Below are 200,820 nucleotides of genomic sequence, written 5' to 3'. Positions count from 1 at the left end.
TAATGGCTATTATTGCAGCACGTATTGATGGTCGCTTGGTCCATGGCCAAGTTGCCAATCTCTGGACCACTAAGCTCGGGGCAACGCGGATTATCGTTGTGGACGAAGCTGCATCAAAGAGTGATATCGACAAGAGTGGGTTACGGATGGCAACCCCAGATGGTGTTCGCCTGTCCGTTCTCGATGTTGCCACAGCAGCAAACCACATTTTGAATCACAAATATGATTCACAAAAGGTTTTCATCGTGGCGAAGCGGCCGGAGACATTCCTCGCATTGGTGAATGCAGGTGTTCCGATCACCGACTTGAACGTTGGTAATATGTCTCAAACTGATGAAACCCGTTCAATCACGAAGTCCATCAACGTGGTGGACGCTGACGTTGACACATTTAAAGAACTTGATGCAAAAGGGGTTCATCTCACAGCGCAAATGGTTCCAGGCGACACAGCAGCGGACTTCATGTCCCTGCTCAAAAAAGGATAGGGGGAGTCAAACATGATTGCATGGTGGCAAATAGCACTTTTAACATTATATGCAGGCTATCAAATTCTTGATGAACTGCAAATTTATTCAGCCATGAGTTCACCAGTTTTCGCCGGCTTAATTTCCGGCTTGGTTATGGGCGATATGAAAGCCGGTCTGTTGATCGGTGCATCCACACAGTTGATGGTTCTTGGGGTCGGCACATTCGGTGGTGCATCTAAAATTGATGCCAACTCTGGTACCATTCTCGCAACGGCATTCTCCGTTAGCGCCGGCATGAAGCCAGAAGCAGCGGTTGCTGCGATTGCGGTTCCTGTTGCAAGTATCATGATTCAAACTGATATTCTTGCTCGATTCTCGAACACTTTCTTTGCTCATCGGATTGACAAGATGGTTGATCAAAATAACTACAAAGGTATCGAACGTTACTTCCTCGCTGGCGCGCTTCCGTGGGCACTGTCACGGATGATTCCAGTTGGCTTGGCTTTAGCATTTGGCGGCGGCTTCGTTACCGACCTTGCCCATGTTTTGAATACCAGCTGGAAATGGTTAGGCGATGGCTTGGCAACAGCTGGTGCCGTCTTGCCTGCTGTCGGGTTTGCCATTCTGTTGCATTACCTGCCACTTAAGAAACACTTCCCATACCTCATTATGGGCTTTGTTTTCACCGTGCTGTTCACGACACTGTTTGGCAGCGTTCAGACCTTGGGTACCGCAGTTGCTGGGGTAGCTAAAGGGTTCACTGCTTCCTTCAACGGTTTGTCCATGCTTGCTATGGCATTGATTGCGTTTGCCTTTGCTGCGATCAGCTATCAACAAACAACAAAGCTGCACGACATCGCAGTTGGCAATGGTAATACAGATGCAGCATCAGGCACAGCCGCAAACAAGACTAATGAACAGGGGGAAATCACCGATGATGAACTCTAATAAACCTACGTACAAATTGACCGATAAAGATTTCCGGCAGATTAACCGGCGCAGCCTGTTCGGCTTCCAGTTGGGTTGGAACTACGAACGGATGCAAGGTTCGGGTTATCTTTACACCATTTTGCCGCAATTGCGCAAAATCTACGGTGATGGCACACCAGAGCTCAAGAAAGTCATGAAAACCCACACCCAGTTCTTCAACACGTCAAACTTCTTCAATACCATCATCACTGGGATTGATTTGGCGGTCGAAGAAAAAGAAGGGATTGCTGGCGAAGAAACTGTTGCCGGGATTAAAACCGGTTTGATGGGGTCCTTCGCTGCTATCGGTGATTCCATCTTTGCTGCCTTGATTCCAGCTATTTTCGGGGCGATTGCTGCACAAATGGCAACGCAAGGCAACCCAGTTGGGGTCTTCATCTGGATCGCTGCTCAAATTGCCGTCATGGTATTTCGTTGGAAGCAATTGCGAATTGCTTATAACGAAGGGGTTTCGTTGGTCACAACAATGGCGCATCGACTGGCTGCTTTGACTGACGCTGCTACCTTGATGGGTGTCTTCATGGTTGGTGCCTTGGTCGCAACCATGATCAATGTTAAGATTGGTTTTGCGCCGAAGATCGGCAGTGTACCATTGGATTTCCAGAAATACTTTGACTTGATCATTCCAAAACTGCTTCCAGCCTTGATTGTTGGCGCGGTTTACTGGTTGCTTGGTCGGAAGCATATGACCTCAACCCGGGCGATTTTCATCGTATTGATCGTTTCGGTGCTGCTGTCGGCACTCGGTGTCATTGCTAAGGGTTAATTTGGTATCAGAAACGTTTTAAAGGAGTCTTTCGATATGAGTAAATTAGTTTTGATTAGTCACGGGCAACTGTGTGAGGAGCTTAAGAAGAGCGCTGAAATGATCATGGGTCCCCAAGACGATATTGCCACCGTTGCACTGTTGCCAAATGAAGGTCCGGAAGATTTTCAGGCCAAGTTTAAAGCTGCTGTAGAGGGGCAAGACGATGTTGTCGTCCTTGCCGACCTTAAAGGCGGAACGCCGAATAACGTCGCAGCCCGTGTCTTGGCTGAAGGCGGCAAGTTCGACCTGTATTCTGGCATGAACCTGCCGATGGTCATCAGTTTCCTGAATGCCCAGATGTTGGACATGAAGCCAGATCTGATCGGCGATGGTAAGGCTGGCATTGCTTATATCAATGACATTGTGAAGCATTAATCAGCCAAAAGGTTCTTGGAAAGCTCGTGTCGAGTTGTGACGCGGGCTTTTTCTGTACGCTAAAATTGAATTGCCTTAGTTAACAGAATGGCCTTGACGTCAAGAAAACAGTTAGATTTTTCAATAATTGCTTACTTAACACAAAAATTTTGAAATTTTGTCTGTGATAACAAAGCTTGATTGATTCCAAGCTTAAATTCTTTTGAATTGATATCAATAACAGTACAATAAAGAAAATCAATCCTAAGTTGAAGGTGGGACCTATATGGGCGACAAGTCTGCAATAATTGAACTTATAAAAAATCAAATTACTGCTAAAACAACACAACTAACGACTGATAATATTCAAAAAATAACTAATGATATTCAAAGCTTACTTAAAATTCTCAATGACTTAGCAACAATTGAATTTGTTGCTACATCCTCAGTAACACAGGAAGATGAGACGGCAGCGCTCACAACTGGTCAAGATAGGACACAGGCTGAAGAAAGACCAATAGCGGTTGCTGAGGTCAAAGACGATGTTGAGCCAGTTACAAGTGAGCAGGTGCCAGCCGCCTCCACCGAGGCAACCTCTGAAAAAGAAGTGTCATTCTTTTCTGAACATTGGTTGGATCAGCGTCACGCTTACATTGGCCGGTTTCACCTTGATTTAAATGGTGGGCATGTCGGTCCGATTAAGGTATCAGAGAGTAAGCTACATAAGATGGCAAATGCGCCGACAAATGGAGATTGGGTTAAGGCCGAGGAGATTAAGGACGACGAGCTGCTGCGCTACAAAATTACCACGCTGAAACGCGATCCCTTGCCGACCGAAATTGTTCGGCTGCAATTTTTACCGGCTGTCTATAGACAAGATGTCAAACGCTGGTATATTGAGTTTCAATCGCCTGAGCACGAAACTACCCAGCAATTGTTGCTCGGTGACTACGATGTGCTCTCATTCAAGCTGAAGCCAGGCGATTATATTGACTATGCTTACCGGCGGGGGCAAGAAATTGATGGCAAAATCGTTTGGAAGTACACGGCATCTGCTGTAGTCGCCACCCGAATGAAACGCCAATTTGCCAAATCTGCACTAGAAGCATCGGCAGAAACAAAGCCTAGTCAGCCAGCGCCAGCCAAGAAGAAGGTCAGCGTGGCACCTGTGCGGCAACTACGCCAGGTTTTCGCCGATAAGTCACTGTTACTCGTTTGCATTGAAAACTCCGCCATGCCGCGCAAGGTGAAACGGCATGTTGAAGACCGTGGCGGCAAGCTCATTCTCTCGCCGCGATCAGATTCGAACGCCATGTTGAAGAAAAAGGTTCAAAAGGCCGACATGGTCATTGTGACCACCGATTTTGTTGATCATGGACAGATGTATGCTGCTAAAGACGAGGCTAAGCGAATTGGCAAACCAATTTGGATGGCAAAGAATACCAATGAGCGAAACATGTTGCAATGGTATAAACGTCATTTTGGCAGGCAAACGGCGGATCAAGAGATTGAGCAGGCGGCTGAATAAGGGGTGCTGTATAACGGGACAAGAAAATGCCCATTTTCAGGTTGTGACGTGTGATCGTCGCCTGAAAACGGGCATTTTTTTAGAAGAGTGTGGCTGTTGGTGATTTGGCCTTGCGGGACTATTTTGGGACAGGTGCTTCTTGCTGATGCCAAGTGGCGTAAATCGCGAGTATTCGATCTAAGGCCTCTTTGAGTAATGGCCGTGGCATGCCAATATTCAGCCGGACAAAACCTTCACCATCGGCCACAAAATAGCTGCCGACGACACAGGAAAGGTCGCAAGCGGTGAAGAAACGCTTCAACTCGGCTTCATCAGCAAACAGTCGTCGGACATCGATCCAAGCCAGAAAACCAGATTCAGCTGGCATCACCTGCATCTCCGGGATCTCAGCAAGCCGATCACGTAAATAAGCAAAATTGTCAGCCACATAGGCGACCATTTCATCTAACCAAGCGTCACACTTGGTATAGGCTGCGATCAGGGCAGGTATGGCGAAACTGTTCGGTGAAGTGATTGAATTGGCGGCGAATTGTTGCGCTAACCGATCGCGAATCCCAGCGTCAGGAATGACAACGTAAGATGTTTTTAATCCGCCTAAGTTGAAGGCCTTATTAGGCGACAAGCACAAAATACTGTGATCGCGAATCGCTGGACAAGCCTGCCAGATGCTAGTGAAGTGGACGCCGGGATAAACAATATCGCGGTGAATTTCATCACTTACCAGCAAGACATGGTGCTGAAGGCAAAGATCACCGACCTGTTCGAGTTCCTCAGCCGTCCAAACACGACCAGATGGATTTTGCGGACTGCAGAGGATGAATACTTTCACATCTGGCCGTGCCATTTTGTCGGCCAGATCTTCAAAGTCAAACACATAGCGGTCATTTTCTAGTTTTAACGGGCTGGTGATGAGCTGTCGCTGGTTGTGCTCAACGGCTTCGGCGAACGGATCATAGGCCGGCGTGTTAATCAGTACACTTTCGCCAACTGCCGTAAAGGCTTGAACAATATAATGCAAGGTTGGCACCGTGCCGTAACTCAATTTCAACCAATCTGCTTCAAGTTCAAGCCCAAAACGGCGCGCGTTCCAAGCAATAACGGTTTCGTTAAACGCATCTGGGATATAGGTGTAACTATAGTCAGAAACTGCGGCGCGGGCCATAACGGCATCGTGAATCGGTGGTGCAACAGGAAAGTCCAGATCAGCCAGATCCATTGGAATCGCGTTAGGCGTTAGGCCGAACTTCTTTGCCAACACACTATCGGCCCATTTGCGCGCGTTACCGGCTTTACGGTCAAAAAGGGTGTCAAACTGACTCATATTCTTGGTCCTCCAGTAACATCAAGTCTTTGCTTGTCTGATTCAGCACCTGTGCACCAGTATCCGTGATTAGAACATCGTCTTCGATACGGACACCGCCGATGCCGGGCAAGTAGGCGCCGGGTTCAATGGTGACCACCATCCCCGGCTGCAAAACCGTTTGACGCTGAGGGTTCAGAATCGGTTGATCGCCGCCTAGTCCGAGACCATGGCCCAATCCGTGGGTGAAACAATCGCCATAACCGGCAGCGGTTAACACGCCACGCGCAATCGCGTCAATCTCTCGCGCTTGCACACCGGGTTTTAAGGCATCAATAGCAGTGAGTTGAGCAGTAAGGACGGCATCATGAACGGCTGAGAGCTCGGGCTGCGGTTCGCCGATTGTGAGCGTGCGTGTCATGTCTGATTGATAATCGTTAAGGACAACGCCAAAATCAATCGTGATCAATTCACCGCTTTTCAGTTGCCGGTCAGTCGCCCGACCATGTGGCAAAGCGCCACGTGGGCCGCTAGCGACAATTGGATCGAAGGCCATGGCAGATGCGCCCGCCTGTAAAGCATAGAAGTGCAGCCATGCATTCAGTTCATATTCGCTGACCCCGGCCCGAATATGCGGTAGCAAATGGGCAAAGACCTGATCTGTGACCATACAGGCAGCCGTGATCGCTTGAATTTCCACGGCATCTTTGACCGCTCGACTTTCAGCCAGCAGGCTATCAGCTAAACTCAACGTCCAATTCTGTGCGGTCAGAGTCTGAAACTCAGGAATGGAGAACCCGGTACTGACAAGTGCGACCCGCCGACATAATTGAGCGCTTAAAAAGCTAACGAGTTCCGGTAAGTATTCGCCTTGCGGTACTTCAATATTGGTAAACCCACTGGTGTCAGCCGCTTCATTGCGATATCGGCCATTGTGAAATTGTAGCGCTTGGGTGGGGGTAACCACCACATACACGCCACTGCCAGGCAAGGCACCAACGTAGCGTTTGCTTTGACGATCGTGCAGCAGTAAGGCGTCAATTGCCTGCATCGTGAGTGCTTGTTGGATTTTTTTCAAATGTGTCATTTTGGCCTCCTAAGGGTGCGTTAACTTATAAGCGCGCTAGATCACGCTCTCAAACGCGTTCACCAGACCAGAAACCTGCGTGTAAGGACCCTGAACGCAATGGCCCAAGCCCGGCCATCACGTTCAGGGCCGCTTACACTTCGGTTTCTAACCGGTCTGGTTCACGCTCTTAAGCGCGCCAGTTCACGCTCTAGAAGTCTAAATCCAGTCCAGCGAGGGTGTCTTCGTCTTCTTTTGAGAAAATGGACTTTTTCGCGGCTTTTTTGGCTTCGAGTTTTAGTTCTGCGCGTTCCATGACCTTGAAGAATGGCCAGTAAAGGGCGACAGCCAGCACGAGTTGGAGGGCGTTGGCGAAGATGGTGCGGTAGTCGCCGTTGGTTAGGAACCCTTCAAGGAAAACGCCGACATATGGTGGATTGAAAATCGGTTTGGCGATCCAGCCCCAGTGCATGAAGAACATCGGCAGCGTGCCAATGATGGCACCACCGAATACATGGGGGATGAACATGATCGGATTGAGAATGATCGGTGCGCCAAACAGGATAGGTTCGTTGATGCCAAATAATGCCGGGAACAACGAAATTTTGCCGATTTTCCGATAGCGTTTGCTCTTCGAGAGCATGCAGGCAACGACGCAGCCGATGGAAATGCCGCAACCGGTGAAACCGAAGAAACTAGAAACGGCACCAGCTGTGTAAAAATGCGGAATGGCTTCGCCGGCGTTCATCGCAGCGATGTTTTCAGCGATAAACGTGACCATAATCGGGCTGGTGATCGGGGAGAAGACCGATGAGTGGATGCCAAAGAAAAACACGGTACAAATCGCAAAGTTGAGCAGTAAGACCGCCCATGGATTGTCCATGCTACCGACCAGCGGCGCCAAGAAGCGGGTTAGAATACTTGGTGGCAGCTCGCCAGCAAAATTCAGGAAGGCAAATCGGCCAGCGATAAATGCGCCACCGGTGATTAAGGTGACTGGAATCAGTTCGAATGAACGGGAGACAAAATCTGGTACCCCGTCAGGCATTTTCAATGTTAGGTGATGGGTTTTGCACCAGTGATAGAGCTCGACTGTCAGCAAGGCCACGATCATGCCGGTGAAAAGTCCTCGAGCACCTAGATTGGTGACGTCTAACTGACCGGTTTTAGTGAACGTTGCGACCATCATCAGGAAGGCAAAACCGGACAAGGTGACACAGCCTGGAATATAGAGTTTGTAGTGATTGCCTAAGTTGTACGCGATGGATAAACAGGCATACAGACCAATCATGCCGATGGATAACTTCACCGGCAGATCGAACAAGTCAGCATTGCTAGTGATGAAAAGCGAGACAGCATTTTTAGGACCGAGCATGTTAGGCAACGCCGGAATAATCGTGAAAATACTGCCGAGGATGGTGAACGGTGTCATGGCGACCATCCCCGCCTTGATCGCGCTTAGATGACGCTGATTGTCGACCTTTTGTGCGATCGGCATGAAGAAGCGGTTCATGAAAGACTCGAATTGACTGAACATCGTGTAATCCCCTCTCAAAGTCGTACCGATGAAACGTTAGCCAGCGTGCTTTTTTTGATACTTCGCATGGGTCAGCAGTGCTAGTTTCATAACCGTGGCACCATCCATTTGGCCATACACATCCTTATCAATGACAGCAAATGGAATGTGCCGTGGATCACAGATTTCCCCAATGTAGCCAGTTTTATGACCAATCTGTGGTCCTACCAACACGATGTCATAGTTATCGATTTCTTCTTCAAGACCGTCCACGGGAATCGCGTCGAATTTAAAATCATCTTCGTTTAATTTATGGCTATCTTTAACCACCTTGGCCATATTTTGCATCAACATATTGGTGGAAAAGCCACCGGCACAGCACAAAAGAATTCGCATCATTATTTTCCTCCTTAGGTTTAGGTACGGCCATTGACCGATACCCTGTCACACATTGGTTTTCGTTGTTTGGGCTTCAAAAATGGTAATCAAAGTTTCAATCAAATCGCGTGCGAGTTGGCTGGTCATGTAGTGATCCTGCGCATGTACCATCAGAAGACTCACCGGTTCCGGCGTATGATTAGGATCAAACTCGCGGCAAATCATTGCCGTCTGGGCGTTATGAGCGGCAATATCAATCGCCTTAGCCTCAGCCAATAAGCTGCGGGCTTTGGCAAAATCCTGTGTTTGCACCGCCTGCAAGGCCGCAAATGCCTTGGTTTTACTCTCACCGGCATTAGCAATCAACTGCATAATTTCTAATTCTTGGGTCGTTGCCATTGGGGTTAATCTCCTTTAGAGCGCGAGCAGGAGCGTTTAGGAATCGGAGTGTAAGCGGCTTTGAAGTGAAAGAACCGGTTTTTGGTTCTTTTGCTTCAAGGTCCTTACACGTAGATTCCTGCGACTGCGAGCGCGTTTTATAAACAGAGCGCGAGCCAGCCCGCTTATACGCAGGTTTCTGGGCTGGATAGCGCGTTTTATCGGTACCAGACGATCAAAATGAACGAGCTTTCTCCGCTGTTGCCACGGTCAGTCGTCGACACATTGCGGCATATAAAGCGACCATTTGATCCACATCCTGTGCCTGCGCTAACGATTGGGCACAGTGACCATAGCGGCATGGCAGAATTGTGACGACAGTCGGAATGCCAACACCGACTTTATGGGCTTCACCACCGTCAGTACCGCCACCGTTAAACATATCCAGCTGCAGCGGCAGGGAGGCAGTTGCGGCAGTTTCTTTCACAAATTGTTGCAACGTGCGATTAGGTGCCAAGGTGCGGTCAAAGTGCGTCAGGATCGGGCCGCTGCCGACTTGGCGTTGATTCACTTCGCTACGTTCGCGCGGATTTTGGAAGGTGGCAACATCGACGATAAATGCGAGATCAGGCTGGATCAGTTGAGTTGCGGTTTTCGCCCCTCGAATCCCGACCTCCTCACTGCTGGTCGCGGCAAAACGTAAAGTAAACGGTAACTCATCTTCAGCTAATTCCTGCAGCAGGCGTGCGCCGACATAACAGCCCAGCCGGTCATCAAGCGCCTTACCGCCAAAAACGCCATCTGCAGCATACTCGGTGAAGTCAGTCGAAAAAGTGACCATGTCGCCAATGGTGATCCCAAGGGCTGCGACTTCTGCTGCGCTATTGGCACCAACGTCACATAGAATCTGATCAAATGCGGCCAAACCCTCATCACGAATGACCATACCCGGCAGTTTTTGGCCAGAAACCGTGGTCACGCGGACGCTTTGCCAATGGCTTGCCAGTGGCTTAACGCCGCCAACCACCATCAACCGTAACAGACCTTCAGGCGTTATCGTGCGCACCATATAGCCGACTTCATCCATATGACCGTAAATCATGACCGAAAACGCTGGTTTAACCGTTCGTTTCGTGAAAATCAGTGAGCCGAGGCCATCAGTCTGAACTTTTAGATCGACAGGCTTTAGATAATCGCGCAAAATGGTGCGAACCTCGCCTTCGTTGGACGCGATTGCATCTGCGTTACTTAGCGCAGCCATCAGTTGTAAATCCATGTTTGCTCTGCTCCTTCCAGTGCCGTGCGTAAAATGTTAATGAATCGGGTGAAATCAGTTTGGTGGACGAGTTGCTCGATGACATCTGGCTGTTGCATTAAGGCTGCTAATTGCGTTGTTAGTGTGCGATGCAACGGTAGCTGATCGCGTTTTAATGCGATTAACCAGACTAACTTAACCAGTCGAGAACTGCCGCCAGCACCATTTGGCAAGACCACCACCGCAACGGCGTTCTTTTCAGCGTTGAATGACAGGGGATGCGGAATCGCAATGCCGTTGTCATAGATGGTTGCTAAAAAGTTTTCCCGCTGCATCACTGATTCGGCATAATCTGACTGACCACAATAAGAAGTCATGGTGGCGGTCAGTGCGAGCAATAACGCGTGATAATCTGCCGCCTGACTTGTCTGGAAAAACAACGCTGGTGTTAGTAAATCGACCAACGTGTCAGTATTATTGCTGCGTGCCGCCATTGATAGTTCGTGACGCAGGTTGGCAAAATCCAGATCAGATGCCAATTCATCAATCCGAACGACTGGACAGTCAAACGTCTCGGTTAACTCAGTCACCGTGAACAGTAAATCTGGTTCAAGCTCATGAATTGCAGTGAGTTCATTAAGACCGAATGTCTGGATCACAGCCTCAGGGAAAATGCGGCGCAATCGTAAACACAATAACGTCGCAATCCCGCCGCCAGTGCCACAAAGAACTGCGATCTTATACAGCCGCCGACTCCAAGCCTCGTGTGCCTGTTCGAGCGGGACTAACAGATGAGTAGTCAAATAACCAATCTCGGTTTTTGGTACCGCTATTTGATATTCGCGAGTCAGCCACTGGGCAAATTGGACCGCCCAGTTGAACGCAATCGGGTAGTCACGGGCCAATGGTTCCAGACTTAACCCTGCCAAACTTTGATGTTTCTGCAATCGTCCGATCAGTGCCAACACATGAAAATACATGAGCGACAAAAATTCGGGATGGGTGGCGAAATCAGTTTTGTGCCGCATATCTAAAGCGGTGAAATAAGCTTGCAGTTTTGTTTTCAACAGGTCGTGGTCCAGCCGTGTGGTGAGTTGTTTGTGTTTCGCCGCGAAACTGACGGTCAAAAATTGCCATGCTTCTTCACTAAGCCGACTATCGGCTAATAAGCCAGCAAAAGCCGCTGTCGTTGGCGCAGGCACGGTTGCCTGGCCTTTGACCGCCAGTGACCAACCAACCTCGCCAGCAAACTGCGCCGTGATTGCTGGATCCAACCCCAAGGGCATTAAACGCTGACACAAAGTCTGATGATGCGGCGGCAAACCCCGTTGTTGTAAGGCATGAATGCGACTTTGCCATTCGCCTTGAAGTCGGATACCGTAATGTGCCTTACGTTCTAATTGCAGTGGTGTGCCAATCAGCAACTTTTCCAGCTCGCGTAAATCGCGTTGCAACTGTTTTGAACTGATCAGCTCGTGCTCGGCTAACTGCGCCACCGTTAGATACTCGGTCGTGGTCAGCAAGACATGCATTAAGGCAGGCAATCGTTTCGCCGGCATGGCCGGTTGTGCTTGATCTTGCAAACTAGCTTGATAAGCAGCAAACTGCGCACTATCGGTGATGGTCAACTGATAACCCACATTGCGGGTAACCGTAATGATAAAACCGGTGTTGTCTTCATTTAATTGCCGCAAATCACTTTGCAGTGTTCGCCGCGAGACCCCCAACGTCGCTGCTAAAGCAGCTGCGGACATCGGCCCGTTGGTTTGTAAAGCGTTGATAATGGTTTGTTCACGCAATGACTCGCCCTCCAATCAGTAAGCGCTTCCATCAACATCGTCATTATGCCGGACAATATAACCAACAAAAAGTCCCACTTTTGCACCTGTTGTTGGCAAAAATGTCACCATTGCAAGTTTGTCCAGATGAAAGCTAAGAAACCCTGAGCATGATGTTTTATCTCGTTATCCGTCAGGTAGTTTAACAACAAAACAGATTACTGACGAGGTGAAAGCGACTATAATACGATGAGAATCATTACCCGCATAATAAATAGAATAATATTAACAGCGTTGTTTCGTTAATTTTCATCTCCAAAGAGTGTTGTCAAAATATTCTGCAGCAACCATTGGCGATGTTTTTATGCAAACAAAAAATCGTTTCTCAGATGATTTCTGAAAAACGATTTAGTGAGTAAATGATTGATCGTCATTGTATCAACTGTATGTTAGCCAACCGTTCCAGCTGCATTCAGTTCGGCCATATGAACCAAGGTCTCAGCAATTTTGCCCATCGCTTCAGTCGAAACTACTTCATAAGGACCGTGAAAGTTGATACCGCCATTGAACAGGTTAGGCGTTGGAATGCCTTGATAAGTAATTTTTGAACCATCAGTGCCGCCACGGAATGGAATTGTCTTAGGTGTCATGCCAGCCGCTTGAATGCCAGCTTCAGCTAAGCGCAGCGGATAGGGATCTTTGTTGATGATGTCGGCCATGTTGTAATACTGGTCATGCATCTCAACTTTAAACCGCGGATGGTCAAATGGGGCGTTCAACTCATCAATGGTTTTCATAAAGTAGGCTTTGCGCGCATCAAACTTTTGGCGATCAAAATCCCGGAAAATATAAACCAACTGAGCATCGCTGATTTCGCCATGGAATTTCAGTAAAAGGAAGTAACCTTCATGGCCGTCACTGAATTCAGGTCGATCAAACAGTGGCAATGCTGCATCCAATTGCCGACCAAGTGTATTGGCGTTAATCATCAAATCCTTCGCCTCACCGGGATGAACCGAAGTACCTTCGATGGTCACCGTTGCCTGCGCAGCGTTAAAGGTTTCATATTCAATTTGGCCAGGATCGCCATTGTCCAAAGTGTAGGCAAAATCAGTCGCAAATCCCTTGGCATCAAATTTATCCGCACCAGTCCCGATTTCTTCATCAGGGCCGAAGCCGAATTTGATCAAGCCATGCTTCACTTCCGGATGAGCCAACAGATAACGGGCGGTGGATACCGCGCCAGCAATCCCGGCTTTATCATCTACCCCCAACAATGTGGTGCCATCACCGGTAATTAAAGTTTGGCCAAAATACCGTTTCAATGCTGGAAACTGCTCAACAGTCAGGCTCAGGCCGTTATCAAAATGAATCGGTTTGCCATCGTAATTAGGATGCACTTGCGGTTGCACATTTTCCGCATTGTAATCCGCGGTATCCAAATGCGCGATGATCCCAAAACTTTTTGTCGGCTTGTCAGTGTTGGCCGGCAGTGTGGCCGTCACAAAACCGTTAGCCGGATTAAGACCGACATCTTGGAGTCCCAAGTCCTTCAGTTGTGCGACTAAAAGCTTAGCCAATTCAGTCTGCCCTGGCGTTGATGGTGTGGTGTCACGCCCTGGATAGGAGCGTGTATTGACCTTAGCGTACCGAATAAAGTCAGCTTGTAACTGTGGCAAATCAATGTGTATTGTCAATGAAATCCCTGCCTTTCAATGAGAAAAATATTAATATTGCATTGCAATAAGTTTGGATCTGGCTTAGTATTTTGTCAATAGTTGATTGTTACCGCGATTTTTGGAGGGAATACATATGTTTAAGTTAAAAAAATGGACACTGATGTTGCCACTCGCTGCATTGGCGTTGGTAGCTGCTGGCTGTTCGTCAAACAGCAGTAGTAGTACAAGTCAATCGAAGAAGGCTCAGACGCTAAATTGGTCAGAAATTTCTTCCATTGTGACCAATGATCCATCTATGTCGACAGATACCGTGTCTTTTCAAATGATGACGAATACGCAGGAAGGGATTTATCGGCTAACAGACAAAGGACAAAAGACTCAATTGGCTTTGGCCAAAAAGGTGACCACTAGTAAGGACGGCATGACTTACAATGTGACCTTGCGTAATGCAAAATGGAGTAATGGCGATCCGATCACGGCACAGGATTTCGTTTATAGTTGGCAACGCACAGTGGATCCTAAAACGAAGGCAACAGATGCCTTTTACTTCGTGCCAGTTAAGAATGCCAGTGCTATTATTAAAGGCACTAAACCTGCAAGTGATTTAGGGATTAAGGCGACAGATAGCAAACATCTGACGATCACACTGGAGAATCCAACGGCTTACTTCAAGAAAATGTTAGCTTTCCCATTATATTATCCGCAAAACCAAAAAACTGTTGAGAAATATGGCAAATCATACGGGACAACATCATCTGCGCAGGTTTATAGTGGTCCATTTAAATTAACAAAATGGAACGGCGCCAGTGATAGCTGGACATTGGTTAAGAATCCAGAATATTGGGACAAAAAGAATGTTAAGTTGAGCAAAGTCAACGAGACAGTGATCAAGGATGTTCAAACAGGTATGAACCTTTATCAGACCAACAAACTTGATTCAATTGTTCTCACTGGTGAGCAGGCCGCGGCACATCTTAATGATAAGGATGCGATTAAGCGTCTGTCATCCAATATGACACGAGTTGACTTGAATCAAAAACAGGTACCGGCTTTTAAAAATCTCAAAATTCGGCAAGCCTTTTCAATGGTCGTTGATCGCAATGCGGTCACTAAGAACGTCTTAAAGGACGGTTCCAAACCAGCGTTGGGCTTCGTGCCAATTGGGTTACAGACCAACCAAAAAACAGGTGCTGATTTTGCCCAGACAACGCAGGTCAAGAGTGCTGTTGCTTATAACAAGGCAAAGGCCAAGAAGCTATTTGCAGAAGGTATGAAAGAATCTGGTCAGAGTAAGCTTAACCTGACGCTGTTGGCAGACGATGCTGACGTTTCTAAGCAAGTTGCTGAATACTTACAAGGGGCTTTCGAAAGTTTGCCGCATGTCAAAGTTACGATTAAGAGCATTCCTAAGGCGCAACGGTTACAAGCCATGATGTCTGGTAATTACGATATGGTTGTGACTGGTTGGCAATCAATCTTCGCCGATGCCTACAACTTCCTTGATGTTTGGATCAGCAATTCTGGCTACAACACTTCTGGTTATAAAAATACCAAACTTGATCAATTACTTAGCGAAACTGAGACTAAGTACGGCAATGAACCGCAGAAACGTTGGACAATGCTGCAAGATGCTGAAAAGATCTTGATGAACGATCAAGGCACGTTGCCACTGTATCAGGCGAATAACCTGCAACTGCTGCGGCCAACGGTCAAGGGCGTATCGTTTAATCCAAACGGCACCCCGTATGACTTCAAGACGGCGTATATCAAGTAGTGAGGAGCATTAAATTTCAATCAAAATAGCGCATCATGCCGCTGGGGCTTTCCCCAGTAAGCATGACGCGCTATTTTTTTGAGTGCAAGCCAGCCTAGTTAGAAACCGGAGAGTAAGCGGTTTTGGGTGTGTTGACCAATGCGACTACGGTCCTGACACGCAGGTTTCTCGGCTGGGGAACTCGTTATGGTAGACGGCGATGCATGTTCACTTCAAAATCTATTCATGGCTGGCATCACGACTTTAACACAGAGTGACTCAAAATATAGAAGGCTTCCTGACTAGCTTGGTAATCTTTCGTTTTCGCCGGAAAGGTGGCATCAAATTGTTCAGCCGCTTCTTTGTCATAACTCATCGCCGGACTCTCGTGATAAGTCCACTTTCTGCCATCCAATACATTTGGCTCGAGCTCTTTCACAAGCATCGCGGTGGGCTGGGTGTTATCTGCAGCCCAAACGTTGAACTTTTGACAACTTTTAAACCCGCGCTCGACATAGTTGTCTGGATCGCCAAAAATCACGATGGTGTCGTAACCAAGTTCAGTCGCGCGTTTCATAGACGTTTCCATCAATTGCTTACCAAAACTCTGCCGCTGGAAGGCTGGATCTATGGCGACCGGACCAAACGTCAGAATCATTTTCTCATTACCATTTTCATCAACTAACTTGGCCTTCGTGTACATAATATTGCCAATCACTTGTGCATTGCGTTCAAGCACAAGATCCAGTTCAGGAACGAAATCGGCATGATTTCGAATGATATGCGCTAAATAATGTTCATCAGCGCCGGGGACATAAAGATTCCAGAAAGCATTGCGATGAATAGTTTCAACTTGGCGATAATCTGACGGTTGTTCGGGGCGGATTGTGGTTTTCATGGGGATGGCCTCCTTAAAAGGGCATGATGATTAATAATAGCTTTGATCATTACTTCTAGAAAATAATAGATAAAAATATGTGGAACAAAAAGAATGATATATGCGCCATTTTACCTAGAGATGAAGTGCTTGTAAATTTCGAACAAGCTTTTTTAAAAAGCAGTATAGCTGTCACGAAGGCATCACGGAATCGGTTATTCTGATAGACTGATTGCAACACAGAAAAGGATAATGAGCGGTGGTATCGGATCAGAGAGGTGGTGGTGCGTATGGGGAAACCTATCAGCCACACGTTGAAGAAAAAGGTACACAAGCTTGTCTGTGGTCGCTGCATTAACGACGATCACGGCCTGTGTGGTTTCGTGCGTGATACTGGTGGCTGCCTTAACAAGGCTAGTCAAAGCCAGTACCAGACTGCTACTAGCAGTGGCCGAATTCCGCAGGGCGCTCGGGCAACTCCGAGAAAAATAGGCAAACTAAAAGCCGCGCATCCTTCAGGGGAATCTCGCGGCTTTTAGTTGCTTGTTCCAACAGCCATCGTTCATTAGATGGTTCTGTGAGGGCATTTCTGCCCGGCCGTCGCGGTTGCACGCGGCGGCTTTTTCTCTGACCTCAGTATAGCATGACTTGTGAGCTTTTTTCTAGTGGATAAATCATTTTAAGCACGGCGAACACCAATACGTTGATATCAAATTCAGTATCAGGCTTCTGCGCCAGTGAGCGCATTTTAGCAGTGGCCGAATGCCAACAGGCGCTCGACAAAGTTCGAGAAAAATAGGCAAACTAAAAGCCGCATTCCTTCAGCTGGGATACCGCGGCTTTTAGTTGCCTATTCTAGCAGCCATCGTTCATTAGATGGTTCTGTGAGGGCATTTCTGCCCGGCCGTCGCGCGGGAACGCGGCGGCTTTTTCTGTTTCAAGAATAGCATAACTTGTGAGTCTTTTTCTAGTGGAGAAATCATTTTAAGCACGGCGAACGCCAACACGTTGATATCAAATTCAGTATCAGGTTTCTGCGTCAGTTGACACTTGCCTGCTAGCGGTTCCAAATAAAACATGATATACTCCCTTTACAATCGAATAGAAACATTTGGGGTGCTGTAAAGCTGAGATGATACCCATGGAACCTGATGCAGTTAGGACTGCCGCAGGGAAATGTCGAAGAAGTGAATCGTTCTGTAACGATGCTTGTTTGTGTTTTCATGGGCCCCACCAAATTTTGGTGATGGGTCCTTTTTTGAACATGAATAGGTGTTGGCGTGATTGGTAATGATTCGCGTTTTTAGCCCCCGTCTGTCTTTATTTGAGGAAAACGGGGGTTATTTTGATGGATAAATGGTCTTTGCGCGATGTGGTTTTGCTGGCGTTTTTAGCCTTCCTCTTCGGCGGTGTTTTCATGGGTGCCGATGCGATTTATGCCGTTGTAGCAGCTGCTTTGACACCGCTGGGTTATGCACCGTTTGCCAATGAATTGTTGTTTGGCATGTGGGTGATGGCGGCGCCGATGACGACGATGCTGTTGCGAAAAAAAGGCAGTTCAATTTTAGGCGAATGTTTCGCTGCTTTAGCGGAGATGCTTTACGGGTCGTACTTTGGGCCAGCAGTCTTGCTTTCTGGATTTGTTCAAGGTTTGGGCAGCGAGGCCGGCTTTATGGTGACACGTTATCGGCGTTATGACGTCGTGAGTCTTTTGTACGCAGCGATTGGGACCACGGTGTTCAGTTTTACCTACGAGTATTTCAAACTTGGATACGGCGCTTACAGTCTTGGCATGATTTTGGCGCTTGTGGTGGTTCGCTTGTTGTCAGTGATCTTTTTCGGCGTTGTGCTGGTCCAACTCGTTCTGAAACTTTATGAACAGGCGGCTGGTGCCAAGCACTTGGCTAGCAGGTAGCGGCAAATGAGTATTGTGTTAAAAGCGATACGGTTTCATCGCGAGACGGATTTGTTTACGGACTTGAATTTTGAATTTCCAACAGGAGCACTAACCGTTTTAACCGGTGATAGCGGCAGCGGGAAGTCGACTTTGCTCAGTTTGATCGCGGGATTTGCAGCGATGCCATACGAAGGCACGATTTTGCTGGATGGTCATGATGATCGGAACGCCGCGATGCAAGTCAAAGCACAGCATGTTGGCATGATGTTTCAAAACCCTGACCAACAGTTTACGATGCGAACCTTGAGCGGTGAGTTGTCTTTTGCCTTGGAAAATCTAAATTTGCCGGTTGCCGAAATTCAGCGGCGCTTTGCCCAGGCGGTTGCCCTTGGGGAGACTCAGGCATTGCTGAATCGTGACTTGAGTACCTTATCAGGTGGCGAAAAGCAGCGCGCGGCGTTAACGGTTTTGCTGGCGATGGATGCACCGATTTTGCTACTGGACGAGCCGTTTGCCAGCATTGATCCGGCAAGTCGCCATGTGCTAATTGGAAAATTAGGGACGTTACGTGATCATGGCAAAACAATTGTGATCGCAGAGCATGATCTGACAGATTATGCCGATGTGGCAGATCAACTGGTTGACTTGAAAAATGGCGAGCTAAGTCGGCTACCACTCGCAACGCTGACCACGCTACCGACGCATTTTAACCTCACGCAACCACGGCAGGCGACCAATAAAATCTTCCATCTGGAAAACGTTGTCTGCCAGCAAAATCACCATATCTTGCTTCAAGCACCGAGTTGGGATTTTAACGATGGCATCACCACCTTGACTGGGGCCAATGGGAGTGGCAAGTCCACCTTATTGCGATCAATGGTGCAGCTGCATCCCTATCAAGGCCGTATGTTCCTTGGTCAACAACGCTTACGTCGCCGGAAACGACTTTATCAAACCATGACGCTGGCCGTGCAAGACGCGGCAAAACAATTTGTGACGTTGACACTGGCAGATGAGCTAGCGTTTGGGCCGGCGTTACCGGCCACGGTGCGGGAAAAACAGCAAGCCGCATTAGCTTATCTTGGACTAGCAGAAAAGCAGACCACTAGTCTTTACCAGTTGAGTGAAGGCCAGAAAAAGATGGTTCAGTTGATGACGATGCTGAGCTTAGATTTGTCATTTTTACTACTAGATGAACCATTTAGCGGCTTGGATGATCGCGCCTGTCAGTACTTTGCCGCGTGGATTAAGGCTAAGTCGGCCACGCAAGCGTTTTTGATTGTGACGCACCGATTGGCACCGTTAGCTGGTATCAGCCAGCAACAGGTTTTGCTAGCCAATCAGCGGTTGCAGGTTGTGCAGGGGTGACGTGATGGCACAGAAGAAGACAGATGCACTCAACTTGAGCCTCTTGATTCTAGCCTTAACACTAGAGATTTCGTTTAGTCACGCGGTGAAGCTGAATGTCGCGTTGATCGTGTTAGCACTGGGATTTCTTGGGTGGCGGCGAGCCTTTAGAAGCTTGATCGTGTTACTGCTGCTGCCGTTGATCCCAGCCGCGAGCAGTTATTGGGCCATCACGCTTCATGCAACAGACACATCTTATGCGCTGTTACTGTTTGTCCGAACATACGCGTTTACGGCTTTGGGCTTGGTGTTTCTCACTGGTGTTGATTTGGAAGCGTTGTTGTTGTGGCTTGAGCAGCATAAACTATCGCCGAATTTTGTCTATGGATTATTAGTGGTCATCCATGCCCTGCCGCAAATCATGCGGGAAGTGGCTGATCTTCGGGAAGCGAGTCTGCTGCGCGGTCAGAAACTGCGTCCTTGGTCGCCGCTGATTTACGTCAAGGTCATCTTCGTTGCGATGGCTTGGCAGGATCAGTATGTGACCGCCATGTATGCGCATGGCTACACAGAAGGCGGTTCGCGAACGGTTCAACGGCAATTGATCAGTTCCCGCCGCGGTTTGTTGATGGCAGGCGCAGTGTTCGTGATGGTGAATCTTATTGGCCATTAACGTCATAAAAAACTTGATTCTAGTAAAAATACTGTTTTTAGGCTTTGAATATGGTCAAGATAGATAGAATTAAAGGAGCAAACGATGATGAAATTTTCTGAAAAAGCTCGGCAGCAAGTTGTTCCGTACTGGGAAGGCAGCTTCACTCACCCATTTATTACGGAGCTACAAGCTGGCACTCTTGATCCGGCGATTTTCCGCTTTTATCTGATTCAGGATGCTTATTATCTGCAACATTTTACACATTTATATACGCTGATTGCCGCACAGACGCAGGAGCCGGAATTGAAAGCTTATGCGCTGCAGTCGGCTGAAGGTTTGGCCCAAGGTGAAATTACGATACGCCACGATTTTTTCGCCGAATTGAACATCTCAACAACTGAGCTGGCGGCCACCACGATTGCGCCGACCACGTATCACTATGTTTCCCACATGTACCGACAATTGGTTGAAGGCACGCCGCATGTGGCGATTGCGGGGATGCTGCCATGTCCATGTTTGTATCAGGAGGTGGCACAGCAGTTGCAGCAACGAAAATCACCCGTGCCGATTTATCAGCGCTGGATTGACACTTATAGCGGTGCGGACAACGCGGACGATCAGCGAGCGGCGATTGCGTTGATTGATCGGTTGTACGACCAAAGCATGCCGACTGAGCAGCAACAAATGCTGGCTGCGTTTCGGATCAGCAGTCAAATGGAATACAGCTTTTGGGAGATGGCGTATCACTTAGAAGCGTGGCCGAAAGGAGCAAAGGTTGATGACACAAAGCAGGGTTAAGAAACTGGCAATATTAGCGATGATGATCGCCTTGGATGTGGTGCTTTCACCCTTATTTCGTATTGAAGGGATGGCACCTATGTCCAGCGTGGTCAATGTCGTGGCAGCTGCCATGATGGGACCGCTATATGCCACCATCATGGCCTTTGGTTGTGCTCTGATTCGCATGGCGTTATTGGGGATTCCACCGCTGGCATTGACCGGTGCAATATTCGGGGCGCTCTTAGCTGGCATCGGCTATCGTTTTGGCAAACACAATTGGTGGGCCGCCGCTGGGGAGATTCTTGGCACTGGCTTGATCGGATCCATACTGTCCTATCCCGTGATGGTTTGGTTCACCGGCAGCGCCCAATCGCTCTACTGGTTCGTTTACACCCCACGGTTTTTCGGTGGATCGATCTCAGGGTCGTTAATCGGCTTGTTTGTCCTATATGAACTTGATCACATTGGCATCACTAAACGCATTCAAAAAATTTTCTAGGAGGCTTTTTCCATGTCAAAAGCAATCACTGACGTTTTTTACACCGCGTTCAAAACCGCCCTGCCATTAACATCATCCCCACTGGTGCAATGCATTACCAACGAAATCACCGTCGAATCCATGGCTAATGCATTGCTTTACATTGATGCGAAGCCGGTCATGGCTGATGATCAGCGCGAGTTCCCGGAATTCTTTGCTCAAAGTGATGCGTTGCTGTTGAATCTTGGACACATTTCCGAAGTGCGCCAGCAGAATCTATTAGCCGCTGGCAAGTTTGCGCAGGCCACCAACCAGCCAACAGTGATTGATTTGGTCGGCGTTTCTGCCACCCAGTTGCGCTATGATTTAGGTCATCAATTGTTAGCCAATCATCCGAACGTGGTCAAAGGTAACATTTCTGAAATGCGCCGATTCGTTGATCTAAAAAGTACAGGCCGCGGCGTTGATGGAAGCCAGTTAGATCAAAGTGCGACCGCCTTGGGAGAACTAGCCGCGAGCTTGCAGCAGCTGACCCAAGCGTTTCCCACCACTACCTTCTTGGCAACCGGCAAGATTGATCTCGTTGTGAGTGCGAAGGGGACTTGGTATTTGAAAAATGGGGTGCCGCAACTGGATCGTTTCACCGGGACTGGTGACATTGTCGGTGCCTTGATTGCCGCGCTGTTGGGGACAGGTTTGGACAACGACGCAGCAGTCGTCGTGGCTGTGAGTTACTTCAACTGCTGTGGCGAAGTAGCATCTGCGCAGAATCGAACCGGCGGACTGGCGGCATTTCGCGAAGGTACCTTGAATCAACTTTCCTTACTGGCTGCCACCGCTGACTGGCTTCAAATGGTGAAAGGGGAAGCGTTATGAACGCAACAGATCTAAAACTGTACTTAGTCACCCATCGTTACGATGACAACGAAGCAACTTTTTTGGCTAAAATCGCGGCTGCTTGTGAAAATGGCGTCACGATGGTGCAATTACGCGAAAAGATGCTGAGCACTCGAGCCTATTTTGAATTGGCACAACGGGTTAAGCTCATCACTGACCGTTATCAGATTCCGCTGATTATTGATGATCGCGTCGACATTTGTTTAGCTGTAGATGCAGCTGGTGTGCATATCGGCGATGATGAGCTGCCTGTTGCGATGACCCGCCAGTTGATCGGTCCTGACAAGGTATTGGGCGTTTCCACAAAAACCGTCGAGACGGCGGTTGCCGCGGTTGCTGCTGGCGCTGATTACTTGGGGGTTGGCACCATTTTTCCGACGCAGACGAAGGCAGACGCGCCAGTGACCCCGATTGCGACATTAAAGGCGATCACTGCACAAGTTGCCGTGCCGGTCGTGGCTATTGGCGGCGTCAAAGAAGCCAATTTAGCGACGTTTAAAGATACCGGGATCGCCGGGGTTGCGATTGTGAGCGAAATCATGCAGGCGCCTGATATCGCTCACAAAGTTCAGGCTTTGCGCACAAAATTAAAGGCGGTGTTACCAAATGACCGTTAATCGCACACCGCAAGTCGTCACCATCGCTGGCTCCGATTCCGGTGGCGGGGCAGGATTGCAAGCGGATTTGAAAACTTTTCAGGCTCGACACGTCTTTGGGATGAGTATTGTGGTAGCACTGACGGCGCAGAATACGTATGGGGTCCAGGCCAGTCTGCCGATTCCGGGGGGCTTCATTGACGCCCAGTTTCAATCGTTAGCTGCTGACTTTAACATTCGCGCGGCCAAAACGGGGATGTTAGCGGATCGTGAGCATGTCGAAGCCGTTGTCCGCAATTTGCAACAGGTTGATTTTGGCCCGCTGATTGTCGATCCAGTGATGGTAGCCAAGGGCGGCGCGACGTTGCTTGCCTCGGAAGCTGTCGTCACCATCAAAGAACAGCTGCTCCCGTTGGCGGATGTGGTGACGCCAAATCTACCCGAAGCAGAAATTCTCGTGGGTAAAAAAATTGTGACCAATGCGGATATGGTTCGGGCGGCGCGTATGATTCAAACACTTGGCGTCAAGCATGTCATTATTAAAGGGGGCCATCGTCAGAATCACAAGGCCGAGGATCTGATTCTATTGGCTGACGGTACGTGTTATTGGCTCAGTGCGCCACGAATTGCCACTGCGAACACGCATGGAACCGGTGATACCTTCTCGGCATGTATCGCTGCAGAGTTAGCAAAAGGGCAGCCATTAAAAGCAGCTATCATGACAGCCAAAGCCTTTCTACAAGGCGCCATCAGCCAAGGCATTTCAGTCGGCCATGGTCATGGCCCGACAAATCACTGGGCAAAGTTGAGTGAAAAAGTGAGTTTGCGTCAAGGTTAAGAAGGGGTGCCGAAGATAGAAATGTCTTCGGCGTTTTTTGAAAAAGTCGATTTTTTCAATCATGTTGTTGTGAAACGTTGCCAATCCCTGCAAAATAACCACGCAAAGCCTGATCACTACTGATAGTTGTGTTGTGAAACACTATTTTTCTAGACCAGTTTCCGCTATACTGACATCAAGGAGGGCGCGATGCCTTTGATGGCGGATGAACGTGACGCTTCAATGGATGGTACCAATTCATGACCTGCCAAGTTGGCGGCCATTTTGGGGAACACGCCTAGTTACTAGCTAGTCATCAAGAGGCTATCAAACCAGCCTGCATCCCGATATGTGACCAGTACCGAGCTACAGGCGCTCTTAGTTTGTATTTGGAGGCTTTGAATTGTGCAAGAAGAAGAACTGACGCCCCGGCGGTATATGAGCTGGCCAGTCTTAAGCTTACTTGTTTTTATTACGGTCATTGGCTTTGAAAATATTTTTTATCCTTTTCAGAACCAAGGGCTTTCCGTTGTTGTTAACTGGGTCATCCTGTTAGTGATTTATATCGTGCCGTACGCCTTGATTTCGGCACAATTAGGGACGACTTTTACCCGGGCTGATGAAGGCGGTGGCTTGGCGACTTGGATGCGTCGCACGCTAGGGGACACTTGGGGATACTGGACAAGTTGGATTTATTGGGCTCAGACCCTGCCATATTTAGTCGATGTTTCCAACGCTGTCATCGTGGCGCTTTCCTGGATGATTCTGGGTGATAACAGTTTGGGTAAACGAATGTCGAATCTGACCTTTGGCCTGCTGACTTTTGCTATTATTCTTTTATTTATTGTGTTAGAGAACCTGTTCTCCCGATCACTTGAAGTCATGTCGCTAATTGGCGGTGCGGCGATGTTTTTGATGGCGGTTTTATTCGTTGTCTTGACGGCGGCCGGTTTGGCCAAAGGCATGCATTCGGCAACAAACTTTAGTTGGGCCGCGTTCAAGCCACATTTTTCGCTGCATTACTTTGCCACGACCGGACTCTTGATTTTTGCGACATCAGGGGCGGAACTTGGCGCCACTTATGTTGCTCAGTTGCGCAACCCGAAAAAAGAGTTTCCTAAAGCCATGTGGGCCCTGGCGCTCATGACCGGTTTTCTGGTGATTTTTGGATCGTTGGCATTAGGCGTTTGGTTCAATGCCAACCATCTGCCAGATGATCTCAAAATGAATGGCGCTTATTATGCCTTTTCCATGCTTGGTCAGGCGTGGGGATGGGGCAAAGTGCTGATGTATCTGTTTGCCATCACGCAATTGCTCTTCATGCTCGCCCAGCTAGCGGTGTTGATTGATGCTTCCAGCCGGGTATTGTCAGCCGACACCGCTATGCGGTTCATGCCTAAATGGTTGTTGCAGAAAAACAAGCAAGGTCGGCCAATCCATAGTTATATTTTTACCGCCTCACTTTGCCTGTTCTTGCTGTTGCTGTCAGGGACGCTGCCGAATATTAATGCCATCTTCAACTGGTTACTGAATTTGAATGGTATTGTATCGCCATACAAAACGGCGCTTGTCTTTGTAGCTTTCTTGGCATTGCGGGCGCAAGCAGACAAGTTCACTTCCGGCTATACCTTCATCAAAAGTAAGGCCGGTGCTTATCTAGTTGGCGGTTGGTGTTTTGTCTTCACATTTATCTGTGCGACGCTCGGTTTCTTACCACAGGAAGTTGTTTTCGGAACCAATGGCTGGACCCATCAACTGGTGATGAATATCATCTCCGTGATGGTACTCTTTGGTTTTGGCTTCATCATGCCGCTGTTAGCAAGGCGTGATGTTAAAAAAGAACGGCTCATGTAAGCCAATCTAAATGATGAGGCGTCACCACGATGTTGCGGGTGATGTTTCATCATTTTTGAATACGCATTCAAAATTTAACGACATTTTCGTAGTCAAAGGACAATAATGATGGCAATTTCGACGATTATCGGTCTATTGACGACGTTTAAAAAAGGAAGTGCCATCACTTTGATTTGTATTGTACATTCTTCTTGAACAGACTAGCACGCAATCTAAATGTCAAAGGGAGAATAATCCATGAACAAAGTGAATTGGCTTATGATAAATTTGCATATTGAAGGCATGAAGCAAGAACAGGGTCAGAATGATGTCTAATGAGTTGAGAAGTGATTGGAAAGATTTTGCCGCGACAGCAATATCGTTTTTGGTATCAGGGGCGTTTATGGTTTTCCTAATCATGCCAATTCCCGGTTTTCAAGAGGATTTGGTGTTGTCGGGCATTTTGGCTGCTATCATCTACATCATTGTCCTCATAGTCACATTGTTAGCGTTGAAAAAAGATGAAATGAAACGCTTTATCAGCTTCTTCAAAAGGCAGAAATCGGATATGTGACTAAGCAACCACCTTTCACGCTAAAAGGAAGGTGGTTGCTTTTTTTATTAAAAAAGTTCCACAAGCTTATACACCGTTTCACGAGTGACTCGGCTTCATTAAGAAAATCTGTTATACAACAGAAAAACGAAAGACCCAATACAGATGCGTCTCTCAACTAGCAGTTCCCGAATTTTGGCCTAAGTTTTATAAACACACTTTTTAGTATTTGATGAGGCAGTCTTTATACAGGATATGCCCTCTTTATGCTCATATTAGCCTATTTTGTTTCATGAGAAATGAATCTTAGCAGTTGACAGCGCTTCCAAAATCAGGTTAAGCTGATCTTGCAAGATTAAGTAAAACGTTTTACCTAGCAAATGATTTAGGTCGTGGACAGCATGAAAAAGAAGATTTCGATTACTGATGTGGCAAAGGAAACTGGTTTGTCAGTCACAACCGTTTCACAAATTTTAAATGGTAAAGGGGAACGGTTTAGCGAAAAATCGCGAAAACGGGTGCTTGCTGCCAAGAAGGCGTTGGGTTATGAACCGGATTTCTTTGCCCGTGGGCTGGTTGGTAAGCGTGGCAACTCAATTGGTGTTGTGATACCCGATATCATGAATCCCTTCTTCGCGAGTTTTGTGGTCAGTGTCGAAAAGGCAGCCATTCCACAGGGACTCTTTCCACAAATCTTTTCAATTAATGGTTTCCATGAGAATGTTGATTATTTTATTCGTCAGTTTTTAGGTGGTACTCAGCGTGGCTTGATTTTGGCGGCGCCAGAAGCATCACAGGAGATCGTTCAAAAAGTGGAAGATCAGCTCCATCTGCCAATGGTCTTTATGGATCAGGCTACCACGCTGACATCTGGCGACAGCATTCGTATTGATGATTTTCATGCAGGTTTTCTTGTCGCTGATCATCTCATTAAACGTGGTCACCGCCGGATTGCGCTAGTATTGCCAGAGCCGTTGACCTTTAATCTGCGGGATCGTCTCGCTGGTTATCAACATGCGTTCGATTCACATAATGTTGCACTTGATCCGCAGTTAATCTTCCGCGCAACATTTGATCCGGAAGGCGGGCGCCAGGCTGTCGACCAGATAGTCAAAACTGATGCTACTGCTATTATTGCGATCAATGATGATGTCGCAAGCGGTGTTTACCGCGGGCTGTATGAGCATCATAAACGGATTCCAGAGGACTACGCGGTGGTGGGCTTCGATGATGTCTCACAGGCGCGATTTATGACGCCCGGGTTAACCACGATTGCGCAACCGATTGACGAACTTGGCCAACGCGCGATCGACATGTTGCTGGCCCAGATGGCTGGTGACCATCAAGATCGCAACGTGATTGAACTGCCAGTGAAGTTGATTGAGCGCGGATCGACAAAACGGATTTAAAACATAACGTGCATCTTAAAAAAATAGGGTGCAGATGCCGAATAAGAGGAGGCGTTTTGATTGAAAAAAGGAACGGTTATTAACACACAACTGTCACAAGTCATTGCCGATATGGGGCACTTTGATCTACTGGGAATCGGGGACGCTGGGATGCCGGTGCCTGAGGATACTTGGAAAATTGATCTAGCTGTCTCGAAAAATCTGCCGAGTTTTATCGATGTTCTGAAGAATGTTTTGTCAGAGTTACAAGTCCAAAAGGTTTATCTGGCAGAAGAAATCAAAACTGAAAATCCGGAACAACTCAAGCAAATTCAAGAACTGATTGATGTGCCGATCGCGTTTATGCCACATGATCAAATGAAACAAGACCTCAGCAAAACCAAAGCCTTCGTCCGCACTGGCGAAATGACACCTTATTCGAATATCTTGTTGGAAAGTGGTGTTACGTTCTGAAATAGAGTGTGAGCCAGGCGAACGCGTTTAGAAAAAGCAAGCACCAGCATGTACTTGGGGGAATCACAATGAAGATCGAAATGAAGAAGATCACCAAGAGTTTTGGCGCCAATCGGGTCCTTGAAGGCGTTGATTTCACCGTTGAGTCAGGTGAAGTTCATGCGTTGATGGGCGAAAATGGGGCCGGAAAATCGACCTTGATGAATATTCTGACTGGTTTGTATCAAGCAAACAGTGGCGAGATTCTGGTGGATGGTCAGCCAACCACGTATTCAGGGCCGATGGAAGCCGAACAGCATGGCATCAGTTTTATTCATCAGGAAATGAATAATTTTCTAGAGATGTCCGTGGTCGACAACATGTTTTTGAATAAGGAACTGCGCACCAAGTTTGGCTTAATGGACAATAAGGCAATGCGCGAACAGGCGGCACATTATCTTAGTCTGCTCGGCGCCAAACTTGATGTTGAACAACCAATCGGCAACTTGAGTGTTGGGCGTCAGCAAATGGTTGAAATCGCCAAGTCACTCATGACCGATGCCAAAATTATCATCATGGATGAACCGACTGCAGCCTTGACCGAAACGGAAATTGACCAGCTTTTCGGGGTGGTGCGGCGGCTCAAGGAAAAAGGTGTGGGCTTTATCTATATCTCACACCGGATGGAAGAAATTTTTGAAATTGCTGACAAAGTTACCGTGATGCGTGATGGTCTGTCAATCACCGAATACGCCACCAAAGATGTCACCATGAAACAACTAGTCAAGGACATGGTTGGTCGCGAGATTGACGATTTTTATCCGGATCGTACGCCTGATCACGGGCCAGTGGCGATGGAAGTCAAAGGCTTGACCGAAAATGGCGTGTTCAAGGATGTCAGCTTTACGGTGCATCAAGGTGAAATTCTTGGTTTTTCAGGATTGATGGGCGCGGGTCGAACGGAGATCATGCGGGCAATTTTCGGCATTGATAAATACCAGTCTGGTGAAATTTTATTAGATGGCAAGCCGGTCAAAATTCGCGATCCGCAAGATGCTATTCGCCATAACATCGGCTTTTTAACCGAAAATCGGAAAGATGAAGGGCTTATTCTAGAAGATTCGTTGCATGACAATATCGTTTTGCCTTCAATTGATGGCTTCGTCAAACATGGCTTAGTGGATGATAAGGCAACAGATGAATTTGTTCGGATGTTAATGAAAAGGCTTACAGTTAAGGCGATGGGACCGGATGTCTCCGCAGGCAGTCTTAGCGGCGGCAATCAGCAAAAAGTCGTTTTGGCTAAATGGATCGGTTCCGGCTCAAAAGTGTTGATTCTCGATGAACCAACGCGTGGTGTGGATGTCGGGGCAAAACGCGAAATTTATGACTTGATGAATGAACTAACCGATCGGCACGTGGCGATCATCATGATCTCCAGCGACTTGCCGGAAGTATTGGGCATGAGTGATCGCATTGCTGTTGTGTATGAAGGCAAAATCATTGGCATTTTAGATGGAAAAACCGCGACGCAAGAGTCGATCATGACACTGGCAACAGGGGGAGTGGAAGAGCATGCAGGAGCAATCTAAAGCAAAAACAAGTAGCAAAATTGATGTGAAGAAAATTTTTAGTCGGTTAGGACCGTTATTGGCACTGGTGGTACTGGTCATTCTTGTGACGATCATGAGTCCTACCTTTGTATCGCCGGCTAACCTTTTAAACCTGTTACGGCAAGTCTCGATTAACGCAGTGATTGCTTTCGGGATGACCTTCGTGATTTTGACCGGCGGCATTGACTTGTCTGTCGGTTCAATCTTGGCTTTATCAGGGGCAGTCACAGCATCCATGCTTGCCAGCGGTTTTGCGGCCCCGCTTGCGTTACTGGCAGGCCTCGTCCTCGGCGCCATTTTCGGCTTGCTGAATGGTATCTTGATCGCTTATGGGAAAGCCGCGCCATTTATTGCGACCTTGGCGACCATGACCATTTTCCGTGGGGCCACGTACGTGTTCACCAACGGGAATCCCATCACTGGCGCTAAAATGAACAGCAGTTTCTTATTCCAGTTCATGGGCCGCGGATATCTGTTGGGCATTCCATTCCCGATTATCATCATGCTCGTGGCTTACGGTGTGCTGTTCGTCCTGCTACACAAGACCTCTTTTGGTCGGAAAACCTATGCCTTGGGTGGCAATGAAACGGCTGCCCGGATCGCTGGGGTACGCACCAAAATGGTCACCATGCTGATTTACACGATTTCTGGGTTAATGGCTGCTATTGCCGGTATCATCCTGACATCACGGTTAAGCTCCGCGCAACCAGATGCCGGGACATCCTACGAAATGGATGCCATCGCCGCTGTCGTCCTTGGCGGCACATCGCTGGCCGGAGGCAAAGGCCGCATTTTCGGCACGCTGATTGGTGCGTTGATCATCGGCACACTGAACAACGGGATGAACTTACTGGGCATTTCTAGTTTCTACCAGCAGATTGTCAAAGGGATCGTGATCTTGATTGCGGTTCTGCTCGATCGCCGGTCTTCTAATAATGGGTAACAAAACGTGAGCGCGTGCTCGCGGCAAAAGACAAAACTCTAGGGGGAGAAATTGACATGAAACAATCACTCAAACGCTTTTTAATGGTCGCTGTTGTTGCGACGGCAGCTTTATTCACCTTAACCGCATGCGGCGGCACAGGACTCAGCTCCAAATCGGACAGCAACACAAAAGTGACCAAGAAAGCGCCCAAAGATCTGAAAGTTGGCGTCTCACTTTCAACGCTGTCCAATCCATTCTTCGTTTCTGTTCGTAATGGGATCCAAGATTTAGCCAAAAAGAATAAAACCAATGTTCAAGTTTCCGATGCTCAAAATGATACCGCTAAGCAAAACAGTAACATTGAAGATTTAATTCAAAAGAAGGTTGATGTACTGATCATCAACCCAGTTGACTCAAGTGCGATTACACCAGCCGTTAAAGATGCCAATGATGCCGGCATCCCGGTGATCACCGTTGACCGGTCGAGTGACGGCGGTAAAGTGTTGACCTTAGTCGCTTCTAACTCCACAAAAGGTGGTCAAATGGCGGCTAAGTATATGATCGAAAAACTTGGTAAAGACGCTAAAATTGCTGAATTGCAAGGCATCCCAGGTGCATCCGCAACCCGTGAACGTGGTAAAGGGTTCGATGGCGCCGCTAAAGGCAAACTCGATATCGTGTCCAAGCAAACAGCCGGCTTTGACCGCGCTAAAGGGCTGACCGTTACCGAAAATATTTTGCAAGGTAATGGTGACATTGTCGGTATCTTCTCGCAAAATGATGAAATGGCATTAGGGGCGGTTCAAGCAGTCAAAGCCGCTGGTAAAAAGATCACCATTGTCGGGTTCGATGGCGAAGCGGACGGGATTAAAGCCGTTAAGGCCGGCGACATGGCTGCAACGGTTGCCCAGAAGCCAGAAGAAATGGGTCAATTGGCTTTACAAGCAGCCTATGATCATTTCGACGGTAAAACGGTGAAGAAGAACGTTGAATCACCATTGTCACTTGTGACAACCGAGGATGCGAACAAGTAAGCTTCATGCTACGCTTAAAATTAACCGGCACTTTGGTAGTTAAGTTAGAAAAAGGGGCCGACTTATCGGCCCTTTTTAATTAGAGCGTGAGCAGGCCGTTTTCTGGACGAGCGAGCGCGTTTCAATTGGAGGAAATCTTATGCCTAATCATGTTGTTGTCATCGGCAGCATCAATGTCGATAGCATCTTGCACATTCAACGGTTGCCACAACCGGGAGAAACGATCAAAATGGACACCTTTTCGCAAGCGGCTGGCGGTAAAGGGGCGAATCAAGCAGTTGCGGCTGCGCGTTCGGGAGCCAAAACCAGTTTTATTGGCCGAGTTGGTGACGATGCCAACGCTGCCTTCATGCGCGGTGAACTTGTCAAGAACCAAATCGACACTCAATATGTGGCGACAACGGTTGGCACGCAAACCGGTCAGGCTTACATTTTGCTGCAAGCCTCTGGCCAAAATTCCATTATCATCCAGCATGGCGCTAATTTTGAGGTGACACCAGCAGATGTGCAACGAGCAGCCGACTTGATTCAGTCTGCCGACTTTGTAGTCGCGGAATTTGAAACACCGGTGGATGCGACGGCAGAGGCCTTCAAAATTGCCAAAGCTGCTGGGAAGATGACCATCTTAAACCCAGCGCCGGCACAGAAGGATTTGCCAGCAGCCTTGCTGAAAAATGTGGATCTCATCGCACCGAACGAAACCGAAAGCGAGCTGATCACCGGCATTCCGGTGGTAGATGAAGACAGCATGCGGGCTTCGGCAGCTTATTATCATGAATTAGGCATTCGCGGGGTGATCATCACTTTAGGATCAAAAGGCTCCTTCATCTCGCTGGATGGCGAAGCAACCATCGTGCCAGCCTTTAAAGTCAAGGCTGTCGATACCACCGCGGCCGGCGACACTTTCATTGGCGCCTTGGCCAGCGTCTTGCAGACAGACCTCAAGAACATTGTCACCGCTGCGACATACGCCAGCATGGCGAGCTCCTTCACGGTCCAAAAACTCGGCGCTTTCCCGTCCATTCCGATGGGGGATGAGGTGCGGGCGGCGTTAGCGAAAATCAAGTGAGGTTATAACGAGTAAATCACTGGATCAAAACCTACCTTAATCAAAACAAGAAAGCTGGCAGTCGTGCTTACCTCACACGATTGCCAGCTTTCTTGTTTTAGTTGAACTGAGAGTTGATCTATCGCGCCCTGATTATACGTTTGGTAGATCGTGGCGCTTGGCTTTACCAGCCGTAATTTGCCCGTCCCCACGGCGAATTCGGGCCATCGGTTCTGGGTTATTAAGCAAATACATCGTTTCTTCGTTAGCGTCAAAATCGCGTTTGCTCATCACCACAACATTGTCGTCTGGATTCTTGAAAGTGACGACTAATGGGATGGCATCTTCATTGACTTATTTCAGGTGGTCTTTAAGATGCTGCTTGAAATGATGGTAGCTCATTGCATCCATGGGGGTCATCCTTACTGTTATTCAAACCTAATAAAGACTAGCAACATAAGGCTTCATCGCTGTCACCACATCGTCGCTGCCGGTACCTTCAATCAAAGCTACCGTGAGATAGGTGTTCTTATCGGCATCCATGGCGACTAAAAAGCCATTTTCTTTGCCGTCAGTGTCTTGCTTTTGCTTGAGTTCGGCCGTGCCGGTTTTAGCAGCGATGGTGTGGCCGTCAATTGCGAGATTGTGGGCGGTGCCGGCTTGATCAGAAACCACGTGGGTTAGCGCCGTTTTAACCGTATTAGCTGCGTTGGCCTGCAAGACACTGTTGGTTCGTTTGCCTTTCGTGCCTTGAATGAGGGTCGGTTGCTGCATGGTGCCGCCATTGGCAATCGTGCTGTACATCGCGGCTTGTTCAATTGGCGACAAGAGGAGTTGCCCTTGACCATAGGCGGTATCGGCCAAAAGGGTTTCGGAAGCGAGCTTACCAGAGTTTGAAATCTGGGCTTTTTTCATGGTCAGCGGTAAGTCGGCCTGGGTTTTGAAAAGCGGTGCGAGGCCTTTGAGGTAAGCGGAGGCGCCCATTTTCAGTGCTACTTGGGCGAACCAGATGTTATCGGAATTGACCAAAGCCTGCGTCATGTTTTCAGAGGCGGCATCGACTGTGCGTGTTACCTTGTAGTCACCCCAGGAGCTGTCTTTTTGCCACTTGAGACCGGAGATGGACTTGGTGGTGTCCGGGGTGATCGTCTTATTCTGAAGGGCAATCGCTGCCGTCAGCATCTTAAATGTTGAACCGGGCGCATAGCGTTGCGCGAAACGGCTGAGGAATGGTAACGAGGTGTTGTTGGCATACTTATCATAGTCTGTCTGGCTGATCCCGTTGACAAAGGCGTTTGGATCATAACTTGGCGAGCTTGCTAAAGTCAGTAGTTCGCCATTGGTCGGATTCATCGTCACAACACTACCAGCCTTGCCAGCAAGTTGGGTGTAGGCCGTCTTTTGCTGGTTGGCATCAATGGTTAGCTTCAGGCTTTTACCATTAACGGCCTTTTTAGTTAAAAGCGGGTGAATGTTGTCGCCGTTTTGAATTGAAATCTGACCACCGTCTGTGCCGCGCAGTTGTTTGTCGTAAATTTGTTCCAACCCAGTTTTGCCAATTTTGCTATTAGCTGTTAGCGTCGGATCTTTGCGAATGTCATCAGCCGTCGCGGTACCGACGTAGCCAATGAGCTGGGCCGCGGCTTCGCCAAGGGGATAGGTGCGCGAGCCGATCGTCTGATAGGCCGCGCCTGTCATGACTGGTGAATCAGTGACGATTTTGACAGGCACGAAGGTATCATCTGTGACCCAAGATTGCTTTAACAAGGTTTCAAGACTAGTGACCTTGACGTCCCACGCGGCAGCAATTTTCTCTAAGTTGGCTGTGCGATCGGCACCGGTTCCGAGCTTACCGGGAACCAGCCCAGCTTGGGTCACATCGCCATTTTTTGCCAGCAACTGGTTATTGCGGTCATAAATCTGGCCACGGGTGGCCGCAATCAGGTCAATCTGCACCGTGTCTTTGCCATCCATTGACGGGAAAAGCAGACGTGGCGACCACTGTATTCGCCAGTTATCGCCGACTTTAACAATCGGCGCTTCGTAGTGTTGCGCACTCAGCTTGCCGATTTTGGTGTTCATGTTGGCTGTAAACGTCAGCTCGTAGGTTTTGCTGTCGTACTTCTTGGTTTTCACGTTAGTAATCTTGATATCACTGGCGCCAACCCGATCAAAAACTGCCTGATTGCGCGCCGCCAAAGTTTTGGCCGTATAATGCCAACCAGGTCCAGTCAAGTGGCTGGTATCAACTTGTTTAACTGCTTTGTCATATTGGCGCTTAGCAAACGCCTGCGTATAAGTTTGCGCAGTGGCCTGAACCGCGTCAGCTTCGGTTTTGCCTTGATACCAATGATAAAGGCCAAATCCGCCAGCAATGATCACAATCGCCGCGGCCACACCGCCAATAATGGTGAGGGTCGATTTCTTCATGATAGTTTCCCCATTTCCTGATTTTACTCCGTGTATATGGTCATTCTACTCGTTCGAGTATTGTGAAGAAATGGTGATGAGTTAAATTGGTTGAAAGGTTGGCGTTAAAGATCAGTAAATTTGCTTGCGCAAGCAAATAAAACAGCCTATAATACTTCACAGGGAGGTGAGTGATTGATCAAACGCTGGCTCATACTCATCACACTTGGTTTATTCTTCTTTATGGTGATTATTGATGGCACCATTGTTGTCGTTGCGGTACCGACCATCGCCTCGGCTTTGGCGGTGAGTCCGAGTCAGGTGAACTTGTTGCTGACGGTTTATCTCACCACGATCAGCGTTTGCCTGTTGTTCTTTGGTCAGTTGGCTGATCAATATGGCCGAACGCGGCTGTTCATCTGGGGCACCTATCTGTTTCTGATTGGCTCTGGGTTGGCTGGTTTTGGCGTTAACTTTCAGTTGATATTGGCCGCCCGAGTAGTGCAGGCAGTGGGTGCTAGTATGACCATGGCCACGAGTTATGCGATTGTTGCGGACGTTTTCCCACCCGCCATTTTGGGCCGTGCGCTGGGCATTGAATCGATCTTCATTTCAGCCGGCGCATTGGCTGGCCCTGGCATCGGTGGCCTGATCCTGAGTCAGTTGCCGTGGGGCTATATTTTCTGGGTGAACTTGCCGATTGGTGTCGTGTGTTTGTTAGTCGAATGGGCGGTTTTTCCGCGGACACATGCATTCTCTGGGGAAAAAAGCGTGGATGGCCGCGGCTTTCTGCAATTGATTGTGATTGGCGGGTTGTTGTTGCTCATCCAGATCAACAAGCAACCGTTGTTCACCGGAATTCTGGTCATTTTGATTGGCAGTTGCGCCTATTGGTTTTGGCGTCATGAGCGGCAGACGAAACAAGCAATGCTTGATACCCGGTTGTTTAGCAATCAGCGCTTTTCGCGGAATTTAGCGGCTTCGTTTTTGAACTATGTTGCGGCTTATTTTTTTACGCTGCTCGCACCGATTTATCTACAGTTGATGCTACGCTTGCCAGTGGCCTTGTCAGGCTATTTGTTGATGCTGACGCCACTTGTTTCGTTGGCTGCCAATCCAGTGGCTGGGGTGCTTAGTGACCGCTTTGATCGCCAGCGACTCATGCGAATCGGCTTGCTGATGCTGGTTTTGACGAATGTGGTCTTTGCCTTGCTGCCTCATCAAACGACAACTTGGCCATTTGTTATCGTGTCAGTCGCGTTTGCGGTTGGCACAGCGCTGTTCACGAATCCTAATAGTGTCGTGTTGATGCAAAGTGTCGATGCGACCATGCGCGGTCAGGTTGGCGCGGCCACTTCACTTGCTAGGCAGTTGGGGATGAGTATCGGTAGCGCCATTGCTGGTTTGGTGTTCTATCAAATCCTCGGGATCGTCAGCCCGCACACCACCGCCGTCCACGCCGCTCCGCAAGCTCTATTCGTTGCGCAGGGTGTCAGCTTCATGCTCGCAGCTGCTCTGTTTTTCATCGCCGTCATGTTGTTACGAAAGAAGGTAGAAAATGCCAAAAGAACCGGATGAATTGCTCTCAAGAGTCAATATCCTAGCGCGCCACATTCAACACGACTTGGATGTTGCGTTAGCGCCAACCACGCTCAGTGCGAGTAACTATTACTTTATCTTGAAGCTTGGCAAAGTCGATGAAATGCGGCAGGAAACACTTTTCAAAACGATTCACCTTAATCCCAGCAACGTCACACGACGATTGGCCCAGCTGATTGCGTTGGGACTCGTCGCAAAACGCCGATCCGACGAGGACAAACGTGCTTGGATTATCAGCCTCACGCCAAAAGGCCGGCGCCTGATCCCAATGGTGACGCAAATTGTGGCCGATTATGAAGCCACTTTGACAGCAAAACTGTCTGAAGCTAACAAAATTGAATTTGCCAGGATGCTTGATGTGCTTAACGAAACTGAAAAGGGGTCGGAATTTTGAAAAACGATATGCTGGCTTTATTGCCAATTCCCGAAGACTATCACGTGGTTCAAACAGACGTCCGCAAGCGAAATAAAGTGCAAGTGACGGTAGACCGCTATCAAAACGTTGATGAAGTGACGCCGAACAACAAGCATCTGACACTTGTGACTGATAGAAACGGCAACTTGATCAGTTTTAATGCTAGCACCTTCAAAAATGGCGGGAAACTGCCGTCAGCTGATAAAGCATTACGGCAGGCAGTCACGTTATTCAATCAGTTAGACCCAAATTATGCAGATGGTTTAAGCTACATGCGAACCGAGCAGCAAGAACGCCATTATGAAGATAACGGGATGCAGGTTAGCGCGCCAGTTTACTGGATCAAGTTTGCCCATCGCAACGGTTCCTATAACTGGGTCACCATCGGGCCCGACAACCAGATTATTGAAATTGAGCGCGAGTCGTTTTGGGATTACTTCAGAAATCGACGGGCAACCGAAATGTGGAACTATGACAATTGGGTTTTGGCGCGACAAGGCAAGATCCCACAATTAGCAGCACCTGATGCCTTAGCGTAAAGAGGTGACCGAATGGCAAAAGCAGATTTCGATACGCTTGTGACGCAACTGGGCGACTTGCGTGAACGTGCACGGCGCCTAGCAGACGAAGATTATATTAGTGCCAAGTACAAGGGCTATAGTTCCGAAGGTTTGACATTGGAAGAAGTCATGGGGGCGCTGGAAGAAACTGAAGGCGAAATTGAGAAACTGGAGCGTCAGTTAGCACGATTTGACGATGAATCATAGTGCTTTGAAATGAGAAGATGGTTTGAAAGGGTAACTTGAACATTCGGTTTTGCAGAAAAACATGCAGCGCACCAAGGCTTGGCATAGCAGCCAGACCTTGGTGCGTTTTTTGGCATCTGGGAGATCAATTTGAGAACCTCTTTTTGTCAATCAGTTTCCGGATCTTAGAATGTGTGTGGTGATTAAAGATTTGCAGCAACCTCTTCAGGCAAGAGAGCTAGTGTCACAAACCGTTTAGTCTTATTAGATATTTCGAGAAAATAAATCGGATTTGATTGAATGCCATTCTTTAAACAATATTCCTATATCATTTTTTAAATTTTACAGTTCGTTATAATAAATAATATCTGTTTTTCTTGACTTTCCTCCATAGATAAAGTACATTAGCGCTAAGCTCATGACTATATTATCTGATTGCCACCGTTTTCACAAAAACGAGGAGGATGGACTATTGAAAAGATTAGCAGGAACAGCCTGCTAGACAGCGCCATTCTCATAAGCAATGAATTTTAGAACACATCTGGCGGGTTCTTATATCCCCAAGATGGTGGTGGTTCCTTCACATGAAGTGATCTTCCGGGACCACAAACAACTCCGTATGATGGTGATGCTTATCAATACCGGTTCGCCGGTCCGCATTGGGCACAAACTAGTTTTTGGATTGGATAGTTAAAGCAACAATCGAATGAAACCTAGGTCTATGAGCTTAAGAAAAGGCGGATCTGAGCAAATCCGCCTTTTTGAATACTTATCAATGAGCCAATATGTTTGCAACTTCGTAGGTTTGACTTGAAAGAGAAAATGGGTGACTTTTATGTTGCAAAAGCTGAGAGACTCGAATTTTGTCACGATAATTTTGGCTGCCAAAGGGACGCTTCTGATATGCTGTCTATTGCTCTTCTGCTATTTACTATTTTCAACTTTGACAAATACGTTTTTAATTCCCACGAACGACCTTTTAGGGGATGTGGCTTCAATTTTAAAAGGAGAACTCTGGCGCGTTATAACGAGTACTGTGTACTTTTCTGAATGGACGCCTTTAATTAAGACGGTTCTTATAGTTTTGGCTCTTTGCCCGTTTATAGAATGGAAAATTGGCAGTCCTGCGCTTGTTATGAGCTTTTTTGCTTCTAGTTGGATCGGCATCTTGTTATTTTGCTTTGGACTTGGCGGTATCATTCGGTCAACAGTTGGCATAAACACCTACGTTTATGCTTTTTATGGCGGAACACTGTCAGTCTATGCTTTATTTCCACTGGCAGTATTGGCGTTCTTGATAAAGAAACCTGCCTTTTCTTTGTTGGCAAAGTGCGTTTTAGTTGGCGGTCTTTTGTTGTACTTTACAGTGGGGTTTTGGCCGAATTCAGATACACCAGAGCCTGCAGTCATTGTACAGATTAGTCAATTATGCGGTGTTCTTTCCGGCCTTTTCTGTGCCCTTATAGTCGTGGCGCTAAGAAATTGGAAGAAAGTTTCTTTCTTTTCTGCCAAACCGAGCAACTGATCTTATAAGACTTAAGAAAATTTGGTGCTAATGATGCTAATGAAAAGAAAACGGGTGAATTTTATGTTGTTAAAGTTGAGAAGACCCAATCTTTTATCCGTATTTTTGAATGCTAGAGGAACATTCCTTATCTGCTGCATATTGATAGTTTGTTATCTTTTGTTTTCGTTTTTAACGAATGTTCTTTTAATTCCATCAGCTAACTTTGTCGGGAGCATACCTTCAATTTTAAGAGGGGAACTTTGGCGAATTGTAACGAGCACAGTTTACCACTATGAATGGCCGCACTTAATGAAGAATATGCTTGCAGTGATGGTGCTTGGGCCATTTATTGAGTGGAAAATTGGCAGTGCGCCATTCGTCATTAGTTTTTTTGTTTCTAGTTGGCTTGGTGTCTTGCTGTTCTGCTTCGGGTTCGGAGGGTTCATTCAATCAGTGTTTGGAATAGGCACCTATATTGAGTCTTTTTACGGTGTGTCATTGTCAGCCTACGCCTTATTTCCACTAGCTATATTGGCATTTTTAATCGAAAAACCCACATTTTCCTTTATGACGAAGATTGTTGCGTTTACATCGACTCTTTATTACGTCACAGTGGGATATTGGCCGAATCCAGACATGTCAGATATTGAAAAACTTGTTCAGGTTGCGCATTCATGCGGCTTTCTAGCTGGTCTTTTCTGTGTATTTGTCATCTTGGTAATAAGGAATCGGGAGAAGATGGTGTCTTTTTCAAGTCGATCAAAATGATTGATCACGCTGATGAAGACGAATATGCCGCTATTTGAGTTTGATAATTCGGATCAAAATTAATGAGCGAAAACAGCCCAATTTAATGCCTGGCTTTGCGCGGCACCTGTTCGATCGAGACTCTCTCATAATGTGTCACACCATAGTGAACGTTATACGTGAGTCGCAGCAGTTGTCCTTTGGGGAAGGGGCCAGGATCATATTCGTCGGTTTTAAACGCAAGGACCTTCTCTCGGCCAGTGGCATCTTTCGCCGTTGCCCGATAGCGATAGCATTTTTGTTGCAAATTAACCGGAACGGTCACGGAGAATTTACTAAGTGGCCGGTTAACTTTGATGTAGTATGTGGTGCCGCCATCTCTGTATGAAGTCCACCATAAAGTCAGCCCAACAACAATGAGCAAAGCACTTATAAATCCGACTTTATAGAGGTTCTCCACTGTTTTGGTAGTTAGCTTTTTCACGCTAAGCATTTCCCTTCTGCTTTAAAAGTAGCCGCCAAAATCATTCTAGCAGCAGTGAGTATTTAACGTAATGATCTGATGAAGGCACCAGAAAACTGAATCTCATTTTTTGATCGCGCTGGTCATAGTTGGCTCGGTTTGTTGAAAAATGCATCGTGACCGGTTGCTCTGCTGCCAAAAGATTTTCTGCATGCGCAATCCGCTTGTTGTTTTTGTCAAAGATAGTATCAGTTTGATTGCTGATGCCATAAGGAATATTCAACCACACGTTTTCCAAGTAATTAAAGTTATTCTTTTTTTGACCGTAGTTTGCGGATCCTTTTTGTTGGATGGAAATTGTGACGGGGACGGTGACTTGGTCTTTGTTTTTCAGGACACGCGCTTTATTTACCGTAAAATCAACATTTTTGGCATGAACGAGTTGACCTTCTTTAATGAAGACTTCATGAGTGACCCCTTTTTGTTTAGTATTTGCGTTGACTTGGTGGTACCGAAATGCACCACCAATACCAATCAAAGCAATTAAACCGATAATGATAACCCAGATTTTGGTTTTAGATTTCTTGACTAATCGTCCCTTCTTTGACAAATAGCTTATGGGTTGCCACTTGTTCGACAAAGTCATGATCATGCGAGGCGATGATGAAAGTTGATCCGTTCGCATTGTAGGCCTGAATCAGTTGAATCAATTTAATGATGCTGTTATGATCCAGGGCATTTGTGGGTTCATCCAAGATAATGAGTGGATAGCCGCCTAAAAAAGCTTCAGCGATTCCCAGCTTTTGTTTCATACCTAATGAAAACTTGCGAACTTTTTGTTCTGGAAACCTCGTGAGTTCAAAATAATCTAGTAGGTTATGAATCTGCTTTGGCTGTAAAGTCGTATCCAATCTGGCTAATAGCTCTAAGTTCTTATAAGCGCTAAAGTCATCAATGAGACTAGGATTTTCAATTAAGATACCAGCCTTGATGGGATAGGCTTCTTGAACGTTGACGGATTTTCCGGCAACGGATACATCACCCGTCACCGTCATGAGTCCAAGTAACGCTTTTAAAATTAACGTCTTTCCAGAACCATTAATACCTTCAAGGGTTGTAATGCTGCCACGCTCAATCTCAGCGTTCACCTGATGTAAGAGCTCACGATGTTTAATGATTTTACTGACTTGATGTAGTTCGATAAAAGCCATAAAAAATTCTCCTTCAGTTTAAGTTGAGGCTACGTTCGATGATTAAGTAACCTAGTCCCGTCAAAATATTGATACTAAGCAAAATAAGAATGGGATACCAAGTACTTGTCTCTGTGATGCGAGTGAGCATGAGATAGCTCACTGGATTGCGCCGAAATGCTGTATACGCAGTCATGATGAGAGTGCTGGCAGGAATGATTAAAGCCAACGGTGGGTTAAAACGATTGCCAATAGCCTGAAGCAACAAGAGTAAGAAGACGCCCAGCCACGTGATACAAAAGAGACCGCCAACCGCTAATGCGCCATTCCAATTTCCAACGTGAAGCTCTGCAGAATGGGCAGTCATAGCAGTGATGAGCATGACAATTATCAATAGGACATCATAGACGGTTGTGACGAGGGCTATTAGTAGCAAATTGACCTCAGAAAATCTTCTGGGGGAAATTTGAAGTCCCCGTAAGTGCAGCGTTCGAGTTCGCCAAAGTTGTTGAAAACTATTAAGGAGAATTAACAGCGGGACAAAGAAGTAAGCAAACCATAATATGGGCAGCGTGACGCGGTGGGTTTCAACGGTGGCGTAACTGACGCCATCAAAAAATAGTGAGAAGACAGTTAGATGGGGATTTCCGGCAATTCGCGTGCTCAAAATAATCAAACTTATAAAGATGAGCCAGAAAAGAAAGCGTGTCCGAATAATATGCCAGAAAAATAGAAATTGGTTGTTAAACAATCGCCACATCATATATCCCTCCTGTTGACGATGAACGTCATTAAGGGAACCATTAAAAGCGCAATGCCTAGCATGATGATGCCTTTAGAAATCAGGGCAGCGTTTGAATCTAGCGTGGAAAAATCAAAAAATAACGAAGGTCGCCTCGAAATAACGAAAGTGAAGGACAGACTGTTGATCCCGAAACTAATAAAGAATGCAATTAATTTACTCTTGGTTGCGATTGCAAGCATCACAGTGATCAAGCCAAGTAGAAAAACCGCGATCCATAGGTAAACTGCGCGAATCAAAATAGGCAACCAGAGGTCTCCCAAAAAATTCAAATAACCGTTGACAGAAAGGACGAGAATATTGGCGAAGCCCCAAATGATGGCCATTGGCAGCATTGTGAAGCAAACGCGATAAAGCACTTGAAGGCTAACTATTTTTCGTGATTGATATAGCAGAATATCTTGTGGACGTATTTGAATCGCAGGTAGTAAGCCTAATAGATACGTTGGTATTAACCCACAAAATATGAGATGGCGCGGAAAGATTGTCGTCATTAGATTTTCGGGTGAAAAATCAGTTGAACTCATATTGTTGAGACCAGTTAAACTGATCATCAGCGAAACAAAACCGCAAACTAGATAAACCCTGAAGAAGGCTGTAGTTAGCAGGTTTTGTTGTCTGATCACATTATGATACAAGACGTTTCTCCCCAATCTGAGCAAGGCTGATGCAGTAAATGATCATGAGTAAGGTCACTATCCCAGTTACCGTGAGGTTGATATTCGCGTTTGGAGATAACTCGTGCAAGAAATCAGCCGGTGAGTAACTCGCCAAACTAGGGAGCGTCAAAAAGCTGTTAAGCATTAGAACTAGGATCTGAACACATAGTCCGGTACTGAGCGCAACAAAAGAGTTTTTGATCCATACGGAAGTAACCATGACAAATACGGAGAAAAGACCGCCCCATAGACTGGCAAATAAGATCGATATAGCAGCATGGAGGAGCGGATGAGCGTAGTACAAACCGACAAGCATTGTATTCTGATTGATTAAAAGAATATTGCTATTCAGTAAATTATCTGGCCTAATGTTTGGGAAAATTGTGAAGTAAAACAATAAATTAATTAGCAACGCAATTGCGATGATTGTGAAACCGGAAAGAAAAGCTATACCAACATAAGAACGGATCACTTTTTGAAAAGGAGAATGCAGTTTAACTTTCGCTAATAAACCGGAGTCAGCGTCGTTTTTTAGTAGCGATCCAGCTGGGATACTGGCAATCAAAGGTAACAAAATGAAGAAAAGGATCGGAGTAAAGTTAAAAGGATCAATCGATAACCAGCGGGTATAAGGAGATTCGCCCACAGGAATGAAATTCAATATCTGGGTCATCTGTAAACAACTGATGGCTAATGCAATTGACACCGCAAGCCATAGCCGCTTTTTGGGTAGCCGTAACGATAAAAATGACAACATCAAAACACCTCGCTCAAAATTAAATAGCATCCTTATGAATTGGATCATACAGTTTTTAAGCCTTAAACGTCAACTTATTTTTATAGATACCATTAGTTATTAATTATTTTTATGAGGGGGAAGCTTGATAAGATCGTGGCAATCAATCTAGGTGAAAGAGTAATCAAATATCATTTCGGGTATTGATGGTCGGCTTGTGTTCCTAAGGCGGAATTTATGTCAAAGGTTAAGATTAAGGCAACATTGTCATACCACGCTCAACCAATAAGGAAAAGCTGATACGATCATAGCAATCAATTTAGGTGAAAGGGTGATCAAAATGAGTTTCTCGCTATTGATGCTGTTGTTTTTCCTAGTTGGTATCTCGGTATTCCTGGTAGTCTTAAAGCAAAGCATCGCGGCTGGACGTGGTTAGGCCTTGGTCTGTCTGTCCTAGCAGCAATTATGTTTGTAGCGGTTGTCTTCCTTCGTTCCTGCTTCTAAACTCGCTTTCTTGCAAAACGATTAACGTTTATATCATCAAACTCAAGGTTAAGTTGAGATGGTTTCGCTACTTTGTTAATCTATTCACGTAGACAACAACATAAGGGAGGGACCATGTTTTGAAAAAGTGGGTTAAAATCGCAGGGCTGTTGGCACTGATGAGTGTCGTGCTGGTTGGTTGCAGTAGCGGGGCGAGTTCAAAGTCGAGTTCGTCAAGCTCAAAAGCGAACAAAGTAGCTAGCAGCAAGGTCACTAGTGGGGCTTCACAGCAGGCCTACACAGATCCGAAGACGATGAAGGGCAAGTATGACATCGTGATTGTCGGTGCTGGTGGTGCCGGGATGACGGCTGCCATCGAGGCGAAGCAGCAAGGGATGAATCCCGTCATTCTTGAAAAAATGCCCGTTGCTGGGGGGAATACGCTGAAAGCCTCTAGCGGTATGAATGCCAGTCAGACAAAGGTTGAAGCTGCCCAAGGGGTTAAGGACAGCAATGATCAGTTCTATGAAGAAACGCTAAAAGGTGGCGGCGGAACGAATGATAAAGCGCTGCTGCGCTATTTTGTCGACAACTCAGCCAGCGCCATTGATTGGCTCGACTCGATTGGGATTAAGCTGGACAAACTGACGATTTCCGGTGGGATGTCGGTCAAGCGCACGCATCGGCCACACGATGGTTCAGCGGTTGGCGGTTATCTCGTTGATGGGCTCGTGAAAGAAGTCAAAAAAGAAAAGATTCCGCTGTTTGTGAACTCGGATGTTACCAAGTTGAATGAAACAGATGGTAAAATCAGCGGGGTCACCGTCAAGATCAATCAAGACAAGACGAAAAAAATCGCAGCCAAGGCCGTGATTGTGACCACTGGCGGTTTCGGGGCAAGTAAGCAAATGATCAAGAAATATCGCCCTGATCTGGCTCATTACGTCACCACTAACCAAGCTGGCGCAACCGGTGATGGCATCAAGATGATCGAGAAAGTCGGCGGCTATGCGATCGACATGAATAAGATCCAAATTCATCCAACCGTTAACCAAAGCAAGCATATTCTCATTGGGGAAGCGACTCGCGGTGAAGGCGGCATTTTAGTTAACCAAAGCGGGAAGCGGTTCTATAACGAAATGAATACCCGTGACAAGGTTTCCGCTGCCATTAACAAGCAAAAAGGTAAGGATGCTTGGGTCGTGATTGATACAGGCGTCCGCCAACGGTCGAGTGCCATTGACTTTTATATCAAGGATAAGCTCGGTGTCGAAGGCAAAACCCTTGATGAACTCGCCAAGAAAATGAAGGTGCCAGCGGCCACGTTATCCAAGACGGTTTCAACTTGGAACGAAGCGGTCACCAACAAAAAGGATGCCGAGTTTGGTCGGACAACTGGGATGGACCATGGCCTCACCACCGGTCCTTACTATGCTTTCAAAATCGCCCCAGGCATCCATTACACCATGGGCGGCGTGAAGATCAACACCAAGACTGAGGTGCTGACAAAGAAGCAACAACCAATCCCAGCACTATACGCAGCCGGTGAAGTCACCGGCGGCCTACACGGCGACAACCGAATCGGTGGCAATTCCGTCGCCGACATTGTGATCTTTGGTCGCCAAGCAGGAACGCAGGCGGCGGCTTACGTGAAAGCACAACAGTAACCTGAATGACTTAAAGGCGGTTCTCGTCAGATGAGAATCGCTTTTTTGATGCGCTGAAAATGGCGGTGTCCGCTCAACCCCCAAAATTCATATGCTCCATAATTGTTAGGCAGGCAAGCCTAGCCGTTATGGGGCTTTTTGTCACTTACCGAGGCCGAAACTTGAAGAATGATGAGCAAGGTGTACTTCGTTTCCCAAGTTAAGGAAAAAGGTTCTACTTTTCGGTATGTAAGCGCTTGCTTAGTATAGAAGCTGTAAGGAGGCAAAGCAATGCGAGAAAGATTGACGAATCTTCTGCGAACATTGTTGGACAGTTCGGCAAGTTCTTTATCTGATTTAGGCAAGCAATTCAACGTCACGACAAAGACGATTCGAAATGAGATTCAGGTTTTAAATGAAGTTTTGGCGGAGAAAAACTTACCCTTATTCGATATCAAAAGAGGTGTCGCCTACAATCATATCTCAACGCAACAGCGGCATTCGCTGTCTGACGTCCTTGATTTTGACAGCATCAGTCAAGGCGCTTTAACCCCTGAGCAACGTGCTGTGTATCTCTTATTGGATTTGCTTCAAGCCACCCAACCGGTTTATCTCGTCGATGAACAAGAAAAGATGCAGATTAGTAAAAGCTCAATGGATTCTGATCTCCGCAACTTGCGGGCTGATCTAGCAAAATACAATCTAACACTCACGACCAGCCCAAAGTTAGGCGCACAGATTGAAGGCAACGAGCGATCAATTCGAACGATGTTTGGGGATGTCCTAACACGGCAACATGCTTTGGTCACCTTGATTGCCCAGCAATTAATCGCCAGCGGGATGTATGTCGACAAGATGAAGGAAGTCTTTACCAAACAAGATGTGACCTATATCCGGGACTTACTACGCCGTTGTTTTCCAAAAGGGGCCTTGGCCGCCAACGACATGTACAGCCAGCAAGTGACCGTGTTACTCATTATCTGGTTACACCGTGTTCGCAGCGGGCACTATGTCAAAGATGATGAAACTGCCGTTGATCTCAATAAGGAAAATGCCAAGTTTCTCAATGAACTCATTCAGCATTATGCCTTACAAATTGATGTCGCCAGCGAGTTAGGTTATGTCGGTTTTCTGATCAACAGTTTTAATCGTCGCGGTGCGATTGATCTTGACGACTGGGTCAAGGCCCAGATTTTCAGCGTTGCGCTCATTGATCATATGGAAACTGAAATTGGCTTTCCATTTTCTAAAAACGAAAAGCTTTTCGAAGAGCTATATAACCATATGACCGCTTTGTTCAAGCGCTTGTCACAGCACGTCAAAGTGGTTAATCCGTTGAGAAAGACGATCCAGCAAGGCTATGGGCCGATCTATGACGCGATTGATCGTTTCTTCAAGACGGGACGCTATCAGCTGACCATGTCTGATGATGAGAAGGCATTTCTGGCGATGTATTTCTCAGCGACACAAGCTGAGGATCGCCAGCGCCAAGACTATCAGTATCAAGCCGCAGTTGTCTGCAACTTCGGCACGGCGACGGGCAGAGTGTTGGCAGCCAAACTGGAGGAACGGTTTAACATTGATGTTCTTGCCGTTTTGAGCACGTCTGAAGTTGGCATTCTCCGCAAATTACCGGTCAGCTTAGTTTTCAAAACAGTCGACATGCCAATCGATAAAATCCCGAGTTTGAAGGTTAATCCCATTCCTTCAGAAGTTGATTTGACCCGAGTTGCCGCGTTTTTGAAGAAACACACAACGTTAACTAAGTACGAAGGCCGTACGTTAGATCCAACAAGACTATTTCGCCCAGTTCTGGATGTGCTGAAAACCCATCAGGTGACAGTTGATAAACGACTATTAGCTGATCTGCAAGCAGCATTCAAGGAGAACCATGTCGAAATTAATGAAAGGGAGGTTCAGCCTATGTTGAAAGATTTAATCAACGATCACCAGATCCAGCTTCAACAGAAAGCTGATGATTGGGAAGATGCGATCCGTATTTCAGCAAAACCATTGCTTGACGAGGATTACATTACCAAAAATTATATCCAAGCGGTGATTGATTCAGTTAAGAAATTCGGTCCGTATATTGTCATTGGACCTGCCATCGCGCTAGCCCATGCACGGCCAGAGGATGGGACAAAGAAGCTTGGCGTGACGATCACAACGTTGGCGAAACCAATCAACTTTGGCAATCCAGACAATGATCCCGTGAAGATCATCTTCTGTCTGGCCGCGGTCGATAATTATTCGCATCTCAATGTCATGAAAGCCATTGTCCAACTCATCAATGATCAGCAAAAAGTTGATCAGCTGGCGCAACAAACAGATATTCAAACCTTTAAAAACATTTTATTCAACGAGAAAACGTCAAAGGAGACGATTTAAATGACCAGGAAATTAACGATTTACTTCATCTGTGGTGCCGGCCTAGGATCCTCCTTAGCTTGCCAGATGACCGCAGAAGACGTTTTGAACCGTTTGGGATTAGATGAAAACCTTGAACATGAGGCGATTTCATCAACACCAGGTTTACGGACGGACATCATTGTCTCGGCAGAAAATTTTGCTTCGCAGTTCAAACAATATGACCTCGATCCAGCCATCAAGTTTGTCTTTCTGCACAACATTGTTGATCCAGACGAAATCGAAGCCAAGCTCGTGCCAGTTATTAAAGAATTGTCGGAAAAATCAGCCTGAACAACAGAGCGTGAGCTGGCGTGGTTAGAGACCGGAGTATAAGCGGCCTTGAATGTGATGGTCGGGCTTTGGCCATTGCACCCAAGGTCCCTATGTGGCGGTTTCCGCGCCAGTGATCGCGTTTAAAAGGGGGAATCAATCATGGTTGTGGTTAACTTTATTATTCAAAATATTCTGACTCAGGCAGCCATCACCATTGCGTTAATCGCGATGCTGGGCTTGCTTCTACAACGCAAGTCCTTTGGCGCGGTCCTAACTGGAACCTTCAAGACACTGCTGGGATTTCAAGTATTATCAGCAGGGTCCGCCATTATTGTCACAGCACTGACGTATTTCGGAAAGATTTTTCAACATGGTTTTCACCTAAAAGGGGTTGTACCCAGCATTGAGGCGATCAATGGTCAAGCCATGAATACGCTGGGGTTGGGAAATGAAATTGCCTTAACCTTTTTGGGCATTTTCATTGTCAACATTATCATTGCGCGGTTCTCGCCATGGAAATATATTTTCCTAACCGGACAGGCGCTGTTGTGGATGTCGACCATGACGGTTGTCGGCGGCAAGATAGCTGGCTTCAATTCAGTCGTGACCATTCTTGTTGGTAGTGTTATCAGGGGAATTTTCGCGGTGGCCATGCCAGCCATTGCGCAGCCTTTTGTTCGTAAGATTACCAAGGGCGATGCCATTGCTTTAGGACACTTTTGTACGATCGGCTACATGGTAGAAGCAGGCGCCGCTTGGATCTTCGGTGAACGTGGCGAAAAGAAACACTCGATTGAAGACATCAAGTTACCAAAGTACATGGAATTCTTGCAAGACACATATCTCTCTGTTGCTGTTGTGATGGTGCCATTGTTTATGATCACCGCGGCTTTTGCAGGTCCTAAGTACGCCGGTAACGGCACGAGTCTGAACTATATCATGAATGCTTTCATGATGGGCATTCAGTTTGTTGTCGGGGTCTATGTCCTACTTGCAGGTGTTCGGCTCTTACTTGGTGAAATCGTTCCGGCTTTCCGTGGTATTGCGATGAAACTGGTACCAAATGCGAAACCAGCACTTGACTGTCCAGTCTTGTTCCCATTCTCACCAAACGCGGTCATCTTAGGTTTCATTACGACAACCATTGGGACCGTCATTGGCATGTTCTTGATGCCTGTTTTCGGACTCGCTGTCATTCTGCCGGGGATGTTAACTAACTTCTTCGCTGGCGGGACTGCAGGGATCTTCGGAAACGTTGTCGGCGGCCGCCGCGGGGCCATCATTGGCGGCATTATCCACGGCCTGTTCATCACCTTGTTGCCAGCGCTGCTAGTCACGGCCTTGACCTCGTTTGGCTTCGTGAATGCTTCGGCAACTGACTCCGATACGATCGTGGCCATGCTGATGTATGCCTGGATCCTAACGCCGATTCTTAAAGCAGTTTAAAGAAAGGGGCACGACTATGTTTGGCAGTTTATTTAAAAAGAAAGACACGCAGAAACAACCATCCGCGGTGCCAAAAGAAGTCAATCAATCACTTTCGACAACCGAAGCTGCTGCTCTAACCAAAAAAGTGGCGGCATTGACGACTCAAATTGAACAGATAACCGATGATAAAGACAAACGCCACCTGCTATACAACCAATTAGGCGCTACTCAGGTTAAATTAGGCAACGACTTAGAGGCAATCGCAGCTTATGAAGCGAGTGTCAAAGATAAAGAAGAGTTTGGGGATGCATACAATGCCTTGCTGAACCTATACGAGACGCAGCGAAAACAAGCGGCAAAAGCGAAAAATGATGACGACATTCAAAAATGGGTCACAAAAACGGATGCATTGCTCGATATGTCCAAACGGGTCATGCGGTCAGGTTTTGGTTATTAATCTGCTGGGAGGCAATCTACTATGTACAAGAACTTAAAGCAATTGATGGATGAAGCGCAAGCACTTGATTATACAGTTGGCGCCTTTAATGCGCACAACTTGGAAATGGTGCCATCAATGATCACGGCTGCAAAGGATGCAGGATCGCCAATTATCATTCAAACAAGTGTTGCGACGGCTGAATACGTTGGCATGAAGAACTTTGTTGCGGTTTGCAAATCCATGGCACAAGATCTGTTAGTCGATGTTGATCTGCATTTAGATCACGCTAAGTCATTTGATGCCATTAAAGAAGCCATTGATGCTGGCTATTCCTCTGTGATGTTTGACGGTTCAGCGCTGCCGAATAAGGAAAACATGGAACGGGCACGCCGGGTAGCCGACTATGCACATGAACATGGTGTTTCAGTCGAGTGCGAAATCGGCACAATCGGTGGGACTGAAGAAGGTGTGACCGTCAAGGAAGGCCGGTATACTGACCCGCAACAAGCCATTGCCTTCTTGAATAACGTAGATGTCGAAGCACTAGCTGTCGGCGTTGGTACTCACCACGGCCAATTCAAATCAAAGACCGAATTGAACTGGCCTTTGATTGAAGAATTGCACAAAGAAATCAGCAAACCAATGGTCATTCACGGCGGTACCGGCGTGAACGAAGCTGATTATCATCGTTTGACCGAAAACGGCTTCCGCAAGTTCAATGTTGGAACCGAATTATTAGTTGGTTGGACCCGGAAAGCCAAAGAAATGTTCGGTCAGACCGAGGTCAACAACTCGCTGCGGAACAACATCGAACCATGCAACCAAGTTGTCTACGATATCGTCAAGCACAAGAGTGGTTTGTTCTTAAATAAAGATGCCGAAGTGCCAATTAACGCGTAAGTGGGGAAGAGCGTAACCCGGCTAGAAGTCGACGTGTGACTGTGATGAATTGCGATCAAGGTCCTTAAACGAAGACTTCCGAGCTAGGGAGCCCGTCTAGAGGAGAGGATGACATGATGAGCGATCAAAAGCAGATCTTGGTCCTGCTAGCAGGTGCGCCAGGCACAGGCAAAACGTATACTGCAAATAAGATCATGCAAGCAATCAGCGGATTCGTCTCCCTGCCGCTCGATCTTTTTAAAGAACATCTTTACGATGAGTTAGGCTTTGATAATCTTGAGGAAAAGCAACTCCTCGATGCAGAAGCGAGAGCACGATACTACCGCGGCATTGGCATGCTGATGCAGGAACACAAAATGATTCTGGGCGACTATCCCTTCAGCCGATTGCAAAAACCAGCGCTCGAAAAATTGGCAGCCAAACATCACTATGCGGTTATCACCATCAGATTAGAAGCAGACATCAAGGTACTCTATGATCGCCAGCGAAAACGCGACCTATCCGATCCCCGTCATCTTGGTCATCTCATGAATCACTATCATCGCGGTGATACACTCGAAAACATCAGCGAAACGCCTGATGGCATGCCGACATTTGAAGTGTTTAGCAATCGCGTGCAAGATCGAGGCTACCAGACGTTTCAGCTAGGTCAGTTGATTCGGGTGGATGTGAGTGATTATGGGGCAGTGGATTATCGGGGGTTGGTGGAGGCGTTGAGAGAAGCGATTAGAGGCGTTGAACTGTCAACCCGATAGTGAAATTAGTTATCAAGATTTGTGACTTTTAATAATAGTTTGCAAATAACCTTGTCCTGAGCTTTGGAAACAAGGTTATTTTTGTGGGGATTTTTGTAATTGTAACGAAGTGCACAAAAGAGAATGCTAGACTTGTTTAAATAGAAAGCTGTTTATCAAGAGTTTTGGGAAAAAAGGCTCAACTTTATTTAAAAATAATCTTGACTAGTGAATAAATTCACTTATAGTAGTTACTGTTGGTAGCTACCATTTTGAGACTTTCATTTCTGAGGGGAGATGATGAATTGTGGATCCTGAACTAACAGACTTGTTCAAGCAGTTTCATTTTTCTAAGTACGAGAGTCAGTGTTACGTCACGATGCTTCAATTACCAGCGAGTACCGGGTACGAAATCGCAAAACGATCAGGTATTCCGCGGTCAAAAATCTATGAAGTTCTGAATCGTATGACGGAACGTGGCATTGTTTTGGCAAGCAAGAGTGATCCAACGTATTACAACGTTATCTCTGCTGATGAATTAGTGACAACACTCGGACACCAAGCTTCTGCCCAGTTGGCACGAATAAAAACACGATTAGCGAATGTGGAGACTAAACAAGATGGTGAACTGATTTATTCAATTCCCAACAGAAAACAGACACAGGACAAACTGTCAGACTTATTGGCGCATTGCGAGAAGTCGCTTTACTTACAAATCTGGAAAGAAGATATCAGTTCGGACATTTTAGGAGAACTAACACGACTTTCTAAGATTCTTGATCATTTCGTTGTCATTCTGTTTAGTAATCGTCATGACTATCACATGCCTTTTACACGAGTATATCCGCACTGGTTTGAACGTGATAAACTACTGGACTTCGGCGGCCGTTGGGTTAATGCCGTCATTGATGGTGCTGAGGTTCTTTATGGCACTTTCGGGGATGAAGGTGATGATGTCATCTATACGAGAAATCATTCGTTTGTTTTCATTGCGCAAGAATATGTGATTCACGATGCGTATGATCTGAGAACGCTGGAAACTTTAGATGCAGCAGCAAAGAAGGCGTTTGGTCCGGATCTCGAAGGCGTCAGAGATATTTATATGATGGATAGAAAAGGGAAGAATGCTCATGATTAAGATCTTATTGGGATTAATCGTACTAATTAATTTAGGCTTTGTATTTTACTTTATCCGTGACTTGCTCCGGCATCGTTCAGAGGTTATGTCGGAACCTGCAACGACATGGGCATTGCCATTTAGCTCATTTATTATTTTCTTACTTTCAACTTTTGGCATTTCTGATTTTGCTATCAGCACGGCACTTTACCCTAAGGCTAAATGGGTTTCAATTAAGAAACTGCCAGGCACCTTAAACACGCAATGTGTTGTCCCCGTTGCTGCAATGGCACTTTCTTACATCACCGCCATTACTGTCGATATTAAAACGCTAGCTGTATGTATCATCGCGGCAGTCATTGGTGCTTACATCGGACCTAGGTTTGTTGTTAAACTGCCAGCTAACACAATTAAGAAGTTTGTGACAGCAGGTCTGATTATTGCCGCGTTAATGATTTTAGCGGGTAAGTTCAATTGGATTCCTGCTAACGGAACAGCAACGAGCTTATCTGGCTGGAAATTAATGCTAACTGCAATCCTGCTGTTCATTTATGGTGCTCTTAACAACATCGGTATTGGTTCCTATGCTTTGACGATGGCCACGGTTTATGCGATGGGGCTCAATCCATCAGCTGCTTTTCCAATCATGATGGGAGCCGCAACATTCTCAGTTTCAACGAGTTCGATTCAATTCGTTAAGTTGGCTGATTATAGTCGGAAAATCACATTATTCACTTCAACTTTTGGTGTGCTGGGTGTCTTAGTTGCCGTCTTTTTCGTTAAAAGCTTAGATACTAGTATGTTACAGTGGCTGGTTATCATTGTGCTACTTTATTCCGCAATCAGCATGGCATTGTCCTTGCGTCAAAAGGGAGAAGCATAGCATTGCTGTTTCAGGTTCAACAATTATAGGAGGATTATGATGCGCGTTTTAACGAAAAAAGATGTTCAAGCAGTTTACTCAATGAAAGATGCAATCGCTGATGATAAGATTGCACTGGCAGCCTATTCAAAGGGTGATGCCACCGTTCCATTGAGAACGAATATTGATATCAAACCTGATAATGGCCAAAGTCTTTACATGCCTGGTTATGCAGCCGTTAAAGAACCAGCATTAGGTGTGAAGATCGTATCCGTTTACCCTAATAACATTGATAAGGGTCTTCCTAGCGTTCCCGCAACAATGGTTAGTCTGAACCCAAAGACTGGTATTGTGTCAGCAATTATTGACGGTACTTACCTTACTCAGCTTCGAACAGGTGCGCTTCAAGGTGCAGCCACTGATTTGATGGCTAACCCTGATGCAAAAGTGGCAACGCTCATCGGTACTGGCGGTCAGGCACCAACACAACTAGAGGCCATGCTAAACGTTCGTCAATTGACGCGTGTTTACGTTTCAGATATTGATAAAGATCGTGCTGCAAAGTTTGCACAGGACATGACAAGACGCTTTGGTAAGCAATTTAAGGTTGAAATTCTCCCAGCAGTTGACTTACAAAAGGCTATTCGAGCATCTGATATCATCACATCGGTCACAACATCAAAACAGGCGACTTTTGATGCTGCCGATGTTAAACCGGGAGCACATATCAACGGTATCGGCGCATACACTCCGCAAATGCATGAGATCCCCGCAGAACTAGTTAAACAGGCAGATATTGTTATCTTTGATACGATGGATGGCGTATTAGCCGAAGCGGGAGATATGATCAGTCCACTGAAGAATGGGCTGGTTTCAAAAGATCAGTATTCAGGTGAGTTAGGACAACTTATTAATGGCGATATTAAAGGCCGAGATAGCCATGACCAAATCACATTGTTCAAGGCCGTTGGCACCGCCGTTTTAGATGTCGTTGTTGCTGAAAAAATTTTACAAGCGGCGGTGAAAGCAGACAAAGGGACTACGATTGATCTGTAGTAGCCTGAAGGATTAAATGTTGGTCGGCATTATTTAAAACTGCAAAGCTGAATAGAGACTACGTAAAAGGCGTCTTGATTGAGAGTGAAAATTCTTAATCAAGACGCCTTTCTTAAGTTGCAGGAGATTTATCACGTGAGACATAGGGTCTTCAAAGGTCACTTAAAGCTGTCCCGCAAAGCGCATTAACGGCGTTAGTTATTTGATCCTTTCTTGGCATTAATCGTTGCACCTTAACCAGTCATAGTAGGTACTGCGGGGGATATGGAACACTTTGAGAACGATGTGCATGATACAGGTGATCCTGCCAGAGTTCAATTCCTACAGATAGCATTAATGTTAATAAATAGCTTTGATGTATATAAATAGAATTAATAGTATATTTGTTATTGAAATGACGAAAGTAAGATGGAAAGTCTATATCAAAAATTGCTGATGCTATGTTTATAATATAATTTTTGTTTAATATTTTTTGTTAATGACGGTTATTCGTGCATACTGTAAACCAAATGATATAATGACAATGTTTGGTCAATAACTAAGGAGGCAGTTTTATGTCTGAATATATTACTGTAAAAGACGGAACTAGGATATCATATGATGTTCATGGAGAAGGAAGCCCAATACTTCTAATTCACGGTGTTACTGACTGTAAAGAGACTTATGATACGGATTTGCCGTTTCTAACTAAAAATCACCGTGTTTATCGTTATGACCTTCGAGGCCATGGAGCTTCAGATCATCCAAAGCATCCATTTACCCTAGAGAACCATATCGAAGATGCATTAGCAGTCATCTCAAAACTGAATTTGCACAATTTTGTCTTGTACGGTGGCTCCTTGGGAAGCTACATAGCAGAAGCAGTTGCAACCAAAATTCCACAAGATTTAAGTGGCTTGATTTTAAATGTCTCCGCTGCGCATAATCCAGCATCAGCTCTTGCTGACACGGCAAAGAATGACAATATCCCCTTAGACAAAGTTGAAAGGAGAGATTATTGGATTCGCCACTTAACCATTGATAAGGATAATATCAAGCAACTAACAGATTCAGGATTTCAAAAAAACAGCTTGTCTCCTGAGGATGAAGATAGAGCGCTAAGATCTATAACGGCATTTGATTTTAGAAATGAATTGCCAAAAATCACATGTCCGACCTTGATTACGAGTGGTTTGTATGATCCCGTCAATGGGCCATCAAAGGGAATTGAGATTCAGAAGTATATTCCGAATGCTTGCTTTGTGGTCTTTAAATCAGGACATCTTCAACGACTTGAGATGCCAACAGCCTACCACCATGTTGTTGATGATTTTATCGAAACAGTCGCTCGCTAAAATGGCAATAGCGTCAGGTATCATCAACTCAACAAGAACCAACACATTTGCTAGTTTTAAAAGTGAGTATGCGTCTGCTGACCAATAATGGAAAACGTAACACATGCTTGAGAGGATAACGTAAAAGCGAGTGCCAAAGTCCTTTAGGAATTGGTCAACACGTTGTCACTTTTTTATCCCTCTATCTAGGAGCTTTGACTACCTTGAAATCGAGGCTTTTGTGTTGCATCAAGGGTGTAGCGGATAGCATAGTGCAGAAGGGCGGGCAAAATGGCCTTAGCGATTTTTAACTTATTGTCAATAATTTTGATATTCATCATCATTTGGCTTACACGCAAAGAAAAAGTCGCAACGCGAGCGGGACGATATAACCGAGCCTTCTTGATTATTATTGCGGTCATAGAGATTGTTTTAATTATTTCGGAAACATTTATTTTCAAGGATTCAATTTCACTTCAATCTGCATCATTTTCTTGTAGCTTGTTACTTCTGATAAACCTGTTACTTAGCTATAGAATGCATTAAGCAGCAAATAAGTGCCATCACTTTTCAATCTCATGGAAAGTGATGGCACTTTTTAAATGGCGCACAAATGATGGTAAAGAAAACAATCAACGCTATCCACTCGACGTAACGACGGAAGAAAAACGGCAGCTTAAAGCACTTTGTCGCATTGTCAAGGAATGACCTTCAATATGGTTGCAACACTTGATGGTTTCCAGAAGGGTATTAGATCGGATAAAAGGCTAAAACATGTCGAATCTCCTTTTTAGCCAACTTAAAACAAAAATTGTTTCATGCCTTAGTGATGAAGATCGGCCAAGGACTGCTTAAGCTCTGCTAGGTATCGAACGGCTGTATTTGTTTTAAATATCTCTAATCTGTTAATTATCGTACAAACTAATTATGTCAGAAACTACAGCGTAGGAGCCGACTTTCTACTGAATTTAAACAGGCTCCGAATTTTTGAATTGATTTTGGTGAAATCCAAGTAATTAATTTTTTGATTTGCTATAAAGTTAAATTTTTCAGCAATCTGGGGGCTGCTTAATGCCTCAGCACCCGATTAAGCCAAAATATCGAAAAAATTTTTCGATTTTTTGACATTTCAATTGTGGCTTTTGTGCTATTATCATGTTGCTTTATGTTGCCTGCTTATTTATTTATTAACATAAAGTGCCTATCACCAGACAAATAAGCAAGACAACCAAGTATATTAATTTAAATTTAAGGAGACTAACATATGATCTTTGATACTAAACAACACTACAAGAGGTGAGGAGTAAATGTTTCAATATGATCCTACACTGTCCGTTCTTTAAATATCGGATAATTGCCTTTGTTCGTCATGAGTATCGAAACAATGGGCCGTATCGCTGCAAGTATCATTTGATAGATGCCAACTACCTATCGATTCACCTAGTGTTCACTTGAGGTTTTGAGGCACGATACGTTATTGGGGTTGACACAACCCATGCGCGTGTCTTCAACGAAGTCGAGGTACTACCAGTCGTGGTCCCGGTGACGTTATTGCGACTTTTGTCACATGGTCGGTGCCAAGACGCCGCTCTTGCAACACGATCACACGCTTGCTAATTACATAAAGGCCCCGATCATGAAATTGGTTTTGAGCGACTACCAGTCAAAACAATTATCCGCATTGTCGGGATTTCAGTTTCCTTGATTCAACTGTTTATCGACCAAAATCTCAAATTTCGACCGGTCCGACGACTACCTACGCGCCGCTGTTTTGACGAATTCCGTTCCACTCACGGCATCAATCTTGTTTATCTCTCTTTGCTGGTTCACATATATTGGCGCCTTGCTTGGTGATCAGATCAACTGCATGATTAAAAATTTCTTCATCGCCTATTATTCTCTGGCTGAACGCCCTCAGGTTCCGACTGTCCCCATGGATATGAATGCAGGTTATCAGGCAAATATTCATGAGGGTTTCACCCAAGTTCAAGCAAACATATGAGACCTATTTAGCGCTTCATGATGCTCTGATGGTGAGGAAACATCCCGCAAACCTGGCCAACCTGTTAGCTACTTGCGAGCCAAACGGTGCGGCAATAGACATGACGATCGCAACACTTAAGCGACACAAAGTCGCTGTTCTCAATGCCATCACCAGCCCTATTCCAACGGTCCGATCGAAGGGATTAACCGCCTCATCGAGTCACTCAAACGATCCTGTTTTGGCTTCAAAAATCAGCAGAACTTCTTCAAAAAAATCACAGTATAACACGACAAAGACGGCTCCCCAAATGGAGAACCGCCTCAAATGATAAATTTATTCTTCAACATCAGTCGACGTAGAGCCAAAATTCGAAGCATGTCCGTTACTTATAAAAAGTATAACAAATTTGCTTGCAAACGAATGCTTAATGAGATGAAATGGTGCTTGTATCAAGTCGAACTTTTGAAGATCTTCCCGCTTAATTGGCTGAATTTGGTTTGAGACACTTATGCAATTTGAATGCCAGCTTCTAAGGTATTATCCAATTTATAGATTCGTTCAACATCAATGACCACCACGCCAGCGCGTGGGAAACGATCAAAGATGTTAGTTTTATCTAGAATCTGATTAGCAAAGTCATCTGCTTCATGAATATGAGCCGTTCCCTCAAAGCGAAATCCCTTTTGAGCGCCTCTATCAGCAACCGCAACCGCCGCCAAATGGTTGTTCGAGAGATTATTATAGGCCTGCCTAAAGGTGTGCTCAAAGTAGATTAAATGTGAGTCATCTAAGACATGTAGTGAACCCTTGGGACCAACTTGAGGTTTGCCATCTTTTCCTGTTGTTGCTAGAAAGGGGAGCTGATTCTTCAACATATTTTTCATTTCTTCTGTAAGGTTTACCATTTGATTTTCTCCTATCAACGTAATACTGGCTATTTATTTACTTTTAGTAAATATATTGTTGAGATACTATTTTGTCAATCCTATGTCCCAAGATGAACATCGCAGACTAGGATCACGGAAGGTTTAAAAAGATTCCCTTGTTTTGTAAATTGGTTAAGCAAACATGTTTATATCGTTGGTCATGCTCAGGATAGATGGGTATTGTGAGTGCAACCGGATTGAGTTGTTTGTATGCTGGGCAATGTTGACCTCGATACAGAGGATCATACCATTTCTGATCTGGATGATAACCTCGTTTTTCCATTTCACGTAACACAATACAGTGAAATTGAAATAATTTATATGGGGAATGTGCAAATACGTAATTAACGGTAGCGTGTTTCCGTCCCCATCCATTACCGCGAAGCGCCGCAATTTCACGATGCTGTCCCAATAATTGTTGCCTTGGGAGTTGCTGAATTAAATCTTGATGCCATAAACGCACGTTACGGCTTCCTTTCTTGAAAACTAGTCTTAATATTTATGCCATTTGGAGGATTACAGTACTGAACCATTTTATGACGAAGCGCCTTTTCTATAGGTTCATCGGCAGTATAAGCAATGGGATTCGCTCCAACTCGGACTGTCTGATCAATTTGTTCAATTTTGTTGGTGTGATTGATTATATTGCTCTTGCAAAGGAATGATATCCTTTTTTGTTGTCTTTGGAGCAGCGATTGCACCCTCCGCATGAACATATACACGGTTTATATAAGATGGCTTTGAAAGTGAAGCCGTGCTACCTAATTTTGAATCGTTTTATCCTAACTAATACCTATCACGCCGAATTTGTTATTAGATCGGTTAAGCATAGAAGAAACTAAAATATTCAATAAATTATTCGAAAAATTTCGGAATTAACAATATACTTTTTAGTCCGTTTATTAGCTTTTTATGATTGATCTACTTTTTTATGACTGCAAGCACCCACAAATGCGCGTGATTTCCTTTTGAGGTCGGTGACCGTCAACAATACATTTGGTTTCACATTGGCTTTAACACAGCCAAAGCGTGTTACCGTTGGAATTGCTTCCTCGAAAAATTAATAGCTGTGAGTCGCCCAAACGGTTGATTGACTAAATTGATACGCCTTTGCATACTAATTTTTGCTTGATGAGGAGGCATTTAAAGAGTTACTTTCAATTGGTCAAACCTCAGTTGACACCATGAAATAAAGGCTAGTCCGTCAATCGTTCGAATGCCTTAAATTCTAGTATACGTCAATTTTTGAGTGGTTAGTAGTTGATCGTATAGTTTACTAATGATAGCCCAATCACAATTATATCGATGCTTTTGTCGAGCCCATGCACAGTTTTTGCTTCTAGGATAGTTGTTAATTAATATGCCTGCAAACGACAACAAGATCGTAAGTGCGGTAAAGGCAATTCGCTTTCTTCTTGTTTAAGATGGCGACAGGCCTCTTTATAAATATAGGTTTTTTGAAGATTAGCTGAAAGAGACCCATATTCAAAAACGTTGTCCTGATATTCTCATGTTTGGCAATTTCAATACTTTGTTGTTGTGGCATCTTTATGGGTTCGCGATTTTCTTGAGCAATATATTTATATAAATCGACAATGATTGCTGTGATCAAATTATGAAAATTAAGGCCTTCAAAGCTGGGTAGACTTAGAACCTTCAATTGAACTTCACGATACCGAATGGCCTCAATGATATTAGTCAAATCATGAGAATTGCGACCAGCCGATCAATCCTCAATACTACCACTTCATCATCACGAATATAGTCTAGCACACATAGAATTCGCCAATTGAGCCTCCGAATACTTAATAATGCCTATATAAGTTAGGTTTCTGAATTTGATGCCAAGAGGCCACAATCGTTCTAACACCAGCGCCAAAATCTGATTATGAAAAGATAATATAAATATTATAATATTTAAAGAGTATTTCGAAATTAATATTCACTTATTCTTCTAAATATCGACGGCTTTTTTTCATATTTTGACAGAATAATTTACTGGTAGTCGGTTCTGAACGTATATGATCATCACGCAACGAATTGCTAGAATACGAAAAAGCTGATATCCATCAACCGAATAATGGCACTTAAAATTCATAGGATTAACATTATTCGCTTTATTCTAACGGTTAGCTAAAGGACGGCTCCAAAATAAGAAAAGAAATATCGGTATACATAATATGTACTGTTTTATTGTAGTACTATTGGGATTATCTCAAAAGTATGACGGGTGTAATCCATAATTTGTTCAGAAATTCCTTTTCTACTGTATTTAGACTTAATGATTTTTAAAGAAGCAAAAATCTATAACTTTAATTTATCTAACTAGTTACATTGTGAACAGATAAGAAAAACGGATTTTTTACTTTTTATTAAAGCGGAGAAACAATCTATGCGAAAGCAATTAAGACAAAAAAAAGTAAAGCTTCGATGGAACCGAATCATATCCTTTGCTTCTGCCTGCATATTGATATTGAGTATGTTAATTGGCTTGACAATTAGTGTGTTAAACGACACCACGAGAAATACTTCAGCGGCGTCTAAGCCAAGCGACAATAATCCTGTGTCTGATACTCAGACAAAAATAAAAAACAATTTGACTCGCTATTTGGCTTCGGTGACCTCTAATGGAAACGTGGCAGTTGATTTCTACAATTTAAGTCCGGTTAGCGGCAGTCAAGCGGCCCAAGAAAGCAACGCTGCTGTGTACACCGAAGGCAGCCTTGCTGTTTCATTTAACGGGACCCAACGAATGATTGCAGCTTCGACTTATAAATTATATATTACCGCGTGGCTGTTTCATGAAATCGAAGTTGGAGCGATTACTTGGACCGATAATGATGAAGACGGTTTCCAGCGTATGATTATTAACTCGGATAATGACTACTCAGAGGCTATTCTTGATCAATATGGCGCTAAGGTCTTGAATAAGTACTATGCAACGCTCGGAACAGGATATGTTTTTAAGAGTAGCGGGGCGACTACCACCAGCAATGATTTAATGACAATATTGAAGGCAATTCAAAAAGGGACTGGTCCATTTGATAATGCATCCCTTCGTAAAAAGCTGTTGACCGCAATGGAAAATCAAGTTTATCGAGACGGTATTCCGGCTGCTGCCGAACAAGTTGCTAGCGGATCAACAGTGCAGGACAAGGTTGGGTGGATTGGCAGTACTGATAATGATGCTGGTATTGTGACAACACCTAAGGGCGATCGTTATCTTTTGGTGATTATGACCGATAATGGAGACTATCAAGACTTTTCACAAATCGAAAAAATCGCCTCCAAAATTCAAACCATAGTGTATGGTAAACAGTAATGTTTTTACATGCGCTCTTAATGCACGATTTCCTGTGAACTTGTGCTGAGAAATTGTCTTTTTCTTTTGCGAGGCCGCGGCCTATAAACAGTCCGTTTATTGATACTGTCCTTGTCTTGCTTCTATCATTATGTCTTGATCATTAACGTCAACATTGCCAGCAAAATTGGGAGTGACTAAGGAATAGGAGCCGATACGGTTTTTGAAAATATAGTACCCGCCAGAGAACCTTGCATCATTTGAGGCAAAATCAAGCTCTGTATTTACTTGAACGGAACGAATTGGTGGGTCATTCTTGAAATGAACATCCGGTGCAGAAAAGATACGCACAGTTTTCATTGGGATGACTTTTTTAGTAAATGACCCAGTTGCTGTACGGATTACACCATTATGAGACTCGTTCCAACTATATACCGAGAATCTTGACAGATTAGCGTCTAGAGCGATGTGCGAAGGAACGTTGACGCCATTGAAATGAAAGTTTGGCGGCGTCCCAATGGCATGAAGATCAATTCCTTGAGTCGTTTTCTGAGTGTTTTCGTTATTGGCCTGTGATTCTGATTCCACACTAGACACTATCGCAGCTTGCGGTTTTGAAATAGAATCTGCTCGTGCTTTAGATGCATCTTTGGCTTTTTTTTTAGACGCTGCTGCTAGTTTAGCTTTAGACGAATGTTCAGATTCAGTTTTCGTTTGGTGTTTGGAACTTGTCTCTTGCTTGGGACTATTATCCGCGGAGTTACTTTGACACCCCACAAGGCCGAGCACAACCAACATAGCAGAACAAATCCTCAATGTTCTTTTCATTTTGATACCTCCTTATATGGCTAGGTATTATCACATTTCAATACTCATAAATCCTTATAAAGGTACACTTGATTCTTCAAACATCACTTAAAGCTATCACGCAAAATCAACTCATTACTTGTAATTAGTTTGACAGGTTTGGAGATAGTGCCGTCAATAATACCTTGAAGCAACATGACACTTGTTGCTCCCATTTGTCGGGTTGCTAAGCGGATTGTGCTCAGGCTTGGCGTTATATAGTGGCTAACGTCTAGATCACCAAATCCAATAATACCAACACGCTCTGGTATAGCAATATTGTTTTCTTGCAGTGCTTTAATGGCACCAATCGCCATCGTGTCACTTTCAACAAAGAAGGCCGTGGGAAGTTCATCGCCCAACTTCGATATTGCGTCTTTCATTTGCTTATAGCCACTTTCAATGCTGAAATCGCCAGCGAGGACGGTGGAGTCAGCGCTATTTTTGTGTCTTGCCATAAAATTCTTAAAGGCGACGGTCCGCGGATCTTCTAGTCCGCAGTCTTTTGTTGAAGAGCCGGCTAGTAGTCCAATATGAGTGTGTCCATGTGCAAGAAAATAGGTCAAAATTTCTTCAACTGAATTTGTGTAGTCCGCAGTCACGCAACTAATACCGTGTTTAAGTGTGTCTTGATTAATAATGACAAGCGGTTTATCTAGTTCGGATAATTCTTGTAAATCCTCTTCTGAAAATCGACCAATTGCAATGACACCGATGATCTTTGAAGATTCGGGCAGTTCTTCATTAAAATAATGGCGGCTAACTTGATAACCACGACTTTTTAGGGCTAATTCAACACCCCAACGAATGGCACGAAAATAGAGATCGGTCATGCCGACTTCTTTTGTGTACCAATCTGTAATAGCAACTGTCCCAACGGTATCTTCAGGTTTAGGTGGCTGAATTTTATAATTCATGGATTGCGCAGTTGCCATAATGCGCTCACGCGTTTCAGGGCTGACAGACAAAGTTTTATCACCGCTCAAAACACGCGAAACAGTCGCACCTGAAACACCAGCAGCTTTTGCGATTTCTCTGATTGTCGCCAAAAAGCACACACCTCTCTTTACTGACGCTATGAAAATTTACTAAATATGTAGCGAGCAAACCACATACGCCCCTCCAATAAAAGTATACCGTAAGAAAGAAGAATTGTCCTATTTTACTCATGCAGACACTGACGGGAAACCAAATAGTCTAGTTGACCTACCAGAAAAGATATTTTCCGTGAATTCACACGTTGCATGGAAAAAATACGAAGCAAGCTTTTTGTTTACGAAACATGTTGATGTTTAGTAAACGATGGTGTATAAATATACTTGTTGAAAGCGCATTCAATTCTTCGTGTTCTGCGCTTGAAAATAAGACAAATGTTTTCACTTGGGGTTTAAAAGGAGGATGAATCAGATGGCGGCGGATCTTACGATGATCCAAATCATATTGCTGACACTATTAGCTGCAGCTTGTGGCATCGATCCATATATTTCAGGACTTCAGCTTAGCAAACCAGTCATTGCCGGGTTTTTGGCTGGTATTATCATGGGCGACATCCAGACAGGTTTAGTGGTGGGATCAACACTTCAATTGATGGTTCTTGGTGTGGGAACATTTGGCGGAGCATCAATTCCAGACTTTGCGACAGGCGCCATTATCGGCACTGCGCTCGGTGTCGTGAGCGGTAAAGGAATCCAGTTTGCAATTGGTATTTCGGTGCCAGTCGGTTTACTGATGGTACAACTTGATGTGTTTGCCCGATTTTGTAATGTGTATTTCTTACATCGTGTTGATAAACATATCCAGAACAAGGAATTTTCAAAAATAAATCGAGAAGCATGGCTAAGCCTTCTTCCTATTGGCTTGTCGCGTGCGTTACCAGTTGGCATCTCATTGATCTTTGGAAACAGTGTTGTTAATGCCGTTTTAAAATATGCACCTGATTGGTTAATGGGTGGCTTGAAGCTCGCTGGAGCAGTCTTACCTGTTGTCGGGATCGCGATTTTGCTGCATTATCTGCCCGTTGGTAAGTTTGTGGCATTCTTAATTGCTGGGTACCTGCTTGCTGCGTATCTCAAGATACCAATGATGGGGATTGCTTTATTCGGACTTGTTTGCGCATTAATTCATTTTAAGCAACTTAAGGAAAAACAAGCCATGATGAAGAATGTGACCAAAACTGCCATCGTCGCCGCTGAAGAAATAACCGAGGGGGAAATCGAAGATGATGAACTCTAGTGAGATTAGCCATTTCAAACATCAGACTCTGACAAAAGAGGACTTACGCCGTGTCAATCTTCGCTATATGTTTGGCGGACAGTTGGGGTGGAATTATGAGCGAATGATGAACGTTGCATACGTTCATGCAATTCTCCCTGCCATGATAAAAATGTACGGAGATGATTCTGATGTTCTGCGGGATATGTTACAGATGGAGATGCAGTTCTATAATACGAGTCCATTTTTGTCAGCCATCATTACTGGGATGGATCTTTCGCTTCAAAATGAGAGTGGTACGAAGTCAAAAGAAGCAGTTGCCGCGATTAAAACTGGTCTCATGGGGCCCTTCGCTGCTGTCGGTGATTCCCTTTTTGGGGCAGTTATTCCAACCATCTTAGGATCCTTGGCCGCCTACATGGGTATGAAAGGAAATCCTATAGGCGTCATCATCTGGCTATTGTGTGCGGTCGTTATTTTGGGCCTGAGGTATTTCGAATTACCTCTTGCCTATCGTGAAGGCAAGAAACTTGTTAGCAATGTTGGTAATTTGTTGAACAACTTGACTGATGCGGCAACGCTTTTAGGCGTTTTCGTGATTGGCGGACTTATTCCGACAGTTGTGAATGTCATTGTGCCGTTCAAACTGACAATCGGCAAGAAATCACTAGCAATTCAGGCAGATATGCTTGATCAAATTCTACCTGCGCTTGTTCCCATTGCATTGGTAGCACTAGCTTATTGGCTACTTGGTCGTAAAAAAATGAATTCAACTCGTGTGATTTGGGTTTTCTTGATTGGATCCATTGTCTTATATAGTTTGAAGCTATTGGCCGTTGGGTAACCAGACGAAGGAGGTGTTGAAAATATGGCACAAGTAAAACAGCCAAACGTTATCCTAATAGTCGTTGATCAAATGCGAGCAGATGCGTTGTCTTTTAACGATGTGCATCATTTTGCTAGCACCCCGACGTTAGATATGATGGCAAGTGAAGGCTATAATTTCGAAAATGCCTATTCGCCAGTGCCAAGCTGTGTTCCTGCACGAGCAGCGTTGCTGACAGGTTTAGATCAACAAAATAGTGGACGGGTGGGGTATGAAGATGAGGTACCGTGGAATTTCACAAACACCTTGCCCCAGACTTTTCATGATATGGGTTATCAAACCGAAAGCATTGGAAAAATGCATGTTTTCCCTTCACGAAAGCGACTAGGATATGACCATGTTCTTCTCCATGATGGCTATCTTCACGCGGATCGTAAGTATGACAAACCCTATGGGACACAGTTTGAATATGCGGACGATTATCTGGAGTTTTTGAAATCAAAATTGGGTAACGATGCAGACATTATTGATGATGGTGTCAATTGCAATTCATGGGAAGCAAGACCGTGGCCATATGCAGAAAATCTCCACCCGACAAATTGGGTAGTTAGTGAATCAATTAAGTTTCTACAAAAGCGTGATCCAACCGTTCCATTTTTCTTGAAGATGTCGTTTGAGAAACCACACGCGCCGCTTGATCCACCCAAGTATTATTTTGATATGTACATGGATCGGCTCCCAGAAAAGCTTGATCTACACATTGGCAATTGGGAATCTCTTTCTGATAAAGTTCCAAGTATTTATGCGCTTCGAGGAAAACTGAAAGCAGACGATGAACGTCGGATGGTTGCTGCTTACCTTGGATTGGTGACACATATCGATCACCAAATCAGCCGATTTCTGACGGCCTTAAAAGAGTTCCGGCACGATAAGGACACTATCATTTGGTTTGTTTCCGATCATGGAGATCAGTTAGGAGAACACTATCTCTTTCGAAAGGCCTATCCATATCAAGGCAGCATTCACATACCTTCGTTCATTTATGATCCAGGCAACCTAATTGCTGCGCACGAACACAAGATAAAACAGCTTGTAAAGATTCAAGATATATTTCCTTCACTTGCTGATCTGGCTTTAGGAAAGAAGGTAAAAACTGACGGTAGGAGCGTTCGACAACTACTTTTTGGCGATTATGAAGGTTGGCGAACCGAATTCCAAGGTGAACATAGCTTAGGAGAAGATTCTAGTCAATATATCCTAACTGACAAGTGGAAATTTATCTGGTTCTCTGTTCGCGATGAGTACCAATTGTTTGACATGGAAAAAGATCCTCATGAAATGAAAAACTTAATCAATAACAGTAAATATAGTCCGGTAATTAGGGAACTCAAACAAAAACTGATTAGCTATCTATTCAATCGTGAAGAGCGTTTTGTTAAAGAGGGTAGGCTAAAACCAATTTCGGTTGAAAATATTAAATCAACGCTTAACAGTCCGTTAGCAGGAAAGGATGGGCTTAATGAGATTTAAGGAAATCAAAGGCGGCTCATTCCAGATGGGAACAGATGATCATATTGGCTTTGATGAAGACTATGAAGGACCACCCACGATTGTTCGCGTGCCGAGCTTTTCTATGGCTGACACACCTGTGACAAACGCAGACTTCGATGACTTTATTGCCGCAACTGCTTATCAAACAGTTGCCGAACGATTAGGAAGTTCTTTTGTTTTTGAATTACTGATACCGGAGGAGGAACGCGTAACATACCAGCATGTTGCTGGTGCACCCTGGTGGCTTTTGGTGCCAGGGGCAGATTGGCAACATCCTTACGGGGCAGAAAGTTCAAATATAGATCTCGACAATCATCCAGTCGTTCATGTTGCGCTTGAGGATGCACTCGCTTATTGTCAGTGGTCACATAGTCAACTGCCCACAGAAGCTCAGTGGGAATATGCGGCTGGCGCAGGAACAGCGACAACTTATCCGTGGGGAGAATCGCTGGTTGATGAACATGGTTTTCATGCGAATACTTGGCAAGGAGATTTTCCAAACGATAATACAGCGGAAGATGGATTTGTTGGTACTGCCCCAGTTAAGTCGTATGAGCCCAATAGCAATGGTCTATATCAGATAATCGGTAATGTTTGGGAGTGGTGTCGAAATCCACGATATACATTATTAGATGATTTCAACGCGGAGCAATTTAAACTGGGAAAAGTTCCTGCAGCAGGTGAGTATGCTATCCGCGGGGGTTCTTTCCTGTGCCATTGTTCATACTGCAATCGATATCGGACTGCCGCCAGAAACGGTGTCGATTTACAGTCAACCAGTAGTCATTTGAGTTTTCGTTGCATTAAAGAAGTTAGCAGTTGATCATGAAAGTGATTTTATATGTGGTCGTCATTTTGTTGGCCAACACGATTGGCGCTATATCTGGCATGGGCGGTGGCGTTATCATTAAGCCTGCTCTTCAAATTTTCAATTGGGATTCAGTTTTGACAATCAACTTCTATTCAAGTGTTGCAGTCTTTACGATGGCAGTTAGTTCAACGTGGAAGCAAATAAAGGCGAAGAACGCCATCAATAAAACATGTGTGGTTGGGTTAAGCTTGGGCTCCATTTTAGGCGGTATTGCTGGCGATATAAGTTTTGGGTGGTTCTATAGCCGAGTTGGTGATGATATTAGTGTTGCTGCGCAGATGCTACTGGTCATCGTCTCGTTAATCGTTTCATTGATTCTGTCCAGTGGTCGTCTTCAGTCACGACATTTGACAGGAATGCCAATGATGATTGGGGCAGGATTCGGATTAGGTTGGCTGGCAACAGTACTAGGAATAGGAGGCGGGCCGATCAATATTGCTTGTTTTCTGTTCTTGTTTGGATTTGGCATACGGCAGGCGACAATCTATTCAATTGTGACCATTTTCTTTAGTCAGGCTGCAAAGATTGCTCAAGCATTATTTTCAGGTAGCGTACTCATGATTGATCCGTTTTTAGTTGTAGCTATCATGGTTGCGGCTCTATTTGGGGGATGGCTGGGTGCAGTCATTAGTAATCACATTACGGAAAGATGGATTCTAATGCTGTATAACTTGGTCATTGTTTTTGTTCTGCTACTTGATACCGCAAATCTGATTAGTTATCTCGTGAAGTGAGGTGGTCATTTTCATGCGAAAAAGTGTTTCAGTCTTAATTAAACCAGCGAGTTCGTTATGCAACTTGAGATGCAAATACTGTTTTTATGCTGATGTCAGTTCTTTGCGGAAGGTTAAATCATTTGGACGCATGAAATTAGAAACCGTCGATTCGCTCATTGAAAATGTTTTCGTTGATTTGAATGACGGAGATCAATTGACGATTGCGTTTCAAGGTGGCGAACCGACACTTGCAGGTTTGAGATATTATCAATATTTCCTTGCTAAAATAAAGAAGCAGACAAAGAAGGTGGGTGTTCATTATGCTATTCAGACAAATGGCATGGTCATTAATGATGCTTGGTGTAACTTACTAAAAGAACACAACTTTTTGGTTGGTTTATCAATTGATGGCACGCCGATTTATCATGATCTGAATAGAGTGGATGTTCGAGGTCGCGGTACCTTCTATCGGGTTATGCAGACGAAGAAGCTATTTGATCAATATGGCATTGAGTACAACGTGCTGTGCGTGTTGACAAATCCATTAGCTAAACATGCCAAAAAGGTTTTTGACTTCTTCCAACAAAATCATGTTAAGTATGTTCAGTTTATTCCCTGTTTAGATGAAATGAATGCAACCAGTCGTAGCAGCTATGCTTTGACGCCAGAGCGATTTGCGTCATTCTATCAGACGTATTTTCGCCTTTGGTTCGATCAATTGCGAAAGGGTAGCTATCAAAGCGTTAAGCTCTTTGATGATGCCATCAATCAATTCGTTCGTGGGCGTAGAACCGCTTGTGGCTTGGATGGTCAGTGTCAGGTTCAGTATGTCATCGAGGCTGATGGCAGTGTCTATCCATGCGATTTTTTCGCGGTTGATCAGTATCGACTTGGCTATATTCAAGATAAGACGCTGAGAGAACTTTTTTCTCAGCCGAATACATTGAACTTTTTACAGATGGAACGAAAATTGCCAACTTATTGTGAGAACTGTCCGTTTAAGCAGTACTGTTGTGGAGAATGTCGACGAATGAAGGACGCGATGTATGTTAATCAAGCTGGGAACTTTTGCGGTTATCAGCAGCTGCTTTCAATGGTATTAACTAAAAGTGATACGATTTTAAAGTATGTAGCTCAATCGTACTTTGTGAACTAAGTTCAATTACGCTGTGTATTAAATTCATTGGTAAACGGAAGTAGTTAAAATAATGCTATAAGATCTATGATACAAAAAACGGTTTTGGCCTCTTCGTTCGTTTTAGAAGGGATCAAAACCGTTTTAAATACTTTGATATTCTGTTTAATTATAATGCACTTTTAGTTTGCCATTCTCAATGGCAGTTTTTCAAGAAAATCGTGGATACAACTGTCCCAGTAGTTCCAGTCGTGGTGTCCGGGCGATTTATAAAAATTATGGCGGATGGATGGCAGGGAGTCGGCAGTATCAGCGAACTTCTGATTAAATTGTAATATTGGATCTTCTGTACCACAGTATTGATAGAGCTCAGGAAGCTCTTGATCTTGTTGATGCGTTAACAACCAAGACAGATCGTTTTTTGTTTTAGCTAGCGTTGTGCCATGCCCCCAAACTTGATCGTAAACATCTTTCAGATAATGTTCACTTCCGGTTAAATGCAACGCTGTCAATAATCCTTTGTCATGATCGTTAAAAAAGGCAGTAGGATCTAACACTCCTGAGAAACTACCAGCAACTTCAAACATTTCTGGTTTGTTTATAGCCCACTTGAAGGCTCCAAATCCACCCATAGACATCCCTGCCACAAAATGATCTTTTCGATCGTGCGAAATGGAAAATAGCTTATTTGTGATACTCGGTAATTCTTCTGTTAGAAAAGTCCAATAATCATCACCATGTTTCATATTTGTGTAAAAGCTGTTTGCAAACCCAGCACTAATGACGACCAACTGATAGTTACGGACGTACTGCTCGATATTCGTACGGCGAACCCACTTTGTGTAATCATCACCCATACCGTGGAGAAGGTAGAGAACCTGATATTGATCACGGCTAAAATTCTCAGTTACTTCAGGGATGATAGCGTACAAGGAAGTAGAATGTCGTAAAGCTGTTGACTTAAAATCTAGATGTAGTAATGACATGATGTGCCTCTTATTTCAGAATATTGAGAGATCCAAGAACAACGGCCAGTGCAATAATGATTAGCATGGCACGGGTATAGTTGTGATCAACTTTTTCAAGGTAGAAATAGACACCAGTCACAACGAGCAATGGCAAAAGGCCTGGAACAATAGCATTCAGCACGTCATTTTGGATGCTAAGCGTTTTGACGCCCGTGACGATTTTAATTGGTGTGCTGACTTTGACGTAAGAGGATGCAAGGCCACCCATCATGAATAAACCGAGAACACTTGCGCCAGTAATGAGTTGTTTCACAGCCCCGCCGGACAGAATCTTTTCAACGGAGGCTTCACCAGATTTATAGCCAAGGTGGAAGAGAAAATAACTTTCCATCAAGGTTACTACCATGAAAATCATCCAAGGCGCTATACCGGCTATGCCATTGCCTTTTTTTGCAAGTGGAATGAACAGACTAAGAATAATCGGCAACCACATTCCCCAATCAATGGTGTCACCAATGCCAGCGACGGCTCCCATTAATCCGGTCTTGGTACCCACAATTGCTTCTTCAGGAATATCTTGCCCTTGGGCCCGCTTTTCTTCCATGGCGATGGTCATCCCCGGAATGAGTGATCCCCAAACGGCGTTCGTATTGAAGAATTGTGTTTGCCGTTTTAAGGCATCTTTTAAATCATCAGAATTTTTGTAAACTTTTCGCAAGATTGGCGAAAGGGCGAGCCCAAACGAAACCCCTTGCATACGCTCAAATGAATGATTTGTCTCTGCCAACAGCCACCACATGAACCATGATTTAGTGATGTCACGGCGGGTGATTTGTTTCGTATCAGTTGAAGATTTTGTTGATGTTGTCATGACTTATTCCTCCCTCGATGTTTGGTGATTCTTAGCAGTGAACGTAATATGCAGGTATGCGAAGAAAAGGCCTGCTAAGGCAATAGCCAAAGTTGGGATTTGACTATATTGTTCTAAAAAGAAACCAGCTAGAAAATATGGTAATAGACTACGTTTGCCGATTTGCTGAACGATGATGGCAAAACCAACAGCAGGCAACATGGAACCCGCTAAACTTAAGCCATTAAGCGCTGCCTTAGGAATCATATCGATGATTGGACCAACGTGGGCAACCCCAAAATAAAGGACAAGTGCAATTGGAACTGCGTATAAGACAAGCTTGTAAAGTGTTGGATACAGAACAGATGTTATAAACATGCCACGATAATTACCCTTGTCGATTTCGCGATCAGTTTTGTGTGCTAGGAACCCGTTAATAATGAATTCAACGTTTGTTAATTGGACCCCAAGCAATCCGATTGGGACAGCTAAGGCGACAGCAGCACCCGTGTTGACTTTAGCAACAACAGCAACTGAGCACGCAATAAGTGCTGCTAATGTTGGATCTGACGGCATCGCACCGCCGGGAGCTAGCAGTCCGAGATACATAAGTTGTAACGCAGCTCCCACAATCATGGCAGTAGGGACGTCGTGTAGCACTAATCCAACCCAAAGGGCTGCTGGGAGTGGCGAAAATAGACCAAACACACCGAACGTATAACCAAAACGGCAACCCTTGAACCAGTAGAATAAACCAATTAGGAATGCTTGAAGCAGTGTAATCTTACCCATGGTAAACATCCTCCTTATATCTAGTTCAGGCTAAGTTATTGAAATGCTTTTTGATAATTTCGTCTAAGCTGACTGGCTTTTCATCAGGAACTCTTTGGAAGAATATGCGGACATGGTTTTCTTGAATAGCTAGAAGTTCCTTTGCCTCAAGTTCGGATAGTGCGACACTTTGATAGACTAACTTTCGATCAGCATTTGCGCCGATACCGCCAATTTGAACTTCATCAACTGAGAATCCTGCATCAAAACATTTTTTTAGATTATCGACTAGCTTGAAGAGAATGATATAACGGTTATCGCCTAGATCTTGGCTTTTTACCATATCAACGAAATCGTTGGGAGCCATCACTGAAACATCAATGTTAGATGGAGCTGCCATTTTGAAGACACGACTGAGATATTCGTTAGTTGCAAGATATTGGTCGACAATGACAATTTTATTAGCTTTGGTTTCATTGACCCATTTGGTTACGATTTGCCCGTGGACTAAACGATCATCTACGCGAACGAGCTTGATATTATCTTTGTATGACATAATGAAATCCTCCATTTTTTAAATGACTTATTCAACAAGTTTCTGATTAACATCAATAATGCCTTTTTGTGCTGCAGAAGAGACCTTTTGAAGATATTCGCTATAACTAAGATTTGACTGTTCTCGATCCAATGCTGCTTCCAAAACCATTGGTAAATTCATGCCGGCAAAACAGTTAAACTTAAGATCTTGCATGGCGGCAATCACGCTGTTTGTAGGGCTACCCCCAAACAGATCAGTCAACACCAAAACATGATCACCATTGGTAGAATGCGTCTTAATCTCATGTCGCAATTTTTGAGAAAATTCGTCAATGCTATCACCAGGATTCAAGACAAAAGAAGTGATATTTTTTTGCGGGCCGGCAATCACCTCAGCACTATTCAAGATGCCGTGTGCTAAATCGCCATGGGACGCTAAGATGATATAAATCATAGTCGTTCGTCCTCCTTACATTTAAATAAATTAAGTGTGGTTCTAAGCAAGCGAGGGGAAAATAGTTGAACCTGATTCATACGTTTACAAACCAGTCGCTCATTATGAACCGCTTACACTTTTATACAAGCAAGAAACGTGCCAACATGTGTCGACGCCGAGAAAACTTTTCTTTTGGCATGAATGTAGCAGATGCATGCTGCCAAGCAGAACAATTGTGTATTAGTTAACAAATGCTACAATGTGTTCGACAGATACTTTGGGCTGAACTAAATGTGTCGAGGGGAGATTAACATGAGTTTTGAAGCTGTAAATAGGGAATTGCGTGAAGAAACACAAGCTATTAGCGACTTAAGCGATATTAACAAAATCACAACTGACCGCATTGCTGAAAATCTTCATTTGAGCCGCACGACAGTCAGTCAGTACTTGAACGACATTTTAAAAAAGGGCGATGCCATTCAAATCAAGTCACGGCCAACCAACTTCATCAATCGGCAGATTTTTTCTGAACGTTTTTTCTCGCCGAAACAAACGATATATCCATCAGTAGCCTCACTAATAAAAGAGCAGGTTCGCCAGAAAAATGTTTTTTAGACTTTCATTGGCAATCAAGAAAGTATGAAGGAAATCATTGAGCGGCTCATCACAGCGGAAAATTACCCGCCAAACGGGCTACCTGTCATGCTTTCAGGCAACACAGGTGTTGGGAAAAGCTATCTTGCCAAGCTCACCTATCAGTATTGCGTTCAGGAAGGTTTGTTGAAGAAAGATGCACCATTCGTTGTCTTAAATTGTGCACAGTATTATCACAACCCAGAGTTGCTCTCAAGCAACTTATTTGGATATGCGAAGGGCAGTTTTACAGGAGCTACGACAGATTTCAAAGGAATGCTGGAGTCAGCAAATGGCGGCGTTTTGTTTTTGGATGAGTGTCACCGTTTAAATCCAGAAAGTCAGGAAAAACTTTTTTCGTTTATGGATACCGGTAATTTCGAGCGAATGGGAGAAAACGCGGTGTCGCGATCAAGTAAAGTTCGCTTGATCTTTGCCACGACTGAGAATCTGCAAGAAAATTTTTTGCAGACATTTCTTCGTCGTGTACCAGTCGCTGTCACATTGCCTGATCTGAATAATCGCTCTAAGGCAGAATTAAAGATGTTAATTTTCCAAACATTCATTGAAGAAAGCCGGCGTTTGCAACGCTACTTCAGGGTTGCGCCGTGGATCATCAATCACCTGTTCAATTTGAAGTATAAGAATAATATTGGGGAACTTAAAACAACGATTAAACTGATTTGTGCGCATGCTTATAGCCAAGATCAAATGAATAGTGACATTGAAATTTCGTCAGATAATATTGGTAATAGTTTGCTACAACGATTAACGGCCGTGAATAACCAAGAAGAAATATGTAGTGAAGTAGTTAACTTTACACCGGAAAGTCGCCTGACCGACTTCGTTGATACGACGATCAGTGAGAATTCTAGAGTCAATGATTTGATGACGCATCTTTGTGACGTGGAGGGGGAATTTCAAAATGATAAGCTGACGGCAGCCATGGTGATTGAAATCATTTCTCGTGAATCTAGAGCGTTAATGGATGAAATGGTTCATCGAGATAAGCGTGATCACAACGAATCTCTTAAGTACTTAATCAATATTATTCAACAGTTGTTTGATTACTTAGGAAGCTCGCTTTTTGTAAAAATCAAAGGTAATGCAGTGATTGCCTTTGCCAGCTTCATTTATCTTAAGCAAGAGGTTGATCTGGCCTTAACGGTGAAAGCTGAGAAAAGTGTCCATAATCTTTTGGAACTTGCGAAACAAAATGCGACGGTCGAGTATCAAGTTTTAAAGTCTTTTCTTGAATTGATCAAAACAAAGCTGGATTTTCGAATGGGTGAAGTTGATAAACTCCTTCTCCTAGGCTATCTCATTAGTCTTAACCTCAATTACAAAACCAGCAACAAGCATGCGATTATTCTGGCCCATGGGTACTCAACAGCTAGTAGTATTGCAGACGTTGCCAATCAGTTTTTAAACAAGAAAATTTTTGACTCATATGATATGCCATTGAATGTTTCGATCCAGCAAGTGAATGATTATATTCAACAGTATATTCACAAAAATGATTGCCATAAGGGTCTCATTATTTTGGTAGATATGGGGTCATTGATGGTATTGCCTGATTCGTTGAAGGCTAATATTAACGGACCATTGCTGGTTATTAACAATGTATCTACGCAGCTCGCTCTTTTTGTCGGAGAAAGTATAGAGAAGAATATCGCATTTAATGAAATTGGTAAGTTGATGACTGATAAGCTTACTCCAGAATATAGTTTAATCTATCCGGTCATTAAGAAGAGTCCAATGATTATTACGACATGTCATACTGGAATTGGTTCCGCAAAACAAATTCAAAGTTTGCTTGAGCATAGTATTCCAACCAGTCTTCATTACAAAATTGAAGCTGTGGACTTGGAATATCTCAAAAAATATGGCGATAGCAACTCTGTTTTTGAACAGTATGATGTTAAGGCCATTGTTGGTACGAGTGATCCGCACATTAAAAGGGTTCCCTATATAGCACTTGAGAATCTCATCGCCGGAGACGGTACGTCTGTGGTTAAGACACTATTTCCAGACGTCAAAGACATGGCACTTTTGAAACGTATCAATAATTATCTTGTCGAAAATCTTTCAGTGGAACGGCTTCTGTCTGCTGTCACAATCCTAGATGCTACCAAGGTGATCAGTTCGGTTAGCGATATGATGACAGAGCTTGAAGAGAATACAGGAATTCGTCTGACAAATAATCAACGTGTGACGCTTTATGTTCATGTAAGCGCTATGATTGAACGACTAATCAGAAATGAACCACCACTGGTTTATAAGGTTGTTAGCAGCGAAGAAAGAAAGCAAGGATGTACTAAAATCAAACGGGCTTTGAGAAATATTGAAAGCTCATATGGGATCAAAGTCGATCAAAATGAGTTGAACTATCTCTATGACATTGTGTTTCAGCTATAGATTATCTTTGGATGGACAACACAAAGGGAAAGACAATCAAAATGGATCAATCTATTAGACTCAATCAACGGCAAATCAATAAGTTGGTGCTAACGCAAGGCATGCGACAGTCAATTCAGATGTTGCAATTAGACGCCGTTGATTTAGATGCATATCTCAAAAACGTTGCTGAATCGAACCCTTTTATTGAAGTACGCTCTCATCTTGAGCGGGCAGAAGATTCATTATCTGGCGCAACATTTGAAGAAATGTCGGCTGGGAGCAGTACCGAAAATCTTTTTGATCATTTATTAATGCAAGTTCAACTTTCACTAGCTGGGAATCCTTTGCGCCAAATCGTCGTTTATTTAATCAATCAATTAAATAACAATGGCTATCTGATTCTGGAGGATAGACAGATCGTGGATGAGATCGGTATTTCTCCCGAAAAATTGACCGAAGCTATGCGGTTACTGCAGGGACTAGATCCCCCCGGAGTTGGCGCCCGTAATCTTCAAGAGTGTCTATCACTGCAGGCCCATCGTGATACTGGCATACCAAAGGGAGTTATTGCCATACTTGATCAGGATTTTGAACTGCTAGTTTCGCATGATATGACACGCATTTGCGAAAAGAACAATTTGTCGACGACCGAACTACACAATGCGCTTGACTTCATAAAATCTCTTTCGGCTGCTCCTGGGAAAGTATTTGAGCAACCGCAACCAATTTCGTATATTATTCCAGATGCAAGGCTGAGTGTTACTAATGATGGTCAACTTAAACTATGGCTGACAAAGTGGGGTCGCCCTGAGCTGGTATTTGCAGAAAAAACTTATCAAGACCTGAAAAAATCAGCAGATTCAGCGACACAACAGTACCTTAAAGAAAAGCACGAGGAGTATTTGTCCCTGCAACACGGTCTACAACGCCGCGAGGAGACTTTACTTGCGACAGTTAATCAAATTGTTGTGAACCAACATGCATTTTTATTACATCAAGCGGCTTTGGCACCGTTACTTCTTAGAGATGTTGCAAAAGCACTTCAAGTCAACGAATCGACTGTGAGTCGAACAATTAAGGGGAAACATTTACAGACAGATCTTGGCATTTTTGCCTTTAAGGACTTTTTTTCGAAGCGTACACAGGCTGTATCAAGTAGTGCCTATCATTCTGTTGATCAGTTGAAATTTACAATGATGCAGTTGATTCAGTCTGAAAATAAAATGTGTCCAGCAAGTGACAACCTTTTAGTCAAATGGTTGTACGAAAAAGGCTTTGAAGTTGCTCGGCGTACGGTGACCAAGTATCGCAATGAGCTCGGGCTTCCTGCTGCTTCAGCGCGAAAATCGAGATGACTGAAATAAAAAAATTTTTCGTGCTCATAGTCGTTAACTGGACTGATAATTAAAAAATGGATTTGCAACAAAAAGTGCCTGCCATTCGTGGAACTTGAATGAACGACAGGCGCTCTTTGTTGCAATTTTTTTGACATCATGATTCCAATTATCAGATAGTCTTCAAAATCTGTTCTGGTTCACCGACATGTGAGATAGGCATCTCCATAAACGCACTATGCGACATAGTTGATTGTAGAAGCGGTCACAAGAAAGTCGTATCACTTTTAGTCTTAAACATGATCAAAGTATATTAGAGGAGTTGAATCTAGTTTACGAGGACAATCTTTATGTCCTCTTCAAAGGACAAAATTCTGTAAGCGCTTTCTAAGCTACCTGAGATAATGATGATGGAAGGAGATGGGACCAGATGACCACCGATCTTGCGCAGTCAGTGATTCATCTACTTCAAGACCAACAAGGTTTCATAACTTCTAATGAGCTGGCCAGAAAACTTCAAGTTTCTTACAAAACAATTCAGAGGGTTGTGAGCCGCATCAATAGCGGGTATGGCAGCAACATGATTACTTCTGAGAAAGGTCGTGGATACAAGCTAGACTATGAACGATTTCTTTTAAGCAAACTAAGTGGAAAATCTCCTGGAGATCATTCCTTACCGGCGGAAAGACAGAAGGCACTGCTAAAAAAGTTGCTACTCGCAGCACCTTCCAAATTGAAAGTCGGTCAGTTAGCCGAAGACTTCTTCGTCAGTGAATCTGTCATTCAAAGCGACGTCAGCTCTTTGGAACTATGGTTGAGAAAGTATGACTTAAGTATCACACGGGTTAACAGAACACTAAGTATTCGAGGTGACGAGAAAGACATCCGTGATGCCTTGATGGAGGTGATTCTAGGTTTGAGTAAAGACACAACGATGAATTTTGAAGCGATGACGCAAGGATTAGCTGAACATGATACGACATTTGCACTCAAACAAGTGGATGTTGTTGCCCAGTTTTTAAAGGCTGCTCTACCTTATCCTTACGATGTGAACTTGTTTTCGCATATCTATGTGCTGATCAGCAGAATTCGAAAATTTGTCAAACTGCCCATTGAAGATCAAGACATCACAAGACTGAAAGAAAAAGTGCATAACTATCCGGATCTATTCAGCGTGAGTGAAATGGTAAAGCGCAATTTGGAAAATTATCTTGGAGAATCAATCTCGGAGAATGAAGTCTATTACCTATTTCAGTATTTGATTTCTGCGAGATTTACCGGAACGGATTTCAAAACAAAAGCAGGGACATCCGCTTACACGTTTTCTGAAGCACTCATAGAGTTGGTTTCTCATGATATCCAGTTGCCTGACGATAAACCAGCAATGATTGAAGAACTTGTCCCGCATGTCGCGCCAATGCTGAATCGGTTAGAAAATAATATTCGTCTCCCCAATGCACTACTGAAAGAAATTCAAGGCGAGTATCCCAACGTTTACCATTCGGTTCTTCATGCTACTGACATCTTAGCAAAAGAGTATGGCTTACCCGAGATTTCTGCTGATGAAGTTGGTTTTCTATCACTCTACATTGCTAAGTACATGGAGAGTTTTAAGAAACCTAAGAAGGCGATCGTCATTTGCACAACTGGCTTGGGATCATCTGAATTGATCAGCGCGAAAATTCGAAAGGATCTTCCTGAGCTGGAAATTCTTGATGTCATTTCAAACCTGAACTTGGAAAAATCTTTAGCCAAGCACCCTGATGTTGATATTCTCATTAGCACCATCAATCTTCCTAAGCAAAAGCAGATTCCTCAGGTTTTAGTGAGTGCTATGTTTACGGGGAAGGATAAGAACAAGGTTGAAGAAGCATTGAGGGGGCGATGAGATGGGTAAGAAGTTTGCGATTCACATTGAATCAATTTCGCCTAATGCAGTGGGAACGATTGTTAATAAAACAACCATCCTTAGAACAATTTCTGATGCGTTATCAAAAGTGTCCGGACAGAGCGCTCCACAAATACAATCAGCGTTTATGGAGCGAGAAGGCGTAGGAAACACAGCGCTGGAGTCAGGTATCGCTATTCCACATGCTGTATTAGATGGGCGCCAAGTGCCGGTGCTAGGCGTCCTGAGCTATCCCAGCGGAGTTAAAGATTGGAAGGATTTGAATGGTCAACCCGTTACTCAGGTTTTGGCAATATTGATGGGTAAAGACGAAATTACAGAACAAGAAGCCAATGACATCAAAAGATTTTTTGTCAAATTGGCATCATCAGATTTTTTGCGGAAGATAGCTCGAAGCAAGGATTCACAAACAGTGGTTGCAGTCATCAAACAACAAATGGAGGAAGAATAACATGTTAGTATCTGGAGATCGGCTTTTACAAGTAGCTAAGGAACATCATTTCGCAATTCCAGCTTTTAATGCTGGGTCAGGTCAATTATTTACTGCGACCTTGGAAAAAGCTGAGGAATTGCAGGCTCCTTTCATTATGGCAATTCACCCGACAGAGCTTGATTTTCTGCGTGACAGTTTTGTCGCGCAGGTAATTGATGCGGCAAATCATACGGATCTGCCAATCGCATTGCATTTGGATCACGGGGCTTCTTATGAACAAGTAATTCATGCTATTCATCTTGGCTTTACTAGTGTGATGATTGATGCCTCGTTAACTGATTATGAGCACAATGTAGCTTTAACAAAGAAGGTTGTAGAAGCAGCTCATGCCACAGGCGTTTCGGTTGAAGCTGAGCTCGGCACCATTGCAGACACGGGTAACGATGTTGAGGGCCATCTAACAGACAATGTGAAGTACACGGATCCAGAAACTGCAAAGGAATTTGTTGAAGCGACCGGTGTGGATTCATTGGCTATTGCTATTGGCACAGCACATGGCTTGTATCCAAAAGATGTCAAACCGAAACTGAAGCCGGAGATTGCTAAGGCAGTAGCTGAAGTCGTGGATGTGCCACTGGTTCTGCACGGCGCCTCTGACAATCCGGACGATAAGATTGCAGAGGCTATTGCGTATGGCATTAATAAAATTAATATCTCAAGCGACATTAAAATTGCATTTGCAAAAGACTTGCGGACTGTTCTTAACGAAAACGATCCTGATGAAATTCGTGAACCTAAAGTACTCTTCCCATCGCCAATGATTGCAACTCAAAAAGTTGTTGCTCAAAAAATCAAGTTATTCGGGGATGTGGATCGAACAAAACTGTATTACCAAAATGAACCAGTTAACGAGATTCCGTATAATGTTAAGAATTTTCAAGTTGAACATTTTAGTGCTTGATGCAGTTTAAAGAAAAGGGGGGCCGATTTATGGAACAGATTGATGAAGTGCTTGATCCGAGACTAATCAAGCTCAATTTAAATGCATCTTCAAAGCGAGATGCTATTACGCAACTATCAGAGACCTTGAAAGATGCAGATTATATCAACGATGTCCCCTCTTTTGTTAAAGACATTTATTTAAGAGAAAAAGAGGGCATTACGGGTATTGGTGATGGGATCGCGATTCCGCATGGTAAAAGTGATTATGTAACCAAGGTAGGCGTTGCTATTGGTGTCTTTAACAAACCGATTGAATGGGAAACATTAGATGATGAAGGTGTGACCGTTGTCATATTATTTGCTGTCAGCAATAATACAGAATCTGCTCGTAATCAGCTAAAGTTACTTTCACTATTTGCTGCAAGGCTAGGACATGAGGACGTCATTGAAAAGCTTAAAAAAGCGACCAGTTCAGCAGAGCTTATTGCAGCTTTTACTGAGAAGGAAGGTTTAGGACAATGAAGATCGTTGGTATTTCTGCTTGTGCGGCAGGAATCGCACACACCTATATTGCAAAAGAAAAAATTCTTCAAGCCGCTAAAGATGCCGGTGATACGGTTCATGTTGAGACTCAGGGAACGATTGGAACAGAAGACGCGTTAACACCCGAAGAGATTAGTCAGGCCGATGTTGTCTTATTGGCAATTGACGTAAAAATCTCAGGAAGAGAGCGCTTTGCTGGCAAGAAAGTAGTTGAGGTTCCGACTGATGTTGCTATTAAGAGTCCCAAAAAGCTCATTGCCAAACTTCATGAGCTGACTGGGAAGTCCAGTTAAACGAGGTGGATACAAATGAAAAAGATTCAGATTAAGCAGCCTGCGCTTACTGCGATATCATATTTGATTCCTGTCGTGGTTGCGGGTGGGTTCTTACTTGCTGTTGGGAATATTATGGGTGGCAAAAACCTAGAAGCAGTCAAAGGCATGGCCAACATTTGGGATGCATTTTCGACCATGGGCGGTTTAATTCTCGGGATGTTGCCAATTGTCGTTTCAACAGGGGTCGCGTTCGCGATCGCTGACAAGCCAGGGATTGCACCGGGTTTGCTGGTTGGTCTTATTTCAAGAATTATTGGCGCCGGCTTTCTTGGCGGGTTAATTGGCGGTTATGTGGCAGGTTGGGCTGCAATGCTCGTGATTGCTTACGTGAAAGTGCCGAAATGGGCAGCTGGTTTAATGCCGACATTAATCATTCCATTTCTTGCCTCACTGATTGCTGGTCTGTTTATGTTCTATGTTCTGGGTGGACCAATTGCGGCTGGAACAGTCTGGCTCACAGGCTATATGAAGACACTGGATACAAGTCAGAAGTTCCTTTATGGCATGATCATTGGTGTTCTGGCGTCTGTGGATTACGGTGGTGCTATTAACAAGACTGTTTTCGCATTTGTTCTGGCATTACAAGCTGAAGGCATTAACGAACCGATCACCGTTTTGATTTTAGCATCTATGGTCACACCAATGGGCTACACACTAGCCTATTTCTTAGGAAAGTTGGTTCACAAAAATATTTATACACCGTTGGAAGTTGAAACATTAAAAACGGCTTTCCCCATGGGACTAGTCGAGATCACAGAAGGTAGTTTACCAATCGTTTTGAATGATCTATGGCGAAGCGTTGTTGCAACAGGTGTTGGCGGTGCGGTTGGTGGCGGGTTCTCGATGTTGTGGGGCGCTGACTCAAAGATTCCGGCAAGTGGCCTGTTCGCAGTACCAACTATGTCACGGCCATGGGCATTCATCGTTGCCCTGATCATCGGTAGCGTTGTCACTGCGCTCGTCTACTTGATTTTAAAGAAACCAGTTTCTGCTACGGACTTGCAAGAAGAAAAGGAAGAAGAGGACTTGAACCTCAAAGATCTTAAGATTTCGGATTGAAGTTAATGTAAGGAGATATGGCATGACGAGTGAGGCATTCATAGGAAATGAAGCTCAAACTTCTGGTGCTCAGACAATCCAATTTCTTGAAGGTAAAGCTACTGGTATGAAAGCCGTGCGGATGTATAACGAGGCTGGATTGAACTTATTGGTGGCGCCAGATAGAGGAATGGATATTCCAGAGTTGAAAGTACACGGGACAAACGTATCTTTTATGTCATCCACTGGTCTTGTGAACAGCACCTATTTTGTTGAGCATGGGACCACGGGATTTATGCGAAACTTCAATGTCGGATTTCTGACAACGGGTGGCCTCAGCTATATGGGAGCTTCTGGCGATTCGGAGCTAGGTCTGCATGGAACGATTGGAAATACTCCTGCTGAAAACTTTAGTCATCAATTAACAGCAACGGAAGTAATAGTCAGCGGTGCTGTTAGAGAAACAGCTATGTTCGGTGTGAATTTGGTGATGAATCGGAAGATCGTGATTCCCAAGAATGAAACAAAAATACGGATTCATGATGTCGTAATCAATGAAGGCGTTCACCCCGCCTCATTGATGATGCTGTATCATATGAATTTTGGTTATCCATTCTTTAGTCCTGAGTCACAACTAGTATTGAACGCGGCTAAAGTAACGGATCGTGATGGAGATGACGTAAATGATTGGAATCGGTTTGATCAACCGGCACCTGACACGACAGAAAAGGTCTACTTTCATGATTTTTCTGAATATGCAAACAAAGATTTTCAATACCGACTTTTAAGCCCCACGACCGGATTACAGGCAGTCATCACAATTTTCCCTTCTTTGCTATCAGTATTGAACGAGTGGAAGTTAACTCAGACAAAAAATTACGTACTTGGTTTAGAACCAGCTACGAATAATGTCAATGGTATTGAAGCGGCTAAGCGGTCAGGGAACTTGAAAATAATTGAACCGAATGAAAGGGTGACCTTTGACTTAGAAATTGCCTTTTCAAAACTGGAGGTGTAGATCTAGATGAAACGATCTGAAATCAATCAAATTTTGAAAAAATCAGAAATTTTTCTCAAGGAACATCTGGTGTTTCTGCCACCGTTTGCGCAATGGATGCCAGTAAACTGGCAAAATCTTGATAAATCCTATCAAGAAATAACGGATAATATGCTTGGCTGGGACGTAACTGATTTTGGCTCTGGAGACTTCAAGCGGTACGGACTAGTAGCTTTTACTTTCCGAAATGGAAATTATAAAGAGTCAGAAAAATATCCTAAACCATATTGTGAGAAAGTCTTGCTTTTGAATGAGGGTCAGGAGCTCCCATATCATTTTCATAGGCTAAAGGAAGAGGATACTATTAATCGAGGTGGAGGAAATCTCAAAATCACTGTTTGGAATTCTACTGAAGATGAGGCTTTGGATGAAGAGAAACCAGTTCATATCGTAAAGGATGGACACAAGTTGGTTCTGGATCCAGGGACGATTGTGACGCTTCATCCAGGGGAGAGTCTTACGACTACCACTGGCATTTATCACAAATGGAATGTCGAACCCAACTCTGGTGAGGTTATGGTTTGGGAGGTTTCTTCTACTAATGATGACAACATTGATAATCGCTTTCTGAAAGATGTGTCACGCGTGCCAGATATTGATGAGGACGAAAAACCATATCGGCTTTTGTTCGGTGATTATAAGAAGTTGTCATAAAGATATGCCTGAAGCCGTTTGTGCTTCAGGTTTTTTAACATGAAGATTGGTACTGACAGATTGTGTTCACGCTTTATTACTAAGCAGTCCCGCCATCGCGGGCTATGGAGGTCTTGAAATGACAAACGAGGTTGTTCTTGGTATTGATTTAGGTACAAGTTCAGTGAAGGTATTAGCCTTATTTCAAAATGGCAAATTTCATACACACGCTGAGCCGCTGACATTGATTCATCCCCAAAACGGATACAATGAACAGCGCCCGGAGGACTGGGTCACGCAAACTTTTAAGGCTATTCGAAGTACCTTGATGAACCACAAAATTTCGGGGGATGCTGTTAAAGCAATTAGCTTTTCAGGACAGATGCATGGGTTGGTTGCTCTAGGAAAAGATCAGCAAGTTCTGAGAAATGCTATTCTGTGGAATGATACGCGCTCAGCTGCGGAAGTTGAAGAGATTCAAAGTGGCATGGGGCAAGCTTATATTGATATCACAGGCAATCGTGCAGTTGAAGGTTATGTCCTTCCTAAACTGTTGTGGTTGCAAAAACATGAACCGACGATTTGGAATCGAATTGACAAAGTGCTGCTGCCCAAAGATTATCTCCGATTAAGAATGACCGGAAGTCTTGGCACTGATTATTCGGATGCAACAGGCACAGGTTATCTGGATATTGGTAGTGGGAAATGGAGCCGGGCAGTTCTTGAGCATTTTGGAATATCGCTTGATTGGATGCCAAGATTGATGGATTCAGGCGAGATTGTAGGCGGGCTAACCCAAGCCGCGGCTGATGCTAGCGGACTTTTGACTGATACGCTGGTCACAGTTGGTGGTGCTGATAATGCAATGGGAGCAATTGGCGCTGGTGTTGTAGAAGAAGACCAACTGATGTCGAGTATTGGCACATCAGGTGTCATGCTTCATCCAGAGAAGAAGTTGCGTTTAAAGTATAATGGCAGTCTTCAACTGGAGAGACATGCGATTAAGTCACGTTTTTATTCGATGGGGGTCACATTAGCTGCGGGTAATTCGTTGAGCTGGTTCCGCGACACTTTTAGTAGGGATAAGTCGTTTGAAGACATCGTTCAGGATGCTGCCACATCGTCAATTGGTGCTCATGGCGTTTTGTTTGCGCCATATTTGTCAGGAGAGAGAACGCCATATTTTGATCCGCATGTTCGCGGTGGTTTTATGGGCATTTCTAATGGCACTAGTTTTAATGATTTTGCTAGGGCCGTTTTAGAAGGAATTGTCTTTTCGCTTAACGATGTTCTTAATCTATATAGACAATTTGAGGTGCTGCCAAGTGAGATTATTGCAATTGGTGGTGGTGCAAAAAATACATTTTGGGCACAAATGCAAGCCGATGTTTTTGATTTACCACTCAAAGTGCCAGTCGTTGACGAAGGTCCAGGTTATGGGGCAGCAATCGTTGCTTCTGTGGCCGGCAATTGGTTTTCAGATGTTGATTCGGCCATTAACGAGTTGGTGAAATATGACGTCAAGTACACACCTATTGCGGGTAACCGTGACGCCTACGAGGATGTTTATAAAGAGTATCGCCAGTTTTATCGCCGACTTGCATAAGATTTGTGAGTTATAGAAGACGCCTGAATTGATTGGGCGTTTTTTGATAGTTTTAAAAACTTGTTGATGTTTATAACAGACACAATCTGTCGTGTCACACCCGTGTGCCAAAATCACAATTAAGTTTGAAAGCGGAATCATTTAGTATAGAGACTGTAAGATAGAAAAGAGGAGCAAACATTATGGCAATGTTCACAAAAGATAATATGGTCATGGATCTCCAAGGAAGTACTCAAAAAGAAATTCTGGAAGATCTAGCTAAAAAGGCTTATGAAATTGGCGCAGTTAAAGATGCCACCACATTGGTATCAGATTATTTGGAGAGAGAAGCAGAATCAACAACAGGGTTTGGCAATGGCGTTGCGATTCCACATTCAAAGGCAGAGAACAACGTCACAGCAACCATCATCTTTGGGAGAAGCAAACAGCCAATTGAATGGCAATCACTTGATGGACAACCCGCTAATACATTTATTAGTTTGATTGTTCCAGCAGCCGAAGCAGGTGTTCATTTGCAATTGTTAGCAAAACTCAGTCGTCAGTTAGTTCATCCCGAATTTGTCGATGTGTTAAAGAATGGCAGTCAGGATGAAGTTTATGAATTGATTGCAAAGACGATCCAATAATCACTGCATAAAACAATGTCAATAAAGGAGGAGAACATGATGGCTGACTTGAAGATTGTTGGCGTAACAAACTGTCCTGCTGGGATAGCACACACGTATATGGTGGCCGAAGCAATTGAGCAAAAAGCTAAGTCCCTAGGATATGAAGTTCATGTCGAAACGCAAGGGGCAAATGGCGTTGAAAACAAGCTAACAGATGCTGATATTGCGGCTGCTGATTATGTTATTTTGGCGTTAGGTAAAGGCATGAGTGCTGAAGACAAGGCACGATTCAATGGTAAACAGGTCATTGAATTGCCTGTTTCTGAAGCCCTTAAAAAGATTAATGTTATTTTTGATAATTTACATGATGAAGCACATTTGTACACGGCCTCTAAAGTCCAGTTAGGTGATCGTAAGCAAACAGATGGCATTATGAGTCATTTGATGGCTGGTGTCTCTGCAGCATTACCGTTTGTTATCGGTGGTGGCTTGTTGATGGCCTTGGGTAGCTTGATGGTTCAATTTGGAGCTGCGAATGTTGCTCCGAAGGCTGGGCAAATGGCCTCACTTGCATGGGTGTTGAATACCGTTGGTGGATTAGGCTTTACAATGATGATTCCGATCATGGGCGCCTATATTGCTTATTCAATAGGTGATAAACCAGCTTTAGCACCGGCCTTCTTAGTAACGTATCTAGCCAATACCCCAGATATTTTAGGAACACAGGGAGGCGCTGGTTTTCTCGGTGCGATTGTTATCGGCTTGAGTATAGGTTACTTTGTTAAGGCATTTAGGAAAGTTAGGTTAGGCAAGACGTTCCAGTCGACATTGGGCTTTCTCATTATTCCGTTCGTAACGCTTTTACTTTTTGGATTAGTGACGTACTACCTTTTGGGACCGGCAATGGCTTGGTTAATGGCAGCATTACTGGGTTTCTTGAGAAGCATTCCACCAGAAATGAAGATTGCTGGAGGATTCTTAGTAGGGGCGATGCTGGCCTTTGATATGGGTGGCCCAATCAACAAGACCGCTTGGTTCTTTGGATTTTCACTGCTCAGTTACCATGTTTATACATGGTATGGGATTGCTGGCGTTGTCACTGTATTACCGCCAATGGCAGCTGCGATTGCGACATGGATTAAACCTGGTTTGTTCACCAAGCAAGAACGTGAGTCAAGTTGGCCTGCAATGTTAGTCGGAATGACAGTTGCAACTGAACCAGCGATTCCTTACGCGTTAGCCGCACCAGTGCCAATGATTACTGCGAATACATTGGCCGGTGGGATTGCCGGCGCAATTTCGATGGGACTTGGGGTTGAACGTTTGGCACCGGGACTTGGTGTCTTTGATCCATTGATTGGCTTGTCTCGGCCGGCATGGGCATACTACATCGCTTTAGCAGTTGGTTTAGTCTTAAATGTTTTGTTTGTCATTGTTTTCAAGTCAGCGTGGCTCAAACGACAAGAACGCAAAAATGGCATTATTAGCTTAGACAATCAGCCACAGAGTACGATTGTCGGTAATGGCACTAGCGTTTCAGCAGCGCCGACGCAAAGTGCTCAGACAGCAAAGACAATGTCTCCTGAAGCCGCAAAGAAATAGTTATTAAACACGATGGGTGCAGGGGCTGATGTCTCTGCACCTTTTTAGAAAGAAGCGATGCATTTTGACAAAATATGATTTTGATCGGGTAATTGATCGACATGGCACGTTTAGCACACAGTGGGATTACATTGCAGATAGATTTGGGCGAAATGATATTTTGCCATTTTCCATTTCTGACACGGATTTTCCAGTACCTGTTGAAGTTCAGGACGCGTTGCAAAAACGGTTCGCTCACCCTATTTACGGTTATACTCGGTGGAATCACGAGACGTATAAAGACAGTATCGTTCATTGGTTCGAGAGAGATGGCCACACCAAGGTAGATTCAGATTGGATTGTTTATAGTCCAAGTGTTGTATTTGCAATTGCAACGCTGATTAGGATGAATTCACAGGTTGGTGATGGCGTGGCAGTCTTTACGCCAATGTACGATGCCTTCTATGGTACGATTGAAAAGAATGATCGGATACTGATGCCAATTCGCTTGGAAGCGGCAGATGCAGGTTATCAGATTGATTGGGACAGTCTTGCAACTGTCTTGGCCGAAGAACGGACGAAAGTATTTTTGCTAACAAACCCGCACAATCCTACTGGTCGAGTCTTCTCAAAAGCCGAATTGAAAAAGCTTTACGATCTTTGCCGAGTTAATCATGTTTTCTTGATTTCAGATGACATTCACCGCGACATGGTTTACCTGCCACATGCTTATGAACCGATTACAAATATTGGCACGGAAAATGTTGCGCTGTGTTGTTCAGGTTCGAAAACATTCAATACGCCTGGACTGATTGGCTCATACGTCTTTTTACCTGAACCGACTTTGCGAGCGCAGTTCTTGACAGAATTGAAACAAAAGAATGCCTTGTCATCGGTCAGTATCTTTGGCATGTTGGCACAAATTGCGGCTTATAATGGATCTGAAGACTATGTTCAACAACTGACTGCTTATACTAAGCATAACTTAGAGACGGTGGCCAGTTACCTGCGACAAAACTTACCCGAAGTCAAGTTTTCACTTCCAGATGCGACCTATTTGGCTTGGATTAATGTGAGCGGATTGAATATCAGTTCAGACACATTGCAACGTCAATTAGTTGATGTCGGACATGTGGGGATTATGCCTGGAAAGACATATGGCGATGCTAGGTATTTGAGAATGAATATTGCCTGTCCACAAGAAAAGTTATTGGATGGCTTGGAACGGCTAAAGAAGGGAGTTAAAGGATAACATGTTACCCCTCAGAGAAGTTAAAATCTTACGCCTATTGTCCCAGCAAGATTTCTCTGGGGATGAATTGGCGAAGCAGTTAAATGCATCTCGGCGAACAATCGTCCGAGACATTGCCGCGATTAATGATGAAATTCAAACTAATCGTATTGGCAGAATTACAACGCAGAATAAATATCATCTGACAACGCTGAATCCCGGTAAATTGACCACACTATTAAACACAAGTCGTGATGAAGCAAATGAAATATTACTTCGACTATGTATTCGGCGAACAGTAGCAATGGGCGATTTGACGGCGGACATGTTTCTGTCGCGTGCTCAGGTTGCTGATTATCTTGTTGAACTAAACAGTGATTATCATGATCTTTTTCATATATCCAGTCGCCCAGGAACTGGCGTGACGATTAATATGAAACGGTTAACACGGATCGGTATAGCGGCTGACTGCATTTTTGAATTTCCACAATTACTGGACAAAGTTGTGCCGGAAGTTGAAAACACGCAACGAGTCATCACTTATTTGACAGCAAACCCTTGTCCTTATCAGGAGTGGGTCATTGATAGCCAGTGGCGAGCGCAGGTAATCAGCGCCTTCGTTTGCCTGCCACCGTCAAAGACACATTCGTCCGAAGCATTGACAACTACTTTGGTGCACCAGTTTGTTCAAGGCCGTGCAGATCTTTTGGCAAGTTTAATGTCAAAACACGAAAGTATTGTACAAAAATTCTCTCAAACAGCCGACAAGTTTCAATTGGAAGCAATTGGACAGAAAACACTGGAGTCATTGTTCACTCACTTTGGTCGTGAGTGTGCATTCCCGCGGCCTCTGAGTACTTTAAGCAACTTTGATATTACAAGACTTTCTGCTCAAAATCCTGTTGCCTTTGATTTTGCACAAGCAGTTACAGTTGAACTATTAAAGACAGATAATCGAATGTGGATGGATGCAAACTTCTTGGCTCTGTATATTGTTCAGGCAATTAATCAGCGAGAAGTAAAACCGGTTAAAATTCTTTTTTTGGCGCCTCGTATGTCGTTAGCCCAAATTAATTCAACGATTATTCAGCAGAAGCTGCATAACATTGTACTTTATACCGTTCATAGTTTGACAGATGCAGAAACTGCATATACCAAACATCATTTTGATTTAGCCATTGCTAATGTTCGAAATGACGTCATTGAACAATCTTCAATTAAATTTTCCTTGACGTTTTCGGCTGTTGCCTCTGATGAAGACATTGCAACACTCGAGCAGTTAGTCAATGGTCAGTATTATCATGACAATATCGCAGCAATGCTCGCACCAAATCATTTTGTCAACGTAACCAGAGCAGACAAGTTTTTGCCTGTGCTGAGAAAGGGGCTACAAAGTTTCAACGAAACAGGATTGCTGACTGATGCAGATCTAGTGAAGATCGTTGAACGCGAAGAGGCTGGCAATCAATTAATTTTAAACCACATTTCTATTCCGCATATTGTGACATCTAGTGTCTCAGATTATCGCTTATTTGCGATTAAACCCGATCGAGCGATCACTGTTGAAAATCAGGAAGTTTATTTAATGGTTATTGTTCTGGTTGGCACCTCGCAAGCAGAGAAAAATACAATTTTTAGTTATTTATATCAAACGTTAAGAAAGTACACGGTCACGAATATTAGACAGGTTCAAACCTATCAGCAAGTTATTGAATTGCTTAAGGGCATGATGCAGTTTGATGGCTGAAGTTTGGGCGAAGGCTTAGGATCAACAACATCGTTTTGCCTTTGATAAGACCTCTAGTTTGAATGTTTGTTTTAAAGCCTCCAACCACAAAGTTTGGAGGCTTTTTGCTATGAAGATACTGATAACGCCGTCATTGTAACAACTGTTTGAAGATATTTAAGAAAGTGAAGTCACTTCTTATTTGCTGTGTGTGATCCAGCAATAACAATGAATTTCCGGCTAAAGAAGTTGTGCCGGAAAAATTGTATTTTTGTCCCGGAAAAAGATATACCAATGTAACCGCTTGCTGACATGCAATAATGGAATTGTCAGGAGGTGGGGTACTTAAGTAGTCTGTGGGGGAAGGGGGCAATCATGAACGAGAAAATCAAACAATTGCTTGACATCTTATTGCAGCAAAAGAGCTACCTTACCGCATTGCAACTGTCCGAAATGCTAGGTGTAACTGAAAGGAGCATTCGAAACTATGTAAGAACCTTAAATAGCAGCGAGACACAGGCCCCTTTGATTGTTTCATCAAATAAAGGCTATAGGATTCAACGTGATCTGTATAACGAAAGTATCGAGAATCGGCTTTTTGCTAAAGACGATGCTGACCTGCTTTTCAAAATTGCCCTAATTCTAATGAACCAATCGACATTCATCACATTTGATGACCTTGCAGTTCAGTTGAATTACTCTGTTGAGAGTATTCGAAGTAAGGTGCAAGCTTTATTCTCAAAGATTCATGATATGAATCTACACGTTACGTTGGAATCACGAATCTTTACAGGTATTCGAATTTTAGGAGAGGAGAACCAAAAACGACTACTTCTAGAACAATTAATACCTATTGAAGAAATCGTAAAAGGAAATTTGACCGAGTCAACTTTTAAGTTATTAGGAAAGCTGTCAAGCAAAGAGGCTATCAACACAGAAATCAGCAGTATTGATACAGTTTTCTCACGGCACCATACGACGATGGACTTCATTGTCTACGCAAAGATTATTTGCCATATGATCATTGCTGTGAGCCGTTACAAAGATGGCCATTCGATTAGCTTGTCTGAAGTTGGCAGCAACAATAAGAGTCATCCTGAATTTCAACTAGCTTCTTCTTTATTAGCGATGTCTGTTTTACCAATTAACAATGAAGCGGAAACAATGGCGCTTACGAATTATCTAATAGCCTTGCCGTTGAATATGCCAGGAGCGTTTGTGCCGGAAATGAATCAACTGCAGCGCAATCGGTTAGAAGCTTCATTAAAGAGGGCAGAGGAATATTATGGCATTCCACTTTATTCTAACGAGCGTTATCGAGCTCAAATCATGAATCATATCATGAGATTACTTGATCCGTTGGAAGAAAGTATACCGATTTTTAATCCATACTCTAAACAGACAAAAAGAGAATACCTGTTTGCCTATTCGATCGCATGTTTTCTCTATGATGACTTGGAAAGTGATTTTCGTTTACAAATACCCGAATCAGAAGTAGCTTATCTGGCTATTCATATTCAGCTTGTTTTAACTGAAGAAACAAAAAATGGCATCCAAACAAAATTAGTTTTTCAAGGTAAAAAAGCCGAGGGAGAATTGTTTCGGTACAAGATTCAGACCTATTTTCCCCGGATAGATATTAAGACTGTCACCCCAACAATGGTTCAGGCGGACTTGCAGAAGTACCAACTGATCATTCGCTGTGGTTTTCAGGAACCTGTGGCTGCTAATTCTAAAATTGTTGAGATTAGCAAAGAGATGAATACAAGAGACATCGCGAAGATTCAAAATTTTGTTGAAACCGTTGGCACAGCTTCTTTAATCCAACAGCTTGATTATCATCATATGAATGAATCTTCCAGTGAGTCTGCGATTGAGTATTTATTGAAAAAATCAGGGTACTTCAACCTTTTGCCATACTTCCAGAAGCGCGAGTCCATGTCACCAACAGACATTGGGCATCTTGTGGCGATGCCGCACCCGTTTTTAAAAGGGTCAGAGACGACTGCCAAGGTCATTATAGGGATTAATAGAACAGAAATTCCGTGGGGACATCAGAAGGTTAGATTAATTGTGATTTATATTCCTGCATCTGACCTTAAAACAAACAAAAACTTCTTTAATGACGTGTATGAGCACACAAGCAATTTAGCGGAAGTTCACGCCTTATTGGAAACCAAAACAAAAGAAGAATTTATTAAAGTTTGGAATAGAAAAGGAGATTATTCAAATGCTTTATAACATGGTTGATTTACTGAGTGTCGCATATAAAAATAATTTTGCCGTTGGATCCTATAATGTTGCGAACAGTGAGTTTGTTGAAGCAATTATTCACGCAGCAGAAGCTAAAAATGCACCAGCAATTATTCAGATTCATCCTAACGAGATCAATTTGGTGGGCGACGATTTCACTGCCTATGTCAGACAAGCAGTTGATCGTACGCGCATACCAATGGCCATTCATGTGGACCATGGGGCAACACTAGGGGATTGCGTACGCGGCATTCATAACGGATATACGTCAGTCATGATTGATGCATCAGCAAAGTCGTGGGATGACAATGTGGCACTTACCAAACAAGTCGTTGATGTGGCACATAGCGTGGGTGTTTCTGTTGAAGCAGAGCTTGGAACAATTGGGTCTAATGAACTTTCAACAGAAGGGACAGGTGTCAACACGATTCTCTATACCGATCCAGAAGACGCAAAGAAGTTTGTGAGTTTGACAGGTGTTGATACTCTAGCTGTCGCAATTGGTACGCGTCACGGGCATTATAGTCATGTCGAAAAGCCGGAACTGCGAATTGATTTACTTGAAAAGATTCATGAAGCTGTGGATATTCCACTAGTCTTACATGGTGGATCAGACAATAAGGATGAGGAAATCAAAAAAACATACCTTCACGGTGTAGCAAAGATTAACCTTTCGACGGATATGAAAACCGCATTCTTCGCCCAACTACGCAAAAATTTGGATGACAACCCTGATGCCTATGAGCCAGATCAGTTGATGCCATCAGCTAGGAAGGCAGCGCAAGACATTGTTGAACACAAAATGGACCTTTTTAATTCTACCGGCAAAGCTGACCTGTACTAGAAATAATGATCGAGGAATCCAAGCTTGGAGGTGAACAAAATGCGTATTGACGAATTAATTGATATTAAGAATATTGATACTAGCATTGAACCAATGACGAAAGATCAAGCCATTGCACGCATGATCAATAAACTAAAACTGAATGGTTATGTTCAAGACGCAGATACATTCAGTAAGGCTATCTATCAACGCGAAAATGAGATTTCAACTGCAGTTGGATATGGCGTTGCAATCCCGCACGCTCGAACTAGCGCGGTTAAAAAATCAACGATCAGTGTCTTTAGAGATCTCTCTGGTATTCCGTGGGGACAGGAAAAAGTTAATTTAGTGTTCATGATTGCTGCTGAGGAGGACGCTTCAGACGAACATTTGAAGATGTTGTCAAAGATCTCGACTTTTTTAATGGATGAGAGTTTTCGAGCTAAATTGATAACTGCAGCAGACCCTAATGAAATGTACGAAATTCTTGTTCAAGAGGATGCTAAGAAAAATACTGAAACAGATATTTCGCAAGCACGAGAAGCTGCTGGAAAGTATCTTGTCGGGATTAGTGCTTGTATGACCGGTATTGCACATACGTATATGGCGGCTGAGGCACTGGCCAATGAGGCTAAAAAGCGAGGCATGCGGGTCAAAATTCAAACCAATGGTTCTACTGGTGTTGAAAATAGACTTACCTCAAAAGATATTGAAGAAGCTGACGCGATTGTGGTGGCGCATGATGTCAAAGTTGATACCACAGTTTTTGGCTCAAAGCCTTTCTTGGACGTACCTGTTAAGCGTGCCATCGACCAACCGAGTTCAGTTGTTGATCAAGCTTTAGAGAAAGATGCAACAAGTCCAAAATCTGCTCCGACGCATAAGAACCTTGAAGCAGCTTTAGGGAAAGAAACCAAACCTGAAGAAGATTTGACTGGGGGCGGCAAATTTGCCCGCGCTTTTTACACACACATCATGAGTGGTGTGTCCTATATGATTCCATTTGTTGTCGTCGGCGGTATCTTTATTGCCATTTCCTTTATGTTTGGTATCTACGCTTCAGATCCGAAGAGTGATCAGTACAATATTTGGGCAGCATTTTTCAATGAAATCGGCGGTAATGCGGCCTTTAAACTCTATGTTCCGATTCTCGGTGGCTTTATTTCTTGGAGTATTGCAGATAAAGCAGGCCTAGCCCCTGGTATGATCGGTGGTATGATGGCCGTCAATGGCGGGTCAGGCTTCTTAGGGGGCATGGTCGCTGGTTTCTTAGCTGGGTATGTTACTCGATTCATTGTCAAAAAGACACAGAATGTTCCTCACTCATACAAAGGTATTATGGCGGTATTAGTGATCCCGCTCGTAGCAACCTTTATTGTCGGGCTCGTCATGTTTTTCCTTCTAAATACACCAATGTCGAATATGATTGGGTTCCTGACAAACTGGTTGAAATCCATGACGGGCGTGAATGCTTTCTTGATGGGAGCACTTCTTGCCGGCATGATGGCCTCCGATATGGGTGGTCCAATCAACAAGACTGCTTCGGCTTTTGGACTTGCAATGTTCGCTTCAAAGATTTATGGACCTTCAGCGGCATTGATGGTTGGTGGTATGGTTCCTCCGCTCGGCATTGCACTTGCAACCGTATTGTTTAAGCGCAAGTTTACAATCCAAGAACGCGAAGCGGGCAAGGCTAACTGGGTATTGGGAGCAAGTTTCATTACAGAAGGCGCAATCCCATTTGCCGCAGCCGATCCATTAAGAGTTATCCCAGCAAATATTATCGGCGGTGCAGTCGGTGGCGCACTCTGCATGGCAGCAGGTATTACTTTGCAAGCACCACATGGCGGGATCTTTGTCATCCCAATTGCTTGCAACAAGCCAATTCTTTATATTGGTTGTATCTTAGTTGGAACAGTCATTACGGCGCTCATTTTAGGCTTTACCAAAAAGACTTTGAATGAGCAGCAAATGAATCAACGGATGGCTGCCGGTATTATCTAAGCTTTATGCAAATCTCAAAGTGAATATGGCGGGTTATTTGTCCTCAGAAAGTTCGGTTATAGTTGCGACTATACCGGGCTTTTTTAATGCTGTTTATTTGAGCAATTTTAATTTTTAAACCGTAAGCGTTTACAAAGTGAAAATTAGATGCTACTATGATGTCGAGATGACCGGACGTCTAGACAAATAAAAGTGTGGAGGTTTGTATGACAAATTGGATCAGTCTTGCTGGAAAAAGAGTTGTGATCACAGGTGGCAGTTCTGGTATAGGCAGCATAATCGTCAAGCAAATGCTGGCAAGTGGTGCGAAAGTATCCTGTCTTGACGTTAAGCCATCGGAGTATGAAGGCCAATATTTCTTTTTTGAGTGTGATATTAGCGACCAAAATCGTGTGAACGCGGCGATTAACTCAGCAGCTGAAAAGATGGGTGGGATCGATGTCTTGATCAATGACGCTGCGATTAACTCGCCTAAGATGATTTACGATTTTTATGGCGAAGAGGCGGGGCATCAATATGATGATCGAGATTTTGATAGACACTTTGACATCAACGTGAAAGGGGTACTTCATTGCGTTCAAGCGGTTATGCCACATCTGTTGTCAAATAACGGTGGCACCATTATTAACATGAGTTCAGAAGCCGGGAGTGAAGGGTCAGTTGGTCAAGCACTTTATTCGGCAACAAAGGGGGCGGTGAATGCCTTAACATTCTCAATCGCAAAGGAACTGGGTCCGAAAAATATTCGGGCGGTAGCGGTCGCACCAGGAATTAATGAACCGACGCCGATGGGGAATAGTCAGCATGTAGCAGATCTTGGCTATACACGCGGGGATTTTAAACAGAGTCGAGAAAAACAGGCTGAAAAATATCTGAGCAATATTCCGCTGAGACGCGTAGGGCGATTGAGCGAAATAGCTGATTTGATTATCTATCTTGCCAGTGATCATTCTAGTTATATTTCTGGCACAGTGGTCAACATTACTGGAGGGAAGTCCCATGGGTAATTCTAATAAGCGTGAACCATGGATCATTCTTGTATCACATGGTCACATGGCTAAAGAAGTTCTAGCTAGCGCGGAAATGATTATGGGCAAGCTAAAAGAAGTTAAAACATTTTCGCTAATTGAGGGGGAAAGCCCAGAGAAATTGATCCATCAAATGATGGCAAGTTTGCGAGATGCTCCGGAGAATTCAATCATTTTAGTTGACTTACTCGGGGGAACACCATCGAATGTCATTTCAAAGATAGCAAGTCAACACGACTATGCGGTCGTTACGGGCCTGAATTTGGGAATGTTGATCGAAGCGGAGATGTTGCGATATCAGAATAAGGACAATGATCCGCGTCAAGTAGCAGAGAAGCTTGTTGAATCGGGCAAGAAAGGCATTGTTGATTTGAAAAAGAGGTTGGCAGAAACCTCAATTGAGGAGGGGGAATTGTAATGCTGGATGGTGTGAAATTAACCAGAATTGATTATCGGTTGATTCATGGACAGGTCATCACGAAATGGACTAATAAAGCCGCAGCGAATCGAATCATTGTCGTAAATGACGAACTGGCTAAAGATAAATTTATGGCATCTGTGTATACGATGTCTGCACCACCTGGAGTTAAGGTACAAATTGCAACAATTGATCAATTTGTAAAAGCATCTTTGAAAGCGGATTCATCACTCGATAAGGGCAATATTCTACTTTTGTTCCGGTCTATTGCCGATGCCCTGACTGCAAGTGAAGCTGGTGTGCACTTTAAAACCATTCAAGTAGGCGGTCTTGGGTCAGGTGATGGTAAAGGGATGGTTGTTAAGGGAGTTTTTGCAAGTGCGGCCGATATTGATCAGTTGGAGAAAATCCAAGCAAAAGGATCAGAAGTGTCCTTCCAAGTCACACCAGAGGAGCCAAAACTGTCATTAAGTCGAGCTAAAGCAAAGGTTGGAGGGGAATAACATGTTGGGTGTTTCAATATTTACCGGTATTTATTACTGGATCATGAAAACCGATGTTGGTTATGGTTTTACTCACGCGATGAGGCAACCACTGTTTTCTGCATTATTTATTGGACTCATTATGGGTGATTTTACGAGAGCAATTGTTATTGGGGCCGCCATTCAAATTCTATATATCGGATTAGTCGCTGCTGGATCAAACTTGCCAGCGGACGACTGCCTGGCAGGATTAATTGCCATTCCAATTGCTATTGCTTCGCATCTCAGTCCGGCTGTCGCTGTGACAATTGCCGTTCCTGTCGGCGTCTTAGGTGTTTTCTTAGATCAATTCAGAAAGACGATCAACATCGTTTTTGTTCATATGGCAGATCGATTTGCTGATGAAGGTAAACCTAAACAAGTGGTCATGTCAGCGATCGTGTATCCGACGTTGTTGTCATTCGTTTATCGCTTTCCGGTTCCTTTTATTGCCAATATGTATGGGGCAAAAGCTGTTACTGCATTTATGGATGCTATCCCTAAATGGCTTACGAATGGGTTTGGCGTTATGGGTGGCTTATTACCAGCCTTGGGATTTGCATTAACCATGTTTGTTATTGGCGATAAGAAGTTGTTGCCGTGGTTCTTTATTGGATTCTTTATTGTCGCTTATCTGAAACTGCCTGTCATGGGTGCAGCTATCATTGGCGGGTGTGCGATTCTGTTGATCTCTCTGGCACAAGGTAAACGAGAAGAGGAGGAGACTTTATAATGGCTGAATTAAACAAAGGGCAAACTGCAGAGACCATCACCTCACCTAATCAGACTCCTAAAATTACTGAGAAGGACGTCAAGAACAGTTGGTTACTCTATTATCTTGTTGCTGAAATGGGAATTTCCTACGAACGATTACAGGCTTTAGGCTTTACGGTTTCGCTACTACCTATTCTGAGAAAACTATATAAAACAAAAAATGATTTAAAGGATGCCATCAAGCGGCATCTGGTCTTTTATAACACAGAGGCCGTATTTGGTTCTCTTATCAACGGCATTGTCATTTCGATGGAAGAACAAAAGGCACATGGAGAAGATGTTACCTCAGAGGCAATTACTGGTGTGAAAACAGGTTTAATGGGACCTCTCGCCGGTATTGGTGATTCGATTGATTGGGCTACATTGAAACCGATTATATTTGCTCTGGCGGCTACGTTATCTGCCTCGGGCAATCCAATTGGCGCGTTTGTTCTGCTGCTACTGCCAATTGTTCAAGTGATTGTTGGACGTACTTTAGCGGGTATTGGTTATAAAGCGGGCCGTGAGTCCATCACGGAGATGCTCGCATCGGGTAGAATTCAGCAACTGATTACAGGTGCAAAAACGATGGGGTTGTTCATGATGGGCGCGCTGTCGTCAACTTATATTGCCGTTAAGACCCCCATCAAAATTAATTTTGGATCCGGGAATACAACATTTGTTCTTCAGAAAGTGTTTGACAGTATTGCACCTGGATTACTTTCTCTTGCAGTCGTGATGTTCATTTACTGGTGGCTTAACAAACGAAGCCAAAATCTGTCAATCGTTGTGTTGCTCATTGTGGCAATTGCGCTTTTAGGCGCCTTTACTGGTTTCTTAGCGCCACTAAGTTAACGGAAGGACATGAAGACAATGAAAAAAAGCGCAGTACACTTTGGCTCAGGGAGTATAGGTAGAGGTTTTATTGGTAAGCTTCTGCATGATTCTGGTTATCAGGTCACAATGTTGGACGTTGATGACAGCATTATTAGTAGCATTAATGCTATCGGAGGATACGATCTGTATCTCATTAATCATAATTATCAAAAGGTTTTTATTGATCAGGTGAGCGCGATTAATAGTCTGAAGGATACGCAAGGTGCGATTGATGCTATTAAGGACGCTGATATCATCACAACAGCAGTATTGGCAACTAATTTGGAAAAGATTGCCCCCATACTTTCTAAAGGCCTAAAGGCGCGGTTGCAGCTTAGAAAGGCCAAAATAAATATTTTAGCTTGTGAAAATCTAGAAAACAACTCAGGGGTCCTACGAAAGAAGGTATTGGCACTCGGAGAAATAAAGGAAAACGATTTAGAGTCAATTGCCGCATTTCCCGATACCGAAGTGGATCGTTTAGTCCTCAAATCTGAGAGGAATGGAGAGCCGGCTATTGATATTGGCGATGAGTTTGAACTTGTGGTTGATAAAACAAAGTTGGTCAATCCGGGGGTTGAACCAATTAAAAATGCTTTTTACACGACAGATATCCACAAATATTTTGAACGAAAACTCTTCATCATCAATACTGGCCATTGCTGGGCTGGATATGTTGGTCATGTATACGGCTATAAAGTTATTCAAGATGTTTTTGCAAACAAGCCGTTGCTACGCGCAACGCGAGAAGCCATGAAAGAAAGTGCGGTACTAATTGAGAAAAAGTATGGTTTTTCAAAAGATGATCTAGATGACTATATCTCATTTGCACTCAATCGTTTTATGACGCCGGGCGTGGTTGACCAAATTGCCAGAGTATCACGTAATCCAATTCAGAAAATTGGCCCTCAGGAGCGGTTAGTTCAACCTGTCCAGCAACTAGCAGATCGCAACTTGCCTTATCAACAACTAGTTAAAGGAATTAGCGCGGCACTGCTGTTTGACCTTGATACAGATCAACAAGCCATCGAGCTACAACATTATATTGAGAAAAATGGAGTAAAACAAACCATTGTCCACTTTACAGGGATTGCTGAAGAATCTGTACTCTTTTCTCAAATCATGGAGCATTACAACCGGTTTAAGCAAATAAAAGAAAAACGAACGAACTGAAGGAGGTGGTCAGATTGTCGCTATCATTTTCCAATAAAGAAGGTGTCACTATTCCTATTCGTATCATCAATAACTTGATTAATGAGAAGGACACTTTAAGTGAGCTGGATAGCTTCGTTGGTGACGGAGACCATGGCATTAACTTAGCAAAAGGTATGACGCTGGCAAAGAAAAAGATTTCGGTTGCAAATGACACGATGTCTTCTGGTTTTGAAAAAATAGCCCATGCACTTGAAAATGAAGTTGGCGGCTCGCTTGGTCCACTTTTCGGATTTTTCTTTGAAGCAATGAGCTCGGAGTCGAAGGATCATCAGGCGATCGATGGTCAGGTGATATATGACATGATGACTGCTGCTGCGGAACAAGTTGCTTATCTTACAGAAGCTAAGGTGGGGGACAAGACCATTGTCGATGTTCTTTTTCCAGCAGTGGATGCTTACAAGGAATCATGGGAACAAACTCAAATTACTCAAAGTGCATTAACGGCCATGGGAAGGTCTGCTCAGGAAGGATTAAAAGCAACTGCAAATATGCTGGCCGCTTATGGACGCGGACATCGTCTTGGTGAAAAAGTGATCGGACATCAAGATTCAGGAGCTACGACAATGAACATGATCTTTCAAACGTTTATTTCAGAAGTTGAGAAATTAGTTGCTTAATTTTAAAGAGGGGGAAGTTAATGAGTGACTTGCGAAGATTTGTTAATGATCCAGAAAAAGTGGTCGAAGACGAACTGAATGGATATCTGTTAGTCCATGGAGATCAAGTTCGGCGATCAGAGAGAAATGCTCGTGTTCTCGTGAATCGCCAAAGAAATCCTCATCGTAAAGTGGCTTTGATCTCTGGAGGAGGAAGTGGCCATGAGCCTGCTTTTCTAGGCTATTTAGGAAAAGGCTATCTTGATGCTGTGGCAGTCGGTGAGGTTTTTGCCTCTCCTCCGGCCGATGCCTTCTTGGATGCTGCTCTTGAGGCCAATATCGATGGCGAGGTTATCGCCCTGATCGGGAACTATGCTGGAGATGTCATGAATATGAAGATGGCGGCAGCTAAGGCGGGCCGGCAGAACGTCCGAATTCATATTTTAACTAGCAAAGATGATATCGCTTCAGCTCCTAAAGAAGAAATCGATAGACGATATGGCATGGCTGCAGGCCTCTTTACTTGGCGCTTTGCGGGTTATCTAGCAGATCAAGGATTAGATGCAGAAGAAATCGTTGCAAGGGTTGAGAATCTGTCCAATAGCATTCGCAGTATTGTGGTCGGCCTGTCCTCGCTAGAAATTCCGTCTGCTGGAAAAGAAAATTTTGTTGTTCCTGAAGGAAAGATGGAATTCGGTATTGGCCACCATGGAGAAGCTGCGATTGATACACCTGAACTGATGTCTGCAAATATGATCGGTAAAAAGATGACCGAGGCTCTCTTGAATGATTATGCCCTTGAAAGGTCAACAAGTTTTGTAGCCATGATTTCGGGGTTAGGAGCGACGCCACCAATGGAACAGTACATTATGGCAGATGCTGTGAATCAAGCATTTAAGACATTAAATCATTCGTTAAGCAAGGTGTATGTCGGTAACTTCATCACATCACTTAATATGAATGGTATTTCGTTAACCCTTGTTCCAGCAGAATCACAACTCGTGTCCTCTTTAGAGACGCCTTATCAACCAAATGAATTTAAAACCTTTTAGGGAGTGGTACTTTTGACCAAAACAAAATATCAAGTTGCGCTAGATTCTTTCTCATTAGATGATGCGGTCAAGTTTGTACGAACCATCGAGGACTACATTGATATTATCGAGATTGGAACACCCTTAGTCATTGATGAGGGGATGCATGCGGTTCGTCGGATGATTAAAGAATTTCCAAACAAGGAAGTTTTATCTGATGAAAAGATCATGGATGGCGGTTATCACGAGGCTGATCTTGGCTATCAAGCAGGCGCCAAGTATGTCACTGTGTTAGGCGTGGCTGAAGACAAAACGATTCAAGGATGTTTAGATGCAGCACACGATGCAGATGCCATTTTGGTTGTAGATACGCTTAAGATTCCAAACTTGGCTGAACGTGCTAAGGAAGTTGAGGCGATGGGGGTTCATTTTATCTCTGTGCACACAGGTTTTGACCAGCAGCAGATGGGAAGAACGCCATTAAATGATCTTCGAATCGTTAAAGCAAATACAAACTCAATCCGGGTCTCAGTTGCAGGAGGCATTAATTCCAAGACTATTGACCAATATCTAGCTTTAGAGCCTGACGTTGTGATTATGGGAGGCGGGCTTGCTGACGCTGACGATCCAGTAGACGAGGCTCGTAAGATTCGTGAGGCAATCGAAAAGCATGAAACGGAGGGAAGCAGACAATGACAGATCGAAGCTTGAACACGATCCTTGAAGAGTTAACTCAAAATGCTAAATTTGTTAAGGCAGATCAACTTCAGTCGGCAATCAATTCAATTATGAATGCTAAACGAATCTTTCTTGCTGGTGCCGGACGTTCAGGATTTGCGGCTCGTGGATTCGCCAATCGGCTCATGCATTTAGGATTTCATTCAAATTTTGTTGGTGACACTGTTACCCCTTCCATACAGAAAGGGGATTTGCTAATCATTGGCTCTGGATCTGGTGAGACTGCAAGCCTAGTTAGTGATGCGAAGAAAGCTAAGCAGGTTGGAGCTCATATTGGAACACTCACGATATTTCCTGAAAATACGATTGGCAGCCTATCCGACTGGCATATCGTTATTCCGGGGGTTACTTCAAAGGTTGATGGTGAAAATACGGAACATGGGCAATCAATCCAGCCCCACGGCTCATCATTTGAACAGTTGAGCTGGTTAGTATATGATGCCCTTGTGGTATATTTGATGCAAGAGACGAAACAGGGCGACAACGAAATGTTTGCCCGCCATGCAAATTTGGAGTAAAAATAGAGTTAAGTTGGTACGCTTTGGGCGCCGGAGGCAATGAAGACTATTACCGGCGAGTGAGGCGTACTTTTTTTGTAGGAAGGGGCGATTTTCATGAAGGGAGAACGGATCGATTTTGCCGAGAACGTTCCTCTTTACATTATGATTGAATCCGCTGTTGAACAGCGACTCTTAGATGGCACCTATCAAGTTGGCAAGATGATCCCAACAGAGTTCGAGCTTATGGATGAGTTCTCTGTTAGCCGGGAAACAGTTAGAAAAGCAATCAATTTGTTGGTCCAGAGGGGAAAGCTCGAGAAAAAACGTGGAATTGGTACGTTTGTAGCTTCTCCATCTGAAACTGAATGGCGGCTTAACAATCTTTCCAATTTCAATGCTATGGCTGCCCACGCTGGTCACCATGCAGAAACAAAAGTCATAAGTGCTAAAATTGTCCCATCCGATAACCGCTTAAAGCGAATATTTGGTAGTAAGGTAAGTCAGTATAATTATTTTGAACGTGTTCGATCATTGGATGGCGATCCAGTTGAATACGTTGAAACCTTTGTACCGCTGAAAGTCGCGCCCACACTGCAAACTGTATTAAAAGACAACACTTCCCTGTACAAGGTGCTTAGAGACCAATATAATGTCATCGTTTCGCATGGTAAAAAAGAGTTCCAGGCATCGAATAGTACGAGCAAAGAAGCCAAATATCTTCGAATCACTGAGGGAGATGCAGTTCAGTTAGTCGCAACGACAGTATCTGATAAAGCTGGTAGGGTTGTTGAATATTCATTGGCTAGAAATAATGGTATCGTCAGTTCGATTGAACTCGATATCCAAGTTAAATGAAATACTTGTAGCCTTAAATGCTACAATTCATGGTTAGATAAAAAAAGTAGCGAACACATTTTTGGCGATGTGTCCGCTACTTTTTAATATTCAGTTTTACAAGCTAGTTTCGTGTTTAAAAGGCAGTTAAGAGTTTTAAACATTGAGGACGGTAGAGGGTGGCTTGTCTAAGCATCGTAGTCAGGTTCATTTGCAAGAATCCAATCTTCGGCTTCTTTTGACCACAGACCGTCATGCTTGGCAAGAATTTTACCTAGGTCTGTGGCAGGATCTACTTTCGCCAATTCAATACGATCGAATTTTTTGCCACTGTAAACCAACTTTTTTCCACCGCCAATTTCAGGTTGATTCATCGTCGTTTCACCTGCGTCATTCAAACCCATAACATGGGTAATGACTTTGGAGACATCGAGTTTCTTCTCGGCAATTAGCTGTGCTGCTTCAGCTTCATTATTAGCATCGCCACCTGATGTACCAACAAAATGAGTGAAATTATAGTGAATGTTATAGAAATTTACAGAAGCTGAGAAGTCTTTCTTCATTGGACCTGCGAACTGATTTAAGCACCCGTCAGGATTGAGCAGAGAGTCTGCTAAAGTTGCTAACGGCGCAACGCTGATCATCAAAAATGCGTCATCATACCCACTGCCATCCACTGCATCTAGAAGAGCTTCTTTCTGTTCATCAATTGACAAGCCGTTGACGTTGACAAATTTGATGTCTACCCAATCAGATGGGTACAGTTTCTTTGCGCGATCCAGTTTGTCCTGATTGACGTCCGTCACAACAAGCGTAGATGGCTTCTTTGGACCATGTAATGCATAATCAATAGCCAGCAACCCCATCGGGCCTGTGCCGCCCATGATTAACATATTGCCACCCTCTTTAATCCCTGTGGTTGGTTGATAAGAGTGGAAGTTAACATGGTACTGTGCTCTAAATGCTGCGATGACACAACTTACTGGTTCGCATAAGGAGCCCTCATAATAAGCATCGCCCTCAAATGGAATTAGGCAGCCCATCGTCATTACTTCATCAGGGATGATAATCTTTGTGGCATCGCCGCCAATATATGGGTATGAGTATCCAGGAACAAACGGCGTATCTTGACGAGCCAAATTTGGTTGAATCACGTAGTTTTGGCCGGCATGAAACTTTGATTGCCACTTTTTACCCACTTTTAAAATCTTCCCAGAAAACTCATGGCCAAGTACTGCTGGATTATGGGCCAAGTCATCTGGTGTCTTCTTATGATCTTCACCCTCCATTGCAAGTTTCCATGATGACATACACATCGTGTCGCTCACAACAGTTGCAAGAATTTCATCGTCCTTCATCTCAGGAAGGTCAAAGGTGTCAATTCGAAGATCCTTCTTACCGTAAATTCGTAATGCTGTGCTTTGCATGTTCGTGTCCTCCATTCACAAGTGTGATATTTAATTTAGAAGCTTACTTATCTTGGCTACAAACTGATGGTAATTCAGTAAATAGAAATGGACAAGTAAGCGCTATCAAATATTCACAAATGTGAAATAGTTAGGACAAGTCTTTTATTGATTTTGCTGTTGCTTCAGTTGTGATCAAAGTATTTAAGAGTCCGCCACGCAAAGCAGCAAGGATAGCAGTGACTTTATCTTCGCCAAAAGCAATTCCGACAGAATATGGCACTTTCTTTAAGGCGGATAAAGGGAGGGCAACAAGAATAGAGTCAATATCACGAGTTACTTTGCCGTTTTTATCGAAGGGATGGGAAAGGATATCGCCTACCATTTCAGCGCTGAAATATGACTTGAAGTTTGTGTTCTCATAAAAGGCTTGCCAGTCGGGTGAATCAGTGATGAGCGAGCTACCCATCCCAAAGATTGCAATATTGACACGGGTCCACAGGCTAAGGATTTCTTGCGTGTTTGGATTAGCTAGCAGCTCTTTACGTAAGGCTTTTGATCTGACAAAGGCTGGCGAGTCCAAGACAAAGGCCGTTCCGTTTAATCGATTCGCGAGCCGATGTGTCAGGTAGTTTACGTGATAGTTCGAAGGAATTCTTCCCATTGGTCCGCCAACAAGTGGGACAACTTTGATGCCATGGAGTTTATTATCGGTTGGAAATTGGCTGATAACGCTGGACAAAGTTGATCCCCAGCTTAAACCGATCACATCATCGCTTTTGATGATTTTTGACAGAAACATAGAAGCGTAGACACTTAATGCGTTCAATTCATTACCGCCATTCTCAGATGATGGGACAATGACGGCGTCTCGAAGGCCGTACTTTTGTTTGAAGAAATCTACTAGTTGGCTAACCGCAGTCGTTTCGGGATTAATAGCAATTGAAACAACGCCTTCATCTCTGGCTGCCTTCAGAATTCGACTTATTTCTGTGCGATGAATATGTGCGATTTCGGAGATCTCTTGTTGTGTCAGACCATGCATGTAGTAAAGGTCAGATATTTTGACTAATGTTGCTCGATCATATCGCTTTGGTAAATTTGACATTATTGTCACCTCAAAAATCACAAATGTGAAATTATTGATCGGTCTTCTTGTAACCGGTTACATTCCAATTATAATCAAAAGTGAAACAGGTAACAACATACATTTAACATTTGTGAAGGTAGGAAGGAGACGCATCATGTCAGATTGGCTTGGCTTGTCAGGAAAAACAATTATTGTCACAGGCGGTTCATCAGGTATTGGGGAAGCCATCGTCAAAGAGTTGCTACAGAATGGCGCTAATGTCGTCAATGGCGATCTAAAAAAGGGCACTTTAGAGGATCAACATCTAACATATTTCAAGACTGATGTCACGAATCCCGAAGAAGTTGAAAATCTTGCTGCAGAAGCAGAGAAGATTAATGGCGAAATTTGGGGTGTTGTTAATAATGCTGGCATTAACAAGCCACGCGTCTTAGTTGATCCAACAGAGCCACATGGAAAGTATGAACTTGATGCTCGTACGTTCGATCAGATCTTCAATGTCAATGTTAAGAGCGTTTTTCTGGTTTCGCAGGCAGCGGCTCGCCGAATGGTTAAACAACATCATGGTGTCATTGTGAATATGTCCTCCGAAGCAGGGCTAGAAGGTTCTGTCGGCCAGAGTGTCTATTCAGCTAGCAAGGGAGCGATCAATGGCTTTACACGTTCATGGGCGAAAGAATTGGGCAAATACAATATTCGAGTTGTTGGCGTTGCACCTGGCATCATGGAAGCTACCGGCTTAAGAACACCTGATTATGAAGAAGCATTGGCATATACCCGAGATACAACTGTGGAAGCCATCAGAGCAGGCTACAAGTCCACATCTACAACACCAATGGGTCGAAGTGGAAAGCTTACTGAAGTGGCTGATCTAGTCAACTATTTTGTTTCTGATCGTGCTAGCTACATCACGGGCGTCACAACCAATGTTGCAGGCGGGAAATCGCGTGGTTAATAGGATTTTAAGATTGGAGATGTGCTAGATATGGAAATAATTTTAGTTGGGCATGCACATACTGCTAAGGCTTTTAAAGAAGCGGTAGAGATGATTTATGGTGAGGTGCCAAATTTCCATCCAATAGATTTCACGCCAAAAGAAGGGTTGCAATCGCTGACAGACAAAATTGTTTCGGCAATTGAACCTGGTAAAACGGCAAGCACTTTAATCATTACTGATCTATTCTCGGGAACACCCTACAATGCGTCAGCAGAATTAGTTTTGAAAAAGAAAGCGGCGGATGTTGTTGCGGGAATGTGTTTGCCAATGCTATTGGAGGTCGCAGTTAACGCAAATAGTATGAGCGTTAGCCAACTGGTTTCACACTTGATGAAAATCAAAGAAGAGTTTTCAACGAGCCTTAGCGAGAAAATGACAACGAATGCAAAGGAGGACGATTTCTGATGATTATCACACTTGCGCGAGTTGACGATCGGTTAATTCATGGACAAGTTACAACAGTTTGGTCCAAAGAATCGAACGCAGATCGCATTATTATTGTCAGTTCGGAAGTTTATAAAGATGATATTCGGAAAACCTTGTTAAAGCAGGCAGCTCCTCCTGGCATGAAAGTCAATATTGTTGATGTACCAAAAGCAATTGCCGTTTATAACAATCCTAAGTACCAGAATGAGAAGGTGTTTTATCTATTTACAAACCCACGTGAAGTTGTGGACTTAGTAAAAGGTGGCATTCCTCTAGAAAAATTGAATATTGGTGGTATGCAGTTTAAGCAGGGAAAAACTCAAATTAGTAAAGCGGTCTCTCTGGATGCAGACGATGTTGCAGCATTTCGGGAATTGCACCAATTAGGCGTAAAACTCGATCTTCGTGTCGTTAAGACAGACCCGTCGTCAGATATCTTAGCAAAAATCGATGAAGTTTTTGGAAAGGAATAGGCGGTGACTATCAATGGCAATTTCTACCATTCAAATTATTCTTATTTTCATCTGGTCCTCCGTAGTCGGTATGGGAAGCGTTCTGGATGAATTTCAAACACATCGACCTTTGATCGCGTGTTCGATTATGGGACTGATTCTAGGCGATCCAAAAACCGGAATCATTTTAGGCGGTACGCTCGAACTTATTGCACTCGGCTGGATGAATATCGGGGCTGCACAGTCTCCAGATTCAGCTTTGGCAAGTACCATTTCAACGATCTTAGTTATTGTGGGTAATCAGGATATTCAAAAGGGGATCGCGATTGCTTTGCCTGTAGCGGCTGCAGGTCAGGTTCTCACTGTTCTGGCACGGACTGTTACGGTGGCATTTCAACATGCTGCTGACCGTGAGGCGGAAAAAGCGAACTTTACTGCCATCATATGGTTACACTTTACAGCCTTAATTGTACAAGCGCTCCGGGTCTCAATTCCGACCACGATTGTTGCGGTTTTCGTAAGTCCAGAAGAGATTAAGAGCATGTTAGATGCATTGCCAGAAGTAATTACTGGAGGACTAGCAGTAGCTGGAGGATTCATTGTGGTTGTTGGGTACGCAATGATTCTTAATATGATGAGTGTTAAGTACTTAATGCCATTCTTCTATCTAGGCTTTGTTCTCGGCGGTTATTTGAAACTAAGTTTGCTAGCTTGGGGCGCTGTTGGACTGATCTTTGCGATTGTCTACGTTCAATTGAATCCTAAGTTTGCGACAAATCATAATAACGGCACAGGTGGCTCCGGTGGGACGGTTGCAGCGGCTGGGGATCACCCGGCTGCCTTACCAGAAGACGAGTTGGACGACTGAAAGGGAGTGTATTGAATCATGGCTGATCAACCAGTAAAAGTAAATAAACTAAAAACAAAGATTACAAAGGGAGATATGTTTAAGACCTTTGTGTTCGAAAACTTTCAACAAGCATCTTTTAACTTTGAACGGATTCATGCACTTGCCTTCTGTGTCGATATGATTCCAACAATTAAACGGGTGTATTCGAAGAAAGAAGATCAAGTTGCGGCTTTGAAACGTCATCTTGTTTTCTTTAACACAACACCCGCTATGTGTGGCCCGATTGTTGGGGTGACCATGGCCCTAGAAGAAGGCAGAGCTGCCGGTGAGCCAATCGATGATGGGACTATCAACAGCTTCAAGGTTGGCTTGATGGGACCTTTGGCAGGTGTCGGCGATCCGCTTATGTGGGGGACATTGCGTCCTATTCTTGCGGCACTAGGGGCGTCACTGGCCCTTCAAGGATCATGGTTAGGCCCGATTCTATTCTTCGTTGCTTTTAACGCAGTTCGTCTATCGCTTAAATGGTATGGGCTGCAATTAGGGTTTTCAAGAGGTCTGGCACTCGTTAAAGATATGAGTGGTAATCTTCTACAAAAGATTACCGAAGGCGCTACCGTACTGGGTCTCTTCATCATGGGCGTTTTAGTCACAAAATGGACAACCATCAATGTGCCGTTAGTTGTTTCTAAGACAACCGTTAATGGCAAAACAACAGTCACAACGTTGCAGAATATTTTAGATCAGTTTTGTCCAGGACTCTTGGCTCTGGGATTGACATTGCTGTGCATGTATCTGCTTCGAAAGAAAGTTAGTCCAATTCTTTTAATTTTCGCATTGTTTGGTGTTGGTATTGTTGGTTATTGGCTCGGTATTTTGAAGTAAGGGTGAGTTAAAACGATCAATCAAAACACATTAATAATTGCAATCGGACTCATTCTTTTGACCAGCGGTTTCTTAGTGAAACCTGAGAAACAAGGCAAGAAGCAGAAATACAATTTTCTGTATATGATTGCGGGTGTCCTCATCGTACTAATCGGCTTGAAAGTAATTTAGGGAGGGGTTGTTCAATTATGCCACTTGTATCGACAAAACAGTTGGTGACAACGGCGTATCAAAATAAATTTGCTGTTGGAGCATTCAATGTCGGGAATAGCGAATTTGTTAAAAATATCATTGCCGTTGCCGAGAAATTAGAGTCTCCGGTGATCTTAGAAATTCATCCACTTGAATATGAGTTGATGGGGAGCGCCATCTTTAAATATATTCGAGAGGCAGCATTAACCGCCACCATTCCAGTTGCCATTCATCTAGATCATGGTAGGAATATGGCGGATGTGCTGCGAGCAATTCAAGATCAGGCAAATTCTGTCATGATTGATAGTTCTGGACTTCCTTTTGAAGAGAATCTGAAGACAACAAAACAAGTCGTTGAAGTTGCACACAGTGTTGGCGTTTCCGTTGAAGCAGAACTTGGCAGTATTGGGAATAGAAAGTTCACAGAAGACCAGAATATGGGTAGAATTTATACAGACTCCGAAAGTGCTAAGCAATTTGTCACAGAAACAGGTGTTGATGATCTAGCTGTGGCAATTGGGACAGTTCATGGCCCATATCCAAGCGGCGAAAATGATATACGAATTGACATCTTGAAACAACTTAATGAAACATTGCAGATGCCGCTAGTTCTGCATGGTGGATCAGATAATCCTGATAATAAGATTCGAGAAGCGATTCAAAATGGCATATCGAAGGTAAATATTTCAACAGATATTAAAGTGCCGTTTTATCATGGCATTGCTAAAACTGTTGCAGATAAACCGGGTGAATACGAGCCATGGATTATGATGCCATATGCGGATGAGGCGCAGAAGAAAGTGATTGCTGAAAAAATACGTCTGTTTGGTAGTGATCATAAGTCGAAGCTTTACTTTGAAGACGCGAAACGCTTGACACCGTATTTCTGATCTCTATTTGGAAGACAGTATTTTAGAGAACGATTCAATGAACCTACACCGCTTCTTGAGATCATTAGAAATCATCGAGTGCTTTAAACAAAATAAAGAGGTCGCGATATCTTGTTGAGGTATCGCGACCTCTTTTGTATGCAGAAAACCGAGGCTTCTGACCGATTTATTTAAAAATAATGGATGCAAGTGGGTATCCGACAAAGGATAAGACGACCACACCTACTAGTGCAAGAGCAAGCCCATACTTCAGCATGATTCTCAGGTCTACCCAACCCGAACCACCAGCAAGTGCCATTGGAATTGTTGAAGGCGGCGTTGACCAAGCATAGGAAGCACCAGCTGCAATTAGAACTGTCAGTGCTGCTACATTAACATTTCCAAGCGTTATTGCTAATGGGATGAGTAAAGAATAGAAGACAGTTGCCATGATAGTGCTAGATACAAACTGTTTTAACATTACAAGTAGGAACGTGGCTACTAGTACGAACAGAAAACTGGAAAAGTCGCCAACAATAGGACCAACAATTTTTGCAAAGTATTTGGTGATACCTAGTTTATCCTGAACTAGTGCGGCGGAAAGAACTAAAACTGCGGCGTTGAAGATGAGTGTATTCCATGGAACTCCTTGTGTTGAAGCCACTTTAAAGTCCATAACTGGTTTGCCTTCAACATTAATTAAACAGAGTAGTATAACCCCGATAAATGCTGGAATCGCATTTCCAAGAGAGGACATATAGGCTCCAAAGGTAGGAAAAATATTTCCAATTGTACCTTGAACAATCCAAATTGCAATAACGCTGACAAAAACAACCGCAGCGATTTTTTCTTGCTTAGACATTGGAGGCAGTTCGCCGCGCAGTTTTTTTGAATCAAAATTTTGAAGAGGGCGTACATCTGGACGATAAAAGAACTTATAGATTAGTATAAACGCTGCAAAGACAAGAACACCAGTCACGATGCCTATTATGCTGTAAGATAAAACATCAATATTGATGTTTGTGTCGCGAGCAAGGAAGGTTAGCGGAATTAAGACGATAGCATGTCCGATCGGTGTCATCGAGGATCCGATACCCACACACATTGCTAGTCCTAAGATAATCATCTGAGGTAATCGGTCCCCCTTTTTCAATCCTAGTTCTTTAAATAATTCCTCAGCAATTGGTATAAATACTAATAAAGCTGCGGTTTGGGACATGAAAGCTGAGAGGAAGACTGATGCAAAGAGAAATATGATGATGAAAGTCCAAGGCCCGCGGCTTGCAAACTTATTAGAAACTGACCAAATTGCAATGCGTTTTGAGAGACCTGTTTGGGCCATTACATAGCTGATCATGAAAAAGGCGTAAAGAAAGGAATTCACCCAATTTCCCAATCCATTAGCAAAGACCTCAGTCTGAGTCATGATTTGAAATACAACGATGGTAGTCATACAAAGCAGACTTGTCCACCCGATTCCGGCAAAATTCCAAAGTAGTAGCATACCAACAAAGATACCTATCATTTGCATGCTGTCGGCTGTTAGTCCGGCTGGAGCGGGAATGAACCTAAATAGGAAGATAAGCGCGAATGAAATCACCTGCATAATAAATTTGACGTTAATTTTTCTTACGGTAGTTTGTCTGTTAGCTGTTTTTGCTGTGGTTTGCATATTAGTTTACCTCACAGGTACGTGTGATTAGATTTTCTTGATCCATAACTGCTTTTATTTCAGATGTAGGTAAGTTATAAACATCTTTCTGATTGCTAATTGCGTAAGCGAAGATAGCGCCGACGGATTCTCCGACATTCATGACAATAGGCATTACTCTAGTTGCAGCGAATGTTTCCGCATCCGTTGATATGGCTTTACCAACCACCGCTATATTTAAATCTTGTTTAGGTAAGCAAACAGCAAATGGGATTTGGTAGATTCCATTTATTTTTAGAAAATGGACTTTTTTGGTAATTGGATCGTGAATATCAACCGGATAACAACCAACACCAACGCAGTCATCGAACTCTCTTAGATTGCTGATATCCGATAGTTTTAGTGTTGATCGACCATCGAGCTTAACACTCGCTCGAATACCCATTATTGGTGCGATGTTGGAAAGGTAAGCCTTATCACATCCAGGAATCTTTTTTTTGATGAATGCCACGATTGAACTGATTTGTTGTCGTCCTTCGCGGAGCCCCTCGGAAAGTTGTTGTGCATCGCGATAATCAGTGTTGGTTCTCGTCACATTGACACTTGCATCCATGGTTCCCGGAATTGGCGCAAATGCCAGAATCTTGCCCTTAATAATGCCTTCATCAAATGCCTGATTGACAACTGCGGACAAAGCACCACTATCGATAAAATCTTGAAGTGTTCGTAAATCTATGTTTGATAATCTGAATATCTGTGTTGAAACAGCTATATCATTGCTATGCATTGGCTGTACTTGACATCCAAGGCTAGTAGCCACTAGGGAGTTACTGGTTGCGTCAATTAGATATTTTGAAGAAAGTCGAAGCGGATGACCAAAATTTTCTGCTTGAACTGTAAAGCCGCTTTCGGTTTTTTTAGCGGATTCAAAGGTGGTATTGTAATAAACTTGAACATTATTTTTGGACAATAGCTCTTCCAAAATCAGTTTTAATATTTCCGGATTATAACGAAGGCGATCTACCTTAATATCCTTATCTGAAGACATAGGTAACTGGTAATAGTATTTGCCGGCTTTTTGCTCAAGTAGCTTTTCAAATATTTGCTTTTCAAATCCGTGATAAATTGGTTTTTTCAAGAATGATGCGGCGTTGAATTCGGCCAGTCCCGATAAAGTGGCATTTCCTCCACAGACCGAGTGTTGTTCAACGATAGCAACTTTAACTTTCTTCGATGCAGCCTTTATGGCGGCTAGAACACCTGCAGTTCCCCCACCAATCACAATTAAATCAAAGTTCATTGATTCATCTCCTCCTCGCTAATGTTTGAACAACCTGTTCAAAAGATCACACCGACAGAATAAGATAGCGCTTTCATTTGTGCAATCGATTATGTACGATATTTGTATCGATAAAACCGATACAAATTTTGACAGCTAACGAGGGGGATACTCATGAACCTTAACCAACTAAAATATTTTATGGTGCTTGCGCGAGTTGGATCTTACAGTGAGGCGGCTTACCAATTGAATATCGCTCAATCAACTTTGAGCCAAGCAATTATTAAACTTGAAGAAGAGTTCGAGACACCGTTGTTTTATAGTGAGAAGAGGGTTAGTTATCTGACTGGAGCCGGAAGTATTCTAGAAAAAGAAGCGCAGAAGATCATCGGAAATGTTATTGAAAGTAAAGAAATGATTGCTCAGTATTTAAATGGTAATGTTGGAAACGTGACGATTGGCGTTTCTGGTTCATTTGGTGTCACAATAGTTCCTCAAGTTATTAAGACGTATCAAAGATTTCATCCAGAGAATCTTGTGACTGTTAAGGTTGTTCAAGGCAACACTAATCGTCTAGTTCAAAGTATTCGTAATCATGATATAGATTTAGGAATTTGTTCTTATTCGCCACGTGATGTCGATGTGCAATTCTCGCTAATTAAGCGAGAACCCTATGTTGTGATGACTAGCAATAATCACGAATTAGCAAACCAGAATACTGTTTCCGAGCAAGATGTCCTTAAATATCCCATCATTACTTTTAGTGCGCAAAGTGGTGCATATTATGATGTGGCTAATATATTGGGAGTTGATATAAATCAACTTGACGTTGCAATGTATGTGGACGATTCAGCCATGATGGCAGCAATGGTGGAAGCTGGGATTGGAATTGCGGTTATACCTCGCATCTATTTGCTTGAAAACTTTAATATTGCGATACTGCCCTTCGAGACAGTTCGATATCGGGATGTTTACTGTGCTTGGTTAAAATATCAGCTGCTTTCGCCTGTTGCAAAAGAATTTAGATCGTTGATACAACAATCTGCAAATATTACTTTGTAGAATCATGTTAGCAACCTTCTTCAATCTGTTACTTGTGTTGTGACTTTACTGAAGTCTTGACAGTGCTATCTGGCTTGTTAGATAGCACCTTTACCTTTACACCCGAACATTTCTCGGCTAAACTCAGAATACATTCAGTTATTTCAAATCTTGGTGGTTATGTTCACAACAAGCACATCGTCAATGATGCAATTGGAATACTGAAGAAAATAGGATCGCGTTCGACAAACCGATTGGGCGCCAATGGGACTGTCGACGCAAGGGGGACAGAAAATGGCAAAGTTAGTCTTACAAACAGATTTTGGGTTGGTTGATGGTGCGGTTGCTGCGATGTATGGCGTGGCCTATGGCGTTGATGGTGAGTTGTCGATTCATGATTTGACGCACGAGATTCCGCCGTATGATATTTTTGCAGCGTCTTATCGGTTGTATCAAACGACGAAGTATTGGCCTGAGGGGACGGTTTTTGTTTCGGTGGTTGATCCTGGTGTCGGTAGCGATCGGCGTAGCATTATTGCGGAGACGGTAGATCATCATTTCATCATTACGCCAGATAATGGGACGTTGACGCATTTAGCAAAATTTGTCGGATTGAAGCGGGTGAGTGTGATTGATGAGGCATCGCATGCCTTGCCTGGCAGCCAAGAGAGTCATACGTTCCATGGTCGTGACATTTACGCTTACAATGGCGCTAAATTAGCAAGTGGCCAGATCACCTTTGAGGATCTTGGCAAAGAAATCGAACCTGAGCAAGTGGTGATGTTGCCATTGGGTGAGGTTAAAGAAGGCGTTGATCAAATTGCCGGTACGATCGACATTTTGGATATTCGATTTGGCTCGTTGTGGACAAATATACCGTTGGCTACCTTTAAGAAACTTGGTGTTGCAGCTGGCGAGTTTGTTCAGGTATCGATTTATTATCACGATCAATTGCGTTATCAAAACCAGATGCCGTTTACCCGGACATTTGCCGCGGTGCGGGTTGGTGAGCCGCTGGTTTACGTGAATTCATTACTGAATCTTGGCGTTGCGATCAATCAGGACTCATTTTCAAAGCTGTATCATATTGGCACTGGGGTTGATTGGCATATCACGGTGAAGCGGCTTTCGGTATAATTGAATGCATGAACAGTCTGCTGGCGGCGATGGCTTTGGCGGCTGCTCAACACGGGTAAGTAACGGTACGTTTGACAAGGAGGGCAATCATATGCGTGATCAAAAGGCTTTGAGCGTACGTACAGTGGTGGCAATCGGTATTGGTACGGCTATTTTGTTTATTTTGAAACGATTTGCGGTGATTCCAACAGGGATTGCAAATACGAACATTGACATTTCTTATGGCTTTCTCGGCTTTATCGCAACGCTTTTCGGCCCGATTGCTGGCTTTTTCATCGGGTTTTTAGGGCATGCTTTGAATGATTTTACGCAATACGGGACACCATGGTGGACATGGGTGTTCACGACTGGTTTAGTCGGTATGGTGATCGGGTTGTTCTGGCGTCGCTTCAATGTCGAAGCGGGCAATTTTGGCATGAAGAAAATTGTAAGCTTCAATCTGTTGCAGATTATTACGAATGTGGTGAGCTGGAGTCTGATCGCACCAACACTGGATATTTGGATTTACAGTGAGCCGGCAAATAAAGTTTATGTCCAAGGGATCGTGTCAGCTATCTCAAATAGTATTGCGACCGGTGTTATTGGCACCATTTTATTGGTCACTTATGCAGCCACACGCACGCGGTCTGGCAGTTTGAAGAAAGAGTCTTAATATGGCAGCACCAGCAATTCAGCTTGATCATGTCACGTTTCAGTATGACAGTCAGGCGGAACCGACTTTGCATGATATTAATCTAACCATTCAACCAGGAGAGAAAGTACTGATTGTTGGCCCGTCTGGATCAGGCAAGTCAACGTTAGGTAACTTGATCAATGGGTTAATTCCGCACGCTTTTCCGGGCAAATTGAGCGGCACCGTGACCGTCAACGGGACGGTGGTTCAGGATGCCAGCTTGGCGACACTTTCACTGCAAGTCGGAACGGTTTTGCAGGATCCGGATGCTCAGTTTGTTGCTTTGACAGCAGGCGAGGATATTGCCTTTGCTTTGGAGAACAGCGCTGTCGCACCTAGTGAGATGCATACACGCGTTAAAAAATGGGCCGATCGTTTGAAAATTGGCGATTTACTGGCGCAAGCACCGCAATCACTTTCAGGCGGCCAAAAGCAGCGGGTGGCGATGGCCGGTGTTTTGATTGATGAAGGGGATATTTTACTGTTTGATGAACCGTTGGCCAGTCTTGATCCGGCCACAGGTGAAGCATCGGTAGACTTGATTAATGAGTTGCATCAGACTTATCACGTCACCGAAGTCATCATTGAACATCGTTTGGAGGATGTGTTGCGGCGGCCAGTGGATCGATTAGTCGTGATGAAGGACGGTCGAATTATTGCCGATGATGCCCCGGAAACTTTATTGCATGGACAGTTGCTGCAACAAATCGGATTGCGAGAGCCGTTATACTTGGAAGCGGCTGAGTTTGCGGGGGTTGATTTGGATCAGGCGGATCATTTGGCTGACCTTTCGCGTTTTGAGGCCCCACAACTCAGACCTAAATTGGCTGCTTTCACAGCGGAGGCTGCGACTGTTAAGCCGGAGCAGCTTCAGGCACCGTTATTGTCGATTGACGGGTTGCAGTTTGGCTATCCTAATGGCCGTCAAATTTTTACCGACCTCAGTTTCACCTTGCATCATGGTGAGATGGTGGCCTTGGTTGGACGCAATGGGGTTGGTAAGTCAACCTTGAGTCATTTGATCGCTGGGTTTTTGAAGCCGGGTGCTGGCAGGATGACGCTTGATGGTGAGGATTTGGCTGATTGGTCGGTGAAGGAACGCGCCGATAAAATTGGGTATATTTTACAAGATCCAAATCAGATGATCAGTAAACACCTGATTTTTGATGAAGTCGCTCTTGGGCCGCGTTTACGTGGTTGGGACGAGACGCGTGTCAAAACAGCGGTCATTGAGGCGCTGAAGGTTTGCGGCTTGTATCCATTTCGATCGTGGCCGATCAACGCCTTGAGTTATGGACAAAAAAAGCGTGTCACGATCGCCGCAATTTTGGTGCTAGAACCGGCATTAATGATCTTAGATGAACCCACGGCTGGCCAAGATTGGCGTCATTTTACCGACATGATGCGTTTCTTGACGACCTTGAATGAACGTGGGATTACGATGATGCTGATCACGCACGACATGCATTTGATGTTGGAGTATGCGCAGCGGGCTATTGTATTAGGCGACGGTGGTATCTTGATGGACGATTCGCCAGCAGCAGTGTTGACCAATCCGGCCATCATTGAGCATGCTTCCTTAGCACAACCGAGTCTGTATCGCCTTGCTAAGCGTGAAGGCCTTGACCCATTAGCCTTCACACAAGCGGTGATTGACCAAGAACGGAGGGTGTGCCAATGAACTCACTTTTTGGTTATGATCCGCAAGATACATGGCTGCATCGATTAACAGGTGCGACGAAAATGCTCGCGTTCATTGGTATCTCGGTCATTGTGATGGCGAGTTATGACACACGCTTTGTCTGTGCAGTGATGCTCGCATCGATCATTCTGTTTGCCCAAGCTAAAATTCATTGGCGGCAAATTAGTTTAGTGGTCAAAATTATTACGATTTTTGCAGTGGTCAATTTATTGCTTGTGTTTGTTTTTTCGCCACAGTATGGCGTTGGCTTGTATGGCAGCAAGCACGTTTTGCTCAATGCTGGTTACTTCACGATCACACAAGAGCAATTATTCTATGAAATGAATCTAGCGCTGAAGTATATTGTGACCGTGCCACTGGCGCTGATTTTCTTAATCACGACCAACCCCAGCGAGTTTGCAGCGAGTCTCAATAAGCTGCATGTCTCATACCGAATCAGTTATTCTGTTGCGTTAGCGTTGCGGTATATCCCTGACGTTCAAACGAATTTCCGCCAAATCAGCCTAGCGCAGCAAGCTCGTGGTTATGAGCTGTCACCTAAGGCAAAGCTGTTTCAGCGACTGAAAGGCATGGGGCAAATTTTGCTGCCGCTGATTTTTACCAGTCTCGATCGTATTGATCAGATCAGTCAAGCAATGGAACTGCGACGTTTTGGTACAGGCAAGCGGCGGACGTGGTACATGGATCAGCCGTTGCGCACGCCTGACTGGATCGTGCTGGCCGGTGTTGCCGTGATTATCGTCATTGGCCTGTTTCTGTTTCATGTTAATGGCGGACGGTTTTATAATCCGTTCCGAGGATGATGTAAAAAAATATGAATATTGCTTCATCAAAAAAGTTCGATGGTCGTTTAACAGATCACCGAACTTTTTTTATATGCTGAAGTTGCCTTGACCAACTGAAGACAGATGAAGTAGCTGCTAACGAACAATCCCTCATTGGCTTCGATGGCGCTGAGTCAGTGTTGAAGGTGTATCTCAATGGCGATTTCATCGGGCATAGCAAGGGTGCCCGTTAACCAAGCCATTGAATTGCTACGAAACACTACTGATGCCATCGGGGATATTGCCATCAAAGTCGTTTTTTCAAGCTACGTGCAGTTTGCCAAAGCTTTCCAAAAAGCTAGACAAATGTCACCGTCTGCTTTTAGAAAGGCTATTTCAAATGGTGAGTTGAGTCCACGGAAAATTGATTAAAACTAGATGATCCTACTGAGCAAGCACGAAAACACCCCTCGTTATGGTTTCTCAATAGCGAGGGGTGTTTGTTTTGTCATGTGATCACGCCACAAAAATAAAGTCCTTGAGCAGTTGATAAAGCAAAGCAATTTCGTAGTCCTGCACCTTGATATTGAATTTTTGCTCAACTGGCTGAAAAATGCCGCTGGAAAGGGAGAAAAATTCTTGCTCAGGTGGGGTTAAGGTTGCGCGATCAATTGAAGTAGTGCTGCGTTTGCTGGTCATCATGCGTTCAATCATTAAGGACAAGTGCATGAAGAGATTGAGCTTTAGTCTGGATCCGAATTTGACGTTGTAGAAATCTTCGTAGTGGGAGACAATGCGTTGACTTTCTTGAATGACAATATCGGGATTCAGGATCTGCAAGCGGCCGCGGATACCTTCTATCGACAAGAAGCGAACCAATCGATCAATGAGTTCATTAATGGACTGGGGACTTTCACCACAATTGCGTAGGACAGTTTGCATTTTTTGTGAGGAGGCCTTATCGAAAACATTATAGACATTCACGATATCAATGCCGATATCGGCCCCGATATCGCCAGCAACATCGGTGGTGGTTAAGATTAACTGGGTATTCGAGAAAAATTTTCGATCATGATTGGTGAGCAGGGTATGGAGTTCTTTGTAGTCAACGGCAATGACTTCAAGTGCTGGCGAAAGGGTCGCATCAATTAGCTTTTTGACTTCTTCAGACAGACCGACGCCAGACATGCAAGAGACGATAATGTTCTTCTTGTTTGATAAGCCTTCGTAATATTGGGCTTCAGTTGTTGCACCATATTGCTCGCTGGCTTCAGCGATGGACTGGAAGGCATCATTACGCTGAACGCGCAGGCCAATATCGAGCGCCATAGCAGTGGTTACGTTGTTGACCACAATCAGTTCTTGATCAGATACCTTTTTAATTTCTCTGAACATCTGGCGCAAAGAACCCATATCGAATAAGACAATATTACCCTTAGCAGATGGACTTTGATCGGTTAGGTATTCCTGAACGTAACCGTTGATTTGATCAAGTGTCACATCAATGGGCATATCAAATGCCTCAAAAAAGTAATTACCGCAAAGCGAATTCACCACTTGCTGGATGCTCGATGCGGTGTGTTCGCCGTGAGCAAGCAGGATGGCATTGTATTGCACTGATTCGATTTTACTTTCGCAATGAATCATCATCATGAAGAATGGCAGATAATAGTAAGGGCTTTGAGCATACTGCGCTTTTAACTTAGTCAAAAAGTGCTTGAAAAGGTAGTAACTTCGAGGATAACGGTGCTTGATTGCTTTTTGAATTGTCAGTGCTGATTGTGTGTCTGGCAAGTTGTCGCGACAAAGACCCGCGAATGCGAAGGCAAGTGCCACATTTTGCCAGAAAATATTGTCGCTTGGAAACGTTACACCATATACATGCGTGATATACGTTTTAGCGTCTTTTTGAATGGCCTGCGCAAATACAGATAGAAGTTTTTCACTAGCAATGGTATCGACTTGATTGAGCACTTTCGCCAGAAGAAAATTCTGTTCAGTGATGGACTCACCATTGTTTAGCGAATCAGAAAGTTTCTTAAAAAGCGCATCAGTTGTTGGGCCAAGCTGCAACGCGCTGGTGATCAAAGATGTGATTCTTGCTTGCAAGGTCTGTTGTTTAGGCGTTACCAGAATCGCACTTGTATCGGTTTGACCAAGCCGTAGCTGCGTGTGGTCAGGCGCTTTGGCATAGGCGCCAGCGCAAAGCAACTGAACACGGTTATTCAATGCCGTGATGTTATTGACGTGATCAAAATTTGCCAGTTTGATCAACTCGTTTGGTGCGATCAAGATCTCTTTATTGATTTGATCAGCCTGTTGTTGAAGGTACATCGCCGCAAACGTAATGCGCTCGTTTAAAGGTCGATCGCTAAAAGCGCTTAGTTTAATCTGAACCGCTGCACTTTTGAACCAGACGCGCGCTGCTTTGAAAATTTCAGTTGTTCCTGAATAGATGTAACGAAAAGCAGTGGTTTGTTGCTGGTTGGTGTGCGTGAAAAGATAGTGTTGATCTGATGAGCCTAGCATCTGCACATTTTTAATATACAAGTAGCCACTTTCGGCGGTGCCATCTGCCGTCGTTGCATTGTTCTCACTTTGCAACTTCTTTTTGAGTGTCCCTGGATGATCCTTATAGTTGGCACAATCAATGATTTTAAACACAGCTGTTTTCTTAAGCACTTCACGACGAATGGCTTCGTGATAAATTGCCTGAGCAAATGGCAACTTGCCACTACCGGCTGGACCAGTGATGAAGATCGGCAATCCATGTGTTGGATAGACGATTGCTTCGATTGCCAGCTGAATGTTAGTGCTTAAACTACCGTGGACACCGATTAAGTCGTCAAAAGCGGAATGGTCCCGCTTGACTTGCCAGTAAACTGGTCTACTGCCGGTCTTGAGCAGTTTGCCTTGCTTTTCGAGCTTAGATAAATAACTACTGGTCACGCCGCGTGTTAGCCCCACTGCATCGGCAGCCTGATTAGTTGTGATTCGTTCAGTTGGAAAGTGTTGCACAATTGTCGCATAAAGTTTTTCTACTGCGTTCAAAGAAACCACCCCTTAAGCACTATTCCCGCAAATTAAGCACAACGTCTTCGTGACTTTTATTAGTAATGTGCTTAACATAATCATTGTAAGCGTTAACCTTGTTGACGTCCAGATATAGAGAGAAAACGACTTACATAACGATTGCAGAAGGGAGGGCGTTCCTCGCGGGGACAACCGCAATACTGTCCGAACAATAATGGATCACTTTCAGTTGTACTTCGGTTGATTGTCGCCTTTTGCGGTAAATCCATATTTTCATAGTCTTGATAAAGGGATGATTTAGATGAAATATTTGCTTCTTGTCAGTCACGGTGATTTCTCCAGTGGCTTAAAGCAAACCTTGGGTATGTTTGCGGGCGATGATGCGATTGGTTCTGTCATTGCGGTTGGTTTAAAACCCGATGAAGCAGCTTCAACATTTGGAACACGGTTTGAGGCATTGCTAAAGACCCTGCCAGAGGATGCAAGCTTTGTTGTTCTGGCAGATATTGTCGGCGGTAGTCCACTCACAACGGTTTGCAACATTTTGAACGACCATGGCAAGCTGCAAGATACGCTTGTTCTTGGCGGGATGAACTTCCCAATGGCGTTAACCACATTGATGTCGAAAGACAGTTTAGATAACTCAGCGTTAAAAGAAAAAGCATTTTCAGAAGCAACCGCGGCCATCAAAGAATTTCAGACGACCTCATCAGAAGCTTCTGACGATGACGATATTTAAGGAGTGAGCAAAATGGCAATTTCGTTTGTACGTATTGATGATCGCATGATTCATGGCTTGATCACGGTTCGTTGGGGCAAGGAATACCCGATGGATGGGATTATTGCGGTAAACGACAAAGCGGCAAACAATCCGATTTTGAAGGAAGCCTATATGGCAGCGTCTGACAAGAAGACCTTCGTTTGGACGTTAGATCATTTTGACAAGGTTAAGGATAAGGTGTTGAACTCAGCAACCAAGTATTTTCTCATCACCAAGAGTCCTCAAGATATGAAAAAGATCTTGGTCGATATGAACTTCAAGCCGGGTGACATTAAAACAGTTGTTGTCGGTCCAGGTAATGATCGCGACAACGCGGTCAAACTCGGAGACAATCAGTCGTTTACCCAAGAGGAAGGCGATGCCTTTGAAGCGATTGAGAAGGCTGGTTATAAAGTTGAGTTTGCGCTGTTGCCAGATCAGCGGATTGGTAGTTGGGACAAATTCAAGTCACGCTTTGGGTATTAATGGTTGAACAATAACGCGCTCGCAGTTGCAGAAACCTGCACATAAGGACCTTGGTCGCAATGACCAAAGAGCAGTCATCACGTCCAAGGCTGCTTATGTTCCGGTTTCTAAACGCTTCTGCTCGCGCTCACAATAACGCGCTCGCCAGCGCTGAAGCCTACGTGTAAGGACCTTGGTCGCAATGACCAAAGAACGGTCATCACGCCCAAGACCGCTTACACTCCGGTTTCACCCGCGCTGGCTCGCGCTCACAAAAAAGGAAGGTAAGAAAAATGACAATTAGTTGGTTTCAAGCAGCTATTTTAGGTGTTTTCGCTTGCTTATGTTCCAACTCATGTATGGCTGGTCAAGCGGTTGGTAATTATACCATTGGCCGTCCATTGGTTGGGGGTCTTGTCTGTGGCATTATTCTAGGTAATCTTCAGTTAGGGATTGCCTGCGGGGTTGCGATGCAGTTGGTTTATATCGCATTGGTTACCCCAGGTGGTACTGTTTCTGCCGATGTTCGTGCTATTTCTTATATTGGGATCCCTCTAGCAATGGTTGCGATTTCTTCGCAAGGATTGAATCCGCTGGGTGGCGGTGCTGCTAACTTGGCTAAGTCAGTTGGGACATTAGTCGGAACTGTCGGGACGGTTTTGTACTACGCTGTTGCAACAATGAACCTGGTTTGGCAGTCCTTTGGTTGGAAAGACGTTCATAATGGCAAGCTTGATAAATTAACAGCTGTTAACTTTGGCTGGCCTTGGATCTCACATGCATTGTTCTCATTTTTACCAACAATGTTACTCACATACTACGGTGCTACGGCGGTTACAGCTTTGCGTAGTGCCTTACCAATGGACGGCATTGCCATGAAGACACTGTTCACGGTCGGCGGCATGCTGCCATGTGTCGGGATTGCGATTCTGCTTCGGCAAATTGTTGGTAAAGCAGCTGATTTCATTCCGTTCTTAGTTGGGTTCACACTTGCTGCTTCACTACACTTGAACTTAGTCTCAGTCACAGTTGTATCGTTACTGTTTGCGGTTATTATTTATGAAATTGAGATGTCTGGTTCTAACAACACACCTTCAAAGGGTAGTGCAGCACCAGCAGATGGACCAAGTGACGATGATGATGAGGAGGATATTTGATCATGGAAACGACAAATGACATGAAAAAGCTTGATCACAAAACACTGACAAAATCTTTTCATCGTTGGTTCTGGGGTGCGTTGACCTGCTTCTCACAAGAACATATGCAGACTTTTGGGTATATGGCATCAATGCTGCCAATTCTCAGAAAACTGTATCCAAAACATGATGACCAGGTCAAAGCCATTCACGCTTACACCGCGTTCTTCAACACCAACCCAATGCTCGGGACCGTGATTGTGGGGATCACGGCCAGCATGGAACAGGCGCGTGCGAACGGTAAAGAAATTGACGGCGAGACCATTAACGATATGCGTGCTGGCCTGATGGGCCCAATCGCTGGTATTGGTGATTCATTGATTGATGGGACATTGATTCCCATTCTCTTAGGGATTTCCCTTGGTATGTCGACTGGTGGTTCACCAGTCGGGGCGATTTTCTACATTGTTGCCTGGGTATTGATGGCTTACTTTGGTCAACGTTTCCTTTACTTCCGTGGTTATCGCTTCGGTGATCAAGCGGTTAGTTTCTTAGTTGGTAAACAAGGCGCGGCTGTTCGTCACGCTATCGGGATTGTCGGCAGTATGGTTGTTGGTGGGGTTCTGGCATCATGGGTTAACGTCACAACATCACTCAAATTACGCGGTGCTGATGGCAAAGTCTTCCTGAATCTGCAAGACAAGCTGAACAGCATCTATCCTGGTTTGCTGACAGTACTTGTAACATTATTCTGCTGGTGGTTGATGGCGAAGAAGCATGTTTCAGCTATCTGGACCATGCTGCTACTCGTTGTTGTTTCGCTCGTCGGTGTTCTAGTTGGTTTCTTCAACCCTGGCCTGTCTTACTAAACTACGAACGTGTATGGAAGAAGGAAAATCAAAATGACAATTGACGAAATGACTAAGGGATACGAAAAAGAAGTTGCGTATCAGAAGCATATGTTGAAAAACCTAGGCTACTGGTTTCAACTTTGCACCATTCTCAGTGGCGTTGGCATTGTTCTGATCTACTTCTTCCATGGCAAGACCTTGTGGTTAAACATCGTTGGCATTGTGCTCTTAGTCCTGGGTGCACTGGGGATGTTGATGTTCGGGTATTCAGGTTGGAAAGGGCAGCAGAATGTTCGGGCGGTGGTTGACGACTATGACAAGAAAATCAAATATTTTCAAAAGAAGGTTCGTCAGCAGACGGGCATTACGCCCAAAGCCAAATAGCTCCTGTTGTAGGTGACTTTAATTGTAGATACTTCATTTATCAGTGATAAGTGCAACTATGGCAGGACTGAGAAGTCGGTGAGATTCAGTTCTCATCGACTTTTTTTGTCGTAAGGCTACTTAGCAAAATGTGGTAAATGGACAGCGGCAACCAGAAGATTTCATGTATATGAAATGCGTCAAACAAATAGGAGGATGAATAAAGTTGGAAATGGATGAAAAGAAACATTACAAGATGTATAAAAGCAAGAGTGTATGGGTATTTGCCTGCTTATCAACATGTCTTATCGTTTCATTTTTTAATGACGGGCAAAATGTAAGCGCTGCTACAAGTGCTTCGTCTACCCAAATTAGTCAAACAAACACTGGTAGTCAGCCTAATAATGAAACGACAGGTGAGACGGCTCAGTCTTCAGTCAATAGTACGGCAACTGCATCATCATCAAGTGTCGCTGATTTGCCGAGTTCGAGCGACAGCAAGTCATCAATTGGTAGTACAATCAGTCAACCAACTGTTGATAAAAAAGAGACTTCCAAAAGCGATACTGCTGACAATGATTTGACAAAATCTGTAACAACGAGTGATTCAGACAAAGCGCTCCCCACTTCGAAAACCACGTTGCCGACAAGTAATGAACAAGTACAAAGTAGTGTGGGACAATCTCAAACTGACCAATCAGCATCGTCCGCAACAATTGCAACCAATGCAGTCACCTCTGACGTCAGTCAAAACGATCAGTATAATGAACCATACCGAAACCAGTATCACTACTCAAGTAGCCAGAATTGGATCAATGATCCTAATGGTCTTTTTTATGATAGCAAGACGGGGCTTTACAATCTGTATTATCAGTACAATCCGGAAGGTAATCAGTGGGGCAATATGTCTTGGGGCCACGCCGTCAGCAAGGACTTAATTAATTGGACACAAGAGGACGTTGCCATTCCAATGCTACAGAATCAGGGGTGGGAAGACTTTACGTATACCAACACAACTGGTTCGCTAAAAGATAAAGGCGAAGTTAGATATGTTGGTGTACCAACAACAAATTGGGGTGACGCTGACGGCAAAAAGGCTATTTTCAGTGGCTCGATTGTTGTTGACACTAACAATGTCAGTGGCTTAGGAAAAGACGCCATTCTGGCTTTCTACACTGCTGATTATCAGATCGCAACTAGAAAAAATGATGGTGCTGAAGACGGATGGGGGACCTGGATTGGTTTAACAGAAATTCAGGAGCAACATTTGGCTTACAGCCTCGATGGTGGCAAAACGTTTATTCAATATTCGAAGGATGGTAATGCAGCTAATCCCCAGGCAATCATTCCAACCAGTATGAACCAAGGAGGAGATGCCGCCAACTTCCGCGATCCAAGCGTGGTCTACGATGCGGTTAACAAACAATACTATTTGACAGTTGTGTCTGGTCAGCAAGCCCTCATTTATAAATCTAGCAATCTGTTGGACTGGACATATGCTTCTAAGATTGAACGTGAAAATGATGTTGGTAATGGCGTATGGGAATGCCCATCACTGGTACCGATGAAGGTAGCTGGAACAAATGAAACAAAGTGGGTCTTTTGCATCAGTGTCCAACAAGGCGCACATGCCACAGGATCTGGGATGCAATATTATGTTGGTAATATGACAGCCGACGGAACTTGGGTACCTGAGAGTTCAAAAACGTTGCAAAATCCAATGACGATGGATTCAGGAGAGGATTTTTATGCGGGTATTCCTTTCTCCAACATGCCTGATGGTCGAACGGTTATGTTGGCTTGGCAGTCGAATTGGAGTTATGTGGACGAGGCCAAAACTTCACCTTGGTCTGGCAATATGACACTTCCTCGTGAGCTGAGCCTCAAAAAGAATGCTGATACAACAGACGGGTACTTGCTGACGAATACTGTGGTCAAAGAAATTGCTAATAACGAAGAGGCCAATGTTATTAACAAGGCTGAAAGTAACTTTACGGTTTCGCGTTCCGATGAGCAAGTCCAGTACGAAGGCAAACAATATAAGATAAGTGCAACTTTTTCTTGGGACGAAGCTGACAAACCGAAATCAGTTGGCTTTAAGTTGCGAGTATCTGATGATCAAAAATATGACATGATCGTTGGGTATGATTTAACTACGGGATTATTGTACGTTCAGAGACTCAATACCGGTGAACCCAACATGGGAGCACCACGAGACAAAATGAACGCAACAGTGAATGCGGATGGATCAATTACAATTACGGTTTATGTTGACGAAACAAGTATCGAAGCCTTTGCGAATGATGGGGAAAAGTCAATTACCCAAAATTTCTTTATGCGGCCGGAAAATATTGGGGACCAAGCCACAACAGGCGTCTATGTGTACTCGAACGATGGCACAACAAAGATCAGCGACTTAACTATCAATCCAATTACTTCAATTTGGAACAGTACTGGTCAACTAACTGAAAAATTTGTAGATGAAAATGGAAACACTATAGCCAGTGATAAAATTCAGACCGGTCGTGTAGGACAAAGCTACACTTCTGAGTCAGCAACGATTCCGGGCTATGTTTTTGTAAAAGAAAATACTGACCATATTAATAGCAACCAGTTGTATACGACCCAGAATCAAACGATTACTTATACCTATCGTGCGTCTCAAGCGTCTGTTGTAACCAAGGATACAACGTTAGCAGCAGGCCCATCAGCCGCTTGGAACGCGGCCGATAATTTAGTAGGCGCTACAGACGCAGACGGCAATGCTTTGGCTGTGTCTGATTTAACTGTCAACGGTGCAGTAGATCCAAAGACACCGGGAACTTATACGGTAACGTATAGTTACACCGATGCGACAGGCAACAAAATTAGTAAAAAAGCCACAGTGACAGTCATCGCGTCCAAGGCTGATATTGTGACTAAAGATACAACAATGGTCGCAGGAGCATCGACTATTTGGAACGCGGCTGATAATTTTGTGGAGGCTAAGAACGCAGATGGCAATGCTTTGACTGTTTCCGATTTAATGATCAATGGAACAGTAGATTCAAAGACGCCGGGAACTTATACGGTAACGTATAGTTACACCGATGCAGCAGGCAACAAAATTAATAAGGAAGCCATCGTGACAGTCATCGCGTCCAAGGCTGATATTGTGACTAAAGATACAACAATGGTTGCAGGCCCATCAGCCGCTTGGAACGCGGTCGATAACTTTGTTGAGGCTACAGGCGCAGATGGCAATGCTTTGGCCCTTTCTGATTTAACCGTCAACGGTGCAGTAGATCCAAAGACGCCGGGAACTTATACGGTAACGTATAGCTACACCGATCCAGCAGGCAACAAAATTAGTAAGGAAGCCACCGTGACAGTCATCGCGTCCAAGGCTGATATTGTGACTAAAGATACGACAATGGTCGCGGGTCCATCAGCAACATGGAACGCGGTCGATAACTTTGTTGAGGCTACAGGCGCAGATGGCAATGCTTTGGCCCTTTCTGATTTAACCGTCAACGGTGCAGTAGATCCAAAGACACCGGGAACTTATACGGTAACGTATAGTTACACCGATGTAGCAGGCAACAAAATTAGTAAGGAAGCCATCGTGACAGTCATCGCGTCCAAGGCTGATATTGTGACTAAAGATACAACAAAGGTTGCAGGCCCATCAGCAACATGGAACGCGGCTGATAATTTAGTTATCGCTACAGATGCAAAGGGCAATGCTCTGGCCCTTTCTAATTTAACCGTCACCGGATCAGTAGATTCAAAGACACCGGGAACTTATACGGTAACGTATAGTTACACCGATGCAGCAGGCAACAAAATTAGTAAGGAAGCCACCGTGACAGTCATCGCGTCCAAGGCTGATATTGTGACTAAAGATACAACAATGGTTGCAGGTCCATCAGCCGCTTGGAACGCGGCCAATAATTTAGTTAGCGCAACAGACGCAGATGGCAATGCTTTGGCCATGTCTAATTTAACCGTTACCGGTACAGTAGATCTAAAGACGCAGGGAACTTATACCGTTACGTACACTTATACGGATGTTGCTGGTAACAAGATCAGCAAAGAAGCCACAGTGACGGTTTTAACAGAAAAAGAGACAAACATTGAAGACAATACCGGATCCAGCATTTCTAACGATCGCGAGAATCCCCCTGCTTCGATTACTGGCAAAGGCGGAGACGACATACATCAAAACGCAAAGACAACAATGACCAAAAAGAAAACCGAGACATTGCCACAAGCTGGGAATCACGTCAATGAGTTAGCGATTGTTCTTGGACAAATGATCTTAGCAATTTGCGTAGGAGGTATTTTATGGTTAAAGAGGCGGGTGAAGCGAGTCTAAAATAATCAAGTGATTATCTGATACGGTCAGATCGCTTGTAGATCTAAAAACTCAAGGATTTATCTGGCACTGACAGGATAAACTAAGAGACATAGCTGGCCATTTTGCAAAAGCGAATGCTATACTAAAGACAGCAAAAAGCCGTTGTGCGCTAACACAACGGCCGGGCAAATGCCCTTGCAGAGCCAGCTAACAAGCAGTGGCACGCAGGATTAGGCAACTAACAGCCGCGAAACCCGTGTGAAGGAAGCGCGGCTTTTAGTTTGCCTATTTTTCTCGAAATGCTTCGAGCGCCTGTATGAGTTCGTGAACTGCTAGAAGCAGCTTGGTCGTTGCTGACAATTCAGAGGTTTATCCGTCATTAGGTAGGATAAAAACTGAAAGATACAACTAGCCATTTTCCAGAAGAGCATGCTATACTAAAGACAGCAAAAGCCGTTGTGCTCGAACACAACGGCCGGACAAATGTCCTTGCAGAGCCATCAAACAAACGGTGGCACACAGAATTAGGCAACCAAAAGTCGCGACATTCCGGTGAAGGTTGGCGCGGCTTTTAGTTTGCCTATTTTTCTCGAAATGCTTCGAGCGCCTGCATAAGTTCGTGAACTGCTAGAAGCAGCATGGTCGTTGCTTTGATCAATCGTGTGAACACGATGATCAGCACTACCAATGAACATACACAGGCTGTGATCGTTGTGATGATAGCGATCACCGGCAAAACATGACACCTTTCTTTTAAAAGTGTGGGTTATAGGAACTAGTCCCATAGGCACCACCTACTTTCCGAATCAGGCACCACCGCTCATTATCCTTCTCTGCTGGCTTCAGTTTATCAGAGTCACTTCCAGCGTGACGACCTTGCGTAGAACAACGAATGTTATATCGTGCTTTTTAAATTTATTGAGAAACGCTCAGTCACTGAGCATATACGTCTTAATATTGATAACTTTTTGATGGATTATTTTTCTCTATGAAATTTGATGAACGTTAATAACAAGCAGCCAAAACAAATTTTTGCAACCCAAAAACGACGATCTTTGCGGATCGTCGTTTTTTGATTGCGTCTGACAGGGGAATCAACTAGGCGGCGTGGGAGGTCGGTAGTCTGATTGAAGGGGCTACCGTTACCCGATTATTGCAACTGTTCTTGATTTAAGTGAAAAAATTCAAGGGCTTCATCATAGTTGCTAAAAGATGCCGTGACCAAGTCGAAAATATCAGCATCTATCGGGACTGGATTTTCAATGCGATAAACCGCTAAGCCTGCGTTTTTAGCGGATAAAATGCCGTTCTTAGAATCTTCAAAAGCGACAACTTCATCCGGTGGGAAACCGGATTTGGCGATGGCCTGCAGATAGATTTCGGGATCAGGCTTGCCATGTTGCGTCTCGTCGCCGAACAAGGCGAATTGAAAATAGCTAGCTAAATCGAGCTTTTCTAAAATCGCCTGGGTTTCGTTTCGATAAGAGGAAGTGACCAAGCCATAACTGATTTGGTGGTGGCCGCAAGCTTTAAGGAAGGCACGCGTACCTAGGATGAGTTCAAAATTGCCGTGCTGAACCAGCGCTGTTCGCTGTTTCAAAAAGGCCGAAAAGAGTGTATCAAACGGAAAGCCTGTCCCATAGTGGTCCGTGAAAGTTTGTTGAATACCGCTCATGGGCATGCCAAGAATGTGACGATAAAAATCAACCGTAAGATGATAGCCATTATCGGCTAGTAACTGGTCCCAGATGGCATAGTATTTGGCTTCAGAGTTAATCAGTGTCCCATCCATGTCAAAGAGAATACATCGCACAGACCAACGACCTCCTTTTTAGCTGAACTTAACCTGATCAGACCGTGACAACTTCTGTTTGCGCCGTCAGCTGATCTTTAATTTTGGCAGGTAAGCTGTTGTCAGTGATTAAGTAATCAATATCATGCCAATTTGCATACTGGGAAAGTGATGAGGAACTAGCTTTTGAACTGTCCGCTAAGACGAAGTTCAGTCGACTGTTTTGAATGATCTTGTGTTTAATTTCGACATCGTCAAGACTGTTTGAACTTGGACCATTGTGCTCAGCGAAGCCGGATGTGCCTAAGAATGCCATGTCCATCCTGATTTTTTCGATGAAGCCGAGTGTTTGTGTGCCCATTGTCGCAAACGTCAAAGGATCGACCGAGCCGCCAACACTGATGAGATGATTTTGACTGGTCACGAGTTCATTCACAACAGGCATGGAGTTTGTGATGATCGTATGGCCAGCCGTTTCTTTTAACAGACTTGCAAAGGTCAGCGCCGTGCTGCCGGCATCAATAAAAATAGTTGAGCGCTGGGAAACATAGGACAGCGCTTTTTTGCAGATGGCCAGTTTTTGTTCGTGAAAACTGGCCATTCTTTGTTCAACTGGCGGAATATTGAAATCCTGAACGGGCATCACTGCACCGTACCATTTCTTGACGGCACCAGAATCGTCGAGTTCCTGCAGATCGCGCCGAATTGTTTCGCGAGATACGTTGAAATAAGTGGCTAACTCGGTGATCTTCATGGTTCCTTGATGTGAGATCAGATCAACGAGCTGTTTTTGTCTGTCAATGGCACTTAATTTTGCCATGGCTAATCACCTTCTCGCTTTCGATTGTAGCAAATACAACGCAACAACGCCACGATTTGTTGATTATTAAACATAAAATGTGGAAATTTAAACATTTTATGTTGCAAGATACACATTAGCCGGCTATACTGAACTTGTCAAAAGGAATATCAGCCTTGAGGAGGAGAATTCTTATGAAGTTGCAACTTGCATTAGACGATATCTCGCTTGTAGATGCGTTGGTTCTGGCCGAAAAAGTTCGAGACTATGTCGACATTTTTGAAATTGGCTCCCCGTTTATCATCCAAGAAGGGATGCGCGCCGTTCGCGAATTTCGGCGTTATTTTCCGAAAAAAAAGATCCTGGCCGATACCAAGATTATGGATGCAGGCGAGTATGAAGCTGAGCTTACCTTTAAAGCTGGTGCGGACTACTGCACAGTTCTCGGTGTGACGGACATCTTGACGATCAAAGCTTGTCTTGCTGCGGCAAAGAAATATGGCAAGCAAGTCTTTGTTGATACGATCTGTGTGCCTGACTTGAACACCCGCATCAAGGAACTTGAGGATGTTGGGGTTGATAGCATCAGTGTTCATGTTGGCGTTGATGAGCAAGCGGTGGGGCAAACACCTTTGAATGCATTGAAGCAAGTTAAACAACTGAGTAAGCACTCACAGCTGTCAGTCGCAGGCGGCATTAAAGTCAGCACGGTTGACCAGTATCAGGCCCTTGGCGCAGATATCATTATTGTTGGCGGCGGGGTGAATCATGCCGACGATCCTGTCGCAACAGCGAAGGCTTTGGCCGACAAAATTCATTCGCATGAAAATGTAAGCGCTTAATAAGGAGGAATGATCATGGAAGCAAAAAGTTTGAAGACAATTATCAGCGAACTGGATCAATATGCGCCAATGATTGATGACACCCAAGTCGAAACTGTTGCCAAGATGGCTTTTCAAGCAAATCGGATTTTTGTCGGCGGTGCAGGCCGCTCTGGTTTTGCAGGTCGCGGTTTTGCTATGCGGCTCATGCATTTGGGATTGCACGCCTATTTTGTCGGGGAAACCACGACCCCATCAATTGGGGAAGGCGACCTACTTGTGATCGGTTCTGGTTCCGGATCGACAGGCAGCTTGGTGGTTGATGCTAAGAAGGCAAAAGCGGTGGGCGCTAAATTGGCAACGGTGACGATTTATCCAACAGCCGAAATCGGCAGTCTGGCCGATGCGATCATTGCGATTCCTGGCGAAACGCCTAAAAACGAAACAGGGGCAGCCGACACTGCTCATTCGGTGCAACCAATGGGGACCTTGTTTGAACAGCTCAGTTGGTTAACTTATGACGCCATTATTTTGGAATTAATGAAATTAACTGGCGAGACGACGGACACGATGTTTCCTCGTCACGCTAATTTGGAATAGGCCACTTAAACTGATGCCATGACTTGTTTGGAATCGTGAATAGTTAAAAGCGCTAGCAATTGGACAACTGTCCAAGGCTAGCGCTTTTAATATGAAATGTTTGACGGTATTAATCTAACATTACTCTTTTTGTGCATGACTAAGTGGCACGATCTCAACCTCTCTATCCTGGAATTGTTGCATCAAGGACTTGTCAGTCGAATTCGTTACTAGATAGTCGATTTGCGGTGTCTCTGCAGCAACAAAATGACTTCGCATGCCGACTTTATCCGCGGTTGCGATCGCAATGGTGATGTCTGAACTGTTAACCATTTGATTTTTAACTTGGGCTTCCATTTGCTCAACAAAGGTGACGCCGAGATGTGGGTCAATATTGTAGATACCCATGACGTAGGCGTCAGCATGCAGACTAGTCAACGCATTAATCGTTTCGGCACCCAGACTTGATTCAGCTCGTTTTGACACTAAGCCACCCAACGCAATGGTTGTGATATTGCGCTTGTTTGAGGTTTCAACGGCGATAAGGGGACTATTAGTGATGATGGTTGCTGTGAAATCTGGTGGCAGGTTTTGAACTAACCGTAAATTGGTTGTGCTGCCATCAATGATTAGAACACCATTTTCAGGTAATAGTGGAATTGCTTGTTTAACCAAGGCAATTTTTGTCTCGGTGTCAACCTTCATGCGATGCTCAAAATTGGTCACATCCGGGCCATTACTGATGGCACCGCTTTGAACCCTCAGAAGGAGACCTTTTTGATCCATCTGACGAAGATCGCGGCGGATAGTATCTTCTGATACATCGAATGCTTGGACTAAGTCTGATATAGTCACTGCCTTATTAGCACTGTTCAGTATGCCGAGAATGCGTTCTTGGCGCTCTTTTTTTAACACAATCATTCACCTAGATTCATTGACAACTTATTTTTTGGCGCTCTCTGATTTCGATTATATAGGAGCAAATCGACAAAGACAAATTAGTCTTTGACCAATACTTGCAAAAGTTATAGGGATATTTGCATATAAAACGCAAAAATTACTTGATATATGCAAAAAAAGCGGTTACACTACATTTGCAATCAGAAATTATAAATGAGGAGTGTGTGGTATGACAGAATCATGGCTTGATTTATCAGAGAAGGTCGTCGTTGTCACTGGCGGTAGTATGGGATTGGGCGAAAAGATGGTTGATGGTTTAGCTGCGAACGGCGCTCAGGTCATTTCCGCGGATGTTGTCGAAAATGATAGTCACGCGAATCAAAAGAATGTTGTGAAAATGATTTGTGACGTTACCAGCAAAACATCAGTTGAAAAGATGGTTCAAGAAGTTATTAAACAATTCGGGCATCTGGATGTCTTAATCAACAACGCTGGTGTGAGTCGTCCGCGAATGTTAGTTGATTATTATGGTAAACATCCTGAGTACGAGTTAAGTGAAGAAGACTTCGATTTCATGACCACTGTGAACCAAAAAGGCGTCTTTCTCTGCACACAAGCGGTAGCTCGCGAGATGGTCAAGCAGAAACATGGTGTCATTATCAGTATGTCTTCAGAAGCTGGATTAGATGGCTCAAAGGGTCAGAGCTGCTATTCGGGAAACAAAGCAGCGGTTAGTGCGTTCACACAGGCATGGGCAAAAGAATTAGGTCAATTCAATATTCGTGTGGTAGCAGTTGCGCCAAGTATTAATGAACGAACACCCATGAATAATGATGCCACTTTTAAAGCCTTGGCCTACACACGCGGGCAAGACCCAAATAATGTGTCAGATGACTATGCATCTAAAATTCCTTTGGGTCGTCCAGGTCAGCTGACAGAAATTGCCGATCTCATTTCATATTTAGCATCAGATCATGCTTCATATATTTCCGGTACCACGATTAACATTTCCGGTGCAAAGTCGACCAGATAATTAAATCTGGCTGGTGCGTTCCTTGAGTGAAAGCTTTTAGGACGTTAAAGGAGGATAACAAGATGGAGGCCTCAGGAGTTCCGCAAAAAAAGGTTGATGTCTTAGCTAGAATCAGGAAATTTGGCGGCTATATGAGCGGTATGGTGATGCCAAATTTGGGAGCATTTGTTGGTTGGGGCTTGATGGCAGCATTGTTTATTCCAAATGGTTGGTTTCCAAATGCAGATTTAAATCATCTGATTAAACCGACTTTGGACTATGTATTCCCAATGTTGATAGGATATACCGCTGGCTATAACATTCATGGTCAACGAGGCGGCGTCATTGGGTTGTTTGCTACGTTGGGTGTCATTGTCGGGGCTGATATTACCATGATCAGTGGCGCAATGATCATGGGGCCGTTAGCAGCATGGCTATTAAAAAAGTTTGATAACTGGGTTGATGGAAAAGTTCGACCAGGCTTCGAAATGTTTGTTGATAATTTCTCGTTAGGGATTATCGGCGCCGTTCTTACTATTTTAGCTTATATTTCGATTGGTCCTGCAATTCAGTTTTTAGTAGCAGTTCTGTCGAGTGGTGTTACTTGGGCAACCACCCATAAGTTTATTCCATTGCTATCGGTTTTCATGGCACCTGCACAAGTACTGTTTCTGAATAACGTGGTTAATCATGGTATTTTAGCGCCGATTGGCTATGCACAGGCAGCTGAAGCCGGTAAGTCAATTATGTTCTTAGTTGACACCAATAATGGGCCGTTACTGGGAACTTTATTTGCAATTGCTTTGGCAGGTCGAGGCAAGGCAAAAAATACTGCACCAATGGCAATGTTCATCGCTGGAATTGCTGGTATCGGCGAAGTCTACTTCCCATTCGTATTGGCAAATCCTATCTTAGTATTTGCCACAATGGGCGGATTGGCAGTTTCTTTATTCCTGCAAGTATTAATGGGCGGCGGTTTGATTGGAGTCGCCTCGCCAGGTAGTTTGATAAATATTGCAATCATGACACCCAAAGATGCCATTGTAGCCAATTTTGTATCGATTTTAGCGGGTTTCATAGTTTCAACACTCATAGCGTTGTTCTTACTAAAGACATTCGCAGGCGGTAAAGATGATGATCTGGAGGAATTTAATGTTGGTGGTCGTCAAGTTAAATCAGTTGCTAATTTTGTGCCAGCTGTCGGCGAGACCATTGCCAAAACAACCTCTAAGATTAAAAAGATCATTGTTGCGTGTGATTCTGGGATGGGATCAAGTGCGATGGGTGCGTCGGTATTGAAGAATATTCTGAAAAAATCGGGTTATGCAGATATTTCGGTTGAACATTCTTCTGCTAATCAAATTGCGCCAGATGCAGATCTTGTGATCACTTTAGATTCACTAATTGAGCGAGCAAAACTTGCCGGTGGTTCGGATAGTATTAGTTATCTGCCAGTTAATAATTTTTTAAAGGAAGATGACTACAAACCTGCAATCGATTTTATTGCTTCACGTAATCAGGCAACAGCCACTAAAACTGAAGTAGATGATCCAGATGATTTGGTGCCTACGAAAAACGAAGCTAAAGTCTTACCGAAGGAAAACATTAAGCTTCATCAGCATTTTCGAACACCTGAGGAGGCCATTGAAGCCGCTGGTCAGGTCCTTGCTAGTAATGGATTCGTTGATACCACTTATATCGACGACATGCTGAAACGAAATGAAGATCTCTCAGTGTATGTTGGTAATCATGTTGCGGTCCCGCATGGGTTGGAAACCTCTGATCCGAAGATTAAAAAGTCTGGATTATCCGTTCTGCAAGTTCCTGAAGGTGTTGAGTTTGGACCAGATGAGATTGCTTACGTCATTATTGGGATTGCTGGTAAAAGTGATACTCATTTAGAGATGCTTACCAAAATTTCACTTGTACTGATGGATGAAGCTAATGTTGAAAAGATCCGATCCGCAGAGAGCGAAGAGGAAATCATGGCAGTTTTGAACATTTCCTGATGATATGAACGAGCAGAAAAGCTTATATATTGACACATTCGAAACATGACTAATTAATGCGGTGATACGGGAGGAACGATCATGAAAAATGTACTCATAGTTGGCGCAGGACGTTTAGGCAAAGGGTTTGTTGGCGAAACCTTCTTTAATGCAGGCTGGCACATCACGTTTTTGGACAAAGATCCGCGGGTGATTGATGAGCTGAATAAGACAAAAACTTACGATGTGACAGTTCACACAACAGAAGAAGTTTTTACGCATACTATCAGTAACTTCGATGCTTATTTAATTGACGACCAACAATCAGTGATCGACAGTTTTTTAAAAACTGATTTGGTGATGTTACCGCTATATCCAGTTGACTTTGAGGATGCAGCAAAGGCTTTAGCGATAGGATTCAATCGACAATATGAACTGGATCCCAGCGCGAAAAAAACATTGATTTGTCTGACAAACAGGAATCATATTATTGACCGTATTACCAACTATTTCCGGGACAGTCTTGCGAATGATGATGTTCGTGCATGGTTCGATCAAAACGTTGTCGTGCGTGATTCAATTGTTCGGCGATCAACTGATGCTGTCACCGCCTATGCAACTCATATTGAGACAACCGCAGTTTCTTCGCTGATTATTGAAGGACCAGTTTACAGTGACTTCTCAGACGTAAAATGGTTAGATGTCCGTAAAAATGTTGAAATGCTTAAAGATATAAAAGTCTTTTTGATCAATGGCCCACATGCAACAACTGCCTATTATGGTCATTGGCGTGGTCATGAGAATATTCCAGATGCAGAGGAAGATCCTGAAGTGGAGAAACTCGTCAATGGGGTACATGATGCCACGGTTCAGGCGGTACTCTATGAATATCCTGTCACGCGTGACGACATTCGAGAATTGGAGTTCCTTCCAGCAGCCAAAGATGAGATGGTTGATTCCATCTTTAGAGTTGCATATGATCCAATTCGAAAGACAAGCCCGCATGACCGGTTCATGGGCGTCATTGATCTTTGCCTCAAGTACGACATTGACTATGCGCCCATCACCAAAGCTCTGGCAACAGCATTTGCCTATGTTGAGTCGAGAGATCCGAATGCCGTTAAAATTCAGAAGGATATTCAGAAGAATGGTATTCGACCAACTGTTTCAAAGTATATCGGACGTCCAGAAGATGATGTCGTGGTTGACCGGGTGGTTAATAACTACAAGCAATTGCAACAGGAAGCGACAGCATCAGTTATGACACCGGGAGCTTAATTGAAAAATTCATTTTTTGATGCAGCTGTTGATTACTTGGTAAAAATAATGCGCTACTATCATAACGTTCTGTTTGCTCGATAGTATGGACTATAAGTGTATTAGATAATTAGAAGGCGGCCTCGTCATTCCTAAATTATAAAGGAGTGTCGAGGTCGCCTTTTCCAGTTGTATGTAGAGCAATGGTAGAAGGGTATCAAAATGATTTTGTTATCTTCATTTTTGCGTCAGACAAGCAGTTTTATGGAAAATGATAATTATTGCGGTCTTGCAATGCTGTAGCAACTTTATTAGCGATTTACTGCAGTGATGAAAGATTATGAGGCGTCAGTTGGAGGAGTGACTATATTGAGTATCCCTCCCACTGTGCAATAGCAAGAATAATCGGTTTCAGTGCCATCCCCTCCGCCGTTAAATGATAAGTTGTGACGAGTGGCTGGGTTGTTAGAATATGTTTTTGAATGAAGCCATCTGCGCATAGTTGCGCAAGTTGACGAGCGAGCATCCGAGTTGGACAAGGGGAGACGCTGGCGTTTAGTTCTCCGAAATGCCAGTTTGATTGCTGGATAAAACGATACAGGATAATTCCTTTCCATTTGCCGGAAATTTTTTGAAGCAGGCGGGTTGCGGGACAAGGTTGATTTTGGGTTGAAGAACAAGAAGGCATCATATGCCGACTCCTTTCAAAAGTAGTGACAAAAAGTGCAGTATTGCGATTTCATAGCATCGATTATACCATTGACAAATAGTAAGCAACCATGATTTCTGAGATCAGAGATTTTGTGCTTTTTCATTTGTATCACGCGACTTTTTATTTAGAAAGGATGTTTTTAATTTGAATCAGTTATCGCATACTCAGTATCGTCACTCCACGCGTTTGTTCACCGATCAGGTCATTGACCTTGCAACACTAGAGAACATTATTCGTACGGCCAGTCATGCACCTTCTTGGGAGAATGCGCAACCGTGGAAAGTTTATCTTGCAACGGGTGATACCGTGAAGCAAATTCGTGCGAGTCATGAAAAGGCAGTACAAGATAAGGCTAAGAGTTGGACAGAAGTCACACCTCCACTAGATTGGAAGCCTGATCAACAGAAGAATATTGAACATTGGCAAACAGCTCTTGGTGATTTTTTCAATTCTGACGAACTACAGGCTTTTCACACGGCTGGCAAAAAGCTTTATCATGCTGCCGCTATTGTTTACATCACCATTCCAAAGAATGCATCGGCCTATTTAGCATATGATGCAGGTGCTTTTGGTTATGGCGTGCTTTTGGCAGCAAAGGATGCAGGCATTGGCACGATCCCAGCTTATGAGATGATTCGGTATCCAGATGAAATTCGTGCACACTTCGATATTAGCAGTGACGAGGCGTTGTTGATGGGAATCGCCCTTGGGTACCCGGCTTCTAGCAAGATTAATGATCTTAAAACAGATCGACGACCATTGAAAGACTTTTTACAGATCAAGGATTGAGCGTTAATACTACTTTTCAGAGAATTTCATTTGAACTTTTTGAAACAACGCTTTTTACCCAAAGACACCTGCGACAGTGAGAAAATTCCTGTTGCAGGTGTCTTTTTTTTGTCGTCTTCAACTGGTTAATCCCACTCAGCATGCATCGTCTCAGTCATTCGCCAATAAACAATCAGACTAATAAGCGCACATAGCGAAACATAAATGAAGAAGTAATTTTCGTGATGTGCTTGCTTGAACCATAGTGCGATGTACTCAGTTGTTCCGCCAAACAAGGCGACGGTCAGGCCGTACGGAAAACCAACGCCGAGTGCACGAATTTCGGTTGGAAATAACTCCGCTTTCACAATCGCATTGATGGATGTATAGCCAGTGACAAGAATGAGGCCGACTAACATTAGCAGGAATGCCATCAATGGGGTTTTGGTGGTTTGCATCAGCCAAAATAGTGGGACCGTCAAGACCGTGCTGCCGATCCCGAAAAAGAAGAGCAAGGGGCGTCGGCCGATGTGATCGGATATGTAACCCGCCAAAGGTTGAAGGCACATGAAGATGAAGAGGGCGGCGAAGTTGATTAACGCCACGGTTCCTTTGGGCAAGCCAACCGAATTGATCATGAATTTTTGCATGTAAGTTGTGTAAGTATAGAAGCAGATAGTGCCGCCGAGCGTCAGGCCAACCACGGTCAGGATTTGCTTGGGATACTTAAGTAAGGCGCGTATCGTGCCAGCTGATTGGCGTTGACTGGTGGACATGTGCTGAAACTGGTTTGACTCGTCCATCGATAGTCGCAGCCAGAGAACGAGTAGAGCACCGGCTGCACCGATGGCAAATGGGATGCGCCAACCCCAGGAGCTGAGTTCTGTTTCAGTCAAGTACATCTGCAGGATAATCTGAACCCCAAGTGCGATCAATTGGCCGCTGACTAAGGTGACGTATTGAAAACTTGAATAAAAGCCGCGGCGTGAAGGCTCGGCCATTTCTGACAGGTAAGTAGCGCTTGTCCCGTATTCACCGCCAAGCGACAGGCCTTGAAACAGCCGAATGACCACTAACAAAACAGGTGCCCAAATACCAACTGTCTGATAATTTGGCAATAAGGCAATTAACAGCGACCCGCTGGCCATGATTAGGATGGATAAGGTCAACCCGGCCCGGCGCCCGTGGCGATCAGCATACCGGCCCATCACAAGGCTACCAATCGGCCGCATCAGAAATCCAAGTGCGAATACTGCCGCAGCATCCAACAGTTCACTCGTTGGATCATGACTTGGAAAAAACGAGGGGCTGAAGTAGATAGCAAACGCGGCGTAAACGTACCAGTCGTACCACTCAATCATATTGCCGAGCGATCCTTTAAAAATATTGGATGCGATCTTGCGCGAAGGCTGCATGGTCAATCCCCCTATGATGTGAAGTTGCCGGACAAGCTATTTTTACTAATGGAAAAAATGTACGCTTTTTTCAAATGTTTATCTATCTCTTATGTAACATTAATTAACAACTGTGAAATTTCGTGGTTTTCAGGCTGACTTGACGATCAATACGATACTGGTGGATGCGCGATAGGAAGATTTTGGCCGATCGCGTTTTTTGATGTTTTTTTCCTCCGCAATTATCGTGTCGCGCGCTAATGGTTAAGCGATCTTTTGGGGATTCTGCGCTAGTGCAGACATATCGCTTTGATTGGTCAGCGTTTTGGTTACTTGATTGCGATCACGACAACTAACTCGCTGCCCGCATAAACTAAACCCATCGATATCGAAAGACACTAGGCGCCGGATGGGATTAGGAGATGGCACAGGAGGAGGCAGGATTTGCATTGTATCTCGCACATCAAGGGGTGGTGTATGCAGCTTTGGCGCAGTTGGGGATTCGGCGTGATCGAAGTGATTTTCAGGATTGGCGTGATGATGGGATGTTGGTGTACCTCAACTACTTCAACCGATATTGCGATCCATTGACGGATGAGGCCGCCATTCGCAAGTTTAATAAGCTGGCATGGCATTTTGTTTATCTGACGTTGATGCAGCGAATGCAGAAAAACCGGCAGCGAAGCGTGATTGAGCGGTTGCCAAGCAATATCACTTTATTGCAGAAAACGACTTTTGCCAGCACTGTTTTGAATGTGCAGACATCGCTGGAATGGGATGGTCAGCTGCAACGACTCGCGGCTATTTTGACGCCTATGGAGCGAACAGTTTTGGGCTTGCGATTGGCTGACTTGTCAGATGCTGGCATCGCAGGTCGATTACAGATTAGTCGGCAACGAGTTTTGAAGATACGTAAGCAGTTGCAGGCCAAGTATCGGCAGGTGGTCGGATAATGATCGTGCGTTTTCGGTGAGCAGTGACTAACGCGCTCTCAGTTGCAAAAACCTGAACATAAGGACCTCGGCCACAATGACCAAAGAGCGGTCATGACGCCAAAGGCCGCTTATAAGCCGGCTGCTAAGCGCGTTGAAGACCGCTCACTTTTTAGGAGGAATAAAAAATGGATAAGGAATTATTGACGTATGTCTTAGATCAGGCGGTTGGCGTTGTGATTGCCGTGTTTTTACTGACGCGGATTGAGCGGCGGTTGGATGTCCTGATTACGAGTATTGAGAAATTCATGACAAAGTTGGATGCCAAGGACAGGTTGTAGGAGGGGCGAGATGGCGATATTAATGGCAGATGTGAGTAGTTGGCAGCCGGAATCGGACAGCTGGTTTCGCAAGCTGGCGGATGTTGGGGTGAAGGCGGTGGTGGTAAAGCTGACGGAAGGCACCACCTACCGCAATCCTAAGGCCGCAGCGCAATTGGCGGCAGGTCGGCGAATGGGGATGCAGGTGCATGGTTATCATTACGCGCATTATCACAACAGCGCTGATGCCGTGGCGGAAGGACGGTTCTTCGGAACCACAGCCAAGGCTTTAGGTTTGTCAACCGAGTCGGTAATGGCAGCAGATGTGGAGGATCCGGGTTTATCTGGTGAGTTGACGGGGGTGACGAATGTTTTTCTCCAAACTGTCAAAGCGATCGGATATCCTCACACGGATCTATATACCATGGCCAGTTGGCTGACCGCGCGGCGCTTTGATCGGGTTGCCTTGATTCCGAAAAATCTGTGGCTTGCCAGTTACGGCGTGAATCAACCGGGCGTTGATAATGTCGGCACATGGCAGTTCACGAATAACTTTCAAGGGCTAGGTGTTGATATGAGTTACGACTTTTTTGGTCACTATACGACGCGTCTCACTGGCACACTCAACGGTGGTGTCGCGCGCGTGCCAACGATTCGGTTTCATACCGTGCAGCCAGGGGAGAGCTGGTGGGCGATTGCGCACCAGTACGGACATGACATGGACAAGCTGGCTGCATTGAATGGCAAGACGATTTTGAGTGTGATTCACCCTGGGGATCAGCTGCGGGTGGAATAAGGTTTGAAGTGAAAACGAGAGTTGTCTTTCGGCTACTTGCAGAAGGACAACTCTTTTTGTGGTATGAATGTCCCATAAAGACTTCTGTTAACATATCTAAAGTCTAATGACGAATACAATTACGGAGAGCAAAGTCGGGTATAAGAAATGCCAAAAAAATAACAAATTTTTATAACGATCTTTAATGCTTATTAAAACGTTCAGTCAGTTGAAATTTACTCATGAATTTAACGAGAAACTTTTAATTTAGACGATGAGTGGTAGTGGCTAACTGTGAGTATAAATGAACGATGTTTTTTAATGCGATTTCCTCTCATGTTAATTTGTTATAGTTCGATATTAAATAAAAGCATTAGACAGTAGGAGATAGAGTACTTATGCTGAAGATAACATCCAGCGAGCTAGGACCTCATAGTCATGTGCTTGAGAAATAATACCGCGGTTGTTTCCTTGATGCTGATTCAACGGAAGCTGAGTGTTTTTGGTCAAATCTTTAGTAGACGAAACAAAACTAGGCGGATAGCAAAGGAGAACGCTTATGATAAAAGACAAAGTTGTTGTGATTACAGGTGCATCTAGTGGTATCGGTGCTGAAACTGCTAAATTGCTCGCGAGTCGAGGAGCCAAGGTTGTTCTTGGTGCTCGCCGTAAAGAGAAGTTAGAAAAACTGACTGATGAAATTAGAAATCAAGGGGGCCAATCAATTTATCAAGTAACCGATGTTGTCAAACCAGAGGACAGTAAAAATCTTGTTCAGCTTGCTAAAAAAACATTCGGTGGTATTGATGTGATGTTTCTTAATGCTGGCTTAATGCCCAGTTCACCACTTTCCGCTCTAAAAACAAATGAGTGGAATCAAATTGTCGATGTTAACTTAAAGGGCGTTTTGAACGGGATTGCAGCAGCCCTACCATTTTTTAAAGCGCAACGATCGGGACACTTTATTGCAACGAGTTCAGTAGCCGGTCTTAAAGCCTACCCAGATAATGCGGTTTACGGGGCAACAAAGTGGGCAGTGCGTGAGCTTATGGAAGTGTTACGAATGGAATCGGCACAAGAAGGCAGTCATATCCGGACTGCCACTATCTATCCAGCGGCCATTAAAACTGAGTTGTTAAATACGATTACTGACGAAGCTAGTGCCCAAGAGCTGAAGAAAACTTACGATACTTACGAAATTACGCCTGATCGAATTGCTAAGGTTGTTGAATTTGCAATTGATATGCCCGAAGACACAAACGTTAGTGAGCTTACAGTGGGACCTACAATTCAACCTTGGTAGTATCATAGATGACTTTCCCCCTTAAAAACGGCTTTGAGTATTTTTAACAGCAGATCCGTATTTGTCTTGCTTGGTAGGGTTGGCAGAAGTGCAAAATGGAGTGTCGATTTTCATGAAGAAAATATTATTTGTGATTTTATTGCTAGTTGCGGTCGAATTGACGGGTTGTGGTAATCAAAGGGGAAAGATTTCTAATGGCAAGTCTTCCGAGATGCCTTCAACAAAAGCAGTGAAGAAAATGACGAGTAACAATAATTTTGGTCGATCATTAGTCGTGTATTATTCGTTAACATCGCACACAAAACAGGTTGCAGAGTCGATTCATCACCGCGTTGGTGGTGATATTGTGGCAATTCAGACAGAAAAATCATATCCAACGACCTATTCAGCAACAACCGCTGAGGTGAAAAAGGAGATTAGGCAAAACCAATTACCCCAATTGAAGACAGCTGACATTGATTGGCATCAATATAAAACCATTTTCGTTGGGTCACCAGTGTGGTACGGAAACTTGTCTTTGCCCATGCAACAGCTTTTCCGCCAACACCAGTTTCAATCAGGGATACACATAGCGCCATTTTTTACAAGCGGGAGCAGCTCGCCGAAAGAGGCATTCACCACAATGAAGCGATTGCAGGCACAGCCAAGTTATCATCAGCCATTGGGAATCACAAATGATGAACAATCTGATCGCAACAGATTAGTGGATCAATGGCTAAAAGGTATTAAGTTCGATTAAAGAGAGAACGAGCAAGCATATACTATTGGTGTACAAAGTTCCTTTGCATCGGACACAGAAAAATAAAGCAGAAACCGCCTATTGGTTCAAAGAGGCGGTTTTTTTGCTGGCTATTTGATTTAGAAGTTAAAAATGACCATTTCAATAAAAATTCACAAAAAGATTGTGCAAAATATGTTGACACGGTGTCACTTTCCGTATAAACTACAAATTATCAATTAGTGACACCGTGTCACCACAGGGGGCAATCATGGCATCTACTACTTTTCAACATCTAGATGCAGCTAAACAACAACGGGTCTTAGCTGCACTCATCACAGAATTTTCTCAATATCCGTTAGCGCAGGCGCAGGTGGCGCGCATCGTGAAGCAGGCTGATATTGCCCGCGGTGCTTTTTATAAGTACTTCACGGATCTAGATGACGCCTATCGCTATGCCTTTGGACGGGTGATCGGGCGGTTGCATGCGGGTATCACGGGTCCGACCATGCGGCAAGATCCATATACGGCAACAGCTGATTTTCTGCATGAGGCTAGTGAGAGTCGTGACCGGGATTTCATCCGCTTGCATTTCACTAAAAATAGCGGGCTGGTGAATGTGGCCCGGCCACAAGTTCCCGCAGATGCAACCGACTGGGCTGTCGCGTCGTTATGCCACAGTGCGATTTCTGAGGTACTGGCTGATCCGGCTGACGCGACCTTGATTTTGGCACATTTGAAGGCAGCACTTTCTCAGCTGCAAGTTAAGGAGTGAAACAATGTATCTTTCATTAAAAGAAATCTGGCATGAAAAATTACGCTATGGCTTGATCATCGGTATGATTTTGCTGGTGACTTACCTTGTATTTATTCTCAGTGCGTTGGCTAATGGGCTTGCCCAGCAGAATACGCAAGCAATCGAGTCCTGGGACACATCGAAGGTGGTATTGGCAAAGGACTCGGATATCAATTTGAGCCAGTCGCTGCTGACGTCAGAGCAGACAAAAGCGATTAAGCTAGGCAAGTCGCAAGCCTATGTCGGTACAATCGGCGCGGTTGCGACCAGCAGCAAGCACTCGGAAATTCGTTCAACGATGGTCGGGCTTGATTGGAATCAGTACATCGGCAAGGACATGCAGCTGGTGAGCGGTCATCGCGTGCAAAGTGACAATCAAATTGTCGTGGATACACAATTTAAAAATGAAGGCTACAAGCTTGGCGACAAGGTGCGGCTAACCACAAACGGCCAGCAATATACCATCGTCGGTTTCACGGAAAATGCCAAAATGAGTGTCGCCCCGGTTGTCTACGGCACCATGGCGACATGGCGAAAACTGCACAACTTGCCGGATACTTTTACGGCTAGCGGCATTATTTCCAAGTCGGCTGATTTTAAAGTTAACAACAGCGATTTGAAAACCTATACAGCGGATACATTTATCCAGAAGCTGCCGGGTTATTCAGCCCAAAATAGCACGTTTGCGTTCATGATTGGTTTTCTATTTGTGATTTCGCTGATTGTCATCGCGGTCTTCCTGTACATTTTGACCATGCAGAAGATTCCTAACTACGCCGTTTTACGGGCACAAGGTGTACCGGCGCGGACCCTCGTTAAAACGACCATTGCGCAAGCACTCATGCTTGTGTCATTCGGTCTGATCCTCGGTGGGGTGCTGACGGCAGTTACAGCGCGGTTCATGCCTCTGGGTGTGCCGATGATTTTCTCCGCCGGTTTAAGCATCGCAGTTGTTATTGGCATTTTGCTCACCGGCTTACTCGGTGCAATTGTCCCAGTCCGGACGATTCTTAAAGTTGATCCTGTCACAGCCATTGGAGGTTGATTGTATGTCAGCTATCGAATTACAACACATCATTAAAAATTTTAAAACGCCTACCAGCGATGTCGAAGTCCTCAAAGACGTTAGCTTCAGTGCCGAACCCGGCAGTCTTTCGCTGGTGCTTGGGCCGTCTGGTTCAGGAAAAAGTACGTTTTTGACCATTGCAGGTGGCATTCAAACCCCAACATCAGGGGTCGTGACAACCGCCGGACAGGAGCTTGATAAGTTATCCGGCAAGGCGCGTGATGCATTGCGGTTGGATAAGATCGGATTTGTTCTTCAGTCATACAACCTCGTCCCATATTTGACGGTTGGCGAGCAGTTCACTTTAGTCGACAAGATTAAGCCAAAAAACAACCTCAGTCATGAGGAACTTGATCAATTGCTGGATGATCTCGGTATTGGTGACCTAGTTAATCAATATCCGGCTTCCTTATCCGGCGGCCAAACACAACGGGTAGCAATTGCACGAGCCTTGTATCCCGATCCAGCCATCGTGTTGGCCGACGAACCAACCGCCGCATTGGATAGTCCGCGTGTGGCAGTTGTCGGACAGCTGCTAGCTGATCTGGCACATAAGCGTGGTAAGGCAATTGTTGTTGTCACCCATGATGTTCGCTTAGAAAAGTTTGCGGATCGCACGTTTACTTTGTTGGATGGTCAGTTAAGCGAAGGTGACACTTCCAACGCAGCATAGTGAAAAACAACTGGTTGCTACAGTATGATTAACGCGGTAGATGCTTAAAGAGCCCTCTTGTGTCAGAATTCTGACACAAGAGGGCTCTTTTTGAAGCTTAATCGTTTATCTGGCTGATTGAAATGAAGACATCATTTGCCTAATGTCTTTTTAAAAGTAATTAGAATCGCGGTTCGCCTAAAGCGTGTTGCGCAGCCAAGTTCAGCAAGCTCCATTGACGATCAAAACCTGGCTGGAAGAAGAAGTCGGCTTCAGCCAAGTCTTCAAGGCTTAATTGTTGTTGAACGGCGAGTGCCAAGACGTTGCCTTGTGCAGTCACGTCGTAAGTGGACAATACTGCACCGCCTAACAGTCGATGAGTTTGCGGGTCAAAGACTAAGTTGACGCAAACCTGTGGATTGCCGTTAGCTTCTGGCACATAGTCTGGCCGCAGTGAATCGGTGTAGAAAGCGGTATGCACGTTAACGTCAGCCCGTTTAGCTGTGAAGGTGTTCAGGCCGCTAGCTGCAAAATGGTAGTCGAAAACGCTCAACGCACTGGAACCAACGACGCCCTTGAATGGCCGTGCTGGATTTTCTGCAAAAATGTTTTCGGCAAGGTAACGGGCTTCACGTCGCGCAACGGTTGCCAAGGCAATCGGCACCTTTTGTTGTGCTGGAATTGAGTAAACCAAAGTGGCATCACCGATAGCATAAACGTCTGGCAAATTGGTCCGCAGATAAGGATCGGTGTTGATGAAGCCGCGTTTATCAAGGTTAACGGTGCCCTTGAGCCATTCCGTTGCTGGCTTGATACCCGCTGCTTGAATCACGAGATCGGTTTTAACGTCACCGGCATCCGTTTTGACGGCGCTAACAGCTTCATCGCCTGTGAAGGCTTCGATCTTGACACCAAGCTTGAGCTCAACACCTTTATCAGTGAGTTCCTTGGCCAGAATGTCGGTCATTTCTGGATCCAGATAGGTACCCAGTGGGCGATCAATCATATCCAACAACGTTACTTGTTTACCAGCTTTACGACTGGCTTCAGCCGCTTCAATCCCGATATAACCGGCACCGATGATGGTGACGTGCTTAACCGCCGGATCTTCTAACTTGGCCTTGATGTTGGTGGCCCAATCGTAGCCACGCATCAAGAAGACATTCTTCAAATCGTTGCCTGGCACTGGTAAGGAATTCGGGCGAACGCCTGAACTCAGAATTAATTTGTCATAAGGATAATCCTGCGTCGTGCCGTTCTTCGTGTCGCGAACGGTGACGGATTTCACATCAGCATTGATTGCCGTCACTTCATGGTTGTTTAACACATGTGCGCCGCGCTTGATCAAATCGTCTGGACGAAAATTCCGAACATCATTCACATCGGTTACTTGATTTTCTAAGAATAGTTCCATCCCGCAGGACATGAACGAAACAAAATCACCTGCTTCAAACATCGTAATGTCTGCATCTGGATAACGATGCAACAGTTCTAAGACGCTTTGGTGACCGCCGTGTGATGCCCCTACAACAATGATCTTTGGCTTGTCCACAAAAATTCCTCCTAATTATGTAGTAACCGCGACTTTTCGTCATCGGCTCTATCTCTATATTAGAATAGTTCCAATCTATAGTCAATGATAGACGACAATTAATTATTGAACAATTTATTTTTAGAGACGGCTAACTTTATGCAGATGAGCTTTGGCCACGACGCTGCCTAACAGGGATCGTGGCAACTATCATGTTCAAAAAGGTGGCATCGCGCACGTTTTTTTGTAGAACATTTTTACCCAGTCAAAAGCAATCTCGTTGATGGTTCACAAAGACATGAAAAAAGCCGCTGCACTAAGATTCAATATCTCAGTTGCAGCGACCATTCATTTGCTTATTGAAATCTCATGGCGTCCTGACGGTTAGATAATCGCGAAGTGCTTAAGTGCCTTCACCACGCCATCTTCATCATTGCTTGCTGTAATAAAATCAGCACGTTTTTTGACAATGTCCTGGCCGTTAGCCATAGCAACACTTGTCCCGGCGAAATCGAACATATCGAGATCGTTATGTTCATCGCCAAACGCAATGACATCGTCTGCTGAAAATCCGAGGTGTTGCGTGAGTTGCGCTAGGCCCCAGCCCTTATCGACGCCATGGGGCATGATTTCCAGCATAAATGGCATACTGCGAATGACGGTAAAACGATTGCCAAATTCAGTTTCAGCTTGGGGTTGAATCGCGGCAAGCTTATCTGGTTCTCCCAGTAACATGCCCTTTGCAATCACGAAGTCTTCTGGCATTTCTTGCGGTTCACGGACCTTAATACCGGCCGTATTTTCCCATGCTTGTAAAACGGTGTAACGACTGATATTGCGATCTGCCGTATAAACCTCTCCGGCTGGCGTCAAGACGTTGCTGTCAATGCCGTTGCTAGCGACCGAAGCCGCAAAAGTCGAAAAGTCTTGGTAATCCTGATGATTCAGAAACTTTTCAGCAATGATTTTGCCACTCGCGCTCTGCACCACACCGCCGCCTTGAACAATAACGTATTGATCGTCACCTTCCAGTCCCAACGCCTCCAGTGTCGCATGGACACCAGGCAAGGGCCGGCCGGTACACGGCACAACCTTGATACCGGCAGCAATCGCCGTCTTCAAACCGCTAATTGTAGCGGGTGACAGCTGCTTATGTGAATTTAATAATGTGTCATCCAAATCAACCGCAATCAAACGGTACATGGCAGTCACACCCCTTCCTCATGCCAGCTTAGCACAGCGGGGTGGGAGGGGACAATGTGAAAGATAAACGTTGGGAAGCGGTGGATAAGCGTTACTTACAATGGTTAGACATAAAAACGACTTCCTTAACAAAGAAAGTCGCCAGTCCGTTCGAACGACCGTTAATAATGCGAGTGACAAATCCGCAGTGATCATCGAATGGTATTTTGTACTGTATGCCAATCACATATTAGTATGAAGGATTGTCGTCTTAACAGTTGTTCTATTACTAGTGTTGTCCGAAGCGGTCTCCTTCAGCTAGCAGAACAAAATAACGTCAAATGTCACCATGACGCCCCACATCCAGCAACCGTACCGTCAAATCTTCTACCCGATAGATCAGCAACCAGCTGCCTTTAATGAACAAAGCGCGATCAGGTTTGCGACTTTTGATGACATGATCGTCGTATTTTTCCGGCAGCGGGTCGCCGGTTTTCAGGTAGTTGGTGACTTGTTCAAAGTCGTTCTGAGTAAAGCGGCCAGCTTGGAGGAGTTGCTTGAGGTGCTTTTTGAAGCGTGATTGTTGTGTGAGTTGGTAGTGGGGCATGATGGACCTGCCTTTCTTGTTTTCTTAAGCGTACCGCAACGAACAACAATGGAAAAATATTTTTATCAAAGACAGTGGTGACTTGTGAAGGATTGGTTAACGTCATGTCACACTTTTAAAAAGAAATTCACAAAATTGATTTGGCTTGTTTTTGAAATCGATACCAAAAAAGCGTTGACAAGAAATCTGAAAGCGCTATATTATTCATGTAATCAAGGAGATGCGGAGGAGCGGCGAAAAATGGCAACGATTTCAGAAGTGGCAAAGTTAGCCGGGGTTTCGGTTTCAACGGTATCACGGATCATTAACCACAAACCACATGTTTCACCGCGCAAAGCGGCCCTGGTTGCCGATGCCATGGCGAAGTTGGGTTACACACCGCTTCAAGCTGCTCGACAAATGCGTGGTTCTGGCTCGCAGACGCTTGCCGTGACGGTTCCTTACATTACGAACCCGTTTTTTTCAGAACTCGTTGCAGCGATTGAACGCACTGCCGATGAGCGATCCTATAAGACAGTCATTGTGCAAACATTCGGTCAGAAAAGTCACGAACTGAATGCCTTGGAATTTCTCAAGACGAACCAGGTTGATGCTGTGATTATGTGCGCAATTGAGAATGACTGGGATTTGATTAAGCAGTATCGGCAATACGGTTTGATTGGTATTTGTAATGAATACGTTGCCGATCCTGAGGTTTTGATGGTGCGTGCCGATCAGGAAGGCGGTATGTATGCGGGTACTAAATATCTCTTGAATCGTGGTTATCGCAAGCTAGCATTTTGCACCGGGCAGCAAGCTATTCGATACAATGACAAACTTGAAGATTTGAATAGTGATCGTTATCGTGGCTATCTTCGGGCATTGCGTGAATTCGACTTGGAGCCAGCGGTGGAATGGCAGTTTACAGATGTTGGAACCATTGCTGATGGTCAAGATGTTCTTCAGCGCATCATGGTCATGAAGCATCGTCCTGATGCTGTGATCGCCGGCTCGGATCAAGCAGCCGCTGGCATGATTGCTGAAGCGCAGACCATGCAATTGAAGGTGCCTGAAGAACTTGCTGTTCTTGGCTTTGATGATCAACCGCTGAGTCAGGTGGTTGCGCGGCCGTTAACAACCATTCATCAACCAGTACATGAGATCGGTGATCGTATTGCTAATATGGTCGCTGATGACTTGGAAGAAAAAACGGTTGAAGCCAGACAAGTCGTTTTACCGCTTTCTGTTGTTGTTCGTCAGTCGGTTTAATCTTTTTTGAGCAAAATTGGTATCAATACCAAAAATATGGAGGAAATTAATATGACAGTCGTATTAGCACGATTAGATCAACGTTTAGTTCATGGCATCGTTGTCAATCAATGGGCTGCTGAGGTGCAGCCGAAGCGCTATATGGTCATTGATGATGCTGTTAGTCAGGATGAAGACGTGAAAGCTAGCATGCGGTTGAGCAAACCAGCCGGCACAGGAATGTCCATCATCGACACTGAAAAAGCTTTGACGAATTTTAAAGCTGGTAAGTATGACGCCCAACGGGTATTCGTTATCGCAAAGGAGCCCAGCACCATGTTGAAATTGTTGGACGCTGGCATCGAAATTCCGCGTGTCGATATCGGTATCATTTTTGCAGAAGACGGACGGACACAGATCAGCAAATTTGTTTCCGTTAATCAACAAGAAGTTGCTGATTTTAAAGAACTCGAAAAGCGCGGCGTCCCTGTGAACATTCGCTATGTACCCGCTGATTCACCCGAACCATTTGATAAGGCCATTGCAGGCAAAGACATTAAATAATCAGCGAGTTCTTGGCTGAAGAACGCGCGAGGAGGAAACATCATGCCACATATTTTGCAAGATATCCTGATCATTTTCTTGGCATCATACGCAACGCTTGATAATCAAGGTATCACGATTATGAACTACTGGCCGGTGACGGTCGGACTTTTTGCCGGATTGATTATGGGTGATTTACCGACAGCCATGACCATTGCCGGGACTTTCCAATTAATGAGTTTAGGGGTTGCCGGCCTAGGTGGCGCATCTGTGCCTGACTACGGCTTAGCTACCATCGTTGGGATCTATTTGTCAGCCCGGACAGGCGCAGGATTGGGAGCCGCGGTTGCCGTTGGACTGCCAGTCGGGCTGTTGACGATTCAACTGGATGTTTTAATTAAAATCGTCAACAACTTCATTGCTCACAAGGCACAAGCATATGCGCATGCCAAAGAATTTAATAAAATGCGGATGATTAACTGGCTTGGACCGTTGTTCTTCGCCCTCAAGAACTTTATTCCCATGATCTTGATTGTCACAGTTGGACCTTCTGCCATCAGTGCCTTGCTCAAGATCATTCCTAAGTGGCTTACAAATGGTTTGACAATCGCAGGTAGCATGTTGCCAGTTGTTGGTATTGGGATGCTGATGCATTACATGCCTTTGAAGAAGTATATCTGGGTTCTTATGATCGGTTTCGTTATGTCAGCTTATCTGAAAGTGCCGATTCTTGGCGTTGCGATCATTGGTTTGGCACTAGCAATTTACACCTATCAGAACCTGATCAGTGCTTCTAAGAAGAAGGAAGCGGCGACAGCTAATGGTGCTGATGCTTCAGATGATGATGACGAAGGAGACGATTACGATGAGTGATGTACAGCAAACAACCAACCAGCCGAGTGCGACACAACCTAAGCTGACTAAAAAAGAACGACACAGTGCCATCCTTCGTTACATGGCCATGGGCGTCAACAATTTTAACTACGAAACGCAGCAGGGGCCATCCGTTGTTTGGGCATTTTCAAAGGTTCTGCGGAAAATTTATCCCGATGATGATGAGTATGTCGCTGCTTTGGACAATCATTTTAAATACTTCAATACGACCACTGCAATGGCTGGCATGATCTTAGGGGCAACGCTGGCCATGGAAGAACGTGATGGCATTAAGTCCAAAGATGCGGTTCAGGCGTTGAAGACATCGCTGATGGGCCCATTTGCCGGCGTTGGTGACACGATCATCTGGATTCTGTTACCGACGATCATGGGTTCTATTGCCGGTTATATGGCCCTCCAAGGCAATCCACTAGGTGCAATTATCTGGATTCTCGTTGATATTTTGCTGTTCTGGGTTCGAATTAAGCTGTTTGACATCGGTTATGATTCTGGGGTTAAGCTGGTTACGACCATGGCTAACCAATTGAGTGCTTTCACAGAAGCTGCTTCCGTGATGGGGATTACCGTTGTCGGTACATTGATTGCAACGGTTGTTAAAGTTTACACACCACTACAATTCCAGTTTGGCAAAGTTAAGTTAGCGATGCAGACAGGTATTCTTGACAAAATCATGCCTGCCTTGCTGCCTGCCTTGGTTGCCTGGATGGTTTACAAGTTGCTCGGTTCGAAAAAATGGACGCCTAATCGTGTCATTGTCCTAATTTTAGCCATTGCACTCGTAGGTTCCTTCTTTGGTATTCTCGGGATTGAACCAACAAAGTAATCATGATGAAAGATTGAGGGGTTGATATTTTGAATCAGAAGAATCAAGTCAGCGGGGATCATTACCGGTTTACCGTCATTACAAATAAGATGATCCGCATGGAATATCAATCTGCCGGTCAGTTTGAAGATGCAACGACGCAAACAGTGGTTAATCGCGATTTTGGCAAGCCGGATTTTCAGGTGACTCGTGATCAAGAAGGTTTTGCTGTCCAAATCGAGACAGATTCATTTCACCTCTATTATCGCGGTGGTGAATTCAACGGTGCCAACTTGTTCATTGATACAAAATACAATTTTCAGACGCACTATCCGCGTTGGCATTACGGTGATCCCGATGTCAAGAACTTGCTTGGAACGGCCCGAACGTTAGATGGCGCAGATGGTGCTGTATCGCTGGATTCAGGGATTATGTCCAAAGACGGTTTTACTATTTTGGATGACTCAACCAGTATGCTGCAAGCTGGCACATCGATCAGGAATCGGCCTGTTGAGGAAATTGATCTTTATGGCTTTGCATACGGTCACGACTATCGCAAGGCTTTGTATGATTATTATCAGCTCACTGGATTTCCGCCGATGGTACCACGGTTTGCGTTAGGTAATTGGTGGAGTCGCTTCTATCCTTATACGCAAGAAAGTTACCTTGCGCTCATGGATCGTTTCCAAAAAGCTGGTATTCCAATAGCGGTCGCTGTCTTGGATATGAACTGGCATGTCACAGATATTCCGACGAAGTATGGCAGCGGTTGGACTGGATATACTTGGAATAAAAAGCTGTTCCCGGAACCAGAAAAATTATTGGCAACCTTACACGCACAAGGCAAACATATCACGCTCAATGTGCACCCGGCTGCTGGTATCCGCCCTTCTGAAGTGCAGTATCCAGAAGTTGCTGAGGCTGTCGGTATTGATCCAGCCTCTAAGCAGCCGGTGTTGTTTGATTTAAACAATCGAAAATTTATTCAAGCTTACTTTAACTTAGTTCATCATCCGCTTGAAAAACAGGGGATTGATTTCTGGTGGCTTGATTGGCAACAGGGTGCTGCACGATCACGTGCGCAGATTGATCCATTATGGTCGCTTAACGTGCTGCATTTTCTGGATCAGGTGAAAGAAAAGAAGGATCAAGCGCTGATCTTGTCACGCTATGCTGGACCTGGCAGTCACCGGTATCCAATTGGGTTTTCTGGTGATTCCATTGCCAGTTGGCGATCATTAACTTTCCAACCGTACTTCACAGCAACGGCCACGAATATTGGCTACACCTGGTGGAGTCATGATATCGGCGGGCATATGCACGGCAGCTATGATCCTGAATTGTCACTACGCTGGCTGCAGTTCGGTGTTTTCAGTCCGATTATGCGGTTGCACAGTTCGGACAATCCGTTTATGGGCAAGGAACCATGGCAATATGATCTGGAAACGGATAAGAGCATGACACGTTTCATGCGATTGCGCGCTCAGCTTGTCCCTTATCTGGCGACGGCGGATGTGTTGACACATCAGCAAGGCATGCCATTGATTGAACCTGTTTATTATCGATATCCAGAAGTAAAAGAAGCTTATCAGTTCAAAAATGAGTACTTCTTCGGGTCAGAAATGCTGGTCGTACCGATCACAACGCCTAGTGATGACACAACGGGCTTAGCCAGTGCAGAAGGTTATGTGCCAGCCGGTACCTGGACCGATTTATTTACCCACCAGCAATATACTGGTCCGGCAGTTGTTAAGTTCTATCGCAACAAGTTTCAGTATCCGGTTCTTGTGCGCTCAGGTGGCATCGTGCCATTAGCTGATGACGCTATGGCGGCCATTGATGATCTGCCCGAAGCTATGACCGTTACGCTTTTCCCTGGCAAGCAACATGCCTATGTATTACATGAACAGACAGCGGCTGGGAAAGCGCAAACCAAATTTTCTTGGGATCCCGTGGCCGGTACATTTGGGATGACCGTTACTGATCCTAATCACATCATTCCCGAGAAGCGGACCTATCAATTACAAATTGTGGGCGTTAAAACCACAATGAAACCATTCTCAGGACGATTTGATCAGCGACTGACACTTGATTTAGAAGCCGAAGATCAACAGGCAATTAAACTGCAGCATATCTTTGCAATTCTGCAACATGCTAAAGTTGCGTTTGATCTGAAAAAGCAGTTGTGGCAAAGCGTTAACGATATGCCAGCAAGTAGAGCAGCATTAACTGTTGCCAGTCTCGCACCGGCAACACTGAGCGATGCACTTTTGGAGATACTTTTGAATGATTAGGCCTGAAATGACCGTCCTTTGGTCATTGCGGATAAGGTCCTTAGGTGCAGGTTTCTGGTCTGGTAAACGTGGTTAGAGGAGGAAGATTCATGAAACGCACAATCGTATTGGCGTCACATCATCGGCTCGCTGAAGGGTTGAAAGACACATTGAATTTCATTAGTGGCGGCGGTCAAGACATCGTGACGCTGGCAGCGTATTTGGACAATCAGCCGGTTGAAAAGCAAGTCGATGAGGTTATGACTGCTTTCCCAGCTGATCGTGATGTTGTGGTATTGACGGATATGACGGCAGGGAGCGTTAATCAAAAGTTCTTCAAATATCGCACACGTCCGCATACACATATCATCAGCGGCATGAATCTGCCACTTGCACTTGGCGTTGCGATGGAACCGGCTGATCAGTATATTAGCGATGCTCGAATTGATGCGCTGATTCAAGAGGCCAAAGATGCAATCGTCAATGTCAACGAGATTCAAGTTGAGGAAGATGACGATGATGAATGAAATACCATGGTGGAAAAAAAGCGTTGTCTATCAGGTTTATCCGAAAAGCTTCAATGATAGTAACGGTGATGGCGTTGGAGACTTAAATGGTATCACTGAAAAATTGGATTATTTAGCCGATTTGGGCGTAGATGTGCTCTGGCTGAATCCGATTTACCGATCACCACAGGTTGATAACGGCTACGATATTTCGAATTATCGCGATGTTGAACCACAATTAGGGACAATGGCCGATTTTGAACACTTGTTGCAGGCAGCACATGATCGACATCTAAAGATTATCTTGGACTTGGTTGTGAATCACACGTCTGATCAACATCCGTGGTTCAAAGCCGCCAAATCATCAGTGAGCGATCCGCATCACGATTACTACATCTGGAAGAAGCCAGTTGACGATCATGAGCCTAATAATTGGGGCTCAAGCTTTGGCGGTTCAGCTTGGGAATACAAAAAAGATCTGGGCGAGTATTACCTGCATCTTTTTGCCAAGCAACAACCGGATCTCAACTGGGAAAATCCTAAGGTACGCCAAGAAGTTTATGATCTCATGCGCTTTTGGCTAGATAAGGGAGTTGATGGCTTCCGGATGGATGTCATATCACTGATTTCTAAAGATCCGGCTTATCCAGATGGCCCGCTCATTCAAGGCAAGGCATACGGTAGTTATTATGCCGGAGCGGCAAATGGCCCAAAGGTTCATGATTACCTGCAGGAAATGCACGAGCAAGTGTTGTCGCACTACAATATCATGACGGTTGGCGAGACGCCCCATACAACGGCACAGCAGGCGCAATTATACACGGCGGCAGATCGTCACGAGTTGGATATGGTTTTTCATTTTGACCATATGCATCTTGACTATGGCCAATATGGCAAGTTCTCGACAAATCGATTTAAATTAGTTGATCTCAAAGAAGTCTTGGCACGTTGGGAGAACACATTAGCGCAAGTCGATGGCTGGAACAGCCTTTACTGGAGCAACCACGATCAGCCGCGGCCTGTGACACGATTTGGAGATGAAGGCCAGTATCGAATTCGATCAGCCAAAATGCTGGGTACGGTGTTGCACATGTTGCAAGGAACCCCCTATATTTTTGAAGGCGAAGAACTCGGTCTGAAGAATGTTCATTTTGATCAATTAAGCGATTATAACGATCTTGAGACCAAGAACATTTTCAAAGAACTCACCCAACAGCATCATGAAAGTCCTGAGGCGGCCATGAAGGCCATTTATCTGCATTCGCGCGATAATGCTCGTACGCCGATGCCTTGGGATGGCAGTGAAAAAGGTGGTTTCACCACCGGACAACCATGGCTGGGACTAAATCCAGATCACAAGCAGATTAACGCGGCTAAGGATCTGGCAGATAGTGACGGTGTTTACCACTATTATCAACACCTGATTAAATTACGACATGAAGAGCCATTGATTACCACTGGTGTATTTGAACTACTTGCCCCTGATGATCCGAACTTGTTTATTTACCTGCGCAAAGGGGAACATGAGATTTTGCTGGTGGCAGGTAACTTCTCAAGTGAGGAACGCACATGGTCAGTGCCAGATGACTTGCAAGCTAAGGATGTGGATGTGTTGATTCGGAATAGTGAAATTTCCGATTCACTAAAGAAAACACTGACATTACCACCATTTGGCGCAGTGGTGTACAAGCTTCAATAGCAATACGAGTGAGTTCGAATTCACGAAAAATGCTCATCTTCTAGTTTGGCTTAGAAGATGAGCATTTTTGTGTTATATCGTGTCTTTGCCAGAAAAATTCCATCAATAGATTTTGTTACTGGAGTGTTTTTGACTTAAGCTGTTTTATTGAAGCAGCATTAAGTTCTAGAACGCAAGCTTGTTTATCGTTTCATCTTATCCATATCCGCCAACGGGCTATTGTACAACTTAGCATAGAACCCACCAGCCGCTAGCAGTTGCTCATGGGTACCAGATTCGATGAGTTTGCCTTGGTCAATAACGAGGATTTTGCTTGCATTGCGAATCGTGGATAGGCGGTGCGCGATCACGAAGCTGGTGCGCTGTTGCATGAGGCGGTTCATGGCATGCTGGACATCAGTTTCGGTGTTGGAGTCGATGGAGGCGGTCGCTTCATCAAGAACGAGAACGGGTGCTTGGGCTGCGAAGGCGCGGGCAATGCTGAGGAGCTGCCGCTGGCCTTGCGAGAGGCGGCTAGCGTTTTCGCTAAGCATAGTGTCGTAACCGTCTGGCAGTTGGTTAATGAAGCCGTCAGCATTTGCGGCTTTGGCGGCAGTTTCGACTTCGGCGTCAGTGGCGTCTGGCCGACCCATGCGAATATTTTCGCGAATGGTTGCGGTAAAAAGGAACGATTCTTGCTGAACAACTGTGACGAGCCGCCGCAAACTAGCAAAGGTAATTTGGGTGACATCGTGATCATCAAGGGTAATGCTGCCGCTGGTGAGTGGGTATAGATCGGTGAGCAGGTTCATAATGGTTGTTTTCCCTGCACCAGTCGGACCGACAATGGCGACGACTTCCCCTTGATGAGCAGTGAAACTAATATCGTGTAGCACCTCGGTTTTACCGTCATAGGCGAAGGAGACGTGATCGAACTTAACATTGCCCGCTGTGTGATCTAACTCGACGGCATTCGCGGCATCTTTTTCAGGCTCAGCATCGACGACTTGGAAAACGCGTTCGGCCGAGGCTAAGGAAAGTTGCAAGGTGTTGATGAGGTTCAGAATGTTGTTGATCGGCCCAGTAAAGTTGCGCAGATAGATCAGGAAGGTGAAAATGACACCGACTGTGATACTGGTCCCACCGCGAAGAATGGCAAGCGCACCGGCAAATGTGATCAGCAAGTAGGCAAAATTATTGGTCATATTGTTGAAGGGACCGATGACCCCAGAGAAAAGTTGTGCGCGATAGGCTGCGGCAGTGTAGCGGGCATTGGTTTCATTGAAACGGTCAATGGTATCCTGTTGATGATCGAAAAGCTGGACCAACTGTTTACCAGAAACATTTTCTTCAATTTGGGTGTTCAAGCTGCCCAATTCTTGTTGCTGAATCGTGAAGGCTTTTTGGGTGATGCGTGCTGCGGTTCGCGAGTAAAAGAAAGTCGCGACAGACGCCAGAACGACAATGCCGGTTAGTAGCGGGCTGAGTAGTAACATGGCAATACCCATACCGACAACACTGATAATGCCGGTATAAAGCTGTACAAAAGTTTGCATCAGTGCGGTGTTGATGTTGTCGACATCGTTGGTCAATCGGCTCATGATATCGCCGTTATCATGCGTATCAAAATACCGCATCGGTAAACGCTGCATTTTGGCAAACAGGTCGTGCCTAATCGCAGCACTAGTGCGTTGTGCGACTTTGGTGGTGATACTTGTTTGAAAATACGTGAAGATACTGCTCAAAAAATACATTCCAGCCAACAAACCGCTGACAATGAACAATTCGCGCAGACGGCCTTTGGTGATAAACTGGTCGACCACGATCCCATTGACCCGGTTGCCAACAATGGTGGCCAACGTTGTGAATAATGTGAGGCCAAAAACGATCAGCAGCTTGCGGCGATCCGTATCGAGATAGCCCCAAATCCTTCGCACGGTTTGTTTCCAATCAACTAAGGTGACTTTTTCGGGGTGCAAATTACGTGGCCCGCGTCTGCCGTTGAGATTAATCAATGTAGTCACCTCCCAGTTGGGTTTGAACCAGTTGCGCGTAAAATGGCGAACTTTTGACCAACTCGTATGCGTTCCGCGAGCCGTAATTTGCCCGTTTTGCATGACGATGATTTGATCACAGTCCATGATGTTCGGGACGCGTTGCGAAATGATGATGGTTGTACGGTTGCGGCGAGCCTTAACCAAGGCATCTTGAATCTCAGTGTTGGTTTCCTGATCCACAGCACTGGTAGCGTCATCCATGACCAGAATATCAGGATCGGGGATGATGGCGCGGGCAAGATTCAGACGTTGCCGTTGACCGCCAGAAAAGTTTTTCCCAGCTTCTTCGACGGGGGTATCATAATTAGTCCCGACAAACTCAGTTGCCCTAGCGATAGCAACGCCGCTGGCTAATTGTGTCGGCGTGGCTTGCGGCGCGCCATAACTCAGATTATGCGCGACAGTGCCAGAAAAAAGCAGTGAGTCCTGTAAGGCGACCGTGATTTTTTTGTGTAAAGCCGGTAAGGTGATTTGTTGGATATCGGTGCCACCGACCGTGATATTGCCTTGATAATGCTCATAAAGTCGGGTTAATAAGGCGATCAGCGTGGTTTTGCCAGAACCAGTGGAGCCGATAATGCCCAGCCACTGACCGCTTGGAACGGTGAGATTGATGTCATCAAGGATCGGTCGACTTTGCGAAAAACCAAAGTTCACGTGCTCAAACTGGATGGTGCTACCAGCTGGGGCAGGTAATGTCCCACTGGCCTCAGTACCTGCTTCTTCGGCCAAAACGGCGTTGACGCGTGCACTAGAAGTAATTGCCCGTGAAAAGGTCGTGATGAGGTTAACGGTATTGGTCATCGCCGTCGTAATTTGAATCATGTAATTGACGAACGCCATGATTTCGCCAGTGGTGATGGTGCGGCTGATGGCTAGATTGCCGCCATAAGCCAGTGCAGCAACGACTGCCAGATTAAGTACCAGCATGATCAGTGGCGCCAAAGTGACCGTTGCCAAAACGGCGCGTTGACTAATCGTCTGCAGGTTGCGATTTTCAGTGTTGAATTGAGTCAGTTGGTGGTCTTCCAGTACGTACGCCTTGATCGTTTTGGCGCCAGTCAAGTTTTCACTCATAATCCGGTTCATGACGTCAACTTGTCCTTGCATAGCCGTGTAAAGTGGCAGCGAACGTCGAACGATGACGTAGATATAGATGGCAAGAATGGGTAAGGCAATCAAAATGATCCATGACAGCCGTGGTGATACGATAATCGACATGACAATGCCGCCGAACAGCAGCATAGGCGAGCGAACGAGTCCGCGCGTCAGCATGCTTACCAGCGTCTGCATTTGCGTAACATCGTTTGTGATGCGGGTGATGAGTGTTTCGGGTTTGAGTGCTTGGGGATCGCGATCGGCCAGTGAAATAGCCAGCAGATGAGTCCGCAGGTTTTGGCCCATTTTCAAGGCTGCATAGGAGGAGAAGGCGTTACAGATAGCACCTAAAGCGAACGCAGCAATAGCAATCACTGCCATGAGAATAGCGGTATGCCAAACATAAGTCATATCTTTCTTAGCCAATCCCACGTCCACGATGCTAGCCATCAAGGTCGGTTGTTGCAGGTCAAGCAATGCTTCGCCCATGATCGCTAACGGCGCGAGAAAAAAACTTACCCGTGCCCAGCCGTGCATATGGTCGAACAAAATTTTCAGCATGTCAGTTGCCTCCGTTTTGGTTATTGAGCTCATTCTACGGCTGGATTGAAAAAGATGCATGTGATCAGCTTGTTGAATGGGTAGACAAACGATGCTTCGGTGCTTTTTGAAGATGAAGAAGTTTCCAGAGAAGTTGGAGGTTGAAGTAGGTAGATAGACATAAATAAGCCGCCACGGAAAGCTTGTACAGCTCCGTGACGGCTTATCTTTAAACTGGGTTGCTGCTTGCTCGGCTCGTGACGACTTAGTTCAATAAACGAGCTGCCGTTAAGTAGCATTGTTGAACCATAGCGCTTGCTCCCACCAGCAACGCTTTTGGTACGCTCAAATGCTATCATGTCTTGCTGATATGAATCAACGGATTAGTATGTTTCATATGAGTGTCTCTTTTTAATATATAACAAATGGTATATATGGCGTGAGCTAATAGCGACTGATAGACTGGAAACGACAATGCTACGCGACGGTGGCTCTTTCTTAAGAAGGAGGTGGTGGCTATGGTTTTAGAACTGTAGAGATCACAAAATTCTTTGAAAGGAGGAGCACGATGTCGATCTATGAAGCTTTGAGCCTTATGATCATGTTCGGGTTGTTTATTCTCGGACTGATTACCTTGGTTCTGAAGCTGAATGATCGGTGATACCAAAAAGCCGTCACGAGCTAGCTGGGTAGGCTTATCGTGACGGCTTAATTTTACTATAGGCCACCGGTTAAGCAGCATTGTTGAATCATGGAGTCGCTGGTTCCCGCCAGCGGCTCTTTTTCGTTACATATATATTAAACCATGACAAGGCCTTTGTAACAATCTGTCAACACCATGTTTTGCAAAAAGATTTTCTTACACTTGATTGATAAAGGCGTGGTGGCTTGAAAACAGTCCCTAATCATGGATAAAAGATTATCAACAGTTGCCCAAATACAAGGTGTAAGCAGATTGTTACAGCTCAACTGACGCAGCTTTCTACGTTATTCAATAATCTTAGACTTCCGCGTGATATGGTGCATTTTCTCGATCCACGGGCGAATTGGTTCTTTTAGGAAAAACCCCAGAAGGAAGAAGGCAACGCCGAATGCCACGAGGATGAAGAGATCTTGCCACAGATTTGGCCAGTAGATCCCGCCAACGGTTTCGCGCAGCAAGTTGACGGCATAGGTGAATGGCAGCCATGGGTTAATGGCTTGGAAGAACTTACCTGAGAGTACAACGGGGAAGTTGCCACCTGCGCCGGAGATGGATAGGACTAAAATAATGATTCCCAGGCCCTTACCGATATTGCCGAACAGGGAAATTAACATGTATAGAATTGAGACAAAGACTAGGCTTAGCAACATCGCAAACAGCAAATACAGCGGCTTGTCGACAACGTACGTCCCGATTAGGAAGAGGTTACCGAGTGCGGCGATGAGGCCTTGCAGCATTCCCAGTCCTGCAAACGTTAACCAGCGAGCGGTGTACATCTGTTTGACGGTCGCATGAGCCAACGATTCCGGCAGCTGATATTCGGTAATGAGAATGGCGCCGAGCAGCAAGGCACCGACCCAAATACATAAGGCCAAATAAAATGGGGCACTTTGCGAGCCATAGGTTGGGATATGATAGAAACTCGTTTGCTTGAGCTCTACCGGTTTAGCTAAAAAGCCGGCTTCTTTCGTGGCATCACGTCTCAGCAGTTTGATCAACTGCGACAGATCAACGGATTTCTCGCCTTTTTTGATTGCGGTTGCGCCTTTTTGAATGGCATCTTTCAATGTTGGCCAGTCATCTTTGATTAAGGTTTGTGCATCATCCAGCCCGCTTTGTAGTTGCGGCATTTTTTCGTTGGCTAAAGCGAGCGTTGATGTCAGGTCGCTTTCCACACCGGGTAGATCTTGATTGATAAAATTTGTTGCCTTGGTCAATTTCGTTTTAAGACTTGGGAAGTCATTTTGATATAAGTCAGCGACTGTCGTGATACCACTGGTGATCAAGTTCATATGACCGTTCAGCAGCGTATTGGCATCAGTGAGTTCCTGCTTCAAGGCTGGTAACTGTTTTTGGGTTTTAACCAAAAAAGTGTTGGCTTGTGTCAGTAAGTCCTTTGTTCCGCTGAGTAAACTCGGTAGTTCCGGCAATACTTGATCGTTGATTTTAGTCAGCGTTGTGGCAGCATCAGCAAGCGCAGCCTTGAAAGCGTTCAGTACTTGCTTCACACTCGTGCCGAGATCCAGATCCTTGAGTGTATTGGCATCACTTGCAAATTTCTGAGCGACATCATTGAGTGTCGCCAAACGACTTTGTAACTCATTGGTACTTAAATTTGGCACGTCTTTGGCGAGATCGCTGGCGGCCGTCTGAACAGCAGTAGCGGTAGTCGCAACATCACGCAGTCGCGTAATGGCACCGGCCAACGGTTGATCGTCCTTACCGGTCAGCTTGTTAAGACTGGTTTGCAGGCGGGTTAATGTATCGGCCAGACTGGTGGCATTGGCTGCCACTTTGCCTTGGCGATCAGATAAAGCGGTTAATCGGGCCACCATTGCCTGTTTGATAGCGGCGGTATCACTGCTAGTGTCCAACTGCTGCAACTGATTTTGCAAGGTAGTTAAGTCAGCACTTAAACTAGTATTCGCGGCGGCTATCAATGTCAGACCAGCATCGACCGCATTTTGAACCACATCAAGTGCTATGCTGACTTTGGGCAAGACTTCATCTTTGGTCGTGCCAATCGCTGCCTGGGCGTTTTTGCCAAAGTCGGTCAGAGCAGGCAAAGTGCCGTCAACTTGATTGACGACGGTAATGCCCTGACTGGTGACCGCCACGGCCTTCGTAACCGCTGATTCTAGTTGGCCAAAGTTGGTGGTCACTGTATTAAGCTGCGCACCGGCTTGTTGCACTTCAGGCAACTTGCTGCGAACATCGACCGCCAACTGACCGGCATCGGCTACCATTGGTAAATACCCGTTGGCTGCCGTTAATTTTTGGGCCATTTGATTGACTTCAGGCAAGTAGGTGGCCATTTCGTTGGCGGCCGCCAGTTTTTCTCGGATGGCCGGCATTTTACTCTGCAAAACCCCGACTTCCGCGATGTATTTTTCAATTGTCGGTAATTGATCGTTTGTATTGGTTACCAGACTTGCAAAGCGCCGAATCATCGGCAGATTGTCATCCAGCTTAATGCCTGCCTGATTGAAGACAGTCACCAAGGTTTTGGCAACGGTTGACACAAATTCGTCTGAAATGGTGTTTTGCAGCGTGGACGCCCCGCTTGCAGTAATTTTAGGGGCGATGGCATTAATTTTTTCATTCACGTAATAATCTAGCTTTGGTTTGTGAATCTTACCATCGACAAAACTAAGCAAGTCCGTTGAGAAATCTTTGGGAACAACGACACCTGCGTAATATTTGCCGCTTTTGACACCTTCCTGAACCGCCTTTTTGGAGTCCACAAAACGCCAGCCGAGTTGCTTGTTATGCTTTAGTTGGGTGACCAGCTCATCGCCAATGGCAATTTTTTTGTCACGGAATTCGGTTGATTTATCCGCTGAATACACGGCAACAGTAAGATCTTGGGTATTGCTGTAAGGATCCCATAGCGCCCAGACATTGAACCAACAGTAGAGACTGGGGATCACAACCAGCGCCAAAATGAGTAAGAAAGCGAATGGGCTTTTAACAATTCGCTTCCAGTCCAGTGCAACTAATTTTCCTATGTTTCGCATTGTGCTCCTCCAGTGATTTTCAAATTTGTATTTGTAGATTATAACATGCGAATATTGAAAAGTTTTTTAATGCCTAAGTTGTTCCCCAATCATCTTTTCAAACCTTTGTCTTGACATTCACAAGCGCGGGCCGTATAGTCCTTCCAACAAGACTTTAGGTGTTACTCAGCACAACTTTCAAAGTGAGCTGAATGACATTTATAAAAACAACACTTTGAGAAGAAGAGTAACCTTGGCGCAGACGCTGTAGAAAGCCCGGTTGATGGAAAAGGGTCATCTGCAAGAAGGTGAAGATGAGCTTCGAATAGTTATTCGTGCGGTTAACGCTCACGAGTCGGTTACGGCCGTTATGCTGTCAGGTATCAACAGGTACTGGAGACGATGTATCAACATCGTGAATAAGGGTGGTAACGCGACACTGTCGCCCCTTGACTACAACAAAAGTAGTTAAGGGGCGTTTTTTTGTGGCAGCGCAAGGTTATCTAAAATAAATCAAAGTTGTTTAACGAGATGGTTTTGATAGTTTGCTGGTGGAAATGTTTGGAGGAGGATCTCTTATGAGTCGTTGGAAAAAAGCTATCTTCACAGGGATTGCATTGGTTTCATTATTAACACTAATAGCGTGTGGCAAAGCAACTAGTAGCAATAGCAGTCATACTAGTTCAAAAAGTGAGTCAATCATCATCGGCAGTAGTGGCTCGGATTATCAAATTTGGCAACATATTGCTAAATCACCGCAGGCCAAGAAGGCTGGTCTGAGGATTAAAGTCAAGCAAGTTTCAGATGGCAACGTCACTAACTCAGCTACTGCCGAGGGACAATTGGATGTTAATGCATTCCAGTCATATGCTTACTTTCAGCAATATAACAAATTAAATCCGAGCGAAAAATTAGCAGCATTAGGCACAACCTACCTGGAACCAATGGGACTGTATTCTAAAAAATATAAACAGCTGCGAGAGATTCCAGATGGTGCAACGATTGGCATCTCAAACGACCCTGCTAATGCGACACGCGGGTTACTTTTGCTAGCAACGGCCAAGCTTGTCACCCTTAAGTCTGACTTCAATGCTTTAAGTACCGTGAAGGACATTCAAGCCAATCCGAAGCACTTAAAGTTTAAAGAGGTCGACCCATCGGTGCAAATGCTGCCCGATTTGGACGCAGAACTGATTTCGAATACGCGGGCACTTGATGGTGGGCTGAATGTTTTGAAAGATTCATTGGTGCATGAGAAGTTGAACCAAACGACGCGCGCCAACGTCAATATATTAGTGACCGCAGTGAAAAATGAAAAAAAGGAAGAATTTAAAAAGTTAGTGCCGCTTTACCATGACCCTACGATTCAGAGTTGGATTAAAAAGACTTTTTCTGGCACGAAACTTGATGTGAATAAGCCGATCAGTTATCTCCAACAAAAATAATAATAACGAGATCGCTGTGAAACCAGTACTTATGGGGCTGTAGAGCAGCTTTTTGTTGAAGGGGATCGAGCCATTAAGCAATTCGGGTTATAATGACAGTAATCGGAAAAATTGAGCTTTAAACACTGACATTTATTTTCGAAAGGGGTCGTTGCTATGTGTTCTTCAATGACAATTAAATCGCTACAAGGTGATATTTTCTGGGGCCGAACCATGGATTACAACACCAGTTTCTTTCATGAATCACCAGTCGGCGGGGTTCCTGGTAAAATTGTCAGTTTGCCAGCAAACAAGACATTACCAACACAAAGTGTCAAATGGACCACAAAGTATGCAGCGGTTGGCGTCGGTATTGATCAAAGTACGGCACTTTTCGACGGCGTCAATAGCGAAGGCTTGGCTGGCGACTTGCAGGTTTTGGTAGAGTGCAGCTGGGCGAGTGCGGATTCTTTGAAACAGCGTGGGCTGAAAGCTATTAAAGGCGAGGAGTTTGTGACCTTGGCCTTGACGACATGCAAAAATGTTGACGAAGTACGCGCTTTGGCGGGTGAGTATGGCCTGCTGGATGAACCTTATGAGTTTGGCGGCCAAGGGGTGAAAATCCCATTACATTACACATTTGTTGATCCATCAGGTAAAGGGATTGTTGTCGAACCAACCGATCACGGCGCCTTTAAGCTGTATGATAGTATCGGCGCCATGACGAATAGTCCTGAATACGGGTGGCATGAAACCAATTTGCGCAATTATGTCAGTCTGAATGACAATAACTATCCTAAGGGATCCGAGTTAGGCGACTACCATATTGAGCCGATTGAGTTAGGCACAGGCTACGGGATGTTCGGTTTGCCAGGCGATTACACATCACCATCGCGGTTCCTGCGGGCAATGTTTGTTTCGCGTAATCTTGATCCCTTCAACAGCAAAGATGGCATTCGCGTGTTATACAATGCTTTCAAGACTGTCTTGATTCCGCAGTGGCTAGGTCGCGACCCACAACATCAGGTTTTAACGGATTACACGCAATACTGGTCTGGCTATGATCTGACGAAAAAGACGATTTTCGTGCAAGATTCAGACACATTGACAATGACAACGAAAACACTTGATCCGACTATTACTGACGTCACTTATGAAGATTTGGCTAAAACTGAACAGTTCAATCAACTGTAGACTGACATCATTGATATGAAAAAAGGCAACACTGAACGAGAGACCAATCATTGGTTTTGGGGTTCAGTGTTGTCTTTTTGATTTGTCATCTAACGAGCCGGAGTGGTGACTTGGTATCGTTATTTGTCGTGTTTGTGCTTTTGCCACCCAGCGATCGGAACAACTCGATTATTCGTTGTCGTTTCTGTTGGGTTACTAGTAGGTTGTTGGGGTGCTGGTTTGGCGGCAACAAGTTCTTGAACGCGACTTTCGGCAGCTGTAGCAAGTGCCTGTCGCTGGGTTGGTGTCCAGAGGTGGGAGGTTGTTGTAGATCGAATGAAAATAGCGACCATTTGTCCAATGACTGCGCGCTGATCAGGACCAATGGTTTTTTTGTCATATAGTAGCATGGACATGGCAGCCTTAATGTCCTGAGCGGTCCAATTCTTTGGATCGTGGCCGAACAAACTCTGAATCGTGTGGGCAAGGAACAACGTGGTGGCACCAAAGAGTTCCTGATTCTGAACTGGCTTAGGAACCTGCAGCCACGTTTTGGATTCTAAAAAGTTCATCGTCAATTGAAATAATTCAGCCATATTTTCGGAATCAAAGTCAACGTCATTATCGGGGTCACTGAAGGCATCATCAACACCAGGAAGATCAAAATCATCATTGCCGAATGGTGATGTGAGGGCCTCCTCTTCCGTCAAACCGAGCAGATAGGTGGCAGTGACGAACACGTTCATCAAGGCATCAACAAATTCAAGGATAGTCAATTTAATCTCATTTGTTGCAATCAACCAGAGCATAAATGTTTTTAACAGTTCCGCCGCGATCGCTAACGACTCGCTGCGATCCAATGCATCATCATGATAAGTCTGTAAGGTCTCCTGCAAACCAGCTGCAACGTGTTCAGTATCAAGCGCTTGAATGGTTGAACGAAGGTTATCAAAGGCATGCACGAAAAAGGTGACGAGGATTAATCGAATTTCATCTGGTGGCACTTGGCTAAAGCCGGGAACTGTCAGCAGGTGTTGATAACTTGTGCTTTTCTGGAAATTTTCCCAGTATTTATCGATTTCGCGACTGGCATGGCGTCGCAGTTTTAATTCGTAGTCCATGATCTGCCTCCATTAAAATTGGTTGGATTCACTAAGAACAGTTTAACAGTAACAAGCTTGAACTGATAGCTGTTAGCATTATTTTTAGTGCACAAAAAGGAAAAGCGTTGCCCGTGCACGGACAACGCTTTTGATATTGAACGTTATTATTCAAACATTTTTTTCGTGGCACGCATCAATGTCTTGATGTCTTTATCATACCGCGGTGTTTTAACTAAATGACTCATTGGAATGCCGGTGAAATGATAAGCGGCAATCTCACCTGAACGAACAGCACTTTGCTCAGTGAAGACCATTTGGAATGGTTGTTCAGCGAATTCACCGGTAAAGGCAAGGTTTGTTGAATGTGCTGGAATCACATCTGGCCGATCAACCTTGGCGCGATTGTTGAAGAGTGCCGAAGCATATGGCATATAAACAGGGATGTTGTTGATGATGCTTGCCATAATCTCATCTTGATGATCACGAATATTACCAGGACCGGGATCAACTTTAGCAAGCTGACCAATCAATTCAAAGGCCATCTCTTTACCCGTCATTTCGATATACGGCTTGTTGACAAATTCACCGTAGCGCCGTGGATAAAGGAAGTAGCCCCACAAGACGGTCTCGTTTGGTTTCTGGGTGGTAAAGTGCGGCTGATGATGTACCACGATTGACATCATGACATCTTTTTGCCCAAGTGCCGTGATTGGTTGGGTTGACATGAACGAATTCAGGGCGTTACCAGGGACTTGCGTTGTAATACGTTCGATTTCGTTAAGCAACAAATGATCTTTGGTCGTCAAGGTGAAGCTGACCCACTCGCTGGCTGACCGATCCGCAAAGAACTTATCAGGATTACCAAGGTTATAAAAATGCTCAGTCGCTTGTTTCCACAGACTTGCGGCAGCACCGTAGTCCATGTTTTCGACTGCTGCATGATCAAAGTCACCTTGAGTTGCGGAGTCGGTGATCGATCCATTCGTGAAGAAAACGGCGGTATCATCATCAACGGTAACATGTTCTTCGTCATCAGTCTCTGTGTTCAGAATGGTCAGGCCGGTGACGGTGATTTCATCAGTCATGGCCGTGTCTTTAAATTCAAACGCGGTGACACGCCGGTTCAAAATGATCTTGCAGCCTTGCTCCTTCAGGTAATTAATCAGTGGCAGCATAATGCTTTCAAATTGATTATAGCGGGTCCGGTTAACCCCGACTAAATGCTCAATTTGAGTAAATTCATAAATCATCATGTGCATGTACCGCCGCAATTCCTGCGCAGAACTTTGTGTGCGGAAGGCAAAGGTGGTTTCCCACATATACCAGAAATTGGTTTGGAACATGTGCGGATCATTCTTGAAGTAGTCGGCGATGCTAACATTGTCGAGCTTTTCTTCTTCGGAATCAGGCATCATGATTAACTTCGTCAGCAAAAGGCGATCCGTGTTATTCAGGCCCAAGTGTCCTGCTTGGATGATGCCAATACCGCCTTCCATCAACCGAGCTTTATCAAACGTCCGATGTTGGGCATCGAATTGGCGCGTGTCTTCTTCAGCTGTGAGTCCCGGTTCCGTTGCCGATGGAATCCGACTAAGCAAATCCATCAAATCGACATACGTCCGGTAATTCAACATCCGACCGCCCCGAGCAACATAGCCCTTCGTGTTTTCCATGGGATGATTTTTGTTCCAATATTCATCCACAGTATCGACTGTTGGGGCACCATCATTTGAACCATGGTCATCCAGTGAATAGAAGGTGATTTGATCACCTTGCCAATGAGCTTCCTGAATGAGATAAACAGCTGCAGCCATATTGGCCAGCCCTGCACCGATCATGATCGCCTTATGCTTGATCATTTTCCCGCCTCCTAGCGACTTTCGAACTTATTGTATGCGTCAGCGTCATCTTTAAACAGCTCCATTTTGTTTGCAAAGTAGCATGCGGTGCCGCCAGCAACCAGCGCAACGCCTAGCGCTGTCAATAAGAATTTCTTCATCTAAAAACGCTTCCTTTCTGATGTCACCTATATTATAGGCACAAGTAAAAGAAGCGTCTTTAGTCAAATTGTGATGTTTGTTCGAAAATTAACTTTTATTGTGGGCCAAGTGACCGCTTGCGGACAATGAAAGCAATCGACCCGTTTAACATCAAATCAGCCCGCTTGATCAGATTGCGTTCCGGTTCTTTCAAGGACTGCGCTAACCACAGCAGCACTTGCCCTACGATGGCTGCACCATAAAAGTTGCAGATATCGGCAACGGTTTGGGCTGGTGTTGCTGGGTCAATGTCCAAAACGACTGGTTTCACCATGTCGGTGGCTGCCTGAAATAAGAATTCTTCCAGCATGTCACGGCCAACTGAATGAAACGCATTCAGACAAAAGATCTGATTAGCCACGATATAGTCAAGCACCAGCTGATACTTTGTTTCCCATGTGGCCGCGCCTAAGTCCTGCATCACTTTACGGCCAATGTCAGCCTCTAAGGTCCATTTCAGTAAGGCATAGATGTCATCAAAATGGTAATAAAACGTGTTGCGGTTGACATGTGCAGCTGCGCTTAACTCGGCAATCGTGATGCGATCTAATGGTTTGTGCTGCATTTGTACTTTGAGAACCTTGGCAAGATGCGCCTTAGTTTGATCAGATGTGGACATATGCAATCTCTCCTGTAGCCATGGTCAACATTTTTGGCATGAAAAACCGCTTGTCAGTTGTTCAAGCCGACAAGCGGCGATGACTTACTTTACTTTGAGTGGTTTCAATTGCGCTTCGATTTTGTCGAGGGTGACATTGGCTTCTAGCAATGCTGCGGCTGCATAAGCCCCTTCAACAAACGCGACATCATAAACATGCATCTGTTTATCACTGACTTCTTCGGCAATGTCCAAATTCATTTTCGCACTGCCGAGGTCGTAGAAAACAAGCAGTTCAGAAGCTGGATTATCGCCAATTGCTTTTTGAATATGGTCGAGATCCGTGCCGATTTTGCCGTCGCTAGTACCGCCAGCTGTGGTGATAGGAACATCTTTAGCGACTTGTTTGATTAAAGTTTCAACACCATTGGCGATCGCCGGAACGTGTGAAACAAGTAAAATGCCTAGTGCCATAGGATCACTCCTTTACAAGTGTTTGCCTTCATAGTTTGTCGGTTGTCGATCAAGCGGTCGCATCTAAATAGGCTTTCAACAATTCGCCAGTTGAAGCGGCGCCGGGATCAATGTGGCCGACACTCTTTTCACCAAGATAAGACGCCCGGCCGCGTTTAGCGATCATTGGCTCGGTGGAAGCAACCAACTTGTCAATGGCGGCGTCATCGAGCTTGCCTTGTTTGATCAAATCAGCTGCTGGTGCCCAGACATCAAGCATTGTCTTATCACCGGTTTTTGCTTGGCCGCGCTTAGCAATACCCTTTGCGGCAGCATCGACGAGGTCGCCAAAATCGGTGTCGGTTTTGGCAAGCTTAGCCATTTCGAGAAAGGCTGTACCATATAAAGGACCGCTGGCACCGCCGACTTTGCTCAGCATGGCCATTGCAATTGTCTTGAAGTCTTGAGCCAGATCGGTAGTCGGTGGGGTTTTTTCGAAGGCTGCTTTGATCGCTTCGACGCCGCGCTCCATGTTGTTGCCGTGGTCAGAATCGCCAATCACGCGATCAAGTTCGGTGAGATGGTCTTTTTCCTTGGTAATGCGAGTTTCAAAATTCGTCATCCATTTGGTTAATGTATCAGCGTTTAACATCGGTATCCCCCCAACCAACAGTGTGGGCTGACGCATTCAAGTAGGTCAGCCATTGCGGATCGTCTAAAGCCAACATGGTCAATGAGATGCCAGCCATGTCGAGTGATGTGACATAGTTGCCAGCTTTGGTGAAGCTGACAGGTAACTTTTCAGTCTTCAGTTCATTCAGCACATCGCCCATGAAAATGTATTGTTCAGACAACGGGGTAGCACCCATGCCGTTAACCAAGACGGCATACTTGTGGGCTTGTGGATCTTTGAACTCCGCCGTCAACTTGCTAATCAGTTGCTTAGCCAATTGTTTAGAGGTCGGCAGTTTTTCCTGACCGGTGCCAGGTTCGTTATGAATGCCAACACCGAATTCAATTTCATCAGGTTTTAAATCAAACCCGGGTTTGCCGACTTCAGGAACCGTTGCAGCGTGCAATGCTACGGCAAAGGACTTGGTGTTCTTAACGACGGCATCGCCTAACTTCTTCAGGTCATCTAGACTTAAACCAGCTTCAGCAGCCGCGCCGATAATTTTTTCGGCAAAAATAGTACCAGCGACACCGCGCCGACCTTGCGTGTACAGTGAATCTTTGACGGCAACATCGTCATCAACGACTACGGATTCGACGGTGATATCGTCAACACTGGCAAGGTCTTTGGCCATGTCGAAGTTCATCACATCGCCTGAATAGTTCTTGACGATCATCAAAACGCCTGCACCTTGGTCAACTTCTTTAATAGCAGCGTAAATTTGATCTGGGGTCGGGGATGTGAAGACTTGGCCCGCCACCGCAGCATCAAGCATGCCTTGACCGACATAGCCGGCATGCAGCGGTTCATGACCGGAACCGCCGCCAGAGATGACGCCGACCTTCTTATGTTGTTTGAACGCGGCATCATTTCTGACGACCGCCGTTGTATCAGGAATCTGTTTCAAATATTGCGGATAGCTGGCAGCGAGTCCAGCAATCATTTCCGGGACAATATCGCCCGGTGCATTGATGATTTTCTTCATATTTGCAACTCCCTTCTAGTTATCAGTGTAACCCTAACAATGCTAAAATACAGTGATTTTCTAGCAGATATTGATGTTCAGATTGCCTTAAAAACGGTGATGGTGCATGTCATGCTGAGGTGGGTGGGTATCCAGCAAAATCAAATAGATGGCAATGCTTTGCTGCAGAAGGACGCATAAGAAAACCCGTTTTGCTGATAGCAGTCGACAAGCGGGTGGGAAAAACTTTTAAGGGTGCATGGTTGATCAACTTATGTTAATCATAAAGTAAGTCTAAAGTCTTTGCAATCGCTTACACAAAAAGACACAACAAATCTGACTTTGTTGCGTACGCGCCTGGCAGAAGACACATCTAAAGGAATCAGGCTTCGATCATTGGCCTCGGGCAGTTTAGTCTTTAAAATCAGTCACTGTTTCGATCGTATAATTGCCACTATTTTTGAGCAACTTCGAAACGGGACAGCGATTTTCGATTTCGTTGGTGAAAGCCTTAGCAGTATCGAAATCAACGCCTTTGACCATGACCTGGGCGTGCACCAAAAATTGATATTCAGCGCGGGCGCCGATGAAAGCGACCTTCACCCGCACGGCTCCTGTATGCGGCAAACCGTGCTCCTTTTCAACCGCTTCCAGCGTGGCTTCTAGACATGTGCTTAATGATAGCCCCAAAAGTTGCTCTGGGTTGGTTCCGGGATGATCATTCATCGGACTGCTGGTTTGCACTTTAAGTCCACCGGGAATATAAGCGTGGCCCTCCAGCCCTTCGTCATTAATAGCCGTCGCTGTATACAGCGGGTGGTTCCAGCGTTCATCTTGCATGGTGACGCCTCCTCATATAGGTCATTGCGGTAATTCAAGTTTTGGTGCGTGGATGCGAAACGTCATTACTTGGATCAGGTTTCTGATAAGGTTCCGGGTCATTGGCGTGCTCAGGTGGCCGTTGTTCAAAGCCAATGTCTTTAGTGATGAGTGGGCTGCCTTCCCAGATGAGATGTTCCAGCAACGCCATTGTGGTTTGCGCATCGCTCAAGGCGGTGTGGGAAGGCAAATCAACCCCAAGCGCCTCTTTGTAATGTTGCAACGACGGGGTGTGCTTTTTGCCGATGCCGAATGTTTTACGTGCCAAAGCAGCCACATCGAAGGCTTGCACTGGGATGATATCGACATTCAGTCCCGCTCGTAGCGCACGCAGGTCGTTACTTAAGGCAAAACCCACAACGAGTTCATGCTTCAACAATTGTTCAACGGCAGCTTTGGCAAGTGGCAGCGGCTGACCATATTGGGACAACAGATCATCGGTGATGCCTGTGATTTTGACTGAAAATGGCATGACGTGGTGGCCCTCAGGTAATTGGGTAAAAATATCGAAGGCCCCATCAACTTGGTGATGGCGTACCCGGAGTAAACTGATTTCTGTCAGATCAAGTTGGTTGCGATCGGCGACGAACTCAGTATCGATGACAATGTAATCACCACGAGCCAGCCGATCAACAACATCCTTTTGCGACCGCAGTGGGGCTTGATCTGAAGCTAACATGGCCATGGTGGCTGCATCAAGTTGAATTGACTTAGCAGCGCGATCATTAGCTGCTTGGACCAACGGCGCTTCTTCAATGGCAAACTTGGCCGCAAGTCGCGTTGTCAAACGGTCGGCCTGCTCTTGCCGTTGACGACGCAGATCAGCTAAAGACTGGTCTGGATTGCCTAACGAAATGCCAAAGAGTCTGGCCAGCCAAGTCGCAGGAGCAGTTGGCATGCTGGTCAAAACATAGGCGCCGTTAAGATCGGCTAAAGAGAAAACGACCTGACCATTTTCAAGCCAATTTTGTAAGCCAATTGCAAGGAGGTGCACCCAGTCGCTAAAAGGTTGCATGATCAACGGCAATTTGTTGGCGGCTTTCATTTGATCTAACTGGTGAGCCGCCCCAACGACAGCTAGAGCGAGGCCGCGCGTCAGACTTTTGCGATGATTACCAAAGTCGTGAACAGTGAATGCGATTGGGAGTAAGGCGCCACGCGGTCGTAAGGTATAGCGTAGGCGACCGCCTTCAGGATACCAGCGCGCGAGGTCAAACTGAACCTGCCCATGTGTATTGACTTGATTGGTTGAACTTGGCTGCTCTGGACGGTACTCGCGATGTTGGAGAATCGCCATCATCTCATCTAAGCGAATGCGAACTGCGGCGGCATTGTGGGGTTTTACGATGGGGTCACGCAACAATTTATTCAATTGTCGGCGAGCCTGCCGCGGTGAGCGTGTATTTCTTTGCCGATCAGTTGTACGAGCCATGGTGACACCTCCTTTGAGTGAAATTTTGAACACAGGAATAGTATACCAAGTGGACACGAGATTTCACATTTTTGCCATGATTATTCGAGACTAGCAGGTAAAAGGGGCCTTTACCCATGAATGTGGGTTAAAAACTTATTTACCCAAAACATGAACCGTCTATGGAGAATTGAAAAGCTTATTTTTTCAAAGAAAGTTTGCTTACAGATTAAGTTTGTGGCATAACTGTTGTATGGATATCAAACAATCAACAGACGAAATTGCCTTCAAACAACGAATTTTCTTTGCTTTGTCTGAACCTGGTCGCTATACGATTGTCCGCATGCTTTACCACGTCGGTCATGAGATGGGCTGCAACGAGCTGAACCAGCACGTGGAGATTGACAAATCAACGATGTCATATCATTTGCGAACGCTTCGGGAAATTGGCATGATTACCACGCGTACCCAAGGACGACAAAAATTTGTTACGCTGAATACAGGGAAAATTGAATCGGTTTTCCCGGGTTTACTTGAGAAGCTATAAATAAGCACATGGTTGCTTATTTTTTAGCACTGATTGTTTGATAATTTTAAAACCGTAAAACTGATTGGAGACTTTCTGATGAAAGAACGTAGACTTTCGTTTCTATTCTTCTTAGTGATGTTTGTGATTGGCACCGATACCTTTTTGGTTTCACCGTTGTTACCGACATTGACGCAATACTATGGCATTTCGACTAGTCTATCTGGTTTTATTGTCAGCGCTTATGCAGTGGGCTACATGATATCGGCATTATTGATTGGTCCGATTTCTGACCGGCACGACCGCAAACGTATTTTGATCATCGGGTTAATGGTTTTCACGTTGGCGACTGCCGGGTGCGGGCTGGCGAATACGTTTGCGATGATGCTTGTCGCCAGATTCGTCGCTGGTGTCGCGGCGGCCACGGCCGGACCGCAAATCTGGGCGGCTATCCCGGTATTGTTTCCAAAGACGCAAGTTGTCAAAGTAATGGGATATGCCACGGCCGGTCTGGCGGTTGCTCAAATCGTTGGGGTACCATTGGGGAGTTACTTAGCGGTATGGTCATGGCGATTTCCGTTCTTCTTCGTTGGCGTCATTGCCTTGATGTTGACGATGCTGGTCGTGCGTTTCATGCCCAGTCTTAACGAGGCGACAACTTCACGTCTTGCAACTGGTATCTATCGCAAACTTTTTCAGAACAAAACCGTGCTTAAACTGCTAGGGGCATACTTATTGTTTCAAACTGCAAATTTTTGCGGTTTCGCCTTTATCGGCACTTGGTTTGCGAAAAGCTTCCATTTATCAGTTGGTGCCATTGGCAGCTTCATTCTTTTAATCGGCGTTGGTCAGTTTGTTGGCAGTTTGCTGGGCAACCGATTAGTCACTTGGTTGGGTCAGCCGCATGCGTTTCTGCTTGAGTTCTTACTTTTCATTGCTGGGTATCTGGTTTTGCCTTTCACCAATTCGCCACTGACGGCAACGGTCATTCTGGCGTTTATCTATACAATCGGTGGCGCACTGCTGCCATTGTTTATGAGTACCTTGCAAGAACACGCGGGATCAGCCCGCAGCACGATTTCCGCGTTGGCCAATGCCGTCATGTACTTAGGTGGTGTCATCGGCGGTATCTTGATTAAACAGTTTACTGGCTTCTCGGGGATTGCCGTTTTTACAGCGATTGGCGCAAGCTTGGCGATGTTGTTATATGCCCAGCAGGGATATTTTAAGCAATTGCAGACGAGTCGTTAAACACATACAGTACGGCTCAATGAAGCTAGTACTGGAAGACTAAATTTTTTTGCTAATTCAGTTATGTGGCCGCCCCACAGCATCCAAGCCATTTACAACGAAGACACTATTGTTCTTGAAGAATGAGAAAGGTATACTCGAGATAAGAACGTATGTTTGCTATTTGGGAAGAAGGTACCAGCATGCAAGAAAATTTATCTCAGAAGATCTTAGACTTGTTAGATAGTGGCCGGTTTTTGACACTTAAGGAAATAGCTAAGTTATTGAAGATGCCAGAGAAGCCGGTTGAGGAAACTTTATTACACTTAGTAGGATTACAGAAAATGAACCGACGTCACTTTGCAGGGCGCGATTATTTTCAGACCACTCAGCCGCAACAGGCGACCAGCAAATTAAGTGCAGTTGCAGATGATTACTTAGATCAACGACAGGCAGCCCATGCGCTTGGAGTAGCGCGAACTTGCTACCACCATTTGGCTGGGAAAGCTGGTGTTGCCTTATTTGACCAGCTGTTAGCCAAAAAGATGGTTGTGCTGACGGCACCAAATGTGTATCAGCTTACTGAAAAAGGCCGCCACGCATTTGCGCAATTCCTCGGGCGTCCAGTGCATCAGCTGAACATTCAGACTTGCATTGATTTTTCGGAACGCCGGGTTCATTTGGCTGGCAAGCTAGGCAATGATGTCATGGCTAAACTTGTCGCTGAGCATCAACTTGCTTTGACGCAGAATCGACGCGTGCAAGTGACCCAGCCGATTAAGATACAACCGCTGGAGGTACGATATGCTGGCTGAAAAACACCGTTGCGCATGGGGACAAACCAGTAATGACTTGATGCGCGAGTATCATGATGAAGAGTGGGGGCGGCCCAGCCATGACAGTCGCCACTTATTTGAGCTTTTGTCGCTTGAAATCATGCAAGCAGGTTTGAGCTGGCAGACCGTTTTGAATAAACGCGCTGCTTTCAAACAGGCTTTTGCTAACTTTGACTATCGGCAGGTGCAGCAGATGGCACCGAAGATTCCTGTGCTCTTAGAAAATACGCAAATTATTCGGAATCGGCTGAAAGTGACGGCGATCATTAACAATGCGCGCGTGATCGCACAGTTAGCTGCCAAAGGCGAGGACTTTGATCATTACGTGTGGGCCTTTGTCAACAATCAGCCGATTCGGCATCATATTACCAGTCATGATCAGGTGCCTAACACAACCGACTTGGCCAAGCACATGAGCAAGCAAATGAAGGCAGATGGCTTTGCATTTACTGGTCCCGTCGTTATCTACTCATTTATGCAGGCTGCAGGGTTGGTCAATGATCATGAAGCCGACTGTTTTGTTAATCAAATACTTGATGAGTAACGAAATATGTATGAAAAAGCCCACTCGCTGAAATTTGCGAGTGGGCTTTTGAATGGCACTTAATGAAAAAATTAAAGTGCTTCTGGAACCATCTTAACTGGTTTGTTGCCAATCCAGCCGGTGATTTCTTTGAAGATATCGGTGATAGCATCGGTGCCTGGCTTGAGCAGCTTACGAGGGTCGAAGCCCTTGCCTTGCTGATCCTTACCAGCTTCGATGTATTCACGGGTTGCCTTAGCAAAGGCAAGCTGGCATTCGGTGTTGATGTTCAACTTGGAAATACCCATGGTGATTGCCTTTTGAACTTGTTCTTGAGGGATACCAGAACCGCCGTGAAGAACGAGCGGCATCTTAACAGCGTCGTTCAATTCTTGCAGACGATCGAAGTGCAGGCCCTTCCAGTTGTCTGGATATTGACCGTGGATGTTGCCGATACCAGCAGCCAGGAAGTCGATCCCGGTAGCGGCTAATGTCTTGGCTTCTTCAACGTCAGCTAATTCGCCTTCGCCGACAACACCGTCTTCTTCACCGCCGATAGAACCAACTTCGGCTTCAACAGAAATGCCCTTGGCGTGAGCCAACTTAACGATTTCCTTGGTTTTTTCCAAGTTATCTTCAAAGTCGAGGTCGTGGCCGTCGAACATAACGGAGTTGTAGCCGGCAGCAATAGCTTCCTTGGCAGCTTCGTAGTTACCGTGATCCAAATGAATCACAACAGGAACGGTGATGCCCATGGCTTTAACCGTTGCTTCGATCATGGTCTGGCAGAATTCATAGCCGCCCATGTACTTAGCAGCACCCATGGATGTCTGGATGATAACCGGAACGTTCAATTCTTGCGCACCGGCAAGGATGGCGCGTGTCCATTCCAAGTTATTGGTGTTGAAGGCACCGATACAGTAGTGACCTTTATGTGCAGCTTTTACAAGCTCTGCAGCGTTAACTAATGGCATGTAGATATCCTCCTAGGAAATAAACAATTCACAACCGTTGTATTTTATCATATGTTGCGGGAGAAAAGGGCGAGAAAATGATGAGAGCTACTCGAGCAGCGTGACGGCTTTTTATAACACCCGTCATACATATGTCTGTGTGTACGCAAAGTCACTTTGAATGTACCCCGTAATCAGGGAAAATGCTACTGATTTGCTCACTTTTTGCCGACAAAATAAAAAATGACCATCAAATTGAAATTTGTTTGAAACTGGTAGTTGTGTGACCGCAATCGGATATTTAGTCAAGATTAAATGAGATTACTCTCATAAAAAGAAGACGGAAATTTGTTTATAAGTGGCACGTTTCACAATTTAAAATGCTAACTAATAGAAAAGCAAATCGCAATAAGTGGGTATTTCTTAAATTGGGTTAGTTGTTGTATGGTTTGAAAAAATCTGAATTCACAAAGTCTGATCTCTTTGATAAATGAGATCACACTAAGAGCAGTTGACCATGCCGTTGAAAGAACTAAGGTGGAGTTGTCAATAAATTGATAACAATTGAGTTGTTTGCATGACGAAATGCAATAAAGGAGATTTTGATATGGCAACAAAAGCAGCAGATCAGTTAGTCAGTGTTTTGATGGATTGGCAAGTTAAACACGTTTTTGGATTGCCTGGTGATTCAATCGATACCACAGTTGATGCCTTACGTCGACATCAGGATAAGATCAAGTTTGTGCAGGTGCGGCATGAGGAAGTCGCCGCTTTGTCCGCAGCGGCAACTGCTAAGTTAACAGGCGGTTTGGGTGTTTGTCTCTCCATTGGCGGCCCTGGCGCCATTCATCTATTAAATGGTTTGTATGATGCCAAAATGGATCATGTCCCGGTTCTGGCCCTGCTCGGTCAGGTGACGACGAGCAACATGAATGAAGGCTTTTTCCAAGAAGTGAATACACCGAAGCTTTTTGACGATGTGGCGGTTTATAACAAAACTGTCATGGCATCGGATAACTTAGGACAAATTGTCGATACGGCGATTCGCACAGCCTTTACAGAAAAAGGTGTGGCAGTTTTAACCATTCCAGATGATTTGCCAGCTCAAAAAGAAGCTGCTAGTTATCAGGACAGCGCCGCTGCTTTTGCCTTGAATGTGCCGAAAGTTGATCCTAAACAGTTAGAGGACGTTGCTTCGATGCTGCAACAGGCACAAAAACCACTTGCGTTGATCGGTCGCGGTGCTGAGCATGCAGGTGCGTTGGTTCAAAAGTTTGTCGAGGCCAATCACATACCGTTTATTCAAACGATGCCAGCAAAAGGCACTATCGCCGATGATCATCCCAATAGTTTGGGCAATGTCGGTAAACTAGGTACGAAGCCGGCATATGAGGCGATGAAAGCGACTGATCTCCTCTTCATGATCGGGACGAATTATCCATATACGCCTTATTTGCCAGCCGAAGGTCAAGCTAAGTGCGTTCAAATCGACACGCGCCCAGAAAACTTGGGCAAACGTTATTCAGTTGATGTTGCTGTTGACGGCGACGTTGGCACCTTTTTCACCGAACTGAATGCGAAGGGCTCCTTGCGTGATGATGATCGTTTTCTGAAAGCTTGCCAGAAGAATATGGAGAGCTGGAATAAGTGGATGAGCGAAAAGCGCTTGCTGGCTACTAATCCGGCATCGCCTGAAGCAGTCTTCGCAACGATTGATCAAACCGCGCCAAAAGATGCGATTTACTCGATTGATGTCGGTACGTCCACATCATGGGGTGCCCGTTTCTTGAACGTTCAGCCAACGCAAAAGTATACAATTTCCGCATGGTTGGGAACCATGGGCTGTGGCTTGCCAGGCGCGATTGCGGGTGCTGAGGCTTTTCCAAAGCGGCAAAATATCAGTGTCGCAGGGGATGGTGCCTTCGCGATGGTCATGCAAGACTTTGTCACAGCAGTCAAGTACAAGTTGCCGATCATCATGGTTGTCATGAATAATCAGAAGTTGGCATTTATTGAATATGAGCAGCAAAGTGCCGGTCAGTTGAACTATGAAATTGATTTGGCTGATATGGACTATGCCAAAATTGCTGAAGCAGCAGGCGGTATTGGCTACACCGCTCGCAGCAATGACGAATTCAAAAATGCATTAGCCAAGGCATACAAAGAGACCGATAAACCGGTTCTGATCAATACCTACGTCCAAGACGATGCACCGCTTCCAGGCAAAATCGTTGGTGATGAAGCAAAGGGTTACATGAAGTACGGTTCCGAATATCTTGAGAATTATTGGAAGATTCCGTCCATGCCGCCATTGAAGGATATTATGCGGCAATTCTTCTAATTTTCGATTAGCTTGTATCAAAAATAAATGGCTTCAATAAAAAATCCTCACTCCGAGTCATGTCCGAAGTGAGGATTTTTTTTACTTAGAGGGTCTCCCGCCAAGCCGCCATCTCTGTTTGCCATGTCTTGCGAGCCTCATCGCCAGGGGACATGTTGTTAAGTGTCACTTGCGCCAGCTGCTTGTCGAACGAAACATCGAAATAGGTCCAATAGCCGAAAACGTGACCGGCATGGCTGAACCAATTTGGCGTTTTCGAATGCATCCACCCCATACCGTAGAAGTCGTGGGTGAGGGTCAGTGCCTCGTGCCAATCTTTTTCAGACAGAATATCGTGGCGCAACACGGCCTGCGCCCATTTGGCAAGATCGGTTAAGGAGCTGACAACGGCCCCGTCCCCACCTTGGTAGGCACCTCGGCCAAGCACGACAGGTTTACCAGCCGTAACGTCTAGGTCATCATAACTGTTGGCCTCAGCATATTGTGTCCCAAGTCGTGTCTGAGTCATCGCCAGCGGTTCAAAGAAATGTTCCTCAAAAAAGCGTGCTAACGAATCGCCAGTAATTTTTGAGATGATGAAACCAAGCAATAAGTAATTACTGTTGGAGTAAACGCCTTTTTCACCCGGTGTAAAATCCAGTGGATGTTGATTTAGCAACGAAATGACCTCGGTAATCTCATCGCCATGACCAAGATCTTCCAAAATAGGGTAGCTAAGATGGGATTCACTGGCACCAGGCATGCGTTTGGCATAATCAGTTAGTAAAAGCTCGGTGTAATCAGGAATGCCACTGGCCATATTCAACATCTGACGCAAGGTGACTTGATCGGCATAGCGATAGTTCGGCACATAATCTACTAAGGACGCCTCTATGTCGAGCTTGTCAGCCGCGTTCAGGAGTAACACGCTGTCAGCGGTGAATTGTTTACTTAGCGAACCTAAGCCGCTAGTTGTTTGAAGGGTAAACGGCCGTTTCATTGAAAAATCAGCGGCACCATTTTGCCAACTTGAAAGTATTTCAGTCGGATTCACGATGATGGTCGCCCCATTGAGATGGTACTTTTCATTAATCTTTTGATAGCCTTGCCAATCAGTCAATTGATTTCCTCCTAACCGCGCCAGCTCAGGCTCTTAAACGCGTTCACCAGCCCAGAAACCGGGCTGGTTCACGCTCTCTTAAAGTCGGACGTCAACGCCGAGGCCTGGTCGATCTGATAAGGTTAAGGTCGGACCGTCTGCGGTGAAGCCGCCGCTAAGCCAGTCAGTTTCTGCCAGCAACATGAAACTGTCGATATCGCCGTAGTGCACATTCTCGTGTGCGGCGATGAAGTGAGCGGATGCGGCTGTTCCTAGGCGAGTTTCGGCATTGCAACCGACCATGCAAGGTACGCCGGCAGCTGCGGCAGTCGCGTCAATCGCCGCGGCGCCGAACAGCCCGCCCGATTTAGCCAGCTTGATGTTGATCAAATCGGCGGCGTTCAGGCGAATAGCATCGGCGGCATCATGGGCGTTGTGGATACTTTCATCAAGCATCAAGGCAACGGGTGACTGCGCGCGTAACAAAGGTAGAGACAGCAACTGCCAATCAGGCACCGGCTGTTCTATGGCAATTAAATTGGGGGCCCTGAGTTGGGCTGCAATTCTTAACGTTTGCGATACAGTCCAAGCTTGATTAGCATCCACTTTTACCGAGATGGTGGGGCCGACTGCAGCACACACCGCGTTAATGGCGGCGATATCGGCGGCTTCGTTGTCCCCAGCTTTTAACTTTAATGCCGTGAAACCAGCGGCCACATATGTCCGCGCTGAAGCCACCATTTGAGCCGGAGTGCCAATCGGAATCGTGATATCCGTGGTGACGATATGGCTATGACCACCAAGCAGTTGCCATAGTGGCAAGCTGGCTGCTTTACCTAAAATGTCACTACAGGCGGTGTCAATCCCACATTTTAATGCTGTATGACCAGCCATCACGACATCCATGCGTGCATGCACCTGTTCAAGATTGCGCGGATCGCAGCCAGTTAAAGCATTGACGAAAACTGGCAGAGCAGCTTGTTCGGTTTCATTGGTTTCGCCATTTACCGGTGCGTAAGGCGAGGCTTCACCATAGCCGGTGACGCCATCATCAGTCTCGATTTTGATGATCAGTGTGGTGATGTCCCGCAACTCGCCCAAGGCTAACTTAAAAGGCGTTTTAAGTTTTACCTGCCGAGGGAACGCCGTGATTGCTGTGATTTCCATCGCTTACTCCTTCATTTTAGACGTGGTGTCTGTACCTGAATCTGACAGACAAACATTCAAAAAGTATGAAGCAACTGTAGCATCGCTTGCCACCGAATTCAAATCAAAATCTCATTTTGCCAATCTGTTTGTTTTACGTCATATGCACAATGGTTGCACATGCTAGCGGTGACTGCGATGATGGACTTATATTCTTAGAAGGAGCGTTATGTCATGTCAGATATATACGATGATCCCGCATTTTTTAAAGCATACAGCCAGATGGATCGGTCCAAAAAGGGACTAGCAGGTGCCGGTGAATGGCATGAATTAAAAACAGTTCTGCCAGATTTTTCTGGTAAACGGGTATTGGATTTAGGCTGTGGCTATGGTTGGCATTGCCGCTATGCTGCTGAGCATGGCGCCAAAAGTGTCCTCGGCATTGATACCTCCGCTAAAATGTTGGCTGAGGCAGCAGCAAAGACGACCGACCAGCGGATCACTTATCGCCGGATGGACATGCAGGCGATTGATCAATTGCCGGATCAGTTTGACATTATCTTGAGCTCGCTGGCCATTCACTACATTGAGGATTACGCCCAGCTTGTGAAAAAAATCAGTGATAAGCTGCCAGTTGGCGGTCATTTTGTCATGTCGGTTGAACATCCAATTTTTACAGCCCAAGGCAAAGAAGAGTGGGTCACGGATGATCAAGGGCACAACCTTTACTGGCCAGTTGATCGCTATTTCGATGAAAGCCAGCGGAAGACTGATTTTCTGGGGCACCAGATTAAAAAATACCATCGCACTTTGACGACCTATCTCAATACCTTGCTTGATCATCAGTTACGGTTGAATCGCGTGATTGAGCCGACACCGACAGATGAAATGGTTAAAACCATTCCGGGGATGGCAGATGAATTGCGACGGCCGATGATGCTCATTGTGGCGACTACCAAAACGGCGTATACTCATGAAAAATAAATCCTAAGTAGAATAGAAGGAAATAAATCGTGAAGCCAATAATTGGGATTCCCACAGATGAATTGATCGAAGTTAACCCAGTGATGCCAAACAACCATCCTGCCTATGCGCCGCATGATTTGAAAGAGGCTTTTATTAAACTTGATGCTTTGCCGCTGATCATTGCGTTTCCTGATGATGTCAGCCAGACTGAGCAGCTTGCGCAAGATTATGTGCAGCTGATTGATGGCCTCATGTTGCCTGGTGGTCCGGATGTTGATCCCACATTCTATGGGGAAGAACCGCATCCCAAGATTGGCATGACGCTTTATCAGAAAGATCTTTTCGAAATTGCATTGATCAAAGCGGCACTGGCGGCAAATAAACCGATTTTTGGTATCTGCCGTGGCATTCAGATCATGAATGTGGCGATGGGCGGTACGTTGTATCAGGATTTGGAAAGTCAATACCCTGATTTGAAAATTCAGCATCCCCAAGCCACACTGGGCCAATTTGCGACCCACCATGTTGATTTGACACCTGATAGCCGATTGGCTGCCTTGTATGGGAAGACCACGATTAAAGTGAACTCGCGGCATCATCAGGCAGTTAAAACTGTCGGCAAGGGCATGCGGGTGACAGCGGTGGCTCCTGATGGCGTTGTTGAGGGGATGGAGTCAATCGACAATGATCTTTTTCTCGGGGTGCAATGGCATCCAGAAAACATGTGGCAACAAGAAGATCCGCAACAATTAGTGGTTTTTCAAGACTTTTTGGATCGGATTGCTACACATCAAAAATAAGGATGTTACGATTAGCTCGAATAACAGAACAAGCACCTGATCAGCTCAAAAATTCTTTGAGATTGGTCGGGTGCTTGTTTTATTTCGATGAAGGCCTTGGTGCTTCATGATTGTCGATAGTTTTTCGGGACAAGGACATGGTAGCTGCTGTAAAACCTGCCAAATTAGTGACGCTATTTGCAAATTCCCCCGCAACAATTTTTAGACAATCTTTCCTTTTATTTAAAATCATGTAACATTAGGGCCGAACGATACATATGTAACGGTGTTTTTTAACCGGGTGTATCTGAATAATTGGCGAGGGCATTCTAAGAGGAGGAAATCAACATGGGCGATGAAGCCGTCATCGAGCAGCTGACAGAGAAGCAAACTGAGCTGATCGAGTTTCTGTATGTGGATTATAACGGGTTAACGCGTGGTAAGGTGATTCCGCTTGCCAGCTTGAAGGCCAAGCTGGCTGATGGGATTGGGTTGACCAAAGCAACCTTGAATGTCAGTGAACGTGATACGATTTTGCCGGTGGCGGACATGACGCCTATTGGCGAACTGCGCCTTGTTGGTGATCCGGCGTCGGCACATGTCCTACCCTATATGCCGCAAGTTGCCACCTTAATGGGGGATATTTACAATCTTGATAAAACCCCGTACGCATCTGATCCGCGGTCCATTTTGAAAAAAGTCGTCAAGCAGCTTGCTGATGCTGGCTTCACGGTCAAAATGGCCTATGAAAATGAATTCGAGTTATTTACTGGAGATAAAGATCATCGCGAACCGGCAATGCCACATGTCGCCTTTTCCACCGAGTCCATGGATTTTGCGTATCCATTCATTCTGAAGGCGATCGATCAACTGCAAAAAGTCGGCATTATGCCGAACGCTTATTACCCAGAAGGTGGCATTGGTCAGCATGAGCTGAGCATGTTGCCGAGTGATCCGGTGACCGCTGCGGACAATGAGGTGATTTACAAACGGATCATCAAAAATACCGCGAAGGCTTTTGACCTATATGCCTCATTCGCGCCAAAGCCGCTAGTTGATTCGGCCGGGTCAGGGGCACACATTCACTTGTCACTTTGGCAAGATAAAGAAGATGCTTTCTTTGATGACAAGGCAGCGATGCAACTATCCACGATTGGGCAGTATTTTGTCGGCGGTGTTTTGAAACATATTCAAGGTTTGCTGGCATTGACCTGTCCATCGGCTAATTCATATCAGCGCTTGGCACCTGGTCATTGGAGCAGTGCATATGCCACATATGGTCAAGACAATCGTGAGGCGGCAATTCGCATTCCGTCAACCAGTTGGGGTGATCCGGCCAGCTCGATGAACATCGAACTCAAGGCAAGTGATGCGACTGCTAATCCTTATTTGGCTTTTGCTGGTTTGCTGGCGGCAGGACTTGACGGCATCACAAATCACATGCAACCGGATGGCTATTGCGATGTTGATCCAGCCAGTCTCAGTCAAGCTGAGCGCGATGCCAAAGGGATTCAGCTTCTGCCACGCACACTGAGCCAAGCGGTTGACGCTTTTGAGGCAGATTCGCTATTCCAGCAAGTATTTGGCAAGCAATTGGTCGATGCCTACGCGAAAATCAAGCGCGAGGACGATCAGTATTATGCCAAATTGGCATTGGAAAAAATTGCTGCCTTGCATCGCGAATTGTATTAAACTATTTTGACATGATCGTTGTCATGAAGGCTGGCAGCGATCACGTTGTATGAAGGCACTTCGCTTTAAAACTTCTAGGAAAGCGTGAGCTGGTCATTGCACCAGCAAACGTGTGAAGGAGGAAGTATTTTGGACGACTTATCTGAATTTGTCGACCAAGTCCCATTGTTGGATCATCATTGCCATTTTTTGATTGACGGCAAGGTACCGAATCGTGACGACCGGCTCGCGCAGGTATCAACGGAAGCAGACAAAGATTATCCGCTTGCCGATACCAAAAATCGACTGGCTTATCACGGCTTTTTAGCCTTGGCTAAGGAGTTTGCGCTTGACGCAAACAATCCATTAGCGGCCATGAATGATCCCGGCTATGCGACCTACAACCATCGGATTTTCGGCCATTTTCACTTTAAGGAGCTACTTATTGACACTGGGTTTGTGCCGGATGATCCGATTCTTGATCTTGATCAGACGGCAGAGCTCGTTGGTATACCAGTGAAGGCGATCTATCGGCTTGAAACGCACGCCGAAGACTTCATGCTGGAACATGATAATTTTGCGGCTTGGTGGCAGGCGTTCAGTAACGATGTGAAGCAGGCCAAGGCCCACGGGTTCGTTGGGTTCAAATCCATTGCTGCTTATCGGGTTGGACTGCACCTTGAACCGGTCAACGTGATTGAGGCGGCGGCTGGATTCGATACGTGGAAGCATTCAGGCGAAAAGAGACTGACTTCCAAGCCGTTGATTGATTACATGTTGTATCACGTTGCGCCGCTCATAATCGCGCAAGATATGCCGTTGCAATTTCATGTTGGTTACGGTGATGCTGATACCGATATGTATCTTGGCAATACGCTGCTCATGCGCGACTACTTGAACGCTTTTACCAAAAAAGGCTTGAAAGTGGTGCTGTTACATTGTTATCCATACCATCGCGAAGCCGGATATCTTGCCAGCGTGTTTCCGAATCTGTACTTTGATATTTCACTGTTGGATAACTTAGGGCCAAGTGGGGCCAGTCGGGTTTTCAATGAAGCTGTCGAATTGGCACCATATACGCGCATCCTATTTGCCTCCGACGCCAGCACCTACCCAGAAATGTACGGGTTGGCAGCACGGCAGTTCAAGCAAGCCTTGGTGGCACATTTTAACCAATTGCCATTCGTTGACCTCGCCCAGAAAAAGGCATGGATCAACGCCATTTGCTGGCAAACCAGTGCCAAGCTCTATCATCAAGAGCGTGAACTGAGCGTTTAGAAACCGGAGCATAAGCGGCCTTAAGCCTAAATGGCCGGGTTTTGGCCATTTAGGCTTAAGGTCCTTATGTGGAGGTTTCTGCGCAAGTGAACGCGTTTAAAAGAGAGCGCGATTCAGCCCGGTTAGAAACCAGAGCATAAGTGGGCACAAGTGCGATGGCCGTTCTTTGGCCATTGTGCTTGTGGTCCTGATGTTGAGGTTTCTGGGCTGGAGAACGCGTTTAAAGAGGAGTTCCTTCACTAATCATGCAAAAACGTAAAAAATTAACCTTACTCGAGGTATTCGGTCTCTCGATAGCCATGGTTGCCCCAACTGGCGCCATGTCCTTTAACACGGCAAGTGCTGCCGCCAATGCAGGCATCAATATGCCCATTGCTTTCTTGCTTGGTGGGATCGGCGTGTTATTCGTTGCGATTTCTTTTGTCGAACTTGGCAAGCGCATTCCCGGTGATGGGTCAGCCTATGCTTATAATGCCAAGGCGCTTGGCGAAAAGGCGGGCTTCATTTCCGGCTGGCTGCTCGTGTTGACGTACGTGACCTTTGTTTTCAGTTCGGGCGCCATTGTCGGCAATTTTGCTGACGTGTTTTTAAGTCATTTTGGTATTCATTTACCAGTCAACTTGTACAACATCATTGTGCTGCTGCTTGGCGGCTGGCTTAGCCATAAAGGCATCGAATTCTCGACAAGGCTAACGCTGGTGCTTGAGCTGTTGGCGGTTTTGGTGCTGAGTGTCCTGACTGTCGTGATCATTTTCTCAGGTGGTCGCAGCGGCAATTCAGTTCAGCCGTTTATTCCACAACCGCATATGGCGACCGGCCTTGGTATGGGCATGGTATTTGCTTTGATGTCTTTTGCCGGCTTTGAAGGCTCGGCGACGATTGCGCCACGGGCCACCCATCCGCGCAAGGCGATTAGTATTGCTTTGCTGGGTGCCGTTAGCTTTGCAGCAATTTTCTATTTTCTTGTCAGTTACGCCGAAGTCATCGGTTTTGGTTCCGCCCACATCGGCGATCTTGCGAAAAGTACCGCGCCAATGAACTTTCTTGCGACCCATTATCTAGGCACGAACGCCGCAATTTTCATGGACTTTGCGGCGATGGTTAGTTATTTTGCCTGCTACTTCGGTGCGCTCAACGCCGGCGCTTTCATGCTGGAAGCTTTAGGCAAAAGTGGCTATCTGCATCCTTGGCTGGCAGAACTATCAGGTGACAAGCAGACCCCGACGCATGCGCTGGATGGCATCACTGGCTTAGCGTTAATCGTTTATGCGATTTTTGCAATCGGCTTAGGTGTGAGCGCCAGCGACATGTACAACTGGTTCGGAACGATTGGCATGCTCGGCTTGCTAACGGTTTACGTGCTGGTCAACATTGGCGCCATTGTTTACTTCCGCAAAGACAAGGGGCGATCAATGTTTAAACATGTGTTGGCACCAGTCATCGGCATTCTCGTGCTCATTTACCCAATTTACACCAGTCTTTGGCCGATTCCGGCATTCCCGATGAACACCTTCCCATATATCGCGATCATCTGGTTCCTGATCGGTCTATGGGTCGCAACCAAGCGGCGCAATGTTGAAACGAGTTTGGAAGATTTTTAAAGTTATGACCCAAAAAGCTCACCATTTTTGATGGTGGGCTTTTTGATTGGACGTAGGTTGCGACTATCGGTCGGTCGCTACAACTTGCGAATGTCTAATGCCGGCCTTGACATACTTCTCCGTACCATCAGCCACGGCTTGGCGATAGTAACCTTGCTTGTACTCGATTTTATCGAGGGTTCGTTGTAGGTCAGCCATTTGGGCGAGCACCGTGACGTGTAACTGGTCAAAAAAGTCACGGCGTTTCTTTAAGGTTGTATCGCCTTCAAGATTCCACTGCATGAACGTTTTGATATCCTTGATCGACATACCTGCTGTTTTCAGACACTCGATCATTTCGAGAGCACCGAGATTCTGGTCATCAAAACAACGGGCACCAGAAGCGTCTTTTTTGAGTTCAGGGATGAGTCCTTCCTTGTCGTAGTAACGAATGGTGGGGATCGATAGCTTTGTCATCGTGGCAACTTCACCAATTGAATAAGATTTGGACATATGATGACCTCCAATTTTTTAAATAATCGCTTGACCTAAAGCTAACTTTAGGGGTTAGGGTGAGTGTAGCACTTGATCAAGCGTAAGGAAAATCCACTCGGTCACGAACGTTTGGTAGTGATGACTGGGATGAAAGATCAAGGCAGCATTATTTGTCGAGGAGGGACTATTATGTTAGAAGCAACTTATACATTAGCAAATGGCGTACAGATTCCTAAAATCGGGTTTGGCACTTGGATGATTGATGCCGATGCTGATGCTGCGAAAGCTGTTCATGAAGCCATTGACGCCGGTTATCGCCATATTGATACCGCGGAGGCATATGGTAATGAAGTCGGTGTTGGTGAAGGTGTGCGTGCGTCTGGGATCAATCGCAAAGACATTTTTGTGAATACAAAACTGGCTGCCGAAATCAAAAACCATGATGAAGCGGTAAAAGCGATTGATGACTCATTGCAGAAGCTGAACTTGGACTACATTGACATGATGATTATTCATGCACCGAAACCCTGGGCTAAGTACGATGAACCCAATCGTTATTTTGAGGGCAATTTAGAAGCGTGGCGCGCCTTGGAGGAGGCATACAAAGCAGGCAAACTCCGCGCAATCGGCGTTTCTAACTTTGACCCGACTGATTTGGAAAATATCATCAAGCATGCCAAAATCGCGCCAATGGTGGATCAAGTTTTGGCCCACATCACGCAGACGCCATTCAAAACGATTGATTATGCTAAGGCACACAACATTTTGGTTGAAGCTTACTCACCATTTGGTCATGGCGAAATGTTCAAAAACACCGCAATTCAAGCCATGGCTGCTAAGCACCACGTTTCGGTTGCTCAGCTTGGTATGCGGTATCTGTTGCAACTGGGCCTGCTACCATTGCCAAAAACGGTCAACCCAGAACATATGAAGGCGAATGCTGATGTCGATTTTTCAATTGACGATGCTGACATGACCACACTCAAGCAGATGAAGCCTTTGACAGATTATGGTCAGTTTCAGAAGTTCCCGGTTTACAGTGATCGTTTGAGTTAGTGCCGACACACTGCTGGTAATATCAGAAAATTGATACGACAAAATGAGGTGCTGATAAAAAGCGCCTCATTTTTGCTATCCTTGTGGGGATTTATCAAAACTGCTCAGTTGATTGCCGATATTAAGCCCAAGGCCCATTAACCACGACTTTACCAATCATATGCCCTGACTCAACCAAGGCATGGGCTTGGCGCAGATTTTCGGCATTCAATGGCTGCAGGGTTTTGGTTAATAGGGATGGACTCGATATCGTTTGCTTTGAGTTCAACAATTAAATCGTGATAAAACTTCTTCGTTAACCTGACGAGCATCTTTTGAAGAAAATTCGCGACCAAGCAATCAAAAAACGACATCTATTGAAAACCATTTCTTTAAATAAGCGAATATCTTCTAGGAAAGCTTATTTGTTAGCTATGGAACTTTAAAGAATGACATTCAAAAGATCAATCAGATGTTTTCGAAATCTGGCGTTAGGGTAGTCATTCGCGATAATAAAATTCAGGTTACCGGAAATGAAAAAGCCAAACGCCGACTGATTTCGCATTTCATTATGGAGGAAGCACCTCATCATTTCGTTGATCGATCCTTGCTCACACAAAACTTTAATCGTACCGATGTTGAACAGATCGAGCAAATTATCAAAGAAGAATTAGCGCCATCAACATTAAAACTCAATGATTATGCATTGATAAATCTCATGATGCATTTATTGATTATGATTCAATCCTTACATCACGACGATACATTGCTATCCCGCGATGCCTATAGTTCATGGCTAAACACGTATGATGCGGCTATTGTCACGAAAATTATTAAACGTATTGAGAACGTTTTTAACCTTATTTTAAATAAACATGAGCGTGAAGAGATCCACATGTTGTTTCATGCTAATGTTGACCATTTACCGCTAAGTGATCGTGACAAGTTAACCACAACTGTTGGTGACAACATTGTGCGAGCGATGAGCTCATTATTTGCAGAAGTCCAACACATATTTGGGATTGATCTAGATAACGATTATTTCGTTTTTCCGTTCAGCTTGCATCTCAACAAATTATTTTCTCGCGCCATGCAGGGATCCAGTCTGAACAGTCCGCTAACCGAATCTTTAAAGCAGGATTTTCCGGTAGTTTTTGAGCTGGCAGTTTTTGTTTCTTTTCGGCTTAGTCAATTGTTGCACATTCCAATCACGGAAGGCGAACGAGCATATATTGCACTGCATATTGGTGCTGAATTAGATCGCCAAAAGCAACACTCTGAAAAAATCAGAACAGCTATTTTTTCACCGAACTATATGAATTTGAACACGCAACTGTATCAGCATGTTTCTAAGCAATTTGAGCATGATTTGAATGTTGTTGCCTTGGTGAATGACCCTTCTGAGCTTGATAAGCTCGATGTTTCGCTGCTTATCACGACAGTACCTCAGGCTTCATCGATGGCTTATCGAGTCGTGACAATTTCGCCTTTCATGACGAGTAAAGAGAAAAGCACCATCATGGCGACAATTGAGGAACATCGTCGTAACGTACAAAGGGATTTTTTAAGACGCTATTTTGATATCTACTTCGGTGAGCAATTCTTCTTTACATTGCAGCCAATCATGCAACGGGATCAAGTTGTGACCTTGATGTGTGATCAACTGGAGCACCGCCATATTGTGTCTCCAAGTTTTCGACAGCATGTTTTTGAACGTGAAGAAGCGGTTGGTACTGCTTTTGGGACGGTCGCTCTGCCACATTCTGTGTACATGGAAGCAAGGCAGACAACTTTTAGTGTCGGCATAGCGAAAAACTCAATTCGTTGGGGAGAGCGACGTGTCAATATTGTCGTTCTTGCAGCTATTAGTCAAAATGATCAACAGCGCTTTATGCGTTTGTATGAAGCCTTAATCACGATGTTCAGTGAGCCGCAAGTGGCGACTGCCCTTGCACGTGTTAGGAATTTTGAACAATTTAAAAATGTCGTCAAAACAAACATGTGAGGTGGCTTATTGCCCTAGTTTTTATAACATGATGTGTCAGCATACTGAGCCTAAATTAAAAAGTGGTTGACCACATTAGCAACAAGCTAATGTGGTCAGCCACTTTTTAATTTTAGCGCTAAGAATCACATTTCGGCCACAGAACAATGCTCCGTACTTAAATCTCGAATTCTGCGTTTAAGGGTAGCCGTGCTAATACCGGTTTCTTTGGAAATTTGTTGATACGTCTTACCGTGCATATGTGCATCGAAAGCTTTCCTAATTTGTTGGTCACTATAAAGCTTTTTGCGACCTTCATGGTAATTGGGATTATGTGCTCGAGCGTATTTTTTCCCTTCTTGTGTCCGACTAATAATCAGGTCTCGTTCAAATTGGGCGAAAGCCGAGAAAACGGTGAATATCAGTTTGCCGGTCGGTGTCTCGTCAATGAGACCAACATTCAGGATGTGTATCCCAACATGATGATCAAACAATGTCTGCATGACATCCAATGCTTCACGCGTATTCCGCGCAAAGCGATCTAACTTTGTCACGACCAAGATATCACCAAACTGCAACTTAGATAATAACTGTTTAAAAACCGGCCGACCCGTGGTCGTGCCGGTGTATTTTTCCTGATAAATTTCATCGACACCTGCTCTACGCAGTTCTTCTATTTGTGACTCAAGACGCTGGCCTTCAGTGCTGACGCGTGCATAGCCATATCTCATCAAAACACTCCTATCATCAAGGCCGAATTGTATCACAACTTGAAAGATTAGAGCCGAAAGCAAGAACTCCCAAAATTATAGCATAAAAATGTTTTATGGAAACAATTAGAATTAAATAACTATCGGTATTTATCGTTGAGGCTGTTTCTTATTTGTTATTAAGTGGACAAAAAGACTGGCTCTTAAGTGTCGAGTTGTAAGCGCAAGAACAATTGCAATGTCAGTGGCTAAAAGTTCACCTGAGAGGAGGGTAAAAATGTGACGAAGATGACAGCTAAAGTGGCGAGAACTGGGCATTTGTTCGCGGTCTTATTGATTTTGATAAGCATGTTAACAGGCTTAGTGACAAGTGGCAGTTCAGTTGTGACAGCCGCTGCTAACATTCGCCCAACCTATCAAACCGATGCTAATGGTACCTATCCGACAAATTCGTGGCAGGTCACGGGACAACAAAATGTAATCAATCAACGTGGCGGGGATCAAGTTTCAGGGTGGGATAACAATACAATATGGAATGGTGATGCGACTGATACCACGAATTCTTACCTGAAATTTGGTGACCCCAATAATCCGGATTATCAGATTCGAAAATATGCTAAAGAGACGAATACCCCCGGATTGTACGACGTTTATTTGAACGTCAAAGGCAATACCCAGCAAAATGTGAAACCTGTAGATATTGTCTTAGTTGTTGATATGTCTGGGTCAATGGAGTCAAAAAATAATGGCGGCACAGATCGAGCTGGTGCCGTTCGTACTGGCGTTAAGAATTTCTTGACTTCTATTCAAAACGCCGGTCTGGGTGATTACGTCAATGTTGGCTTAATTGGTTTTTCTAGTCCCGGCTATATCGGTGGCGGCAATAAAACCACTGGACCGGGTTATATTCGCGTTGGATTAGGCAAAGCAGGAAATACCAGTCAGCAACAAGCGATTAATAGCGCATTGAGCCCAACTTTTAATGGTGGTACGTATACGCAGATTGGTTTGCGGCAAGGATCAGCCATGCTGAATGCGGACACCAGTGGCAATAAAAAGATGATGATTTTGTTAACAGATGGTGTGCCGACTTTTTCTGATAAGGTAAAAAATTCAGTGGTTGAAAACGGCACATTGTATGGCACTAACTTTGGAACTACCAGAGATGAACCCGGCTATACCGCAGAACTTAAAAATCCGTACATCGATAGTTCAGGTGATTATATATATGATACTTGGCCAGCAACATTAGGTGAGGCTAAGAAGGCAAAAGATAGCGGTAATGAGGTGCACGCTTTAGGCATTCAACTGGCTGGCGACGACGGCTACTGGTCGGAAGGCTACATGTCAGACGAAGATGTGCGTCAAAATATGGAACTTATTCCCACTTCACCAGATCTATACGAAGATGCCGATAGTGCCGATGCCGTTGAGGCTTATTTGAATAATCAGGCAAAGGACATTGTCAAAAACTTTAATACTATCATT

At 44.8% G+C, this 200,820-nt stretch carries 189 protein-coding genes, 7 pseudogenes and 1 riboswitch; of the genes and pseudogenes, 135 read left to right on the top strand and 61 right to left on the bottom strand.

Going from position 1 to position 200,820, the window contains the following annotated elements:
* Positions 1 to 2 precede the first annotated feature (2 nt).
* The 5 genes from ACWPAB_RS04565 (at position 3) to ACWPAB_RS04545 (ending at position 4,147) form a co-directional block, all read left to right on the top strand.
* Complete coding sequence (locus tag ACWPAB_RS04565; RefSeq protein ID WP_003577506.1) at positions 3 to 485, top strand: PTS system mannose/fructose/N-acetylgalactosamine-transporter subunit IIB; 483 nt, start codon at positions 3 to 5, stop codon at positions 483 to 485.
* A 12-nt stretch (positions 486 to 497) separates the two neighbouring features.
* A complete protein-coding gene (locus tag ACWPAB_RS04560; protein WP_003573365.1) occupies positions 498 to 1,415 on the top strand; it encodes a PTS mannose/fructose/sorbose/N-acetylgalactosamine transporter subunit IIC in 918 nt (305 codons plus the stop codon).
* Positions 1,402 to 2,223: a PTS system mannose/fructose/sorbose family transporter subunit IID gene (locus ACWPAB_RS04555; RefSeq protein ID WP_003563140.1), complete on the top strand. Its 822-nt coding sequence runs from the start codon at positions 1,402 to 1,404 to the stop codon at positions 2,221 to 2,223. Before ACWPAB_RS04560 ends, ACWPAB_RS04555 begins: the two co-directional genes overlap by 14 nt.
* Positions 2,224 to 2,259: 36 nt before the next feature.
* Positions 2,260 to 2,640 (top strand): PTS sugar transporter subunit IIA, encoded by a 381-nt coding sequence (locus ACWPAB_RS04550; protein WP_003563142.1) that lies wholly within the window; start codon positions 2,260 to 2,262, stop codon positions 2,638 to 2,640.
* 265 nt (positions 2,641 to 2,905) lie between these two features.
* The gene (locus tag ACWPAB_RS04545) at positions 2,906 to 4,147 is read left to right on the top strand and encodes a DUF2325 domain-containing protein (RefSeq protein WP_003577511.1); all 1,242 of its coding nucleotides are present in this window, start codon (positions 2,906 to 2,908) and stop codon (positions 4,145 to 4,147) included.
* A gap of 118 nt (positions 4,148 to 4,265) precedes the next feature.
* On the opposite strand, the gene ACWPAB_RS04540 is transcribed toward ACWPAB_RS04545, so the two are convergent.
* From ACWPAB_RS04540 to pepT, 8 genes are all read right to left on the bottom strand, one after another.
* Entirely contained in the window at positions 4,266 to 5,468 is a 1,203-nt protein-coding gene (locus tag ACWPAB_RS04540; protein ID WP_003586606.1) for a MalY/PatB family protein, read from the bottom strand.
* Positions 5,455 to 6,534, bottom strand: a complete 1,080-nt coding sequence (locus tag ACWPAB_RS04535) for a M24 family metallopeptidase (RefSeq protein ID WP_003586608.1) — start codon at positions 6,532 to 6,534, stop codon at positions 5,455 to 5,457. Before ACWPAB_RS04535 ends, ACWPAB_RS04540 begins: the two co-directional genes overlap by 14 nt.
* Positions 6,535 to 6,724: 190 nt before the next feature.
* Positions 6,725 to 8,050: a PTS sugar transporter subunit IIC gene (locus ACWPAB_RS04530; RefSeq protein WP_003577518.1), complete on the bottom strand. Its 1,326-nt coding sequence runs from the start codon at positions 8,048 to 8,050 to the stop codon at positions 6,725 to 6,727.
* Between the two features lie 36 nt (positions 8,051 to 8,086).
* Positions 8,087 to 8,425 (bottom strand): PTS sugar transporter subunit IIB, encoded by a 339-nt coding sequence (locus ACWPAB_RS04525; RefSeq protein ID WP_003577520.1) that lies wholly within the window; start codon positions 8,423 to 8,425, stop codon positions 8,087 to 8,089.
* 48 nt (positions 8,426 to 8,473) lie between these two features.
* The gene (locus tag ACWPAB_RS04520) at positions 8,474 to 8,806 is read right to left on the bottom strand and encodes a PTS lactose/cellobiose transporter subunit IIA (protein ID WP_003577521.1); all 333 of its coding nucleotides are present in this window, start codon (positions 8,804 to 8,806) and stop codon (positions 8,474 to 8,476) included.
* 214 nt (positions 8,807 to 9,020) lie between these two features.
* Positions 9,021 to 10,061, bottom strand: coding sequence for a M20/M25/M40 family metallo-hydrolase (locus tag ACWPAB_RS04515; protein WP_003586610.1), 1,041 nt, complete (start codon positions 10,059 to 10,061; stop codon positions 9,021 to 9,023).
* A complete protein-coding gene (locus ACWPAB_RS04510) occupies positions 10,046 to 11,839 on the bottom strand; it encodes a BglG family transcription antiterminator (RefSeq protein ID WP_003586613.1) in 1,794 nt (597 codons plus the stop codon). Before ACWPAB_RS04510 ends, ACWPAB_RS04515 begins: the two co-directional genes overlap by 16 nt.
* Before the next feature lie 428 nt (positions 11,840 to 12,267).
* Positions 12,268 to 13,515 carry a peptidase T gene (pepT, locus tag ACWPAB_RS04505; protein WP_016382104.1) on the bottom strand — a complete coding sequence of 416 codons (1,248 nt, stop codon included), beginning with the start codon at positions 13,513 to 13,515 and terminating at the stop codon, positions 12,268 to 12,270.
* A gap of 115 nt (positions 13,516 to 13,630) precedes the next feature.
* Here pepT and ACWPAB_RS04500 point away from each other — a divergent pair, with 115 nt between their 5' ends.
* On the top strand, positions 13,631 to 15,271 hold the full coding sequence (locus tag ACWPAB_RS04500) for a peptide ABC transporter substrate-binding protein (protein ID WP_016382105.1): 1,641 nt from the start codon (positions 13,631 to 13,633) through the stop codon (positions 15,269 to 15,271).
* 235 nt (positions 15,272 to 15,506) lie between these two features.
* Here the strand turns inward: ACWPAB_RS04500 and ACWPAB_RS04495 are convergent, their stop codons facing one another.
* Entirely contained in the window at positions 15,507 to 16,148 is a 642-nt protein-coding gene (locus ACWPAB_RS04495; RefSeq protein ID WP_016382106.1) for a GNAT family N-acetyltransferase, read from the bottom strand.
* A 269-nt stretch (positions 16,149 to 16,417) separates the two neighbouring features.
* Here ACWPAB_RS04495 and ACWPAB_RS04490 point away from each other — a divergent pair, with 269 nt between their 5' ends.
* Positions 16,418 to 16,666, top strand: coding sequence for a hypothetical protein (locus tag ACWPAB_RS04490; RefSeq protein ID WP_003577532.1), 249 nt, complete (start codon positions 16,418 to 16,420; stop codon positions 16,664 to 16,666).
* 333 nt (positions 16,667 to 16,999) lie between these two features.
* Here the strand turns inward: ACWPAB_RS04490 and ACWPAB_RS04485 are convergent, their stop codons facing one another.
* Positions 17,000 to 17,206 carry a hypothetical protein gene (locus ACWPAB_RS04485; protein WP_003607507.1) on the bottom strand — a complete coding sequence of 69 codons (207 nt, stop codon included), beginning with the start codon at positions 17,204 to 17,206 and terminating at the stop codon, positions 17,000 to 17,002.
* Between the two features lie 23 nt (positions 17,207 to 17,229).
* A riboswitch (TPP riboswitch) is annotated at positions 17,230 to 17,319 on the top strand.
* Positions 17,320 to 17,475: 156 nt separating this feature from the next.
* Between ACWPAB_RS04485 and ACWPAB_RS04480 the strand changes: the two genes are divergently transcribed.
* From ACWPAB_RS04480 to rbsK, 16 genes are all read left to right on the top strand, one after another.
* On the top strand, positions 17,476 to 18,042 hold the full coding sequence (locus tag ACWPAB_RS04480; RefSeq protein WP_003577536.1) for an ECF transporter S component: 567 nt from the start codon (positions 17,476 to 17,478) through the stop codon (positions 18,040 to 18,042).
* A 6-nt stretch (positions 18,043 to 18,048) separates the two neighbouring features.
* Positions 18,049 to 19,392 (top strand): ABC transporter ATP-binding protein, encoded by a 1,344-nt coding sequence (locus ACWPAB_RS04475; RefSeq protein ID WP_003577538.1) that lies wholly within the window; start codon positions 18,049 to 18,051, stop codon positions 19,390 to 19,392.
* Positions 19,393 to 19,396: 4 nt separating this feature from the next.
* Positions 19,397 to 20,044, top strand: coding sequence for an energy-coupling factor transporter transmembrane component T (locus ACWPAB_RS04470; protein WP_003577541.1), 648 nt, complete (start codon positions 19,397 to 19,399; stop codon positions 20,042 to 20,044).
* A gap of 87 nt (positions 20,045 to 20,131) precedes the next feature.
* A complete protein-coding gene (gene tenA, locus ACWPAB_RS04465) occupies positions 20,132 to 20,824 on the top strand; it encodes a thiaminase II (protein WP_003577544.1) in 693 nt (230 codons plus the stop codon).
* Positions 20,805 to 21,305 carry an energy coupling factor transporter S component ThiW gene (gene thiW, locus ACWPAB_RS04460; protein ID WP_003577547.1) on the top strand — a complete coding sequence of 167 codons (501 nt, stop codon included), beginning with the start codon at positions 20,805 to 20,807 and terminating at the stop codon, positions 21,303 to 21,305. The genes tenA and thiW overlap by 20 nt, the downstream gene beginning before the upstream one ends.
* 12 nt (positions 21,306 to 21,317) lie before the next feature.
* The gene (locus ACWPAB_RS04455) at positions 21,318 to 22,160 is read left to right on the top strand and encodes a hydroxyethylthiazole kinase (protein WP_003577548.1); all 843 of its coding nucleotides are present in this window, start codon (positions 21,318 to 21,320) and stop codon (positions 22,158 to 22,160) included.
* Positions 22,157 to 22,798, top strand: a complete 642-nt coding sequence (thiE, locus tag ACWPAB_RS04450) for a thiamine phosphate synthase (protein WP_003577550.1) — start codon at positions 22,157 to 22,159, stop codon at positions 22,796 to 22,798. The genes ACWPAB_RS04455 and thiE overlap by 4 nt, the downstream gene beginning before the upstream one ends.
* Positions 22,788 to 23,615: a bifunctional hydroxymethylpyrimidine kinase/phosphomethylpyrimidine kinase gene (gene thiD / locus ACWPAB_RS04445; RefSeq protein ID WP_003577552.1), complete on the top strand. Its 828-nt coding sequence runs from the start codon at positions 22,788 to 22,790 to the stop codon at positions 23,613 to 23,615. Before thiE ends, thiD begins: the two co-directional genes overlap by 11 nt.
* 384 nt (positions 23,616 to 23,999) lie before the next feature.
* Positions 24,000 to 25,448: an APC family permease gene (locus tag ACWPAB_RS04440; RefSeq protein WP_003586619.1), complete on the top strand. Its 1,449-nt coding sequence runs from the start codon at positions 24,000 to 24,002 to the stop codon at positions 25,446 to 25,448.
* A 307-nt stretch (positions 25,449 to 25,755) separates the two neighbouring features.
* Positions 25,756 to 26,001 carry a hypothetical protein gene (locus ACWPAB_RS04435; RefSeq protein WP_003577556.1) on the top strand — a complete coding sequence of 82 codons (246 nt, stop codon included), beginning with the start codon at positions 25,756 to 25,758 and terminating at the stop codon, positions 25,999 to 26,001.
* A gap of 380 nt (positions 26,002 to 26,381) precedes the next feature.
* Complete coding sequence (gene rbsR, locus ACWPAB_RS04430) at positions 26,382 to 27,389, top strand: ribose utilization transcriptional repressor RbsR (protein ID WP_003568895.1); 1,008 nt, start codon at positions 26,382 to 26,384, stop codon at positions 27,387 to 27,389.
* 60 nt (positions 27,390 to 27,449) lie between these two features.
* Positions 27,450 to 27,842 carry a D-ribose pyranase gene (rbsD, locus tag ACWPAB_RS04425; RefSeq protein WP_003577558.1) on the top strand — a complete coding sequence of 131 codons (393 nt, stop codon included), beginning with the start codon at positions 27,450 to 27,452 and terminating at the stop codon, positions 27,840 to 27,842.
* 68 nt (positions 27,843 to 27,910) lie between these two features.
* On the top strand, positions 27,911 to 29,413 hold the full coding sequence (locus ACWPAB_RS04420) for a sugar ABC transporter ATP-binding protein (protein ID WP_003577560.1): 1,503 nt from the start codon (positions 27,911 to 27,913) through the stop codon (positions 29,411 to 29,413).
* A complete protein-coding gene (locus tag ACWPAB_RS04415) occupies positions 29,397 to 30,377 on the top strand; it encodes an ABC transporter permease subunit (RefSeq protein WP_003577562.1) in 981 nt (326 codons plus the stop codon). The genes ACWPAB_RS04420 and ACWPAB_RS04415 overlap by 17 nt, the downstream gene beginning before the upstream one ends.
* Before the next feature lie 56 nt (positions 30,378 to 30,433).
* Entirely contained in the window at positions 30,434 to 31,393 is a 960-nt protein-coding gene (locus ACWPAB_RS04410; RefSeq protein WP_003577564.1) for a D-ribose ABC transporter substrate-binding protein, read from the top strand.
* 139 nt (positions 31,394 to 31,532) lie between these two features.
* On the top strand, positions 31,533 to 32,462 hold the full coding sequence (gene rbsK, locus ACWPAB_RS04405; RefSeq protein ID WP_003563212.1) for a ribokinase: 930 nt from the start codon (positions 31,533 to 31,535) through the stop codon (positions 32,460 to 32,462).
* Positions 32,463 to 32,594: 132 nt separating this feature from the next.
* Here the strand turns inward: rbsK and ACWPAB_RS04400 are convergent.
* Both ACWPAB_RS04400 and pbp4 read right to left on the bottom strand, forming a co-directional pair.
* Positions 32,595 to 32,852: pseudogene (locus tag ACWPAB_RS04400) on the bottom strand (type II toxin-antitoxin system Phd/YefM family antitoxin).
* Between the two features lie 27 nt (positions 32,853 to 32,879).
* Entirely contained in the window at positions 32,880 to 34,871 is a 1,992-nt protein-coding gene (pbp4, locus tag ACWPAB_RS04395; RefSeq protein ID WP_003577567.1) for a penicillin-binding protein PBP4(5), read from the bottom strand.
* Positions 34,872 to 35,045: 174 nt separating this feature from the next.
* Here pbp4 and ACWPAB_RS04390 point away from each other — a divergent pair, with 174 nt between their 5' ends.
* The 6 genes from ACWPAB_RS04390 to ACWPAB_RS04365 all read left to right on the top strand — a co-directional run bounded on the left by ACWPAB_RS04390 (position 35,046) and on the right by ACWPAB_RS04365 (position 39,885).
* A complete protein-coding gene (locus tag ACWPAB_RS04390; RefSeq protein WP_003577569.1) occupies positions 35,046 to 36,428 on the top strand; it encodes an MFS transporter in 1,383 nt (460 codons plus the stop codon).
* Positions 36,409 to 36,843 carry a MarR family winged helix-turn-helix transcriptional regulator gene (locus tag ACWPAB_RS04385; RefSeq protein ID WP_003577571.1) on the top strand — a complete coding sequence of 145 codons (435 nt, stop codon included), beginning with the start codon at positions 36,409 to 36,411 and terminating at the stop codon, positions 36,841 to 36,843. The genes ACWPAB_RS04390 and ACWPAB_RS04385 overlap by 20 nt, the downstream gene beginning before the upstream one ends.
* Positions 36,840 to 37,403, top strand: coding sequence for a hypothetical protein (locus ACWPAB_RS04380; RefSeq protein ID WP_003577573.1), 564 nt, complete (start codon positions 36,840 to 36,842; stop codon positions 37,401 to 37,403). Before ACWPAB_RS04385 ends, ACWPAB_RS04380 begins: the two co-directional genes overlap by 4 nt.
* Positions 37,404 to 37,415: 12 nt before the next feature.
* Complete coding sequence (locus ACWPAB_RS04375) at positions 37,416 to 37,631, top strand: hypothetical protein (RefSeq protein ID WP_003573429.1); 216 nt, start codon at positions 37,416 to 37,418, stop codon at positions 37,629 to 37,631.
* 814 nt (positions 37,632 to 38,445) lie between these two features.
* A complete protein-coding gene (locus tag ACWPAB_RS04370) occupies positions 38,446 to 39,135 on the top strand; it encodes a rhomboid family intramembrane serine protease (protein ID WP_003577575.1) in 690 nt (229 codons plus the stop codon).
* 63 nt (positions 39,136 to 39,198) lie between these two features.
* The gene (locus ACWPAB_RS04365) at positions 39,199 to 39,885 is read left to right on the top strand and encodes a rhomboid family intramembrane serine protease (RefSeq protein WP_003577577.1); all 687 of its coding nucleotides are present in this window, start codon (positions 39,199 to 39,201) and stop codon (positions 39,883 to 39,885) included.
* Between the two features lie 82 nt (positions 39,886 to 39,967).
* Here ACWPAB_RS04365 and ACWPAB_RS04360 read toward each other — a convergent pair whose 3' ends face one another.
* Genes ACWPAB_RS04360 through ACWPAB_RS04335 form a run of 6 tightly spaced genes read right to left on the bottom strand, consistent with a single transcriptional unit; the run spans position 39,968 to position 43,735 of the window.
* Positions 39,968 to 40,357 (bottom strand): YxeA family protein, encoded by a 390-nt coding sequence (locus ACWPAB_RS04360; RefSeq protein ID WP_003577579.1) that lies wholly within the window; start codon positions 40,355 to 40,357, stop codon positions 39,968 to 39,970.
* Positions 40,358 to 40,388: 31 nt separating this feature from the next.
* Complete coding sequence (locus ACWPAB_RS04355; RefSeq protein WP_016381753.1) at positions 40,389 to 40,937, bottom strand: hypothetical protein; 549 nt, start codon at positions 40,935 to 40,937, stop codon at positions 40,389 to 40,391.
* Positions 40,903 to 41,538 (bottom strand): ATP-binding cassette domain-containing protein, encoded by a 636-nt coding sequence (locus ACWPAB_RS04350; protein WP_016381752.1) that lies wholly within the window; start codon positions 41,536 to 41,538, stop codon positions 40,903 to 40,905. Before ACWPAB_RS04350 ends, ACWPAB_RS04355 begins: the two co-directional genes overlap by 35 nt.
* 13 nt (positions 41,539 to 41,551) lie before the next feature.
* Positions 41,552 to 42,277, bottom strand: a complete 726-nt coding sequence (locus ACWPAB_RS04345; protein ID WP_016381751.1) for a hypothetical protein — start codon at positions 42,275 to 42,277, stop codon at positions 41,552 to 41,554.
* On the bottom strand, positions 42,277 to 42,957 hold the full coding sequence (locus tag ACWPAB_RS04340; RefSeq protein ID WP_003577587.1) for a hypothetical protein: 681 nt from the start codon (positions 42,955 to 42,957) through the stop codon (positions 42,277 to 42,279). Before ACWPAB_RS04340 ends, ACWPAB_RS04345 begins: the two co-directional genes overlap by 1 nt.
* On the bottom strand, positions 42,947 to 43,735 hold the full coding sequence (locus ACWPAB_RS04335) for a hypothetical protein (protein ID WP_003577590.1): 789 nt from the start codon (positions 43,733 to 43,735) through the stop codon (positions 42,947 to 42,949). Before ACWPAB_RS04335 ends, ACWPAB_RS04340 begins: the two co-directional genes overlap by 11 nt.
* A gap of 602 nt (positions 43,736 to 44,337) precedes the next feature.
* Here ACWPAB_RS04335 and ACWPAB_RS04330 point away from each other — a divergent pair.
* From ACWPAB_RS04330 to ACWPAB_RS04270, 13 genes are all read left to right on the top strand, one after another.
* Positions 44,338 to 45,864: a flavocytochrome c gene (locus ACWPAB_RS04330; RefSeq protein WP_003604280.1), complete on the top strand. Its 1,527-nt coding sequence runs from the start codon at positions 44,338 to 44,340 to the stop codon at positions 45,862 to 45,864.
* 270 nt (positions 45,865 to 46,134) lie between these two features.
* Entirely contained in the window at positions 46,135 to 48,231 is a 2,097-nt protein-coding gene (locus ACWPAB_RS04325) for a BglG family transcription antiterminator (RefSeq protein WP_161515583.1), read from the top strand.
* Positions 48,232 to 48,543, top strand: a complete 312-nt coding sequence (locus ACWPAB_RS04320) for a PTS sugar transporter subunit IIB (RefSeq protein WP_003563244.1) — start codon at positions 48,232 to 48,234, stop codon at positions 48,541 to 48,543. It abuts the gene before it with no gap.
* A 141-nt stretch (positions 48,544 to 48,684) separates the two neighbouring features.
* Positions 48,685 to 49,971 (top strand): PTS sugar transporter subunit IIC, encoded by a 1,287-nt coding sequence (locus tag ACWPAB_RS04315; protein ID WP_016381749.1) that lies wholly within the window; start codon positions 48,685 to 48,687, stop codon positions 49,969 to 49,971.
* Between the two features lie 16 nt (positions 49,972 to 49,987).
* Positions 49,988 to 50,410, top strand: a complete 423-nt coding sequence (locus tag ACWPAB_RS04310; protein ID WP_003563248.1) for a hypothetical protein — start codon at positions 49,988 to 49,990, stop codon at positions 50,408 to 50,410.
* A gap of 21 nt (positions 50,411 to 50,431) precedes the next feature.
* Positions 50,432 to 51,292 carry a class II fructose-bisphosphate aldolase gene (locus ACWPAB_RS04305; protein WP_003563251.1) on the top strand — a complete coding sequence of 287 codons (861 nt, stop codon included), beginning with the start codon at positions 50,432 to 50,434 and terminating at the stop codon, positions 51,290 to 51,292.
* A 113-nt stretch (positions 51,293 to 51,405) separates the two neighbouring features.
* Positions 51,406 to 52,047, top strand: coding sequence for an AAA family ATPase (locus tag ACWPAB_RS04300; protein ID WP_003577611.1), 642 nt, complete (start codon positions 51,406 to 51,408; stop codon positions 52,045 to 52,047).
* 286 nt (positions 52,048 to 52,333) lie between these two features.
* The gene (locus tag ACWPAB_RS04295; RefSeq protein ID WP_003563255.1) at positions 52,334 to 53,164 is read left to right on the top strand and encodes a TrmB family transcriptional regulator; all 831 of its coding nucleotides are present in this window, start codon (positions 52,334 to 52,336) and stop codon (positions 53,162 to 53,164) included.
* The gene (locus ACWPAB_RS04290; RefSeq protein ID WP_003563257.1) at positions 53,157 to 54,026 is read left to right on the top strand and encodes a sulfite exporter TauE/SafE family protein; all 870 of its coding nucleotides are present in this window, start codon (positions 53,157 to 53,159) and stop codon (positions 54,024 to 54,026) included. Before ACWPAB_RS04295 ends, ACWPAB_RS04290 begins: the two co-directional genes overlap by 8 nt.
* Positions 54,027 to 54,065: 39 nt before the next feature.
* Entirely contained in the window at positions 54,066 to 55,061 is a 996-nt protein-coding gene (locus ACWPAB_RS04285) for an ornithine cyclodeaminase family protein (protein ID WP_003577615.1), read from the top strand.
* Positions 55,062 to 55,615: 554 nt separating this feature from the next.
* Positions 55,616 to 56,395 carry an alpha/beta fold hydrolase gene (locus ACWPAB_RS04280; protein WP_003563261.1) on the top strand — a complete coding sequence of 260 codons (780 nt, stop codon included), beginning with the start codon at positions 55,616 to 55,618 and terminating at the stop codon, positions 56,393 to 56,395.
* Positions 56,396 to 56,665: 270 nt separating this feature from the next.
* Positions 56,666 to 56,920 carry a hypothetical protein gene (locus tag ACWPAB_RS04275; RefSeq protein ID WP_014951581.1) on the top strand — a complete coding sequence of 85 codons (255 nt, stop codon included), beginning with the start codon at positions 56,666 to 56,668 and terminating at the stop codon, positions 56,918 to 56,920.
* A 1,630-nt stretch (positions 56,921 to 58,550) separates the two neighbouring features.
* Positions 58,551 to 58,643 carry a transposase gene (locus ACWPAB_RS04270; protein ID WP_318552342.1) on the top strand — a complete coding sequence of 31 codons (93 nt, stop codon included), beginning with the start codon at positions 58,551 to 58,553 and terminating at the stop codon, positions 58,641 to 58,643.
* Between the two features lie 221 nt (positions 58,644 to 58,864).
* Here ACWPAB_RS04270 and ACWPAB_RS04265 read toward each other — a convergent pair whose 3' ends face one another.
* The 4 genes and pseudogenes from ACWPAB_RS04265 to ACWPAB_RS04250 form a co-directional block, all read right to left on the bottom strand.
* Positions 58,865 to 59,263 (bottom strand): pyridoxamine 5'-phosphate oxidase family protein, encoded by a 399-nt coding sequence (locus tag ACWPAB_RS04265; protein ID WP_003563273.1) that lies wholly within the window; start codon positions 59,261 to 59,263, stop codon positions 58,865 to 58,867.
* Positions 59,264 to 59,375: 112 nt separating this feature from the next.
* On the bottom strand, positions 59,376 to 59,747 hold the full coding sequence (locus ACWPAB_RS04260) for a TIGR02328 family protein (protein WP_003563277.1): 372 nt from the start codon (positions 59,745 to 59,747) through the stop codon (positions 59,376 to 59,378).
* 680 nt (positions 59,748 to 60,427) lie between these two features.
* Positions 60,428 to 60,688: pseudogene (locus ACWPAB_RS04255) on the bottom strand (cytosolic protein).
* A gap of 5 nt (positions 60,689 to 60,693) precedes the next feature.
* Positions 60,694 to 61,069: pseudogene (locus tag ACWPAB_RS04250) on the bottom strand (recombinase family protein); the annotation flags it as partial.
* 694 nt (positions 61,070 to 61,763) lie between these two features.
* Between ACWPAB_RS04250 and ACWPAB_RS04245 the strand changes: the two are divergent.
* On the top strand, positions 61,764 to 62,606 hold the full coding sequence (locus ACWPAB_RS04245; protein WP_003573459.1) for a serine hydrolase: 843 nt from the start codon (positions 61,764 to 61,766) through the stop codon (positions 62,604 to 62,606).
* Positions 62,607 to 62,702: 96 nt separating this feature from the next.
* Here ACWPAB_RS04245 and ACWPAB_RS04240 read toward each other — a convergent pair whose 3' ends face one another.
* Both ACWPAB_RS04240 and ACWPAB_RS04235 read right to left on the bottom strand, forming a co-directional pair.
* On the bottom strand, positions 62,703 to 63,413 hold the full coding sequence (locus tag ACWPAB_RS04240) for a hypothetical protein (RefSeq protein ID WP_016381746.1): 711 nt from the start codon (positions 63,411 to 63,413) through the stop codon (positions 62,703 to 62,705).
* Positions 63,414 to 63,496: 83 nt separating this feature from the next.
* Positions 63,497 to 64,480 carry a LacI family DNA-binding transcriptional regulator gene (locus ACWPAB_RS04235; protein ID WP_016381745.1) on the bottom strand — a complete coding sequence of 328 codons (984 nt, stop codon included), beginning with the start codon at positions 64,478 to 64,480 and terminating at the stop codon, positions 63,497 to 63,499.
* Between the two features lie 358 nt (positions 64,481 to 64,838).
* Between ACWPAB_RS04235 and ACWPAB_RS04230 the strand changes: the two genes are divergently transcribed.
* From ACWPAB_RS04230 to ACWPAB_RS04205, 6 genes are read left to right on the top strand one after another with little or no spacing between them, the layout of a single operon-like run.
* The gene (locus tag ACWPAB_RS04230; protein ID WP_003586701.1) at positions 64,839 to 65,663 is read left to right on the top strand and encodes a PTS mannose/fructose/sorbose/N-acetylgalactosamine transporter subunit IIC; all 825 of its coding nucleotides are present in this window, start codon (positions 64,839 to 64,841) and stop codon (positions 65,661 to 65,663) included.
* The gene (locus tag ACWPAB_RS04225; RefSeq protein WP_003586703.1) at positions 65,650 to 66,486 is read left to right on the top strand and encodes a PTS system mannose/fructose/sorbose family transporter subunit IID; all 837 of its coding nucleotides are present in this window, start codon (positions 65,650 to 65,652) and stop codon (positions 66,484 to 66,486) included. Before ACWPAB_RS04230 ends, ACWPAB_RS04225 begins: the two co-directional genes overlap by 14 nt.
* Positions 66,487 to 66,510: 24 nt before the next feature.
* The gene (locus tag ACWPAB_RS04220) at positions 66,511 to 67,998 is read left to right on the top strand and encodes a manganese-dependent arylsulfatase (RefSeq protein ID WP_003586704.1); all 1,488 of its coding nucleotides are present in this window, start codon (positions 66,511 to 66,513) and stop codon (positions 67,996 to 67,998) included.
* Complete coding sequence (locus ACWPAB_RS04215) at positions 67,988 to 68,842, top strand: formylglycine-generating enzyme family protein (RefSeq protein ID WP_016363280.1); 855 nt, start codon at positions 67,988 to 67,990, stop codon at positions 68,840 to 68,842. The genes ACWPAB_RS04220 and ACWPAB_RS04215 overlap by 11 nt, the downstream gene beginning before the upstream one ends.
* A 2-nt stretch (positions 68,843 to 68,844) precedes the next feature.
* Complete coding sequence (locus ACWPAB_RS04210; protein WP_003586708.1) at positions 68,845 to 69,624, top strand: sulfite exporter TauE/SafE family protein; 780 nt, start codon at positions 68,845 to 68,847, stop codon at positions 69,622 to 69,624.
* Between the two features lie 13 nt (positions 69,625 to 69,637).
* The gene (locus ACWPAB_RS04205) at positions 69,638 to 70,762 is read left to right on the top strand and encodes a radical SAM/SPASM domain-containing protein (protein ID WP_016381744.1); all 1,125 of its coding nucleotides are present in this window, start codon (positions 69,638 to 69,640) and stop codon (positions 70,760 to 70,762) included.
* Positions 70,763 to 70,923: 161 nt separating this feature from the next.
* On the opposite strand, the gene ACWPAB_RS04200 is transcribed toward ACWPAB_RS04205, so the two are convergent.
* Genes ACWPAB_RS04200 through ACWPAB_RS04180 form a run of 5 tightly spaced genes read right to left on the bottom strand, consistent with a single transcriptional unit; the run spans position 70,924 to position 74,321 of the window.
* Positions 70,924 to 71,727 carry an alpha/beta hydrolase gene (locus tag ACWPAB_RS04200; protein WP_003586712.1) on the bottom strand — a complete coding sequence of 268 codons (804 nt, stop codon included), beginning with the start codon at positions 71,725 to 71,727 and terminating at the stop codon, positions 70,924 to 70,926.
* Positions 71,728 to 71,737: 10 nt separating this feature from the next.
* Positions 71,738 to 72,580: a PTS system mannose/fructose/sorbose family transporter subunit IID gene (locus ACWPAB_RS04195; RefSeq protein ID WP_003586715.1), complete on the bottom strand. Its 843-nt coding sequence runs from the start codon at positions 72,578 to 72,580 to the stop codon at positions 71,738 to 71,740.
* 3 nt (positions 72,581 to 72,583) lie between these two features.
* On the bottom strand, positions 72,584 to 73,351 hold the full coding sequence (locus ACWPAB_RS04190) for a PTS mannose/fructose/sorbose/N-acetylgalactosamine transporter subunit IIC (RefSeq protein WP_003586718.1): 768 nt from the start codon (positions 73,349 to 73,351) through the stop codon (positions 72,584 to 72,586).
* A gap of 25 nt (positions 73,352 to 73,376) precedes the next feature.
* On the bottom strand, positions 73,377 to 73,886 hold the full coding sequence (locus ACWPAB_RS04185) for a PTS sugar transporter subunit IIB (RefSeq protein WP_003586720.1): 510 nt from the start codon (positions 73,884 to 73,886) through the stop codon (positions 73,377 to 73,379).
* Positions 73,887 to 73,913: 27 nt separating this feature from the next.
* Positions 73,914 to 74,321, bottom strand: coding sequence for a PTS sugar transporter subunit IIA (locus ACWPAB_RS04180; RefSeq protein WP_003586723.1), 408 nt, complete (start codon positions 74,319 to 74,321; stop codon positions 73,914 to 73,916).
* Positions 74,322 to 74,615: 294 nt separating this feature from the next.
* On the opposite strand from ACWPAB_RS04180, the pseudogene ACWPAB_RS04175 reads away from it, so the two are divergent.
* The 29 genes and pseudogenes from ACWPAB_RS04175 (at position 74,616) to ACWPAB_RS04035 (ending at position 105,923) form a co-directional block, all read left to right on the top strand.
* Positions 74,616 to 77,354, top strand: a pseudogene (locus ACWPAB_RS04175) (sigma 54-interacting transcriptional regulator).
* A 41-nt stretch (positions 77,355 to 77,395) separates the two neighbouring features.
* A complete protein-coding gene (gene rpoN, locus ACWPAB_RS04170; protein ID WP_016381743.1) occupies positions 77,396 to 78,691 on the top strand; it encodes an RNA polymerase factor sigma-54 in 1,296 nt (431 codons plus the stop codon).
* 409 nt (positions 78,692 to 79,100) lie between these two features.
* On the top strand, positions 79,101 to 80,558 hold the full coding sequence (locus tag ACWPAB_RS04165) for a BglG family transcription antiterminator (protein WP_003586729.1): 1,458 nt from the start codon (positions 79,101 to 79,103) through the stop codon (positions 80,556 to 80,558).
* A 1-nt stretch (position 80,559) separates the two neighbouring features.
* Entirely contained in the window at positions 80,560 to 81,030 is a 471-nt protein-coding gene (locus ACWPAB_RS04160) for a PTS sugar transporter subunit IIA (protein WP_003586731.1), read from the top strand.
* Between the two features lies 1 nt (position 81,031).
* Complete coding sequence (locus tag ACWPAB_RS04155; RefSeq protein WP_003586733.1) at positions 81,032 to 81,973, top strand: ketose-bisphosphate aldolase; 942 nt, start codon at positions 81,032 to 81,034, stop codon at positions 81,971 to 81,973.
* 29 nt (positions 81,974 to 82,002) lie between these two features.
* A complete protein-coding gene (locus tag ACWPAB_RS04150; RefSeq protein WP_003586735.1) occupies positions 82,003 to 82,476 on the top strand; it encodes a PTS sugar transporter subunit IIA in 474 nt (157 codons plus the stop codon).
* Positions 82,473 to 82,790, top strand: a complete 318-nt coding sequence (locus ACWPAB_RS04145) for a PTS fructose transporter subunit IIB (protein WP_003586737.1) — start codon at positions 82,473 to 82,475, stop codon at positions 82,788 to 82,790. Before ACWPAB_RS04150 ends, ACWPAB_RS04145 begins: the two co-directional genes overlap by 4 nt.
* Before the next feature lie 15 nt (positions 82,791 to 82,805).
* Entirely contained in the window at positions 82,806 to 83,891 is a 1,086-nt protein-coding gene (locus ACWPAB_RS04140) for a PTS fructose transporter subunit IIC (protein ID WP_003586738.1), read from the top strand.
* Between the two features lie 22 nt (positions 83,892 to 83,913).
* On the top strand, positions 83,914 to 84,888 hold the full coding sequence (locus ACWPAB_RS04135; protein WP_003586740.1) for an aldose 1-epimerase family protein: 975 nt from the start codon (positions 83,914 to 83,916) through the stop codon (positions 84,886 to 84,888).
* A 6-nt stretch (positions 84,889 to 84,894) separates the two neighbouring features.
* Positions 84,895 to 85,581, top strand: a complete 687-nt coding sequence (locus tag ACWPAB_RS04130; RefSeq protein ID WP_003586743.1) for a D-lyxose/D-mannose family sugar isomerase — start codon at positions 84,895 to 84,897, stop codon at positions 85,579 to 85,581.
* 118 nt (positions 85,582 to 85,699) lie between these two features.
* A complete protein-coding gene (xylB, locus tag ACWPAB_RS04125; protein ID WP_003586745.1) occupies positions 85,700 to 87,166 on the top strand; it encodes a xylulokinase in 1,467 nt (488 codons plus the stop codon).
* 182 nt (positions 87,167 to 87,348) lie between these two features.
* Positions 87,349 to 87,792, top strand: a complete 444-nt coding sequence (locus tag ACWPAB_RS04120) for a PTS fructose transporter subunit IIA (protein ID WP_003586747.1) — start codon at positions 87,349 to 87,351, stop codon at positions 87,790 to 87,792.
* A gap of 39 nt (positions 87,793 to 87,831) precedes the next feature.
* Positions 87,832 to 89,376, top strand: a complete 1,545-nt coding sequence (locus ACWPAB_RS04115) for a PTS fructose-like transporter subunit IIBC (RefSeq protein ID WP_016381742.1) — start codon at positions 87,832 to 87,834, stop codon at positions 89,374 to 89,376.
* Positions 89,377 to 89,440: 64 nt separating this feature from the next.
* Complete coding sequence (locus tag ACWPAB_RS04110; RefSeq protein WP_003586752.1) at positions 89,441 to 90,607, top strand: MalY/PatB family protein; 1,167 nt, start codon at positions 89,441 to 89,443, stop codon at positions 90,605 to 90,607.
* A 1-nt stretch (position 90,608) separates the two neighbouring features.
* Entirely contained in the window at positions 90,609 to 92,333 is a 1,725-nt protein-coding gene (locus ACWPAB_RS04105; RefSeq protein ID WP_016381741.1) for a putative frv operon regulatory protein, read from the top strand.
* A 354-nt stretch (positions 92,334 to 92,687) separates the two neighbouring features.
* Positions 92,688 to 94,553, top strand: coding sequence for a BglG family transcription antiterminator (locus ACWPAB_RS04100; RefSeq protein WP_003586758.1), 1,866 nt, complete (start codon positions 92,688 to 92,690; stop codon positions 94,551 to 94,553).
* Complete coding sequence (locus tag ACWPAB_RS04095) at positions 94,543 to 95,409, top strand: ketose-bisphosphate aldolase (RefSeq protein ID WP_003592312.1); 867 nt, start codon at positions 94,543 to 94,545, stop codon at positions 95,407 to 95,409. The genes ACWPAB_RS04100 and ACWPAB_RS04095 overlap by 11 nt, the downstream gene beginning before the upstream one ends.
* 39 nt (positions 95,410 to 95,448) lie before the next feature.
* A complete protein-coding gene (locus ACWPAB_RS04090) occupies positions 95,449 to 97,392 on the top strand; it encodes a PTS fructose transporter subunit IIABC (protein WP_003592314.1) in 1,944 nt (647 codons plus the stop codon).
* A 206-nt stretch (positions 97,393 to 97,598) separates the two neighbouring features.
* Positions 97,599 to 98,399, top strand: a complete 801-nt coding sequence (locus ACWPAB_RS04085; RefSeq protein ID WP_003586764.1) for a sorbitol-6-phosphate dehydrogenase subunit — start codon at positions 97,599 to 97,601, stop codon at positions 98,397 to 98,399.
* Complete coding sequence (locus tag ACWPAB_RS04080) at positions 98,392 to 98,838, top strand: PTS sugar transporter subunit IIA (RefSeq protein ID WP_003592317.1); 447 nt, start codon at positions 98,392 to 98,394, stop codon at positions 98,836 to 98,838. Before ACWPAB_RS04085 ends, ACWPAB_RS04080 begins: the two co-directional genes overlap by 8 nt.
* Positions 98,838 to 99,341, top strand: a complete 504-nt coding sequence (locus ACWPAB_RS04075; RefSeq protein WP_003592319.1) for a PTS sugar transporter subunit IIB — start codon at positions 98,838 to 98,840, stop codon at positions 99,339 to 99,341. Before ACWPAB_RS04080 ends, ACWPAB_RS04075 begins: the two co-directional genes overlap by 1 nt.
* Position 99,342: 1 nt before the next feature.
* Entirely contained in the window at positions 99,343 to 100,092 is a 750-nt protein-coding gene (locus ACWPAB_RS04070; RefSeq protein ID WP_003592321.1) for a PTS mannose/fructose/sorbose/N-acetylgalactosamine transporter subunit IIC, read from the top strand.
* On the top strand, positions 100,092 to 100,967 hold the full coding sequence (locus ACWPAB_RS04065) for a PTS system mannose/fructose/sorbose family transporter subunit IID (RefSeq protein WP_003586799.1): 876 nt from the start codon (positions 100,092 to 100,094) through the stop codon (positions 100,965 to 100,967). Before ACWPAB_RS04070 ends, ACWPAB_RS04065 begins: the two co-directional genes overlap by 1 nt.
* 9 nt (positions 100,968 to 100,976) lie before the next feature.
* On the top strand, positions 100,977 to 102,161 hold the full coding sequence (locus ACWPAB_RS04060; protein ID WP_012490960.1) for a mannitol dehydrogenase family protein: 1,185 nt from the start codon (positions 100,977 to 100,979) through the stop codon (positions 102,159 to 102,161).
* Positions 102,162 to 102,175: 14 nt separating this feature from the next.
* Positions 102,176 to 102,820, top strand: coding sequence for a dihydroxyacetone kinase subunit DhaL (gene dhaL / locus ACWPAB_RS04055; protein ID WP_003586804.1), 645 nt, complete (start codon positions 102,176 to 102,178; stop codon positions 102,818 to 102,820).
* A 20-nt stretch (positions 102,821 to 102,840) separates the two neighbouring features.
* Complete coding sequence (locus ACWPAB_RS04050; protein WP_016381739.1) at positions 102,841 to 103,851, top strand: dihydroxyacetone kinase subunit DhaK; 1,011 nt, start codon at positions 102,841 to 102,843, stop codon at positions 103,849 to 103,851.
* A gap of 12 nt (positions 103,852 to 103,863) precedes the next feature.
* A complete protein-coding gene (hxlA, locus tag ACWPAB_RS04045; RefSeq protein WP_003586807.1) occupies positions 103,864 to 104,526 on the top strand; it encodes a 3-hexulose-6-phosphate synthase in 663 nt (220 codons plus the stop codon).
* Positions 104,523 to 105,086, top strand: coding sequence for a 6-phospho-3-hexuloisomerase (hxlB, locus tag ACWPAB_RS04040; protein WP_003586809.1), 564 nt, complete (start codon positions 104,523 to 104,525; stop codon positions 105,084 to 105,086). The genes hxlA (ACWPAB_RS04045) and hxlB (ACWPAB_RS04040) overlap by 4 nt, the downstream gene beginning before the upstream one ends.
* A gap of 96 nt (positions 105,087 to 105,182) precedes the next feature.
* Positions 105,183 to 105,923 carry a GntR family transcriptional regulator gene (locus ACWPAB_RS04035; RefSeq protein ID WP_003586812.1) on the top strand — a complete coding sequence of 247 codons (741 nt, stop codon included), beginning with the start codon at positions 105,183 to 105,185 and terminating at the stop codon, positions 105,921 to 105,923.
* 167 nt (positions 105,924 to 106,090) lie between these two features.
* On the opposite strand, the gene ACWPAB_RS04030 is transcribed toward ACWPAB_RS04035, so the two are convergent.
* On the bottom strand, positions 106,091 to 107,329 hold the full coding sequence (locus ACWPAB_RS04030) for an alcohol dehydrogenase catalytic domain-containing protein (RefSeq protein ID WP_003586814.1): 1,239 nt from the start codon (positions 107,327 to 107,329) through the stop codon (positions 106,091 to 106,093).
* Positions 107,330 to 107,459: 130 nt separating this feature from the next.
* On the bottom strand, positions 107,460 to 108,416 hold the full coding sequence (locus ACWPAB_RS04025) for a sugar-binding transcriptional regulator (protein ID WP_003586816.1): 957 nt from the start codon (positions 108,414 to 108,416) through the stop codon (positions 107,460 to 107,462).
* Positions 108,417 to 108,552: 136 nt separating this feature from the next.
* Here ACWPAB_RS04025 and ACWPAB_RS04020 point away from each other — a divergent pair, with 136 nt between their 5' ends.
* From ACWPAB_RS04020 to ACWPAB_RS03995, 6 genes are all read left to right on the top strand, one after another.
* Positions 108,553 to 109,353, top strand: coding sequence for an SDR family oxidoreductase (locus tag ACWPAB_RS04020; protein ID WP_003586818.1), 801 nt, complete (start codon positions 108,553 to 108,555; stop codon positions 109,351 to 109,353).
* Between the two features lie 30 nt (positions 109,354 to 109,383).
* Positions 109,384 to 109,800, top strand: coding sequence for a PTS sugar transporter subunit IIA (locus ACWPAB_RS04015; protein ID WP_003586820.1), 417 nt, complete (start codon positions 109,384 to 109,386; stop codon positions 109,798 to 109,800).
* Complete coding sequence (locus ACWPAB_RS04010; protein WP_003586823.1) at positions 109,800 to 110,294, top strand: mannose/fructose/sorbose PTS transporter subunit IIB; 495 nt, start codon at positions 109,800 to 109,802, stop codon at positions 110,292 to 110,294. The genes ACWPAB_RS04015 and ACWPAB_RS04010 overlap by 1 nt, the downstream gene beginning before the upstream one ends.
* A gap of 13 nt (positions 110,295 to 110,307) precedes the next feature.
* Complete coding sequence (locus ACWPAB_RS04005; RefSeq protein WP_003586825.1) at positions 110,308 to 111,141, top strand: PTS mannose/fructose/sorbose transporter subunit IIC; 834 nt, start codon at positions 110,308 to 110,310, stop codon at positions 111,139 to 111,141.
* An 18-nt stretch (positions 111,142 to 111,159) separates the two neighbouring features.
* The gene (locus tag ACWPAB_RS04000; RefSeq protein WP_003586826.1) at positions 111,160 to 112,008 is read left to right on the top strand and encodes a mannose/fructose/sorbose PTS transporter subunit IID; all 849 of its coding nucleotides are present in this window, start codon (positions 111,160 to 111,162) and stop codon (positions 112,006 to 112,008) included.
* Positions 112,009 to 112,196: 188 nt separating this feature from the next.
* Positions 112,197 to 113,090, top strand: a complete 894-nt coding sequence (locus ACWPAB_RS03995) for a class II fructose-bisphosphate aldolase (RefSeq protein ID WP_003586828.1) — start codon at positions 112,197 to 112,199, stop codon at positions 113,088 to 113,090.
* A 166-nt stretch (positions 113,091 to 113,256) separates the two neighbouring features.
* Here the strand turns inward: ACWPAB_RS03995 and ACWPAB_RS03990 are convergent, their stop codons facing one another.
* Together ACWPAB_RS03990 and ACWPAB_RS03985 are read right to left on the bottom strand one after the other, a co-directional pair.
* Positions 113,257 to 114,741, bottom strand: a complete 1,485-nt coding sequence (locus tag ACWPAB_RS03990) for an SLC13 family permease (RefSeq protein WP_003586830.1) — start codon at positions 114,739 to 114,741, stop codon at positions 113,257 to 113,259.
* A 1-nt stretch (position 114,742) separates the two neighbouring features.
* Positions 114,743 to 116,020, bottom strand: a complete 1,278-nt coding sequence (locus ACWPAB_RS03985) for an FAD-dependent oxidoreductase (RefSeq protein WP_003586832.1) — start codon at positions 116,018 to 116,020, stop codon at positions 114,743 to 114,745.
* A 153-nt stretch (positions 116,021 to 116,173) separates the two neighbouring features.
* Between ACWPAB_RS03985 and ACWPAB_RS03980 the strand changes: the two genes are divergently transcribed.
* The 6 genes from ACWPAB_RS03980 (at position 116,174) to ACWPAB_RS03955 (ending at position 121,748) form a co-directional block, all read left to right on the top strand.
* Entirely contained in the window at positions 116,174 to 117,061 is an 888-nt protein-coding gene (locus tag ACWPAB_RS03980; protein WP_003586833.1) for a LysR family transcriptional regulator, read from the top strand.
* Positions 117,062 to 117,334: 273 nt separating this feature from the next.
* The gene (locus ACWPAB_RS03975; RefSeq protein WP_003583524.1) at positions 117,335 to 118,177 is read left to right on the top strand and encodes an SAM hydrolase/SAM-dependent halogenase family protein; all 843 of its coding nucleotides are present in this window, start codon (positions 117,335 to 117,337) and stop codon (positions 118,175 to 118,177) included.
* 91 nt (positions 118,178 to 118,268) lie between these two features.
* Positions 118,269 to 118,829 carry an ECF-type riboflavin transporter substrate-binding protein gene (locus ACWPAB_RS03970; RefSeq protein WP_003563290.1) on the top strand — a complete coding sequence of 187 codons (561 nt, stop codon included), beginning with the start codon at positions 118,269 to 118,271 and terminating at the stop codon, positions 118,827 to 118,829.
* 1 nt (position 118,830) lies between these two features.
* Positions 118,831 to 120,531, top strand: a complete 1,701-nt coding sequence (locus ACWPAB_RS03965; RefSeq protein WP_003586836.1) for an ABC transporter ATP-binding protein — start codon at positions 118,831 to 118,833, stop codon at positions 120,529 to 120,531.
* Positions 120,528 to 121,355 carry an energy-coupling factor transporter transmembrane component T family protein gene (locus ACWPAB_RS03960; RefSeq protein WP_003586838.1) on the top strand — a complete coding sequence of 276 codons (828 nt, stop codon included), beginning with the start codon at positions 120,528 to 120,530 and terminating at the stop codon, positions 121,353 to 121,355. Before ACWPAB_RS03965 ends, ACWPAB_RS03960 begins: the two co-directional genes overlap by 4 nt.
* A 177-nt stretch (positions 121,356 to 121,532) precedes the next feature.
* Positions 121,533 to 121,748 (top strand): helix-turn-helix domain-containing protein, encoded by a 216-nt coding sequence (locus ACWPAB_RS03955; RefSeq protein WP_003590026.1) that lies wholly within the window; start codon positions 121,533 to 121,535, stop codon positions 121,746 to 121,748.
* 84 nt (positions 121,749 to 121,832) lie between these two features.
* On the opposite strand, the gene ACWPAB_RS03950 is transcribed toward ACWPAB_RS03955, so the two are convergent.
* Positions 121,833 to 124,367 (bottom strand): PRD domain-containing protein, encoded by a 2,535-nt coding sequence (locus ACWPAB_RS03950; protein ID WP_016381738.1) that lies wholly within the window; start codon positions 124,365 to 124,367, stop codon positions 121,833 to 121,835.
* A gap of 283 nt (positions 124,368 to 124,650) precedes the next feature.
* Here ACWPAB_RS03950 and ACWPAB_RS03945 point away from each other — a divergent pair, with 283 nt between their 5' ends.
* The 6 genes from ACWPAB_RS03945 to ACWPAB_RS03920 all read left to right on the top strand — a co-directional run bounded on the left by ACWPAB_RS03945 (position 124,651) and on the right by ACWPAB_RS03920 (position 132,281).
* The gene (locus ACWPAB_RS03945; protein ID WP_003573527.1) at positions 124,651 to 125,088 is read left to right on the top strand and encodes a fructose/mannose phosphotransferase system IIA component; all 438 of its coding nucleotides are present in this window, start codon (positions 124,651 to 124,653) and stop codon (positions 125,086 to 125,088) included.
* 12 nt (positions 125,089 to 125,100) lie between these two features.
* Positions 125,101 to 125,595: a PTS system mannose/fructose/N-acetylgalactosamine-transporter subunit IIB gene (locus ACWPAB_RS03940; protein ID WP_003563323.1), complete on the top strand. Its 495-nt coding sequence runs from the start codon at positions 125,101 to 125,103 to the stop codon at positions 125,593 to 125,595.
* A 272-nt stretch (positions 125,596 to 125,867) separates the two neighbouring features.
* Positions 125,868 to 126,731 (top strand): PTS mannose/fructose/sorbose/N-acetylgalactosamine transporter subunit IIC, encoded by an 864-nt coding sequence (locus ACWPAB_RS03935; protein ID WP_003563326.1) that lies wholly within the window; start codon positions 125,868 to 125,870, stop codon positions 126,729 to 126,731.
* 2 nt (positions 126,732 to 126,733) lie between these two features.
* A complete protein-coding gene (locus ACWPAB_RS03930) occupies positions 126,734 to 127,579 on the top strand; it encodes a PTS system mannose/fructose/sorbose family transporter subunit IID (RefSeq protein ID WP_003563328.1) in 846 nt (281 codons plus the stop codon).
* Between the two features lie 33 nt (positions 127,580 to 127,612).
* Positions 127,613 to 127,945 (top strand): PTS sugar transporter, encoded by a 333-nt coding sequence (locus ACWPAB_RS03925; RefSeq protein ID WP_003563330.1) that lies wholly within the window; start codon positions 127,613 to 127,615, stop codon positions 127,943 to 127,945.
* Positions 127,946 to 128,150: 205 nt separating this feature from the next.
* Complete coding sequence (locus ACWPAB_RS03920) at positions 128,151 to 132,281, top strand: bacterial Ig-like domain-containing protein (RefSeq protein ID WP_027111503.1); 4,131 nt, start codon at positions 128,151 to 128,153, stop codon at positions 132,279 to 132,281.
* A 506-nt stretch (positions 132,282 to 132,787) separates the two neighbouring features.
* Here the strand turns inward: ACWPAB_RS03920 and ACWPAB_RS03915 are convergent.
* From ACWPAB_RS03915 to ACWPAB_RS03905, 3 genes are all read right to left on the bottom strand, one after another.
* Positions 132,788 to 132,958, bottom strand: a complete 171-nt coding sequence (locus ACWPAB_RS03915) for a hypothetical protein (RefSeq protein WP_003577674.1) — start codon at positions 132,956 to 132,958, stop codon at positions 132,788 to 132,790.
* 455 nt (positions 132,959 to 133,413) lie between these two features.
* Positions 133,414 to 134,076 carry an HAD family hydrolase gene (locus tag ACWPAB_RS03910; protein WP_016381808.1) on the bottom strand — a complete coding sequence of 221 codons (663 nt, stop codon included), beginning with the start codon at positions 134,074 to 134,076 and terminating at the stop codon, positions 133,414 to 133,416.
* A 37-nt stretch (positions 134,077 to 134,113) separates the two neighbouring features.
* A complete protein-coding gene (locus ACWPAB_RS03905; RefSeq protein WP_003563338.1) occupies positions 134,114 to 134,875 on the bottom strand; it encodes a DeoR/GlpR family DNA-binding transcription regulator in 762 nt (253 codons plus the stop codon).
* A 173-nt stretch (positions 134,876 to 135,048) separates the two neighbouring features.
* Between ACWPAB_RS03905 and hxlA (ACWPAB_RS03900) the strand changes: the two genes are divergently transcribed.
* Positions 135,049 to 135,696, top strand: a complete 648-nt coding sequence (gene hxlA / locus ACWPAB_RS03900; RefSeq protein ID WP_003577679.1) for a 3-hexulose-6-phosphate synthase — start codon at positions 135,049 to 135,051, stop codon at positions 135,694 to 135,696.
* A 15-nt stretch (positions 135,697 to 135,711) separates the two neighbouring features.
* Positions 135,712 to 136,275, top strand: a complete 564-nt coding sequence (hxlB, locus tag ACWPAB_RS03895) for a 6-phospho-3-hexuloisomerase (RefSeq protein ID WP_003583219.1) — start codon at positions 135,712 to 135,714, stop codon at positions 136,273 to 136,275.
* A gap of 120 nt (positions 136,276 to 136,395) precedes the next feature.
* On the opposite strand, the gene ACWPAB_RS03890 is transcribed toward hxlB (ACWPAB_RS03895), so the two are convergent.
* Positions 136,396 to 137,175 carry a DeoR/GlpR family DNA-binding transcription regulator gene (locus ACWPAB_RS03890; RefSeq protein ID WP_016364994.1) on the bottom strand — a complete coding sequence of 260 codons (780 nt, stop codon included), beginning with the start codon at positions 137,173 to 137,175 and terminating at the stop codon, positions 136,396 to 136,398.
* A 208-nt stretch (positions 137,176 to 137,383) separates the two neighbouring features.
* On the opposite strand from ACWPAB_RS03890, the gene ACWPAB_RS03885 reads away from it, so the two are divergent.
* The 3 genes from ACWPAB_RS03885 (at position 137,384) to ACWPAB_RS03875 (ending at position 141,432) form a co-directional block, all read left to right on the top strand.
* The gene (locus tag ACWPAB_RS03885) at positions 137,384 to 138,187 is read left to right on the top strand and encodes a sorbitol-6-phosphate dehydrogenase subunit (protein WP_003577685.1); all 804 of its coding nucleotides are present in this window, start codon (positions 137,384 to 137,386) and stop codon (positions 138,185 to 138,187) included.
* A 62-nt stretch (positions 138,188 to 138,249) separates the two neighbouring features.
* A complete protein-coding gene (locus ACWPAB_RS03880) occupies positions 138,250 to 140,175 on the top strand; it encodes a PTS mannitol transporter subunit IICBA (protein ID WP_003577690.1) in 1,926 nt (641 codons plus the stop codon).
* A gap of 81 nt (positions 140,176 to 140,256) precedes the next feature.
* Positions 140,257 to 141,432, top strand: a complete 1,176-nt coding sequence (locus ACWPAB_RS03875; RefSeq protein WP_003577696.1) for a mannitol dehydrogenase family protein — start codon at positions 140,257 to 140,259, stop codon at positions 141,430 to 141,432.
* Between the two features lie 343 nt (positions 141,433 to 141,775).
* On the opposite strand, the gene ACWPAB_RS03870 is transcribed toward ACWPAB_RS03875, so the two are convergent.
* Positions 141,776 to 142,102 (bottom strand): winged helix-turn-helix transcriptional regulator, encoded by a 327-nt coding sequence (locus ACWPAB_RS03870; protein WP_223602991.1) that lies wholly within the window; start codon positions 142,100 to 142,102, stop codon positions 141,776 to 141,778.
* Positions 142,103 to 142,267: 165 nt separating this feature from the next.
* Here ACWPAB_RS03870 and ACWPAB_RS03865 point away from each other — a divergent pair, with 165 nt between their 5' ends.
* Positions 142,268 to 142,912 carry a nitroreductase gene (locus tag ACWPAB_RS03865; RefSeq protein WP_003577702.1) on the top strand — a complete coding sequence of 215 codons (645 nt, stop codon included), beginning with the start codon at positions 142,268 to 142,270 and terminating at the stop codon, positions 142,910 to 142,912.
* Between the two features lie 125 nt (positions 142,913 to 143,037).
* Here the strand turns inward: ACWPAB_RS03865 and ACWPAB_RS03860 are convergent, their stop codons facing one another.
* A complete protein-coding gene (locus tag ACWPAB_RS03860; RefSeq protein WP_003577704.1) occupies positions 143,038 to 144,306 on the bottom strand; it encodes an MFS transporter in 1,269 nt (422 codons plus the stop codon).
* Between the two features lie 401 nt (positions 144,307 to 144,707).
* Between ACWPAB_RS03860 and ACWPAB_RS03855 the strand changes: the two genes are divergently transcribed.
* From ACWPAB_RS03855 to ACWPAB_RS03820, 8 genes are all read left to right on the top strand, one after another.
* The gene (locus tag ACWPAB_RS03855; protein ID WP_003577706.1) at positions 144,708 to 145,238 is read left to right on the top strand and encodes a hypothetical protein; all 531 of its coding nucleotides are present in this window, start codon (positions 144,708 to 144,710) and stop codon (positions 145,236 to 145,238) included.
* Between the two features lie 167 nt (positions 145,239 to 145,405).
* Complete coding sequence (locus ACWPAB_RS03850; protein ID WP_003577708.1) at positions 145,406 to 145,558, top strand: YvrJ family protein; 153 nt, start codon at positions 145,406 to 145,408, stop codon at positions 145,556 to 145,558.
* Between the two features lie 10 nt (positions 145,559 to 145,568).
* Entirely contained in the window at positions 145,569 to 146,333 is a 765-nt protein-coding gene (locus tag ACWPAB_RS03845; protein WP_003577710.1) for a GH25 family lysozyme, read from the top strand.
* A gap of 538 nt (positions 146,334 to 146,871) precedes the next feature.
* Positions 146,872 to 147,615: an SDR family oxidoreductase gene (locus ACWPAB_RS03840; protein ID WP_003563368.1), complete on the top strand. Its 744-nt coding sequence runs from the start codon at positions 146,872 to 146,874 to the stop codon at positions 147,613 to 147,615.
* 112 nt (positions 147,616 to 147,727) lie between these two features.
* The gene (locus tag ACWPAB_RS03835; RefSeq protein WP_003577713.1) at positions 147,728 to 148,354 is read left to right on the top strand and encodes a flavodoxin; all 627 of its coding nucleotides are present in this window, start codon (positions 147,728 to 147,730) and stop codon (positions 148,352 to 148,354) included.
* 250 nt (positions 148,355 to 148,604) lie between these two features.
* On the top strand, positions 148,605 to 149,108 hold the full coding sequence (locus tag ACWPAB_RS03830) for a TetR/AcrR family transcriptional regulator (RefSeq protein ID WP_003577716.1): 504 nt from the start codon (positions 148,605 to 148,607) through the stop codon (positions 149,106 to 149,108).
* A 4-nt stretch (positions 149,109 to 149,112) separates the two neighbouring features.
* A complete protein-coding gene (locus ACWPAB_RS03825) occupies positions 149,113 to 150,174 on the top strand; it encodes an ABC transporter permease (protein WP_003563374.1) in 1,062 nt (353 codons plus the stop codon).
* A 4-nt stretch (positions 150,175 to 150,178) separates the two neighbouring features.
* The gene (locus tag ACWPAB_RS03820) at positions 150,179 to 150,868 is read left to right on the top strand and encodes an ABC transporter ATP-binding protein (protein WP_003577719.1); all 690 of its coding nucleotides are present in this window, start codon (positions 150,179 to 150,181) and stop codon (positions 150,866 to 150,868) included.
* Positions 150,869 to 151,028: 160 nt separating this feature from the next.
* Here the strand turns inward: ACWPAB_RS03820 and ACWPAB_RS03815 are convergent, their stop codons facing one another.
* The 3 genes from ACWPAB_RS03815 to ACWPAB_RS03805 all read right to left on the bottom strand — a co-directional run bounded on the left by ACWPAB_RS03815 (position 151,029) and on the right by ACWPAB_RS03805 (position 154,167).
* A complete protein-coding gene (locus tag ACWPAB_RS03815; protein WP_003573580.1) occupies positions 151,029 to 152,399 on the bottom strand; it encodes an FAD-dependent oxidoreductase in 1,371 nt (456 codons plus the stop codon).
* A 363-nt stretch (positions 152,400 to 152,762) separates the two neighbouring features.
* On the bottom strand, positions 152,763 to 153,581 hold the full coding sequence (locus ACWPAB_RS03810; RefSeq protein ID WP_011674103.1) for a Cof-type HAD-IIB family hydrolase: 819 nt from the start codon (positions 153,579 to 153,581) through the stop codon (positions 152,763 to 152,765).
* A gap of 316 nt (positions 153,582 to 153,897) precedes the next feature.
* The gene (locus ACWPAB_RS03805; RefSeq protein ID WP_003563382.1) at positions 153,898 to 154,167 is read right to left on the bottom strand and encodes a type II toxin-antitoxin system RelE/ParE family toxin; all 270 of its coding nucleotides are present in this window, start codon (positions 154,165 to 154,167) and stop codon (positions 153,898 to 153,900) included.
* Positions 154,168 to 154,407: 240 nt separating this feature from the next.
* On the opposite strand from ACWPAB_RS03805, the gene ACWPAB_RS03800 reads away from it, so the two are divergent.
* The 7 genes from ACWPAB_RS03800 (at position 154,408) to ACWPAB_RS03770 (ending at position 162,111) form a co-directional block, all read left to right on the top strand.
* The gene (locus tag ACWPAB_RS03800) at positions 154,408 to 155,415 is read left to right on the top strand and encodes a LacI family DNA-binding transcriptional regulator (protein ID WP_016381805.1); all 1,008 of its coding nucleotides are present in this window, start codon (positions 154,408 to 154,410) and stop codon (positions 155,413 to 155,415) included.
* 51 nt (positions 155,416 to 155,466) lie between these two features.
* The gene (locus ACWPAB_RS03795; protein ID WP_003577723.1) at positions 155,467 to 155,958 is read left to right on the top strand and encodes a PTS system mannose/fructose/N-acetylgalactosamine-transporter subunit IIB; all 492 of its coding nucleotides are present in this window, start codon (positions 155,467 to 155,469) and stop codon (positions 155,956 to 155,958) included.
* Between the two features lie 42 nt (positions 155,959 to 156,000).
* Positions 156,001 to 156,810, top strand: coding sequence for a PTS mannose/fructose/sorbose/N-acetylgalactosamine transporter subunit IIC (locus ACWPAB_RS03790; protein ID WP_003563386.1), 810 nt, complete (start codon positions 156,001 to 156,003; stop codon positions 156,808 to 156,810).
* A complete protein-coding gene (locus ACWPAB_RS03785) occupies positions 156,803 to 157,654 on the top strand; it encodes a PTS system mannose/fructose/sorbose family transporter subunit IID (RefSeq protein WP_003568992.1) in 852 nt (283 codons plus the stop codon). Before ACWPAB_RS03790 ends, ACWPAB_RS03785 begins: the two co-directional genes overlap by 8 nt.
* A 29-nt stretch (positions 157,655 to 157,683) precedes the next feature.
* Positions 157,684 to 159,927 carry a glycoside hydrolase family 31 protein gene (locus tag ACWPAB_RS03780; RefSeq protein WP_003563390.1) on the top strand — a complete coding sequence of 748 codons (2,244 nt, stop codon included), beginning with the start codon at positions 157,684 to 157,686 and terminating at the stop codon, positions 159,925 to 159,927.
* An 89-nt stretch (positions 159,928 to 160,016) separates the two neighbouring features.
* On the top strand, positions 160,017 to 160,433 hold the full coding sequence (locus ACWPAB_RS03775; RefSeq protein ID WP_003563393.1) for a PTS sugar transporter subunit IIA: 417 nt from the start codon (positions 160,017 to 160,019) through the stop codon (positions 160,431 to 160,433).
* Entirely contained in the window at positions 160,426 to 162,111 is a 1,686-nt protein-coding gene (locus ACWPAB_RS03770) for a glycoside hydrolase family 13 protein (RefSeq protein ID WP_016363091.1), read from the top strand. The genes ACWPAB_RS03775 and ACWPAB_RS03770 overlap by 8 nt, the downstream gene beginning before the upstream one ends.
* Before the next feature lie 182 nt (positions 162,112 to 162,293).
* On the opposite strand, the gene ACWPAB_RS03765 is transcribed toward ACWPAB_RS03770, so the two are convergent.
* Complete coding sequence (locus tag ACWPAB_RS03765; protein WP_016381804.1) at positions 162,294 to 165,806, bottom strand: ABC transporter ATP-binding protein; 3,513 nt, start codon at positions 165,804 to 165,806, stop codon at positions 162,294 to 162,296.
* Positions 165,807 to 166,353: 547 nt separating this feature from the next.
* On the opposite strand from ACWPAB_RS03765, the gene ACWPAB_RS03760 reads away from it, so the two are divergent.
* Positions 166,354 to 166,446, top strand: coding sequence for a putative holin-like toxin (locus ACWPAB_RS03760; RefSeq protein ID WP_011674107.1), 93 nt, complete (start codon positions 166,354 to 166,356; stop codon positions 166,444 to 166,446).
* 326 nt (positions 166,447 to 166,772) lie between these two features.
* On the opposite strand, the gene ACWPAB_RS03755 is transcribed toward ACWPAB_RS03760, so the two are convergent.
* Positions 166,773 to 169,505 carry a YhgE/Pip domain-containing protein gene (locus ACWPAB_RS03755; RefSeq protein ID WP_003577728.1) on the bottom strand — a complete coding sequence of 911 codons (2,733 nt, stop codon included), beginning with the start codon at positions 169,503 to 169,505 and terminating at the stop codon, positions 166,773 to 166,775.
* A gap of 262 nt (positions 169,506 to 169,767) precedes the next feature.
* Between ACWPAB_RS03755 and ACWPAB_RS03750 the strand changes: the two genes are divergently transcribed.
* From ACWPAB_RS03750 to ACWPAB_RS03740, 3 genes are all read left to right on the top strand, one after another.
* Positions 169,768 to 169,956 (top strand): hypothetical protein, encoded by a 189-nt coding sequence (locus tag ACWPAB_RS03750; protein WP_003659803.1) that lies wholly within the window; start codon positions 169,768 to 169,770, stop codon positions 169,954 to 169,956.
* 106 nt (positions 169,957 to 170,062) lie between these two features.
* On the top strand, positions 170,063 to 170,929 hold the full coding sequence (locus tag ACWPAB_RS03745) for a MetQ/NlpA family ABC transporter substrate-binding protein (RefSeq protein ID WP_003577730.1): 867 nt from the start codon (positions 170,063 to 170,065) through the stop codon (positions 170,927 to 170,929).
* A 156-nt stretch (positions 170,930 to 171,085) separates the two neighbouring features.
* Positions 171,086 to 172,102 (top strand): linear amide C-N hydrolase, encoded by a 1,017-nt coding sequence (locus tag ACWPAB_RS03740; protein ID WP_016381803.1) that lies wholly within the window; start codon positions 171,086 to 171,088, stop codon positions 172,100 to 172,102.
* A 119-nt stretch (positions 172,103 to 172,221) separates the two neighbouring features.
* On the opposite strand, the gene ACWPAB_RS03735 is transcribed toward ACWPAB_RS03740, so the two are convergent.
* From ACWPAB_RS03735 to dhaK, 7 genes are all read right to left on the bottom strand, one after another.
* Positions 172,222 to 173,202: a hypothetical protein gene (locus tag ACWPAB_RS03735; RefSeq protein WP_003577792.1), complete on the bottom strand. Its 981-nt coding sequence runs from the start codon at positions 173,200 to 173,202 to the stop codon at positions 172,222 to 172,224.
* Positions 173,203 to 173,348: 146 nt separating this feature from the next.
* Positions 173,349 to 175,043: an oleate hydratase gene (locus tag ACWPAB_RS03730; protein ID WP_003577794.1), complete on the bottom strand. Its 1,695-nt coding sequence runs from the start codon at positions 175,041 to 175,043 to the stop codon at positions 173,349 to 173,351.
* An 11-nt stretch (positions 175,044 to 175,054) separates the two neighbouring features.
* Positions 175,055 to 175,183 carry a hypothetical protein gene (locus ACWPAB_RS03725; protein WP_003563412.1) on the bottom strand — a complete coding sequence of 43 codons (129 nt, stop codon included), beginning with the start codon at positions 175,181 to 175,183 and terminating at the stop codon, positions 175,055 to 175,057.
* A gap of 95 nt (positions 175,184 to 175,278) precedes the next feature.
* Positions 175,279 to 175,842 carry a TetR/AcrR family transcriptional regulator C-terminal domain-containing protein gene (locus ACWPAB_RS03720; protein ID WP_016367325.1) on the bottom strand — a complete coding sequence of 188 codons (564 nt, stop codon included), beginning with the start codon at positions 175,840 to 175,842 and terminating at the stop codon, positions 175,279 to 175,281.
* An 84-nt stretch (positions 175,843 to 175,926) separates the two neighbouring features.
* Positions 175,927 to 176,295, bottom strand: coding sequence for a dihydroxyacetone kinase phosphoryl donor subunit DhaM (dhaM, locus tag ACWPAB_RS03715; protein ID WP_003563416.1), 369 nt, complete (start codon positions 176,293 to 176,295; stop codon positions 175,927 to 175,929).
* A gap of 49 nt (positions 176,296 to 176,344) precedes the next feature.
* The gene (gene dhaL, locus ACWPAB_RS03710; protein WP_003583307.1) at positions 176,345 to 176,926 is read right to left on the bottom strand and encodes a dihydroxyacetone kinase subunit DhaL; all 582 of its coding nucleotides are present in this window, start codon (positions 176,924 to 176,926) and stop codon (positions 176,345 to 176,347) included.
* A complete protein-coding gene (gene dhaK, locus ACWPAB_RS03705) occupies positions 176,913 to 177,932 on the bottom strand; it encodes a dihydroxyacetone kinase subunit DhaK (RefSeq protein ID WP_003563420.1) in 1,020 nt (339 codons plus the stop codon). Before dhaK ends, dhaL (ACWPAB_RS03710) begins: the two co-directional genes overlap by 14 nt.
* A gap of 39 nt (positions 177,933 to 177,971) precedes the next feature.
* Here dhaK and ACWPAB_RS03700 point away from each other — a divergent pair, with 39 nt between their 5' ends.
* On the top strand, positions 177,972 to 178,112 hold the full coding sequence (locus ACWPAB_RS03700; protein WP_003563422.1) for a hypothetical protein: 141 nt from the start codon (positions 177,972 to 177,974) through the stop codon (positions 178,110 to 178,112).
* Between the two features lie 210 nt (positions 178,113 to 178,322).
* Here ACWPAB_RS03700 and ACWPAB_RS03695 read toward each other — a convergent pair whose 3' ends face one another.
* Together ACWPAB_RS03695 and ACWPAB_RS03690 are read right to left on the bottom strand one after the other, a co-directional pair.
* Positions 178,323 to 178,751 carry an OsmC family protein gene (locus ACWPAB_RS03695; protein ID WP_003573613.1) on the bottom strand — a complete coding sequence of 143 codons (429 nt, stop codon included), beginning with the start codon at positions 178,749 to 178,751 and terminating at the stop codon, positions 178,323 to 178,325.
* A 34-nt stretch (positions 178,752 to 178,785) separates the two neighbouring features.
* Positions 178,786 to 180,222: a 3'-5' exonuclease gene (locus tag ACWPAB_RS03690; protein WP_016381802.1), complete on the bottom strand. Its 1,437-nt coding sequence runs from the start codon at positions 180,220 to 180,222 to the stop codon at positions 178,786 to 178,788.
* Positions 180,223 to 180,454: 232 nt separating this feature from the next.
* Between ACWPAB_RS03690 and ACWPAB_RS03685 the strand changes: the two genes are divergently transcribed.
* The 4 genes from ACWPAB_RS03685 to ACWPAB_RS03670 all read left to right on the top strand — a co-directional run bounded on the left by ACWPAB_RS03685 (position 180,455) and on the right by ACWPAB_RS03670 (position 183,337).
* Positions 180,455 to 180,748: an ArsR/SmtB family transcription factor gene (locus ACWPAB_RS03685; RefSeq protein ID WP_003577801.1), complete on the top strand. Its 294-nt coding sequence runs from the start codon at positions 180,455 to 180,457 to the stop codon at positions 180,746 to 180,748.
* Positions 180,749 to 180,826: 78 nt separating this feature from the next.
* A complete protein-coding gene (locus ACWPAB_RS03680) occupies positions 180,827 to 181,978 on the top strand; it encodes an MFS transporter (RefSeq protein WP_003577802.1) in 1,152 nt (383 codons plus the stop codon).
* Positions 181,979 to 182,160: 182 nt separating this feature from the next.
* Positions 182,161 to 182,772, top strand: a complete 612-nt coding sequence (locus ACWPAB_RS03675) for a hypothetical protein (protein ID WP_003577804.1) — start codon at positions 182,161 to 182,163, stop codon at positions 182,770 to 182,772.
* Positions 182,762 to 183,337 carry a DNA-3-methyladenine glycosylase I gene (locus tag ACWPAB_RS03670; protein WP_003563438.1) on the top strand — a complete coding sequence of 192 codons (576 nt, stop codon included), beginning with the start codon at positions 182,762 to 182,764 and terminating at the stop codon, positions 183,335 to 183,337. Before ACWPAB_RS03675 ends, ACWPAB_RS03670 begins: the two co-directional genes overlap by 11 nt.
* Before the next feature lie 71 nt (positions 183,338 to 183,408).
* Here the strand turns inward: ACWPAB_RS03670 and fba are convergent, their stop codons facing one another.
* Entirely contained in the window at positions 183,409 to 184,290 is an 882-nt protein-coding gene (fba, locus tag ACWPAB_RS03665) for a class II fructose-1,6-bisphosphate aldolase (RefSeq protein WP_016381801.1), read from the bottom strand.
* Positions 184,291 to 184,876: 586 nt separating this feature from the next.
* Here fba and ACWPAB_RS03660 point away from each other — a divergent pair.
* A complete protein-coding gene (locus ACWPAB_RS03660) occupies positions 184,877 to 186,610 on the top strand; it encodes a pyruvate oxidase (protein ID WP_003577806.1) in 1,734 nt (577 codons plus the stop codon).
* An 85-nt stretch (positions 186,611 to 186,695) separates the two neighbouring features.
* On the opposite strand, the gene ACWPAB_RS03655 is transcribed toward ACWPAB_RS03660, so the two are convergent.
* Both ACWPAB_RS03655 and ACWPAB_RS03650 read right to left on the bottom strand, forming a co-directional pair.
* Complete coding sequence (locus ACWPAB_RS03655) at positions 186,696 to 187,709, bottom strand: serine hydrolase domain-containing protein (RefSeq protein ID WP_003573627.1); 1,014 nt, start codon at positions 187,707 to 187,709, stop codon at positions 186,696 to 186,698.
* A gap of 78 nt (positions 187,710 to 187,787) precedes the next feature.
* Positions 187,788 to 188,855 carry a mandelate racemase/muconate lactonizing enzyme family protein gene (locus ACWPAB_RS03650; protein ID WP_003569022.1) on the bottom strand — a complete coding sequence of 356 codons (1,068 nt, stop codon included), beginning with the start codon at positions 188,853 to 188,855 and terminating at the stop codon, positions 187,788 to 187,790.
* Positions 188,856 to 189,068: 213 nt separating this feature from the next.
* Between ACWPAB_RS03650 and ACWPAB_RS03645 the strand changes: the two genes are divergently transcribed.
* From ACWPAB_RS03645 to ACWPAB_RS03625, 5 genes are all read left to right on the top strand, one after another.
* Positions 189,069 to 189,818, top strand: a complete 750-nt coding sequence (locus tag ACWPAB_RS03645; RefSeq protein WP_003563450.1) for a class I SAM-dependent methyltransferase — start codon at positions 189,069 to 189,071, stop codon at positions 189,816 to 189,818.
* 29 nt (positions 189,819 to 189,847) lie between these two features.
* Positions 189,848 to 190,600 carry a gamma-glutamyl-gamma-aminobutyrate hydrolase family protein gene (locus tag ACWPAB_RS03640; RefSeq protein ID WP_003577810.1) on the top strand — a complete coding sequence of 251 codons (753 nt, stop codon included), beginning with the start codon at positions 189,848 to 189,850 and terminating at the stop codon, positions 190,598 to 190,600.
* A gap of 327 nt (positions 190,601 to 190,927) precedes the next feature.
* Positions 190,928 to 192,271: a glutamine synthetase family protein gene (locus tag ACWPAB_RS03635; protein ID WP_003573631.1), complete on the top strand. Its 1,344-nt coding sequence runs from the start codon at positions 190,928 to 190,930 to the stop codon at positions 192,269 to 192,271.
* 129 nt (positions 192,272 to 192,400) lie between these two features.
* Positions 192,401 to 193,528, top strand: a complete 1,128-nt coding sequence (locus tag ACWPAB_RS03630; RefSeq protein ID WP_016381800.1) for an amidohydrolase family protein — start codon at positions 192,401 to 192,403, stop codon at positions 193,526 to 193,528.
* 245 nt (positions 193,529 to 193,773) lie between these two features.
* On the top strand, positions 193,774 to 195,129 hold the full coding sequence (locus ACWPAB_RS03625; protein ID WP_003589893.1) for an APC family permease: 1,356 nt from the start codon (positions 193,774 to 193,776) through the stop codon (positions 195,127 to 195,129).
* Positions 195,130 to 195,192: 63 nt separating this feature from the next.
* Here ACWPAB_RS03625 and ACWPAB_RS03620 read toward each other — a convergent pair whose 3' ends face one another.
* Positions 195,193 to 195,621, bottom strand: coding sequence for a MerR family transcriptional regulator (locus tag ACWPAB_RS03620; RefSeq protein WP_003563458.1), 429 nt, complete (start codon positions 195,619 to 195,621; stop codon positions 195,193 to 195,195).
* A 171-nt stretch (positions 195,622 to 195,792) separates the two neighbouring features.
* On the opposite strand from ACWPAB_RS03620, the gene ACWPAB_RS03615 reads away from it, so the two are divergent.
* The gene (locus ACWPAB_RS03615; RefSeq protein ID WP_003573636.1) at positions 195,793 to 196,659 is read left to right on the top strand and encodes an aldo/keto reductase; all 867 of its coding nucleotides are present in this window, start codon (positions 195,793 to 195,795) and stop codon (positions 196,657 to 196,659) included.
* Positions 196,660 to 196,780: 121 nt separating this feature from the next.
* Here ACWPAB_RS03615 and ACWPAB_RS03610 read toward each other — a convergent pair.
* Positions 196,781 to 196,891, bottom strand: a pseudogene (locus ACWPAB_RS03610) (alcohol dehydrogenase); the annotation flags it as partial.
* 1 nt (position 196,892) lies between these two features.
* Positions 196,893 to 197,056, bottom strand: a pseudogene (locus ACWPAB_RS03605) (family 1 glycosylhydrolase); the annotation flags it as partial.
* On the opposite strand from ACWPAB_RS03605, the pseudogene ACWPAB_RS03600 reads away from it, so the two are divergent.
* Positions 197,054 to 198,643: pseudogene (locus ACWPAB_RS03600) on the top strand (BglG family transcription antiterminator); the annotation flags it as partial. The pseudogenes ACWPAB_RS03605 and ACWPAB_RS03600 overlap by 3 nt on opposite strands.
* 125 nt (positions 198,644 to 198,768) lie before the next feature.
* On the opposite strand, the gene ACWPAB_RS03595 reads toward ACWPAB_RS03600, so the two are convergent.
* Entirely contained in the window at positions 198,769 to 199,353 is a 585-nt protein-coding gene (locus tag ACWPAB_RS03595) for a recombinase family protein (RefSeq protein ID WP_003573651.1), read from the bottom strand.
* 258 nt (positions 199,354 to 199,611) lie between these two features.
* Here ACWPAB_RS03595 and ACWPAB_RS03590 point away from each other — a divergent pair.
* Positions 199,612 to 200,820: vWA domain-containing protein (locus ACWPAB_RS03590; protein WP_455692700.1), on the top strand; the 1,209-nt coding region annotated here is incomplete at its 3' end.

Source organism: Lacticaseibacillus sp. 30, from assembly GCF_053819265.1.
This window is presented reverse-complemented; position numbering and strand designations above follow the sequence as displayed.

What these genes read in the sequence shown, in the direction of transcription:
- ACWPAB_RS04565 (WP_003577506.1), top strand. Translation starts at nt 3, where the DNA reads ATGGCTATTATTGCAGCACGTATTGATGGTCGCTTGGTCCATGGCCAA.
- ACWPAB_RS04560 (WP_003573365.1), top strand. Translation starts at nt 498, where the DNA reads ATGATTGCATGGTGGCAAATAGCACTTTTAACATTATATGCAGGCTAT.
- ACWPAB_RS04555 (WP_003563140.1), top strand. Translation starts at nt 1,402, where the DNA reads ATGATGAACTCTAATAAACCTACGTACAAATTGACCGATAAAGATTTC.
- ACWPAB_RS04550 (WP_003563142.1), top strand. Translation starts at nt 2,260, where the DNA reads ATGAGTAAATTAGTTTTGATTAGTCACGGGCAACTGTGTGAGGAGCTT.
- ACWPAB_RS04545 (WP_003577511.1), top strand. Translation starts at nt 2,906, where the DNA reads ATGGGCGACAAGTCTGCAATAATTGAACTTATAAAAAATCAAATTACT.
- ACWPAB_RS04540 (WP_003586606.1), bottom strand. Translation starts at nt 5,468, where the DNA reads ATGAGTCAGTTTGACACCCTTTTTGACCGTAAAGCCGGTAACGCGCGC.
- ACWPAB_RS04535 (WP_003586608.1), bottom strand. Translation starts at nt 6,534, where the DNA reads ATGACACATTTGAAAAAAATCCAACAAGCACTCACGATGCAGGCAATT.
- ACWPAB_RS04530 (WP_003577518.1), bottom strand. Translation starts at nt 8,050, where the DNA reads ATGTTCAGTCAATTCGAGTCTTTCATGAACCGCTTCTTCATGCCGATC.
- ACWPAB_RS04525 (WP_003577520.1), bottom strand. Translation starts at nt 8,425, where the DNA reads ATGCGAATTCTTTTGTGCTGTGCCGGTGGCTTTTCCACCAATATGTTG.
- ACWPAB_RS04520 (WP_003577521.1), bottom strand. Translation starts at nt 8,806, where the DNA reads ATGGCAACGACCCAAGAATTAGAAATTATGCAGTTGATTGCTAATGCC.
- ACWPAB_RS04515 (WP_003586610.1), bottom strand. Translation starts at nt 10,061, where the DNA reads ATGGATTTACAACTGATGGCTGCGCTAAGTAACGCAGATGCAATCGCG.
- ACWPAB_RS04500 (WP_016382105.1), top strand. Translation starts at nt 13,631, where the DNA reads ATGTTTAAGTTAAAAAAATGGACACTGATGTTGCCACTCGCTGCATTG.
- ACWPAB_RS04495 (WP_016382106.1), bottom strand. Translation starts at nt 16,148, where the DNA reads ATGAAAACCACAATCCGCCCCGAACAACCGTCAGATTATCGCCAAGTT.
- ACWPAB_RS04490 (WP_003577532.1), top strand. Translation starts at nt 16,418, where the DNA reads ATGGGGAAACCTATCAGCCACACGTTGAAGAAAAAGGTACACAAGCTT.
- ACWPAB_RS04485 (WP_003607507.1), bottom strand. Translation starts at nt 17,206, where the DNA reads ATGTTTTATTTGGAACCGCTAGCAGGCAAGTGTCAACTGACGCAGAAA.
- ACWPAB_RS04480 (WP_003577536.1), top strand. Translation starts at nt 17,476, where the DNA reads ATGGATAAATGGTCTTTGCGCGATGTGGTTTTGCTGGCGTTTTTAGCC.
- ACWPAB_RS04475 (WP_003577538.1), top strand. Translation starts at nt 18,049, where the DNA reads ATGAGTATTGTGTTAAAAGCGATACGGTTTCATCGCGAGACGGATTTG.
- ACWPAB_RS04470 (WP_003577541.1), top strand. Translation starts at nt 19,397, where the DNA reads ATGGCACAGAAGAAGACAGATGCACTCAACTTGAGCCTCTTGATTCTA.
- tenA (WP_003577544.1), top strand. Translation starts at nt 20,132, where the DNA reads ATGAAATTTTCTGAAAAAGCTCGGCAGCAAGTTGTTCCGTACTGGGAA.
- thiW (WP_003577547.1), top strand. Translation starts at nt 20,805, where the DNA reads ATGACACAAAGCAGGGTTAAGAAACTGGCAATATTAGCGATGATGATC.
- ACWPAB_RS04455 (WP_003577548.1), top strand. Translation starts at nt 21,318, where the DNA reads ATGTCAAAAGCAATCACTGACGTTTTTTACACCGCGTTCAAAACCGCC.
- thiE (WP_003577550.1), top strand. Translation starts at nt 22,157, where the DNA reads ATGAACGCAACAGATCTAAAACTGTACTTAGTCACCCATCGTTACGAT.
- thiD (WP_003577552.1), top strand. Translation starts at nt 22,788, where the DNA reads ATGACCGTTAATCGCACACCGCAAGTCGTCACCATCGCTGGCTCCGAT.
- ACWPAB_RS04435 (WP_003577556.1), top strand. Translation starts at nt 25,756, where the DNA reads ATGTCTAATGAGTTGAGAAGTGATTGGAAAGATTTTGCCGCGACAGCA.
- rbsR (WP_003568895.1), top strand. Translation starts at nt 26,382, where the DNA reads ATGAAAAAGAAGATTTCGATTACTGATGTGGCAAAGGAAACTGGTTTG.
- ACWPAB_RS04420 (WP_003577560.1), top strand. Translation starts at nt 27,911, where the DNA reads ATGAAGATCGAAATGAAGAAGATCACCAAGAGTTTTGGCGCCAATCGG.
- ACWPAB_RS04415 (WP_003577562.1), top strand. Translation starts at nt 29,397, where the DNA reads ATGCAGGAGCAATCTAAAGCAAAAACAAGTAGCAAAATTGATGTGAAG.
- ACWPAB_RS04410 (WP_003577564.1), top strand. Translation starts at nt 30,434, where the DNA reads ATGAAACAATCACTCAAACGCTTTTTAATGGTCGCTGTTGTTGCGACG.
- rbsK (WP_003563212.1), top strand. Translation starts at nt 31,533, where the DNA reads ATGCCTAATCATGTTGTTGTCATCGGCAGCATCAATGTCGATAGCATC.
- pbp4 (WP_003577567.1), bottom strand. Translation starts at nt 34,871, where the DNA reads ATGAAGAAATCGACCCTCACCATTATTGGCGGTGTGGCCGCGGCGATT.
- ACWPAB_RS04385 (WP_003577571.1), top strand. Translation starts at nt 36,409, where the DNA reads ATGCCAAAAGAACCGGATGAATTGCTCTCAAGAGTCAATATCCTAGCG.
- ACWPAB_RS04375 (WP_003573429.1), top strand. Translation starts at nt 37,416, where the DNA reads ATGGCAAAAGCAGATTTCGATACGCTTGTGACGCAACTGGGCGACTTG.
- ACWPAB_RS04370 (WP_003577575.1), top strand. Translation starts at nt 38,446, where the DNA reads ATGTTGCAAAAGCTGAGAGACTCGAATTTTGTCACGATAATTTTGGCT.
- ACWPAB_RS04365 (WP_003577577.1), top strand. Translation starts at nt 39,199, where the DNA reads ATGTTGTTAAAGTTGAGAAGACCCAATCTTTTATCCGTATTTTTGAAT.
- ACWPAB_RS04360 (WP_003577579.1), bottom strand. Translation starts at nt 40,357, where the DNA reads ATGCTTAGCGTGAAAAAGCTAACTACCAAAACAGTGGAGAACCTCTAT.
- ACWPAB_RS04350 (WP_016381752.1), bottom strand. Translation starts at nt 41,538, where the DNA reads ATGGCTTTTATCGAACTACATCAAGTCAGTAAAATCATTAAACATCGT.
- ACWPAB_RS04345 (WP_016381751.1), bottom strand. Translation starts at nt 42,277, where the DNA reads ATGTGGCGATTGTTTAACAACCAATTTCTATTTTTCTGGCATATTATT.
- ACWPAB_RS04335 (WP_003577590.1), bottom strand. Translation starts at nt 43,735, where the DNA reads ATGTTGTCATTTTTATCGTTACGGCTACCCAAAAAGCGGCTATGGCTT.
- ACWPAB_RS04325 (WP_161515583.1), top strand. Translation starts at nt 46,135, where the DNA reads ATGCGAGAAAGATTGACGAATCTTCTGCGAACATTGTTGGACAGTTCG.
- ACWPAB_RS04320 (WP_003563244.1), top strand. Translation starts at nt 48,232, where the DNA reads ATGACCAGGAAATTAACGATTTACTTCATCTGTGGTGCCGGCCTAGGA.
- ACWPAB_RS04315 (WP_016381749.1), top strand. Translation starts at nt 48,685, where the DNA reads ATGGTTGTGGTTAACTTTATTATTCAAAATATTCTGACTCAGGCAGCC.
- ACWPAB_RS04310 (WP_003563248.1), top strand. Translation starts at nt 49,988, where the DNA reads ATGTTTGGCAGTTTATTTAAAAAGAAAGACACGCAGAAACAACCATCC.
- ACWPAB_RS04305 (WP_003563251.1), top strand. Translation starts at nt 50,432, where the DNA reads ATGTACAAGAACTTAAAGCAATTGATGGATGAAGCGCAAGCACTTGAT.
- ACWPAB_RS04300 (WP_003577611.1), top strand. Translation starts at nt 51,406, where the DNA reads ATGATGAGCGATCAAAAGCAGATCTTGGTCCTGCTAGCAGGTGCGCCA.
- ACWPAB_RS04290 (WP_003563257.1), top strand. Translation starts at nt 53,157, where the DNA reads ATGATTAAGATCTTATTGGGATTAATCGTACTAATTAATTTAGGCTTT.
- ACWPAB_RS04285 (WP_003577615.1), top strand. Translation starts at nt 54,066, where the DNA reads ATGCGCGTTTTAACGAAAAAAGATGTTCAAGCAGTTTACTCAATGAAA.
- ACWPAB_RS04280 (WP_003563261.1), top strand. Translation starts at nt 55,616, where the DNA reads ATGTCTGAATATATTACTGTAAAAGACGGAACTAGGATATCATATGAT.
- ACWPAB_RS04275 (WP_014951581.1), top strand. Translation starts at nt 56,666, where the DNA reads ATGGCCTTAGCGATTTTTAACTTATTGTCAATAATTTTGATATTCATC.
- ACWPAB_RS04265 (WP_003563273.1), bottom strand. Translation starts at nt 59,263, where the DNA reads ATGGTAAACCTTACAGAAGAAATGAAAAATATGTTGAAGAATCAGCTC.
- ACWPAB_RS04245 (WP_003573459.1), top strand. Translation starts at nt 61,764, where the DNA reads ATGTTAATTGGCTTGACAATTAGTGTGTTAAACGACACCACGAGAAAT.
- ACWPAB_RS04240 (WP_016381746.1), bottom strand. Translation starts at nt 63,413, where the DNA reads ATGAAAAGAACATTGAGGATTTGTTCTGCTATGTTGGTTGTGCTCGGC.
- ACWPAB_RS04230 (WP_003586701.1), top strand. Translation starts at nt 64,839, where the DNA reads ATGGCGGCGGATCTTACGATGATCCAAATCATATTGCTGACACTATTA.
- ACWPAB_RS04225 (WP_003586703.1), top strand. Translation starts at nt 65,650, where the DNA reads ATGATGAACTCTAGTGAGATTAGCCATTTCAAACATCAGACTCTGACA.
- ACWPAB_RS04220 (WP_003586704.1), top strand. Translation starts at nt 66,511, where the DNA reads ATGGCACAAGTAAAACAGCCAAACGTTATCCTAATAGTCGTTGATCAA.
- ACWPAB_RS04215 (WP_016363280.1), top strand. Translation starts at nt 67,988, where the DNA reads ATGAGATTTAAGGAAATCAAAGGCGGCTCATTCCAGATGGGAACAGAT.
- ACWPAB_RS04210 (WP_003586708.1), top strand. Translation starts at nt 68,845, where the DNA reads ATGAAAGTGATTTTATATGTGGTCGTCATTTTGTTGGCCAACACGATT.
- ACWPAB_RS04205 (WP_016381744.1), top strand. Translation starts at nt 69,638, where the DNA reads ATGCGAAAAAGTGTTTCAGTCTTAATTAAACCAGCGAGTTCGTTATGC.
- ACWPAB_RS04200 (WP_003586712.1), bottom strand. Translation starts at nt 71,727, where the DNA reads ATGTCATTACTACATCTAGATTTTAAGTCAACAGCTTTACGACATTCT.
- ACWPAB_RS04195 (WP_003586715.1), bottom strand. Translation starts at nt 72,580, where the DNA reads ATGACAACATCAACAAAATCTTCAACTGATACGAAACAAATCACCCGC.
- ACWPAB_RS04190 (WP_003586718.1), bottom strand. Translation starts at nt 73,351, where the DNA reads ATGGGTAAGATTACACTGCTTCAAGCATTCCTAATTGGTTTATTCTAC.
- ACWPAB_RS04185 (WP_003586720.1), bottom strand. Translation starts at nt 73,886, where the DNA reads ATGTCATACAAAGATAATATCAAGCTCGTTCGCGTAGATGATCGTTTA.
- ACWPAB_RS04180 (WP_003586723.1), bottom strand. Translation starts at nt 74,321, where the DNA reads ATGATTTATATCATCTTAGCGTCCCATGGCGATTTAGCACACGGCATC.
- rpoN (WP_016381743.1), top strand. Translation starts at nt 77,396, where the DNA reads ATGGATCAATCTATTAGACTCAATCAACGGCAAATCAATAAGTTGGTG.
- ACWPAB_RS04165 (WP_003586729.1), top strand. Translation starts at nt 79,101, where the DNA reads ATGACCACCGATCTTGCGCAGTCAGTGATTCATCTACTTCAAGACCAA.
- ACWPAB_RS04160 (WP_003586731.1), top strand. Translation starts at nt 80,560, where the DNA reads ATGGGTAAGAAGTTTGCGATTCACATTGAATCAATTTCGCCTAATGCA.
- ACWPAB_RS04155 (WP_003586733.1), top strand. Translation starts at nt 81,032, where the DNA reads ATGTTAGTATCTGGAGATCGGCTTTTACAAGTAGCTAAGGAACATCAT.
- ACWPAB_RS04150 (WP_003586735.1), top strand. Translation starts at nt 82,003, where the DNA reads ATGGAACAGATTGATGAAGTGCTTGATCCGAGACTAATCAAGCTCAAT.
- ACWPAB_RS04145 (WP_003586737.1), top strand. Translation starts at nt 82,473, where the DNA reads ATGAAGATCGTTGGTATTTCTGCTTGTGCGGCAGGAATCGCACACACC.
- ACWPAB_RS04140 (WP_003586738.1), top strand. Translation starts at nt 82,806, where the DNA reads ATGAAAAAGATTCAGATTAAGCAGCCTGCGCTTACTGCGATATCATAT.
- ACWPAB_RS04135 (WP_003586740.1), top strand. Translation starts at nt 83,914, where the DNA reads ATGACGAGTGAGGCATTCATAGGAAATGAAGCTCAAACTTCTGGTGCT.
- ACWPAB_RS04130 (WP_003586743.1), top strand. Translation starts at nt 84,895, where the DNA reads ATGAAACGATCTGAAATCAATCAAATTTTGAAAAAATCAGAAATTTTT.
- xylB (WP_003586745.1), top strand. Translation starts at nt 85,700, where the DNA reads ATGACAAACGAGGTTGTTCTTGGTATTGATTTAGGTACAAGTTCAGTG.
- ACWPAB_RS04120 (WP_003586747.1), top strand. Translation starts at nt 87,349, where the DNA reads ATGGCAATGTTCACAAAAGATAATATGGTCATGGATCTCCAAGGAAGT.
- ACWPAB_RS04115 (WP_016381742.1), top strand. Translation starts at nt 87,832, where the DNA reads ATGGCTGACTTGAAGATTGTTGGCGTAACAAACTGTCCTGCTGGGATA.
- ACWPAB_RS04105 (WP_016381741.1), top strand. Translation starts at nt 90,609, where the DNA reads ATGTTACCCCTCAGAGAAGTTAAAATCTTACGCCTATTGTCCCAGCAA.
- ACWPAB_RS04100 (WP_003586758.1), top strand. Translation starts at nt 92,688, where the DNA reads ATGAACGAGAAAATCAAACAATTGCTTGACATCTTATTGCAGCAAAAG.
- ACWPAB_RS04095 (WP_003592312.1), top strand. Translation starts at nt 94,543, where the DNA reads ATGCTTTATAACATGGTTGATTTACTGAGTGTCGCATATAAAAATAAT.
- ACWPAB_RS04090 (WP_003592314.1), top strand. Translation starts at nt 95,449, where the DNA reads ATGCGTATTGACGAATTAATTGATATTAAGAATATTGATACTAGCATT.
- ACWPAB_RS04085 (WP_003586764.1), top strand. Translation starts at nt 97,599, where the DNA reads ATGACAAATTGGATCAGTCTTGCTGGAAAAAGAGTTGTGATCACAGGT.
- ACWPAB_RS04080 (WP_003592317.1), top strand. Translation starts at nt 98,392, where the DNA reads ATGGGTAATTCTAATAAGCGTGAACCATGGATCATTCTTGTATCACAT.
- ACWPAB_RS04075 (WP_003592319.1), top strand. Translation starts at nt 98,838, where the DNA reads ATGCTGGATGGTGTGAAATTAACCAGAATTGATTATCGGTTGATTCAT.
- ACWPAB_RS04070 (WP_003592321.1), top strand. Translation starts at nt 99,343, where the DNA reads ATGTTGGGTGTTTCAATATTTACCGGTATTTATTACTGGATCATGAAA.
- ACWPAB_RS04065 (WP_003586799.1), top strand. Translation starts at nt 100,092, where the DNA reads ATGGCTGAATTAAACAAAGGGCAAACTGCAGAGACCATCACCTCACCT.
- ACWPAB_RS04060 (WP_012490960.1), top strand. Translation starts at nt 100,977, where the DNA reads ATGAAGACAATGAAAAAAAGCGCAGTACACTTTGGCTCAGGGAGTATA.
- ACWPAB_RS04050 (WP_016381739.1), top strand. Translation starts at nt 102,841, where the DNA reads ATGAGTGACTTGCGAAGATTTGTTAATGATCCAGAAAAAGTGGTCGAA.
- hxlB (WP_003586809.1), top strand. Translation starts at nt 104,523, where the DNA reads ATGACAGATCGAAGCTTGAACACGATCCTTGAAGAGTTAACTCAAAAT.
- ACWPAB_RS04035 (WP_003586812.1), top strand. Translation starts at nt 105,183, where the DNA reads ATGAAGGGAGAACGGATCGATTTTGCCGAGAACGTTCCTCTTTACATT.
- ACWPAB_RS04030 (WP_003586814.1), bottom strand. Translation starts at nt 107,329, where the DNA reads ATGCAAAGCACAGCATTACGAATTTACGGTAAGAAGGATCTTCGAATT.
- ACWPAB_RS04025 (WP_003586816.1), bottom strand. Translation starts at nt 108,416, where the DNA reads ATGTCAAATTTACCAAAGCGATATGATCGAGCAACATTAGTCAAAATA.
- ACWPAB_RS04020 (WP_003586818.1), top strand. Translation starts at nt 108,553, where the DNA reads ATGTCAGATTGGCTTGGCTTGTCAGGAAAAACAATTATTGTCACAGGC.
- ACWPAB_RS04015 (WP_003586820.1), top strand. Translation starts at nt 109,384, where the DNA reads ATGGAAATAATTTTAGTTGGGCATGCACATACTGCTAAGGCTTTTAAA.
- ACWPAB_RS04010 (WP_003586823.1), top strand. Translation starts at nt 109,800, where the DNA reads ATGATTATCACACTTGCGCGAGTTGACGATCGGTTAATTCATGGACAA.
- ACWPAB_RS04005 (WP_003586825.1), top strand. Translation starts at nt 110,308, where the DNA reads ATGGCAATTTCTACCATTCAAATTATTCTTATTTTCATCTGGTCCTCC.
- ACWPAB_RS04000 (WP_003586826.1), top strand. Translation starts at nt 111,160, where the DNA reads ATGGCTGATCAACCAGTAAAAGTAAATAAACTAAAAACAAAGATTACA.
- ACWPAB_RS03995 (WP_003586828.1), top strand. Translation starts at nt 112,197, where the DNA reads ATGCCACTTGTATCGACAAAACAGTTGGTGACAACGGCGTATCAAAAT.
- ACWPAB_RS03990 (WP_003586830.1), bottom strand. Translation starts at nt 114,741, where the DNA reads ATGCAAACCACAGCAAAAACAGCTAACAGACAAACTACCGTAAGAAAA.
- ACWPAB_RS03985 (WP_003586832.1), bottom strand. Translation starts at nt 116,020, where the DNA reads ATGAACTTTGATTTAATTGTGATTGGTGGGGGAACTGCAGGTGTTCTA.
- ACWPAB_RS03980 (WP_003586833.1), top strand. Translation starts at nt 116,174, where the DNA reads ATGAACCTTAACCAACTAAAATATTTTATGGTGCTTGCGCGAGTTGGA.
- ACWPAB_RS03975 (WP_003583524.1), top strand. Translation starts at nt 117,335, where the DNA reads ATGGCAAAGTTAGTCTTACAAACAGATTTTGGGTTGGTTGATGGTGCG.
- ACWPAB_RS03970 (WP_003563290.1), top strand. Translation starts at nt 118,269, where the DNA reads ATGCGTGATCAAAAGGCTTTGAGCGTACGTACAGTGGTGGCAATCGGT.
- ACWPAB_RS03965 (WP_003586836.1), top strand. Translation starts at nt 118,831, where the DNA reads ATGGCAGCACCAGCAATTCAGCTTGATCATGTCACGTTTCAGTATGAC.
- ACWPAB_RS03960 (WP_003586838.1), top strand. Translation starts at nt 120,528, where the DNA reads ATGAACTCACTTTTTGGTTATGATCCGCAAGATACATGGCTGCATCGA.
- ACWPAB_RS03955 (WP_003590026.1), top strand. Translation starts at nt 121,533, where the DNA reads ATGGCGATTTCATCGGGCATAGCAAGGGTGCCCGTTAACCAAGCCATT.
- ACWPAB_RS03945 (WP_003573527.1), top strand. Translation starts at nt 124,651, where the DNA reads ATGAAATATTTGCTTCTTGTCAGTCACGGTGATTTCTCCAGTGGCTTA.
- ACWPAB_RS03940 (WP_003563323.1), top strand. Translation starts at nt 125,101, where the DNA reads ATGGCAATTTCGTTTGTACGTATTGATGATCGCATGATTCATGGCTTG.
- ACWPAB_RS03935 (WP_003563326.1), top strand. Translation starts at nt 125,868, where the DNA reads ATGACAATTAGTTGGTTTCAAGCAGCTATTTTAGGTGTTTTCGCTTGC.
- ACWPAB_RS03930 (WP_003563328.1), top strand. Translation starts at nt 126,734, where the DNA reads ATGGAAACGACAAATGACATGAAAAAGCTTGATCACAAAACACTGACA.
- ACWPAB_RS03925 (WP_003563330.1), top strand. Translation starts at nt 127,613, where the DNA reads ATGACAATTGACGAAATGACTAAGGGATACGAAAAAGAAGTTGCGTAT.
- ACWPAB_RS03915 (WP_003577674.1), bottom strand. Translation starts at nt 132,958, where the DNA reads ATGTTCATTGGTAGTGCTGATCATCGTGTTCACACGATTGATCAAAGC.
- ACWPAB_RS03905 (WP_003563338.1), bottom strand. Translation starts at nt 134,875, where the DNA reads ATGGCAAAATTAAGTGCCATTGACAGACAAAAACAGCTCGTTGATCTG.
- hxlA (WP_003577679.1), top strand. Translation starts at nt 135,049, where the DNA reads ATGAAGTTGCAACTTGCATTAGACGATATCTCGCTTGTAGATGCGTTG.
- hxlB (WP_003583219.1), top strand. Translation starts at nt 135,712, where the DNA reads ATGGAAGCAAAAAGTTTGAAGACAATTATCAGCGAACTGGATCAATAT.
- ACWPAB_RS03890 (WP_016364994.1), bottom strand. Translation starts at nt 137,175, where the DNA reads ATGATTGTGTTAAAAAAAGAGCGCCAAGAACGCATTCTCGGCATACTG.
- ACWPAB_RS03885 (WP_003577685.1), top strand. Translation starts at nt 137,384, where the DNA reads ATGACAGAATCATGGCTTGATTTATCAGAGAAGGTCGTCGTTGTCACT.
- ACWPAB_RS03880 (WP_003577690.1), top strand. Translation starts at nt 138,250, where the DNA reads ATGGAGGCCTCAGGAGTTCCGCAAAAAAAGGTTGATGTCTTAGCTAGA.
- ACWPAB_RS03875 (WP_003577696.1), top strand. Translation starts at nt 140,257, where the DNA reads ATGAAAAATGTACTCATAGTTGGCGCAGGACGTTTAGGCAAAGGGTTT.
- ACWPAB_RS03870 (WP_223602991.1), bottom strand. Translation starts at nt 142,102, where the DNA reads ATGATGCCTTCTTGTTCTTCAACCCAAAATCAACCTTGTCCCGCAACC.
- ACWPAB_RS03860 (WP_003577704.1), bottom strand. Translation starts at nt 144,306, where the DNA reads ATGCAGCCTTCGCGCAAGATCGCATCCAATATTTTTAAAGGATCGCTC.
- ACWPAB_RS03855 (WP_003577706.1), top strand. Translation starts at nt 144,708, where the DNA reads ATGGCACAGGAGGAGGCAGGATTTGCATTGTATCTCGCACATCAAGGG.
- ACWPAB_RS03850 (WP_003577708.1), top strand. Translation starts at nt 145,406, where the DNA reads ATGGATAAGGAATTATTGACGTATGTCTTAGATCAGGCGGTTGGCGTT.
- ACWPAB_RS03845 (WP_003577710.1), top strand. Translation starts at nt 145,569, where the DNA reads ATGGCGATATTAATGGCAGATGTGAGTAGTTGGCAGCCGGAATCGGAC.
- ACWPAB_RS03840 (WP_003563368.1), top strand. Translation starts at nt 146,872, where the DNA reads ATGATAAAAGACAAAGTTGTTGTGATTACAGGTGCATCTAGTGGTATC.
- ACWPAB_RS03835 (WP_003577713.1), top strand. Translation starts at nt 147,728, where the DNA reads ATGAAGAAAATATTATTTGTGATTTTATTGCTAGTTGCGGTCGAATTG.
- ACWPAB_RS03830 (WP_003577716.1), top strand. Translation starts at nt 148,605, where the DNA reads ATGGCATCTACTACTTTTCAACATCTAGATGCAGCTAAACAACAACGG.
- ACWPAB_RS03825 (WP_003563374.1), top strand. Translation starts at nt 149,113, where the DNA reads ATGTATCTTTCATTAAAAGAAATCTGGCATGAAAAATTACGCTATGGC.
- ACWPAB_RS03820 (WP_003577719.1), top strand. Translation starts at nt 150,179, where the DNA reads ATGTCAGCTATCGAATTACAACACATCATTAAAAATTTTAAAACGCCT.
- ACWPAB_RS03810 (WP_011674103.1), bottom strand. Translation starts at nt 153,581, where the DNA reads ATGTACCGTTTGATTGCGGTTGATTTGGATGACACATTATTAAATTCA.
- ACWPAB_RS03805 (WP_003563382.1), bottom strand. Translation starts at nt 154,167, where the DNA reads ATGCCCCACTACCAACTCACACAACAATCACGCTTCAAAAAGCACCTC.
- ACWPAB_RS03800 (WP_016381805.1), top strand. Translation starts at nt 154,408, where the DNA reads ATGGCAACGATTTCAGAAGTGGCAAAGTTAGCCGGGGTTTCGGTTTCA.
- ACWPAB_RS03795 (WP_003577723.1), top strand. Translation starts at nt 155,467, where the DNA reads ATGACAGTCGTATTAGCACGATTAGATCAACGTTTAGTTCATGGCATC.
- ACWPAB_RS03790 (WP_003563386.1), top strand. Translation starts at nt 156,001, where the DNA reads ATGCCACATATTTTGCAAGATATCCTGATCATTTTCTTGGCATCATAC.
- ACWPAB_RS03785 (WP_003568992.1), top strand. Translation starts at nt 156,803, where the DNA reads ATGAGTGATGTACAGCAAACAACCAACCAGCCGAGTGCGACACAACCT.
- ACWPAB_RS03775 (WP_003563393.1), top strand. Translation starts at nt 160,017, where the DNA reads ATGAAACGCACAATCGTATTGGCGTCACATCATCGGCTCGCTGAAGGG.
- ACWPAB_RS03770 (WP_016363091.1), top strand. Translation starts at nt 160,426, where the DNA reads ATGAATGAAATACCATGGTGGAAAAAAAGCGTTGTCTATCAGGTTTAT.
- ACWPAB_RS03765 (WP_016381804.1), bottom strand. Translation starts at nt 165,806, where the DNA reads ATGCTGAAAATTTTGTTCGACCATATGCACGGCTGGGCACGGGTAAGT.
- ACWPAB_RS03760 (WP_011674107.1), top strand. Translation starts at nt 166,354, where the DNA reads ATGTCGATCTATGAAGCTTTGAGCCTTATGATCATGTTCGGGTTGTTT.
- ACWPAB_RS03755 (WP_003577728.1), bottom strand. Translation starts at nt 169,505, where the DNA reads ATGCGAAACATAGGAAAATTAGTTGCACTGGACTGGAAGCGAATTGTT.
- ACWPAB_RS03750 (WP_003659803.1), top strand. Translation starts at nt 169,768, where the DNA reads ATGGAAAAGGGTCATCTGCAAGAAGGTGAAGATGAGCTTCGAATAGTT.
- ACWPAB_RS03745 (WP_003577730.1), top strand. Translation starts at nt 170,063, where the DNA reads ATGAGTCGTTGGAAAAAAGCTATCTTCACAGGGATTGCATTGGTTTCA.
- ACWPAB_RS03740 (WP_016381803.1), top strand. Translation starts at nt 171,086, where the DNA reads ATGTGTTCTTCAATGACAATTAAATCGCTACAAGGTGATATTTTCTGG.
- ACWPAB_RS03735 (WP_003577792.1), bottom strand. Translation starts at nt 173,202, where the DNA reads ATGGACTACGAATTAAAACTGCGACGCCATGCCAGTCGCGAAATCGAT.
- ACWPAB_RS03730 (WP_003577794.1), bottom strand. Translation starts at nt 175,043, where the DNA reads ATGATCAAGCATAAGGCGATCATGATCGGTGCAGGGCTGGCCAATATG.
- ACWPAB_RS03725 (WP_003563412.1), bottom strand. Translation starts at nt 175,183, where the DNA reads ATGAAGAAATTCTTATTGACAGCGCTAGGCGTTGCGCTGGTTGCTGGC.
- ACWPAB_RS03720 (WP_016367325.1), bottom strand. Translation starts at nt 175,842, where the DNA reads ATGTCCACATCTGATCAAACTAAGGCGCATCTTGCCAAGGTTCTCAAA.
- dhaM (WP_003563416.1), bottom strand. Translation starts at nt 176,295, where the DNA reads ATGGCACTAGGCATTTTACTTGTTTCACACGTTCCGGCGATCGCCAAT.
- dhaL (WP_003583307.1), bottom strand. Translation starts at nt 176,926, where the DNA reads ATGTTAAACGCTGATACATTAACCAAATGGATGACGAATTTTGAAACT.
- dhaK (WP_003563420.1), bottom strand. Translation starts at nt 177,932, where the DNA reads ATGAAGAAAATCATCAATGCACCGGGCGATATTGTCCCGGAAATGATT.
- ACWPAB_RS03700 (WP_003563422.1), top strand. Translation starts at nt 177,972, where the DNA reads ATGCTAAAATACAGTGATTTTCTAGCAGATATTGATGTTCAGATTGCC.
- ACWPAB_RS03695 (WP_003573613.1), bottom strand. Translation starts at nt 178,751, where the DNA reads ATGCAAGATGAACGCTGGAACCACCCGCTGTATACAGCGACGGCTATT.
- ACWPAB_RS03690 (WP_016381802.1), bottom strand. Translation starts at nt 180,222, where the DNA reads ATGGCTCGTACAACTGATCGGCAAAGAAATACACGCTCACCGCGGCAG.
- ACWPAB_RS03685 (WP_003577801.1), top strand. Translation starts at nt 180,455, where the DNA reads ATGGATATCAAACAATCAACAGACGAAATTGCCTTCAAACAACGAATT.
- ACWPAB_RS03680 (WP_003577802.1), top strand. Translation starts at nt 180,827, where the DNA reads ATGAAAGAACGTAGACTTTCGTTTCTATTCTTCTTAGTGATGTTTGTG.
- ACWPAB_RS03675 (WP_003577804.1), top strand. Translation starts at nt 182,161, where the DNA reads ATGCAAGAAAATTTATCTCAGAAGATCTTAGACTTGTTAGATAGTGGC.
- ACWPAB_RS03670 (WP_003563438.1), top strand. Translation starts at nt 182,762, where the DNA reads ATGCTGGCTGAAAAACACCGTTGCGCATGGGGACAAACCAGTAATGAC.
- fba (WP_016381801.1), bottom strand. Translation starts at nt 184,290, where the DNA reads ATGCCATTAGTTAACGCTGCAGAGCTTGTAAAAGCTGCACATAAAGGT.
- ACWPAB_RS03660 (WP_003577806.1), top strand. Translation starts at nt 184,877, where the DNA reads ATGGCAACAAAAGCAGCAGATCAGTTAGTCAGTGTTTTGATGGATTGG.
- ACWPAB_RS03650 (WP_003569022.1), bottom strand. Translation starts at nt 188,855, where the DNA reads ATGGAAATCACAGCAATCACGGCGTTCCCTCGGCAGGTAAAACTTAAA.
- ACWPAB_RS03645 (WP_003563450.1), top strand. Translation starts at nt 189,069, where the DNA reads ATGTCAGATATATACGATGATCCCGCATTTTTTAAAGCATACAGCCAG.
- ACWPAB_RS03635 (WP_003573631.1), top strand. Translation starts at nt 190,928, where the DNA reads ATGGGCGATGAAGCCGTCATCGAGCAGCTGACAGAGAAGCAAACTGAG.
- ACWPAB_RS03625 (WP_003589893.1), top strand. Translation starts at nt 193,774, where the DNA reads ATGCAAAAACGTAAAAAATTAACCTTACTCGAGGTATTCGGTCTCTCG.
- ACWPAB_RS03620 (WP_003563458.1), bottom strand. Translation starts at nt 195,621, where the DNA reads ATGTCCAAATCTTATTCAATTGGTGAAGTTGCCACGATGACAAAGCTA.
- ACWPAB_RS03615 (WP_003573636.1), top strand. Translation starts at nt 195,793, where the DNA reads ATGTTAGAAGCAACTTATACATTAGCAAATGGCGTACAGATTCCTAAA.
- ACWPAB_RS03595 (WP_003573651.1), bottom strand. Translation starts at nt 199,353, where the DNA reads ATGAGATATGGCTATGCACGCGTCAGCACTGAAGGCCAGCGTCTTGAG.